The sequence below is a fragment of the Micrococcus sp. CS26 genome (assembly GCF_055522295.1).
Window position 1 is genome coordinate 1 of record NZ_JBVFVY010000001.1, and the last position, 201,987, is coordinate 201,987.

At 72.8% G+C, this 201,987-nt stretch carries 176 protein-coding genes, 6 tRNA genes, 1 pseudogene and 1 riboswitch; of the genes and pseudogenes, 58 read left to right on the top strand and 125 right to left on the bottom strand.

What is annotated here, in order from left to right:
• Nucleotides 1-278: 278 nt before the first annotated feature.
• The 4 genes from qcrB to ctaE form a co-directional block, all read right to left on the bottom strand.
• Entirely contained in the window at nucleotides 279-1,973 is a 1,695-nt protein-coding gene (qcrB, locus tag ACZ1IK_RS00005) for a cytochrome bc1 complex cytochrome b subunit (protein ID WP_095353356.1), read from the bottom strand.
• 5 nt (nucleotides 1,974-1,978) lie between these two features.
• A complete protein-coding gene (qcrA, locus tag ACZ1IK_RS00010) occupies nucleotides 1,979-3,055 on the bottom strand; it encodes a cytochrome bc1 complex Rieske iron-sulfur subunit (protein ID WP_465098206.1) in 1,077 nt (358 codons plus the stop codon).
• A gap of 69 nt (nucleotides 3,056-3,124) precedes the next feature.
• A complete protein-coding gene (qcrC, locus tag ACZ1IK_RS00015) occupies nucleotides 3,125-3,931 on the bottom strand; it encodes a cytochrome bc1 complex diheme cytochrome c subunit (protein ID WP_465098207.1) in 807 nt (268 codons plus the stop codon).
• Nucleotides 3,932-4,016: 85 nt separating this feature from the next.
• A complete protein-coding gene (ctaE, locus tag ACZ1IK_RS00020; RefSeq protein WP_428842618.1) occupies nucleotides 4,017-4,655 on the bottom strand; it encodes an aa3-type cytochrome oxidase subunit III in 639 nt (212 codons plus the stop codon).
• 190 nt (nucleotides 4,656-4,845) lie between these two features.
• Between ctaE and trpD the strand changes: the two genes are divergently transcribed.
• Entirely contained in the window at nucleotides 4,846-5,904 is a 1,059-nt protein-coding gene (trpD, locus tag ACZ1IK_RS00025; RefSeq protein WP_073116902.1) for an anthranilate phosphoribosyltransferase, read from the top strand.
• Nucleotides 5,905-5,958: 54 nt separating this feature from the next.
• Here trpD and ACZ1IK_RS00030 read toward each other — a convergent pair whose 3' ends face one another.
• Nucleotides 5,959-6,240 (bottom strand): Lrp/AsnC family transcriptional regulator, encoded by a 282-nt coding sequence (locus tag ACZ1IK_RS00030; RefSeq protein ID WP_002854527.1) that lies wholly within the window; start codon nucleotides 6,238-6,240, stop codon nucleotides 5,959-5,961.
• A 68-nt stretch (nucleotides 6,241-6,308) separates the two neighbouring features.
• Complete coding sequence (locus ACZ1IK_RS00035) at nucleotides 6,309-6,725, bottom strand: DUF3054 domain-containing protein (protein WP_036315092.1); 417 nt, start codon at nucleotides 6,723-6,725, stop codon at nucleotides 6,309-6,311.
• Nucleotides 6,726-6,834: 109 nt separating this feature from the next.
• Here ACZ1IK_RS00035 and ACZ1IK_RS00040 point away from each other — a divergent pair, with 109 nt between their 5' ends.
• Both ACZ1IK_RS00040 and ACZ1IK_RS00045 read left to right on the top strand, forming a co-directional pair.
• Nucleotides 6,835-7,485 carry a hypothetical protein gene (locus ACZ1IK_RS00040; RefSeq protein WP_044658562.1) on the top strand — a complete coding sequence of 217 codons (651 nt, stop codon included), beginning with the start codon at nucleotides 6,835-6,837 and terminating at the stop codon, nucleotides 7,483-7,485.
• Between the two features lie 191 nt (nucleotides 7,486-7,676).
• Entirely contained in the window at nucleotides 7,677-7,922 is a 246-nt protein-coding gene (locus tag ACZ1IK_RS00045) for a superinfection immunity protein (protein ID WP_002854519.1), read from the top strand.
• A 16-nt stretch (nucleotides 7,923-7,938) separates the two neighbouring features.
• Here the strand turns inward: ACZ1IK_RS00045 and ACZ1IK_RS00050 are convergent, their stop codons facing one another.
• A complete protein-coding gene (locus ACZ1IK_RS00050; protein ID WP_041103774.1) occupies nucleotides 7,939-8,487 on the bottom strand; it encodes a maltokinase N-terminal cap-like domain-containing protein in 549 nt (182 codons plus the stop codon).
• 59 nt (nucleotides 8,488-8,546) lie between these two features.
• Nucleotides 8,547-10,652: an NADPH-dependent 2,4-dienoyl-CoA reductase gene (locus ACZ1IK_RS00055; protein WP_041103776.1), complete on the bottom strand. Its 2,106-nt coding sequence runs from the start codon at nucleotides 10,650-10,652 to the stop codon at nucleotides 8,547-8,549.
• Nucleotides 10,653-10,801: 149 nt separating this feature from the next.
• On the opposite strand from ACZ1IK_RS00055, the gene ACZ1IK_RS00060 reads away from it, so the two are divergent.
• From ACZ1IK_RS00060 to ACZ1IK_RS00070, 3 genes are all read left to right on the top strand, one after another.
• Nucleotides 10,802-11,278, top strand: coding sequence for an NfeD family protein (locus ACZ1IK_RS00060; RefSeq protein ID WP_020624804.1), 477 nt, complete (start codon nucleotides 10,802-10,804; stop codon nucleotides 11,276-11,278).
• 52 nt (nucleotides 11,279-11,330) lie between these two features.
• On the top strand, nucleotides 11,331-12,521 hold the full coding sequence (locus ACZ1IK_RS00065; protein ID WP_036315078.1) for an SPFH domain-containing protein: 1,191 nt from the start codon (nucleotides 11,331-11,333) through the stop codon (nucleotides 12,519-12,521).
• A gap of 87 nt (nucleotides 12,522-12,608) precedes the next feature.
• Nucleotides 12,609-12,956: an RNA polymerase-binding protein RbpA gene (locus ACZ1IK_RS00070; protein WP_080772566.1), complete on the top strand. Its 348-nt coding sequence runs from the start codon at nucleotides 12,609-12,611 to the stop codon at nucleotides 12,954-12,956.
• Nucleotides 12,957-13,032: 76 nt separating this feature from the next.
• Here the strand turns inward: ACZ1IK_RS00070 and ACZ1IK_RS00075 are convergent, their stop codons facing one another.
• The 10 genes from ACZ1IK_RS00075 to ACZ1IK_RS00120 all read right to left on the bottom strand — a co-directional run bounded on the left by ACZ1IK_RS00075 (nucleotide 13,033) and on the right by ACZ1IK_RS00120 (nucleotide 24,457).
• Nucleotides 13,033-13,764 carry a polyprenol monophosphomannose synthase gene (locus ACZ1IK_RS00075; RefSeq protein ID WP_036315073.1) on the bottom strand — a complete coding sequence of 244 codons (732 nt, stop codon included), beginning with the start codon at nucleotides 13,762-13,764 and terminating at the stop codon, nucleotides 13,033-13,035.
• 90 nt (nucleotides 13,765-13,854) lie between these two features.
• Entirely contained in the window at nucleotides 13,855-14,949 is a 1,095-nt protein-coding gene (locus tag ACZ1IK_RS00080; RefSeq protein ID WP_041103783.1) for an amidohydrolase family protein, read from the bottom strand.
• A gap of 19 nt (nucleotides 14,950-14,968) precedes the next feature.
• A complete protein-coding gene (locus tag ACZ1IK_RS00085; RefSeq protein ID WP_465098208.1) occupies nucleotides 14,969-17,959 on the bottom strand; it encodes a DEAD/DEAH box helicase in 2,991 nt (996 codons plus the stop codon).
• A gap of 74 nt (nucleotides 17,960-18,033) precedes the next feature.
• The gene (gene tatC, locus ACZ1IK_RS00090; RefSeq protein ID WP_041103787.1) at nucleotides 18,034-18,891 is read right to left on the bottom strand and encodes a twin-arginine translocase subunit TatC; all 858 of its coding nucleotides are present in this window, start codon (nucleotides 18,889-18,891) and stop codon (nucleotides 18,034-18,036) included.
• A 20-nt stretch (nucleotides 18,892-18,911) separates the two neighbouring features.
• Nucleotides 18,912-19,169: a twin-arginine translocase TatA/TatE family subunit gene (locus ACZ1IK_RS00095; RefSeq protein WP_002855080.1), complete on the bottom strand. Its 258-nt coding sequence runs from the start codon at nucleotides 19,167-19,169 to the stop codon at nucleotides 18,912-18,914.
• Nucleotides 19,170-19,206: 37 nt separating this feature from the next.
• The gene (locus tag ACZ1IK_RS00100; RefSeq protein ID WP_041103790.1) at nucleotides 19,207-21,306 is read right to left on the bottom strand and encodes a helix-turn-helix transcriptional regulator; all 2,100 of its coding nucleotides are present in this window, start codon (nucleotides 21,304-21,306) and stop codon (nucleotides 19,207-19,209) included.
• 11 nt (nucleotides 21,307-21,317) lie between these two features.
• A complete protein-coding gene (locus tag ACZ1IK_RS00105; RefSeq protein ID WP_010078659.1) occupies nucleotides 21,318-21,713 on the bottom strand; it encodes an FKBP-type peptidyl-prolyl cis-trans isomerase in 396 nt (131 codons plus the stop codon).
• 32 nt (nucleotides 21,714-21,745) lie between these two features.
• Entirely contained in the window at nucleotides 21,746-22,837 is a 1,092-nt protein-coding gene (locus tag ACZ1IK_RS00110) for an FKBP-type peptidyl-prolyl cis-trans isomerase (RefSeq protein ID WP_041103792.1), read from the bottom strand.
• A 37-nt stretch (nucleotides 22,838-22,874) separates the two neighbouring features.
• Nucleotides 22,875-24,269 carry a Pup--protein ligase gene (gene pafA, locus ACZ1IK_RS00115; protein ID WP_041103794.1) on the bottom strand — a complete coding sequence of 465 codons (1,395 nt, stop codon included), beginning with the start codon at nucleotides 24,267-24,269 and terminating at the stop codon, nucleotides 22,875-22,877.
• Complete coding sequence (locus ACZ1IK_RS00120; protein ID WP_041103796.1) at nucleotides 24,266-24,457, bottom strand: ubiquitin-like protein Pup; 192 nt, start codon at nucleotides 24,455-24,457, stop codon at nucleotides 24,266-24,268. The genes pafA and ACZ1IK_RS00120 overlap by 4 nt, the downstream gene beginning before the upstream one ends.
• Nucleotides 24,458-24,581: 124 nt before the next feature.
• Between ACZ1IK_RS00120 and ACZ1IK_RS00125 the strand changes: the two genes are divergently transcribed.
• Together ACZ1IK_RS00125 and ACZ1IK_RS00130 are read left to right on the top strand one after the other, a co-directional pair.
• Complete coding sequence (locus ACZ1IK_RS00125; RefSeq protein ID WP_036384792.1) at nucleotides 24,582-25,046, top strand: pyrimidine dimer DNA glycosylase/endonuclease V; 465 nt, start codon at nucleotides 24,582-24,584, stop codon at nucleotides 25,044-25,046.
• A gap of 40 nt (nucleotides 25,047-25,086) precedes the next feature.
• The gene (locus tag ACZ1IK_RS00130) at nucleotides 25,087-25,680 is read left to right on the top strand and encodes a cyclodeaminase/cyclohydrolase family protein (protein ID WP_041103799.1); all 594 of its coding nucleotides are present in this window, start codon (nucleotides 25,087-25,089) and stop codon (nucleotides 25,678-25,680) included.
• 15 nt (nucleotides 25,681-25,695) lie between these two features.
• Here ACZ1IK_RS00130 and dop read toward each other — a convergent pair whose 3' ends face one another.
• Genes dop through ACZ1IK_RS00155 form a run of 5 tightly spaced genes read right to left on the bottom strand, consistent with a single transcriptional unit; the run spans nucleotide 25,696 to nucleotide 32,114 of the window.
• Nucleotides 25,696-27,417 carry a depupylase/deamidase Dop gene (gene dop / locus ACZ1IK_RS00135; RefSeq protein WP_041103801.1) on the bottom strand — a complete coding sequence of 574 codons (1,722 nt, stop codon included), beginning with the start codon at nucleotides 27,415-27,417 and terminating at the stop codon, nucleotides 25,696-25,698.
• Nucleotides 27,414-29,168 carry a proteasome ATPase gene (gene arc / locus ACZ1IK_RS00140; RefSeq protein ID WP_044658916.1) on the bottom strand — a complete coding sequence of 585 codons (1,755 nt, stop codon included), beginning with the start codon at nucleotides 29,166-29,168 and terminating at the stop codon, nucleotides 27,414-27,416. The genes dop and arc overlap by 4 nt, the downstream gene beginning before the upstream one ends.
• Nucleotides 29,169-30,233 (bottom strand): tRNA (adenine-N1)-methyltransferase, encoded by a 1,065-nt coding sequence (locus ACZ1IK_RS00145; protein WP_012750880.1) that lies wholly within the window; start codon nucleotides 30,231-30,233, stop codon nucleotides 29,169-29,171.
• Nucleotides 30,234-30,249: 16 nt separating this feature from the next.
• Complete coding sequence (locus ACZ1IK_RS00150) at nucleotides 30,250-31,377, bottom strand: site-2 protease family protein (RefSeq protein ID WP_036384807.1); 1,128 nt, start codon at nucleotides 31,375-31,377, stop codon at nucleotides 30,250-30,252.
• Nucleotides 31,374-32,114, bottom strand: coding sequence for an HAD family hydrolase (locus tag ACZ1IK_RS00155; protein ID WP_060974154.1), 741 nt, complete (start codon nucleotides 32,112-32,114; stop codon nucleotides 31,374-31,376). Before ACZ1IK_RS00155 ends, ACZ1IK_RS00150 begins: the two co-directional genes overlap by 4 nt.
• A gap of 91 nt (nucleotides 32,115-32,205) precedes the next feature.
• On the opposite strand from ACZ1IK_RS00155, the gene ACZ1IK_RS00160 reads away from it, so the two are divergent.
• Entirely contained in the window at nucleotides 32,206-33,156 is a 951-nt protein-coding gene (locus tag ACZ1IK_RS00160; RefSeq protein ID WP_052833426.1) for a proteasome assembly chaperone family protein, read from the top strand.
• Between the two features lie 22 nt (nucleotides 33,157-33,178).
• Here the strand turns inward: ACZ1IK_RS00160 and mshC are convergent, their stop codons facing one another.
• The 3 genes from mshC to ACZ1IK_RS00175 form a co-directional block, all read right to left on the bottom strand.
• The gene (gene mshC, locus ACZ1IK_RS00165) at nucleotides 33,179-34,447 is read right to left on the bottom strand and encodes a cysteine--1-D-myo-inosityl 2-amino-2-deoxy-alpha-D-glucopyranoside ligase (protein ID WP_036315180.1); all 1,269 of its coding nucleotides are present in this window, start codon (nucleotides 34,445-34,447) and stop codon (nucleotides 33,179-33,181) included.
• A 64-nt stretch (nucleotides 34,448-34,511) separates the two neighbouring features.
• Nucleotides 34,512-35,345, bottom strand: a complete 834-nt coding sequence (locus ACZ1IK_RS00170; RefSeq protein WP_036315183.1) for an undecaprenyl-diphosphate phosphatase — start codon at nucleotides 35,343-35,345, stop codon at nucleotides 34,512-34,514.
• Between the two features lie 69 nt (nucleotides 35,346-35,414).
• Nucleotides 35,415-35,633 (bottom strand): hypothetical protein, encoded by a 219-nt coding sequence (locus ACZ1IK_RS00175; RefSeq protein WP_036315190.1) that lies wholly within the window; start codon nucleotides 35,631-35,633, stop codon nucleotides 35,415-35,417.
• Nucleotides 35,634-35,726: 93 nt separating this feature from the next.
• Here ACZ1IK_RS00175 and ACZ1IK_RS00180 point away from each other — a divergent pair, with 93 nt between their 5' ends.
• Nucleotides 35,727-35,966 (top strand): DUF5703 family protein, encoded by a 240-nt coding sequence (locus tag ACZ1IK_RS00180; protein WP_036384809.1) that lies wholly within the window; start codon nucleotides 35,727-35,729, stop codon nucleotides 35,964-35,966.
• Between the two features lie 51 nt (nucleotides 35,967-36,017).
• Here ACZ1IK_RS00180 and ACZ1IK_RS00185 read toward each other — a convergent pair whose 3' ends face one another.
• The gene (locus ACZ1IK_RS00185) at nucleotides 36,018-37,343 is read right to left on the bottom strand and encodes a M20/M25/M40 family metallo-hydrolase (protein ID WP_036384810.1); all 1,326 of its coding nucleotides are present in this window, start codon (nucleotides 37,341-37,343) and stop codon (nucleotides 36,018-36,020) included.
• 116 nt (nucleotides 37,344-37,459) lie between these two features.
• Between ACZ1IK_RS00185 and ACZ1IK_RS00190 the strand changes: the two genes are divergently transcribed.
• Nucleotides 37,460-37,543, top strand: a tRNA-Leu gene (locus ACZ1IK_RS00190).
• 85 nt (nucleotides 37,544-37,628) lie between these two features.
• Nucleotides 37,629-41,138, top strand: a complete 3,510-nt coding sequence (gene malQ, locus ACZ1IK_RS00195) for a 4-alpha-glucanotransferase (protein WP_101965456.1) — start codon at nucleotides 37,629-37,631, stop codon at nucleotides 41,136-41,138.
• A 67-nt stretch (nucleotides 41,139-41,205) separates the two neighbouring features.
• Here the strand turns inward: malQ and ACZ1IK_RS00200 are convergent, their stop codons facing one another.
• From ACZ1IK_RS00200 to ACZ1IK_RS00210, 3 genes are read right to left on the bottom strand one after another with little or no spacing between them, the layout of a single operon-like run.
• Entirely contained in the window at nucleotides 41,206-42,099 is an 894-nt protein-coding gene (locus tag ACZ1IK_RS00200) for a MaoC/PaaZ C-terminal domain-containing protein (protein WP_144819790.1), read from the bottom strand.
• Between the two features lie 2 nt (nucleotides 42,100-42,101).
• A complete protein-coding gene (locus ACZ1IK_RS00205) occupies nucleotides 42,102-43,451 on the bottom strand; it encodes a 3-oxoacyl-ACP reductase (protein ID WP_134377170.1) in 1,350 nt (449 codons plus the stop codon).
• 32 nt (nucleotides 43,452-43,483) lie between these two features.
• Nucleotides 43,484-44,827 (bottom strand): acetyl-CoA C-acetyltransferase, encoded by a 1,344-nt coding sequence (locus ACZ1IK_RS00210; protein WP_044658924.1) that lies wholly within the window; start codon nucleotides 44,825-44,827, stop codon nucleotides 43,484-43,486.
• A 127-nt stretch (nucleotides 44,828-44,954) separates the two neighbouring features.
• On the opposite strand from ACZ1IK_RS00210, the gene ACZ1IK_RS00215 reads away from it, so the two are divergent.
• On the top strand, nucleotides 44,955-45,668 hold the full coding sequence (locus ACZ1IK_RS00215) for a TetR/AcrR family transcriptional regulator (protein ID WP_041103822.1): 714 nt from the start codon (nucleotides 44,955-44,957) through the stop codon (nucleotides 45,666-45,668).
• Nucleotides 45,665-47,788, top strand: a complete 2,124-nt coding sequence (locus ACZ1IK_RS00220) for an acyl-CoA dehydrogenase family protein (protein ID WP_044658927.1) — start codon at nucleotides 45,665-45,667, stop codon at nucleotides 47,786-47,788. The genes ACZ1IK_RS00215 and ACZ1IK_RS00220 overlap by 4 nt, the downstream gene beginning before the upstream one ends.
• A gap of 76 nt (nucleotides 47,789-47,864) precedes the next feature.
• On the opposite strand, the gene glgA is transcribed toward ACZ1IK_RS00220, so the two are convergent.
• Nucleotides 47,865-49,061 (bottom strand): glycogen synthase, encoded by a 1,197-nt coding sequence (gene glgA / locus ACZ1IK_RS00225; RefSeq protein ID WP_044658928.1) that lies wholly within the window; start codon nucleotides 49,059-49,061, stop codon nucleotides 47,865-47,867.
• Nucleotides 49,062-49,174: 113 nt separating this feature from the next.
• On the opposite strand from glgA, the gene glgC reads away from it, so the two are divergent.
• Nucleotides 49,175-50,419 (top strand): glucose-1-phosphate adenylyltransferase, encoded by a 1,245-nt coding sequence (glgC, locus tag ACZ1IK_RS00230; protein WP_044658929.1) that lies wholly within the window; start codon nucleotides 49,175-49,177, stop codon nucleotides 50,417-50,419.
• Nucleotides 50,420-50,522: 103 nt separating this feature from the next.
• On the top strand, nucleotides 50,523-53,171 hold the full coding sequence (gene pepN, locus ACZ1IK_RS00235) for an aminopeptidase N (RefSeq protein WP_134377169.1): 2,649 nt from the start codon (nucleotides 50,523-50,525) through the stop codon (nucleotides 53,169-53,171).
• An 81-nt stretch (nucleotides 53,172-53,252) separates the two neighbouring features.
• Here the strand turns inward: pepN and ACZ1IK_RS00240 are convergent, their stop codons facing one another.
• From ACZ1IK_RS00240 to ACZ1IK_RS00265, 6 genes are all read right to left on the bottom strand, one after another.
• Nucleotides 53,253-53,882 (bottom strand): hypothetical protein, encoded by a 630-nt coding sequence (locus tag ACZ1IK_RS00240; protein WP_230277982.1) that lies wholly within the window; start codon nucleotides 53,880-53,882, stop codon nucleotides 53,253-53,255.
• Between the two features lie 388 nt (nucleotides 53,883-54,270).
• Nucleotides 54,271-55,329 (bottom strand): lipoate--protein ligase family protein, encoded by a 1,059-nt coding sequence (locus ACZ1IK_RS00245; RefSeq protein WP_465098209.1) that lies wholly within the window; start codon nucleotides 55,327-55,329, stop codon nucleotides 54,271-54,273.
• 103 nt (nucleotides 55,330-55,432) lie between these two features.
• On the bottom strand, nucleotides 55,433-55,690 hold the full coding sequence (locus ACZ1IK_RS00250; protein ID WP_036336843.1) for a type B 50S ribosomal protein L31: 258 nt from the start codon (nucleotides 55,688-55,690) through the stop codon (nucleotides 55,433-55,435).
• A 109-nt stretch (nucleotides 55,691-55,799) separates the two neighbouring features.
• On the bottom strand, nucleotides 55,800-56,642 hold the full coding sequence (locus ACZ1IK_RS00255) for a TrmH family RNA methyltransferase (protein ID WP_134377168.1): 843 nt from the start codon (nucleotides 56,640-56,642) through the stop codon (nucleotides 55,800-55,802).
• Nucleotides 56,635-57,480: a sulfite exporter TauE/SafE family protein gene (locus tag ACZ1IK_RS00260; protein ID WP_041103831.1), complete on the bottom strand. Its 846-nt coding sequence runs from the start codon at nucleotides 57,478-57,480 to the stop codon at nucleotides 56,635-56,637. The genes ACZ1IK_RS00255 and ACZ1IK_RS00260 overlap by 8 nt, the downstream gene beginning before the upstream one ends.
• The gene (locus ACZ1IK_RS00265) at nucleotides 57,477-58,301 is read right to left on the bottom strand and encodes an ABC transporter ATP-binding protein (RefSeq protein ID WP_052520061.1); all 825 of its coding nucleotides are present in this window, start codon (nucleotides 58,299-58,301) and stop codon (nucleotides 57,477-57,479) included. Before ACZ1IK_RS00265 ends, ACZ1IK_RS00260 begins: the two co-directional genes overlap by 4 nt.
• A gap of 86 nt (nucleotides 58,302-58,387) precedes the next feature.
• On the opposite strand from ACZ1IK_RS00265, the gene serB reads away from it, so the two are divergent.
• Nucleotides 58,388-59,224 (top strand): phosphoserine phosphatase SerB, encoded by an 837-nt coding sequence (serB, locus tag ACZ1IK_RS00270; protein WP_134377167.1) that lies wholly within the window; start codon nucleotides 58,388-58,390, stop codon nucleotides 59,222-59,224.
• A 73-nt stretch (nucleotides 59,225-59,297) separates the two neighbouring features.
• Here the strand turns inward: serB and ACZ1IK_RS00275 are convergent, their stop codons facing one another.
• A complete protein-coding gene (locus ACZ1IK_RS00275; protein WP_127435562.1) occupies nucleotides 59,298-60,056 on the bottom strand; it encodes an SDR family oxidoreductase in 759 nt (252 codons plus the stop codon).
• A gap of 37 nt (nucleotides 60,057-60,093) precedes the next feature.
• The gene (locus tag ACZ1IK_RS00280; RefSeq protein ID WP_127435563.1) at nucleotides 60,094-60,840 is read right to left on the bottom strand and encodes a beta-ketoacyl-ACP reductase; all 747 of its coding nucleotides are present in this window, start codon (nucleotides 60,838-60,840) and stop codon (nucleotides 60,094-60,096) included.
• 169 nt (nucleotides 60,841-61,009) lie between these two features.
• On the opposite strand from ACZ1IK_RS00280, the gene ACZ1IK_RS00285 reads away from it, so the two are divergent.
• The 3 genes from ACZ1IK_RS00285 to ACZ1IK_RS00295 are packed head-to-tail and all read left to right on the top strand — an operon-like array spanning nucleotide 61,010 to nucleotide 62,756.
• Complete coding sequence (locus ACZ1IK_RS00285; RefSeq protein ID WP_134377165.1) at nucleotides 61,010-61,477, top strand: DUF3099 domain-containing protein; 468 nt, start codon at nucleotides 61,010-61,012, stop codon at nucleotides 61,475-61,477.
• A complete protein-coding gene (locus tag ACZ1IK_RS00290; protein WP_036336831.1) occupies nucleotides 61,474-61,845 on the top strand; it encodes a hypothetical protein in 372 nt (123 codons plus the stop codon). Before ACZ1IK_RS00285 ends, ACZ1IK_RS00290 begins: the two co-directional genes overlap by 4 nt.
• On the top strand, nucleotides 61,842-62,756 hold the full coding sequence (locus ACZ1IK_RS00295) for an SURF1 family cytochrome oxidase biogenesis protein (RefSeq protein ID WP_127435199.1): 915 nt from the start codon (nucleotides 61,842-61,844) through the stop codon (nucleotides 62,754-62,756). The genes ACZ1IK_RS00290 and ACZ1IK_RS00295 overlap by 4 nt, the downstream gene beginning before the upstream one ends.
• A 30-nt stretch (nucleotides 62,757-62,786) precedes the next feature.
• On the opposite strand, the gene abc-f is transcribed toward ACZ1IK_RS00295, so the two are convergent.
• Nucleotides 62,787-64,385 (bottom strand): ribosomal protection-like ABC-F family protein, encoded by a 1,599-nt coding sequence (gene abc-f / locus ACZ1IK_RS00300; RefSeq protein ID WP_465098210.1) that lies wholly within the window; start codon nucleotides 64,383-64,385, stop codon nucleotides 62,787-62,789.
• 122 nt (nucleotides 64,386-64,507) lie between these two features.
• Here abc-f and ypfJ point away from each other — a divergent pair, with 122 nt between their 5' ends.
• A complete protein-coding gene (ypfJ, locus tag ACZ1IK_RS00305; protein WP_070708820.1) occupies nucleotides 64,508-65,455 on the top strand; it encodes a KPN_02809 family neutral zinc metallopeptidase in 948 nt (315 codons plus the stop codon).
• 105 nt (nucleotides 65,456-65,560) lie between these two features.
• Here ypfJ and ACZ1IK_RS00310 read toward each other — a convergent pair whose 3' ends face one another.
• The 5 genes from ACZ1IK_RS00310 to ACZ1IK_RS00330 form a co-directional block, all read right to left on the bottom strand.
• On the bottom strand, nucleotides 65,561-65,887 hold the full coding sequence (locus ACZ1IK_RS00310) for a metal-sulfur cluster assembly factor (protein WP_070708819.1): 327 nt from the start codon (nucleotides 65,885-65,887) through the stop codon (nucleotides 65,561-65,563).
• A gap of 1 nt (nucleotide 65,888) precedes the next feature.
• Nucleotides 65,889-66,653 carry a Fe-S cluster assembly ATPase SufC gene (gene sufC / locus ACZ1IK_RS00315; protein ID WP_070708818.1) on the bottom strand — a complete coding sequence of 255 codons (765 nt, stop codon included), beginning with the start codon at nucleotides 66,651-66,653 and terminating at the stop codon, nucleotides 65,889-65,891.
• Between the two features lie 46 nt (nucleotides 66,654-66,699).
• Nucleotides 66,700-67,938, bottom strand: a complete 1,239-nt coding sequence (gene sufD, locus ACZ1IK_RS00320) for a Fe-S cluster assembly protein SufD (protein WP_036315255.1) — start codon at nucleotides 67,936-67,938, stop codon at nucleotides 66,700-66,702.
• A gap of 1 nt (nucleotide 67,939) precedes the next feature.
• Nucleotides 67,940-69,412, bottom strand: coding sequence for a Fe-S cluster assembly protein SufB (gene sufB, locus ACZ1IK_RS00325; protein ID WP_036315257.1), 1,473 nt, complete (start codon nucleotides 69,410-69,412; stop codon nucleotides 67,940-67,942).
• Nucleotides 69,413-69,488: 76 nt separating this feature from the next.
• Nucleotides 69,489-70,184: a helix-turn-helix transcriptional regulator gene (locus ACZ1IK_RS00330; protein WP_101962887.1), complete on the bottom strand. Its 696-nt coding sequence runs from the start codon at nucleotides 70,182-70,184 to the stop codon at nucleotides 69,489-69,491.
• 138 nt (nucleotides 70,185-70,322) lie between these two features.
• Between ACZ1IK_RS00330 and ACZ1IK_RS00335 the strand changes: the two genes are divergently transcribed.
• The 3 genes from ACZ1IK_RS00335 to ACZ1IK_RS00345 are packed head-to-tail and all read left to right on the top strand — an operon-like array spanning nucleotide 70,323 to nucleotide 73,120.
• Nucleotides 70,323-71,288 (top strand): ABC transporter ATP-binding protein, encoded by a 966-nt coding sequence (locus ACZ1IK_RS00335; RefSeq protein ID WP_230956199.1) that lies wholly within the window; start codon nucleotides 70,323-70,325, stop codon nucleotides 71,286-71,288.
• Nucleotides 71,285-72,061 (top strand): ABC transporter permease, encoded by a 777-nt coding sequence (locus tag ACZ1IK_RS00340; RefSeq protein ID WP_036315265.1) that lies wholly within the window; start codon nucleotides 71,285-71,287, stop codon nucleotides 72,059-72,061. The genes ACZ1IK_RS00335 and ACZ1IK_RS00340 overlap by 4 nt, the downstream gene beginning before the upstream one ends.
• A 42-nt stretch (nucleotides 72,062-72,103) precedes the next feature.
• A complete protein-coding gene (locus ACZ1IK_RS00345) occupies nucleotides 72,104-73,120 on the top strand; it encodes a COX15/CtaA family protein (protein WP_095353368.1) in 1,017 nt (338 codons plus the stop codon).
• 89 nt (nucleotides 73,121-73,209) lie between these two features.
• Here ACZ1IK_RS00345 and ACZ1IK_RS00350 read toward each other — a convergent pair whose 3' ends face one another.
• Nucleotides 73,210-74,193, bottom strand: coding sequence for a heme o synthase (locus tag ACZ1IK_RS00350; RefSeq protein ID WP_060973634.1), 984 nt, complete (start codon nucleotides 74,191-74,193; stop codon nucleotides 73,210-73,212).
• A gap of 262 nt (nucleotides 74,194-74,455) precedes the next feature.
• On the opposite strand from ACZ1IK_RS00350, the gene tkt reads away from it, so the two are divergent.
• From tkt to ACZ1IK_RS00375, 5 genes are read left to right on the top strand one after another with little or no spacing between them, the layout of a single operon-like run.
• Nucleotides 74,456-76,630 carry a transketolase gene (tkt, locus tag ACZ1IK_RS00355; protein WP_070709184.1) on the top strand — a complete coding sequence of 725 codons (2,175 nt, stop codon included), beginning with the start codon at nucleotides 74,456-74,458 and terminating at the stop codon, nucleotides 76,628-76,630.
• A gap of 59 nt (nucleotides 76,631-76,689) precedes the next feature.
• Nucleotides 76,690-77,808 (top strand): transaldolase, encoded by a 1,119-nt coding sequence (gene tal, locus ACZ1IK_RS00360; RefSeq protein ID WP_036338557.1) that lies wholly within the window; start codon nucleotides 76,690-76,692, stop codon nucleotides 77,806-77,808.
• A gap of 56 nt (nucleotides 77,809-77,864) precedes the next feature.
• The gene (locus tag ACZ1IK_RS00365) at nucleotides 77,865-79,466 is read left to right on the top strand and encodes a glucose-6-phosphate isomerase (protein ID WP_036315278.1); all 1,602 of its coding nucleotides are present in this window, start codon (nucleotides 77,865-77,867) and stop codon (nucleotides 79,464-79,466) included.
• Nucleotides 79,456-81,018, top strand: a complete 1,563-nt coding sequence (gene zwf / locus ACZ1IK_RS00370) for a glucose-6-phosphate dehydrogenase (protein WP_036315281.1) — start codon at nucleotides 79,456-79,458, stop codon at nucleotides 81,016-81,018. The genes ACZ1IK_RS00365 and zwf overlap by 11 nt, the downstream gene beginning before the upstream one ends.
• Nucleotides 81,015-81,956: a glucose-6-phosphate dehydrogenase assembly protein OpcA gene (locus ACZ1IK_RS00375; protein ID WP_036315284.1), complete on the top strand. Its 942-nt coding sequence runs from the start codon at nucleotides 81,015-81,017 to the stop codon at nucleotides 81,954-81,956. Before zwf ends, ACZ1IK_RS00375 begins: the two co-directional genes overlap by 4 nt.
• 93 nt (nucleotides 81,957-82,049) lie before the next feature.
• Here ACZ1IK_RS00375 and secG read toward each other — a convergent pair whose 3' ends face one another.
• The 11 genes from secG to uvrA all read right to left on the bottom strand — a co-directional run bounded on the left by secG (nucleotide 82,050) and on the right by uvrA (nucleotide 95,051).
• The gene (gene secG / locus ACZ1IK_RS00380) at nucleotides 82,050-82,301 is read right to left on the bottom strand and encodes a preprotein translocase subunit SecG (RefSeq protein WP_036315286.1); all 252 of its coding nucleotides are present in this window, start codon (nucleotides 82,299-82,301) and stop codon (nucleotides 82,050-82,052) included.
• 81 nt (nucleotides 82,302-82,382) lie between these two features.
• A complete protein-coding gene (gene tpiA / locus ACZ1IK_RS00385; RefSeq protein ID WP_036315288.1) occupies nucleotides 82,383-83,174 on the bottom strand; it encodes a triose-phosphate isomerase in 792 nt (263 codons plus the stop codon).
• A 2-nt stretch (nucleotides 83,175-83,176) separates the two neighbouring features.
• Nucleotides 83,177-84,424: a phosphoglycerate kinase gene (locus ACZ1IK_RS00390; protein ID WP_070709034.1), complete on the bottom strand. Its 1,248-nt coding sequence runs from the start codon at nucleotides 84,422-84,424 to the stop codon at nucleotides 83,177-83,179.
• Between the two features lie 107 nt (nucleotides 84,425-84,531).
• On the bottom strand, nucleotides 84,532-85,542 hold the full coding sequence (gene gap / locus ACZ1IK_RS00395; RefSeq protein WP_465098211.1) for a type I glyceraldehyde-3-phosphate dehydrogenase: 1,011 nt from the start codon (nucleotides 85,540-85,542) through the stop codon (nucleotides 84,532-84,534).
• 185 nt (nucleotides 85,543-85,727) lie between these two features.
• Entirely contained in the window at nucleotides 85,728-86,354 is a 627-nt protein-coding gene (locus ACZ1IK_RS00400; RefSeq protein ID WP_036315296.1) for a superoxide dismutase, read from the bottom strand.
• Nucleotides 86,355-86,503: 149 nt separating this feature from the next.
• Nucleotides 86,504-87,469: a DNA-binding protein WhiA gene (gene whiA, locus ACZ1IK_RS00405; RefSeq protein WP_036315298.1), complete on the bottom strand. Its 966-nt coding sequence runs from the start codon at nucleotides 87,467-87,469 to the stop codon at nucleotides 86,504-86,506.
• A gap of 31 nt (nucleotides 87,470-87,500) precedes the next feature.
• A complete protein-coding gene (locus tag ACZ1IK_RS00410) occupies nucleotides 87,501-88,547 on the bottom strand; it encodes a gluconeogenesis factor YvcK family protein (protein ID WP_069941294.1) in 1,047 nt (348 codons plus the stop codon).
• The gene (gene rapZ / locus ACZ1IK_RS00415) at nucleotides 88,544-89,440 is read right to left on the bottom strand and encodes an RNase adapter RapZ (protein WP_036315303.1); all 897 of its coding nucleotides are present in this window, start codon (nucleotides 89,438-89,440) and stop codon (nucleotides 88,544-88,546) included. Before rapZ ends, ACZ1IK_RS00410 begins: the two co-directional genes overlap by 4 nt.
• A complete protein-coding gene (uvrC, locus tag ACZ1IK_RS00420; RefSeq protein WP_170720384.1) occupies nucleotides 89,437-91,362 on the bottom strand; it encodes an excinuclease ABC subunit UvrC in 1,926 nt (641 codons plus the stop codon). Before uvrC ends, rapZ begins: the two co-directional genes overlap by 4 nt.
• Nucleotides 91,355-92,026: a lysophospholipid acyltransferase family protein gene (locus ACZ1IK_RS00425; RefSeq protein ID WP_036315306.1), complete on the bottom strand. Its 672-nt coding sequence runs from the start codon at nucleotides 92,024-92,026 to the stop codon at nucleotides 91,355-91,357. The genes uvrC and ACZ1IK_RS00425 overlap by 8 nt, the downstream gene beginning before the upstream one ends.
• Nucleotides 92,027-92,066: 40 nt before the next feature.
• Nucleotides 92,067-95,051, bottom strand: a complete 2,985-nt coding sequence (uvrA, locus tag ACZ1IK_RS00430; protein ID WP_036315307.1) for an excinuclease ABC subunit UvrA — start codon at nucleotides 95,049-95,051, stop codon at nucleotides 92,067-92,069.
• A gap of 114 nt (nucleotides 95,052-95,165) precedes the next feature.
• Between uvrA and ACZ1IK_RS00435 the strand changes: the two genes are divergently transcribed.
• On the top strand, nucleotides 95,166-95,846 hold the full coding sequence (locus ACZ1IK_RS00435; RefSeq protein ID WP_063189256.1) for an MBL fold metallo-hydrolase: 681 nt from the start codon (nucleotides 95,166-95,168) through the stop codon (nucleotides 95,844-95,846).
• A 30-nt stretch (nucleotides 95,847-95,876) separates the two neighbouring features.
• Here ACZ1IK_RS00435 and ACZ1IK_RS00440 read toward each other — a convergent pair whose 3' ends face one another.
• Complete coding sequence (locus ACZ1IK_RS00440) at nucleotides 95,877-96,800, bottom strand: methyltransferase domain-containing protein (protein ID WP_036382741.1); 924 nt, start codon at nucleotides 96,798-96,800, stop codon at nucleotides 95,877-95,879.
• Nucleotides 96,801-96,842: 42 nt separating this feature from the next.
• Between ACZ1IK_RS00440 and ACZ1IK_RS00445 the strand changes: the two genes are divergently transcribed.
• Together ACZ1IK_RS00445 and ACZ1IK_RS00450 are read left to right on the top strand one after the other, a co-directional pair.
• Nucleotides 96,843-99,476, top strand: a complete 2,634-nt coding sequence (locus ACZ1IK_RS00445; protein WP_041102711.1) for a DEAD/DEAH box helicase — start codon at nucleotides 96,843-96,845, stop codon at nucleotides 99,474-99,476.
• Between the two features lie 32 nt (nucleotides 99,477-99,508).
• Entirely contained in the window at nucleotides 99,509-100,975 is a 1,467-nt protein-coding gene (locus ACZ1IK_RS00450; protein ID WP_063189259.1) for an alpha/beta fold hydrolase, read from the top strand.
• A 52-nt stretch (nucleotides 100,976-101,027) separates the two neighbouring features.
• Here the strand turns inward: ACZ1IK_RS00450 and ACZ1IK_RS00455 are convergent, their stop codons facing one another.
• The 7 genes and pseudogenes from ACZ1IK_RS00455 to coaE (ACZ1IK_RS00485) form a co-directional block, all read right to left on the bottom strand.
• Nucleotides 101,028-102,287, bottom strand: a complete 1,260-nt coding sequence (locus tag ACZ1IK_RS00455; RefSeq protein ID WP_144826485.1) for a TerC family protein — start codon at nucleotides 102,285-102,287, stop codon at nucleotides 101,028-101,030.
• A gap of 16 nt (nucleotides 102,288-102,303) precedes the next feature.
• Nucleotides 102,304-103,389: pseudogene (locus tag ACZ1IK_RS00460) on the bottom strand (TerC family protein); the annotation flags it as partial.
• 49 nt (nucleotides 103,390-103,438) lie between these two features.
• On the bottom strand, nucleotides 103,439-104,203 hold the full coding sequence (locus ACZ1IK_RS00465) for a hypothetical protein (protein ID WP_041102709.1): 765 nt from the start codon (nucleotides 104,201-104,203) through the stop codon (nucleotides 103,439-103,441).
• On the bottom strand, nucleotides 104,200-104,838 hold the full coding sequence (locus ACZ1IK_RS00470) for a SatD family protein (protein ID WP_041102708.1): 639 nt from the start codon (nucleotides 104,836-104,838) through the stop codon (nucleotides 104,200-104,202). The genes ACZ1IK_RS00465 and ACZ1IK_RS00470 overlap by 4 nt, the downstream gene beginning before the upstream one ends.
• 76 nt (nucleotides 104,839-104,914) lie before the next feature.
• Nucleotides 104,915-107,044 (bottom strand): excinuclease ABC subunit UvrB, encoded by a 2,130-nt coding sequence (uvrB, locus tag ACZ1IK_RS00475; RefSeq protein WP_041102707.1) that lies wholly within the window; start codon nucleotides 107,042-107,044, stop codon nucleotides 104,915-104,917.
• Nucleotides 107,045-107,081: 37 nt separating this feature from the next.
• The gene (gene coaE, locus ACZ1IK_RS00480) at nucleotides 107,082-107,729 is read right to left on the bottom strand and encodes a dephospho-CoA kinase (RefSeq protein ID WP_041102706.1); all 648 of its coding nucleotides are present in this window, start codon (nucleotides 107,727-107,729) and stop codon (nucleotides 107,082-107,084) included.
• Complete coding sequence (gene coaE / locus ACZ1IK_RS00485; RefSeq protein ID WP_041102705.1) at nucleotides 107,726-110,095, bottom strand: dephospho-CoA kinase; 2,370 nt, start codon at nucleotides 110,093-110,095, stop codon at nucleotides 107,726-107,728. Before coaE (ACZ1IK_RS00485) ends, coaE (ACZ1IK_RS00480) begins: the two co-directional genes overlap by 4 nt.
• A gap of 154 nt (nucleotides 110,096-110,249) precedes the next feature.
• On the opposite strand from coaE (ACZ1IK_RS00485), the gene ACZ1IK_RS00490 reads away from it, so the two are divergent.
• A complete protein-coding gene (locus ACZ1IK_RS00490) occupies nucleotides 110,250-110,951 on the top strand; it encodes an IMPACT family protein (RefSeq protein WP_041102704.1) in 702 nt (233 codons plus the stop codon).
• A complete protein-coding gene (locus ACZ1IK_RS00495) occupies nucleotides 110,944-112,161 on the top strand; it encodes a class I SAM-dependent methyltransferase (protein ID WP_230260433.1) in 1,218 nt (405 codons plus the stop codon). Before ACZ1IK_RS00490 ends, ACZ1IK_RS00495 begins: the two co-directional genes overlap by 8 nt.
• 135 nt (nucleotides 112,162-112,296) lie before the next feature.
• Here ACZ1IK_RS00495 and rpsA read toward each other — a convergent pair whose 3' ends face one another.
• The 3 genes from rpsA to polA all read right to left on the bottom strand — a co-directional run bounded on the left by rpsA (nucleotide 112,297) and on the right by polA (nucleotide 118,067).
• Nucleotides 112,297-113,754: a 30S ribosomal protein S1 gene (gene rpsA / locus ACZ1IK_RS00500; RefSeq protein WP_036315338.1), complete on the bottom strand. Its 1,458-nt coding sequence runs from the start codon at nucleotides 113,752-113,754 to the stop codon at nucleotides 112,297-112,299.
• 142 nt (nucleotides 113,755-113,896) lie between these two features.
• Nucleotides 113,897-115,270 (bottom strand): GNAT family N-acetyltransferase, encoded by a 1,374-nt coding sequence (locus ACZ1IK_RS00505; RefSeq protein WP_041102702.1) that lies wholly within the window; start codon nucleotides 115,268-115,270, stop codon nucleotides 113,897-113,899.
• Nucleotides 115,254-118,067 (bottom strand): DNA polymerase I, encoded by a 2,814-nt coding sequence (gene polA / locus ACZ1IK_RS00510; protein ID WP_095353372.1) that lies wholly within the window; start codon nucleotides 118,065-118,067, stop codon nucleotides 115,254-115,256. Before polA ends, ACZ1IK_RS00505 begins: the two co-directional genes overlap by 17 nt.
• Nucleotides 118,068-118,134: 67 nt before the next feature.
• On the opposite strand from polA, the gene ACZ1IK_RS00515 reads away from it, so the two are divergent.
• Entirely contained in the window at nucleotides 118,135-118,653 is a 519-nt protein-coding gene (locus tag ACZ1IK_RS00515) for a hotdog fold thioesterase (protein WP_465098212.1), read from the top strand.
• Nucleotides 118,654-118,684: 31 nt separating this feature from the next.
• Here ACZ1IK_RS00515 and ACZ1IK_RS00520 read toward each other — a convergent pair whose 3' ends face one another.
• The 7 genes from ACZ1IK_RS00520 to ACZ1IK_RS00550 all read right to left on the bottom strand — a co-directional run bounded on the left by ACZ1IK_RS00520 (nucleotide 118,685) and on the right by ACZ1IK_RS00550 (nucleotide 124,950).
• Nucleotides 118,685-119,062 carry a cation:proton antiporter gene (locus ACZ1IK_RS00520; protein ID WP_041102700.1) on the bottom strand — a complete coding sequence of 126 codons (378 nt, stop codon included), beginning with the start codon at nucleotides 119,060-119,062 and terminating at the stop codon, nucleotides 118,685-118,687.
• 13 nt (nucleotides 119,063-119,075) lie between these two features.
• Nucleotides 119,076-119,360, bottom strand: a complete 285-nt coding sequence (locus ACZ1IK_RS00525; RefSeq protein ID WP_010078747.1) for an MrpF/PhaF family protein — start codon at nucleotides 119,358-119,360, stop codon at nucleotides 119,076-119,078.
• A complete protein-coding gene (locus ACZ1IK_RS00530) occupies nucleotides 119,357-119,791 on the bottom strand; it encodes a Na+/H+ antiporter subunit E (protein WP_010078748.1) in 435 nt (144 codons plus the stop codon). The genes ACZ1IK_RS00525 and ACZ1IK_RS00530 overlap by 4 nt, the downstream gene beginning before the upstream one ends.
• Before the next feature lie 38 nt (nucleotides 119,792-119,829).
• Nucleotides 119,830-121,500 (bottom strand): monovalent cation/H+ antiporter subunit D family protein, encoded by a 1,671-nt coding sequence (locus ACZ1IK_RS00535; RefSeq protein ID WP_010078749.1) that lies wholly within the window; start codon nucleotides 121,498-121,500, stop codon nucleotides 119,830-119,832.
• On the bottom strand, nucleotides 121,497-121,928 hold the full coding sequence (locus ACZ1IK_RS00540; protein WP_010078750.1) for a cation:proton antiporter subunit C: 432 nt from the start codon (nucleotides 121,926-121,928) through the stop codon (nucleotides 121,497-121,499). The genes ACZ1IK_RS00535 and ACZ1IK_RS00540 overlap by 4 nt, the downstream gene beginning before the upstream one ends.
• On the bottom strand, nucleotides 121,925-124,798 hold the full coding sequence (locus tag ACZ1IK_RS00545) for a DUF4040 family protein (protein WP_041102699.1): 2,874 nt from the start codon (nucleotides 124,796-124,798) through the stop codon (nucleotides 121,925-121,927). Before ACZ1IK_RS00545 ends, ACZ1IK_RS00540 begins: the two co-directional genes overlap by 4 nt.
• A 70-nt stretch (nucleotides 124,799-124,868) precedes the next feature.
• Nucleotides 124,869-124,950: transfer RNA gene (locus ACZ1IK_RS00550), tRNA-Leu, on the bottom strand.
• Nucleotides 124,951-125,126: 176 nt separating this feature from the next.
• Between ACZ1IK_RS00550 and ACZ1IK_RS00555 the strand changes: the two genes are divergently transcribed.
• Nucleotides 125,127-125,723 carry an ANTAR domain-containing response regulator gene (locus tag ACZ1IK_RS00555; protein WP_010078752.1) on the top strand — a complete coding sequence of 199 codons (597 nt, stop codon included), beginning with the start codon at nucleotides 125,127-125,129 and terminating at the stop codon, nucleotides 125,721-125,723.
• Nucleotides 125,724-125,741: 18 nt separating this feature from the next.
• Here the strand turns inward: ACZ1IK_RS00555 and pyk are convergent, their stop codons facing one another.
• The 14 genes from pyk to ACZ1IK_RS00625 all read right to left on the bottom strand — a co-directional run bounded on the left by pyk (nucleotide 125,742) and on the right by ACZ1IK_RS00625 (nucleotide 142,570).
• The gene (gene pyk / locus ACZ1IK_RS00560) at nucleotides 125,742-127,229 is read right to left on the bottom strand and encodes a pyruvate kinase (protein ID WP_060973954.1); all 1,488 of its coding nucleotides are present in this window, start codon (nucleotides 127,227-127,229) and stop codon (nucleotides 125,742-125,744) included.
• Between the two features lie 76 nt (nucleotides 127,230-127,305).
• Nucleotides 127,306-128,766, bottom strand: coding sequence for a glutamate synthase subunit beta (locus ACZ1IK_RS00565; RefSeq protein WP_010078754.1), 1,461 nt, complete (start codon nucleotides 128,764-128,766; stop codon nucleotides 127,306-127,308).
• Complete coding sequence (gene gltB / locus ACZ1IK_RS00570) at nucleotides 128,759-133,411, bottom strand: glutamate synthase large subunit (RefSeq protein WP_049147614.1); 4,653 nt, start codon at nucleotides 133,409-133,411, stop codon at nucleotides 128,759-128,761. Before gltB ends, ACZ1IK_RS00565 begins: the two co-directional genes overlap by 8 nt.
• 203 nt (nucleotides 133,412-133,614) lie before the next feature.
• Nucleotides 133,615-134,598 (bottom strand): prolipoprotein diacylglyceryl transferase, encoded by a 984-nt coding sequence (gene lgt, locus ACZ1IK_RS00575; protein ID WP_010078757.1) that lies wholly within the window; start codon nucleotides 134,596-134,598, stop codon nucleotides 133,615-133,617.
• A 2-nt stretch (nucleotides 134,599-134,600) separates the two neighbouring features.
• Complete coding sequence (trpA, locus tag ACZ1IK_RS00580) at nucleotides 134,601-135,407, bottom strand: tryptophan synthase subunit alpha (protein ID WP_465098213.1); 807 nt, start codon at nucleotides 135,405-135,407, stop codon at nucleotides 134,601-134,603.
• Nucleotides 135,404-136,729 carry a tryptophan synthase subunit beta gene (trpB, locus tag ACZ1IK_RS00585; RefSeq protein ID WP_036315358.1) on the bottom strand — a complete coding sequence of 442 codons (1,326 nt, stop codon included), beginning with the start codon at nucleotides 136,727-136,729 and terminating at the stop codon, nucleotides 135,404-135,406. The genes trpA and trpB overlap by 4 nt, the downstream gene beginning before the upstream one ends.
• A 29-nt stretch (nucleotides 136,730-136,758) precedes the next feature.
• Nucleotides 136,759-137,565 (bottom strand): indole-3-glycerol phosphate synthase TrpC, encoded by an 807-nt coding sequence (gene trpC, locus ACZ1IK_RS00590; protein WP_036315361.1) that lies wholly within the window; start codon nucleotides 137,563-137,565, stop codon nucleotides 136,759-136,761.
• A gap of 5 nt (nucleotides 137,566-137,570) precedes the next feature.
• Nucleotides 137,571-137,885 (bottom strand): HGxxPAAW family protein, encoded by a 315-nt coding sequence (locus ACZ1IK_RS00595; RefSeq protein WP_036315364.1) that lies wholly within the window; start codon nucleotides 137,883-137,885, stop codon nucleotides 137,571-137,573.
• A gap of 125 nt (nucleotides 137,886-138,010) precedes the next feature.
• Nucleotides 138,011-138,616, bottom strand: coding sequence for a Trp biosynthesis-associated membrane protein (locus ACZ1IK_RS00600; RefSeq protein ID WP_101965469.1), 606 nt, complete (start codon nucleotides 138,614-138,616; stop codon nucleotides 138,011-138,013).
• Complete coding sequence (locus ACZ1IK_RS00605; RefSeq protein WP_101965470.1) at nucleotides 138,616-140,166, bottom strand: chorismate-binding protein; 1,551 nt, start codon at nucleotides 140,164-140,166, stop codon at nucleotides 138,616-138,618. The genes ACZ1IK_RS00600 and ACZ1IK_RS00605 overlap by 1 nt, the downstream gene beginning before the upstream one ends.
• Nucleotides 140,163-140,543, bottom strand: a complete 381-nt coding sequence (hisI, locus tag ACZ1IK_RS00610) for a phosphoribosyl-AMP cyclohydrolase (protein WP_036315375.1) — start codon at nucleotides 140,541-140,543, stop codon at nucleotides 140,163-140,165. Before hisI ends, ACZ1IK_RS00605 begins: the two co-directional genes overlap by 4 nt.
• A 44-nt stretch (nucleotides 140,544-140,587) precedes the next feature.
• Nucleotides 140,588-141,358, bottom strand: coding sequence for an imidazole glycerol phosphate synthase subunit HisF (hisF, locus tag ACZ1IK_RS00615; protein WP_036315377.1), 771 nt, complete (start codon nucleotides 141,356-141,358; stop codon nucleotides 140,588-140,590).
• Nucleotides 141,359-141,404: 46 nt separating this feature from the next.
• On the bottom strand, nucleotides 141,405-142,253 hold the full coding sequence (gene hisG, locus ACZ1IK_RS00620; protein WP_036315380.1) for an ATP phosphoribosyltransferase: 849 nt from the start codon (nucleotides 142,251-142,253) through the stop codon (nucleotides 141,405-141,407).
• A gap of 53 nt (nucleotides 142,254-142,306) precedes the next feature.
• On the bottom strand, nucleotides 142,307-142,570 hold the full coding sequence (locus ACZ1IK_RS00625) for a phosphoribosyl-ATP diphosphatase (RefSeq protein ID WP_010078767.1): 264 nt from the start codon (nucleotides 142,568-142,570) through the stop codon (nucleotides 142,307-142,309).
• Nucleotides 142,571-143,810: 1,240 nt separating this feature from the next.
• Between ACZ1IK_RS00625 and ACZ1IK_RS00630 the strand changes: the two genes are divergently transcribed.
• Nucleotides 143,811-144,818 (top strand): IS481 family transposase, encoded by a 1,008-nt coding sequence (locus tag ACZ1IK_RS00630; protein ID WP_101965471.1) that lies wholly within the window; start codon nucleotides 143,811-143,813, stop codon nucleotides 144,816-144,818.
• Here the strand turns inward: ACZ1IK_RS00630 and ACZ1IK_RS00635 are convergent.
• From ACZ1IK_RS00635 to ACZ1IK_RS00660, 6 genes are all read right to left on the bottom strand, one after another.
• A complete protein-coding gene (locus tag ACZ1IK_RS00635; RefSeq protein ID WP_036313271.1) occupies nucleotides 144,815-145,621 on the bottom strand; it encodes an AAA family ATPase in 807 nt (268 codons plus the stop codon). The two genes, ACZ1IK_RS00630 and ACZ1IK_RS00635, sit on opposite strands and share 4 nt — an antisense overlap.
• Nucleotides 145,622-147,016, bottom strand: coding sequence for a Mu transposase C-terminal domain-containing protein (locus tag ACZ1IK_RS00640; protein ID WP_119217308.1), 1,395 nt, complete (start codon nucleotides 147,014-147,016; stop codon nucleotides 145,622-145,624).
• 1 nt (nucleotide 147,017) lies between these two features.
• On the bottom strand, nucleotides 147,018-147,617 hold the full coding sequence (locus ACZ1IK_RS00645) for a recombinase family protein (protein ID WP_101963414.1): 600 nt from the start codon (nucleotides 147,615-147,617) through the stop codon (nucleotides 147,018-147,020).
• A 216-nt stretch (nucleotides 147,618-147,833) separates the two neighbouring features.
• Nucleotides 147,834-148,682: an SDR family NAD(P)-dependent oxidoreductase gene (locus tag ACZ1IK_RS00650; RefSeq protein ID WP_080695846.1), complete on the bottom strand. Its 849-nt coding sequence runs from the start codon at nucleotides 148,680-148,682 to the stop codon at nucleotides 147,834-147,836.
• Nucleotides 148,683-148,735: 53 nt separating this feature from the next.
• The gene (locus tag ACZ1IK_RS00655; RefSeq protein ID WP_101963415.1) at nucleotides 148,736-149,329 is read right to left on the bottom strand and encodes an NADPH-dependent F420 reductase; all 594 of its coding nucleotides are present in this window, start codon (nucleotides 149,327-149,329) and stop codon (nucleotides 148,736-148,738) included.
• 64 nt (nucleotides 149,330-149,393) lie between these two features.
• Nucleotides 149,394-150,434 carry a hypothetical protein gene (locus ACZ1IK_RS00660; RefSeq protein WP_119217310.1) on the bottom strand — a complete coding sequence of 347 codons (1,041 nt, stop codon included), beginning with the start codon at nucleotides 150,432-150,434 and terminating at the stop codon, nucleotides 149,394-149,396.
• Between the two features lie 97 nt (nucleotides 150,435-150,531).
• Here ACZ1IK_RS00660 and ACZ1IK_RS00665 point away from each other — a divergent pair, with 97 nt between their 5' ends.
• From ACZ1IK_RS00665 to ACZ1IK_RS00680, 4 genes are all read left to right on the top strand, one after another.
• On the top strand, nucleotides 150,532-151,161 hold the full coding sequence (locus tag ACZ1IK_RS00665) for a TetR/AcrR family transcriptional regulator (protein WP_276319606.1): 630 nt from the start codon (nucleotides 150,532-150,534) through the stop codon (nucleotides 151,159-151,161).
• A 9-nt stretch (nucleotides 151,162-151,170) separates the two neighbouring features.
• Nucleotides 151,171-151,551 (top strand): hypothetical protein, encoded by a 381-nt coding sequence (locus tag ACZ1IK_RS00670; protein ID WP_036313258.1) that lies wholly within the window; start codon nucleotides 151,171-151,173, stop codon nucleotides 151,549-151,551.
• 385 nt (nucleotides 151,552-151,936) lie between these two features.
• Nucleotides 151,937-153,358: a hemolysin family protein gene (locus ACZ1IK_RS00675; protein ID WP_101965474.1), complete on the top strand. Its 1,422-nt coding sequence runs from the start codon at nucleotides 151,937-151,939 to the stop codon at nucleotides 153,356-153,358.
• Nucleotides 153,358-154,374, top strand: a complete 1,017-nt coding sequence (locus tag ACZ1IK_RS00680) for a CNNM domain-containing protein (RefSeq protein WP_036313252.1) — start codon at nucleotides 153,358-153,360, stop codon at nucleotides 154,372-154,374. Before ACZ1IK_RS00675 ends, ACZ1IK_RS00680 begins: the two co-directional genes overlap by 1 nt.
• Before the next feature lie 397 nt (nucleotides 154,375-154,771).
• Here ACZ1IK_RS00680 and ACZ1IK_RS00685 read toward each other — a convergent pair whose 3' ends face one another.
• The 12 genes from ACZ1IK_RS00685 to ACZ1IK_RS00740 all read right to left on the bottom strand — a co-directional run bounded on the left by ACZ1IK_RS00685 (nucleotide 154,772) and on the right by ACZ1IK_RS00740 (nucleotide 165,288).
• Nucleotides 154,772-154,900, bottom strand: a complete 129-nt coding sequence (locus tag ACZ1IK_RS00685) for a hypothetical protein (protein WP_257962973.1) — start codon at nucleotides 154,898-154,900, stop codon at nucleotides 154,772-154,774.
• A 136-nt stretch (nucleotides 154,901-155,036) separates the two neighbouring features.
• Nucleotides 155,037-155,327: a hypothetical protein gene (locus tag ACZ1IK_RS00690; RefSeq protein WP_235187721.1), complete on the bottom strand. Its 291-nt coding sequence runs from the start codon at nucleotides 155,325-155,327 to the stop codon at nucleotides 155,037-155,039.
• A gap of 355 nt (nucleotides 155,328-155,682) precedes the next feature.
• Nucleotides 155,683-156,165 (bottom strand): 6,7-dimethyl-8-ribityllumazine synthase, encoded by a 483-nt coding sequence (gene ribH, locus ACZ1IK_RS00695; RefSeq protein ID WP_036383758.1) that lies wholly within the window; start codon nucleotides 156,163-156,165, stop codon nucleotides 155,683-155,685.
• Nucleotides 156,162-157,475, bottom strand: a complete 1,314-nt coding sequence (locus ACZ1IK_RS00700) for a bifunctional 3,4-dihydroxy-2-butanone-4-phosphate synthase/GTP cyclohydrolase II (RefSeq protein ID WP_020624533.1) — start codon at nucleotides 157,473-157,475, stop codon at nucleotides 156,162-156,164. The genes ribH and ACZ1IK_RS00700 overlap by 4 nt, the downstream gene beginning before the upstream one ends.
• Nucleotides 157,472-158,128, bottom strand: coding sequence for a riboflavin synthase (locus tag ACZ1IK_RS00705; protein ID WP_036341523.1), 657 nt, complete (start codon nucleotides 158,126-158,128; stop codon nucleotides 157,472-157,474). The genes ACZ1IK_RS00700 and ACZ1IK_RS00705 overlap by 4 nt, the downstream gene beginning before the upstream one ends.
• Nucleotides 158,129-159,262 (bottom strand): bifunctional diaminohydroxyphosphoribosylaminopyrimidine deaminase/5-amino-6-(5-phosphoribosylamino)uracil reductase RibD, encoded by a 1,134-nt coding sequence (gene ribD / locus ACZ1IK_RS00710; RefSeq protein ID WP_465098214.1) that lies wholly within the window; start codon nucleotides 159,260-159,262, stop codon nucleotides 158,129-158,131. It abuts the gene before it with no gap.
• On the bottom strand, nucleotides 159,259-159,963 hold the full coding sequence (gene pnuC, locus ACZ1IK_RS00715) for a nicotinamide riboside transporter PnuC (RefSeq protein ID WP_004167571.1): 705 nt from the start codon (nucleotides 159,961-159,963) through the stop codon (nucleotides 159,259-159,261). Before pnuC ends, ribD begins: the two co-directional genes overlap by 4 nt.
• An 82-nt stretch (nucleotides 159,964-160,045) precedes the next feature.
• Nucleotides 160,046-160,190, bottom strand: a riboswitch (FMN riboswitch).
• A 114-nt stretch (nucleotides 160,191-160,304) separates the two neighbouring features.
• On the bottom strand, nucleotides 160,305-160,976 hold the full coding sequence (gene rpe / locus ACZ1IK_RS00720) for a ribulose-phosphate 3-epimerase (RefSeq protein WP_095695670.1): 672 nt from the start codon (nucleotides 160,974-160,976) through the stop codon (nucleotides 160,305-160,307).
• Between the two features lie 16 nt (nucleotides 160,977-160,992).
• The gene (locus ACZ1IK_RS00725) at nucleotides 160,993-162,624 is read right to left on the bottom strand and encodes an RsmB/NOP family class I SAM-dependent RNA methyltransferase (RefSeq protein WP_251679459.1); all 1,632 of its coding nucleotides are present in this window, start codon (nucleotides 162,622-162,624) and stop codon (nucleotides 160,993-160,995) included.
• A complete protein-coding gene (locus ACZ1IK_RS00730) occupies nucleotides 162,621-163,721 on the bottom strand; it encodes a methionyl-tRNA formyltransferase (protein WP_095695668.1) in 1,101 nt (366 codons plus the stop codon). Before ACZ1IK_RS00730 ends, ACZ1IK_RS00725 begins: the two co-directional genes overlap by 4 nt.
• Nucleotides 163,718-164,302, bottom strand: a complete 585-nt coding sequence (def, locus tag ACZ1IK_RS00735) for a peptide deformylase (protein WP_251679458.1) — start codon at nucleotides 164,300-164,302, stop codon at nucleotides 163,718-163,720. The genes ACZ1IK_RS00730 and def overlap by 4 nt, the downstream gene beginning before the upstream one ends.
• A complete protein-coding gene (locus ACZ1IK_RS00740) occupies nucleotides 164,299-165,288 on the bottom strand; it encodes a PD-(D/E)XK nuclease family protein (RefSeq protein ID WP_036383776.1) in 990 nt (329 codons plus the stop codon). Before ACZ1IK_RS00740 ends, def begins: the two co-directional genes overlap by 4 nt.
• Before the next feature lie 158 nt (nucleotides 165,289-165,446).
• Between ACZ1IK_RS00740 and ACZ1IK_RS00745 the strand changes: the two genes are divergently transcribed.
• From ACZ1IK_RS00745 to ACZ1IK_RS00760, 4 genes are all read left to right on the top strand, one after another.
• Nucleotides 165,447-165,520 (top strand) — tRNA-Gly (locus ACZ1IK_RS00745).
• 18 nt (nucleotides 165,521-165,538) lie between these two features.
• Nucleotides 165,539-165,609, top strand: a tRNA-Cys gene (locus ACZ1IK_RS00750).
• 58 nt (nucleotides 165,610-165,667) lie between these two features.
• Nucleotides 165,668-165,739, top strand: a tRNA-Val gene (locus tag ACZ1IK_RS00755).
• A 28-nt stretch (nucleotides 165,740-165,767) separates the two neighbouring features.
• Nucleotides 165,768-165,841: transfer RNA gene (locus ACZ1IK_RS00760), tRNA-Gly, on the top strand.
• Between the two features lie 99 nt (nucleotides 165,842-165,940).
• On the opposite strand, the gene ACZ1IK_RS00765 is transcribed toward ACZ1IK_RS00760, so the two are convergent.
• A complete protein-coding gene (locus ACZ1IK_RS00765) occupies nucleotides 165,941-166,831 on the bottom strand; it encodes a siderophore-interacting protein (RefSeq protein ID WP_049147987.1) in 891 nt (296 codons plus the stop codon).
• Nucleotides 166,832-166,992: 161 nt separating this feature from the next.
• Here ACZ1IK_RS00765 and ACZ1IK_RS00770 point away from each other — a divergent pair, with 161 nt between their 5' ends.
• The 5 genes from ACZ1IK_RS00770 to ACZ1IK_RS00790 are packed head-to-tail and all read left to right on the top strand — an operon-like array spanning nucleotide 166,993 to nucleotide 175,094.
• Nucleotides 166,993-168,588 carry a pyridoxal phosphate-dependent decarboxylase family protein gene (locus tag ACZ1IK_RS00770; RefSeq protein WP_049147986.1) on the top strand — a complete coding sequence of 532 codons (1,596 nt, stop codon included), beginning with the start codon at nucleotides 166,993-166,995 and terminating at the stop codon, nucleotides 168,586-168,588.
• Nucleotides 168,585-169,910 carry a lysine N(6)-hydroxylase/L-ornithine N(5)-oxygenase family protein gene (locus tag ACZ1IK_RS00775; protein WP_465098215.1) on the top strand — a complete coding sequence of 442 codons (1,326 nt, stop codon included), beginning with the start codon at nucleotides 168,585-168,587 and terminating at the stop codon, nucleotides 169,908-169,910. Before ACZ1IK_RS00770 ends, ACZ1IK_RS00775 begins: the two co-directional genes overlap by 4 nt.
• A 5-nt stretch (nucleotides 169,911-169,915) precedes the next feature.
• Nucleotides 169,916-170,560 carry a GNAT family N-acetyltransferase gene (locus tag ACZ1IK_RS00780; protein WP_223246401.1) on the top strand — a complete coding sequence of 215 codons (645 nt, stop codon included), beginning with the start codon at nucleotides 169,916-169,918 and terminating at the stop codon, nucleotides 170,558-170,560.
• Nucleotides 170,557-172,392: an IucA/IucC family protein gene (locus ACZ1IK_RS00785; protein ID WP_020624757.1), complete on the top strand. Its 1,836-nt coding sequence runs from the start codon at nucleotides 170,557-170,559 to the stop codon at nucleotides 172,390-172,392. The genes ACZ1IK_RS00780 and ACZ1IK_RS00785 overlap by 4 nt, the downstream gene beginning before the upstream one ends.
• A complete protein-coding gene (locus ACZ1IK_RS00790; protein ID WP_049147983.1) occupies nucleotides 172,389-175,094 on the top strand; it encodes a GNAT family N-acetyltransferase in 2,706 nt (901 codons plus the stop codon). Before ACZ1IK_RS00785 ends, ACZ1IK_RS00790 begins: the two co-directional genes overlap by 4 nt.
• Nucleotides 175,095-175,168: 74 nt before the next feature.
• On the opposite strand, the gene zapE is transcribed toward ACZ1IK_RS00790, so the two are convergent.
• Nucleotides 175,169-176,224, bottom strand: coding sequence for a cell division protein ZapE (gene zapE / locus ACZ1IK_RS00795; protein ID WP_080981737.1), 1,056 nt, complete (start codon nucleotides 176,222-176,224; stop codon nucleotides 175,169-175,171).
• 223 nt (nucleotides 176,225-176,447) lie between these two features.
• On the opposite strand from zapE, the gene ACZ1IK_RS00800 reads away from it, so the two are divergent.
• Genes ACZ1IK_RS00800 through ACZ1IK_RS00810 form a run of 3 tightly spaced genes read left to right on the top strand, consistent with a single transcriptional unit; the run spans nucleotide 176,448 to nucleotide 178,363 of the window.
• Complete coding sequence (locus ACZ1IK_RS00800; protein WP_044659665.1) at nucleotides 176,448-177,341, top strand: sulfurtransferase; 894 nt, start codon at nucleotides 176,448-176,450, stop codon at nucleotides 177,339-177,341.
• A gap of 37 nt (nucleotides 177,342-177,378) precedes the next feature.
• The gene (locus ACZ1IK_RS00805) at nucleotides 177,379-177,837 is read left to right on the top strand and encodes a SufE family protein (RefSeq protein WP_004167585.1); all 459 of its coding nucleotides are present in this window, start codon (nucleotides 177,379-177,381) and stop codon (nucleotides 177,835-177,837) included.
• A 7-nt stretch (nucleotides 177,838-177,844) separates the two neighbouring features.
• Nucleotides 177,845-178,363, top strand: a complete 519-nt coding sequence (locus ACZ1IK_RS00810; protein WP_044659664.1) for an aminoacyl-tRNA deacylase — start codon at nucleotides 177,845-177,847, stop codon at nucleotides 178,361-178,363.
• Nucleotides 178,364-178,388: 25 nt separating this feature from the next.
• Here ACZ1IK_RS00810 and pgsA read toward each other — a convergent pair whose 3' ends face one another.
• The 5 genes from pgsA to ACZ1IK_RS00835 all read right to left on the bottom strand — a co-directional run bounded on the left by pgsA (nucleotide 178,389) and on the right by ACZ1IK_RS00835 (nucleotide 185,826).
• On the bottom strand, nucleotides 178,389-179,000 hold the full coding sequence (gene pgsA / locus ACZ1IK_RS00815; protein ID WP_044659663.1) for a phosphatidylinositol phosphate synthase: 612 nt from the start codon (nucleotides 178,998-179,000) through the stop codon (nucleotides 178,389-178,391).
• Nucleotides 179,000-179,680: an HIT family protein gene (locus ACZ1IK_RS00820; protein ID WP_095353994.1), complete on the bottom strand. Its 681-nt coding sequence runs from the start codon at nucleotides 179,678-179,680 to the stop codon at nucleotides 179,000-179,002. The genes pgsA and ACZ1IK_RS00820 overlap by 1 nt, the downstream gene beginning before the upstream one ends.
• Nucleotides 179,677-181,695 carry a threonine--tRNA ligase gene (gene thrS / locus ACZ1IK_RS00825; RefSeq protein ID WP_036383787.1) on the bottom strand — a complete coding sequence of 673 codons (2,019 nt, stop codon included), beginning with the start codon at nucleotides 181,693-181,695 and terminating at the stop codon, nucleotides 179,677-179,679. Before thrS ends, ACZ1IK_RS00820 begins: the two co-directional genes overlap by 4 nt.
• 109 nt (nucleotides 181,696-181,804) lie before the next feature.
• Nucleotides 181,805-185,503: a DNA polymerase III subunit alpha gene (locus ACZ1IK_RS00830; protein ID WP_101967798.1), complete on the bottom strand. Its 3,699-nt coding sequence runs from the start codon at nucleotides 185,501-185,503 to the stop codon at nucleotides 181,805-181,807.
• On the bottom strand, nucleotides 185,500-185,826 hold the full coding sequence (locus ACZ1IK_RS00835) for a DUF6504 family protein (protein WP_036338972.1): 327 nt from the start codon (nucleotides 185,824-185,826) through the stop codon (nucleotides 185,500-185,502). The genes ACZ1IK_RS00830 and ACZ1IK_RS00835 overlap by 4 nt, the downstream gene beginning before the upstream one ends.
• A gap of 474 nt (nucleotides 185,827-186,300) precedes the next feature.
• Between ACZ1IK_RS00835 and ACZ1IK_RS00840 the strand changes: the two genes are divergently transcribed.
• Together ACZ1IK_RS00840 and ACZ1IK_RS00845 are read left to right on the top strand one after the other, a co-directional pair.
• Nucleotides 186,301-187,020, top strand: a complete 720-nt coding sequence (locus tag ACZ1IK_RS00840) for a DUF6318 family protein (RefSeq protein WP_095353990.1) — start codon at nucleotides 186,301-186,303, stop codon at nucleotides 187,018-187,020.
• Between the two features lie 464 nt (nucleotides 187,021-187,484).
• Entirely contained in the window at nucleotides 187,485-187,985 is a 501-nt protein-coding gene (locus ACZ1IK_RS00845; RefSeq protein ID WP_230260529.1) for a PKD domain-containing protein, read from the top strand.
• A gap of 68 nt (nucleotides 187,986-188,053) precedes the next feature.
• Here ACZ1IK_RS00845 and ACZ1IK_RS00850 read toward each other — a convergent pair whose 3' ends face one another.
• The 3 genes from ACZ1IK_RS00850 to ACZ1IK_RS00860 form a co-directional block, all read right to left on the bottom strand.
• On the bottom strand, nucleotides 188,054-188,770 hold the full coding sequence (locus tag ACZ1IK_RS00850; RefSeq protein ID WP_254184507.1) for a hypothetical protein: 717 nt from the start codon (nucleotides 188,768-188,770) through the stop codon (nucleotides 188,054-188,056).
• 213 nt (nucleotides 188,771-188,983) lie between these two features.
• Nucleotides 188,984-189,805: an SOS response-associated peptidase gene (locus ACZ1IK_RS00855; protein ID WP_095353986.1), complete on the bottom strand. Its 822-nt coding sequence runs from the start codon at nucleotides 189,803-189,805 to the stop codon at nucleotides 188,984-188,986.
• Nucleotide 189,806: 1 nt separating this feature from the next.
• Nucleotides 189,807-189,959 (bottom strand): hypothetical protein, encoded by a 153-nt coding sequence (locus ACZ1IK_RS00860; RefSeq protein ID WP_225348462.1) that lies wholly within the window; start codon nucleotides 189,957-189,959, stop codon nucleotides 189,807-189,809.
• Nucleotides 189,960-190,281: 322 nt separating this feature from the next.
• Here ACZ1IK_RS00860 and ACZ1IK_RS00865 point away from each other — a divergent pair, with 322 nt between their 5' ends.
• From ACZ1IK_RS00865 to ACZ1IK_RS00875, 3 genes are read left to right on the top strand one after another with little or no spacing between them, the layout of a single operon-like run.
• Entirely contained in the window at nucleotides 190,282-191,376 is a 1,095-nt protein-coding gene (locus tag ACZ1IK_RS00865; protein ID WP_095346714.1) for an S-(hydroxymethyl)mycothiol dehydrogenase, read from the top strand.
• Nucleotides 191,376-192,032, top strand: a complete 657-nt coding sequence (locus ACZ1IK_RS00870; RefSeq protein ID WP_004167600.1) for an MBL fold metallo-hydrolase — start codon at nucleotides 191,376-191,378, stop codon at nucleotides 192,030-192,032. Before ACZ1IK_RS00865 ends, ACZ1IK_RS00870 begins: the two co-directional genes overlap by 1 nt.
• Nucleotides 192,033-192,064: 32 nt before the next feature.
• A complete protein-coding gene (locus ACZ1IK_RS00875; protein ID WP_465098216.1) occupies nucleotides 192,065-192,685 on the top strand; it encodes a uridine kinase family protein in 621 nt (206 codons plus the stop codon).
• On the opposite strand, the gene ACZ1IK_RS00880 is transcribed toward ACZ1IK_RS00875, so the two are convergent.
• From ACZ1IK_RS00880 to ACZ1IK_RS00915, 8 genes are all read right to left on the bottom strand, one after another.
• Complete coding sequence (locus ACZ1IK_RS00880; protein WP_465098217.1) at nucleotides 192,675-193,430, bottom strand: lipoate--protein ligase family protein; 756 nt, start codon at nucleotides 193,428-193,430, stop codon at nucleotides 192,675-192,677. The genes ACZ1IK_RS00875 and ACZ1IK_RS00880 overlap by 11 nt on opposite strands.
• Nucleotides 193,427-194,293: a thioesterase family protein gene (locus ACZ1IK_RS00885; protein WP_095695658.1), complete on the bottom strand. Its 867-nt coding sequence runs from the start codon at nucleotides 194,291-194,293 to the stop codon at nucleotides 193,427-193,429. The genes ACZ1IK_RS00880 and ACZ1IK_RS00885 overlap by 4 nt, the downstream gene beginning before the upstream one ends.
• 88 nt (nucleotides 194,294-194,381) lie before the next feature.
• Entirely contained in the window at nucleotides 194,382-195,059 is a 678-nt protein-coding gene (locus ACZ1IK_RS00890) for a methionine ABC transporter permease (RefSeq protein ID WP_061867741.1), read from the bottom strand.
• Complete coding sequence (locus ACZ1IK_RS00895; RefSeq protein ID WP_084785995.1) at nucleotides 195,056-196,150, bottom strand: methionine ABC transporter ATP-binding protein; 1,095 nt, start codon at nucleotides 196,148-196,150, stop codon at nucleotides 195,056-195,058. Before ACZ1IK_RS00895 ends, ACZ1IK_RS00890 begins: the two co-directional genes overlap by 4 nt.
• A 3-nt stretch (nucleotides 196,151-196,153) precedes the next feature.
• Nucleotides 196,154-197,059 carry a MetQ/NlpA family ABC transporter substrate-binding protein gene (locus ACZ1IK_RS00900; RefSeq protein ID WP_396717765.1) on the bottom strand — a complete coding sequence of 302 codons (906 nt, stop codon included), beginning with the start codon at nucleotides 197,057-197,059 and terminating at the stop codon, nucleotides 196,154-196,156.
• A 508-nt stretch (nucleotides 197,060-197,567) separates the two neighbouring features.
• Nucleotides 197,568-198,551 carry a class 1b ribonucleoside-diphosphate reductase subunit beta gene (gene nrdF, locus ACZ1IK_RS00905; RefSeq protein WP_152743901.1) on the bottom strand — a complete coding sequence of 328 codons (984 nt, stop codon included), beginning with the start codon at nucleotides 198,549-198,551 and terminating at the stop codon, nucleotides 197,568-197,570.
• A 134-nt stretch (nucleotides 198,552-198,685) separates the two neighbouring features.
• Nucleotides 198,686-200,371, bottom strand: a complete 1,686-nt coding sequence (locus tag ACZ1IK_RS00910; RefSeq protein WP_340309455.1) for a DUF262 domain-containing protein — start codon at nucleotides 200,369-200,371, stop codon at nucleotides 198,686-198,688.
• 539 nt (nucleotides 200,372-200,910) lie between these two features.
• Entirely contained in the window at nucleotides 200,911-201,954 is a 1,044-nt protein-coding gene (locus tag ACZ1IK_RS00915; protein ID WP_465098218.1) for a type ISP restriction/modification enzyme, read from the bottom strand.
• Nucleotides 201,955-201,987 lie beyond the last annotated feature (33 nt).

Sequence of the window (201,987 nt, forward strand, 5' to 3'; positions counted from 1 at the left end):
GTCGGGCACGGGCCCGCGGCACCTGGGAGTCCGGAACCGGGCACGTGGCCGTCAGCAGGGGCCGGGCACGTCCCAGGCTGGCGGGAAACGCTGGGCAGGCCCACGGGGGTGGCCCGGGACCGGCGGGCCTGAACCCTTCGCCGTCCATGCGGGCCGATGCGCGCCGCGGCGTCGGGGCTGCTCAGGGCAGCGCGTCCTCGAGGTCACCCTGGGAACGTCGAAGGGCCCCACGCACCATGGTGCGTGGGGCCCTTCGTCAGGGAATCAGCCGCTCGGGATCAGCGATCCAGGTGAGGGGCGTGCGAGCCGTGCTCGAGCTCGACGGGGTGCTCCTCGTGGCCGTGCTGGCCGTGGGTGCGGGCCTCCACCAGCTCCTCGCGGGAGACCGGGGCGACGCGATCCTGGTAGAACATGCGGTTCAGGCCGGCACGGGCCTTCTCCAGCGCGCCCACCTTGCCGTTGCGGCCGGGCATGGCCGGCACCGGGCGGCGGTCCTCGAAGGACACCAGGCGGTACAGCTCGTAGTCGGTGAGCTGGCGGTGACGCTCGTGGAAGCCGCCCTCGGGGGACATCTCGATGACGCCGGCCTCGTGGCCGTGGAGCACCAGCTCACGGTCCTTGCGCTGCAGGGACAGGCAGATGCGGCGGGTCACGATGAAGGCGATCACCGGGCCGAGGAAGAACAGCGCGCGCAGCACGTACAGCACGTCGTTCAGGGAGAGGTGGAAGTGGGTGGCGATGAGGTCCGAGGACGCGGCCGCCCACATGACGCAGTACCAGACGACGGCGGCCACGCCGATGCCCGTGCGGGCCGGGGCGTTGCGCGGACGGTCGAGCAGGTGGTGCTCAGTGTTGTCCTTGGTGATCCACCGCTCGATCCAGGGCCAGGTGCACATGCCGACGAGCAGGGCGCCGACCGGGATCAGCGGCACGAGCACGCCCATGGGCAGGGACACCGAGGAGCCCCACGGCATCGGGATGTTCCAGAGGAAGGAGTAGTCGCCGATCATGCCCGGCATGAGGCGCAGGGCGCCGTCGAACACGCCGATGTACCAGTCGGGCTGGGTGCCGGCCTGCACCGGGGACGGATCGTACGGGCCGTAGTTCCAGTTGGCGTTGATCGTCACCGTGGAGGCGATGAGCGCGAGCACACCGAACACGATGAAGAAGAAGCCGCCGGCCTTGGCCGCGTACACGGGGCCGACCGGGTAGCCGACCACGTTGTCCTCGGTGCGGCCCGGGCCCGGGTACTGGGTGTGCTTGTGCACGACGACCATGAACAGGTGGATGCCGATCAGCAGCAGGATGGCGGCCGGCACGATCATGATGTGCAGGGCGTACAGGCGGCCGATGACCGAGTGGCCGGGGAACTCGCCGCCGAAGAAGAAGGCGGAGAGGTACGTGCCCACCAGCGGCAGCGACTTCAGGATGCCGTCGATGATGCGCAGGCCGTTGCCGGAGAGCACCTCGTCGGGCAGGGAGTAGCCGGTGAAGCCGGCGGCCCAGCCGGCCATCAGCAGGAAGCAGCCGACCAGCCAGTTCAGCTCACGCGGGCGACGGAACGCGCCGGTGAAGAACACGCGCAGCATGTGGACGGACATGGCCGCCACGAACATCAGCGCCGCCCAGTGGTGCAGCTGGCGCATGAACAGGCCGCCGCGCACGTCGAACGAGATGTCCAGGGTCGAGGCGTAGGCCGCGGACATCTCGATGCCGCGCAGCGGGGCGTAGGCCCCGTCGTAGACGACCTCCGACATGGAGGGGTCGAAGAAGAGGGTGAGGAACGCGCCGGACAGCAGCAGGATGACGAAGCTGTACAGGGCGACCTCGCCGAACATGAACGTCCAGTGGTCCGGGAAGATCTTGCGGCCGAAGAACTTCACGATCGGCGACATGCCCATGCGAGTGTCGACGAAGTTGGCGATGCGGCCGGTCGTGGTCGCCGGCTGGAACTCATTCACGGTGGTGCTCATAGGTGTCAGCCACGCTCCCAGTAGACAGGCCCGACGGGCTCATGGAAATCGCTCTGGGCCACGAGGTAGCCCTCGTCGTCCACGGTGATCGGCAGCTGCGGCAGCGCGTGGCTGGCCGGGCCGAAGATGACCTTGCACTCCTGCGTCAGGTCGAAGGTCGACTGGTGGCAGGGGCAGAGCAGGTGGTGGGTGTGCTGCTCGTACAGGGCGATCGGGCAGCCCACGTGCGTGCAGACCTTGGAGTAGGCGAAGATCCCGTCCACGTTCCAGTCCTCGCGACCCGGGGTGATCTTCACCTTGGTCGGGTCGAGGCGCATGAGCAGGACGACGGCCTTGGCCTTCTGGTTGAGCTTGTCAGGGCCCAGGTCGTTCAGGCCGTCGGGGATGACGTGCACGGCGGAGCCGAGCGTGACGTCCGAGGCCTTGATGGGGGAGCCGGTGGGGTCGCGCACGAGGCGCACGCCCTCGGCCCACATGGTGTGACGCAGACGCTCCGGACCGAAGTTGTGGATCTCCTCATCCGAGAAGTTGTCCGAGTCGTCCAGATCGCGGAACACGGCGATGAACGGCAGGGGGGCCAGCAGGGCGGCACCGATCAGGGTGTTGCGCAGCAGGGGGCGGCGCTTGATCTGCGACTCGTCCAGGATCTCGGAGATCATCCCGGTGGCGGCCACGCGGTCGTCCTCCGAGCGGATCTCGTGACGGTCCTCCACGGTCTCGTGGTCCGGCATCAGGGTCTTGGCCCAGTGCACCACGCCGATGCCGATGCCGAACATGGCGAGGGCGGTGCCCAGGCCGAGCAGCAGGTTCTGCAGGTAGATCTTGCTGAACGCCTCACCGTTGCCGATCTGCCCCACACCGAAGTAGCCGATGAAGAAGAGCACCGTGCCCACGATGGAGATGAGGAACATGACCGAGACCTGACGCTCGGCGCGCTTCGCAGCCTTCCGATCCTCATCGGCCAGACGCGGACGGTGCGGAGGCAGGCCCGGGTTGTCGATCGCGTACCGGGGCGCGTCCTCGCCGGCGTGCTCGAGGGAACCCGAGCGGTGCTCGGTCCCTTCAAAGCCTTTCTCGCCCATATGTCCTGTTTCCTTTACTCGAGTGATGAATGTCGATGACGGGTGGTCGGCGCGCCTGCGCCGACGGGATCAGGAGGACCGGCTGGTGAGCCAGACCATGAAGCCGATGATCAGCGCCAGGCCAGCGGTCCAGATGAACAGGCCCTCGGAGACGGGGCCGAGCGAGCCGAGGGCGAGGCCGCCGGGGGAGCCCTGGTTCTCGATGGTCTTGAGGTAGGCGATGATGTCGCGCTTGTCCTCGGGCTTGATGTTCGAGTCGGAGAACACCGGCATGTTCTGCGGGCCGGTCTCCATGGCCTCGTAGATGTGCTTCTCCTCCACGCCCTGCAGAGAGGGGGCGTACTTGCCGCGGGTGAGCGCACCGCCGGCCGCGGCCGCGTTGTGGCACATGGCGCAGTTGATGCGGAACAGGTCGCCGCCGCGGGTGATGTCCACATCCTCGTGGTTCACATCCAGGTACTCGTCCTCGGGGACGGCGGGGCCGGCACCCAGCGAGGCGACGTAGGCGGCGAGCTGGGCCGTCTGCTCGTCGTTGAACTGGTTCGGCTTGACCTGGGCCTGCGGGCCGTTCATCTGCATCGGCATGCGGCCGGTGCCCACCTGGAAGTCGACGGAGGCGGCGCCGACACCGATCAGGGACGGGCCGGAGGGACCCCCCGCGGCACCCGTGCCGTGGCACGAGGCGCAGTTCGCGTTGAAGAGCTTCTCGCCCTCGGAGATGTCATCAGCCGAGGCGGCCGCGGTGACCTGCGTGGCCGCCTGCGCCTGGTTCAGGGTGCTCGCGACGGAGTACAGTCCGCCGGTCACCAGGAGTCCCAGCAGGAGGAGCGCCAGCCCCATCAGGGGATGGCGTCGGTTCTGCGAAAGTGCCTTCACGGGGGTTTCCTATCGTTCTCTTCCCGGGCGGGCCGCACATGCTGCCGGCCCGGGCCTGAAGTCGGTGCGGGGAGTGGGGGTCGTCTTACTTCAGGAAGTAGACGATGAAGAACAGGGCGATCCAGACGACGTCCACGAAGTGCCAGTAGTAGGACACGACGATCGCCGACGTCGCCTCGTGGTGGCCGAAGCGGCGGGCCATGTAGGCGCGGCCGATGATGAAGAGGAACGCGATCAGGCCGCCGGTCACGTGGATGGCGTGGAAGCCGGTGGTGATGTAGAACGCCGAGCCGTACGCGTTCGCCGCGACGGTCACACCCTCGGAGACGAGAACCGCGTACTCGTAGGACTGCACCGCCACGAAGATCGAGCCCATGATGAAGGTCAGGATGAACCACTCGACCATGCCCCACTTCCCGAACTGCAGGAAGCCGCCGGTGCGGCGGGGCTGAAGGCGCTCGGCGGCGAGGACGCCGAACTGGGCGGTGACGGAGGAGAGCACCAGGATCGTCGTGTTCACCGCGGCGAGCGGGACGTTGAGGATCGCGGTGTGCTCGGCCCAGAGCTCCGGAGACGTGGAGCGCAGGGTGAAGTACATGGCGAAGAGCCCACCGAAGAACATGAGCTCGCTGGCAAGCCACACCATGGTCCCGACCTGCACCATGTTCGGCCGGCTCGGGAGCCCCGTGGTGGGCTGATGGAGAGTGGGGTTAGCTGTGGTCACCCAGCCATTATGGCCCCAAACACCGCCCGGGCGGTAAATCGAACCTACCGTGTCGCAGGACAGGTCGTCAGCACCGTCGGGGGGTTTCAGTGACAGTCGGGGGCTGGCGTCCAGGGGATGTTCAGGTTCGCGGTGCGCGGCGCATGACACGACGCGGTGCCGGGTGTGGCCGGGCCGCTAGGCTCAGTGCGTGAGCACCCCCGAGAACACCGCAGCAGTCCTTGGGACCTCCTGGCCGGAGGTCTTCCGCGCCCTCACCGTCGGTGAGGACCTCAGCGACGACGTCGCCGCGTGGGCCATGGGGGAGATGATGGCCGGCGATGCCACCGAGGGGCAGGTGGGTGGATTCCTCCTCGCCCTGGCCGCCAAGGGGGTGACGGTGCCGGAGCTGCGCGGCCTGACCGAGGCGATGGTGCAGGCGGCGAACCCGGTGCACGTGCCGGGGGAGACCCTCGACGTCGTGGGCACGGGCGGCGATCGCCTGGGGACCGTGAACCTCTCCACGATGTCCTCGCTCGTGGCCGCCGGTGCGGGCGCGCGGATCGTCAAGCACGGGAATCGCGGCGCCTCGTCCACCGCCGGCGCGGCCGACGTGATCGAGGCCCTCGGCGTGGACTTGTCCATGCCGGCCCGGAAGGCCGAGGAGTGCGCCGAGGCGGTGGGCATCACGTTCCTGTTCGCCCAGAACTACCACCCGTCCATGAAGTATGTGGCCCCGGTGCGCAAGCAGCTCGGCGTGCCCACCGTGTTCAACTTCCTCGGCCCCCTGAGCAATCCGGCCCAGGTCACCGCCCAGGCCCTGGGCTGCTCGAGTGAGGCCATGGTCCCGCTGCTCGCGCAGGTGCTCGCGGACCGGGGGGTGCGCGGCTTCGTCTTCCGCGGGGCGGACGGCCGGGACAAGATCACGACGTCGGGACCGTCGACCGTCCTGGAGGTCCGGGACGGTGTGCGCACCCACGAGCTCGATCCCCGGGAGCTGGGCATCGACCTGGCCCCCGTTCAGGCCCTGGCCGGGCGGGACGGCGCCTACAACGCGACCCTCGTCCGCGCTCTGCTGGCGGGGGAGAAGGGTCCGATCCGCGACGCCGTCCTCCTCAACGCGGCCGCGGGCCTGACGGCCTGGGACCGCGACGCGGACGCGCCGCTGATGGAGCGACTGGCGGCCAACATGACGCGGGCCGCCGAGTCGATCGACTCCGGCGCCGCGCGTGACGTCCTGGACCGCTGGGTCGCCTTCTCCCGGTCCTGATGGTGCGACGACGGGCCCTCCCCGGCGAGGTGGGGTCCGTCGTCGAGAAGACGCTCAGGAGTCGAAGCCGAGCGCCCATCCCTCGCCGAGGTCCTCGGACGAGTAGGTCCGGAAGGCCAGCATGGTCTCGGTGTCCTGGATCCCGTCGACCTTGGAGAGGTGGTCGGCGATCACGTCGGCGAGGTCCTCGTAGCGGCGCACCTTGACCATCGCCACCAGGTCCCATGCGCCGGTCACGGAGTAGACCGACCCGACCCCCTCGAGCGCGGCGAGGGTCTCGGCGGTCTCCGGGATGCTGGATTTGTCGGTCTTGATCAAGACGATGGCGGTGACCACGGGCGGTCCTCATTTCCTCGATGCTGTGGGTCCGGTGTCCCCGATGATCCTAGCTGCGCGCCGGCTCCTCACCTCCGGGTGCGGCGCACCAGCCAGGCGGTCACTGCCCGGCGGCCCAGGAGCAGGACGCCCAGCACCCCGAGCGCCACGAGCACGAAGGACACGGGTGCGCCACCGAGGCCGAAGGCCACGCGCAGGACCATCCCGACGGCGACGGTCCCCAGCCAGACGATCACGCCGTGGGGCCACACGCGGGCCCAGGTCCGGTGTCCGGAGGTCAGCCCGGTCATGAGCAGGAGGCCCGCGAGGAACGGCGCCGCCGTGACCAGCAGACCCAGCAGCCCGCGCTCCGTGGAGTGCTGCCCCTGGCCCAGAGCCACGAAGAGGACGGTGAGCAGGAGGTCGACGGCAAGCGCAGGCAGGGCGCCGCGCGGGGCGCGATGCTCGGCGGGCACGACACGACGGGCGGTGGGGGAGGACGTCATGCATCCAGTCTGGCGCACCGAGACGTCCGGACGGAGCGTCCGGCCGAGGACGGCTCGGCAGACGGGCCCCACAACAAGACAGCGCCTTTGTCAGAGGTAGGCTCACTGCATGGTGTCCGTGCATCTGGTGCCCATCCGACCGACCGCCGCCACCGCTGACGACGCGCGGCGTCTGGCAGCCGCGCTGCTCGACGATCCTCGCCCGGACGCGGCTGTGACCGCGGCGGCGTGGCTTCTCGACGAATCCGGCCCGGGCACCGATGCGGCGTCGCACGACGGCGAGCTGGCCGTCGTCGTCGACGGCATGGCGGCCACGGTCGGCTTGGCGCTGTGGGCCGTGCGGACCGGGTCCTGGGCGGTGCTGTTGGATCCCGAGGATGCCCTCGACAAGGATTCATCATTGTCGTACCTGACAACAGCCGAGCGGCGGCGGGCCCGGCGGGCACCGGGCCGACTCGTGCTGCCGGGCGGAGGTCGCGCGGACCGCGCCTCGGATGCCGGCCGAGAGGCTGATCTGCGCTGTGCGGAGGCCACCCTGCAGCTGGTCGCCGCGGTGGAACGGCGCCGGTCCGCTGATCAGCACGCGGCGGGACGGCTGGTCGAAGCCGGCGCCAGTCAGCGAGAGGCGGCGGCCGAACTCGGGATCAGCCAGCAGGCCGTCCATTCCCGGTTGCGACACGGGCTCTGGCACGAGAGCCGGACGGCGGTGGCGGCTGTCCTGCCGTTGCTGGAGCGGCTGTCCGCAGACCCGGGGGAGTGAACCCCGGCACGCGGTGTCGGTGCCGCCCGGCGCGGCCACCTGGGCCAGTTCACGACGCGGCGCGTGCCGTGCAGGCGGCCTCCGAAGGGGAGGCGAAGAACAGGCTAGTTGACATAATGTACATTATCGGCGCACTGCGGAACGGTGGACAGGGCGCCCTCCGCGGCGGGTCTCGCGCGTAGCCTGGACCCATGACGATCATGACCGACCAGCGCGACCGCCCCCTGCACGCGACGATCGCCGTCGTCCTGGCCATCGCCACGGCGGGCTACCTGGCTCCATGGGCCGTCGCCGCCGTCCGTGGCCGTTCCAACGTGTGGGCGGTATTCTGGGTGAACCTGCTCACCGGGTGGACCGTCCTCGGCTGGTGCATCGCGCTGTACATGTCGCTCACCAGCCATCGCCGGCTGCGGTCCTGGGGTCCGCGCGGCCTCTGACCGCGCGGACCGCCCCTCAGGTAAGACGCGCGACGACGGCCCGCACACCGTCTCCCTCGGCGATGAGGCATCGCGGGCCGTCGACGTCCGCCTCATCCGTCTCCGACAGCTCGACCGGCACCTCGAGCTCCCCCGTCGCATCGGCGCCGATCACGCGGAGGGTGAGGTCCGGGGCGCGCGTCTCGAGGTAGGTCCCGGACTCGTCGTGCATCTCGAGTCGGGCCTGCGGGATCTCGCCGCGCACGCCCGCCGCGAGGATGCGGCGCGCGTCCGGGTCGGTGGCGGCGTCCACGACCCAGCGGTGTCCCAGGACGGAGTGCTCCGCCTCGGCCACGACGTCCCCCTCGAGGGGTGCGTCGCCTCGGTAGGCGAACGCGGTCTGATACAGCTGGTCCCCCACGCGCACGAGCATCGACTCGACGCCGATCTCGCCGGCGGGATCGTCGAACCGGTACGAGCCGACCTTCTCGGCGGTCACGTCCGCGGGCAGTCCGTGCGCCACGAGGCGGCGGCGGATCCATTCGGGCTTGTCCGGGTCCAGGCGTGCGGTGTAGATGAGAGCCATGCCCCGACCGTAGCCCTGACGTCGTCCGCCCGGGAGGGCCCGCCGGCCGGCGGCGCGGCTCAGCCCTGCACGGCCCGCACGGCGTGGTCCATGGCCCGGTAGGCGTCGAGCTCGCGGGCTTCGGCCGCGCCACCGATCAGGCGCACCGCCTCCGGCGCGTAGCCCGCAGCCACCAGGTCCTCGACGAGATCCGTCTCGGACTCCTGCCCGGCGCACACGACGACGTCCGTCACATCCAGGGTCAGCGGCACGCGTGTCTCGGGGTCCTCCGGGGACGGCGCGGTCACGCGCAGGCCGTCGGGGCCGAGGCCCTCGTAGGTCACACCGGAGTGCAGGTGGACCCCGTGCCGCCGCAGCTCGGCGCGGTGCACCCAGCCGGTGGTGGGGCGCAGTCGGACGCCGATCGGTCCGGGGCTGCGCTGGAGCAGGTGGACCTCGCGTCCGGGGTGGGCCGCGGCCGGCTTCGCCAGCTGGCCCGGCGTCTGAGAGGTCAGTGCCACGCCCCAGCGGGCCCGCCAGTGCTCCTGCGTCTCGGGTGTCCCGTCCGGCCGTTCCGTGCCGGCCGCCAGGGCCTCGGCGACATCCACGCCCACGCCGCCGGCGCCGATCACCGCGACGCGCGGACCGACGTCGACGTGGCCCAGGACCACGTCGTCGTACGCGTGGACGGCGGGCGCGCCCGGCTCCCCCGCCCCGGGCAGAGCGACGGGCCGCGGCCGCACGCCGGTGGTGAGGAGCACCTCGTCGTAGCCCGGCCGCCCATCGTCCGTGAGGAGTGTCTGTGCGGACACCTCCTCCCCGGTCACGAGCGTCACCCCGGATGCCGCCGCGCGGGCCGCCAGGTGCTCCAGCGCGGGACCGAACTCCTCCTTGCCGGGGATGCGCCGGGCGAGCCGGAACTGCCCGCCGGGCTCGGCGTGCCGGTCGAACAGGGTGACCTCGTGCCCGAACCGGGCCGCACGCTCCGCGGCCGTGAGGCCCGCCGGCCCGGCACCGACCACGGCGATCCGGCGCCGGCGGCCCAGGGCCACCGGGACGGGCGCGGCGTACTCCGGCTCCGTCTCCCGCCCGGCGCGGGGGTTCATCAGGCACGAGACCTTGGCCCCGGTGAACACGTGGTCGAGGCAGGCCTGGTTGCAGGCGATGCACGGGGTCAGGGTCCGAGCGCGCGGGTCGCTGATCGCGGCCATCCACTCGGGGTCCGCCAGCAGGGGCCGGGCCAGCCCGACGAGCGCGGCGGCCCCGGACGTCAGCGCCTCCTCCGCCTCGGCGGGGGTGGTGAGCCGGTTGGAGGCGATCACGGGGATGTCGACGGCGGCGGTCAGGTCAGCCGAGGCGGCGAGGAACGCGGCGCGCGGCACGGAGGTCACGATGGTCGGCACGCGGGACTCGTGCCACCCGATGCCGGTCATCAGGACGTCCGCTCCGGCGGCCTCGAAGGCCCGGGCGGTGTCCGCGATCTCCGCGCGCGTCTGCCCGTCGGGGACCAGGTCCGCCGCCGAGGTGCGCACCGAGAGCACGCCGCGCTCCCCCAGCGCCTCGCGCACGGCCGCGACCACCGCCGCCGGGAACCGGCGTCGGCGCTCGGCGTCGCCCCCGTACTCGTCCGCGCGTCGGTTCGTCGCCGGGGCGAGGAACTGGTTGAGGAGGTAGCCCTCCGAGGCCATGATCTCCACGCCGTCGTATCCGGCCTCCAGGGCCAACGTGGCCGCGCGTGCGAACGCGTTCACGGTCCGCTCGATGTCCGCGGCCGTCATCTCCCGGGGCGTGTGCCGCGAGATCGGCGCTCGCACCGCGGAGGCCGAGACCAGGTCGGGGCTGGGGGCGTAGCGTCCCGCGTGCAGCAGCTGGGCGAGGATCCTGCCCCCGGCGGCGTGGACGGCGTCCGTGACGACGCGATGGGCGCGCGCGTCCTCCTCGCTGGCGAGCATCCCCCCGCCCAGCGTCACCGTGCCCTCGGGGACGACGCCCAGGCCGCCGGTGACGATGAGTCCGACGCCGCCGCGTGCCCGCTCCGCGTAGAACGCCGCCAGCTGCGGCAGGTCGTCGTGCCGGTCCTCCAGTCCCATGTGCATCGAGGCCATGACCACCCGGTTGGGCAGCGTGAGGGGGCCCAGGGTGATCGGCTGGAGCAGGGGCGAGACCGCGACGGGTGAAGATGTCATGCAGCTCACATTACCGGGCGGTAGCTCCCGACTTCCAGGACCGCCTGGGGACACGCTGTGTCCAAAGCCACTGCGTAGGGCAGGATGGGGATCACACGTCGACGCGCGGCAGACCCGTCCGCGCACCCGACACGGAGGGGAGCGCACGCATGGAGTGGATCGAGGCGAACGCGGGCTGGCTGTGGCTGGTGCTGGCCGCCGGCCTGGCCGGCGTCGAGCTGCTGACCCTCGACCTCGTCTTCCTGATGATCGCCGCCGGGGCCGGCGCGGCGGGGGTGGTCGCGCTCGTGGGCGGCCCGCTGGCGCTCCAGCTCGCGGCGTTCGCCGCCGTCGCCCTGCTGATGCTCGCCGCCGTGCGCCCCGTCGCCCTGCGCCACCTGCGCAAGGACACCGGCGCCGGCGCCTCCTACCTGGACACGCTCCCGGGGCGTCGCGTCGCGGCCCAGGGCGCGATCACCGGCGACGCCGGCACGCTCGCCGTCGACGGCGACACCTGGTCCGCCCGCGTCGAGCCCGGGGCGCCCGAGGTCGCCCCCGGCGACGAGGTGACCGTCCTGCGCATCGACGGGGCCACCCTGGTGGTCCGCCCGCTCCCCCGCATCGACTGGGAGGCGGACGGCGCCTGAGCCGCCCCACGTCCTCGTTCCGACCGCACCGACCCCAGAAGAAGGGACCCCGATGGAAACCCTCATCGTCCTCGTCGTCCTCGCCGTCCTCGCGGCGGTGATCGTGGCCTCCTCGGTCAAGATCATCCCGCAGGCGCGGACGGCCAACATCGAACGCCTCGGCAAGTACAACCGCACGGCCGGCGCCGGGCTGACCCTGATCATCCCGTTCGTGGACCGCATGCTCCCGATGGTGGACATGCGCGAGCAGGTCGTCTCCTTCCCGCCCCAGCCGGTGATCACCGAGGACAACCTCGTCGTCTCCATCGACACGGTCGTCTACTTCCAGGTCACGGACGCCAAGGCCGCGACCTATGAGATCGCCAACTACATCCACGCGGTGGAGCAGCTCACCACCACCACCCTGCGCAACGTCGTGGGCGGCATGAACCTCGAGGAGGCGCTGACCTCTCGCGACTCCATCAACTCCCAGCTGCGCGGCGTGCTGGACGACGCCACCACGCGCTGGGGCCTGCGGGTCTCGCGGGTGGAGCTCAAGGCCATCGACCCGCCCATGTCCATCCAGGACTCGATGGAGAAGCAGATGCGCGCCGAGCGCGACCGCCGCGCCGCCATCCTCACCGCCGAGGGCACGAAGCAGGCCGCCATCCTCACGGCCGAGGGCGAGCGCCAGTCCCAGATCCTCTCCGCCGAGGGCGAGGCTCAGGCACGCGTGCTGCGCGCCAACGCCGAGGCCGAGGCGATCGAGGTGGTCTTCGACGCCATCCACTCCGGCGGCGCCGACTCCGAGGTCCTGGCCTACCAGTACCTGCAGTCCCTGCCCAAGATCGCCGACGGCCAGGCCACCACCATGTTCGTGGTCCCCGCCGAGCTCACCCGCGCCCTGCAGGGCCTCGGTGAGGCGTTCGCCCCCGGCGACGGCGACCGCCCCACCCCGGAGCGCGCACCCCGGCGTCGGGACTCCGGGGACCGCGCGGGCGAGCCGGGCGCCGAGCACGTCGGCGTCACCCCGGAGCGCGCGCGTCGGCCGCGTGGGTCCCGCCCCACCACCGCGGACGCCCTGCGCGCCAGCGGCGTCATGGACGCGATGACCGCCGGCGCGGTGACGGCGGAGGACATGCCGCAGACCTCGCTCGACGAGGCCCTGGCCACGCCGCAGGAGATTGAGCCCGACCCGTCGGCCGGCCGCACCCCCGGCACCCGCCCGGCCGGCGAGGCCGACGGGAATGCTGTGGGACACTGAATGGTTCCATCAGTGAGGACGACCCGCCGCGCCTCGATCGGCCCGCGCCCCCGCGCGGGCCTCGGCGCGGCCTGACGAGGAGGAAACGTGAGCGATCGCAGCCTGCGGGGCATGCGCCTGGGCGCGCAGTCCCTGGAGTCCGAGGCCGGCGTCGAGCCCGCCGCCCGGCAGCGGGTGGAGTACCGCACGGAGGACGGCGAGCAGGTGTTCGTGACCTTCTCCGTGGAGGCAGACGTGCCGGCCACCTGGACCTCGAAGACCGGCAAGGAGGCGTTCCTCGTCAGCGGCGAGAAGCCGGCTGAGACCGAGGGCAAGCCCGTGCGCACCCACTGGGACATGCTGCGCGAGCGCCGCAGCCTCGACGAGCTGGAGGAGACCTACAAGATCCAGCTCAACAAGCTGCGCGCCAGCCGCGGCGAGGACGTCGACGCCTGACCCGCCGCTCCCCCATGCACGACGGGGCCGGATCCGCCATGGATCCGGCCCCGTCGTCGTTCGGGGGCTGTGCGCCTCAGAGGCCGAGGCGGGCGCGCAGGCCCTCCCAGCGCGCAGCCAGGCCCCAGCGGGTCACGTTGACCACGGCCTCGCCGATGATGCCGCCGCTCATCTTGGACTCGCCGAGCTCACGCTCCACGAACGTGATCGGGACCTCGACGATCCGCTTGCCGAGCCGGGCCGTGCGGAAGGTCATGTCCACCTGGAACCCGTAGCCCTTGGACTCGATCGCGTCCAGGTCGATCGCACGGAGCGTGTCGGCCCGGTAGGCGCGGTAGCCCGCCGTGATGTCCGTCAGGTTGAGGCCGAGCATGATCCGCGGGTACAGGGAGCCGGCCCACGAGATCATCTTGCGGGAGGTCGGCCAGTTCACCATCTTGCCGCCCGGCACGCGGCGCGAGCCGATCACCAGGTCCGCGGTGCGGACGGCCTCCAGCAGGCGCGGCAGCTGCTCGGGCTGGTGCGAGCCGTCCGCGTCCATCTCGACCAGGACGTCGTAGCCGCGCTCCAGGCCCCAGCGGAACCCGGCGATGTAGGCGCCGCCCAGGCCGTCCTTGGTGGTGCGGTGCAGCACGTGCACGGAGGGGTCCTCGGCGGCGCGGGCGTCGGCCCAGTCGCCGGTGCCGTCCGGGGAGGCGTCGTCCACCACGAGAACGTCGGACTCCGGGACGGCGTCACGGAGTCGGCCGAGGGTCAGCGGCAGCGACTCGATCTCGTTGTACGTGGGGATGATGGTCAGCACGCGCATGTGCGGTTCTCGCCTTCCGGCCGGGGTCGTGGGGGCGGCCCGCCGGTCGGACGGGCCATCGCATCCGTTCGAGTATAGGAAGCGGAGGTCTCAGGCCGGCGTCGCGGCGTCGTGAGCGTCGCGGGCCACGTCCTCCGCGGCGATCCGGCCGTCCACCCAGGTGGCCCGCCAGCGGGGCAGGGCGGTCTCGGCGTCGAGGGCCGGCAGCAGCGGCGTGCCGGCCCGGGTGTCCGTGCTCCACGCCGCCACCCGGCCGTCCGGCGACTGCACAGCGACCGCGTCGGCGTCCCAGACGCCGAACACGGCCGGGGCCGACACGCTCAGGCGCGGGGCGACGGACAGGCGTGCCGCCGGAGCGTCGGGCAGCGCGCGCAGCGGGGTGCGGGTCGCGGCGGCGAAGGCGGAGCGGGCGGAGATGCGCTCGTCCGGGTCGGGGTGGGACAGCGCCGACCGGACGGCGGCCCACGGGTCCCCGGCCGGGCCGGCGCCCAGGCACACGGTGACGGCGTCGGCCAGCAGGCTCGCCACGGGGGCGTGCAGCACGCCGTCCGCGTCGGGGACGACGGTGGCGCTGACCCCGGCGGCGGCCAGGAAGGCGCGGTCCTCGGCGGTGACCGGGTGGGTGACCACGAGCCGATGGCGCACGCGGCCCAGGGCGGCGGTGCCGAGTTCCTCCGCGACCGAGCGCAGGGCGGTCAGGGCCACGTCCTGGGCGGCGGGCCCGGCGTCCGCACCGCCGTCGGGGACGAGGTAGGCCTGCTCCCCCGCCTGGGTCGAGGCCGTCAGGAGGCCGGTGAGCGTGGCGGGGTCGGTGTCGGTCCCGACGGGCAGCCACACCCCGGCCGCCTCGGCGTCCACGCGGTCGGCGTGCCGGTAGACGACGGTCTGGACGTCCTCGTCGGCGGGCGCGGCGCCCGTGTCCTCGGGCCCGGCCAGGACCGTCACGACGGCGGTGCCGCGGCTCAGCGCGTCCCGCGCGTCCGCGGGCCGGGCCAGCGGCTCGACGAACACGGGCACGACGACGGCGCCGTCGAGGTCCCGCCGTTCGTCACCCGGGTCGGCCACGCGGTCCGCGGAGTCGTCCGCGCCGAGCCAGGCGATCATCCCGTCCCGGACCAGCAGCGCCTGTGCGTACGGGTCCGTCGTCGAGTGGATGATGCCGCGGGTCAACAGGTGTGCGCTCACCCGCCCACCCTAGCCCGTGTCAGTCCTCGTCCGCGCGCGGCGCCGAGGCCGCCGGCAGCGAGGTGGCCACGACGCCGCGGGAGACGAGGTCCGCGGCCCGGCGGCAGGCACGGCTGCGACGGGTGTCCCCGGGGACGTTGGCCAGCTGGCCCAGCACGTCGATGACCTGCCGCGCCCAGCGGACGAAGTCGCCCGCGGCGAGGTCCGCGCCGTCAAGGGTGCGGCGCAGGGTGGCGCCCCGCACCCAGCGGTGCATGGGTGCCACCAGCCCGGGGTCCGTCCGGGGCGTCGGCTCGAGCCGGGCCTGGGCCTCGTCCGTGCGCAGGCGCTCCTCGATGCGCTCGGCGGCCTCCGCGACGCGCGCGAGCCGGGGGGTCGGCATCGGGACCAGTCCGGGCTCGGCCTCCCCCTTGCCCTGGTACACGAGCAGCGCGGCGACGGCGGCCCACTCCTCCGGCGTCAGGCCGTCCATGGCCGGATCCTGCAGCACCAGCGAGGTGAACAGGTCCCGCTCGCCGTAGATCCGGCGCAGGGCCCCGCCGCGCTCCGTGAGCGCCGCACGGGGTGAGGGCGCGTCCTCCTGCACGTAGCCGTAGGCGCGCAGCAGACCGACCACGCGGTCGAACGTGCGGGCGATGGTGTTGGTGCGGCCCGCGATGCGCTCCCTCAGGACGGAGACCTCCCGCCGCATGGCCCACCAGCGGTCGCCCCAGCGGGCGTGCTCCTCGCGGTCCTGGCAGCCGTGGCACGGGTGGCGGCGCAGCGCCCGGCGCAGCTCCTCGACCCGGGGCGCGGCCGGGTCCTCCCGGAGGCGGAAGCCCGCCGTGCTGCGGCCTCCGGCGGGCGGGCGGCCCGTGCGCACGGCCTCGCGCATGAGCGCGGCGACGTCCTTGCGCTGCGCGGGCGTCTTCACCTGCACCACCTGGGGCAGGGCGGCGCCTGCCACCGGCTCGACCGGCCCGGCGACGTCGTCCACCGTGATGCGGCGCAGCTGCGCCTTGTCCGTGACGACGCCGACGCGCGGATTCTGGGGGTTGCCGGCGGGGAACACGACGACGGCCCGGCCGAGTGAGCGGCCGGCATCGAGCTCGACGACGTCCCCGACCGCGAGGTTCGCGAGCGAGTCCTTCACGGCGGCCAGGTGGGCTCGACGGCGTCCCTGCGAGCCGGACTTCTCCGCGGCCGCGAGCTCCTTGCGCAGGGTGAGGTACTCGGCGAAGTCGCCGAGGTGACACTGCATGGCCTCCTCGTACTTCTCGAGGCTGGCCTGCTTCGAACGGAGCTCGCGGGCCAGGCCCACCACGGAGCGGTCCGCCTGGAACTGGGCGAACGAGGACTCGAGGATGCCCCGCGCCTGCTCCGCGCCGACCTGCGCCAGCAGATTAGCGGACATGTTGTAGGTGGGCCGGAACGAGGAGCGCAGCGGGTACGTGCGGCGCGAGGCCAGGCGCGCGACGGCGGCCGGGTCCAGCCCGGGACGCCACATCACCACGGCGTGGCCCTCGACGTCGATGCCGCGGCGGCCCGCCCGGCCCGTCAGCTGGGTGTACTCCCCCGGCGTGATGTCGACGTGGTTCTCGCCGTTGAACTTGACCAGCTTCTCGATCACCACGGAGCGGGCCGGCATGTTGATGCCGAGGGCGAGGGTCTCCGTGGCGAACACGGCCTTGAGCGCGCCGGCGGTGAACAGGTCCTCGACGGCCTCCTTGAACGGGGGCAGCATGCCGGCGTGGTGGGCCGCGAAGCCCCGGGACAGGCCGTCCCGCCACGCCCAGAACCCGAGGATCTCCAGGTCCTCGACGGGCAGCAGGCGCGCCGCCTCCTCGACCCGCTCGGCCACGAGCGCCTTCTCCCGCGCCGTGGTGAGGTCGAGCCCGGCCCGCAGGCACTGCTCCACGGCGGCGTCGCAGCCGGTCCGGGAGAAGATGAAGGTGATGCATGGCAGCAGCCCGTCGCGGTCGAGGACCCGGATCATCTCCGGACGCGACGTGGACAGCCGCGGTCCGCGCCGCGGGCCGCCGTCGTGACCGCCCGGCCGACCGGAGACCGGCCGCTCCCGGTCCAGTGCGGACGAGCCGGTCCGGCCCCGGCCGCCGTCGCGACCCGTGTGCCGGCCGCCCCTGGCCCGCCCCTTCGTGCCGCCCCCGCGCCCGTCGCGGTGCTGCTGCCGCCCGGGGCGCCCCCAGTCGGCGCGCTGGAACCGGCGCTCGGCCTCCTCCCCCAGGCGCTTGAGCTCGGGGTTGAGCAGGGCCTCCCCGTCCCGGTCCGCGGCGTCCTCGAAGGCGATGTCCTCGGCGAACAGGTCGTAGAGCCGGCCCCCGGCCATGATGTGCTGCCACAGCGGCACCGGCCGGTGTTCCGAGACGATCACGGTGGTGGCGCCCCGGACCGTGTCGAGCCAGGCGCCGAACTCCTCGGCGTTGGACACCGTGGCGGACAGGGAGATCAGCTGCACGTGCTCGGGCAGGTGGATGATGACCTCCTCCCACACCGGTCCCCGGAACCGGTCGGCGAGGTAGTGGACCTCGTCCATGACGACGAAGCCGAGGTCGATGAGGGTGTCCGACTGCGCGTACAGCATGTTGCGCAGCACCTCGGTGGTCATCACGACGACGGGCGCGTCCGGATTGACGGAGGTGTCCCCCGTGAGCAGGCCGACGTTCTCCGCGCCGTGCACGCGGGCGAGGTCCGCGTGCTTCTGGTTGCTGAGGGCCTTGATGGGGGTGGTGTAGAACGCCTTCGTGCCGCGGGCCAGGGCCAGGTGGACGGCGAACTCGCCGACCACCGTCTTGCCGGCACCGGTGGGCGCCGCGACGAGGACGCCGTGGCCGTCCTCGACCTCGGCGCACGCGCGGCGCTGGAAGTCGTCGAGGGGGAAGCCCACGCGTGCGGCGAACCGGCCGAGCTCGGAGCCGGCATGGTGCCGGGCCGCCCGGGCACGGGCGTAGCGCCCCGCCGGGCTCAGCTCGGGTTCGTCGTGCGGGGTCGCGGACGCGGGATGGTGGGCCATGGCCCCACCCTACTGGCGGGTCCGGACGCCGTCGTGGTCGTGCGTCCGGGCGGGAGGGCCGCCGCGTACGACGCTCAGATCTGATCGAGCGGCTTCGGGCCTTCGGCGAGCTCCGCCTCGACGTCCACCTCGCGCTGCCCCGAGCGGCGGTCACGACGACGGTCCCCCCACAGGCACAGGACGATGGCCACGCCGAAGAGGACGACGAGCGGGATCGCCATGTAGAACATGGAGATGGCGTCCGCACCGGGGGCGGCGATCGCGGCGATCAGCATGATCACGAAGACGGTGATGCGCCAGTGGTGGACGATCGTGCGGCCCGGCAGGATGCCGAGCATGTTCAGTCCCACCAGCAGCACCGGCAGGACCATGGCCACGCCGAACGCGAGGTAGAGACGCGTGACGAAGCTGATGTACACCGACGCCGTCGGGAGGTTCGCGCCGCCCTCGGGAGTGAAGCCCACGAAGAACTGGACGGCCTGCGGCATCACGAGCCACCCCAGCGCGATGCCGAAGATGAACAGGGGCACGGCCGCGGCGATGAAGCCCAGGGCGTACTTCTTCTCGGCCTTCTTCAGACCCGGCACGATGAATGCCCAGATCTGGTAGAGCCAGACCGGGCTGGACAGGATGAGCCCGATGAACATGCTGACCTTGAGCATGAGGTCGAACGGCGAGGCCACCGTGTCATAGGCGACGGCCGCCGTGTGTCCCTGGCTGGCGATCTCCTTGACCGGGCGGAACAGCTCCGCCATGACCGGCTGGTAGACGAGGAAGCCGATCACCATGCCGACCGCGACGGCGAGCGCCGACTTCAGCAGTCGGTTGCGCAGCTCCGTGAGGTGCTCGCGCAGCGGCATCTCGCCGGTGGGGTTGTCCCGCCGCTTCCGGCGGCGCCGGGTGCGGCGGGCGACCTCGTCGACCTCGGTCATCGGGTGGGGGTCCTTCCGGCTCAGCGCGGGTCGCGCGGGTCGGTCTCGTCACGCTCGACGACGCGGCCCTCGACCGGCTCGTCCGCGGCGGTGGAACCGGCGCCGGAGCGCTCGTCCGTGGTGCCCTTGCCCTCGGTGCGCATCTGCTTCACCTCGGAGGAGAAGATGCGCATCGACTGGCCGAGGTTGCGGGCCATCGCGGGCAGCTTCGGCGCCGCGAAGAGCAGGATCGCGAGCAGGATGATGATGACGAGCTGCCAGCCCTGGAGTCCAGCCATGATGAAGGGTCCTTTCGATGGGGTTCCGGGGTCCAGGCTACCGCGCCGGCAGGGCCGCGAGGGCATCGCCCAGCGCGTCCGCCACGGACGTCCGGAGGTCGGCGGGGGCCAGCACCTCGACGGCGCCGCCGTGGCGTCCGACCAGCGCGGCCGCCACGGCGGCGTCGGTCAGATGCACCCGGGTGAGCCGGTCGCCGTCGGGCAGGTCGGCCTGGGCGTCCGGGCGGTAGCCGGCGGCCGCGTCGCGGACGGGATGGGCCCAGCGCAGCAGCACCGGCACCCCCGCGGCGTCGTCGGGATGGACCCGCCAGCGCGCGGGCCGAGCCCGGGGCGCGAACGTCTCCCCCGTGGGTGCGGGCGCGCTGATCCGGTCCACCCGGAACACCCGGTGGTCCTCGGCGCGACGGCACCACGCCTGCAGGTAGAGGCGCGCCCCGTCCTGCACCAGGGCCAGCGGCTCCACGTCCCGCTCGGTGAGGGCATCGGCATGCACGGAGCGGTAGGTCAGGTGCACGACGGCCCGCTCCGCCACGGCGGCCAGCAGGGTGCGCACCGTCGCGGGGTCCACGGCCACGTCCCAGTGGGCGGCGACGGCGACCGGGGGCTCGCCGGCGGTGTGCGCCTCGGCCTCCCGGAGGGCGGCGTCGTCCGCGTCGTCCGCATCCGGGGCCCCCGCGTCCAGGACCGCGGCGCGGATCCGGCGCTGGGCGGAGCGAGCGGCCTCGCGGTCGGCCTCGTCCAGCACCGGCAGGTCCGCGACCGTCTGCAGGGCGGCCACGAGGCTGTGCGCCTCGGGGCGCGTCAGCCGCACGGGACCGGCCAGGTCGGCGGCGCGCTCCACGTGGACGCGGCCGGCCACCTCCGCCACCTCGAACTGGAAGCCGGGGAAGTCGCGCTCGGGCATGCCGCAGTAGCGCAGCGTCTCGAGGTCGGCGTCGAGGCGCTCGTCGGTGACCCCGAGACGCGCGCGCAGCTCCGCCCGGTCCACCCCACCGGCCCGGTTGGCCAGCCCCACGATGTCCAGCAGGCGGCCCACGAGGTCCTCGCTCGAGTCGCGGGCGCGGCGCCGGACGGGCGCGGCGAGCGCCACCTCGAGCAGGGCCGGGTCGGCGGGACCGGCGTGGGTCTCCGCCGCGGCGGCCAGGCCCGCGCGGACGCGGTCGGTCAGGTCCGGGTGCGCGGCCGAGGGCACGGCCCGGCCCAGCAGGCCGCCGATCTCCGCGGCGAGGCCGTCCTCGCGCGGTCCGGCGGGGGCCTCCCAGAGCTCCCAGTCGGGCCCCGGTGCGGCGCCGTCCTCGACCCGGGGCTCGGCCGGCTCACCGACCGCGCGGACGCCCTGACCCCGGCCGGGCGCGAGCCACACCCGGACCCGCTCGGCGTCGGCCTGCCCGGCCAGGCGCGCCACGAGGCCGGCGTGGTCGTGGTCCTCGGGACGGCCGGGGGCGTCCGTCGCCCGCTCGACGCGGCGCGGCTCCCCCTCCATCCGGGTGAGCCGGAAGCTGCGCTCGGCGCCGCGGTCGAGGTCCCAGCCGGTGAGGTACCAGCGGCCGCGCACGAGGGTGAGGAACCAGGCCCGCACGGTGCGCCGGGTGGCCCGCCCCCGCGCGTCGCGGTAGGGGAAGCGCAGCACGGCCTCGTCGGCCACGGCCTGGGTGAGGGCCTCGAGCCGGGGGTCGGCCCGGGGCATGAGGGTGTGGTACCCGGCCAGCTCGTCGTCGCCCGTGAGGTCGGTGGCCGGCTGGAACAGCAGGCCCACGGCGCGGACGACGTCGGCGCGCAGCGGCGAGTCGCCCCACAGGCGCCGCGCCCGCACGAGGGCGCGGCGCTCGTCCACGGTCAGGTCGAGGTCGCGCAGCAGCAGCGCATCGCGGACGACGCGGTGCCGCACCCCCGCCTCGCCCTCGTCGAAGCCCGCGGGTTCGAGCGTCTCCAGCGGGACCCCCACGGCGCGCAGCACGCGGCGGTCCCGCTGGAAGAGCTTCTCGAAGGCGGCGTCCGTGAGCCCCTCATAGCCGACGACCTGCCGTCGGATCCGGTCACGCTCGAGACCGTGCGGTGCCGAGAGCAGCAGCCACAGCAGCGAGATGATGCGCTCGGCGGCCTCGTCGCCGGCGCGCCGCGGGGCGGGTGGGGTCACGGGGCCCGGGGTCAGTCGACCGAGACGAGGTCGCAGACGAAGATGAGCGTCTCGTTCGGCCCGATCGCGGAGCCGGCGCCGCGGGCGCCGTAGCCCAGGTGCGGCGGGATCTCGAGGCGGCGGCGGCCGCCGACCTTCATGCCGAGCAGGCCCTGGTCCCAGCCGGCGATGACCTGGCCGACGCCGACGGTCAGGGGCAGCGGGGTGCCGCGGTTCCACGAGGCGTCGAACTCCTCGCCGGTGGACCAGGCCACGCCCACGTAGTGGACCTGCACGCGGGAGCCGGCCTCGACGGCCGGGCCGGAGCCCTCGATCAGGTCCTCCACCACGAGCTCGGTGGGCGGGGTCTCGCCCGGGAAGTCGATCTCGGGCTTGGTGCGGTCGTAGTCGCGCTGTCCGAAGGACACGGTGCTCTCCTCTTGGGTTCTCGTGGACGGGGTCAGTTCGCCGACGGGGTGGCGGACGCCTGGGCGTCCAGGATGTCCACCACGAACAGCAGGGGCTCGTTCTCGCCGATGTCCGGCGGGCTGCCCTGCTCACCGTAGGCCTTCTCGGCCGGGATCGACAGGAGGACGCGCGAGCCCACCTTCTGGCCGGCCAGACCCTCCTTCCAGCCCTCGATGACCTGGTTGAGGGAGAACGTGATGGCCTGACCCGTCTCCCAGGACGAGTCGAAGACCTCACCGTCGGACCACGTCACGCCCTCATACTGCACGGTCACGGTGTCGTCCGCGCCGACCTCGCGGCCCTCGCCCTCGATCAGGGGCTGGACCACCAGCTCCTGGGGCGCCTCGCCGTCGGGCTTCGCGATGCTCGGCCGGCCGCTCTCCTCGTCCACGGTGACGTCGGGCAGGCGCTCGTCCCGCTCGGTCACCTCTTCGCCCTCGGCCTGCTTCGGCAGGATGGCGTCGATCTTGTAGACGAACAGCTGGGCGGGCTGCGTCTGGGTGGAGGGGGAGGCGCTCGGCGACGCGCTCTCGGTCTGCGGGACGGAGACGTCGTACTCGGGGCTGTACGCGGCGACGATCGTGCCGGCGCCGTTGCCCACCAGCATCTCGTGGATCTCCGGGTTCATGGACTTGAGCTGGTCGTCCACGGGCACGGCTTCCGGTTCGCCGCTGAAGTTCTCGGCGACCACCTCGCCGCTGGCCGGATCGACGACGGCGATCGACATCTTCAGGACGTCGCCCTCCTGCACCTGCTCCCCCTCGCCGGCGGTCAGCACGCGCGTGGTGGGCTGGTCGGTGTCGATCTCCCCGTCGATCTCGACCGTCGGCGCCCCGCCGTCGCCCTCCGTGAAGGTGACACCCGTCAGGGCGTCCGGCTCCCCCTGGCCCTCGCCGACGGCCGCCCGCTCGGGGGCGGCCGACGTGGAGGCCGACGCGGTGTCACTGTGGGGCTGGTCCGCGCCGTCGTCGCCGGTGGCGCAGGCGGTGGCCAGCATCAGGCCTGCGGCGCCGAGGGACAGCAGCGGCAGCAGGCGGCGACGGCGGCGGGCCGTCGGGGGCTGGGGGGTCTCGAACGAACTCATGCGGGTCACCCTAACGGCGCGTCCTGGACGCGCGCTGTCAGGCGATCCGCTCGAACAGCCGGTCGACGGCGGCCGACGACGTGTCGAACGGGTCCTTCGTCACGATCGCGTGCAGCGGATGGTCGGTGAGCTTCAGGGTCGTCCAGTCGACGGCGTAGTCCAGGCCGCGCTCCCGGGCGCGGGCCACGAAGTCCGCGCGCACGCGGGCCCGGGTGGTGGGCGGGGCGGTCTCCACGGCGGACCGGGCGGCGTCCTCGGGCAGCAGGCGCGCGACGGCGCCGCGCCGCAGCAGCAGGCGGAACAGCCCCCGGTCGGGGTCGATGTCGTGGAAGGCCAGGTCCAGCTGGGCGAGGCGGGGCGCGTCCCAACCCAGGTCGTGGCGGGCCCGGTAGTCCTCCAGCAGGCGCAGCTTGATCGCCCAGTCGATGCGGTCCTCGATGCGGGACCGGTCACCGGTGCGGACGGCGTCGAGCACCTCGCCCCACAGGGTGAGGACCTCCCCCACCCGGTCGTGGTGGGCACCCTCCGCGGCGACGAAGGCGCGGGCCCGCTCGAGGTAGTGCTCCTGCAGCTCGAGGGCGGAGGCCTCCCCCTCCCGGAGCGCGATGCGGGCCGTGCCGGTGAGGTCGTGGGAGATCTGCCGCACCGCGCGGGTGGGGTGGGCGACGACGCGGTCCCCGAGCGGGAAGCCCGCCTCGATCATCCGCAGCAGCAGGTCGGTGGCGCCGAAGCGCAGCAGGTGGGTGTGCTCGGAGAGGTTCGTGTCCCCCACGATCACGTGGAGGCGCCGGTACTCGGAGGCGTCCGCGTGCGGCTCGTCCCGCGTGTTGATGATCGGCCGGGACCGCGTGGTGGAGGAGGACACGCCGTCCTGCACGAAGTCGGCGCGCTGGGAGAACGCGAAGTGGGCCGGGCCCTCGCCCTCGGGCCACGTGCCGGCGGGCACGACGCGGCCCGCGCCCACGAGGATCTGCCGGGAGACGAGGAACGGGACGAGCGCCTCGGTGAGCCGCCGGTACTCGGTGCGCCGGCGCAGCAGGTAGTTCTCGTGGGAGCCGTAGGAGCTGCCCGAGGAGTCGGCGTTGTTGCGGTAGAGGTGGATCCGGCCGCCGACCCCGTCCGCGGCCATGCGCTCCTCGGCCTGGACCACGAGGTCGTGCAGCAGCAGGTCCCCCGCCCCGTCCGAGGCGATGAGCTCGTCGAGCGTCGAGCACTCGGCGGTCGCGTACTCGGGGTGGGAGCCGACGTCGAGATAGAGCCGGGAGCCGTTGGCCACGAACACGTTCGAGGACCTCCCCCACTCGACGACGGGCCGGAAGAGGTAGCGGACGACCTCTTCGGGACTGAGCGGGCGCCCCTGCGGGTTCCAATGCTGGACGCCGTACTCCGTCTCCAGCCCGAGGATCCGGCGGGCGCGGTCCGCGTCGGTCACTGGCCGCCCTTCTGGACGAAGCCCTTGACGAACTCCTCGGCGTTGGACACCAGCACCGAGTCGATCTCGTCCAGCAGGCTGTCCAGGCCCTGGTCCTGGGCCGCGGGCTTCACGTGCGCCTGGCCCGCCGCGGCGCCGGTCTCGTCGTCGCCGCCGGACGGGCGTGGGCGGATCTGCTCCTGGGACATGGTGGCCTCCTCGTGCGTCGACGCGGGTCGGTGTGCTCCGTCCGCGTCCACCCATCCTGCCCCACGCGCGGGCCACGTTTCAGCCCCACGTCCCCGGGTTGCCCCACGCTGGCAGGATGGGGGCATGCGCCTGTGGACCCTTCATCCCCGCCACCTCGACCGCCAGGGCCTGACGGGCGCCTGGCGCGAGGCCCTGCTCGCGCAGGCCGTCCTGGCCGGCCGCACGCGCGGATATCGGGACCACCCGCAGCTGCTGAGGTTCCGGGAGCACCCGGACCCGTCCGGCGCCGTCGGTGCGTTCCTCTCCGGCCTCGAGGCCGAGGCCACGGCGCGCGGCTATCGCTTCGATCACTCCCGGATCGACCGGCCGTGCCCCGCCCCCGACGGCGCCGTGCGCATCCCGCCCGCCGGTCTCGCACCGATCCCGGCCACCACGGGCCAGCGCGACCTGGAGTGGCGTCACCTGTGCGCCAAGCTGGCCGCGCGCAGCCCCGCCTGGCTCGAACAGTGGTCGGACACGCCCGTCCCCGACGTGCACCCGCTGTTCACGATCGTCCCGGGGCCGGTCGCGTCCTGGGAGCGCGCCTGAGGGCGGGCCGCGGTCGGGCCCGGTCTGGCACCGTGGGGGCATGATCCGCGACGAGAGCATCGAGAGCTATCTGGGCCGCCTCGCCTCCGGCGAGCCCACCCCCGGTGGCGGCGCGACGGGCGCGCTGGCGGTCGCCGAGGGCGCCGGACTGCTGGCCATGGCGGCCCGGTTCAGCGCAGCCGAGGAGGACGCCCGGGCATCGGAGGGCCTGATCGCGGCGTGCCTCGGCCTCGCCGACGGCGACGAGCGGGGCTTCGGCGCCGTGGCCGAGGCGTTCGGGCTGCCCCGCGACACCCCGGAGGACCGGGCCCGGCGCTCGGCCGCGATCCAGGCCGCCCTGGCCGAGGCCGTCCGGCCACCCCGCGGGATCGTCGATGCCGCCGCGCGTGCACTGGACCTGGCCGAGCGTGTGCTGGACGCGGCGAACCCGAACGTGCTCTCCGACGTCGGTGCGGCGCTCGGCTGCGTCCGGGGCGGCCTCACCGCCGCCGCGGTGACCCTCGAGACCAACCTGGGCCCCCTCCGCGACGAGGGCCTGGAGGGCGTCCTGCGCACCGACGTCGACCGGGCGGACCGTCTCGTCGCGCGGGCGGACGCCCTGCTGGGCCGCGTGCGCGCGGCCGTCACGGGCTGAGCGCCCGCCCCCGCCTCAGGCCCGTGCGCCGAACAGCGGCGCCAGCGTGGCCACGAGCGCCTCGTCGTCGGGCCGGGGCGCGGCGGCGTCCTCCCACCAGCCGGGCAGGTCCACGGCGGCGCCGACCAGCGGCTCGGCCAGGTGCAGCCGGTGCACCCGCTCCCCCGCCCCGCGCAGCAGCAGCGTCTCCCACGCGGCGCCGGCCACGCGGTCACCGTGGCGGCCCACGAGGTTGCCGCGGGTCCACGCGCGGGTGGCCCGCGGCGGCGTGGCGACGGCGGCACGGATCTCCGCCTCATCGGCGAGCGTCCGGAGGGCGCCGGCGGCCACGAGGCGGCGGTGCAGGGAGCGGGCCGGGCGGAGGTCGGCGTACTGCAGGTCCACCATCGCGAGGCGGGGGTCGGTCCAGTCCGCGCCCGTGCGGGCCCGCAGGCCCTCGAGGACGCGCAGCTTGGCCGCCCAGTCGGCGCGGTCGCTCAGGGACAGCGGATCCGCGGTGGCGTCGTCGAGGTCGACGGCCCAGGCGTCCAGCACTTCGCGCGTCTGCGGATCCGCCGCCCCGAAGGCGGCGCAGTGGGCGCGGGCCGCGTCCAGGTAGGACCGCAGGATCTGCAGCCCGGTCCAGTGCCGGCGCACGGGGCCGTCCGCGGTGCGTTCGAGCAGGGGCACCGTGGCCCGCAGGCCCGGGTCGTGGCTGATCGTCTGCAACGCGGCCACCGGGTCGTCCAGGGTGAGCCGGGGCGCCGTCCCGGCCTCGGCCATCGCGAGGACGAGCGCGGTCATGCCCATCCGCAGCCACGTGGCGTGCTGGCTCAGCGTCGCGTCGCCGATGATCACGTGGAGCCGGCGGTAGGCCTCGGGGCGGGCGTGCGGCTCGTCCCGCGTGTTGACGATCGGCCGGTGGATCGTGGTCTCCAGGCCCACGGGCTCCTCGAAGTAGTCGGCCCGCTGGGACAGCTGGAAGCCCGGCCGCTCCCCCGCCGGGCCGAGTCCCACGCGGCCCGCGCCCACGAGCACCTGCCGCGCCGCGAAGAACGGCAGCAGGACGGCGGTGAGCTCCTCGAAGTCGAGGGACCGGGCCACGAGGTAGTTCTCGTGCGCGCCGTAGGACTGGCCCTTGCCGTCCACGTTGTTCTTGTAGACCAGCACCTCCGGGGCGCCCTCGGCCTGGCCGATGTGCTCGGCCGCCGCCTGGGCGACCAGGTCCCCGGCGGCGTCCCACACCATGGCGTCCCGCGGGGTGGTCGTCTCCGGCGACGAGTACTCCGGGTGGGCGTGGTCCACGTACCAGCGCGCGCCGTTGGCCAGCACGGTGGACAGCAGCAGGTGCACGGGCTCCCCGTCCGGGCCCACGAGCGCCTCGTCGGTCAGCTGCGAGGGGTGCGCCGCCGAACGCGGCAGCCGCCAGCCGCGGGCGTCCACGAGCGGCGACTCCCCCGTGTAGTCCCACTCCGTGCCGGCCACCGCCGAGCCGGACCGGGTCGCCAGGTCCGCGTACGCGTTCACGAGCTCGACCGAGAGCACGCTGTGGTGCGCCCCCGGGTTGGCCGGCGCGTGGATGCCGAACTCGGTCTCCGTGCCCATCACCCGGTGCACGCCCCAGCCGGCGGCGTCCCGCCCGTTCGGGGGAACGGCCGCGCCGTGGAAAAGCCGGCGCTGGCCCTCGAAGGCGGGGGTCGGGCCGACGTCGACGGCCCGGGCGAAGCCGTCCGCGGCCCCGCGGCCGAACGCGCTCATGCCTCGACCCCCCGGACCATGCGCAGCGAGCGCAGCCGAGGACCGCGCCAGCCGGAGGTGCGCGCCCACTCGGCGGGCGCGACCGTGGCCAGGAGGTCCGTCTGGTCCTCCAGCACCGCGGCCACGGCCTCGCGCAGGTGGCCCTCGCGGACGCCGAGCGCGGCCGGGGCCTGGCCGGCGGCCAGGTAGTCGCGCACCGCGTGCCGCTTGGCGCGGTCCACGACGTCGGCCACCACGGCGCCCGAGACGAGGTCGGCCAGGTGCAGGGCGTGGGTCGTGCCGGACACGTCCGTCAGCTCCGCCAGCGCGGTGTCCGCGCCGCGGTCGTAGAGGGCGGCGACCGTCCGGGCGATGAGCGTCGCGCGGGCCGCGTCCGCGGAGCCGGCCGCGACGACGTCGTCGGCGTGCAGGGGCACGTCCGCGGTGAGGTGTTTGGCCATGATCTCCGCGGCGCCGGCGGCGTCGGGACGGTCCACGCGGATCTTCACGTCCAGTCGGCCGGGGCGGAGCACGGCCGGGTCGATCATGTCCTCGCGGTTGGAGGCGCCGATGACGATCACGTTCTCGAGGGCCTCGACGCCGTCGATCTCGGTGAGCAGCTGCGGGACGATCGTGGTCTCCACGTCCGAGGAGACGCCGGAGCCGCGCGTGCGGAACAGCGACTCCATCTCGTCGAAGAAGATGACCACGGGGAAGCCGGCGTCGGCCTTCTCGCGGGCCCGGTCGAAGATGACGCGGATCTGCCGCTCGGTCTCGCCCACGTACTTGTTCAGCAGCTCGGGCCCCTTGACGTTGAGGAAGAACGAGCGCTCGCCGTCCGCGCTGCGAACCGAGAGGGCGTTGGCCACGGCCTTGGCGAGCATGGTCTTGCCGGTGCCGGGCGGGCCGTACAGCATGATCCCCTTGGGGGCGCGCAGGCCGTGCTCGCGGTAGACCTCGGGGTGCAGGAACGGGATCTCGACGGCCTCGCGGATCCGGTCGATCTGCGGGCCGAGGCCGCCGATGTCCTCGAACGTGACGTCCGGGACCTCTTCCAGCAGCACCTCGTCCACCTCGGACAGCTCGACCCGCCGCAGCGCCCATTCGACGCGGGCGTCCACGGTGACGGCGTCCCCGTGGCGCAGGTCGACGCCCTCCAGCGCGGGCGCGCGCCGCACCACGCGCTCCTCGTCCGCCGTGCCGGCCAGGACGAGGCCGCCGTCGGGCAGCGCCTCCTTGACGCGCAGCAGCTGACCCGACCCCGTGCCCGGGGCGACGCCGACGATCGAGCTGGACTCGTCCAGCAGCACCTGGGCGCCGGGGGTGAGGCGGGCGGCGTCGAGCAGCGGGGAGACCGTCACGCGCAGCCGCCGGCCGTTCTGCACGACGTCCGCTCCCCCGCGCACCACGGCGCCGGTCTCCACGCCCTCCTCGGGCTCGCGCGGGGCGTGGACGGCCTCGAGGGTGGCGAAGGTGAACGGCGGATGCGTGACGGCGTCCAGGTTCTCCTTGAGCGTGGCGATCTCGGCGCGCGTGGCCTCGAGCAGCTCGACCATGCGCCGGTTGTTGCGGGCGGCCGTCTGCGTCTGGGCCTCGGCGGCCCGACGGCGTTCGCTCAGGCCGGCGGCGTGCCGCTGGGCGGACTGCAGCTGGTGCCGCAGCCGTTCGGCCTCGGCCTGGGATTGCCGCAGCAGCTCCCGCGCCTCGGCGAGGCGCTGCTCGGCGTGCTCCGTGCCTGATTGCGCGTGGTGGTCCACCGGTGCTCCGTCCACTCAGTCCTGCTCCCCGGTCGGGGTCCTCCCACCGTACGCGTCCACGCCCTGCTCGGCGGCGCGTGACCGCGCGGCCATGAGGCGGGCCTCCTTCGCCGCCTTGCGCGCCTTCTTGTCCGTGACCGGCCGTTCGCCGAGGGCCTCGGGCGTCCACCGGGCCTCGTCGGCCGGCTGCCAGGCCTCGACGTCCTCGGCCTTGAACTCGGAGACCTTGGAGCGCTTCTTCAGGCGCAGCGCCTCCTCGCCCGAGGCCAGGCGGCGGGCCGTGAGGAGGAAGCCGGTGTGCGCGACCATGCGGTGGTCGGGGCGCACGGCGAGCCCGTCCAGGTGCCAGCCGCGCACGAGGGTCTCGTTGGCCTCGACCTGCGTGAAGCGGCCCGAGTCCCGGATGGCCTCGGCCACGCGGGAGAGCTGGGTGGCGGTGGCCACGTAGTTCAGCCACACACCGCCGGGGGCCAGGACCTCGGCGACGGCGTCGAGGCATTCCCAGGGGGCCAGCATGTCCAGGACCACCCGGTCCACGGAGCCCGGCTCGTGGACCTTGGGCATCTCCTCCTGCGCGTCGCCGAGGTGCACCGACCAGGCGGGGTGCTCGGCGCCGAAGAAGGCCTCCACATTGGCCCGGGCGACGTCCGCGAACTCCGGGCGGCGCTCGTAGGAGTGCAGGCGACCGTGGTCGCCCACGGCGCGCAGCAGGGACATGGACAGGGCGCCGGAGCCCACGCCGGCCTCGACCACGACGGCGCCCGGGAAGATGTCCGCCTGCTGCACGATCTGCGCCGCGTCCTTCGGGTAGACCACCGTGGCGCCGCGGGGCATGGACAGGACGAAGTCGTTCAGCAGGGGGCGCAGCACCTGGTACGGCTGGCCGGCCGAGTTCTCGACCACGACGCCCTCGAAGCCGCCGATCAGGTCGTCGTGCCGCAGCACGCCCTGGTAGCTGTGGAACTCCCCGCCGGGCAGCAGGGTGATCGTGTTGAGGCGGCCCTTCGCGTCCTTGATCTGCACGCGCTGGCCGGCCCGCAGGGGGCCGCGGCGCGCGCTCACGCCGGTGGGTTCGGTCATGGGGGGCTCCTTCGGTTCAGGGACGCCGCGTCGCGTCGACGGCGGCGAGGATCGTCTCGCGGGGCACCACGGAGCGCACGAGGCCGTGCGCGTCGGTCAGCACCCACACGGGGGTCTGGGGGTCGGCCAGGCGGGAGGCCAGGTCGGGACCGGCGGCGGGGACGTCGTCGCGGACGAGGACGGCCTCCGGAGCCAGGGCGACGGCGACCGCGGCCAGGGCGGTGGTCGTGCGGCGCGCCGGGGTCAGGCCCGCCGCGGCCGTGTGGTCCAGCACGCCGCGGGGCCGACCGGCCCCGTCCACGGCCACGACGGCGCGGCGGCCGCCGTCCGCCTGGGCCAGGGCCTCGGCGACGCAGAGGTGCTCGGGCAGGGCGATGGCGGGCGCCTCGACCTGCTCGAGCCGCAGGGTCTCCAGCCGGCGGCTCCAGCGCCCGTGGCGCACGGCGTCGTCCGCGCCCCGCCACAGCGTGAGGGCGACCCAGGCCGCCAGGACGACGACGAACAGGTCCGGCGCGCGGCCCGCGAGGGTCGGGGGGCCGAACACCGCCGCGAGGACGCCCACCGCGACGACGCGCCCGGCCCAGCCGGCCGCCTCGACGCCACGGGCCCGGGAGCCGGTGGCGGCCCAGACGGCGGACTCGACCATGCGGCCGCCGTCGAGCGGGGTGCCCGGCAGCGCGTTGAACGCGGCCAGGAGGAGGTTGGCCCACACCGTGACCTCGAGCAGCAGGGCGGGGACGGACGGGCCGGGCACGGCGCGGGCCGCCAGATGGGCGAGGCCCGCGAGCACGAGGTTCGCGGCGGGGCCGGCCATCGCGGTGAGGACCGTGTCCAGCGGTCGGGCGGACGGGCTGCGGAACTGGGTGTGCCCGCCCCACAGGGTGAGCGCGATCTCCTCGGTGCGCTGGCCGAAGGCGCGGCCGGTGAGGGCGTGGGCGGCCTCGTGGACCAGGACGGAGAGGGCCAGGAGCACGGCGTACCCCAGGGCGACCCCGTAGGCGCCGCCGTCGAGCGAGGGCAGCGCGCGCTGGATCTGCGGGCCGAACGCGAGGGTGATGACCGCGGCGATCAGGAGCCAGGACCAGGACAGGCGCACCGGCGCGCCGGCGATCGTGCCCAGCCGGACGGAGGCGGGCCCGCTCATCCGGGCTCGTCCGCCCCGGGCCTGCGCGCGGCGGCGATCCGACGGACCGCGGCGAGGTCGGCCGGCGTGCGGCCGGCGAGCGTCGTCCACTCGACGGTCGCGAGCCCCGCCGGCAGCGGCAGCACGCTGGGCACGCCGACCGTCGGCAGGCCCGCGGCCACGGCCGCGCCGACGCCCACCGGGGAGTCCTCGACCGCCACACAGTCGGCGGCCGTCAGCCCCGGTGTCCGCTCGGCCAGCAGCTGCAGGCCCAGCTGGTACGCCTCCGGGTCGGGCTTGCCCCGGGAGACCATGTCCCCCGAGACGACGACGTCCAGCGTGCCCGCCGGCGCCCGCTCGGCCAGTGCGCGGGCCAGTGGGGCATGGGACATCGTCACGAGGGCGCCCGGCACGCCGGCCTCGGCGAGCGCGACGAGCAGCTCCCGGGCGCCCGGCCGCCACGGCACCCCGCCGACGACCCCCTGGACGACCTCGTCCATCGTCAGGTCGATGATCCGCTGCACGGGCAGGTCCAGACCGGCCTCCTGCAGGCGGCGCGCTCCCTCGTCCAGAGGGTGTCCCACGAGGGAGGCGGCCAGGTCCTCCGACCAGGTGCCGCCGTGCTCGACCACCAGCCGGCGCTGGACGGCGTTCCACAGGGGCTCGGTGTCCACGAGGGTGCCGTCCATGTCCCACAGGACGGCGCGCGGCAGGCGGCGGGCACGGTCGTCCGGGGCGGGCGCGGGGTGGCGGGGCATGGAGTGCATCCTATCGAGCGCCGCCGCCGGGGTGTGCCGGGCGGGTCGCGGGCCGTGACCCCGTCGTCGGGCCGTGTCTAGGCTGGCCGCCATGACCGACGCTACCTCCGAGGACCAGCCGGACGACGTCCTGGGCCCGCTGCGGACCCACCTGACGGCGACCGTGGACGCGCTCGAGGCCGGGCGGCGGGCCCCCACGGTCCTGCTGCTGGCCTTCGAGGGGTGGAACGACGCCGGGGAGGCCGCGACCGGGGCCCTGGGCGCGCTGCGGGAGCAGTGGGACGCGGCGGACGCGGGACGGGTGTGCGACGGCGAGTTCTACGACTACCAGGTCACTCGACCCCTGGTCCGGCGCGACGCCGACGGGCTGGGGACGCTGGACTGGCCGGCGGTCACCCTGCACGAGGCGCTCCTGGACCGTGAGGGTCGGCCCGTCGCGGGCGAGGCTGCCCCGCCGGACGGGGTGCGTGTGCTCCTCGCCGTCGGCGTGGAGCCGAACGTGCGGTGGCGCGCGTTCCTCGAGGAGCTGTTCACGGCGGCCGACGCGCGTGACGTGGACGCCGTCGTGACGCTGGGCGCGCTGCTGGCGGACGTGCCCCACACCCGGCCCCTGCGCGCCCGCCCGACCTCGCCGCTCGTGGACGTGCGGGTGGCCGTCGGCGCGGACCGTCCGGTCTACGAGGGGCCCACCGGGATCATCGGCGTCATCGCGGACGAGGCCGCGCGCCGCGGCCTGCCGAGCCTCTCGCTGTGGGGGACGGTGCCCCACTACGTGGCCCAGGCGCCCTCCCCCAAGACGCTGCTCGGGCTGGTCGAGGCGGTCGAGGACCTGCTGCACGTGAGCGTGTCCACGCGCGGGCTCGAGGACGACGCGAGGGCCTGGCAGCGCGGCGTGGACGAGCTGGCCGCCGAGGACCCCGACGTCGCCGCCTACGTCCGGCAGCTCGAGGAGGCCCAGGACACCCAGCAGCTGCCGGAGGCCTCGGGCGAGTCGATCGCGCGGGAGTTCGAGCGCTATCTGCGCGGGCGCGGCGGACGCTGACGCCCGGCCGCGCCCGGCGGGGTCAGCGCAGGCGCAGACCCAGCAGCGCCGCCACGACGTCGACCACCGGCAGCGGGTCGGCGGCGGCCTCGGCCAGGCCCGGCAGGGTGCCGGCCGCCCATGCGTCGAGGGCCTCCAGCGCGCGGGGGGCGTCGAGGTCGTCCGAGAGCGCCGCGTGCACCGCGTCCAGCACGGCGACGCCGGCGGCGGCATGCGGTCCGTCCAGGGCGGCGCGCCAACGGGCCACCCGCGCCTGGGCGTCGGCCAGCACCTGCTCGGACCACTCCCAGTCCGACCGGTAGTGGTGCGCGAGGATCGCCGCGCGGACGGCCACCGGCTCGACGCCCCGCGCCCGCAGGCGGGAGACGAGTTCGAGGTTGCCGAGGGACTTGGACATCTTCTCGCCGTCCAGGGCCACCATGCCGGTGTGCGCGTAGGTGTGCGCGAGCGGCAGGCCGTCGACGGCGGTGGCGTGCGCGGCGGAGAACTCGTGGTGCGGGAACCGCAGGTCGGAGCCGCCGCCCTGCACCGTGAACGGCGCCGGCAGGTGGGCCCGGGAGATCACGGAGCACTCGATGTGCCAGCCGGGCCGGCCGGAGCCGAGCGACCGACCGTCCCAGGCAGGCTCGCCCTCGCGGTGCACGCGCCACAGCAGCGGGTCCAGCGGGTCGCGCTTGCCGGGGCGGTCGGGATCGCCTCCCCGCTCCGGGAACACCGCGGCCATCTCGTCCAGGCCCATCGCGGAGACCTGTCCGAGGCGCCAGTCGGTCGCGGACTGGGCCGCGCGGACGTCGAAGTAGACGTCCCCGTCGGGCTCGCCGTCGCCGCCCGGCACGCGGTAGGCCCGGCCCGCCGCCAGCATCGTCTCGACGGCGTCCACCACCAGGCCCACCGCCTCGGTCGCGCCGACGTAGTGGTCCGGGGCGAGCACCTCGAGGGCGGCCATGTCCGCACGGAACAGGTCGGTCTGCTCCTCGGCGAGCGCGCGCCAGTCGACGCCGGTCGCCTCGGCCCGCTCGAGCAGGGGGTCGTCCACGTCGGTCACGTTCTGGACGTAGGCGACCTCGAGACCGGCCGCGCGCCAGTAGCGGTGCAGCAGGTCGAAGGCCACATAGGTGCTCGCGTGGCCGAGATGCGTCGCGTCGTACGGGGTGATCCCGCAGACGTACAGCGAGGCGCGCTGCGCGTCGTTGCCCGGATGCCGAGTCCGTCCCGTGGCGGTGTCGTGCAGCCGCAGCCGGTCGGGGCGGCTCGGCACGGCGGGCGGGGCGGGGGTGCTCCAGGACTTCACGGGACTCCTCAGATCGGGGTGGTTCGGCGGTGCCGGGCCGCCATGCCCGGCGGCGGGAGCGGGCTCAGGCGCTGATGACGCCCGCGCCCAGCAGGGCGAACAGGACGCCGCCCAGGAGGATGCGGTACCAGACGAACGGCAGGTACGAGTTGGTGCTGATGAAGCGCATGAGCCAGGCGATGACCGCGTAGGCCACCACGAAGGCGATCGCGGTCGCGACCAGCGTCTCCCCCATGCCGTACGGGCCCTGCGTGCCGGGATCGGTGAGCGAGGTGTACAGCTTGTACAGGCCGGAGGCGAACACGGCGGGCACCGCCAGCAGGAACGCGTAGCGGGTGGCGGCGGGCCGGGTGTAGCCCATGGCCAGGCCGGCCGCGATGGTGCCGCCGGAGCGCGAGACGCCCGGGATCAGCGCGAGGGCCTGGGCCAGGCCGTAGAGGACGCCGTCCCGCACGGTGAGCTTCTCGAGCGGCTTGGTCTGACGGCCGAGCCGGTCCGCCAGGGCGAGCAGGACGCCGAACACGATGAGCATGGTCGCCGTGATCCACAGCGACCGGAACTCCGTGTCGATCCAGTCCTCCAGCAGCAGGCCCAGGACCGCGATCGGGATCGAGCCCACGATGATCAGCCAGCCCATGCGCGCATCGGGGTCCGAGTGCGGGATCCGCCCCGTGACCGCGGCGCACCACCGGCCGATGATGCGGGTGATGTCGCGCCAGAAGTAGATGAGGACCGCCAGCTCCGTGCCGAGCTGCGTGATGGCCGTGAAGGCCGCCCCCGGGTCGGTCGCGGAGGGCAGGAACTCGCCCACGATGCGGATGTGGGCGGAGGAGGAAATGGGCAGGAACTCCGTGAGGCCCTGCACCAGGCCCAGGATGATGGCTTCGATCCACGTCACGGAGGGTCACTGTACGCCACGGCCCCGGGTGGGAACCCGGGGCCGTGCGATCCGTCACGAGCAGGACGGTCAGTCGTCGTCGTCCTCGTCGTCGAAGAGGTCGAGCGGGGTGACCTCCTCGGTGTCCGCGTACAGGGCGTCCTCGTAGGCCTCGAAGGCGTCGGCCACGGCGAAGAAGGCGGCTTCGACGGCGGGGTCGTCCTCGCCCCGCTTGTTCTGCGCGGCCACGAGGTGTTCGTTCAGGGCGGTGGTGAGGGCCTCGAGGGCCATGCGGGCGTCAGAGCTCATGGGTGAACGGTAACCCGGTGGCCGGTGACGCGGCCAGGGGTGGGCCGTGCGGGACCGGCCGCCGGACCCGACGCCGTCTGCCAGGATGGGCGGGTGCGTGAACAGCTGATGTCCTCGACCCTCGACGCGATCTCCCGCGGACAGAAGTGGGAGTACCTGGTGATGACGGTCGCCGCCCACGAGTCCCTCGCCGACGCCCGGCGGCGCCTCGTGGAGCACGCGGAGTACGGCCAATGGGAGCTGCAGCGCTCCGTGCACTACCGCGACGGGGCGCGCCGCTACTGGATGCGCCGCCGGGTGATGCGCGTGGCCTCGACCCTGCAGACGGTCTGAGGCGCGGGCGCGACGACGGCGCCCCGGCCGTCGTCGCGCCCGCGGCCCGGATCAGCGCGGCTCCAGCATCCGCTCGAGCACCCGGCAGCCGAACTCGAGCGCGTCCACGGGCACCCGCTCGTCGATGCCGTGGAACAGGGACGTGAAGGCCAGGTCGGCGGGCAGGCGCATGGGCGCGAAGCCGTAGCCGGTGATGCCCAGCCGGGAGAGGGACTTGTTGTCCGTGCCCCCGCCGAGCATGAACGGCAGCACCTGGGCCTCGGGGTCCTCCGCCTGCAGCGAGGCGATCATCAGCTCCACCAGGTCCCCGGAGAAGGGGGTCTCCAGGGCGACGTCCCGGTGCTCGGGTGCGATGGTCACGTCGGGACCGGCGAGCTCGGCGATCGTGGCGAGGGCGGACTCCTCCTCCCCGGGGATCAGGCGCACGTCCACGGTGCCGGTGGCCGAGGACGGGATGACGTTGTGCTTGTAGCCGGCGGTCAGCCCCGTCGGGTTGGACGAGGTGCGCAGGGTGCCGGCCACCCAGGAACGGGCCTGCCCGAGCGCGTCGAGCTGCGGCGTCGGGTCCGTCTCGTCGAAGTCCACGCCCATGATCTCGGCCACCTGTTCGAGCAGCGCGCGCGTGGTCTTGGTGTACACGAGCGGCCACTCGTGCCCGCCGATGCGGGTCATGGCGCCGGCCAGCCGGGTGACCGCGTTGTCCGGGTGCGGGGCCGAGCCGTGCCCGGGGGCGCCCTCCGCGGTGAGGTTGAGCCAGGCGAGCCCCTTCTCCGCGGTCTGCACGAGGTAGGCGCGCGAGCCGTGCACCTCGGTGGAGAAGCCCCCCACCTCGGAGATCGCCTCGGTGCACCCGTCGAACACCTCGGGGTGATGGTCCACGACCCAGCGTGCGCCGTAGACGCCGCCGGCCTCCTCGTCGGCGAAGAACGCAACCGTCAGGGGTCGCCGCGGCCGGCGGCCCGTGCGGGCCAGGTGCAGCAGCACCGCGAGCACCATGGCGTCCATGCCCTTCATGTCCACGGCGCCGCGCCCCCAGATCATGCCGTCCTTGAGCTCGGCGCCGAACGGGTCCACGCTCCACTCGTCCGCCTCGGCGGGGACCACGTCCGTGTGCCCGTGGATGACGAGCCCCGGCGCCTCCGGATCCCAGCCCGGCAGGTGCCCGACGACGGAGACCCGGCCCGGCGCCGACTCGAAGAAGCGGGGGGTCATCCCCGCCTCGGTCATGAGCCGGGCGCAGTACTCCGCGGCCTCAGGCTCACCGACGGAGACGTTGCCCCCGCGGTTGGTGGTGTCGATCCGGATGAGGTCGCGGCAGATCTCCACGACGCGGTCCTCGGGGCGCGAGCGGGCGGGGTTCTCGATGTTCTCGACCATGGTTTTGAGCCTAGCCCGAACCCGTGCTATCTTTCTCGAGTTGCCCGGAGCGGGACGGACCGGACAGGACCGGAACGCGGTGGGCGACGGAGCCTCTCCCAGGGCTCCACCGATGAGCGCGAGTGGCGGAATTGGTAGACGCGCAGCGTTGAGGTCGCTGTGTCCGCAAGGACGTGGGGGTTCAAGTCCCCCCTCGCGCACCGCTCGTCGAGCAGCAGGGCCCCGGTCGTCACGACCGGGGCCCTGCGTGTTCCCCGGACCGGCGTCCCCTCTAGAGTGGTGTCTGTGCGACGGCAGGCGCCGTCGGTGGAACCGCACGACGGCATGGAGGACCTGATGGCCCTGGAAGCCCCCGCACTGCTGCACCGGCTCGCGCGAGCCCACGGGGTGCAGCCCGAGTACGTCGGGCAGGACGGCTCGGCCCAGACCGTGCCGGACGAGGCCCTCGTGAAGGTGCTCGCCGCCCTCGGGGTGTCGGTCCGTCCGGACGGGGTCGCCGCTCTGGCCGAGGCGCTGGAGGAGGCGGAGACGGCCCCCTGGCGGGACGTGCTCCCGCCCACCGTGGCCGCCCGGTCCGGCCACCGCCTGTCCGTGCCGTGCCACGTGGCCGCGGGCGAGCCGGTCGTGGCCCGCGTGCGCACGGAGGACGGGCGGACCCTCGAGGTGAGCGTGAGCGAGCCGGTGTCCGAGGTCCGCCTCGTGGACGGCGTCGAACGCGAGCGCGTCCACGTTCAGATCCCCGCCGACCTCGCCCCGGGCTGGCACCGGCTGGAGGTGACCAGCGGCTCCGGCTCCACCGCCTCCGCGGTCCTGGTCTGCGCCCCGACCCGGCTGAGCACGGCGCGTCCCTTCCTCGAGCGCCGCGGCTGGGGCGCGGCCGCGCAGGGCTACTCGGTGACCTCGGCGGACTCGTGGGGCATCGGCGACGCGGCGGACATGGCGTCCCTGGCCGAGATCGTCGCCCGGCACGGTGCCGACTTCCTGCTGCTGCACCCCCTGCACGCGATCGAGCCCGGCCCCCATCCGGCGGACTCCCCCTACTCCCCCGTCTCCCGTCGGTTCCTCTCGGCGCTGGTCGTGCACGTGCCCTCGATCCCCGAGTTCGCCGACCTGCCCGCCGCGGAGCAGGCGGAGCTGCGGTCGGCCGGCGCCCGCGTCCAGGCGGAGCTGGAGCGCACCGGCCGGATCGATCGGGCCGCCGTCGCCGCCGTCCTGTGGCCCGCGCTGCGCCGCGTGCACGAGGTGCCCCGCTCCCCCGAGCGCGAGGCCGCCTACGCACGGTTCCGCGCCGAGGCCGGCCCGGGCCTGGACGACTTCGCCCTCTGGTCCGTCCTGCGGCTGGACGGCGACGGCACCGGACCCGATCTCGCCGACCCGGCCTGGGCGCCGGGCGGGGTCGAGGCGGAGCGGGTCCGCGTCGAACGCGCGACCGACGTCGACCTGCACCGCTGGGTGCAGTGGATCGCCGCCGAGCAGCTCGCCGGCGTGCAGGAGCGGGCCCGGGCGGCCGGCATGCGCATGGGCGTCATGGTGGACCTGGCAGTCGGGGCGACCCGCGAGACCGCGGACGCGTGGATGCTCGGGGACGTGCTGGTGCCGACCATGTCCGTCGGCGCGCCGCCCGAGCTGTTCAACCAGCTGGGCCAGGACTGGTCGCAGCACCCCTGGCATCCGCGCCGCCTGGCCGAGACCGGCTACGCCGCGTTCCGGGACATGCTGCGCACCGTGCTGCGCGGCGCGGGCGGCATCCGGATGGACCACGTCCTGGGGCTGTTCCGCCTGTGGTGGATCCCGGAGGGCGCCGGTGCCACCCAGGGCGCGTACGTCGAATACGACCACGAGGCGATGCTCGCCGTGCTCACGCTCGAGGCCGAGCGGGCCGGCGTCGTCGTGGTGGGCGAGGACCTCGGCACGTTCGAGCCGTGGGTGCAGCGCCGCCTGGCCGAGGCCGGCGTGCTCGGCACGTCGATCCTGTGGTTCGAACAGGAGGACGGCGAGCCCACCCCGCCGGAGCGCTACCGGCGGCTGGCCATGGCGGCGGTGAACACGCACGACCTGCCGCCCACGGCCGGTTACCTCGAGGGCGTCCAGGTGGACCTGCGCGAACGGCTGGGCCTCTACACCGTGGACGTCGCCCAGGAACGCCGCCGGTCGGCGGAGGAGGTGCGCGCGTTCCTCGCCGCCGCGGCCCGGCGCGGGCTGCTCGCCGAGGCGGACGTGGACGTCCCCGACGCCGGCCCCGAGGTGCGCGAACGCCAGATCGTGGCCCTGCACCGCCTGCTCGCGCAGGCGCCCTCGGCCCTGCACAGCGTGGCGCTCGTGGACGCCGTGGGCGAGCGGCGCATCCAGAACCAGCCCGGCACCCTCCAGGACCAGTACCCGAACTGGACTGTGCCGCTCGGCGACGGCGCCGGACGGATGGTCTCCGTCGAGGACCTGGCGGACTCGGCGTCGGCGGCCCGGCTGTTCGACGCCGTGGACGCCGAACTGCGGGCGTCCGTGCCGGTGGGGATCGGGGTCAGCCTGCACACCTCCCCCCTGGCCCAGCCCGGCCGCGGCGACGCCGGCGGCATGAACGTCTACGTGCGGCAGGCCGCCGTGGCCCTGGCCCGCCGGGGCGTGCGGATGATCCTGCTGACCCGGGCGGAGGAGCCGGTGGGAGCGGATGGCGCACGGGTCCGGATGCTGGACGCCGGCGGGCAGGCCCCGCCGGTCACGGTCGTGGACCTCGCCGCCGGGCCGTCCGCTCCCGTGCCCAAGGAGGAGCTGGCGGGACTCGGCGCCGAGTTCACCCGCGCGGCCCTGGACTGGCTCGCCTCGGACGCCGTGCCGGGCGGTCCCGTCCTCGGTGGCGCGGACGCCCCGCCCGTCGCGTTCGTGCACGGCCACTACTGGCTCTCCGGGTCCACCGCCGCGGCGCTGGCGCGGGCGGCGCACGCCCCGTACCTGCAGACCATGCACACCACGGCGGCGGCGAAGATGCTCGAGGACCCCGAGCTGCGCGAGCCGGCCGCGCGGATCGAGGCCGAGCGCGAGGTCGCCGAGCGGGCCGACCTGCTCGTGGTCAACTCCGCCGCCGAGGTCGCCGACCTGCGCGAGCTGCTGGACGTGCCCCGCGCCCGCACCCGGGTGCTGCCCCCCGGGGCCGACCTCGAGACGTTCACGCCGGAGGGCGCCGCGCAGTGGCCGGGCGCCCCGGAGGACGACGGGGCCCTGCGCGTCCTGTTCGCCGGCCGCGTGCAGCGGCACAAGGGCCCGCACCTGCTCGTGGCCGCCCTCGGGGTGCTGCGCGAGCGGGCCGGTGGCGCGGGCGCCGACCCGGGGGTGCGCCTGCACGTGAACGGGGCCGCTTCGGGGGACGACGAGCTGGACCTGGCGGGCCTGGCCGCGCGGGAGGGGGTCGCCGACCTGGTGACGTTCTCCGGGCCGGTGCCCGCGCCCGCCCTGGCCGCCCAGTTCCGGGCGGCGGACGTCGTGGCGATGCCGAGCGCGTCCGAGACCTACGGCCTGGTCGCCCTCGAGGCACAGGCCTGCGGCACGCCCGTGCTGGCGCACCGGGTCGGCGGACTGGTCTACGCGGTCCTCGACGGCGTGTCCGGCCGCCACGTGACGGCGGGCACCCCCGAGGCGTGGGCCGATGCCCTGGCCGAGATCCTGGCGGATCGTGACGCCTGGGCGGCACTGGGGACCGGCGCCGTGCGCCACGCCGCCGGTCACTCGTGGGAGGCCTACGCGGACGGGCTGCTCGAGGCCGTCACCGCCGTGCCGCGGCGGTCGCCCGGGCTGGACGCCTGACCGCCCGAACGCACCGGCCCGCCGAGACAGCGAGTCTCGGCGGGCCGGTGCGCGGGCCCGGTGGCCGTCAGGACCCGAGCGGAGTGATCTCCCCGGAGAAGTGCGGGCGCCGGCGCCGCGCATCCCAGCCGCACACGCGCGTGCCGCCGTCGGGCCCGGGCTCGTAGCGGACGGCCACGGTGGTCGGCAGCACGACGGGCGCCTCGAAGTCGATGTGCCAGCGGAACCCGGCGCCGGCCGGCTCCCGGCCCTCGAGCATCCGGGCGGCCAGGAACATCCCGTGGGCGATCGCGCCCTTCATGCCGAACAGGCGGGCCGAGACGCCGGTCAGGTGGATCGGGTTCCAGTCCCCGGAGACGCCCGCGTACCGGCGCCCGGCCCCCGTGCCGAAGCGCCACTGGGCGGTCGGCGTCGGGGGCACGAAGTCCGGGCGGGCGGGCCGCTCGGGACGCAGGCCGGAGAGGTGGACGCCCTTGGCGAGGTACCGGGAGACGCCCTCCCACAGCAGTGCCTCCCCGCCGTCGTCGCCGGGCCCCTCCACGGTCACGACGACGTCCACCGCGGTGCCCGCGTGGTGCGGGACGAGACCCACCGCACGCGCGGTGACGCGCAGGGCGGTCTCAGCCGGGACGGGCCGGTGGTGCAGGACGGTGTTGCTCAGGTGCACCAGCCCGGGCAGGGGCAGCGGGAACTCGGGGTCGGCCATCAGCTCCATGGCGGCACCGAACACCTGGGTGTGCACCAGGACCGAGGGCAGGTCCGCCGGATCCGCGGACCCGACGGCCCCGCGCCACGCGGTCACGGCCTCGGCCGGGATGCGGTGGCCGGTCACGACCACCTGACGGTCCGGCAGCTCGCGGGGACGCCGGCGGCGGACGACGGCGTCCGTGGCGGCCTGCCCGGCGGCCCGGACGTAGAGGCGGGCGAGGGAGGGCGGGGCGGACAGCTGCGTGGTCTGCATCCTCACGCCCCCAGCTTCGACTGGCCGCAGACCCGCAGCGTGGCCCCGTTGGTGCCGCCTGCGGCGTCCGAGGCGAGCCAGGCCACCGTCTCGGCCACGTCCTGCGGCAGGCCGCCCTGCTGGAGCGAGTTGAGCCTCCGGCCCACCTCGCGCGTGGCGAGCGGGATCTTCGCGGTCATCTCGGTCTCGATGAAGCCCGGGGCCACCGCGTTGATCGTGCCCCCACGGGCCGCGAGGACCGGTGCGGAGGCCGCGGTCAGGCCGATCACCCCGGCCTTGGATGCCGCGTAGTTCGTCTGGCCGCGGTTGCCCGCGATGCCGGAGATGGAGGCCAGGCCCACGATGCGCAGCCCGTGGCCCGCCACGTCCCGGGCGTCCTCGGCGAGGAACGCCTCGTTCATGGCCAGCTGGGCCGTGGTGTTCACAGCGAGGACGGAGTCCCAGCGCGCGGCGTCCATGTTGGCCAGCATCCGGTCCCGGGTGATCCCGGCGTTGTGCACCACCACGTCCATCCGGCCGTGCCGGGTGCGGCAGTGCTCGAGGATGCGCGCGCCGGCGTCCGGCGCCGTGATGTCCAGGGCGAGCGCGGTGCCGCCCACCTCGTTCACGACCTTGGCCAGCGTCTCGCCCGCCGCCGGGACGTCCACGCCGACGACGACGGCCCCGTCGCGGGCCAGCGTCCGGACGATGGCGGCGCCGATGCCGCGGGCGGCGCCCGTGACCACGGCGACCTTGCCGGCCAGGGGGCGCGCCGCGTCGGCGGGGACCGCGCCGTCGGCGGTGGCGACGGGCACGAACTGGCCGGAGACGTACGCCGCGCGACCGGAGAGCAGGAACGCGAGCGCGCCGGCCGCACCGGGGGCAGTGAGCGGCACGCCCTCGCCCAGGACGAGGCCGTTGGCGGTGCCGCCACGGCGCATCTCGTGCGCGATCGAGCGGGTCAGGCCCGTCACGCCCTGGCGGGCGGCGCGCAGGGCCGGGTCCGTGGCGGCCTCGGGGTCCTCGAACACCGTCACCACGCGCGAGGAGGAGCCCAGCGAGCGCAGCGCGCCGCCGATCTCCAGCGCCACCGCGCCGAGGTCCGCGGGCGTGGCGACCCCGTCGAAGCACGCGACGATCGCCGCGTGGCGTGCGCCCTCCCGGGGGGCGTCGGCGACCTCAAGGCCCCATGAGGCCAAGAGGGTGCGGGCATCCTCGGCTGCGCGGGTCGCGCCCAGGACGAGCACGGAGCCGGGCAGCACGGGGTCGCCGGGGGTGTGCCGGCGCAACTCGACGGGCTGGGGCAGGCCCAGGGCGCCGGTGAGGCGGCGGCCCAGGGGCGAGGCGACGAAGGTGCCGTAACGGTCGGTCATGGTCGGTCCTCTCGGGTCGGGTCGGTCGGGGCTCAGCGGCCGCGGAGCAGGGCCACGATGCCCTGGCCGCCGGCGGCACAGACGGAGATGAGGCCGAGGGAGCCCTCCCCCTTCTCATGCAGCATCTTGGCCAGCAGGGCCACGATGCGGCCGCCGGTGGCGGCGAAGGGGTGACCGGCCGCCAGCGACGAGCCGTGCACGTTGAGCCGGGCGCGGTCCACCGAGCCCAGCGCACCCGGCAGCCCGAGCCGCTCGCGGCAGTACTCCTCGTCCTCCCACGCGGCGAGGGTGGACAGGACGGTGCCGGCGAACGCCTCGTGGATCTCCACGAAGTCGAGGTCGTCGAGCGTGAGCCCGTGCCGGGCGAGCAGGCGCGGGACGGCGTAGGCGGGGGCCATGAGCAGGCCCTCGTGTCCGTCGACGAAGTCCACGGCGGCGTTCTCCATGTCCACGAACTCGGCGAGCACGGGAAGCCCGCGCTCGGCGGCCCACTCCTCGGAGGAGAGCAGCACCGCGGAGGCGCCGTCGGTGAGCGGGGTGGAGTTGGCCGCCGTCATGGTCGCCTCGTCCCCCAGCTGGCGACCGAACGCGGGCTTCAGGCCGGCCAGCTTCTCCGGCGTGGAGTCGGGGCGGAGGTTGTTGTCGCGGGCCAGGCCGTGGAACGGGGTCACCAGATCGTCCATGTACCCGGCGGCGTACGCGGCGCCGAGGTTCCGGTGGGAGGCCGCGGCGAGCTCGTCCTGGGCCTGACGGGTGATGCCCCACTTGTGGGTGGTCAGGGCCTGGTGCTCGCCCATGGACATGCCGGTGCGCGGCTCGCCCGCGCCGGCCGGCTCGGGCACGAGCTGCCCGGGGCGCAGCTGGGCGAGGGCGCGCAGGCGGTCCTTCGTGGTCTTGGCGGTGTTGAGCTGCAGCAGCACGCGGCGCGCACCGTCGGAGAGCGAGACGGGGGCGTCCGAGATCGAGTCCACGCCGCCGCCGATGGCGGAGTCGAGCTGGCCGAGCCGGATCTTGTTGGCCAGGGTGCCCAGGGCCTCCATGCCGGTGGCGCAGGCCACCTGGACGTCGGCGGCCGGGGTCGCGGCGGAGAGCGCGGAGCCCAGGACGGCCTCGCGGGTGAGGTTGAAGTTGCGCGGGTGCTTGAGGACGGCGCCGGCGGTGACCTGACCGAGGCGCTCGCCCTGGAGCCCGAACCGCGCGATGAGGCCGTCGAGCGTGGCCGTGAGCATCTCCTGGTTCCCGACCTCGGCGTAGGCGGTGTTGGCACGGGCGAACGGGATGCGGTTGCCGCCCAGGATGACGGCGGGGCGCAGCGCTCCGCCGGCGACGGCGGGGCGGGAGGCGGTCTCGGACGCGGGGGTCTCGTGGTGGGTCATGACGGTCCTCTCGACGGCGGGCCCACCGCCGACGCGGCGGGGGCGTTGTCACCCCGGACGATACGGACGATACGGACGTCGGCGGGGTGGGTGACTGTGATCCACGGTACCTGATACGCTCGGTTTCGTGAATCCCGTCACGTCCACCGCCCGGGACGGTCGCAGCGTCCGCTGGGACCGGCACCGCGCCGAGCGCCGTCTGGAACTGGTCCGGGCCGCCCGGTCGGCCGTGCACGCCCTGGGCGCACACGCCTCGATGGAGGAGATCGCGTCCCACGCGGGCACCTCCAAGACCGTCTACTACCGCTATTTCGGCGACCGCGAGGGCCTGCGCCTGGCGGTGTCCGAGCGGGTCACCGCACACATGGAGCGCCGCCTGCTCGAGGTCGCGGACGAACCGGTCTCCGAACCCGAGGCGCTGCGTCGCATGGTCGAGGTGTATCTCACGGTCGCGGCGACGTCGCCCGAGGTGTACGCGTTCGCCGTCGCCCCGTCCCCCGCCGCGGCCGAGGCCCCTGTGCTGGGCCCGTTCCTCGAGCGCGTCTACGCCATGCTCGAGTCGGGCCTGGCGCGCGGGATGGCCGCGCGGGGCCACGCCCCGGCGCCGGCGGACCCGCTCGCCCTGTGGCCGCGCGCCGCCGTCGGCCTCGTCCGGGCCGCCGCCGAGACCTGGCTGCGGACCCCGGCCGCCGGTCGCATCCCGGTCGAGGCGATGGCCCGCGCCATCGCCGACTGGCTGCTCACCGGCCTCATCGGCGCCGCGCCCGGCGCCGCCCTCGAACCCGCGGCGGCGGACGCCGACCGCGCCCGCCCCCACTCACGAACAGGAGCATCGTCATGACCGTCCACGAGAAGCTCGCCCCCCAGTCCTCGACGCCCAGCACCGAGGTTCCCTCCGACGTCGCCGAGATCGCGCCCGAGCGGCCGACGCCCGGCTCCCTCGACGCCGCGGCCCTCGAGGAGGCCCTCCTCGGCCGCTGGGCCGCGGAGCGCCGCGAATCCCGCGAACTGGTCAAGGATCCCGCCCTGTGGCGCGACCCGCTGCTCGGCATGGACGAGCACCGCGCCCGCGTCCTGCGGCAGCTGGGCGTCCTCGTGGAGCGCAACGCGGTCCACCGCGCCTTCCCGCGCGAGTTCGGCGGCGAGGACAACCACGGCGGCAACCTCGCCGCCTTCGGTGACCTCGTGCTCGCCGACCCCTCCCTGCAGATCAAGGCCGGTGTGCAGTGGGGCCTGTTCAGCTCGGCGATCCTGCACCTGGGCACCGCGGAGCACCACCGCCGGTGGCTGCCGGGCGCGATGGACCTGAGCGTCCCGGGCGCCTTCGCCATGACCGAGATCGGGCACGGCTCGGACGTCGCCTCGATCGCGACGACCGCCACGTACGACGAGGCGACCCAGGAGTTCGTCATCCACACCCCGTTCAAGGGCGCCTGGAAGGACTACCTCGGCAACGCCGCGCTGCACGGCAGGGCGGCCACGGTCTTCGCGCAGCTGATCACCCGGGGCGTCAACCACGGCGTGCACTGCTTCTACGTCCCCATCCGGGACGAGGAGGGCGCCTTCCTGCCCGGCGTGGGCGGCGAGGACGACGGCCTCAAGGGCGGACTGAACGGCATCGACAACGGCCGTCTGCACTTCACTCAGGTCCGCATCCCGCGCACCAACCTCCTCAACCGCTACGGCGACGTGGCCGAGGACGGCACCTACTCCTCGCCCATCGCCTCCCCCGGGCGTCGCTTCTTCACGATGCTCGGCACGCTCGTCCAGGGCCGCGTCTCCCTGTCCCTCGCCGCCACCACGGCCTCCTTCCTCGGCCTGCACGGTGCGCTGGCCTACGCGGAGCAGCGCCGCCAGTTCAAGGCCTCCGACCCGCAGCGGGAGGAGGTGCTGCTGGACTACCAGAACCACCAGCGCCGCCTCATCGACCGCCTGGCCCGCGCCTACGCGGACGCCTTCGCCTCCAACGAGCTCGTCGAGAAGTTCGACGACGTCTTCTCCGGCCGCTCCGACACGGACGTGGACCGGCAGGAGCTCGAGACGCTCGCCGCGGCCGTGAAGCCGCTGACCACGTGGCACGCCCTGGACACCCTGCAGGAGGCCCGCGAGGCGTGCGGCGGCGCCGGGTTCCTCGCCGAGAACCGGGTGGCCCAGATGCGCGCCGACCTGGACGTGTACGTCACGTTCGAGGGCGACAACACGGTGCTCCTGCAGCTCGTGGGCAAGCGTCTGCTGACCGACTACTCGAAGGAGTTCGGACGTCTCAATGTGGGCGCCGTCTCCCGCTACGTGGTCCATCAGGCCTCGGACGCCCTCCACCGTGCGGGCCTGCACAAGGCCGTCCAGTCCGTGGCCGACGGCGGGTCCGAGCGCCGCTCGGCGAACTGGTTCAAGGACCCCGCCGTCCAGCATGAGCTGCTCACCGAGCGCGTCCGTGCCAAGACCGCCGACATCGCCGGCACCCTCTCGGGGGCCCGGGGCAAGGGCCAGGCGGCGCAGGCGGAGGCGTTCAACACGCGCCAGCACGAGCTCATCGAGGCCGCCCGCAACCACGGCGAGCTTCTGCAGTGGGAGGCCTTCACCCGCGCCCTGGAGGGCATCACGGATGAGACCACGAAGACCGTCCTGACGTGGCTGCGCGACCTGTTCGCGCTGCGCCTCATCGAGGACGACCTCGGCTGGTTCGTGGCCCACGGCCGCGTCTCGAGCCAGCGCGCCCGGGCCCTGCGCGGCTACGTCAACCGGCTGGCCGAGCGGCTGCGCCCCTTCGCCCTCGAGCTCGTCGAGTCGTTCGGCCTCGAGCCCGAGCACCTGCGCATGGCGGTGGCCACGGACGCCGAGACCCAGCGCCAGGAGGAGGCCCACGCCTGGTTCACGGCCCGCCGGGCCGCCGGCGAGGAGCCGGAGGATGAGAAGGCCGTGCGCGCCCGCGAGAAGGCGGCGCGGGGTCGCCGCGGCTGACCGTGGCCGTCCCCGGACGCACACGGGCCCCCGTCACCTCGCGGTGGCGGGGGCCCGTGTGCGTGGTCGGGCGGGCTCAGCGCAGCACGGCCTCGTAGACCTCGATCGTGCGCTCCGCGATGGTCTCCCACGAGAAGTGCTCGATCGCGCGGGCCCGGCCGGCCTCACCCATCGCGCGGGCGCGCTCCGGGTCCTCCACGACGCGGGTGAGCGCGGCCGCGAAGTCGGCGGCGAACCTCTCCTCGTCCACGGGCGCCCCCGTGCCGTCGTCGACCTGCTCGAAGGGGACGAGCAGGCCGGTCTCGCCGTCCTGCACGACCTCCGGGATGCCGCCCACGGCGGAGGCGACGACGGCGGTGCCGCACGCCATCGCCTCGAGGTTGACGATGCCCAGCGGCTCGTAGACCGAGGGGCAGGCGAACACGGTGGCGGCCGTGAGGATCTCCATCACCTCGTGGCGCGGGATCATCCCCTCGATCACGACGACGCCCTGGCGGGTGCGCCGCAGCTCGGAGATCAACTCGTTCACCTCGTGCGCCAGCTCCGCGGTGTCCGGGGCGCCCACGCACAGCACGAGCTGGACGTCCTCCGGCAGCCGCAGGGCCGCACGGAGCAGGTGGGGCACGCCCTTCTGGCGCGTGATGCGGCCGACGAACGCGACGGAGGGCTTGTCCGGGTCGATTCCGTACTTCTCCAGTGCGGCGGTGCCGGTCTGCGGGGTCCAGACCTGCGTGTCGATGCCGTTGTGGACCGTGTGCACCTTCGCCGGGTCCACGTCCGGGTAGCAGGCCAGGATGTCCCGGCGCATGCCGTCCGAGACCGCGATGACCGCGTCCGCCCCGAGGTACGCCGTGCGCTCGGCCCAGCTGGACAGGGCGTAGCCGCCGCCGAGCTGCTCCGCCTTCCAGGGGCGCAGCGGCTCGAGGGAGTGCGCGGAGAGGACGTGGGGGGTCTGGTGCAGGAGCTTGCCGAGGTGGCCGGCCAGGTTGGCGTACCAGGTGTGGGAGTGGATGACGTCGGCGCCCTCGAGGTCGCCGAGGATCGTGAGGTCGGTGGCCAGGGTCTGCACGGCCCCGTTGGCGGCGTCGAACCCGGGCGGGTTCGGGTACGTCAGGACGCGGGCCCCGTGGTAGTCCGGGTCGCGCGGCGCGCCGAAGGCGTGCACGCGGACGTCGGCGCGGGAGGCCAGGACACGGGTCAGCTCGGCGACGTGGACGCCGGCACCGCCGTAGATGGACGGGGGGAACTCTTTGCTCACGATGTCGATGCGCACGCCCCCAACCTAGTTCAGCCCGGCGGGGGTCGATAGTCTGGCGGCACGGATGCCCCGCACGCCCCGAGCACGCGTGCGGGTCGCGACGACCCGGCTCACGAGGAGTGACACAGATGGTGCAGAAGAAGGTCCTCTCGGTCGTGCTGGCGGGCGGTGAGGGCAAGCGCCTGATGCCGCTGACGGCCGACCGTGCCAAGCCGGCCGTCCCGTTCGGCGGCACGTACCGCCTCATCGACTTCGCGCTCTCCAACCTGGTCAACAGCCGGTACCGCGAGATCGTGGTGCTGACGCAGTACAAGTCGCACTCGCTGGACCGCCACATCTCCGAGACGTGGCGGATGTCCACGCTCCTGAACAACTACGTTGCCTCCGTGCCGGCGCAGCAGCGCCGGGGCAAGGACTGGTTCACGGGCAGCGCGAACGCCATCTACCAGTCCATGAACCTGATCCACGACGCACGGCCGGACATCGTCGTCGTCATCGGCGCGGACCACGTCTACCACATGGACTTCCAGCAGATGGTGGACCAGCACATCGCCTCGGGCGCCAAGGCGACCGTGGCCGCGGTGCGCCAGCCGCTCGAGCTGGCCTCCTCGTTCGGGGTGATCGAGACGGACCCGCAGGACAGGACGCGGATCGCGGCGTTCGTGGAGAAGCCGGAGACGACCCCCGGCCTGCCGGACGACCCCACGCAGTTCCTGGCCTCGATGGGCAACTACGTGTTCGACACGGACGCCCTCGTGGCGGCGCTGAACCAGGACGAGGAGAACCCCGAGTCGAACAACGACATGGGCGGAGACATCATCCCGCTGTTCGTGGAGCGCGGCGAGGCCGGGGTGTACGACTTCACCGCCAACGAGGTGCCCGGCGGCACGGCCGGCAAGCACTACTGGCGGGACGTCGGCACCCTGGACTCCTACTACGACGCGCACATGGACCTGGTGCAGCCGTGGCCGGAGTTCAACCTCTACAACCGCGAGTGGCCGCTCTACACCCGCCAGTCCGTCTCCCCGCCGGCCAAGCTCGTGCGCTCGTCCACCCGCCGCCCCGGCTCGGCGAACGACTCGATCCTCTCCCAGGGCGTGGTCATCTCCGGCGGCACCGTGGCCCAGTCCGTGCTCTCCACGGACGTGCGCGTGCACAACGAGGCGTGGGTGGAGCAGTCGGTGCTGCTGGACTCCGTCGTGATCGGCGAGGGGGCCCACGTGCGCAACGCGATCCTGGACAAGAACGTGGTCGTGCCCCCGGGCGCGCGCATCGGCTTCGACCGGGCGGAGGACGAGGCGAACGGCTACACCGTGACAGAATCCGGCCTGACGGTGCTCTCCAAGGGCCAGCCCGTCCCGACGCCGCACTGACGCGGCCCCGGGCCGCCGGTCCCGGACCACCGCCGACGCGCGGGCACGCCGCGGTGTGTCCGCGCGTCGCCGTCCCCGCTGGATCCCCGACCGGAGGCTCGCCTTGACCGACACCACCCCCGACCTCGACGCCACCAACGTCACCCGCGCGGAGGCCGCGGACCGCTCCCGCCTGCTCACGGTGCAGGACTACGTCGTGGACGTGGACCTCTCCGACGCCCGGGACGCCGCGGCCGACACCTATCCGGTCCGCACCGTGATCCGCTTCGCGTGCGCTGAGCCGGGCGTGCAGACCCACCTGGACTGGATCCACGGCGGCGTGGAGTCGGTGACCCTCAACGGCACGACGCTGGACCTGACCGAGGTCGTGGGCCAGGCCCGGGTTCTGCTGCCCGACCTGGCGGCGCAGAACGTGGTGGAGCTGGTCGGCCGGTCCGTGTACTCCCGGTCGGGCGAGGGCCTGCACCGCTTCACGGACCCCGCCGACGGCGAGGTCTACCTCTACACCCAGTACGAGCCCGCCGACGCGCGCCGCGTGTTCCCGGACTTCGAGCAGCCGGACCTCAAGGCCGCCTTCACCTTCTCCCTCACCGGACCCGAGGACTGGGTGCTGGCCTCGAACCGGCCGGAGGTGTCCCGGACGCCGGCCGGGGACGGTGTCGTCCGGGTGGAGTTCGCCCCGACGCTCCCCCAGTCCACCTACATCACGACGCTGCTCGCCGGCCCCTATGCGCAGTGGGAGGACGCCTGGGACGGTCACCCGGCCAGCGGCGCGCAGGCCGTGCCGCTGCGGCTGTTCACCCGGCGCACGATGGCCGACGCGTTCGACCCCGAGGCCGTGTTCGACGTGACCAAGCGGGGGCTGACGTTCTTCCACGACCTCTTCGGCGTCGCGTACCCGTGGGGCAAGTACGACCAGGCGTTCGTGCCCGAGTACAACCTCGGCGCCATGGAGAACCCGGGCCTCGTGACCTTCACCGAGGACTTCGTGTTCACCTCGCGGGCCACCGCGGTCCAGTACGAGGGCCGGGCCAACGTGATCCTGCACGAGATGGCGCACATGTGGTTCGGCGACCTCGTGACGATGCACTGGTGGGACGACCTGTGGCTCAAGGAGTCGTTCGCGGACTACATGGGCGCCCTCGGCGTGGACGAGGCCACCGACTTCCGGACCGCATGGGTGACCTTCGCGTCCCGCCGCAAGGCCTGGGCGTACGTGCAGGACCAGATGCCGACGACACACCCCATCGTCGCGGACATCGTCGACCTCGAGGCCGCCCGTCAGAACTTCGACGGCATCACCTACGCCAAGGGCGCCTCCGTGCTCAAGCAGCTGGCCGCCTACGTGGGCCGGGACGCGTTCCTCGACGCCGCACACCGCTACTTCGCCGCCCACGCGTGGGGCAACGCCTCCCTCGACGACTTCATGGCCGCGCTCGAGGCCGCCTCGGGGCGGGACATGCGCGGGTGGGCGGACGCGTGGCTGCACACCTCCGGCGTGCCCCGGCTGCGGGTCGACGTCGACGGCGACGCCCCGGTGCTGCGCCAGGAGGGCGCGGACCCGGTCACGGGCGGGCCGATCCTCCGCCCGCACGTGCTGAAGGTCGGCGTCTTCATGCCCGGGCAGGACGGCGTCCTGCGCCGCACCGCCCAGGTCACCGCCGATGTGCCGGGTGGGGCGGAGGGCGCGGCCGTGCCCCTGCCGGACCTCGAGGTCCCCGGGGGCGTCCGCCTCGTGCTGCCCAACGACGAGGACCTCACCTACGCCGCCGTCGCGCTCGATGCGGGGTCGCTGCGCGCGGCCCTGACCCACCCCATCGCGGACCCGCTCGCGGAGGCCACCGTGTGGGCCGCCCTGTGGTCGATGACCCGCGACGGCGAGCTGCCGGTCGCCCGGTTCCTCGACGCGGTGGCGACGCTGTCCGCGCGGATCGCGACCGTGGGCGTGCACGCGCAGGTACTGGCGCAGGCCGCCGCGGCCGTGGGCCAGTACGCCCGCGCCGAGGACCGGGACGCGCTGCGCGCTCTGGTGGGCGAGGTGCTGGCCGAACAGACCCGGACGCTCGAGGCCGGCTCCGACCGCCAGCGCACCGCGGCCCGCACGTGGGCGACGCTGGCGCGGGCCGACGTCGGGATGGCCGCGGCCCTCGAGGCCGCCCTGCTCGGCGAGGACGCGGCGACGTCGGCGCCGGGCCTGGCGATCGACGCGGAGCTGCGCTGGCTCGTGCTCCAGGCCCTCGCCGCGACCGGCCGGGCCGACCAGGACCGCCTGGACGCGGAGCTCGAGGCCGGCCGCACCGCCCAGACGGTCACGTGGCATCGCCTCGCCACGGCCGCCCGCCCCGATGCCGAGGTCAAGGCCGCGGCGTGGGAGGCGGTCATGTCCGGTCGCACGGCCACTGGCACGGAGCTGTCCAACGACCTGCTCTCGGCCACGGCGGCCGGCTTCGCCGCGGGCGAGGTCGAGCTCCTCGCCCCCTACGAGTCCGGCTTCTGGCCGCGCCTGACCTCGGTGTGGGCCTCACGATCCAACGGGCTGGCCTCGCGCGCGATCGGCGGGCTGTTCCCGGGCCGCCAGGACGCGGTGGCCGGCGACGCGGACGCGCAGGAGTCGCACCCGACGCTGGCCGCGGCCCAGCGCTGGCTGGACGAGCACCCCGACGCCCCGGGGGCCCTACGGCGCCTGGTCGTGGAGCACACGGACGCCCTGCGGCGGTCCCTGCGCGTGCAGGCGGCGCAGCCGGCGGGCTGAGCCGCCGGCCCGGTCCAGCCCGGAGTGGTCACGACACGCCGCGTCCCTGCGGGACAGACGGCGTGTCGTGACCACGGTGGCTCAGGGCGCGGCGACGCGGAGCACGCGTTCCCGGCCCACCCGGCGCAGGCCCACGGCGTCGGCGGCGCGCTGGGCGTCCCGGTCGCGCATCCCCACCCGCTCGACGACGACGGGCCGCGTCTCCAGCACGGCCGTCAGTTCGGCGTGGCGCGCCACGTGCGCGGCCCCGCCGTCCGGGTCGAGGGACAGCGCCTGCCGGTCGGCCGCGTGGAGCCAGGCCGCCGACACGTCCTCCACCGGGCGGCGCAGGTGCGCGCCGAGGGAGGCGTCGTCGAGCAGGTCGGAGACGTCGGCGTCCGCGAGGCGGGCCACGAGTGCGGGTGGCCCGGCGACCACCGCGGTCGTGTGCAGCAGGACCACGTGCAGCAGCTCCGGGTCGGCGTCCGCGGCGGGCGCGAGCACGACGCCCGGGTCCTCCCACGCCGTCGGCGCGACGCCGAGTCCCGCGGCCAGCCCGGTCCGCAGCGCGGCGGTCGCGTCGGCGCCCAGCACGTCGGCCGGCGCGACCGTGCCGAGGGCCAGCGGGTGGACGCCGAGCAGCCGGTTCAGGGCGCGGGCCTCGCGGTGCGCCCGGTCCACGAGGGCGGCCAGCTCGGGCGAGGTCTCCCCCACGAGCGGCAGCTCGCGCAACGTTGCGGCCCCCACCGGCACCCCGGCCTCGGCCGCGACCGCTGCCAGCGCGTCCCAGTGTCGCGTCTCCTCCTGGGCAGGCGTGCGGCCGCCGCCCGGCTCGTCCAGCCGCGGTCCGTGAGCAGAGGCACGCGGCGGCCGGAGGCCAGCTCCAGCTCGAGGGCGCAGTGGACGTCCACGGTCGACCGTGGGCGCCCCGGGGCGTCGGAGCGGGCGATCAGGCGGACGGGGGCGTCGTCGTCGGGGGTCATGGTCCGATCCTGACAGAGCCGCCCCGCCACACCTCGACGCGTCGGGGGCGGTTTCGGGCGGTACTCACGTCGAATACCACCGCAAACCGCCCCCGGACGGAAGCGTGCCGGACGGTGCCGGGACGCCGTCAGGCGGCTCAGGGCACCCGCGCGGTCCACTCCGGGGTCGCGAACTTGGTGCGGGCCAGCTGCTCGGCCTCCTCACGGGTGGCCTCGTCCAGCTCGACGCGGCGGGCGCCGTAGCGCTCCTCGAAGGTGGTCATCATGGTCTCCCAGATCTCGGCGCGGGAGACGCCGGTCTGGCGCCGGAGCGGGTCCACGCGCTTCTTCGCCGAGGTCACGCCCTTGCCGCGCAGCTTCTCCCGGCCGATGCGCAGCACCTCGAGCATCTTGTCCGCGTCGATGTCGTAGCTCATCGTCACGTGGTGCAGCAGCCCGGCCGTGCCCACCCGCTTCTGCGCGGCGCCGCCGATCTTCCCCTGGTCCGTGGCGATGTCGTTGAGCGGCTGGTAGAACGCGTGCACGCCGAGCCGGGAGAGCGCGTCCATGGTCCACTCGTCCAGGAACGGGTAGGTCTCCGCCGTCTCCAGCCCGTCGACCAGCGACGACGGCACGTGCATCGAGTACGTGACGCAGTTGTCCGCCTCCATGAACATCGCGCCGCCGCCGGAGATCCGCCGCACCACGTTGATGCCGTGCCGCCGCGCCCCCTCGGGGTCCACCTCGTTGGCGAGCGACTGGAAGGCGCCGATCACCACGGCCGGCTCGTTCCACTGCCACAGGCGCAGGGTCGGCTTGCGACGTCCCTCGGCCACCTGCCGGGTGAGCACCTCGTCCAGGGCCACGGTCAGCGCGATCGGCATCGGCTCCGGCCCGATGACCTCCCACTCGTGGTCCCCCCACGTGGTCGCCTTGCCGAGGGCCCGACGCACGGCCGAGGCGACCGCGAAGGCGTCCACGCCGAACAGCTCGGCCTCGGAGCGCAGCCCCCGCTCGACGGCCTCCCGGATGACCCGGTGCTCGGCGTCCGCGGACAGCCCGGCCACCGCCGCGTTGAGGTCCTCGAGCGCCTCGTCCGGCTCGAGGAAGAAGTCGCCGTTGATGCTCGCGGTCGCGATCCGGCCGTCCGCGAGGCTCAGGTCCGCCGCGACCAGCTTGCCGCCGATCACCTTGTATTCACCGTGGAGAGTCGTCATGCCCGCCAGCCTACGGGCGACGCGACGGGCCCCGCACCGCCCGGATCGCTCCGGGGGCCCGGGGCCCGTCGTCGTGGTGGGCGCGCGGCTCAGGCCGCCGCGGTCACTTCTTGCCGCCGAAGCCCTTGAAGCGGGCGTTGAAGCGCTCGACGCGGCCGGCGGTGTCCATGATGCGCTGCTTGCCCGTGTAGAACGGGTGCGAGGCGGCCGAGATCTCGACGTCGATCACCGGGTAGGTGTTGCCATCGGTCCACTCCGCGGTCTTCTCGGAGTTCGCGGTGCTGCGGGTGAGGATCTTCTCACCGGAGGCGAGGTCGTTGAAGATGACGTAGCGGTAATCCGGGTGGATCTCAGACTTCATGGTGCATCCTTCGTGTCAGCCGCCTGATTGGGACCAGGGGCGCGAGAGGTGTGGTCAGGGGGTCCGCCGGACGGCGGGCCAGCCGCCCACTCTACCGCACCCGGGCCGGTCAGCGTGCGCGCAGCTCCCACAGCGCGACCGCCGCGGCCGCGGCCACGTTCAGCGAGTCGACGCCGGCGGGCATGGGGATGACGACGTCGGCGTCGGTCTGGGCGAGGGTCTCGGGCCGGACCCCCGGCCCCTCCTGGCCGAGGACGAGGGCCAGACGCTCGGCGGTCCGCAGCGGCTCGATCCGAGCGGAGTCCAGGCCCACGGCCCGCTCCGTCACCTCGAGGGCGGCCACCGCGAACCCGGCCGCCCGCAGCGCGGGCAGCGACTCGGCGACCGGACCGGGCAGGCGCGCCCACGGCAGGCGGAACACCGTGCCCATCGAGACGCGGATGGCGCGCCGGTACAGCGGGTCGGCGGCCTGCGGGGTGAGCAGCAGTGCGTTCCAGCCGAGGGCGACGGCGGAGCGCACCACGGCGCCCAGGTTCGTGTGGTCCACGAGGTCCTCGGCGATGAGCACGCGCCGGGCGCCCGCGAGGACGTCGGCGAGCGGCCGGGGCGCGGGGCGGTCCATCGCGGCCAGGGCGCCGCGGTGCAGGTGGAAGCCGGTGAGGGCCTCGAGCACGTCGTCGGGTCCGGTGAAGACCGGGACGTCCGGATGGGCGGCGAGCACGTCCGCGAAGGACCCGCGGTAGCGGTCCCCCAGCAGGAAGGAGCGCGGGGTGTGTCCGGTGTCCAGTGCGCGGCGGACCACCTGGGAGGACTCGGCGAGGAAGACGCCGTGCTCCGCGTCGACGCGACGGCGCAGGGCCGCGTCCGTCATGGTCGTGTAGGGGGCCAGGCGGGGGTCGGCGAGGTCCTCGATCCGCTCCAGGCGCACCTCGCGGGTCCCGCCCTCACCCACCCGAGACCTGCCGCATCACCATGACCACCAGCCCGGCCAGGCCCACGATCACGATGGTGACGCGCAACGCCGTCGGCGAGATGCGCCGCCCGATCCGCGCGCCCACGAGCCCGCCCACGAGCGAGGAGAGCGCGATCAACAGCACGGCCCGCCAGTCGATGCGGTCGAAGGCGAACACCAGGTAGAACGCCGCGGCGGTGAGGTTGACCACCAGCGACAGCCACGTCTTCACGGCGTTGGCGTGCACGAGGGTGCCGCCCACCAGCAGCACGCCGAAGATCGCCATGAGCATGACGCCCTGGGCGGCCACGAAGTAGCCGCCGTAGATGCCGGTCAGGAACACGAGCGTCCACAGCGTCGGGGTCACGGGGCCCACCGGCACGGGAGAGTCCGCGCCGGGGGTCGGTCCCTGGTCCTCCGCCCGACGCCTGACCCACCCCTGGATGCGCGGCTGCAGCACGACGACCGTCAGGGCCACCACGAGCAGCACCGGCGCGACGTAGCCGAACACGGCCGGGGGCAGCGTGGTGAGCAGCGCGGCGCCGATGACCCCGCCGAGCAGGGACGCGACGGTCAGCTTCGGCAGGAGCGCCCGGGACTGGGCCAGCTCGCGGCGGTACCCGTACGTGCCGGAGAAGCCCGAGGCCACCAGGCCCATCGCGTTGGAGACCTGGGCCGTCACGGGCGGGAACCCGACCGCCACGAGCGTCGGGAAGGTGACGAGCGTGCCCGAGCCGATCACCGAGTTGATCGTGCCGGCCCAGAACCCCGCGAGCAGCACGAGCAGGACCTGCCACAGGTCCATGCCCAGCAGCTGCGCGGTCAGCAGCCCCGTCACCGGGCCACGGCGGTGTACCGACCGCCTGTGCGGGTCACCTTCAGGTCCGTGCCGAACGCCGCGGAGAGGTGCTCCTCGGTGAGCGTCGACTCGATGGGCCCGGCCGCCACGACGCCGCCGTCCCGCAGCAGCAGGGCATGCGTGAAGCCCGGGGGCACCTCCTCGAGGTGGTGCGTGACGAGGACCAGCGCGGGCGCGTCCTCGTCCGTGGCGAGCGCCGTCAGCTGGCGCACGAGGTCCTCCCGCCCGGCGAGGTCCAGGCCCGCGGCGGGCTCGTCCAGCAGGAGCAGCTCGGGATCGGTCATCAGGGCACGGGCGATGAGCACGCGCTTGCGCTCACCGTCGGAGAGGGTGCCGAACGCGCGGTGCGCGAGGCGGGAGAGCCCCCAGGTCGCCACGAGGCCGAGCGCGCGGGCGCGATCCTCCGTCTCGTACCGCTCGCGCCACGTGCCGGTGATCCCGTAGGCGGCGGTGACGACGGCGTCCTGCACGGTCTCGTTCGCGGGCACCTGGGCGGCGAGCTGGGCGGAGGACAGGCCGATGCGCGGGCGCAGCTCGAACACGTCGACGGCGCCGAGCACCTCGTCCAGCACGCCGACGTCGCCGGCGGTCGGGTGCAGGCGGGCCGCGGCCAGCTGGAGCAGCGTGGACTTGCCGGCGCCGTTCGGGCCCATCACGATCCACCGCTGCCCCGCGCGGACCGTCCAGTCCAGGGGGCCGAGGATGTCGGTGGTGCCGCGGCGCACGCGCACGCGGCGCATCTGCAGCACGGCGTCCTCATCCGGGAGGAACCAGTCGTCGGGAGGCGCGGGGGTGGTCATGGGGGCCAGCCTAGTCCGGCCGGCCGGCGCGTCGCCGATGCGACGCACGCCCGGCCGCGCCCGCACCCCCGCCTAGGATGCCGCGCATGAGCACCCTGCGCCGCCTCGTCGTCACCGCCGACCCCGCCCTCCTCGTCACGGACGCGCCCCCGGCCGGCGTGCCCGACGACGCCGAGCGGCTCACCGACGACGGCCTGCTGGGCTGGCGCTTCGCCGCGGACGAGTGGGCGGCGGCCCCGGAGCCGGGCTCCGGGTGGGACGTGCTCACGCTGCCGGCGGCGGTCGCCGCCGCGCCGGCGCCCCTCGTGGTGACGGACGTGGACTCCACGCTGATCCGGCAGGAGGTCATCGAGCTGCTCGCCGCCCACGCCGGCCGCGAGGCCGAGGTCGCTGAGGTGACGGAGCGGGCGATGCGCGGTGAGCTCGACTTCGCCGCCTCGCTGCACGCGCGCGTCGAGGCGCTCGCGGGGCTGCCCGTGGGCGTCGTGGCGGACGTGGTGCGGGCCATCCGGCCCACCGACGGAGCCCTCGCGCTGATCGAGGCCATCACCGCGGCCGGCGGCCGGGTGTGCGCGGTCTCCGGCGGCTTCACCCAGGTGCTCGCCCCGCTGGCCGAGGCGTGGGGCGTGCACGCCTACTGCGCCAACGAGCTCGAGGTGCGGGACGGGCACCTGACCGGGAGGGTGCTCGGCGACGTCGTGGACCGCGCGGCCAAGGCCGCCATGCTGCGCGCCTGGGCCGAGGACGCGGGGCTCACCCCCGAGCAGGCCGTGGGCGTGGGCGACGGCGCCAACGACATCGATCTGCTCGAGGCGGCCGGCTGCGGCGTGGCGCTGTGCGCCAAGCCGATCCTCCGGGAGCACGCGGACGTCGTCGTCGACGTGCCCTCCTTCACCCCCCTGCGGTGGCTCCTCGGTCTCTGAGCCGCCCGAGCCGAGATGCCACGAGGGCCGGATCCCACGGATCCGGCCCTCGTGGTCAGGGGTGTGGTGCGGTTCAGTCCTGCCCGAGGAAGTCCTCGGCGCCGCCCACGAGCTCGGTGTGGCCGACCTCGAGGTCGTCGCGGCCCACGAGAGAGGCGATCTCGGCGGCGAACTCCTCCACCGAGTAGAGCTTGCCGGCGGCCTCGCGGCGGGCCTCGATGGCACCGGGCTCGGCGCGGTCGAGCAGGGTGGCGGTGATGGTGCCCTCGATCATGTCGCCGGAGACCACCACAAAGCCCACGCCCTTCTCCGTGAACGCGGGGATGCGCTCGCGCAGCGCGTCCTCGCCGGCGCGCTTGGAGCGGGCCACGGGCTCGTAGGAGTCCATGGTGGCGACCTCGTCGATGAAGTGCGCCTGGTGGGAGGTCACGAACACGATCTGCCCGCCGGCGCCCATGCGCTCCAGCGCGGCGTCGGCCAGCGCGGCCTGGGCGTCACGGTTGAGCTTCAGGGCGTAGTCCTCGCCGAACTGGGACTCCATGCCGCCCGAGGCGTTGAGCACGAGCACGTCGAGTGAGCCGAAGTGCTCCACGGCGGCGTCCAGCAGCGCGGCCCGGTCCTCGGCGACGGTCACGTCGCCGCCCACGGCCACGGCGCGGCCGCCGGCCTCCTCGATCCTCTGCACCACCTTGTTCGCGCGCGGCGCCTTCTGGCGGTAGTTCACCACGACGCCCGCGCCGCGGGCGGCCAGCAGCTCGGCGGTGGCGGCTCCGATGCCGCGGGAGGAGCCGGTGACGACGACGCCGCGTCCGGCCAGGTCCTGCTCGGTCATGTTCTGTGCTTCCTGTCTGCTCAGCGGTCGGTGGTCGTCAGTGGCCCATGCCCAGGCCGCCGTCCACGGGGATCACGGCCCCGGAGATGTACGCGGCCTCGTCCGAGGCCAGCCAGCGCACGACGCCGGCCACCTCCTCCGGGGCGGCGAAGCGGCCGGCCGGGATGGACGTCTTGTACTGGGCCTTGAGCTCGTCGTCGAGGGACTGCGTCATCTCGGTGTCGATGTAGCCGGGGGCCACGACGTTCGCGGTCATGCCGCGCGCGCCGAGCTCGCGCGTGATCGAGCGGGCCATCCCGACGAGGCCGGACTTGGAGGCGGCGTAGTTGACCTGGCCGGGCGAGCCGAGCAGGCCCACCACGGAGGAGATCAGGACGATGCGGCCGCGCTTCAGGCGTATCATGCCCTTGGTGGCGCGCTGCACCACGCGGAAGGCGCCGGTGAGGTTCGTGTCGATCACCGAGGTGAAGTCATCCTCGGACATGCGCAGCAGCAGCTGGTCGTGGGTGATCCCGGCGTTGGCCACGAGCACCTCGACCGGGCCGTGGGCCTGCTCGACCTCGCGGAAGGCCGCGTCCACGGAGGCCGCGTCCGTCACGTCGGCCCGGACCGCGAGGACCCCCTCCGGCCCCTCCCCCGAGCGGGAGGTGATGGCCACGCGGTCGCCGTTCGCGGCGAACGCCCGGGCGATGGCCAGGCCGATGCCGCGGTTGCCCCCCGTGACGAGGACGCTGCGGCCGGCGGCCTGCGCGTCCGCTGCGGGCGTGGTGGTCTGATCGGCCATGGGAACACCTTCCGGACGGGACGGGACTAGACTGGAGCACCGGCGCGGCGCCGTCGACGCCGTCCTGCGGGACGCCGCCGACGGCGGGCGCGCCGGCATGTGAACCACCACTCTACGTCCGCGGCCGCGCGGGGGCCCCGCAGGGCGCGACGTGCCAGGAGGATGCGCCATGACCAGCTCCGCCGCCGGCTCCCGAGCCGGCCGTCCCGCCCACGCCGGGCGCGGGGCGACACCGGAGGTCCAGGGGGTCACCACCGCCGCCGCCGGCCGCAGCGCGGACCGGGAGGCGCGCATGAGGGTCTACCTGGTCCAGATGCTGCTCCGCACCGCCTGCTTCGTCGCCGCGCTCTTCACCCACGGCTGGTGGCAGCTCGGGTTCATCCTCGGCGCGGTCGTGCTGCCCTACGTCGCCGTCGTGCGCGTGAACAACACCGGCCCGCAGCAGGCCGGCACCCTGCGCGCCGTGCCCGCCCAGGGACCGGCCCTGACCCCCCGCCCCGACGACGCGGCGGCGCCCGAGCCGGTCGTGCTCACCGGCGACCTCGTGGACGACCCGCGCGACCGTGCGCCACGGGCGCTGGGCCGAGGGTCCTCGTCCGCCGGCAGTCCCGGCCTGCCCGGACGGGGCGGCGCGTGATCGGCGCGGTCCCGGGTGAGCCGGGCATGGACCTGCTGGGCGCCCTCGCGTCCGGCCGCCTTGACCCCGCCGCCGGTGCCTCCACTGCCCGATCCCCGCACGCCGCCGTGGACGGGCCCGAGCGGCCGGTCTGCTCGCGTCGTGGCTGCACCGCGGAGGCCGCCTGGGCCCTGGAGTGGAACAACCCGCGCGTCCACGCCCCGGACCGCGTGAAGACCTGGCTGGCCTGCACGGACCATCGGCCCTTCCTGGACGACTTCCTGAGCGCCCGCGGCTTCCTGCGGCGCTCCCGCCCGCTCGATCCGGCCGCCACGCAGGCGCCCGAGGTCGACACGCCCGAGACCCCGCAGGAGCCCCCGCGCCCATGAGCACCCCCGCCCCCATGACGGACCCGACCGCCCGCGACGCCGAACGCCTTCCTGCCCTGCGCTTCGGCTTCCTCGCCACCGGCCCGTGGATCCTCGGCTTCGTGGTGTGCGTCCTCTTCGCCTTCCTGTGCCATGCGCTCGCGCAGTGGCAGTGGGACCGCCGCGTGGAGGTCCAGCACCGCGTCAACCGCGTCCTGGAGAACTACGACGACGACCCGGTTCCGTTCGCCGAGGCCTCCCGGCTGTTCACCGCGTTCCAGACCGACGACGAGTGGACGCCCGTGACACTGACCGGCGAGTACCTCGTCGACGAGACGCTCATCGTCCGCAACCGCCCCCGGGCCGGCCAGCCCGGCTACGAGGTGCTCGTGCCGTTCCGGACGGACGAGGGCCCCGTCGTCGTGGTGGACCGCGGCTGGCTCCCGGTGGGCAACAGTCCGGGTCAGCCGGACGCCGTGCCGGCCCCGCCCGCCGGCCACGCCGAGGTCGTGGTGCGGGTCAAGCCCGGGGAGCCGGCCCTGGACCGCGACGCCCCGGAGGGCCAGGTGCCCTCGATCGACCTCGCCGAGATCGCCGACACCGTGGGCGGGCCCGTGGCCGGAACTGCCTACGGGATCATGGTCACGGAGGACCCGGCGGTGGAGCCGATGCCGCAGAAGCTCGTCGAGCCCACCCTCGACGAGGGCCCGCACCTGTCCTACGCGATCCAGTGGTACCTGTTCGCGGCCATGGGCTTCGGGGTGTGGGGGTACTCCGCGTGGATGCGCGCCCGCAACGACCGGGCCGACGCCCTCGACGACGCCGCGGACGACGGGCTGCTCTCCGCTCACCGGGTCCCCCGCGCCAAGCCGGTCCGGCGGCGCGACGGGCGGCTCACGGATGAGGAGGCCGAGGATGCGCTCTTCGACTGAGCCCGCCCTCCGCCTCGGCGGCCCGCGCACTCAGGCGAGGGTGATGAGGTCCCTGTAGTCGTCGTTCCAGAGGTCCTCGACCCCGTCCGGCAGCAGCACCACGCGCTCGGGGTCGAGCGCCTCGACGGCGCCCTCGTCGTGGGTCACGAGCACCACGGCGCCCTCGTACTGCTGCAGCGCGTTCAGGATCTCCTCGCGGCTGGCGGGGTCGAGGTTGTTCGTGGGCTCGTCCAGCAGCAGCACGTTCGCGCTCGAGGCCACGAGCGTGGCCAGCGCCAGGCGGGTCTTCTCGCCACCGGAGAGGACGCGGGCGGGCTTGTCGACGTCGTCGCCCTGGAAGAGGAACGATCCGAGCAGCGTGCGCGCCTGGGTGTCGCCGAGCTGCGGGGCGGCGTGGCGCATGTTGTCCAGGACCGACGCGTCCTGGTCCAGGGTGTCGTGCTCCTGGGCGAAGTAGCCCAGCTTGAGCCCGTGGCCCGCCTGGACCTCGCCGGTGTCCGGGGTCTCCTCCCCGGCGAGCATGCGCAGCAGCGTCGTCTTGCCGGCGCCGTTGTAGCCCAGGATCACCACGCGCGAGCCGCGGTCGATCGCCAGGTCCACTCCCGTGAAGATCTCGAGCGAGCCGTAGGACTTGGAGAGGTTCTCGGCGCGCAGCGGCGTCTTGCCGGAGGCCTGCGGGGTGGGGAAGCGGATCGCGGCCACGCGGTCGACCGCGCGCTCGCCCTCGACGCCGCGCATGAGCCGCTCGGCGCGCTTGATCATGTTCTGCGCGGCGGTGGCCTTGGTCGCCTTGGCACGCATCTTCTCGGCCTGGGCCATGAGGGCCGAGGCCTTCTTCTCCGCGTTGGCGAACTCCCGGCGGCGGCGCGCCTCGTCCTGCTGGCGCTGGGCGAGGTAGTTCTTCCACGTCATGTTGTAGACGTCCATGGTCTGCCGGTTCGCGTCCAGGTAGAGGACCTTGTTCACGGTCATCTCCATGAGCTCCACGTCGTGCGAGATCATCAGGAGGCCGCCGGAGTAGGTCTTCAGGTAGTCGCGCAGCCACACGATCGAGTCGTGGTCGAGGTGGTTGGTGGGCTCGTCCAGCAGCATGATGTCCGCGTCGGAGAAGAGGATGCGGGCGAGCTCCACGCGGCGGCGCTGGCCGCCGGAGAGGGTGTGCAGCGGCTGGTCCAGCACGCGGTCCGGCAGGCCGAGGTTGGACGTGATCCGGGCGGCCTCGGACTCGGCCGCGTAGCCGCCGCGGGCCTCGAACTCCGCCTCCAGGCGGGAGTAGCGGTTCATCGCCCGCTCCCGCTCGGCGTCGTCGACGGCGGCCATCCCGGCCTCGGCCTCGCGCATGCGCCGGATGGTCTGGTCCAGGTCGCGGGCGGAGAGGATGCGGTCGCGGCCGGACTGGTCCATGTCCTCGACCTTGGGGTCCTGGGGCAGGTAGCCGATGCGCCCGGTCCGGGTCACGGTGCCCGCCGTGGGCTGCCCGCCGCCGGCCAGGACCTTGGTCAGCGTCGTCTTGCCGGCGCCGTTGCGCCCCACGAGGCCGACCTTGTCCCCCTTGTCCACGCGGAAGTTCACCTCGTCCATGAGGAGACGGGTGCCCACGCGCAGTTCGACATCGGTGACGGTCAGCATGGGGGTGTCAGACTCCAAGGGTCGAGGGGGGAACAGGGGTGCATCGGCGGGGCCCGGCCGATCTCGACGGGCGGGGGCCAGCGCGGTGCCGGGCCAGTCTAGTCCGTCTACACTCTGGCCCCATGAGCTTCAACGAGAACGTGCAGATCGACGCCGGCCGGGCCCGATCGGGCGGTGGCGGCGGGCTGGGGGGCCGGGGCATCGCCATCGGCGGTGGCGGCGGCCTGCTCGCGTTGCTGCTCGCGATCTTCGCCCCCGGGCTGGCCGAGCAGCTCGGGATCGACACGGGCGGCGGGTCCGTCGGCCAGAGTCAGTACCAGCAGCAGACGGGCTCGGGCGGCCAGAGCCAGCCCCTCTCGGACGAGGAGTGCGCCAGCGGTGCGGACGCCAACCAGAACACGGACTGCCGCGTCGTCGCGACCACCGAGGCCGCGGACGAGTTCTGGGGCGAGTACCTCGCCCAGTTCTCGGACATCCAGTGGCGCCAGCCGCAGCTGACCCTGTTCCAGGGCGGCGTGAGCACCGGCTGCGGCAGCGCCTCCTCGGCCACGGGCCCGTTCTACTGCCCGGCGGACGAGTCCATGTACTTCGACACCGCGTTCTTCGAGACGCTGCAGACCGATTTCGGCGCCGAGGGCGGACCGCTGGCGGAGGAGTACATCGTGGCGCACGAGTACGGCCACCACGTTCAGCAGGTGACCGGCTACCTGCAGCACTCGAAGGACGGGACCACCGGCCCCACCTCCGGCGCCGTGCGCGCAGAGCTGCAGGCCGACTGCTTCGCCGGCATGTGGGCCGGGCATGCCACCTCCACCGTGGACCCCGAGTCCGGTGAGCCGTTCCTGAAGCCGATCTCGCAGGACCAGCTGCGCCAGGCCATCGACGCGGCCTCCGCCGTGGGCGATGACCGCATCCAGTCCACCCACACCGGGCGGGTGGACCCCGAGGCGTTCACGCACGGCACCTCCGAGCAGCGCATGGCCTGGTTCATGCGCGGCTACCAGAGCGCCCAGCAGGAGCCCGACATCCGCCAGTGCGACACGTTCCGGGCCCCCTCCCTGGACATCTGAGCCGAGAGCACCGCGCCTGCGGGTCCGTCCGCACTCCCCCACGACGACGGCGGCCCCTCACCTCCTGGGCGAAGGTGAGGGGCCGCCGTCGTCGTCCGGACCGGATCAGATGTTGAAGCCAAGGGCGCGCATCTGGTCGCGCCCGTCCTCGGTGATCCGCTCGGGGCCCCACGGGGGCATCCAGACCCAGTTCAGCCGCCACTCGTCCACCATGGTGCCGATCGCGCGGGAGACCTGGTCCTCGATCTCGTCCGTGAGCGGGCAGGCCGCGGTGGTCAGGGTCATGTCCACGAGCAGCGCGCCGTCGTCGGCGTAGTGCAGCCCGTAGAGCAGACCCAGGTCCACGACGTTGACGCCCAGCTCCGGGTCGATCACGTCCTTGAGGGCCTCACGGATGTCCTCCGTGGGCACCTGGTTCGCGGTCTCCGTCATCTCAGGCCCCCGCCGCGGCCTTCTCGAAGCGGGCGTAGCCCTCGGCCTCGAGCTGCTCGGCGAGCTCCGGGCCGCCGGACTCGGCGACGCGGCCGTCCACCAGCACGTGCACGTGGTCCGGCTTGATGTAGTTGAGGATCCGCGTGTAGTGGGTGATCAGCAGGGTGCCCATCTCGTTCTGCGCCTGGGCGCGGTTGACGCCCTCGGAGACGATGCGCAGCGCGTCGACGTCGAGGCCGGAGTCGGTCTCGTCGAGGATCGCGAACTTGGGCTTGAACAGCTCGAGCTGGAGGATCTCGGCGCGCTTCTTCTCGCCGCCGGAGAAGCCCTCGTTGACGTTGCGGTTCATGAACGCCGGGTCGATCTGCAGGGCCTCGAAGGCGCCCTTGACGTCCTTGGTCCAGGTGCGCAGCGAGGGGGCCTCGCCGTCAAGCGCGGTCTTGGCGGTGCGCAGGAAGTTGGTCATGGTGACGCCCGGGATCTCCACGGGGTACTGCATGGCCAGGAAGAGGCCGGCCTGGGCGCGCTCGTCGACGCCCATCTCCAGCACGTCCTCGCCGTCGAGGGTGATGGAGCCGGAGGTGACCTCGTAGCGCGGGTGGCCGGCGATGGTCGAGGCCAGGGTGGACTTGCCGGAGCCGTTCGGGCCCATGATCGCGTGGGTCTCGCCCGTCTCGATGGTCAGGGAGAGGCCCTTCAGGATCTCCTTGGGGCCGTTCTCGGTCGCGATCTGCACGTGCAGGTCGGTGATCTGCAGGGTTGCCATGGTGGTTCTCCTCGGGTGGAAGGCGGTGGGGTCTGCGGGGCGTCGGTCAGAGCTGCGCGATGCGGAGCTCGTCCTCCATGACGGCGGTCAGCTCGTCCTCGACGTCGCCGATGCCGATCTTCTGGATGATCTCGTTGAGGAAGCCGCGCACGATCAGGCGGCGGGCCTCGGTCTCGGAGATGCCGCGGGCCATCAGGTAGAACAGCTGGGTCTCGTCGAAGCGGCCGGTCGCGGACGCGTGGCCCGCCCCCTCGATCACGCCGGTCTCGATCTCCAGGTTCGGCACCGAGTCCGCGCGCGCCCCGTCGGAGAGCAGCAGGTTCTGGTTCTTCTCGTACGTGTCCGTGCCCTCGGCCTCCTTGCGGATCAGCACGTCGCCCACCCACACGGTGCGCGCGTCCGTGCCCTGCAGGGCGCCCTTGTAGAGCACGTTCGAGACGCAGTCCGGCTGGTTGTGGTCCACGAACAGGCGGTTCTCGAGGTGCTGACCGGCGTCGGCGAAGTACAGGCCGTACATCTCGGCCTCGCCGCGCTCCGCGGCGAACCGCGCGGTCGGGGTCAGCCGCACCACGCCGCCGCCGTAGGACACGGCCACGTGCTTGAAGTGCGCGTTCGTGGCGACCGAGGCCTGCTGGGCCGAGACGTGCACGGCATCGCCCTCCCAGGCTTGCAGTGCGACCACGTTCAGGCGGGCGTCGCGGCGCACGTCGAACTCGACGTTCTGGGCCAGCACGGCGGTGCCGCGGTGGGCGATCACGACGTCGGCCTGCGCGTTCTCCTCCACGAGCACGGTCAGGTGCATCGCGGCCGGGTCGGCGGAGGAGCCGACGACGTCGATGCGCACCGGCTCGGCGACCTCGCCGGAGATCGTGACGACGGTGGCCTCGGAGACCGAGTTCCAGGCCGCGGCGGACACGCGGTCGTCCGGGGTCAGCACGGAGCCGACGCGGGCGTCGTCGCGGGCCACGGTCTCCACCGTGACGCCGGCCTGCTCGGCCACGGTCACGGCGGGCGCGGCACCGGTCAGGCGCGCGTCGTCGCCCTCGGGCAGGTGCAGCCCGCCCAGGCGCTTGAGCGGGGTGAAGCGCCAGTCCTCCTCGCGCCCCGTGAGCACGGGGAAGTCGGACAGCTCGAAGGAGCTGAGGCGATCGGCGCGCGAGCCCGCGGCGTTGCGCTCCCGGCCCCCGGCCCGGGCGGCCGGGTTCTGCGCGGCGGTGAGCTTCTCGCCCTCCTCGCCCATGCCCGGGATCATGGTCCGCTGGGTGTTCTCAACGGTGTCGGTCATGTCAGCCCACCGATCCTTCCATCTGCAGTTCGATCAGCTTGTTGAGCTCGAGCGCGTACTCCATGGGCAGCTCGCGGGCGATCGGCTCGATGAAGCCGCGCACGATCATGGCCATGGCCTCGTCCTCGGACATGCCACGGCTCATGAGGTAGAAGAGCTGCTCCTCGGACACCTTCGAGACGGTCGCCTCGTGGCCGAGGGTCACGTCGTCCTCGCGGATGTCGATGTACGGGTAGGTGTCGGAGCGGGAGACCGTGTCCACGAGCAGGGCGTCGCACACCACCGAGTTGGCGGAGCCGTTCGCGCCCTCGGCGATCTGCACCAGGCCGCGATAGGCGGCGCGGCCGCCGCTGCGGGCCACGGACTTGGACACGATCGAGGAGTTCGTGTGCGGGGCCATGTGCACCATCTTGGAGCCGGTGTCCTGGTGCTGGTCCTTGCCCGCGAACGCGACGGAGAGGGTCTCGCCGGTGGCGTGCTCGCCGGTCAGGTACACGGCCGGGTACTTCATGGTCACCTTGGAGCCGATGTTGCCGTCGATCCACTCCATGGTGCCGCCGGCCTCGACCACGGCGCGCTTGGTCACGAGGTTGTACACGTTCGTGGACCAGTTCTGGATGGTGGTGTAGCGCACGCGCGCGTTCTTCTTCACCACGATCTCGACGACGGCCGAGTGGAGCGAGTCGGACTGGTAGATCGGGGCGGTGCAGCCCTCGATGTAGTGCACGTACGAGTCCTCGTCCGCGATGATCAGCGTCCGCTCGAACTGGCCCATGTTCTCCGTGTTGATGCGGAAGTAGGCCTGCAGCGGGATCTCCACGTGCACGCCCTTGGGCACGTACACGAAGGAGCCGCCGGACCACACGGCCGTGTTCAGGGAGGCGAACTTGTTGTCGCCGACCGGGATCACGGTGCCGAAGTACTCCTCGAAGATCTCCGGGTGCTCCTTGAGCGCGGTGTCGGTGTCGAGGAACACGACGCCCTGCTCCTCCAGGTCCTCGCGGATCTGGTGGTAGACGACCTCGGACTCGTACTGGGCGGCGACGCCGGCCACGAGACGCTCGCGCTCGGCCTCGGGGATGCCCAGGCGCTCGTAGGTGTTGCGGATGTCCTCGGGCAGGTCCTCCCAGGTCTTGGCCTGGCCCTCGGTGGAGCGCACGAAGTACTTGATGTTGTCGAAGTCGATGCCGGACAGGTCCGGGCCCCACGCCGGCATCGGCTTGCGCTCGAAGTACTTGAGGGCCTTCAGGCGCAGGTCGCGCATCCACTCCGGCTCGTCCTTCTTGCCGGAGATGTCGCGCACGACGTCCTCGTTCAGACCGCGGACGGCCTTCTCGCCGGCCGCGTCGGAGTCGGCCCAGCCGTACTGGTAGGCGCCGATGGCGTTGAGCTCGGGGTTCTTGTCGAGGATCTCCTGGATCACGCCGGGGTCGGCGGTCTCCGCGGAGTCCCGCTGGACGATCTGGTCGGTCATCTCAGCCTCTCTCACTAGTCACTGCGGTCGGGGTCGGTCGGGTGGTCGGCGGGAGCCGGGGCGAGGCCCGCGCGGCTCAGTCGCGGCCCAGCGGCACATGTGTGGTGCACACGTGGGCGCCGGCGGCGAGGGTCGAGAGCCGGCGCACGTCCACCTCGAGCAGGCGGGCGAACAGCGCGGTCTCCTCTTCACAGAACTCCGGATGGCGCGCGGGAATTCCCTGGAACGGGCAGTGCCCCTGGCAGACCTGGTCCGCGCGGAGGGTGGGCGCCAGGCCCGCGCCGAAGTGGCGCAGCGTGCCGGCGTAGCCGGCCTCGTCGAGGACCCGGGCGAGGATCCGGGTGCGGTCCTGCAGCGCGGTCTCCCGGCCGCCGACGGCGGCCGTGAAGCGCTCCTCGATCTCCCGGAAGGCGTGGCGCGCGGCGCGGCGCACCTCCTCCTCCCCGCCGAGCTCCTCGAGGCGGGCCAGGGTGTCCAGGGCGACGGCGAGGTGGTCCTTGGGCAGGTGCTCCTGCGCGTGCGAGGTGACCACGTAGCGACGGGAGGGCCGTCCCGCGCCGCGGGCCGCGGTGACCCGCTTGACCTCGACGAGCGAGTCCTCCTCGAGCGCGTCCAGATGGCGGCGCACGGCGGCGGCGGTCAGCTCCAGCTCGCGACCGATCTCGGCCGCGCTCACGGGTCCACGCGTCAGGACCAGCTGCAGCACACGCTCGCGCGTGCCCTCGGCCGGGGCCGGAGCGGGGGGCGACGCAGACTGATCCGAATACACCACGCCATCATGACCTATTGATCTGGAACGGTTCAAGTGAGGCTCGCCTGGCTTGATGACGCCCGCGGCGGAACCCGCGTCAGACCGGGCGCCCCGGCCCCACGAGCCGGGGTCGCAGGGCCCGAGGACTAGACTGGCACAGTGCCCCGACCTCCCCTGACCCCGGATCCCGTGCCGCGCGACGAGCCCGTCCTGCGCCTGAGCGACGTCCACCGGAGCCTCGGCCGCGGCCGGTCCCGCACCCCCGTCCTGCGGGGCGTCGACCTCACCGCCCGTGCCGGCGCCGTCACGGTGCTGCTCGGCCCCAACGGGGCCGGCAAGTCCACCACCCTCGGCCTCTGCCACGGCATGGACCGGCCCGACGCCGGCACCGTGCGCGTCTTCGGCGCAGACCCGTGGCGGGCCTCCGCCGACCTGCGCGCCCGCATCGGCGTGATGTGGCAGGAGGGCGGCCTGCCGCCCGCGATCCCCGCCCGCCGCTTCGTCGGCCACGTGGCGTCCCTGTACCGCGACCCGCTGCCCGTCGAGCCGCTGCTGGAGCGCCTGCTGATCGCCGACGTCGCCGGTCGCCCCCTGCGCCGCCTCTCCGGTGGCCAGCGCCAGCGCGTCGCGCTCGCGGCCGCCCTCGTCGGCCGGCCGGACATGCTGTTCCTCGACGAGCCCACCGCGGGCCTCGACCCGGAGACCCGGCCCGTCGTGCACGACGTCGTGCGTGAACAGACCGACCGCGGCGCCGCCGTGCTGCTGACCACGCACCTGCTCGACGACGCCGAGCGGCTCGCGGACGACGTCGCCATCCTGCGCGCCGGCCGCGTGGTGCGCTCCGGCTCGCTGGCCGAGCTCACGCGCGTGGCCGAGGGCGACGTCGTCGACGTGGACTTCGGCGACGCCTCCCCCGACGCCGTCCGCGCCTGGGCCGACACCCTGCCCGCGCCGCTGCGCGCGGCCGGCCTCGACGAGTCCGCCCGCCTGCGCGTGGCCGGCGTCCGCGGCCCGGACGACCTGGCCGTTCTCGCCGCGAGCTGGCGGGAGCACGCCCTGATGCCCACCCGATTCGAGCGCGCCGGACTGCGCCTCGAGCAGATCCTCCGGGAGACCGCCGCATGAGCACGCCCGTCGTCGACCACCGCGCCCCGGCCGGCACCGGAGCCCACGCCGGCGCCGCCCCGCTGGCCGCCCGCGTCCTGCGTCAGGCCGGCTACGAGACCGGCACCGCGCTGCGCAACGGCGAGCAGCTGCTCGTCACCGTGGTGCTGCCCCTGCTCGCGCTCGTGGGCGTGCACGTCACCGGCCTGCTGGACGCCCCCGGCCGCTCGGGCCTGGACGTGGCCGTGCCCGGCGTGCTCGCCCTGGCCGTGATCAGCTCCGCGTTCACGGCCACCGCGATCGCCACGGGCTTCGAGCGTCGCTACGACGTGCTCGCCGCCCTGGCCACCACCCCGCTGGGCACGCTCGGCCTCGTCGCCGGCAAGGCCCTGGCGGTGGTGGCCCTCCTGCTGGTGCAGGTGAGCGTGATCGGCGGCGTCGGCCTGGCGCTCGGCTGGCGTCCGGACCCCGAGGGGATCCTGCCGGCCCTCGTCGCCCTCGCGCTGGGGGCCGCCGCCTTCACGGCCCTCGGGCTGCTGCTCGCCGGCACGGCCCGGCCGGAGGCGACCCTCGCCGTCGCCAACCTGCTGTGGGTGCTGTTCGGCGCCGTCGGCGGCACGGTGTTCCCCGCGCGGGTGCCCGGCGTGGACCTGCTCCCCTCCGGCGCGCTGGGCACGGCCCTGCGGGCCGCCCTCCTGGACGGGGCCTGGTCGCCCGTCCCCCTGCTCGTGCTCACCCTGTGGGGCGCCGTGGCCGTCGCGGCCGCGCTCCGCTGGTTCCGCTGGCGGCCCTGAGCCGTTCCCCGTCCCCCTGCATCGAACGATCGGAAGGACACCGTGTCCACCACCACCCCCGCGGCCGGGACCGCCCCGGCCGGGCTCGCCGCCCGCCTGCCGCAGCGCCTCACGAAGGCCACCATGGCCCTCGCCGTGGCGTCCCTGGCGTCCGAGATCGGCATCATCGTCACCGGCGGCGCCGTGCGCCTCACCGGCTCCGGCCTGGGCTGCCCCACGTGGCCCAAGTGCTCACCCGAGTCCCTCACCAACACCCCAGAGATGGGCATCCACGGCTACATCGAATTCGGCAACCGGACGCTGACGTTCGTCCTGGTGGTCATCGCCGCCGCCATGTTCCTGTCCCTGTGGAACCTGCGCGGCACCCACCGGAGCCCCTTCTGGCTCTCCGTGGGCCTGCTGGCCGGCATTCCCGCGCAGGCCCTCGTGGGCGGCGTCGTGGTCCTGACGAATCTGAACCCGTGGTGGGTGGCCGGCCACTTCATCGTGTCCTCGATCATGGTGGCCGTGGCGACCCTGCTCGTGGTGCGCATCGCCGCCGAGCGCCGTGCCGGCCGGGCGGGGGTGCCCCTCGTGGACGGCGCCACCACCGGCCGGTCCCGTGCCGCCGCCTGGGCGGCGTTCGCGCTGACGTGGGCCGCCGTGTACCTGGGCACCGTGGTGACCGGCACGGGCCCGCACTCCGGCGACCCCGGCTCGCCGCGCCACGAGTTCGACCCGCTGCTGGTCACGCGTGCCCACGTGATCCCGGTGTACCTGCTCCTGGCGGCCGCCCTGGTCCTGTTCTTCACGGTGCGCCGCGCGGCCGGCGCCTCCCGCCTGCAGCGCGCCGCCGTGCTGCGGCTCCTGCTCGCCCTCGTGTTCCAGGCCGCCGTGGGCTACACCCAGCACTTCACGGGCCTGCCGATCGGCGTGGTCCTGCTGCACATGCTGGGCTCTGCCCTGCTCGTGGCCGCCGCGACGGAGACCTGGGACCGCCAGGTCGCCCGCTACGTCACGGCCGGGCCGGGTGTCCCGGTCGAGGCCGCCGCCCCCACGCGCACCGTCGCCGCGGGCTGACGCCCCGCGCACGCGAACGGCCCCGCACCGGCTGGTGCGGGGCCGTCGTCGTCTGCGTCCCGGGGAGAGCGCCCGGGGCGGATCGGCGCTCAGGCGCCGAAGTGCATCAGCGGCGCGCCCACGAACGGGTCCACGGCCAGGGCGATGAACAGCAGCGTCAGATAGGTGATGGAGAGGTGGAAGACCTTCATGGCCTTGCGGTCCTCGAAGTCCTCGCGCTGGGCCTGCACCTGCAGCACATGGGACTCCCAGATGAACCAGGCTCCGACGACGAGCGCGACCGCGGTGTAGACGATGCCGGCCCAGCCCATCGGCACGAGCAGGAGGGAGCACGCCACGGTGGCCCACGCGTAGAGCACGACCTGGTTGGAGACGTGGCGCGCGGAGGCGATGGCGCCGAGCATCGGCACGTCGGCCTGCTGGTAGTCGCGCTTGTACTTCATGGACAACGGCCAGTAGTGCGGGGGCGTCCACAGGAAGACCACGAGGAACAGCACGATGGCCGGCCACTCGACGGTCCCGCGCACGGCCGCCCAGCCGATCAGCACGGGGAAGCAGCCGGCGATGCCGCCCCACACGATGTTCTGCTCCGTGCGGCGCTTGAGCACGAGCGAGTACACGACCACGTAGAAGAAGATGGCGGCCACACCCAGGCCGGCCGCCAGCCAGTTGGCGCCGAACCCGAGGATCAGGATGGACACGACCGTCTGCACCCACGCGAACACGAGGGCCTCGCGAGGGGTGACCTCGCCGGTGACGAGCGGCCGGTTCTCGGTGCGCTTCATGACCCGGTCGATGTCGCGGTCGATGTAGCAGTTGAAGGTGCCGGAGGCGCCGGCGGCGAGCGCACCGCCGACGAGCGTGGCGATCATGGTGAGCACGTCCGGGAAGCCGCGCTGCGCGAAGATCATGGTCGGCAGCGTGGTCACCAGCAGCAGCTCGATCACCCGGGGCTTCGTCAGCTCGACGTACGCCCGGACCTTGCGGCGCAGGGGCAGCGGGGACCGGTCGACGACGCCGGGCTCGGCGGCGGCGACGCGGGCGGCGGACGGCGACTCCAGGGAGGATGACATCTGCTTCTCACGGTGAGGGGACGGTGGGCGTGCCCGTCCCGGGGTTCGGATCGGCCACTCGGGCGGTCCGCCTGCGGTCAGGCCTTGACCCAGTCTACTCGTGTCAACGGCTGTTCGCCCGGGGGCGAAGCATGTCATGAGGCGCCCGGTCGGGCCCGCCCCGCCGTCGCGCGGCTAGGCTGGGACGACGGCCCCGCGCCGCGACGCCCCGGCGTCGGCCGGGGCCGCACCCCGACGCTCCCGATCCGCCAGGAGAGAACCCGTGACCGACGCCGCGCAGCCGTCCACCCCCCCGACCCTGGACCGGGTGGCCCCGGCCCGCGGGTTCGTCTACTCGGAGCAGGACCGCCGGATGGTGGACACGCTCAAGGCGCTCTCGGCGGACGCCGTGGAGAAGGCCGGGCACGGCCACCCCGGCACCGCGATCTCGCTGGCCCCCGTGGCGTGGCAGCTGTACCAGAACGTCATGCACCTGGACCCCACGGACGACCGCTGGGAGGGCCGGGATCGCTTCATCCTCTCCGCGGGCCACGCCTCGCTCATCCAGTACCTGCAGTTGTTCGCCGCGGGCGCCGGGCTCGAGATCGAGGACATCCAGGGGCTGCGCACCGAGGGATCCAGGACCCCGGGCCACCCGGAGTACGGCCACACCCACGGCGTCGAGGTGACCACGGGTCCGCTGGGCCAGGGCCTGGCGATGGGCGTCGGCTTCGCGTACGAGCAGCGCCGCGTGCGCGGGCTGATGGACCCCGACGCCGCCCCCGGCACCTCCCCGTTCGACCACCACGTGTTCGTGCTCGCCTCCGACGGGGACATCCAGGAGGGCGTCGCCGCCGAGGCCTCCTCGCTGGCCGGGCACCAGGAGCTCGGGAACCTGGTCGTCGTCTACGACGCGAACCGCATCTCGATCGAGGACGACACGGACATCGCGTTCACCGAGGACGTGGTCCGCCGCTACGAGGCCTACGGCTGGCACGTGCAGGAGGTCGACTGGACCAACGGCGCCCAGGGCCACGCCGTGACCGAGTACACGGAGGACGTGGAGGCCCTGTACGACGCCCTCGTCGCGGCCAAGGCCGAGACCGGCCGGCCCTCGCTGATCAAGCTGCGCACCGTGATCGGCTGGCCCTCCCCCACGAAGCAGAACACCGGCGGCATCCACGGCTCCAAGCTCGGCACGGACGAGGTCGCCGGCCTCAAGGAGAGCCTCGGGCTGGACCCGACCAAGACCTTCGACGTCGACCCCGAGCTCCTGGCCCGCGCCCGGTCCATCGCCGAGCGCTCGGCAGAGTACCGCCGCGGCTGGGAGGCGGCGTTCCAGGCCTGGCGCGAGGCGAACCTGGAGAACGCGCGGCTGTACGACCGACTGGCCGGACGAGAGCTGCCCGCTGGCTTCGCGGACGCGTTCCCGTCCTGGGACGCGGACGAGAAGGGCCTGGCCACGCGCGCGGCCTCCGGAGAGGTGCTCACGGCCCTCGCGCCGGTCATGCCCGAGCTCTGGGGCGGCTCGGCCGACCTCGCCGGGTCGAACAACACCACCATGAAGGGCGAGCCCTCCTTCATCCCGGCCCGCCGCTCCACCGCCACGTGGCAGGGCCACGAGTACGGCCGCACCCTGCACTTCGGCGTCCGCGAGTTCGCGGCCGGGGCGATCGTCAACGGCATCACGATCGGCGGCCTGACCCGTGCCTACATGGGCACGTTCCTGACGTTCTCCGACTACATGCGCCCCGCCGTCCGCCTGGCCGCCCTCATGGGCACCCCGAGCACGTACGTGTGGACGCACGACTCCATCGGCCTCGGCGAGGACGGCCCCACGCACCAGCCGGTGGAGCACCTGGCCGCCCTGCGGGCCATCCCCGGGCTCGACGTCGTCCGCCCGGCCGACGCCAACGAGACCGCGTGGGCGTGGCGGACGGTGCTCGAGCACCGGGACCGCCCGGCCGGACTCGTCCTGTCCCGGCAGAGCCTGCCCGTGCTCCCCCGGGACACGGACGGCTTCGCCCCCGCCTCGGGCGTGGCCCGCGGCGCCTACGTCCTCATCGACGCCACGGATGCCGACGGCGCGCCGACGCCGGCCCGCGCGCTGCTGATCGCGACCGGCTCCGAGGTCTCCGTGGCCGTGCGGGCCCGCGCGCTGCTGCAGGCCGACGGCGTCCCGACCCGCGTCGTCTCCGCCCCCTGCCTCGAGTGGTTCGCCGAGCAGGACGAGGCCTACCGGGCCGAGGTCCTGCCCGACGGCCCCGACGCCCCGGTCCGCGTCTCCGTCGAGGCCGGCATCGCGATGCCGTGGTTCGAGCACACGGTGACGGCCTCCTCCCCGGGCGCCCGCGTGAGCCTCGAGCACTACGGCGAGTCGGCCGACGGCGCCCGCCTGATGGAGAAGTACGGATTCACTGGCGAGCACGTCGCCGAGGTGACCCGCGGCCTCCTCTGAGGCCCGGCGCCCACGGCGCCCCGAGCACGTCCACCCCGAAGGGAAGGCACCCGCAGACCATGAGCACCCCGCAGAACCCGAACACCGCCGCGCTGGCCCAGGCCGGTGTGTCGATCTGGCTCGACGACCTCTCCCGCACGCGGCTGGACGAGGGCACGCTCGAAGAGCTGATCGCCACCCGCTCGGTCACCGGCGTCACCACGAACCCGTCCATCTTCGCGGTCGCCCTCGCGGACGCGGGCGCCTACCAGGGACAGCTGCGCGAACTCGCCGCGGCCGGCGCCTCGGTGGACGAGGCCGTCGTCGCCCTGACGACCGAGGACGTGCGCCGCGCCGCCGACGTGCTCGCGCCCGTCCACGAGCGCACCGGCGGGGCGGACGGCTTCGTCTCCCTTGAGGTCGATCCGCGCCTGGCCCGCGACGCCGCCGGCACCGTGGCGCAGGCCCGCGAGCTGGCGGCGGCCGTCGACCGTCCCAACCTCATGGTGAAGATCCCCGCGACCGTGGAGGGCCTGTCCGCCATCGCGGACGTGCTCGGCGCGGGCATCAGCGTGAACGTGACCCTGATCTTCTCCCTGCCCCGCTACCGCCGGGTGCTCAACGCCTGGCTCACCGGCCTGGAGAAGGCCCGGGCGAACGGGCACGACGTCCGCCGCCTCCACTCGGTGGCCTCCTTCTTCGTCTCCCGTGTGGACACGGAGGTCGACGCGCGGCTGCGCGCGATCGGCACCCCCGAGGCCGAGGCGCTGACCGGCCGGGCCGCCGTCGCCAACGCGCGCCTGGCCTACCGAGCCTTCGAGCAGGCCCTGGACTCGGAGCGCTGGCGCCTGCTCGAGGCGGCCGGCGCCCCCGTGCAGCGGCCCCTGTGGGCCTCCACCGGCGTCAAGGACCCCGCCCTGCCGGACACGCTGTACGTCACCGAACTCGTGGCACCGCACACCGTGACCACCCTGCCGGAGAAGACCCTCGAGGCGGTCGCCGACCACGGGGTGATTGCGGCGGACACCGTCACGGGCGCCTACGCCGAGGCCGATGCCCTGCTCGACGCGGTCGGCGCGGCAGGCGTGTCCTACCAGGACGTCGTGGACGTGCTGGAGACTGAGGGCCTGGAGAAGTTCGAGGCCGCGTGGGACGAGCTGCTCGGCTCGGTCCGCTCCGGGCTCGACGCCCATCGCTGACCGCACCCGCCCCCCGACCCCGCCGCCCGCTCGCCACGCGCACGGAAGGACCCCCCATGAGCACCCTCGGCCTCACCGCCACCGGAGCCGCCCTCGAGGCGATCGACCGCCATCTGCCCGCCCTCCTCCAGGACCGCGTCGCCTCCCGCCTCGGGGCGCAGGACGCCGACCTGTGGGGGGCGCCGGCCCGCGACGAGGCCGCCAAGCGGCTCGGCTGGATCGACCTGTTCGAGGACTCCCGCGCCCTCGTCCCGCACATCGCCCAGCTGACCCGGGAGCTGCGCGCCGAGGGCGTGGACCGCGTGGTCCTGGCGGGCATGGGCGGCTCGTCCCTGGCCCCCGAGGTGATCGCGGCGACGGCCGGCGTCGAGCTCGAGGTCCTGGACTCCACGGACCCGCTCCAGGTCTCCCGCGCCCTCGAGCGCGACCTCGAGCGAACCGTGCTGGTGGTCTCCTCCAAGTCCGGCTCCACCGTGGAGACCGACTCGCAGCGCCGCGTCGTCGAGGCCGCGTTCCGCGACGCTGGGATCGACCCCCGCACCCGCCTGGTCGCCGTCACGGACCCGGGCTCACCGCTGCACGCCGCGTGCGAGTCCGCCGGCTGGCGCGCCGTCTTCACCGCGGACCCGACCGTGGGCGGGCGTTTCTCGGCCCTCACCGCGTTCGGCCTGGTCCCCACCGGCCTGGCCGGCGTGGACGTCGCGGCCCTGCTGGACGACGCGGAGGCCGTGCTCGACCTGCTGATCGCCGACGACGAGGACAACCCGGGCCTGCAGCTCGGCGCGGCCCTGGGCGGCACCCGCCCGCTGCGCGACAAGCTCGTCTTCGCCGACCACGGGTCCGGCATCGCCGGACTGCCGGCCTGGATCGAGCAGCTGATCGCCGAGTCCACGGGCAAGGACGGCACCGGGCTGCTGCCCGTCGTCGTCGCCCCCGGCGACCCCGAGACCGTGTGGGACGCCCCCGACCTGCTGCAGGTGCAGCTCGTCGGCGAGGACGACGTCGCGGCCCCGGGCCACGGCGTGCAGGTCGCCGGCTCGCTCGGCGCCCAGCTGCTGCTGTGGGAGGTGGCCACCGCGGTGGCCGGCCGCCTGCTCGGGATCAACCCCTTCGACCAGCCGGACGTGGAGGCCGCCAAGGCCGCCGCCCGCACCCTGCTGGACGGCCCCGCCGCCGAGCGGCCGGCCGACGGCGAGGTGGAGGGTGTCGAGGTCTCCGGCCCGGCGTCCGTGACCTCTGCCCCGGACCTGGCCGGCGTGCTGCGCGCCACGGCGGCACTGGTGCCCGAGGGCGGCTACCTGGCGGTCCACGCCTACCTCTCCCGTCATGACGACGCCGAGCTCGAGGAGCTGCGCGCGGACCTGGCGGACCTGGTCGGCCGCCCGGTCACGTTCGGCTGGGGTCCGCGGTTCCTGCACTCCACCGGACAGTTCCACAAGGGCGGCCCGGCCGTCGGCGTGTTCCTGCAGATCACCGGCGACGCCGGCCTGGACCTCGAGGTGCCCGGCCGCCCGTTCTCCCTGGGCAGGCTCATCGCCGCGCAGGCAGCGGGCGACGCCCGGGTGCTGGGCGATCTCGGCCGCCCCGTGGTCACCCTGCACCTGCGCCGCCGCGACGCGGGCATCGAGGCCCTGAGGAGCGCCGTCCGTGGCCGGTGAGTCCCGGACCGCCCCCCGCAACCCGCTGCGCGACCCCCGTGACCGGCGCCTGACCCGCATCGCGGGCCCGTCGGCGCTCGTGCTGTTCGGCGTGACGGGCGACCTGGCGAAGAAGAAGCTCCTGCCGGCCATGTACGACCTGGCCCAACGCGGCCTGCTGCCGCCGGCGTTCTCCCTCGTCGGCTTCGGTCGCCGCAGCTGGTCCGACGAGGAGTTCGCCGACTACGTGCGCGCCGCCGTCGAGGCCTCCTCCCGGACCACGTTCGACGAGACCGTGTGGGACCAGTTCCAGGGCGGTCTGCGCTTCGTCTCCGGCGCGTTCGACGACGAGGCTGCCTACGTCCGTCTCGACGAGGTGCTCGCCGAGCTCGAGACCTCACGCGGCACGCGGGGGAACACCGCGTTCTACCTCTCCATCCCGCCGGACTGGTTCGAGGCCGTCTCCCGCCACCTGGCCGACCAGGGCCTGGCCGACCGGTCGCAGCCGGCCGAGGGCCCGTGGCGCCGCGTGGTCATCGAGAAGCCCTTCGGCCACGACCTGGCCAGCGCGCAGGAGCTCAATGCTGTGATCGAGCGCGTCTTCCCCTCGGACGCGGTGTTCCGCATCGACCACTACCTCGGCAAGGAGACGGTGCAGAACATCCTCGCGTTCCGGTTCGCCAACCGGATGTTCGAGCCGCTCTGGAACGCGGAGCACGTGGACCACGTCCAGATCACGATGGCCGAGGACATCGGCATCGGTGGACGGGCGAGCTACTACGACGGCGTGGGCGCGGCGCGCGACGTCATCCAGAACCACCTCCTGCAGCTGCTCGCGTTCACCGCGATGGAGGAGCCGATCTCGTTCGACGCGGACCATCTGCGCGCGGAGAAGGAGAAGGTCCTCGAGGCCGTGACCGTCCCGGACACGCCCGAGGGACTCGCGGCGGCCTCCGCCCGCGGCCAGTACACCTCCGGCTGGCAGGGCGGCGAGCGGGTCACGGGATTCCTCGACGAGGAGGGCTTCAACCCGGCGTCCGTCACGGAGACGTACGCCGCGCTCAAGGTGGGCATCCGCACGCGGCGCTGGCAGGGCGTGCCGTTCTACCTGCGGGCCGGCAAACGCCTCGGCCGGCGGGTGACGGAGATCGCCGTCGTCTTCAAGAAGCCCCCGCACCTGCTGTTCCCCGTCCACGACGGGGACGAGTTCGGGCAGAACATCATCGTCATCCGGGTGCAGCCGGACGAGGGCGTCACCATCCGCTTCGCGTCCAAGGTGCCCGGCACGCAGACCGAGATCCGCGACGTCACGATGGACTTCGGCTACGGCCACGCCTTCACCGAGGACTCCCCCGAGGCGTACGAGCGTCTCATCCTCGACGTGCTCCTCGGGGAGCCGCCGCTGTTCCCGCGCCAGGCCGAGGTGGAGCTGTCCTGGCGGATCGTGGACCCGTTCGAGGAGCACTGGGCGAGCCTGGGCACCCAGCCCGAGCCCTACGCCCCGGGCACGTGGGGACCGCCCTCGGCCGACGCCCTCATGGCCCGCGACGGACGAAGCTGGAGGCGCCCGTGAAGATCCGCATGCACGACACCACCACCTCCCAGGTGGCCAAGCGCATCACGCAGCTGCGCGAGAAGAGCGGGGTCGTGGCCCTCGGCCGCGTCCTCACGCTCGTGATCAGCACGGACGACGCCGGCATCGAGTCCGCCGTCCAGGCCGCCAACGCGGCCTCGCTCGAACACCCGTGCCGCATCGTCGTCCTGGCCCTGGGCGACCCCGCGGCCCCCACCCGCCTGGACGCCGAGATCCGGGTCGGGGGCGACGCCGGCGCCTCCGACGTCGTGGTGCTGTGGTGCGCCGGGGAGAACGCCCACGCCGACGAGTCGCTCGTCTCCGGGCTGCTCCTGCCCGATGCGCCCATCGTCGTGTGGTGGCCCGGGGTGCCACCCGGGGTCCCCTCGGCGACGGCGCTCGGTCGCCTGGCCCACCGCCGGATCACGGACACGGCCTCGGCGTCCGCGGCCGAGCCCGCCCTGTGGGCTCTGCGCGCGGGCCACCATGAGGGGGACACCGACCTGGCCTGGACGCGCCTGACGCTGTGGCGGATCCAGGTGGCCGGGATCTTCGACACGCTCGACGTGGCCACCCTGCGCTCGGTGACGGTGGACGGGGCGCCGGACTCCCCCAGCACCATGCTGCTCGCGGCGTGGCTCACCCTGACCCTGAAGGTGCCCGTGACGATCGCGCACTCGAAGGTCGGCCACGGGATCCGTGCGGTGCGCCTGCGGTGCACGGACGGGGACGTGGTGCTCTCCCGCTCGCAGTCGCAGGTGGCCCGGCTCTATCAGCAGGGCCGGCCGGTGCAGCGCATCTCCCTGCCACGCCGGACGATCCAGGACTGCCTGGCCGAGGAGCTGCGCCGCCTGGACCCGGACGAGGTCTTCGGCGCCGTGCTCCACCAGGGCCTGCCGCGCACGGACCTCTCCCCCGTGCAGGCCTCCGAACGCTGAGGGGCCCCCGGCGCCCCACCGGTCCGGGACGCGCGAACGCCCCGCACGGATCTTCCGTGCGGGGCGTTCGCGTCGGGGCCCGGCGGGGCGGCCTCAGGACTCCATGGTCAGACGCGGCAGGACGCCGAGCAGGGCGATCACGACACCCCAGGCGACCACGGAGCCGACGGTCAGGCGGGTGAGCAGACGCTGGGCGGAGCCCGAGGAGCTCATCGAGCTGGTCACGCCGCCGCCGAACATGTCCGAGACGCCGCCGCCGCGGCCCTTGTGCAGCAGGATGAGCAGCACGATGACCACGCTGAGCACGACCACGAGGATCTGCAGGGCCAGGGTCAGGACGTCCACGGGAGGGCTCCTCGGGTCGAGGTGCGGCCCCGGCGCGCGCCGGGGCCGTCACGGAGAATGCGGTCGGTCGGGCCGGACGGATCAGGCCTGGTCGAACCGGACGATCTTAGCAAACTCGTCCGCGTCGAGGCTGGCGCCGCCCACGAGGGCGCCGTCCACGTCTGGCTGCGCCAGCAGCGCCGGCGCGCTGGAGGACTTCACGGAGCCGCCGTAGAGGATCCGCAGTCCGGCGGCGACGTCGTCGCCGTGCAGTGCGGCCACGCGGGCGCGCAGGGCCGCGCACATCTGCTGCGCGTCCTCGGGGCCGGCGACCTCGCCCGTGCCGATCGCCCACACGGGCTCGTAGGCGACGACGACGCCGGCCACGTCCTGCGCCGACAGGCCCGCGATCGAGCCCTCCAGCTGGGCGAGCGTGTGCTCGACGTGCCGGCCGGCCTGGCGCACCTCCAGGCCCTCGCCCACGCAGATCACCGGGGTGAGGCCGTGGCGCAGGGCCGCGGCGGCCTTGCGCGCGACGAGCGCGTCGTCCTCCCCGTGGAGGGTGCGACGCTCGGAGTGGCCCACGATCGCGTAGCGGCACCCCAGCGCGGCCAGGAACGCGCCGGAGACGTCGCCCGTGTAGGCGCCGGCGTCCTCGGGCGAGAGGTCCTGCGCGCCGTAGGCGAGGTCCAGGCGGTCGCCGGTGACGAGCGTCTGCACGGCCCGCAGGCCCGTGAAGGGCGGGAACACCGCGACCTCCACGGCCTCCTGGTCATGGTCCGCGTCCGTGAGGAGCCACGTGAGGCGCTGCACCAGGGTGACGGCCTCGAGGTGGTCCAGGTTCATCTTCCAGTTGCCCGCGATCAGCGGCACGCGTGTGGTCTGCTCCGCCATGCTCACGCCCGCCCCTCGCCGGCCAGGGCGGTGACGCCCGGGAGCTCCTTGCCCTCGAGGTATTCGAGGGAGGCGCCGCCGCCGGTGGAGATGTGGCCGAACGCGTCGTCGGCGAAGCCGAGCGTGCGCACGGCCGCCGCGGAGTCGCCGCCGCCGACCACCGACAGGCCGCCGGCCGCGGAGGCCTCGGTGAGGGCCCGGGCCACCGCCCGGGTGCCCTCCGCGAAGGCCGGGAACTCGAACACGCCCATGGGGCCGTTCCAGAACACGGTCTGGGCGCCGCGGATCTGCTCCGCGAACGCCCGGGCCGTCTCGGGGCCGATGTCCAAGCCCATGGCGGACGCGCCGTGCGCGCCCGAGGTGAGGGCGTCCACGGCCAGGACCTCGTGCTCGGCGTCGGCCGCGAAGCCGGAGGCCATGACGATGTCCGTGGGGAGCACGATGCGGGCGGCCCCGGCCTCGGAGCGGCGCAGGTACTCGCGGACGGTGTCGAGCTGGTCCTCCTCGAGCAGGGAGGCGCCCACCTCGTGGCCCTGCGCCTTGAGGAACGTGAAGAGCATGCCGCCGCCGATCAGCAGCGTGTCGGCCTTGTCCAGCAGGTTGTCGATCACGGCCAGCTTGTCCGAGACCTTCGACCCGCCCAGCACGACGACGTAAGGCCGCTCCGGGGACTCGGTCAGACGGGTGAGCACCTCGAGCTCGGCGGCGACCAGCGGGCCCTGGTGGGCCGGCAGCTGTGCCGCGACGTCGAACACGGAGGCGTGCTTGCGGTGGACCGCGCCGAAGGCGTCGCCCACGTAGGCGCCGTCGTCGCCGGCCAGCGCCGCCATCTCGCCGGCCAGTGCGGCGCGCTCGGCATCGTCCTTGGAGGTCTCGCGGGCGTCGAAGCGCACGTTCTCCAGCAACAGCACCTGGCCGTCCTGCAGGGCGGCGGCCTTCGCGCGCGCGTCGTCCCCGGTCACGTCCGCGGCCAGGGCGACGTCGGCGCCCAGCAGCTCGGCCATGCGCGCGGCGACCGGACGGAGGGAGTACGCGGGGTCCGGCTCACCCTTGGGGCGGCCCAGGTGGGCCATGACGATCACGCACGCACCGGCCTCGGCCAGGTCCCGGATCGCGGGCAGCGAGGCCCGGATGCGGCCGTCGTCGGTGACGGTGTCCCCGTCCAGCGGGACGTTCAGGTCGGACCGGATGAGCACGGTGCGGCCGGCGACGCCGGCCTCGAGCAGATCGGTGAGGGTCGGTGCGGGCATGATGCCTCCTGGGGTGCCGGAGCGGGGTCGGTTCACGGTGCAGTCTAGGCGGACGGCCCGGGCCGACGGAGGAACCGTCGGCCCGGGCCGTCGGGCGCCGTGCGGGCTCAGAGCTTCGAGCCGATGAGGTCTGCGAAGTCCATGAGCTGGGAGGTGTAGCCGTACTCGTTGTCGTACCAGCCGATGATCTTCACGGTCTGGCCGATGGACTTGGTCAGCGGGGCGTCGAAGGTGCACGCCGCCGGGGAGGTGATGATGTCCGAGGACACGATCGGGTCCTCCGAGTAGACCAGGCGGCCCTGCAGCGGACCGGACTCCGCGGCCTTCTTGAACGCCGCGTTGATCTCCTCGACCTCCACGTGGCGCGTCAGCTCCACGGTCAGGTCGGTGGCCGAGCCGGTGATGGTGGGCACCCGCATGGCGAAGCCGTCGAGCTTGCCCTTCAGCTCCGGGATGACCTCACCGATGGCCTTGGCCGCGCCCGTGGAGGTGGGCACCATGTTCTGGGCGGCGGCGCGCGCCCGACGGCGATCCTTCTTGTGCACGTTGTCGTGCAGGTTCTGGTCGCCGGTGTACGCGTGGATCGTGGTCATGATGCCGTCCACGATGCCGAACTCGTCGTTGAGGACCTTCGCCATCGGGGCCAGGCAGTTCGTGGTGCACGAGGCGTTCGAGACGATGTGCATCGTCTCCGCGTCGTAGGTGTGCTCGTTCACACCCATCACGAAGGTGCCGTCGACCTCCTTGGCGGGAGCGGAGATGAGGACCTTCTTGGCCCCGGCGTCGAGGTGGGCCTGCGCCTTGGGGCCGGTCGTGAAGATGCCGGTGCACTCGATGACCAGGTCCACGCCGAGCTCACCCCACGGCAGCTTCGTCGGGTCGGCCTCCTGGAAGAACGCGACGTCGCGGCCGTCGATGCGGAACCCCTTCTCGGTCCGCTCCAGCTCGCCCGGGTAGCGGCCCAGGATGGTGTCGTACTGGGTCAGCCAGAACAGGTCCTCGGGGTCGGCGAGGTCGTTCACCGCGACCAGCTCGAGGTTCTCGTGGCCGCGGTCCCTGAGCACGCGCACGATGTTGCGTCCGATGCGGCCGTAGCCGTTGATGGTGATCTTGGTCATGGTGGTCTCTCTCGTTAGTTCGCGTTGCGTGGTCCCCGTGGCGGTGGGTCCGGGGCGGTACGGTCGAGCGGTCGCGCCCGGTCCGGGCGCGCGGTGGGGACAGGGCCGGAGCGCCGAGCCCCTCCCCGCATCGGGGCGCTGACGTCGTGGGGCCACGACGTCAGCGCCCCGGTGCGCGGTGTGGATCAGGCCGGGAGGATCAGGCCGGAGGCGCCGGCGCGGGCGGCCTCGAAGCGGGCCTGCACGTCGGCCCAGTTCACGATGTTCCAGATCGCCTTGACGTAGTCCGCCTTGACGTTCTGGTAGTCGAGGTAGAAGGCGTGCTCCCACATGTCCAGCTGGAACAGCGGGATGGTGGCGACCGGCACGCCGTTCTGCTGGTCGTAGAACTGCTCGATCACCAGGTTGCCGCCGATGGGCTCGTAGGCCAGCACGGCCCAGCCGGAGCCCTGGATGCCGAGGGCGGCGGCGGTGAAGTGGGCCTGGAACTGGTCGAACGAGCCGAAGTACTCGTCGATGGCGGCGGCCAGCTCGCCGGTCGGCTTGTCGCCGCCCTCCGGCGAGAGGTTCTTCCAGAAGATCGAGTGGTTCGTGTGCCCGCCCAGGTTGAAGGCGAGGTCCTTCGACAGCTGGTTCACGGAGCCGAAGTCGCCGGCCTCACGCGCGGCGGCCAGCTTCTCCAGGGCGGTGTTCGCGCCCTTGACGTACGTGGCGTGGTGCTTGGAGTGGTGCAGCTCCATGATGCGGGCCGAGATGTGCGGCTCCAGCGCGGCGTAGTCGTAGTCCAGCTCCGGAAGGGTGTATTCGGTCATGCTTCCTCCTTGGTCAGGCGAGGCTGCGGGCAGGACGCCCTCGGCCTCCACCTCGGGCAACCTCGCGTCTCGGCGGCGTATTCCGTCCGTCTCCATTGTGATCGGGGGCGGAGCGCCGGGGCCAGATCCCGTCGACGGTGATCCCGCGCTCAGCCTTCGGAGGCCGCGTCCGTCCCGGGGATGCCCCGCTCGGCGGCCCGCTTGTCCGCCATGGCCAGTAGCCGGCGGATGCGCCCGGCGACGGCGTCCTTGGTCATCGGCGGGTCCGCGAGGCGGCCGAGCTCGTCGAGGGAGGCCTGCTTGTGCTCGAGGCGCAGCCGTCCCGCGTAGCGAAGGTGGTCGGGCACCTCGTCCCCGAGGATCTCGAGGGCCCGCTCCACCTTCGCCCCGGCCGTGACAGCGGCCTGGGCGGAACGGCGCAGGTTGGCGTCGTCGAAGTTCGCCAGGCGGTTGGCGGTGGCCCGGACCTCTTTGCGCTCGCGCCGCTCGCGCCAGAGGGTCGCGGTCTGCTCCGCGCCGACGGCGGCGAGCAGCGTGGCGATCGCCTCGCCGTCGCGGACCACGACGCGGTCCGACTGACGCACCTCGCGCGCCTTCGCCGCCACGCGGAGCCGACGCGCGGCCCCCACCAGCGCGAGCGCGGCCTCCGGGCCCGGCGTGGTCACCTCGAGGGCCGCCGAGCGGCCGGGCTCGGTGAGGGAGCCGTGGGCCAGCAGGGCCCCGCGCCACACGGCGGCGGTGGCCGCCGTCGTCCCGCTGACGAGGACCGGCGCGAGGCCACGCACGGGCCGTCCCCGCTGGTCGATGAGCCCGGTCTGCCGGGCGAGGTCCTCTCCCCCGCGCACGACCCGGAGCACGTACCGCTGACCACGGCGCAGGTTGCCGCCGGAGACCACCACGATCTCCGGGGCCAGGCCGTACAGCTCGGTGATGGCGGCCCGCAGGCGGCGCGCACTGGCGCCGTGGTCCAGTTCAACCTCCACGACGACGCGGCCGGCCACGAGGTGCAACCCCCCGGCGAACCGCAGCATCGCCGCGGTCTCCGCCCGCCGCTCCGGGGTCGCGGCGACCGGCACACGGGCCAGCTCCTCCTTGAGGGTCATGGTCAGCGCCATGCTCGTGCTCCTTCTCGGCGAGGTGCGCGCGTCAGTGGGTCATCGCCTCGCCGATCGAGACGGCCAGGCGCAGCGGGTCGTGGACCTGGGGATCCTGGGCACTGCTCACTCTACTGAACGCCACGCGCGCGCCCATCCGGGCCGCCTCGGCCTCCACCGCCGCCCGGTCGGTGACCGCGTCCACGTCGGCGATCACCACGTCCAGCCGGAGGTCCGGCGCATAGGAGCGCAGCACCTTGAGGTGGTCGGCGTGGGTGAGGCCGGTGGTCTCCTGGTCTCCCGTGCGCAGGTTCAGCACCATGAGGCGCCGGGCGGTGGTGGCGGCGAGGGCCGCGCGCACGTCCGGCATCAGCAGGTGCGGCAGCACCGACGTGTACAGCGAGCCGGGTCCGAGCACCACCCAGTCGGCCATCTCGATCGCCGAGAGCGCCTCCGGGGTGGCGGGGGCGTCGGACGGGCTCAGGCGGACGTCGGTGACGCGCCCCTCGAACGCGGCGACCGCGAGGGCCACCTGGCCCTCCACGCATCGGGTGCGCAGGCGGCCGTCCGGGCCGGCGCTGAGCACGTCCCCGCCGATGGTCAGCGGCACCCGCGAGACCGGCAGGACCTCACCGTGCGCCCGCAGCAGGGCGCCGGCCCAGCGCAGCCCGTCCACCGGGTCGCCCAGCAGCTCCCAGAGGGCGACGATCAGGAGGTTCCCGAGCGCGTGGTTGTCCAGGGTGGCCTGGTCGGCGGGCACCTCGGTGGAGTGGAAGCGGTGCTGCATGACGTGGGCCCAGGTCCGACCCCAGTCGGTGTCGTCGCACAGGGCGGCCAGCGCCATGCGGAGGTCGCCAGGCGGCAGCACCGCCATCTCCCGGCGGATGGTGCCGGAGGAGCCACCGTCGTCCGCCACCGTGACGATGGCCGTGAGGTGCCCGGCCACGTGCCGCAGGGCCGCGAGGGACGCGGAGAGGCCGTGGCCGCCGCCGAGGGCGGTGACGCGGGCCGTGGGGCGGGACATGCCGGCGCCCACCCCGCGCCCTTCCGAACCCATCCCGGGCGGCAGGGGCAGTTGGCCGGTGAGCGGGGACGTCATTCGCGCCCCATGTCCCGGTGCTGGACGTGCACCGTGACGTGGGGCACCTGGGCCAGGCGCCGGGCCAGCTCCTCGGCGACGGCCACGGAGCGGTGCTTGCCGCCCGTGCAGCCGATGGCGAGCGTGGCGTAGTGCTTGTTCTCCCGCCGGTAGCCCTCGAACACCGGCCCCAGCATGGCGACGTACGTGCGCAGGAAGTCCTCGACACCGGGGCGGGAGAGCACGTAGTCCGCGACCGCGGCCTCCGTGCCCGTGTGCGGACGCAGCGCCGGCACCCAGTGGGGGTTGGGGATGAAGCGCATGTCCGCCACGAAGTTCGCGTCCGCCGGGACGCCGTACTTGAACCCGAAGCTCATGATGGTCAGGCGCAGCGTGACGGGGCCGGACTCCGAGAACAGCTCGGTGATCTCCGTGGCCAGGCCGTGCACGTTCAGCTCGGTGGTGTCCACCACGACGTCGGCACGCGCCTTGAGCGGCTCGACGACGTCCCGCTCCGCGCGGATGCCGTCCAGCAGCCGGGCGTTGCCCTGCATCGGGTGGGGGCGGCGGCCGGCCTCGAAGCGTTGCAGGAGGACGTGGTCCTCCGCATCGAGGAACACGGTGCGATACTCCACTCCGCTGTTGGCCAGGTGCTGCAGGGCGGCGTACAGCTCCTCGAAGTAGGAGCGCGAGCGCACGTCCACCACGATCGCCAGGCGCGGGAACGCCTCCGGCGAGCGGGCGATGAGCTCGGCCAGCGTGCCGAACAGGGCCGGCGGCATGTTCTCCACCACGTCCCAGCCGTGGTCCTCGAGCGCGTGCGCGGCGGTGGTCCGTCCGGCGCCGGACATCCCGGCGATCACGAGCACCTCGGATGTCGGCGGCTTCTCCGGCTGGAGGGTCTCCTCGGTCATGACTCCACTGTATCCGCGGGCGTGTCGGCCGTGAGCGCCGTGTGGACGGCCTCGGCCAGCCGCGGCCCGATGCCGGCGACCTCGGTCAGCCGGTCCACGCCGGCGGCCCGGATCTCGGCGACGGAGCCGAAGTGGTTCAGCAGCGCGGTGCGCTTGGCCGGGCCCAGACCCGGGATCCCGTCCAGGGCGGAGACGGTCATCGCCTTGGACCGCCGGCTGCGGTGGCCCGCGATCGCGAACCGGTGCGACTCGTCACGGATGCGCTGGAGCAGGTACAGGCCCTCCGAGGTGCGCGGCAGGACCACCGGGAACTCGTCGCCCGGCAGCCACACCTCCTCGAGCCGCTTGGCCAGCCCGACCACGGGCAGGTCGTCCAGGCCCAGCTCCTCGAGGACCGCCGCGGCCGCGGCCACCTGTGGCGGGCCGCCGTCGACCACCACGAGCGAGGGCGGGTACGCGAAGCGGCGCCCCGCCTCCTGATCGTCCGCCTCGACCTGACCGGAGAGCGGGGCGCCCTCCGCGCGCTCCTTGGCCAGGCGGGCGAAGCGGCGCCGCAGGACGTCGCGCAGGGACGCCGTGTCGTCCCGGGCGGCCTCCCCCGTGACGTTGAAGCGGCGGTAGTCCTTCTTCTTCGGCAGCCCGTCCTCCATGACGACCATCGAGCCGACCACGTTGGTGCCCTGGGAGTGGGAGATGTCGTAGCACTCGATGCGCAGCAGGGGCTCGGTGATCTCCAGGGCCTCCTGCAGCTCCCGCAGGGCGGCGGAGCGGGTGGTGAGGTCCCCGGACCGCCGCGACTTGTGCAGCTTGAGGGCCATCTCCGCGTTCTCCCGGACGGTCTCCATGAGGTCCGCCTTCGAGCCCCGCCGGGGCACGCGCACGGCGACCCGGGACCCGCGCAGGCCCGAGAGCCACTCGGTGAGCTGTGCGGCGTCGTCGGGCTCGACCGGGACGAGGATCTCGTGCGGGATGCGCTCCGGCCCCTCGAGGTCGCCGTAGACCTGCTGGAGCAGGTGCGCGACCATCTCCGGCTCGGCGACGTCCTCCACGCGCTCCATGACCCAGCCGCGCTGGCCGCGGATGCGTCCCTGCCGGACGTGGAACACCTGCACCGCGACCTCCAGCTCGTCCGCGTGCAGGGCGAAGATGTCCGCCTCCGTGTTCTCCGGCAGCACCACGGCGTTGCGCTCGAACACGCGGCGCAGCGCGGCGATGTCGTCCCGCAGCCGGGCCGCGTCCTCGTAGCGCAGCTCCTCGACGGCACGGGCCATGGCCTTCTCCAGCTCGCGGATGAACCGGTTCGCGTCCCCGGCCATGAAGTCGCAGAAGTCCTGGGCCAGCGCGCGATGGTCCGCCGGGCTGATCCGGCCCACGCAGGGCGCCGAGCACTTGCCGATGTAGCCGAGCAGGCACGGCCGGTCCTGGGCGCGGGCCCGCTTGAACACGCCGGCCGAGCACGTGCGGACCGGGAAGACGCGCAGCATCAGGTCCACGGTCTCGCGGATCGCCTTGGCCGGGTGGAACGGGCCGAAGTACTTCACGCCGGGCTTCCGGTCGCCGCGCATCACCTGGACGCGCGGGAACTGCTCGTTCATGGTCACGGCCAGGTACGGGTACGACTTGTCGTCCCGGTACATGATGTTGAACCGGGGGCGGTACTCCTTGATCCACGTGTACTCGAGCTGGAGCGCCTCCAGCTCGGAGCCGACGACGGTCCACTCGACCGCGGCCGCCGTGAACACCATGGTCCGGGTCTTGGTGGCCAGCCGGGCGGGGTCCTGGAAATAGGAGCTCAGGCGGGCGCGCAGGTTCTTCGCCTTGCCGACGTAGACGACGCGTCCGTCCGCGTCGCGGAAGCGGTAGACGCCGGGCGACGTGGAGATCTCGCCCGGAGCCGGGCGGTAGGAGGCCGGATCAGCCACGGGCACCCGGGGCGGCGTTGTAGGCGTCCACGCGCTCCTGCCCCGAGAGCGCGCCGATGGCGTCCATGATCGCCGCCGTCGCGTCGCGGCGCTGCGGCAGGGTGTGTCGACGCCCGGGGTGGCCGAAGTCCAGGGGCGCGCCCACGCGCACGGAGAACCGGTGGGGACGGAAGCCGTTCGTGTCCGGCGGCTGGAGGTGCTGCGTGCCGACGAGGCCCACGGGCACCACGGGTGCGCCCGTGGCCAGGGCCAGCCAGGCCGCACCGGTGCGGCCGCGGTAGAGGCGGCCGTCGCGGCTGCGGGTGCCCTCCGGGTAGATGCCGACGCCCTGGCCGGACTCGAGCAGGCCCACGAGGGACTCGAGCGCGGCCACGGAGGCGGCCTGCTCGCCCCGGCGGACGGGGACGGAGCCCACGGACTCGAAGAACCGCCGCCGGACGCGGCCCCGCAGGCCCGTGCCCGTGAAGTACTCCTCCTTGGCGAAGAAGTGGACCGGGCGGGGGGCGAGGGCCTGGAGGATCACCGAGTCGACGAAGGACAGGTGGTTGGAGGCCATGACGAAGGGGCCCCGCGCAGGGACGTGCTCCATGCCGACGACCTCGGGGCGGCAGGTGAGCCGCAGGAGCGCGGCGGCGCTCCTGCGCACGGGCTCCGACGTCGCCATGGCTCTCCTTCGTCCGCGTCCTGCGTGGGCGGGGTCCATGCTACGCGAGCAGTTCCGCGAGGAACCGGCCCGTGTGGCTCTCCGCGACGTGTGCGACCTCCTCCGGCGTGCCCGCGGCCACGATCGTGCCGCCCCCGGAGCCGCCCTCGGGGCCGAGGTCGATCACGTGGTCGGCACTCTTGATGACGTCGAGGTTGTGCTCGATGGTGAGCACCGTGTTGCCCTTGTCCACGAGGGACTGGAGCACGTGCAGGAGCTTGCGGATGTCGTCGAAGTGCAGCCCCGTGGTCGGCTCGTCCAGCACGTAGATGGTGCGGCCGTTGGAGCGCTTCTGGAGCTCGGCCGCCAGCTTCACGCGCTGGGCCTCGCCGCCCGAGAGCGTGGTGGCGGGCTGGCCCAGGCGGACGTAGCCCAGACCGACGTCGACGAGCGTGTCCAGGTACCGCGAGATGCGGGTGTACGCGCTGAAGAAGTCCGCGGCCTCCTCGATCGGCATGTCGAGGACCTCGGCGATGTTCTTGCCCTTGTAGGTGACCTCGAGCGTCTCCCGGTTGTACCGGGCCCCGTGGCACACCTCGCACGGCACGTAGACGTCCGGCAGGAAGTTCATCTCGATCTTCAGCGTGCCGTCCCCCGCGCACGCCTCGCAGCGCCCGCCCTTGATGTTGAAGGAGAACCGGCCCTGCTGGTAGCCCCGGACCTTCGCCTCGGGGGTCTCTGCGAAGAGCTTGCGGATCGCGTCGAACACGCCGGTGTAGGTGGCGGGGTTGGAGCGCGGCGTGCGCCCGATGGGGCTCTGGTCCACGTGGACCACCTTGTCCAGGTGCTCGAGCCCCTCCACGGACCGGTGCCGGCCGGGCACGAGCTTGGCGCCGTTGAGCCGGTTGGCCAGGACCTTGTAGAGGATCTCGTTGATCAGCGTGGACTTGCCCGAGCCGGACACACCCGTCACGGCCGTGAGGACCCCGAGCGGGACCTCCACCGAGACGTCCTTCAGGTTGTTCTCCTGGGCGCCGCGGACCGTCAGCACGCGCCCCTTCTCCGGGACGCGACGCCGCTCCGGCACCGCGATGGAGCGGCGCCCGGAGAGGTAGTCGCCGGTGACGGACCGCGTGTTCGCCTTGAGATCCGCCAGGGAGCCCGAGTGCACGACCTCGCCCCCGTGCTCGCCCGCGCGAGGACCGATGTCCACGATCCAGTCCGCCTCGGCGATCGTGTCCTCGTCGTGCTCGACGACGATGAGGGTGTTGCCGAGGTCCCGCAGGCGCAGGAGGGTCTCGATGAGGCGGCGGTTGTCCCGCTGGTGCAGGCCGATGGACGGCTCGTCGAGCACGTAGAGGACGCCGACCAGCCCGGAGCCGATCTGCGTGGCCAGGCGGATGCGCTGGGCCTCGCCTCCAGAGAGGGTGCCGGCCGGCCGCTCCAGGTTGAGGTACTCCAGGCCGACGTCCAGCAGGAACGCCAGCCGGGCCAGGATCTCCTTGAGCACCTGGTCCGCGATCTGCCGCTCCCGGTCCGTCAGCCGCAGCCCCGAGAAGAACTCCATGGCCTCCCGCATGGGCAGGCGGGTGGCGTCCGCGATGGACAGGCCGCCCACGAGCACGTTCAGGACCGTGGGGTTGAGGCGGGCCCCGTGGCACGCCGGGCACGGGATCTCCCGCATGAACGACTCGTAGCGCTCGCGGGCGCCGTCCGACTCGGTCTCCCCGTGCTTGCGCATCACGTAGGGGATGACGCCCTCGAAGCCCGTGGTGTAGCGGCGCTCGCGGCCGAACCGGTTGCGGAACGTCACCTCCACCTTGAAGTCCTTGCCGTGCAGGACGGCGTCGCGCTCCGCCTCCGTCAGGTCCTTCCACGGGGTGTCCAGGGAGAAGCCCATCTCCTTGCCCAGCCCGCCGAGCACGCGCAGCCAGTAGTCCGAGGTGGACTTGCCGAGCGACCACGGCACGACGGCGCCCTCGCGCAGGGACAGCTCGTCGTTGGCGACGACGAGGTCCGGGTCCACCTGCAGACGGGAGCCGATGCCGGTGCACTCGGGGCACGCGCCGAACGGGTTGTTGAAGGAGAACGAGCGCGGCTCGATCTCGTCCACGGTCTGCTCGTGCCCGTTGGGGCAGGAGAGCTTCTCGGAGAACGAGCGGTACCGGGGGTTGCCCTCGGCGTCCCGCCCGCCGAACTCCGCGGTGTTCTTCCTGCCCTTCTCGGCGACCGGCTCCACGTCCACGAACTCGGCCACGACGAGGCCGTCCGCCAGCTTCAGGGCGGTCTCCACCGAGTCGGTGAGGCGCTGGCGGATGCCCTCCTTCATGGCGAGGCGGTCCACGACGACGGCGATGGTGTGCTTGACCTGCTTCTTCAGCACGGGCGGGTCCGAGAGCTGGACGGTCTCCCCGTCCACGACGGCGCGGGCGAAGCCCTGCGTGGACAGGTCCTTGAACAGGTCCACGAACTCGCCCTTGCGGCCGCGGACCACGGGCGCGAGCACCTGGAAGCGGGTGCGCTCGGGCAGCTCCTCGAGCTGGTCCACGATCTGCTGCGGGGTCTGCCGGCTCACCGGCTCGCCGCACTGCGGGCAGTGCGGCACCCCGACACGCGCCCAGAGCAGGCGCATGTAGTCGTAGATCTCGGTGATGGTCCCCACCGTGGAGCGCGGGTTGCGGTTGGTCGACTTCTGGTCGATGGACACGGCCGGGGACAGGCCCTCGATGAAGTCCACGTCCGGCTTGTCCACCCGGCCCAGGAACATGCGGGCGTAGGAGGAGAGCGACTCGACGTAGCGTCGCTGGCCCTCGGCGAAGATCGTGTCGAAGGCCAGGGAGGACTTGCCCGAGCCGGACAGACCCGTGAACACGACCATGGCGTCCCGCGGGAAGCTGACGTCCACGTCCTTCAGGTTGTGCTCGCGGGCGCCCTGGACGACGATGCGGTCCCGCTCGCCCGAGCGCGCGCCGCCGGGGCCGGAGGCGAGGCCGCCGGGGTGGGCCTCGACGGCGGAGGAGACGGTGGTGGAGGAGTTCTTGGGCACGCGGCCAGCATAGGGGCGGGTACGGACACGACACCGGGGTCTCGCCTGTGGGCGAACCCACCGCGGGCCGGGCCCGCCCTGGCGCCTCACCGCCCCGTCCGTACACTGTTGCGCATGCCCGAGACCGCCCGGAACCGCCTCCTGCACGATCTGCCCGCCGTCACGGTGCGCACCTGCTCCGTGTCGGAGATGGACAACAACGTGTACCTGCTCACCTCCAAGACCACGGGGGCGCAGGTGCTGATCGACGCCGCCGCCGAGGCCGAGGCCATCCGCGACCTCATCGCCTCGGCCGCGGACGACACCCCGTGCGAGCCGCGCCTCGAGATGATCGTCACCACGCATCGACACTGGGACCACGTGCGCGCGTTGCCGGCGCTGGCCTCCCTGACCGGGGCCCGCACGGCGGCCGGCGAGGACGACGCCGACGCGATCGCCGAGGCCACGGGGGTCGCCCCCGACGTGCGCCTGCGCCACGGGGACACCGTGGGGGCGGACGGGCTCCGGCTCGAGGTGGTGGCCCTGCGCGGCCACACGCCCGGGTCCATCGCGCTGGTGTGCCGCCCCGAGGCGGACGAGCCGGCCGTGCTCTTCACCGGCGACTCCCTCTTCCCGGGCGGGGTGGGCAACACCGAGGGCGACGACGGCCGGTTCCGTCAGCTGTTCACGGACGTGAGCGATCGGATCTTCGACGCGTTCGACGACGACGTGGTGGTCCACCCCGGCCACGGCGCCTCCACGACCCTGGGCGCCGAGCGCCCCCACCTGCCGGAGTGGGCCGAGCGCAGCTGGTGACGGTGCGCCCGGGCGGTCCCGGGCCCAGCGTCAGGCCGGCTTCTGCCCCGCCATGAACAGGCGCCGGGCCGGGAAGATCGTGACCGGGCCGCCGTCGTCGGCCGTGACACCGGGCACCGGCGGGTACGCCTCGCGCATGGCGGCGCGGTACCGGTCCACGAACGCCTCGAGCAGCCCGGCGCCCTCGGCGGCGCCCTCCTCGGCGTCCCAGCGGGCCAGGGCCTGCAGGCTCGGTCGCAGGGCCGCGCCGGAGGTCCACCGGAACACCGGGTCCTCGCCCGTCAGCACCTGCTGGTACTCCGTCTCCCAGACGACCGGGGACCACCCCGCCTCGAGGAATAGCCGCGTGTACTCCTCGGGCGGCGCCACGGTGCGGGTCGTCGCCACCCCGTGCAGCGGCTCGGAGAAGGCCGGGTCCTCCGCCAGCGCCACGATCGCCGCGTGGGAGGGCTGCTCGTAGGGCCGCGGGATCTGCGCCGCGAACCACGCCCCCGGCGTGAGGTCCCCGAGCCAGCGCCGGATCAGGCGACGGTGCGTCGGGATCCACTGGAGCATCGCGTTGGACACCACGACGTCCGTCGCCCCCGACGGGCGCCACTGCGAGGCGTCGACCGCCTCGAAGCGCAGGTTGGCGGGGGCGCCCGTGCGGGCCGCCTGCTCCCGGGCCCGCTCCAGCATGGCGGGCGAGTCGTCCAGACCGATCACCTCGGCGTCCGGCCAGCGCTCGGCCAGCGTCCGGGTCAGGGTCCCCGGGCCGCAGCCCAGGTCCACCACGACGCGCGGGGCCTCGGCGCGCACGCGCCCCACCAGGTCGTGGAAGGGGCGGGCGCGGTGTTCGGCGAAGCCCTCGTACTGCGCGGGATCCCAGGTGAACCCCCCGCCCTGTCGGCCGGTCACGTCCCCCACGACGGCGTCGGTGTCCGGGTGCGGGCTCTCGGGCGCGATCTGACTCATGGCGGCACCGTATCGCGCGGAGCGGCCGATACCCTGGGGGCGATGACTTCTGCCGCCACGAACCCGCCCTCGCTGACCGACCGCATCGACGCGCTCCCGCCGGCCCCGGACGCCGACGACGTCTTCGGGGCCTTCGCGGCCTGGACCGAGGACCGCGGGATCTCGCTCTACCCCGCCCAGGAGGAGGCCGCCCTCGAGCTGGTCCAGGGCCGGCACGTGATCCTGGCGACGCCCACCGGCTCCGGCAAGTCCCTGGTGGCGCTGGCCGCGCACGCCGACGCGCTCGCCCACGACGCCGTCTCCTACTACACGGCGCCGATCAAGGCGCTCGTCTCGGAGAAGTTCTTCGCGCTGGTGGACGTGTTCGGCGCGGAGAACGTGGGCATGGTCACGGGTGACTCCACCGTCAACGGTGACGCGCCGATCATCTGCTGCACGGCCGAGATCCTCGCCAACCGCGCGCTGCGCGAGGGCTCGGGCATGGAGATCGGCACCGTGGTGATGGACGAGTTCCACTACTACGCGGACCCCTCCCGCGGCTGGGCCTGGCAGGTGCCCCTCCTCGAGCTGCCGCAGGCCCGGTTCCTGCTGATGTCGGCCACCCTCGGCGACACGACCCGCCTCGAGGCGGACCTGACCGAGCGCACCGGGCGCGAGGTCGCCGTCGTCGCCCACGCGGAGCGCCCCATCCCGCTGACGTTCGAGTGGTCCGAGGTGCCGCTGCAGGAGAAGGTCGAGGAGTTCGTGAGCACCCACCAGGCACCGGTGTACATCGTGCACTTCTCGCAGCTGGACGCCGTGGAGACGGCCCAGGGTCTGTCCTCGATCTCGGTGACGTCCAGGGAGGAGAAGGAGGCGATCGCCGCGCGGATCGCCGGCTTCCGCTTCTCCGCGGGCTTCGGGCACACCCTGAACCGCCTCGTCCGGGCGGGCATCGGCGTGCACCACGCGGGCATGCTGCCCAAGTACCGCCGCCTCGTGGAGAAGCTGGCCCAGGACGGGCTGCTCAAGGTCATCTGCGGCACGGACACGCTGGGCGTCGGGATCAACGTGCCGATCCGCACCGTGCTGCTCACCGCGCTCTCCAAGTTCGACGGCGAGAAGACCCGCCTGCTCCAGGCCCGCGAGTTCCACCAGATCGCCGGCCGGGCGGGCCGGGCCGGCTTCGACACCTCCGGCACCGTGGTGGTCCAGGCACCCGAGCACGTGATCGAGAACAAGGCGGCCGAGCGCAAGGCCGCGGCGAAGTTCGCGAACGTCAAGGACGAGGCCGAGCGGGCCAAGCGCATGAAGCAGTCCGTGAAGTCCGGCAAGCGCAAGACCCCGCCGGCCGGCTTCGTCTCGTGGGGGCCGGCGACGTTCGAGCGCCTCGTCTCCGCCGAGCCGGAGCCGCTGGTCTCCCGCATGCGGATCACGCACTCCATGCTGCTGAACATCCTCGACCGGCCCGGCGACCCGGTCATCGCGGTCCGGCGCCTGCTGCGCGGCACCCACGAGACCCCGGCCCGCCAGGCGGTGCTCATGCGCCGCGCGCTCGGGATCTTCCGGGAGCTGCTGGCCACGGGCGTCGTCGAGCGTCTGCCCGAACCGGACGCCGAGGGCCGCACCGTGGACCTCACGGTGGACCTGCAGCCGGACTTCGCGCTCAACCAGCCGCTCTCCCCCTTCGCCCTCGCCGCGCTCGACCTGCTGGACCCGGCCGATCCCGACCACGCGCTCGACGTGGTCTCCGTGATCGAGGCGACCCTCGACCCGCCGCGCCAGGTGCTCTCCGCCCAGGTCAAGCACGCCAAGGGCGAGGCCGTGGCCGCCATGAAGGCCGAGGGCATGGACTACAACGACCGCATGCGGGCCCTCGACGAGATCACCCACCCGCGGCCGCTGGCCGAGCTCCTCGAGCAGCAGTTCGAGCTCTACCGGCAGGACGCCCCGTGGCTCGCGGAGTTCGAGCTGACCCCCAAGTCCGTGGTGCGCGACATGTTCGAGCGGGCCATGGGCTTCGGCGACTACGTGCGGTTCTACGGGATCGCCCGGTCCGAGGGCGTGCTGCTGCGCTACCTCACGGACGCGGTCAAGGCACTGCGCCACACCGTCCCCGAGGCGGCCCGCACCGAGGAGCTCCAGGTGCTGCTGGACTGGCTCGACGAGATGGTGAAGCAGACCGACTCGTCCCTCCTGGAGGAGTGGGAGGACCTGGTGGCCGGGGACATCGACGAGCTGCGCCGGGACATGGAGGCGCTCGAGCCGCCGGCCCCGCCTCGCCTGACGGACAACGAGCCCGTGTTCCGGGTGATGGTCCGCAACGCGATGTTCCAGCGGGTGCGCCTGTTCGGCGACGAGCGGGACGAGGCGCTCGCGCGCCTGTCCGGCGAGCTGTCCGCCGACGACTGGGCCGACGCCCTCGACGCCTACTTCGACGACCACGAGGACATCGACGACGGCCCCGCCGCGCGCGGCCCCGAGCTGTTCCGCGTGGCCGCGGCCCCCGACGTCGCCGCCCCGCTGGAGCTGGCCGGCCCGCGCTGGTGGGCGGTGCGGCAGGTCCTGAAGGACCCGGACGGGGACCTGGACCACGGGATCAACGCCGTGGTCGACCTGGACGCCTCCGACGAGGCGGGCCATCCCGTGATCCGGGTGGTCTCCGTGGGCGCGCCCGAGTCCGGGTGGGGCCTGTGAGCGCCGGGGACGCTCGGGCGGCAGGACGGCCCGTGGCGGGCGACCCGCGCGGCTTCGCTCCCCTCGAGCCGGCCCGCCACCGCGTGGGCGAGCGCACCGAGCTCTACGACGGCACCGTCACGGTGGACCACTGGTTCTCGGTGCCGATCGACCACGCGCTGGGTCTCGCCGAGGCCGAGGCGCAGGACGCGGCGGGCACCGGCGTCGGGCCGCACGGGCGCGGCACGCTGACCGTCTTCGCCCGCGAGATCCGGGCGAAGGACGACCCCGAGGGCGAGCGCCCCTGGGCCCTGTACCTCCAGGGTGGCCCCGGCAGTGCCGGGCCCCGCCCGGCGCGCCTGAGCGGCTGGCTCGGCGCGCTGGCCGAGAGCCACCGCGTGCTGCTGCTGGACCAGCGCGGCACGGGGCGTTCGACCCCGGCCACTGTGGCGACCCTGACCGCCCCGGGCGCCTTCGCCACGGACGAGGCGCGCGCCGAGCACCTGGTGCACCTGCGGGCGCCCTCGATCGTGCGGGACGCCGAGATGCTGCGCCTCGCCCTCGGCGCCGGGCCGTGGACCACACTGGGCCAGAGCTTCGGCGGGTTCTGCACGCTGAGCTATCTCTCCTTCCACCCGGAGGGCCTGCAGCGCAGCCTGGTGACCGGCGGCCTCGCCCCGCTCACCGGCCACGCCGACCGGGTCTACCGGGCCACCTACGCCCGGATGCGCGCCCGCACCGAGGAGTTCTTCGACCGGCACCCGGCCGACCGCGACGCGTGGTCGGAGGCCGTGGGGCTGATCCGCGCCGCCGAGGCCGCGGGCGCCCCGATCCCCCTGCCCGGCGGCGGGCCGCTCACCGTGGGACGGGCCCAGGGTCTGGGCATGCTGCTGGGCGGCAACACCCGCGTGGACCGCCTGCACTGGGTCCTCGCCGAGGCCGTGGACCGCACCGGACCCGCGCCGCGCCTGTCCGAGACGTTCCTGGCCGCCGTCGCCGACCAGGACGACCGCCTCGTCAACCCGCTCTACACCGTGCTGCACGAGGCGATCTACGCGCAGCCGGCGGACCTGGCCGGCGGCCGGGCGGACACCGGCTGGTCGGCGTCCCGGATGCTCGCCGAGCACCCGGACTTCGACCCGGAGGCGACCACGGTCCCGCTGCCCACGGGCGAACACGTCATGCCCTGGTCCGTCGAGGTCGACCCCCGGCTGCGGCCCCTGGCCGGCACGGCGCGGCTGCTCGCCGAGCGCACGCAGTGGGGCCCGCTCTACGACGTGGCTGCCCTGGCGCAGAACACCGTCCCCGTGGCCGCCGCGGTCTACGCCGACGACGTGTACGTGGACCGGGACCTCTCGCTCGAGACGGCGCGGCGCGTCCGCGGCCTGCAGGTGTGGGAGACCGACGCCTTCCACCACGACGGCATCGCCGACGACGGACCGGCGATCCTCGAGCGGCTCCTGGCGATGACCGCGCCGGACGGCGCCGGGACGACGACGGCCCCCGACCCGGTCGACTGACCGGCCCGGGGGCCCGGGCGCCGGCGGAGGGCTCCCCGGCGCCGTGATCGGCTCAGACGGTGGGCCCGTCCTGCCGCACGATCTGCTCGGAGACCCCGCGCGCGTCGTCGTCACGGGGATCGGCGAGCCGGGTCTCGTGGGCCGTGCGGATGATGGCCGACCACGCGTCCTTGTGCTCGAGCAGCTGGTCGCGCCAGCGCTGGTCCACGGCCTCGGCCCGGGCCGTCCAGCGATCCATCAGGGCGGCGGCGCGCTCGCGCTCGGCCGGGTCGGCGTCCTCGGGCAGCTTCGAGTACCGGTACGAGTACTTCTCGGCGTTCTGCAGCGCCCGCAGGGCCTGGCCCTTCGGCGAGGCCAGGGAGATCGCCACGGTGATCGCCAGGATCACGACGACGACCACGAGGGACAGCGTCGTGGGGATCTCGACGACGGGCACGTTCTCGCCGCCGTTGATGAACGGCAGGTTGTTCTCGTGCAGGGCGTGCAGGATCAGCTTCACGCCGATGAACGCCAGCAGCGCGGAGAGCCCGTAGGCCAGGTAGACGAGGCGGTCGAGCAGGCCGTCGATCAGGAAGTACAGCTGGCGCAGGCCCATGAGCGAGAACGCCGTGGCGGTGAAGACGATGTACGCCTCCTGGGTCACGCCGAAGATCGCGGGGATGGAGTCGAAGGCGAAGAGGATGTCCGTGGCGCCGATCGCGATCATCACGAGGAGCATCGGCGTCATGAGGCGCTTGCCGTCCACCGTCGTGAAGAGGCGGTCGCCGTCGAACTGCTCGGAGGCGGGCAGGAACCGCTTGACGAGGCGGACCATCACGTTGTCCGCCTCGTCCTGGGCGCCCTCGGCGTCGCCGGACATCTCGCCCTTGAGCTGGCCGCCGGCGATGATCAGCAGGAACAGGCCGAAGAGGTAGAACACGTCCGACCACGCGGCGATGACGGCGGCGCCCAGCAGGATGAACAAGGTGCGCGAGATCAGCGCGAACGTGATGCCGAACAGCAGCACCTTCTGCTGGTAGTCGCGGGGCACGCGGAAGCTGGCCATGATGACCAGGAAGACGAACAGGTTGTCGACGCTGAGCGCCTTCTCCAGCAGGTAGCCGGTGTAGTACTCGACCGCGTGCTGGGTGTCGCCGAAGGCGAAGAACACGAGGCCGAAGATGAGCGCGAGGCCGACGTAGACGCCGGACCAGATCGCGGCCTCCCGGATCGTCGGCGTGTGCGCCTTGCGGACATGGGCGAAGTAGTCGAATGCGAGGAGGCCGACGATCAGCGCGATCGTCAGGCCCCAGGTCAGGCCGTTGATTTCCACGGGTCACCTCTCGGCATCAAGGGTCGGGACGGTGCCGCAAGTCTCTCCGCCCGCCGCGACCGCGGCCCGGGCCCCTGTGTCCGGCCGACGGCGCGCTCTCGGCGGCCGCGGCGTGCTGACGTCCACAGTGTTCGGGATACTCCCCTACGTCGCCGGTCAGTCTACCCGGTCGCACGACGACGCCCCGACCCGCGGCGGGCGGAGCGGGGCGTCGTCGGGCCCGCTGGTGCGGGCCGCGGGTCAGCGACGCCACGGTGGCCAGCACCAGGGTGCCGACGATGACGCCGAGGGAGACGAACGTGGAGATCTCCGGGACGGCTGTCACCGGGTGGCCGCCGTTGATGAAGGGCAGCTCGTTCTCGTGCAGGGCGTGGAAGACGAGCTTGACGCCGATGAAGGCGAGGATGAACGCGAGCCCGTGCTTGAGGAACACGAGACGGTCCATGAGCCCGCCCAGCAGGAAGTAGAGCTGGCGCAGGCCCATGAGGGCGAAGATGTTGGCGGTCAGGACGATGAACCAGTTCTGGGTGAGGCCGAAGATCGCCGGGATGGAGTCCACCGCGAACATCACGTCCGTCAGGCCGATCGTGATGAACACGACCACCATGGGGGTGAACATGCGCCGGCCGTCCACGGTGGTGCGCAGTCGGTTGCCGTCGTAGTCGGGGGCCACGTTGAGGCGGCGGGTCAGGCGGGCCACGACGCCCGGCTCGGACTCCTCGTCCTCGCCGTCGTCCTTGAGCTGCTGCCAGGCGGTCCAGAGCAGGAAGGCGCCGAAGATGTAGAACACCCACGTCAGGTGCTCGATGGCGACGGCGCCGACCGCGATGAACACCGCGCGGGCGATCAGCGTGATGATGATGCCCACCATCAGCACCTCCTGCTGGTAGCGGCGGGGCACCTGGAACGTGGCCATGATGATGAGGAACACGAACAGGTTGTCCACGCTGAGGCTGTACTCGGTGACCCAGCCGGCGAGGAACTCGGTGCCGTGCTGCGCATCGCCCAGGGCGAAGAGCAGCCCCGCGAAGACCAGCGCCAGCGCCACGTAGAACCCGATCCACAGGCCGGCCTCCTTCATGGAGGGCTCGTGGGGGCCGCGCCAGTCTAGACGGGTGCGGTCCCGCGCGCGGATGCGGGTGGGCCCGGTCTCAGGCTGCGCCGGGGGCGGTCAAGCCGAGGGCGAGCCAGACGACGACGGCGCCGGCGGCGGCCAGGCCCCAGCTGGCGAGGGAGCCGATGAGGAACTCCTCCGCGCGCGAGCCGGCGCCGCGGTCCGCCGAGATCTCCGGGAAGCGCACGATGCCCTTGGCCGCCATCAGGGCCGCGATCACCGGATAGGCCTGCGCGAGCCCCAGGACGACCATGAGCAGTCGCTCCATGGGCCCGATGTAGCGACCGCCGCGCAGGCCGTCGGCCGCGGGGTCCGTGGGCGCGGCGGACGGCACGGTCGTGGGCTCCGCCGCGGCGTCCCCCGCCTCCTCGTCGCCCCCGTCGGCGAGCCGGCCCGCCAGGGCGAGGACCGCGCGGGTGACCCGGTTGCCGGTCTCGGTCAGCGCCACCGCCACCGCCAGCAGCGTGAGGGCCGGGGGCGCGGAGCGCAGGCCCGCGGGCGCCAGGGTCGACTCGAGCACGGCCACGAGGCCGACCGCGGCCACCACCGCGACCACCCCGAGCGGCCGGTCCGGGTGCAGCCACGTCCAGCCCATCAGCAGGCCGAGGGCCACCAGGCCGCCGCCCACCGCGACGGCCACGCCGGTCGGCGCCAGGACAGCCACCAGCACCGCGGCGAGGGCGGCGGCCACGGCCGCGCCGGCCCGGGCCAGCCACCGCCGCCGGGGGGCGGGCCAGGCGCCCGGCAGGACGGCGTCGAGCAGGTCGTGCAGCCCCAGGGCGAGCAGTGCGAGGGCGGTCACGGCGCGACCTCCGTCGCCGCGGCGGCGAGCTCGTCGTCCAGCTCGAGCAGCCGGTCGATCCCGGACCGCGCGACGGCCTGCGACACCGCGGACTGCGTGATCCGCTCCGCCCGTGCGGCCTCCGCCTGGGTCGCCCCGCCCAGCAGGGCGGCGGCGATCCGGCGTTCGCGGGCCTTGAGCCGACCGAGGACGTGGTCGCGCAGCAGGACGAGCCCGTCCACGGCGGCGGTGAGGGACGGGTCCGCGGCACGGAAGGCGGTCGCGGCGCCGGCGGCCCGCTCGTGGGCGCGCTCGACGGCCTCGCGGGCCCGATACCAGGCCGTGCCGTCCTCGATGCCGTCTCCGCCGGCGTCCAGGGCCCGCCGCTGCCCCAGGCCGATCCCGAAGCGCAGGTCGAGGCCCGGGGGCAGGGCGAGCGTGACGCGGACGGTCAGCCGGAGCGCGTCCGGCCAGGTGCGGTGCAGCGCCTGGAACTCGTCGCCGACGCTGGCCCAGGCGGGGCGCAGCGGCGGGACGTCCTGTTCCGCGGCCGCGAAGGCGGCCAGGATCTGCTCCTGCGCGCGCTCCCGGTCCGGGAGGGCGCGGGAGCCGACGATGTCCGCGATCACGGCCGCGACCGGGGGTGCTGCGCTCATGGCGTCACACTATCACTGATATGACGACATTCATCAGTGTTTTCATAACACCCTGGGTCGGCATCATGCCGGGTGGTCACTGCTCCCGCTTCATCTGCCGCAGCTCCTTCTTGAGCTCGCCGACCTCGTCGCGCAGGCGGGCGGCGAGCTCGAACTGCAGGTCCGCCGCCGCCTGGTGCATCTGCTTCGACATCTGCTCGATCAGATCGGCCAGGTCCTTGGCGGGCAGCGACGCCGGGTCCACCGCCGGAGCCTCGGTGCCCTCCCCTGTGGTCGCGTCCCGGTCCAGCGAGCTGAGGCCTCGGTGGCCCATGCCGAAGTCGAACCCGGACTTCACGCCGCCCATGCCCTTGAGGAAGTCGGCGGTGTCCGCGTCCTCCCGGGCCAGCTGGTCCGTGATGTCCGCGATGCGCTTGCGCAGCGGCTGGGGGTCGATCCCGTGCTCCTCGTTGTACGCGATCTGCACGGCCCGGCGCCGCTCGGTCTCGTCGATCGCCCGCCGCATGGAGTCCGTGACGTTGTCGGCGTACATGTGGACCTCGCCGGAGACGTTGCGGGCGGCGCGGCCGATGGTCTGGATGAGGGAGGTGGTGGAGCGCAGGAAGCCCTCCTTGTCCGCGTCCAGGATCGCCACGAGCGAGACCTCGGGCAGGTCCAGGCCCTCGCGCAGCAGGTTGATGCCCACCAGCACGTCGAAGGTGCCCTTGCGCAGCTCCCGCAGCAGCTCCACGCGGCGCAGCGTGTCCACATCCGAGTGGAGGTACTCGACCTTCACCCCCGCCTCGAGCAGGTAGTCCGTGAGGTCCTCGGCCATGCGCTTGGTCAGCGTGGTCACCAGGACGCGCTCGTCCTTGGCCGTGCGCACCCGGATCTGCTCGAGCAGGTCGTCGATCTGGCCCTCGGTCGGCTTGACCACCACCTGCGGGTCCACCAGCCCGGTGGGCCGGATGATCTGCTCGACGTAGCCGTCCGCCTGGCCGAGCTCGTAGGCGCCCGGCGTCGCGGAGAGGTACACGGTCTGCCCGATCCGTTCGAGGAACTCATCCCACTTCAGCGGGCGGTTGTCCATGGCCGAGGGCAGGCGGAAGCCGTGCTCCACGAGGGTGCGCTTGCGGGACATGTCCCCCTCGTACATCGCGCCGATCTGCGGGATGGTCACGTGGGACTCGTCCACCACGAGCAGGAAGTCGTCCGGGAAGTAGTCCAGCAGGCAGTGCGGGGCGGAGCCGGCGGGACGGCCGTCGATGTGGCGCGAGTAGTTCTCGATGCCGTTGCAGTAGCCCATCTGCTGCATCATCTCGAGGTCGTACGTGGTGCGCATGCGCAGCCGCTGCGCCTCGAGGAGCCTGTCCTGGGACTCCAGCTCCTGCAGCCGCTCCCGCAGCTCGTCCTCGATGGTGGTGATCGCCCGGCCCATGCGCTCGTCGCCGGCCACGTAGTGCGAGGCCGGGAAGATGTACATCTCCTCCTCCTCGCGCACCACCTGGCCGGTGAGCGGGTGCAGGGTCTGGATGGACTCGATCTCGTCCCCGAAGAACTCGATGCGCACCGCGAGCTCCTCGTACATGGGGATGATCTCCACGGTGTCCCCCCGCACCCGGAAGGTGCCGCGGTGGAAGTCGACGTCGTTGCGCACGTACTGCATCTGCACGAACCGCCGCAGGAGCACGTCCCGGTCCATCTCCGCACCGCGGCGCAGGGTGACCATCTGCTCGATGTACTCCTCGGGCGTGCCGAGGCCGTAGATGCAGGAGACGGTGGCCACCACGATCACGTCCCGCCGGGTCAGCAGCGCGTTCGTGGCCGAGTGGCGCAGCCGCTCGACCTCCTCGTTGATGGAGGAGTCCTTCTCGATGAAGGTGTCCGTCTGCGGGACGTACGCCTCGGGCTGGTAGTAGTCGTAGTAGGAGACGAAGTACTCGACCGCGTTGTTGGGCAGCAGCTCCCGGAACTCGTTGGCCAGCTGCGCCGCGAGCGTCTTGTTCTGCACCATCACCAGCGTGGGCCGCTGGAGGCGCTCGACGAGCCACGCCGTCGTCGCCGACTTGCCCGTGCCGGTGGCGCCCATCAGGACGACGTCCTTCTCCCCCGCCTCCACGCGCTCGGCGAGCTCGGCGATGGCCTTCGGCTGGTCACCGGAGGGCTGGTAGGGGGAGATGACCTCGAACGGGGCGACGACGCGGTTGATCTTCTGGGCCAGGCTCATGGCAGAACCCTACGTCGCGCCCCGGACACCCCGGCGGTCAGTCCGCCGAGGGCTCAGCCGCGCCGGGGGCGAGGAACCGGTCCCACACCTGGTTCGCCACGGACGCGAGCCGCTCGAGGTCGGCGTCGTTGACGATGACCACGTCCGCGACGGCGCGCCGCTGCTCGTCCGTGGCCTGGGCCGCGATCCGCGCCTCGGCGTCCGCGCGGCTCATGCCGCGGTCCTCCACCATCCGGCGCAGGCGCTCCTCGAGCGGGGCCTCCACCACGATCACGAGGTCGAACGCGTCCGCCTGCCCGGTCTCCACCAGCAGCGGCACGTCCTGGACCACGACGGCGTCCGGCCCGGCCTCGGCGACGATGCGCCGGGCCGCAGCCCGGATCCGGGGGTGCACTATGCGGTTCAGGCGCTGTCGGGCGCCCTCGTCCCCGAAGACGATGCGGGCCATCTCGACGCGGTCGAGCTCACCGTCCGCGGTGACGACGCGGTCCCCGAACTCGTCCTGGACGGCGGCCAGCCCGTCGGTGCCCTTCTCGAGGACCAGCCGGGCGAGGGCGTCCGAGTCCACCAGGAGCGCGCCACGCTCCTGCAGGACACGGGCCACCGCGGACTTGCCGGCGGCGATCCCGCCGGTCAGGCCCACATGGACGCGCGGCCGTTCGGCCACCGGGTCGGTCTCGGTCATACGCGCTCTCCTCGGGCGGCCTCGAGCTGAGGCTGGATCTTGGCCTCCCAGTATGCCCGGACGGCCTCCTGCAGGTCCTCGAGCGAGCCGTCGTTCTCGATCACGGTGTCCGCGATCTCGGCCCGCTCCTCGTCCGCCGCCTCCTCGTCGATGAAGGCCCAGGCCCGCTCGCGGGTCATGTCGTGGGACTCCATGAGCCGGGCGACGCGCACCTCGGCGGGAGCGGAGACGGCCAGCACCTGGTCGAAGTCCTGTCCGGAGCCGGTCTCGGCCAGCAGGGCCAGGTCGACCACCAGCACGGAGTCCTCGCCGATCTCGCGGGCCCGGCGGTTCGCCTCGTCGCGCACCGCCGGGGAGACGATCTCGTACATGCGCGTCCGGGCGGTCGAGCTCTCGGTGGTGAGCCGGTTGAGGGTGCGCGCGTCCAGGGTGCCGTCCGCGCGGACGATGTCCTCGCCGAAGACCGAGCGGAGCTCCTCGAGCACGGGGTTGCCGGGCACGAGGATCTCCCCCATCAGGTCGTCGAACTCCACGACGACGGCGCCCAGCCGCTCGAGCTCCGCGCCGACCTCGGTGCGGCCCGCGGCGATGCCGCCGGTCAGGCCGACGGTGACGAGGGCCTTGGCCGCGTCGATGCGCTGCTGGTGCCACGTCTTCGGGGTGTGCGTGTCGTTCTCCGGCTCGGTGCCGACCTCGAACTCGGGGCGGATCACGAAGTCCGAGACGTCCACGCCGTCCTCGGTGGCGCGGCGGCGGTACTCCTCGACCGGCAGCACCTGCTTCCACTGGCGGGTCCGCATGGGCCGCGCGGCACCCGCGTCCTCGCGCAGGGCCTGCAGCAGCAGTGCGGCCTGCGTGACGGTGATGAGCAGGATGGGCAGGCCGATCACGATGATGACCTCCTGCAGCGCCGCCAGGCCGTTCTCGCCCGCGGTGAGGATGATGGCCGCGCAGACCGCGCCGATGGACACGGCCCAGAACACGGACTGGCGGCGGGGCGCGGCATCCTCGTGGCCATTGGCCATCGCGTCCATCACGAGCGCGCCCGAGTCGATCGAGGTGATGAAGAACAGCGTGATGACCACGAGCGCCACGACCGCGGCCACCGTGTAGAGCGGCGTGCCCTGCAGGTGCTGGAACAGGGCGGCCTGGACGTTGCCGTCGGTGACGATCGTCTGCGTGAGGTCACCGCCCTGGCCCGGCGCCGGCGCGGTGGCGCGGTCCGACTGGAACGCGGAGTAGCCGTAGATGCCCATCCAGATGATGACGAACGCCGTGGGCAGGCCGAGGCCGGCCATGATGAAGGAGCGGATGGTGCGGCCGCGTGAGATGCGGGCGAAGAACATCCCCACGAAGGGCGCCCACGTCACGGTCCAGGCCCAGTAGAAGACGGTCCAGTCACCGGACCACTGGCCCGAGTTGTACGTGTCGTTGTAGGTGGAGAGCACGGGCAGCATGGAGGCGTACTCGCCGATCGCCTGCACGGTGCCGCGGATGACGTCCATGCTGGAGACGGCCCACATCAGGACGTACACGAGCAGGGCGATCGCCAGCAGGATGTTGGCGTAGGACAGCCGCTTGACGCCCTTGTCCATGCCGACCAGCACGGAGGCCGTGCCCACGGCGGTGACGACGGCCAGGATGAGCGCCTGGACCCAGCCGGCCACGGGGGTGCCCAGCACGTAGTTCATGCCCGCGTTGATCTGCAGGGCGCCCAGGCCCACGGACACGCCGAGGCCGAACACGGTGGAGACCACGGCGATGATGTCGATCGTCTTGCCGATGGGGCCGTGGATGCGATCGCCGAGGAGGGGCTGGAAGGCGGAGGACACGCGCGGGGGCAGCTTGCGCTTGTACGTGAAGTAGCCGAAGCACAGGCCCGGGACGAGCAGGATCGCCCACATGTGGATGCCGAAGTGGAAGTTCGCGATCGCCATGGCCTCCGAGGCCGCGCGGTCGGAGAACGGCTCCGTCCCCGCCATGGGCGGGTTGGCGTAGTGGTTCATCGGCTCCGCGATGCCCCAGAACATCAGCACCGCGCCGACGCCGGCGGCGAACATCATGCCGAACCAGGTCAGGCCGGAGTACTCCGGCACCGCGTCGTCGTCGCCGAGCTTGACCCGGCCGTACCGGGTCACGGCGAGGATGAACAGGAACGCCACCAGCAGGGTCAGGCTGAGGGTGTAGATCCAGCCGACGTCGTAGCGCAGCCAGCTCGAGACCACGCCGAAGGCCGCCTGGACCGGGCCAGGGAACAGGCCCATCGCGGCGGTGAAGAGCACGACCGCGGCGGCCGAGCCGAAGAAGATCGCCGGACTCGTGCGGAGCCCCAACGTGTCGTGCAGGCGAGTGAGCGGGGAAGTCATGAGTCTCCCGGGACAGGGTCGTGGGAGGCCCGCGGCGGCACGCGTGCTCGCTCACCGGTGGGCCGGTGCCGGGTGGCACGGTCTTCCACTGTACCGAAGCTCACGTCCGGGCTCGACGGCGTGCCCGTCCTCGGCCAGCCCCTAGGGTGGGGTCATGCCCGATCCCGCCCCCGCCCCGACCGCGCGCTGCACGGTCCTGCCGGCGTCCGCCCGCGACCCCGACGGCTGGCTGGAACGGGAGGTGGAGATCCGCCGCAGCCGCTTCCTCACCTACCTCGGGCGCGTCGAGGACGAGGCGCAGGCGCGCGAGATGGTCGCCGTCCTGCGGCGCCGGCACCACGACGCGCGGCACGTGTGCAGCGCGTTCGTCCTCGGCCCCGCCCGGGACCGGATGCGCTCCAGCGACGACGGCGAGCCCGCCGGCACGGCCGGCGTCCCCATGCTCGAGGCCGTCCTCCAGCGCGAGACCGCGCCGGGCCGGACCGACCTGACGGACGTGTGCGCCGTCGTCGTGCGCTGGTTCGGGGGGATCAAGCTGGGCGCCGGGGGCCTGGTGCGCGCCTACTCGGACTCGGTGTCCGGGGCACTCGACGCCGCCCCGCTGCGCACCCGCTCCCGGCTGGCCCTGCTCGCGGTGGAGGCGCCCCACACCGACGCCGGCCGGTGGGAGAACGAGCTGCGCGCGGCGGGCGTGTCGGTGCTGGAAGCGAGCTACGGCGCCGCGGCGGTCCGCCTGACGGTCGGCGTGCCGGACACCGAGGAGGCCCGCGCGGCGTTCGCGGCGCGGCTCGCGGACGTCACGGCCGGCGCGGGGCGTGCGGAACGGATCGGAGAGGACTGGGTGGACCATGAGTGAGCCGTTGCCCCGGGGGGTCACCCCCGATGTCGCCCGTGGCGGGCTGCCGGACGACCTCACCGCGGGCGTGGACTTCGCGGCGCTGGATCGGTGGCCGCTGCCGACCGAGCCCGACCGCCAGGCCCACGACGCGGCGGACCTGCTCCTGCTCGACACCCTGGCCGGGTGGATCGCGAGCGGGCACGTCCCCGGCCCGGTGGCCGTCCTGGAGGACCGGCACGGCGCGCTGACCCTGCCCCTGCTCACGGCCGGCCACGACGTGCGGATCCACCAGGACGACGCCTCCGCCGAGCGCTCGCTGGACGCGAACCTCGCCGCGTGGCGCGCCGCCGGTCGCCTCGGCGGGGAGGCGGGCGAGCTCGAGCGAACGGCCACGCCCGAGGACGCGGCCCGGGGAGCCCGGACGGTCCTGCTGCCGCTGCCCCGCTCGCTCGACGAGCTCGACCGGCTGTCCCGGATCGTCGCAGCCGCGGCCGACCCCGGCGTGGTCCTGCTGGCCGGCGGCCGCGACAAGCACATGAGCCCGCGCATGAACGCGGTGCTCGGCGCGGCCTTCGAGGACGTCGTCGCCGGACGGGGCCGCCGCAAGGCGCGCGTGCTCACGGCCCGGGGCCCGCGTCCCGGCGTGACCCCCCGGCCACCGGAGGAGGCCGACCGCGACGTCCCCGGCGTGGGGAGCCTGCATCTGGTGGCCCACGCCGGCGCCTTCGGTGGTGCCGCCGCCGACCCGGGCTCCCGTCTGCTGCTCGCCTCGCTCGCCGACGACCCGCGCCCGCCCGGGCGCGTCGTGGACCTGGGCTGCGGCAACGGGCTGCTCTCGGTCGGGGCGGCGCGGCTGTGGCCGCACGTCACCGTGCTGGCCACCGACCAGTCCGCCGTGGCGGTGGCCTCGACGCTGGCCACGGCCCGCGCGAACCGCGTGGCGGACCGCGTCCGGGCCGTGCGCGACGACGCCCTGGCCACGTGGCCGGACGGGACGGAGGAGTGCGTGCTCCTGAATCCCCCGTTCCACGACGGCAACGCCGTGGACCCCTCCGTGGCCCACCGGCTGGTGGCGGCCGCGGCGCGGGTGCTGGAGCCGGGCGGCCGGCTGTGGTGCGTCTGGAACTCGCACCTGCGGTACCGGCCGGTGCTGGAGGACCTCGTCGGGCCGACCCGGCAGACGGCGCGCGACCGCACGTTCACCGTGACGGTCTCCGAGCGCCGCTGAGCGCGGCCGTCGGGTCCCGTCCGCTCCCCCACGGCCAGCCCCCCGGGACGCGACGACGCCCCGCCCCTCCGGAGGGAGGGACGGGGCGTCGGGTGCTCGGCGCGGGCCGTCAGGGACGGTCACGCACCGCGGCGATCAGTTGCCGGTGAGCTTCTCGCGCAGGGCGGCGAGGGCCTCGTCGGAGGCCAGGGTGCCTCCGTCCGAGGACGGGGCCTCGGAGGAGTAGGACGAGCCGCCCAGGCCCGCACCGGCGTCGGCGCCGGCGGTGGCCTCCTCCTGGAGGGAGCGGCGCACCTGCTCCTTGTGGGCCTCCCAGCGGGCCTGAGCGTCGGCGTACTGCTGCTCCCAGGCGGCGCGCTCGGTCTCGAAGCCCTCCATCCACTCGTTGGTCTCGACGTCGAAGCCCTCGGGGTACTTGTAGTTGCCCTCCTCGTCGTACTCCGCGGCCATGCCGTAGAGCGCCGGGTCGAACTCGGTGCCCTCGGGGTCCACGCCCTCGTTGGCCTGCTTGAGGGACAGGGAGATGCGGCGACGCTCGAGGTCGATGTCGATGACCTTGACGAACAGCTCGTCGTTGACCGACACGACCTGCTCGGCGGTGTCGATGTGGCGCGAGGCCAGCTCCGAGATGTGCACGAGGCCCTCGATGCCGTCCTCCACGCGGACGAACGCACCGAACGGCACGAGCTTGGTGACCTTGCCCGGCACGACCTGGCCGAGGGCGTGGGTGCGGGCGAAGAGCTGCCACGGGTCCTCCTGGGTCGCCTTCAGCGACAGGGAGACACGCTCGCGGTCCATGTCCACCTCGAGGACCTCGACGGTGACCTCCTGGCCCACCTCGACGACCTCGGACGGGTGGTCGATGTGCTTCCAGGACAGCTCGGAGACGTGCACGAGGCCGTCCACGCCGCCCAGGTCCACGAAGGCGCCGAAGTTGACGATGGAGGACACGGTGCCGTTGCGGACCTGGCCCTTCTCCAGCTTGTGGAGGAAGTTGGAGCGGACCTCGGACTGGGTCTGCTCGAGCCAGGCGCGGCGGGACAGGACCACGTTGTTGCGGTTCTTGTCCAGCTCGATGATCTTCGCCTCGAGCTTCTGGCCGATGTAGGGGGCCAGGTCGCGCACGCGGCGCATCTCCACGAGGGAGGCCGGGAGGAAGCCGCGCAGGCCGATGTCGAGGATGAGGCCGCCCTTGACCACCTCGATGACGGTGCCCTCGACGACGCCGTCCTCCTCCTTGATCTTCTCGATGTCGCCCCAGGCGCGCTCGTACTGGGCGCGCTTCTTCGAGAGGATCAGGCGACCCTCCTTGTCCTCCTTGGTGAGGACCAGGGCCTCGACGGTGTCGCCCACGGCCACGACCTCGTCCGGGTCCACGTCGTGCTTGATGGACAGCTCGCGGGACGGGATGACGCCCTCGGTCTTGTAGCCGATGTCGAGCAGGACCTCGTCGCGGTCCACCTTGACGACGGTGCCCTCGACGAGGTCGCCATCGTTGAAGTACTTGATGGTCGCGTCGATGGCGGCGAGCAGGTCCTCGGCAGAGCCGATGTCGTTGATGGCGACCTGCGGGGCGTTGGAAGTGGTGGTCATGTAGGAGGGACTCCGTTGGGATCGGGGGTCACGTCGGGATCGATGCCGCCGGTGGGCGGCATGCGGGCACCAGAGGGGCCCCACCCGGCGTGGGTCGTGATGGACATGTATCAAACGCGCACGAATGTGCTCGTCCAGCGTATCAGAAGCCGACGAGGGTGTGCAGGGGTCGGCTGGGTCGCACAAGCCCGTCGAACGCCTCCGCCGCGCCGGCCCGCAGCTCCGCCACGACACCGGCCTCCGCCAGCACCGCGGCGCCGGCCCCGCGGGAGTGCCCGCCGAGCCAGAGCGCGGAGAACCGGGCCGCGTCGAGCCGGAGTCCCGCGCCCAGGCCCACGGCGTCGGCCGCGGGGCCCAACCGCTCGGCGGCGCCGCGCCCCTGGCGGACGGTGAGCCGCCACGTCCCGTCGATCGCGCCGAGCGCGTCCTCGACGGCGACGACGACCTCCCCGTCGCCCGCCCAGCCACGGGCCGCCATGGCGGCGGGCAGGTTCAGGACCCGCAGGTACAGGTCGTCGGAGCCGCGGTGCCGACTCACCCGCCGCTCGTCGACGAAGAGCGCCTCGAGCCAACCGGGCTCGGGCGCGCGGCCCCACTCGATCCGCTCGACCAGGTCCAGTCGGGCCAGGTGGTGGACGAGCCCGCGCCGCGCGTCGGCGGTCGCCGCGAGGAACGCGGTGACGGTGATCGTGGGCGGCTCCTTCTCCCAGCCCTCGAACCGATACAGCGCGACGCCCTGGACCCGCCCGTCGTCGTCGCGGTGGACCGCCGCGTACAGCCCCGAGCCGCGCCCCTCGTTCCGACTCGCCTCGCGGTCCTCCCAGCGAGGCACGCTGAACGAGGTCCGCTGGACCGAGCCCGGGGTGGCCGGCAGCACCCGCCCGTACAGCTCGTCCACGAGGCCGGGGATCTCCCGCGGCTCCTCGACCGTGACCCGCCCGCCGGCCGGGGCGCCCGTGAACGGGGGGGCGCCCGAGACGTCGATCCGCACGGCGTGCCACCGGGTGGCGGCCCCGAAGCCGAAGCGGCCGTAGATGGCGGCCTCGGTCGCGGTCAGGGCGGCCGCGCACAGGCCGGCATCGCGGGCGTCCGCGAGGGACCTGAGCATCATGGCCCGCAGCACGCCGCGCCGGCGGGCGTCCGGCGAGACGGTCACGTCGGTGATCAGCCACGCGTCGACGGTGCGGCCGGGCCACGTGGTCAGCGGCTGCACGAAGTCCTCGAAGGTGGCGGCGGGGCGGCGGGCCGCCGGGTCGTCCCCCGGCGCGTAGACGCCGAGCCGGCGCCGTCCGTCGGCCGCGTGGGCCTCGAGCTGCTGGCGGAGCGCGGCGCCCGTGGGCACCGTCTCGTAGAAGCCCCGTTCGACCGCGGCCACGAAGTGCGATGCGGCAGGGTCCTCGGGCCCGAGGACCCCGAGGTCGCGCAGCGCGAGGCCGTGCTCGCCGAGCCGGGCCTCGGCGGCGTCGGCCAGCCGCCGCAGCGACGGACCCTCCGGCGCGTCAGTGCGCGGCGTCATGCCAGCTCCTTCCCCGGCCCACGTGCACGTCGAGCGGCACGGAGAGCTCGGCGGCCCGGCCCATCCGCTCCTTCAGGAGCGCCGTGGCCTGCTCGAGCTCGGCGGCCGGGACCTCGAGGATGAGCTCGTCGTGGACCTGCAGCAGCAGGCGCGAGGCCAGCCCGTGCTCCTCGAGGCCGGCCTGCACGTCGAGCATCGCGCGCTTGATGATGTCCGCGGCCGAGCCCTGGATGGGGGCGTTGAGCGCGGCGCGCTCGGCCATGTCCCGCAGCTGACGGTTGTCCGAGCTGAGGTCCGGCAGGTAGCGGCGGCGCCCCTCGATCGTCGAGGTGTACCCGTCCTGCCGGGCCTGCGCGACGACGTCGCGCAGGTAGTCGCGCACGCCGCCGAAGCGGTCGAAGTAGCCCTTCATGAGGCCGCGCGCCTCGTCCACCGAGATCTTCAGCTGCTTGGACAGCCCGAAGGAGGACAGCCCGTAGGCCAGGCCGTAGCTCATCGCCTTCACCTTGGCGCGCTGCTCGGCGGTGACGTCGTCCGGGTCCACGCCGAACACCTGCGAGCCGACGAACGAGTGCAGGTCCTCGCCCTCGCGGAAGGCCTGGATCAGCCCCTCGTCCTCGGACAGGTGCGCCATGATGCGCATCTCGATCTGGGAGTAGTCGGCCGAGAGCAGCACGGCCTGCTCGCCGGCCACCTCGTCCGCCACGAACACCTCACGGATGCGGCGGCCCGCCTCGGTGCGCACCGGGATGTTCTGGAGGTTCGGGTGCAGCGAAGACAGCCGGCCCGTGGCGGCGGCGGTCTGCGAGTAGGTGGTGTGGATGCGGCCGTCCGGGGCGACGGTCTCGAGCAGCCCCTCCACGGTCTGCCGGAGCTTCGTGGCGTCACGGTGGGCCATCAGGTTCTCGAGGAACGGGTGCCGGGTCTGCTCGAGCAGGTCCTGCAGCGAGTCCACGTCCGTGGAGTAGCCGGTCTTCGTCTTGCGCGTGCGCGGCATGTTGAGCCGCTCGAACAGCACCTCCTGCAGCTGCTTGGGCGAGCCGAGGTTGACCTGCATCCCGCCGGTCTCCTCCGCGACGGACGCCCACGCGGACTCCTTGGCGGCGTCGGCGGCGTCGGTGAAGTCCTCGCGCAGGCCGGTCAGGGCGTCGACGTCGACGGCGATGCCGGTCAGCTCCATCCGGGCGAGCAGCCGCGAGAGCGGGATCTCGAGCTCTTGCAGCAGCCGCTGGGCCCCGCGGTCGAGCACCTGGGGCGTGAACTGGGTGGAGAGACGGCGCACCACCCAGGCGGCCCGCACGGCGTCCGCGGCGCGGTCCGCGCGTTCGGCGGCGGCCTGCCCGCCGTCGAGGTCGAACGTCCCCTGCGCCCGCTGCTGCGCGGGCTCGCGCGGGGCGGTGAGGGGGGTGTGCAGATGCGCCTCCGCCAGCGCCTCGAGCGAGGTGTCCCGCCGGTCCGGCTGGATCAGGTAGGCCGAGAGCAGCACGTCGTCCACCACGCCGTCCAGGGCCGCGTCCGGGCCGAGCCCGTCGCCCTCGGTGGGCGCGGCCAGCGCCTTGAGCGTGCGCTTGAGGTCGTGCACGGCCTTGGCCAGTCCGCCCTCGCCCAGGGCCTCGCGCACGGCGGCCACCAGCGCCGGGTCCGGGGCGTCGCCGTCGAGGGTGACGTGCAGGCCCGCGTGCTCGCCCACCAGCGCGACGCCGACGGGCGTGCCGAACGTGCCGGGCACGGGCACCTTGCGGCGGGGCAGCAGGGCCGGGCCCTCGACGTCCACGTGGACGCCGAGCAGGTTGCCGGCCTCGGCGGCGAGGAAGGATCGCACGTCCTCGGCCGTCGTCGCCTCGGTGAACTCCGGGGCGGCCTCGACCTCGGGGGGCGGCGCGTCCTCGCCCACCCGCTCGCCGAACACCTCGAACACGCGCTCCCGGATGCGGTTGAACTGCAGCGCGTCGAACAGCTCCTCCACGGGCTCGCGCTCGGGCATCTCGAGCCGCATCGCCTCGAGCCCGATCGGCAGGTCGAGGTCGCGCACGAGGGCGTTGAGGCGGCGGTTGCGGCGCACGTCCTCGAGATGCTCGCGCAGCGCCTCCCCCTTCTTGCCCGTGATCTCGTGCGCGTGTGCGAGCACGCCGTCGAGGTCCCCGTACTGCTTCAGCCATTTCGCGGCGAACCCGGGACCGACGCCGGGGACGCCGGGCAGGTTGTCCGCGGCCTCGCCGACGAGGGCCGCGAGCTCGGGGTACTGGGCGGGGGCGACCCCGTACTTGGCCATGACGGCGTCCGCGTCCATCGGCGGGATGTCGGAGACGCCCTTCTTGGGGTAGAGCACGGTGGTGCGCTCGGAGATGAGCTGGAACGCGTCCCTGTCACCGGAGACGACGACGGCCTCCCACCCCGCCTCCTCGGCGCGCGCGGACAGCGTGGCCACGATGTCGTCGGCCTCGTAGCCCTCCAGCGTGAGCGTGGGGATGCCCAGGGCCTCCATGACCTTCACGGTCAGCTCGATCTGGCCCGCGAACTCCGCGGGCGTCTCGGAGCGGCCCGCCTTGTACTCACCGTACTCCTCGGAGCGGAACGTGGGCCCGGAGAGGTCGAACGCCACGGCCACGTGCGTGGGCCGCTGCTGCCGGATCATGGTCAGGAGCATGGCGGTGAAGCCGTACACGGCGTTCGTGTGCTGGCCCGTGTCCGTGGCGAAGTTCTCGGCGGGCAGCGCGTAGAACGCGCGGAACGCCATCGAGTGTCCGTCCAGGACCAGCAGCCGCTGCGGGGCCTCTGGGGTCGGATCTGCCGCCATGGGTGCTCACGTCTCCTCTCGGCGCGCGGCGCGGGGCGCGCCGGTCGCGTGTGCCAGCCTAGTGCTCATGAGTGAGCACACCGAGACCACCCCCGCCGCCTCCGAGCGCGTGTACCGCCCCGGCGTCACCCCCGAGCTGAGCCCCGCCGAGCTGGAGGCGGCCTGCGCCGAGGCCGGTCTGACGCACGAGCTTGTCACCGCCCTCGGCGGCGCGGCGATCAGCCCCCTCGCCCAGAAGATGGGTCTGCGCTTCCTCGAGCTCACGGCCGAGCGCGCCGTCGCCACGCTGCCCGTGGCGGGCAACGAGCAGCCCGTCGGGCTGCTGCACGGCGGCGCCCACCTCGTCCTCGCCGAGTCCCTGGGCTCGATGGCCGCGAAGATCCACGCCGGGCCGGACCGCAACGTCGTCGGGGTCGAGATCAGCGCCACGCACCACCGGGCCGTCCGCTCGGGCCTCGTGACCGGCACCGCGACCGCCGTCCACCTGGGCGGCACCCTCGTCACCCATGAGGTGGTGATGATGGACGAGCAGGGCCGGCGGCTCTCGACCGTGCGCATGACGAACATGCTCCTCGACGCGCGCTGAGGCACGCCGCCCGGGCGGGCCGGCCCGTGCCTCAGTCCATGTCCGGAAGGCGCGGGGCCGCTCGGCCACCCTCGCGGCCGGGGGTATCCTCGGCGAGCTCGTCGTAGTGCCCCGGATTCATGGGCACCCCAGTGAGGTAGGCCGAGCGGCCCAGGGCCATGGTGGCCACCGAGGCCGAGCCCAGCTGCAGCACCAGGATCAGGGCCACCTTCACGAACGCGGCCACCCCCGGGGCCAGTAGCAGGGCGCCCACCACGATCAGGATCATCCCGACGCCGCCGGCGGTGCCCACGGCGGAGACGCGGGTGTAGGGGTCGGGGAACCGGATCAGACCGAGTCCCGCGGTGACGAACGCAAGGGCTCCGATCACCACGAGCACGGAGCCGGCGGCGGTCAGGACGACGTCCACGGGTGCGACCTCCTCAACGCTTGCCGCGCGTGAGCGCGCGGGCCAGGGACATGCCGGACAGGAAGGCCACGACCGCGGCGATCAGGACCAAGTCGAACGTCCACGGGTTGTCCGCCCGGACGCCGAACAGCACGAGCATCCCGAGCACGCTGAACGTGAGCAGGTCGCCCGAGACCGCGCGGTCCGCGTCGAGCGGGCCCACCACGATCCGGTACGCGGACACGAGCGCCGACACGGTCAGCAGCGCGATGGCCAGGTCGATCCCCACCAGGGACCAGTCGTAGGCGAAGGGCATCATGCCACCCCCGTCTTCCGCATCGCGTGGAGCATGCGCGCCTCCATGTCGTGGATCTCCGCGCGCAGGGCGTCGGCGTCGTCAGCGTACAGGCCGTGCACGTAGAGCAGGCGCCGCGCGTCCGGGTCACCGTCCTCGTCACCGACGGCGCCGGCACGCCGGGTGCCCAGCGTCAACGTGCCGGGCGTCAGGGTGATCAGCGCCGAGAGCAGGGTGACCTCGGCGTCCGTGCGGCAGTTGCTGCGCACGCGGGCGATGCCCGAGCGCGCCTGGACGCCGGGGGTGACGAGGTCCTTGATGACCGCCTTCGAAGAGGTCACCAGGGCCCACGCGTACCAGCACCAGAACACGAGCCACCGCCAAGGCCAGGACACGGCGGAGGCCGTGCCGGGCGCCAGGTCGACGGTCCCGTCGGCGGGGGCGACGGTGTGCATGGGGGCGTCTCCTTCCGGAGGCTGCGGGAGTGCGGTGCTCATGGGTTGAGCACCGCCTCGATGTACCTGCTGGGGTCCATCAGGCCCTGAGCCGCGAGGTCGGTGACGGTCCACAGGGCCTGACCGCCGAGCCCGAGGGCGAGGGTGGCCATAGCTAGGACGACGGCGGGGGCGGCCAGCCGGCCTGGGATGCGGGAGCGCGTGACGTCCTCGTCCGGATCCACGGTCACCGGCAGCACGCCCGTGGGCGGATCGAGGGTTTCCTGCGAGGCCCACGACTCGGTGCGCTCGTGGTCGGTGCTCGAGCCGCGGCCGGAGGGCGACGGCACGGAGCCCGCCCGGCCCACGATGGGCATGGCCGCGGTGGCCAGGCGCTCGCGGTGCCCGTGTGGGGCCGTCGGAGCGCCCCAGAACCAGGCGTCCCACACCCGCAGCAGAGCCCACAGGCTCACCAGGGAGGCGCCCAGCACCAGCGCAGCGGTGACACCGCGGCCGGCGTCCAGGCCGGCGCTGACGAGCATGAGCTTGCCCACGAACCCGGAGAAGGGCGGGATGCCGACCAGGGAGAGCAGGCCCACGAAGAAGGCGACGGCGATCAGCGGCTCGCGCCGGGCCAGGCCCTGCAGGTCCGCGAGACGGCCGGTGCCGTAGCGCACCTCGATCGCGCCGGCCGCCATCAGGAGGCAGCCCATCGCCACCATGTGGTGCACGAGGTAGAACAGGCCCGCCGCGAGACCCAGGCGCGTGGAGAGCCCGAGTCCGACGAGGATGCCGCCGATGCCGCTCACCATCTGCCACGACAACACGGCGCGCACACCGTGCTCACCGACCGAGGCGAGCGCACCCACCACGAGGGTGGCGAGGGACAGGACCAGGATGAGCGGCAGCAGACGCGCATCGCCGTCGTACATGACGGAGTAGATCCGGTAGAGCCCGTACACGGCGACCTTGGTGTGCAGGGCGGCGAAGAGGGCCGTCACCGCCGGGGAGGTCGAGGAGTACGCCCAGGCCAGCCAGCCGTGCAGCGGGGCCACCGAGGCCTTGATGGACAGTGCGAACAGCACCATGCCCGCGGCGATCGCGATGCGTGGGTCCGCCGCGGCGGACCCGGCGAGCATCGCGAGGTTCACCGAGCCGGTCAGCCCGTAGACGAAGCCGACGCCGACCAGGAGGATCGTGGAGGTTAGCAGGTTGAGGGTGACGTACAGCCGCGCCCCGTCCACTCGGCGCAGGGGCTCACGGCGGTTGGCGGAGAGGACGTAGAGGCCGTAGCTGGGCACCAACATGACCTCGATGAACACGAACAGGTTGAACAGGTCCGCCGTCAGCAGGGCGCCGTTGACTCCGCCGATGAGGATCAGGAGCAGCGGGGCGAAGAACTGGGAGTTAGCGACGCGGGAGCCGTAGGCGAACGCCGCGCCCACGATCGTGAGGGCGCTCGTGAGCACGAGCATCAGGGCGGACAGCATGTCCGCTGCGAAGCCGATCCCGATGCCCCCGGGCCAGCCGCCCAGCGAGGTGGCGAGCACGGACCCGTCGAGGGCGTGGACGCCCAGGGCCAGCCCGCCGGTGGTGACGAGTCCGAGCACCGCGAACAGGACTGCCCGGTGGAGGCGGGGACGCTCCCCCGCCAGCACGAGCAGACCGGCGGACAGCAGCGGGACGGCGGCGAAGAGGGGCAGCAGCTGGCCCAGCGGGACGGCGCTCATCGACGCACCTCCGGGCCCTGGCCGGCGTAGTGCTGCGCGATCCGGCCGGCCGCGGCGTGCCGCTCCTCGCGCGGGAAGCGTGCGTCGGCGGCGGCCTGCTCCAGGGAGTCGCGGGTCTCCCCCGGCGAGGCCACCGCGTCGTCCGCGCGCCCGGTGACGGCCAGCGCGAGCAGCAGCACGGTGATCGCGAAGGCGATCACGATAGCGGTCAGGACGAAGGCCTGCGGCAGGGCATCGGCCTGCACCTCGACGTCTGAGGTCCCCGCGAAGGGCAGCCCGCGGCGGTCGGTGCCGCCCGCGGCGATGATGGCCAGGTTGGCGGCGTGGCCCAGCAGGACCATGCCGAGGATCACGCGCAGCAGCTCGCGCTTGGAGAACAGGTAGAACGCGCCGAAGGTCAGAAGTCCCACGGTAAGGGCGACGGTCATCGGGTGACCTCCTCTCGTGCAGTCGTGGTGGTCGGGGCCGAGGGATCGGAGGACGGGGCCGCCGGCGCGACGCCGGGGTCACGGCTCGAGGCGCGGAGCGGGTCCTCACCCGGCCGCTCGGGGCCGAGCAGGGAGAACGCGGCCACGATCAGGCCGATCACGGCCAGGTACACGCCCATGTCGAACGCGAGCGTGGTGGAGAGCCCGTAGTCCAGGACCTTCACTCCCGCGGCTCCGAGGAAGCCCTTGCCGGTGAGGTAACCGACGATCCCCGTCGCGGTGCCGACGGCGATGCCCGAGCCGATGAAGGCCAGGTACGGCCACCGCAACTCCGGGGCCGTGTCCGAGTCGGCGGCCAGGTAGAGCAGGGCGTAGCCGGCACCGGCGACCAGTGCGGCGATGAAGCCGCCGCCGGGCTCGTAGTGCCCGCGCAGCAGCAGGAACGCGGACAGCAGGATGATCAGCACGCCGAAGACACGGCCGAACACCCGGATGTGGACGAGGTTCTCGCGCACGTGGGCGAGTGGGGAGCGCATGTCCACGGCGGAGGGCTGTGGAGGCGTCGGCCGACGGTTGAGCAACAGGGCCGCGATGGTCAGCGCCGTCGCCCCGAGCACGGTCATCTCGCCCCACGTGTCCACGGCGCGGAAGTCCACGAGGATCACGTTCACCACGTTGGTCCCCCCAGCCTGGGCATAGCTCTGGGTCAGGTAGAAGTGGGCGATCTCCGACATGCTGGAGCGGCCGGTGAACGCGAGCACGCCCAGGGTCGCGGCGACGCCGGCGACGGAGGCGGCGAGGACCGCCTGCATCCTGCGCGGGGTCGGCTCGTCGCTGAAGCGGGCGGGCAGGCGGCGCAGCAGCAGCACCATGACGCACACCGTGAGCACCTCGACCATCAGCTGGGTCAGGGCCACGTCCACGGCGCCGAGGGTGAGGAACCACAGGGTCATGCCGAACCCTACGACGCCGACCACCACCATGGCGGCGATGCGCGTCTTGGCGCGGATGGTGGCGATCACGCCGGCACCCACCAGGACGACCAGCACCCAGTCGTGCCAGCGCGAGGGCTGGCCGACGACGGCGGGCAAATCCTCGATCGTGGCGACACCGGCCACGGCGAGGAGCCCCAGGACCAGGGCGGGGATGAGGAGGTGGGGGCGGGGAGCCAGGGTGCCGGAGGCGCGCGAGACGACCGCGCCGACGCCGATCAGCCGGTGCCGAACCTCGTCCACCGCATCCAGGGCGGAGAACGGCAGGGCGGCGTGGGAGGCCACGCGCTCCACCGGGCGGCGCAAGGCCACCAGCAGCAGACCGAGCACGATGATGGCGGCGGAGACGAGCAGGGCCGTGTTCACGCCGTGCCACAGCGCCAGGTGCGCGTGCACCTCCGCGCCGGAGGCGGCCTCGGCCGCGTAGGAGACGGGGGTGTCCAGCACACCGGGCAGCAGGCCCAGGGCCACGCCCGCGGCCGCGGCCAGCACGGGCACGCCCCAGAAGGTGGCAGGAGCCTCGTGGACCTCGTCCTCCCGGCCGGTCGGCCACGAATGGGCGGCCCCGTCCGGGCTTGGACCCCAGAGGCCCAGGGCGCCGAGCACGAGACGGCCGGAGTAGGCCACGGTGAACACGGAGGTCAGGGCGATGCCGGCGGTGACGAGGACGGGGAGCCATGCGGGACCGGGGGTCCCGAGAGCGGCCTCGACCAGGCCCTCCTTGGAGATGAAGCCGAACAGCGGCGGGATGCCCGCCATCGACAGGGCGGCGACGGCGATCGCCGTGCCGGTGACCGGCATGCGCACGTGGCGGGCCGCGAGCTCTCGCAGGTCGCGGGTGCCGGCCTCGTGGTCGACCACGCCGATCAGCATGAACAGCGCCGACTTGAACAGCGCGTGCGCCACGGTGTGCACGATCGCCGCGGTAAGCGCGACGGGGGTGCCGATGCCGATGGCGGTCACCAGCAGGCCCAACTGGCTCATCGTGGAGTAGGCCAGCAGACCCTTGAGGTCGTGGCGACGGATCGCGGAGACGGCGCCCAGCAGGGCCGTGATGAGGCCCGAGCCGATCAACAGCGCGGACCACACCGGGTTCCCGGCCAGGACCGGGCTGAACACCAGCAGCAGGAAGATGCCGGCCTTGACCATCGCCGCGGCGTGCAGGTAGGCGGAGACCGGGGAGATGGCCACCATGGAGTCCGGCAGCCACGCCTGGAACGGGAACTGGGCGGACTTGGTGAACGCGGCCACCGCCAGCAGGACGGCGACCGTGGTGGTGAAGCCCGCCTCGGACCACACGTCCGAGGCCAACACCCCGGACAGCGAGGCAGTGCCGGTCCGCACGGCCATGAGGGCGACGGCGGCCAGCAGCGCGAGGCCGCCGCCCACGGTCACGAGCAGGGTCCGGATCGCGGGGTCGCGGGCATGGTCCCCCGAGCGCCCGATGAGGAAGAAGGAGGTGAAGGAGGTGAACTCCCACGCGACGAAGAGGACCACGATGTTGTCGGCGAGCACCAGCAGCAGCATCGACGCCGCGAACGCGGTCATCAGCAGGTAGAAGGAGCCGGGTCGGCTCTCCGTGCGGTCCCGACTGAGGTACCGGCTGGAGTAGGCGAGGATCGCGGCGCCGATGACGAGGACGATCATGGCGAACACCAGGGCCAGGCCGTTCAGCCGGAGGTCGAGGTCCACCCCGACCGCGGGGATCCACGGATGGTGCTCCGTCCGGACGTCGCCCGTCCACGCCGCGATCAGCACGCCGGCCGCGGCGAGCAGGGGTGCGGCCAGGACCCAGCCCGCATCCCTGCCCAGCACGCGGGAGGCCGGAACGGCCGCCACCACCGAGAGGAGGGTCAGCAGGAGACTGGTCAGGAGCACAGGACACCACTCAGCTCGGGTCGATCGGTCACGGACACGGCGCACACGACGGGTGGCCGCGCGCCGACGGTGCCCGAAGTGGGACTCGAACCCACACGCCTCTCGGCACCGCATTTTGAGTGCGGCGTGTCTACCGATTTCACCATTCGGGCAGTGCCGCCCGGAGGCGGGACTCGATCACCCTATCAGCGCCCCGACCCGGCGTCCCCGGCCTTCCGGCGGGCGGTCCCCGCCGCCGCGCCCGCGCCGCGCCCATGGCGCACGGTAGCCTGGTGGACCACCAGCGGCGCCACACCGACGCCGTCCCGGCCCGCACGAAGGAGCTGCCGTGTCCACGCTGACGCCTCCCGAGGAGACCGGCCTGCGGGCCGTCGTCGCCGAGGACGAGACCCTGATCCGCCTCGACCTGGTGGAGGTGCTCACCGGGGCGGGATACCGGGTGGTCGCCGAGGCCGGCGACGGCCGCGCCGCCGTCGAGGCCGTGCGCGAGCACCGCCCGGACATCGTGGTGATGGACGTGAAGATGCCCGTGATGGACGGCATCGCGGCCGCGGGCGAGATCGCCGGGGAACGGCTCGCCCCCGTGGTCATGCTGACCGCCTTCAGTCAGCGCGAGCTGGTGGAGCGCGCCCGGACCGCCGGGGCCATGGCCTACGTGGTCAAGCCCTTCACCGAGGCCGACCTGGTCCCCGCGATCGAACTGGCCGTGGCCCGCTTCGACGAGCTGCGCAGCCTCGAGGCCGAGGTGCGGGACCTGGGCGACCGCCTGGAGACCCGCAAGATCGTGGACCGGGCCAAGGCGCTGCTCCAGGAGCGGATGCGCCTGACCGAGGCCGAGTCCTTCCGCTGGATCCAGAAGACCTCCATGGACCGGCGCCTGACCATGCGGGAGGTCGCGCAGGCCGTCATCGACCAGGTCGGCTGAGCGGCGCCCGCGCGCTCGTCAGAGCGGGGAGCGGGCCGGCCAGAAGCCGACGGGCTCGCGCGTCTGCGGCGACGCCGCGGACGAGCCGCCCGCGGCGTCGTCGCCCACGCGGTGCACGCGCAGCGTGTTCGTGGAGCCCACGGCCCCGGGAGGGGACCCGGCGGCGATGACCACGAGGTCGCCGTGCTGGGCGATGCCCTCCGATGTGAGCGACTGCTCGACCTGGAGGGTCATCTTGTCGGTGGAGTCCTGGAACGGGACCATCTTCGGGTAGACGCCCCAGGTCAGGCACAGGATGTTGTGCGTGTGCTCGTGGTGGGTGAACGCGTAGATCGGCTGACGCGGCCGCAGGCGGCTGAGCCGACGGGCCGAGTCGCCGGACTCGGTGAACGTGGCGAGGAACGGGATCTCGAGCTGGTTCGCGACCTCGACGGCGGCCCGGGTGATCGCGCCGCCACGCGTGCGCGGACGCGAGCCGAGCGGGTGGATGAGCTCGAGGCCGTGGGTCTCGGTGGACTCGATGATCCGGGCCATCGTCTGGACCGTCTCGACCGGATACGCGCCCACTGAGGTCTCGCCCGAGAGCATGACGGCGTCCGCGCCGTCGAGCACGGCGTTGGCGCAGTCCGAGGCCTCGGCGCGCGTCGGGCGCGGGCTGTCGATCATCGACTCGAGCACCTGCGTGGCCACGATGACCGGCTTCGCCCAGCGGCGGGCGAGGTCCACCGCGCGCTTCTGCACCACGGGCACGTCCTCGAGCGGCAGCTCCACGCCGAGGTCGCCGCGGGCCACCATGACGGCGTCGAACGCGTCCACGATGGCCTCGAGGTTCTCCACCGCCTGGGGCTTCTCGATCTTCGCGATGACCGGGACCCGGCGCTCCTCCTCGTCCATGATCTCGTGCACCCGGTCCACGTCCGCGGCGTCCCGCACGAAGGACAGCGCCACCATGTCCACGCCGGTGCGCAGCGCCCAGCGCAGGTCCCGCTCGTCCTTCTCGGACAGGGCCGGCACGTTCACCGCCACGCCGGGCAGGTTGATCCCCTTGTTGTTCGAGACCATGCCCGGCACCTCGACCTCGGCCAGCACGTCCGTGTCCGTGACCTCGACGGCGCGCAGGCGCACCTTGCCGTCGTCCACCAGCAGCACGTCACCGGGGGCGACGTCCCCGGGCAGCCCCTTGTGGGTGGTGCCCACCAGCTCCCGGGTCCCGGGTACGTCCCGGGTGGTGATGGTGATCCGATCGCCCCTCTCGAGCAGATGCGGGCCGTCGGTGAAGCGGCCGAGGCGGATCTTGGGACCCTGGAGGTCGGCGAAGATCGCGACGGGGCGCCGCTCCTCCACGCTCAGCCGACGCACCCGCTCGTAGGACGTCTCATGCACCGCGTGGTCGCCGTGGCTCATGTTGAGGCGGACGACGTCCGCCCCCGCGCGGATGATGGCGCGGGTGGTCTCGTCGGAGTCGGTGGCGGGCCCAAAGGTGGCGATGATCTTCGCGTGTCGCATGCGACCCACGATAGGGGGCGGGCCCGCCCTCGGTGGAGGGCGGGCCCGCGTGGCGTCGGAAGATGAGACGGAGGACTCAGCCGAGGACGAGGCCGCGGTCGTCCGGGTCCACGGGGTGCGGCAGTCGGGACCAGCGCTCGAGCGACTCGTCGACCTCCTGCGCGCACGCACGCCCCTCGGCGATGGCCCAGACCACCAGGGAGGCGCCGCGCCCGGCGTCGCCGCACGCGAACACGCCCGGCTCGTCGGTCTCGTACCCGTCCTTCCGGGCCACGAGCCCGCGTGTCACGTGCACGCCGAGCTGCTGCGTGAGCAGCCCCTCCTCGATGCCGGTGAAGCCCAGCGCCAGCAGCACCAGGTCCGCCTGGACCTCGCGCTCGGTGCCCGCCTTGGGCCCGCGCGTGCCGTCCTCGCGGTACTCGGTCTCCGCCACGCGCAGGGCGCGCACGCGGCCGTGCTCGTCGCCGAGGAACTCGACCGTGGAGGCAAGGTGCGCGCGGGCGCCGCCCTCGGCGTCGGCCGTGGTCTGCTGGTGGACCTTGGGGATCGTGGGCCACGGCTGGTGGACGGGGCGCTCGACCGGCAGCTGCTGGCCGATCGCCAGCGTCGTCACGGACGCCGCCCCCTGGCGGTGCGCGGTGCCGATGCAGTCCGCGCCAGTGTCGCCGCCGCCGAGGATCACCACGTGACGCCCCTCGGCGGAGATCTGGTCCGGGACCTCGTCGCCGGCGACCGCGCGGTTGGACTGCACGAGGTAGTCCATGGCGAGGTGGATCCCGTCGAGGCCGCGGCCGGGGACGGGCAGCTCGCGGGCCACGGGGGCGCCGGTCGCCACGATCACGGCGTCGAAGCGGGCCTTGAGCTGGTCCCAGGGCAGGTCGACGCCGATCTCCACGCCGGTGCGGAACCGGGTGCCCTCGGCCTCCATCTGCGCCAGGCGCCGGTCCAGGACGTCCTTCTCCAGCTTGAAGTCCGGGATGCCCAGCCGCAGCAGGCCGCCGAGGCGCTCGTCGCGCTCGTAGACCACCACGGTGAAGCCGGCGCGGGTGAGCTGCTGCGCCGCGGCCAGTCCCGCCGGGCCCGAGCCGACGACGGCCACGGTGTGGCCGTTCAGGCGGGCCGGCACGACCGGCTCGAGCCAGTCGTTGTCGAAGATCTGCTCCGCGATCGCCACCTCGGTCTGCTTGATGGTGACCGCGGGCTGGTTGATGCCCAGGGTGCAGGAGTCCTCGCACGGGGCGGGGCAGATCCGCCCGGTGACCTCGGGGAAGTTGTTGGTCGAGTGCAGTCGCGCGGCGGCCTCGTCCCAGCGTCCCCGCCGGACCAGGTCGTTCCACTCCGGGATGAGGTTGCCCAGCGGGCACCCGGAGTGGCAGAACGGGATGCCGCAGTCCATGCACCGGCCGGCCTGGGTGCGCACGATCGCCTCGTCCTGGCGGACGTACACGTCCTTGAAGTCCATGATGCGCACCGGCACCGGACGCGTGGGGCGCTCGACGCGCTCCCGGTTCTTCAGGAATCCGCGCGGATCAGCCACGGGTCACCTCCAGCAGTCGGTCCCAGACGGCCTCCCCGTCCGGGTCGAGTCCCTCGGCCGTCGCGGCCTGACGGGTGCGCAGCACGAGGTCGTACTGCCGGGGCAGGACGGTCGTGAAGCGGTCCCACGCGGCGTCGGCGGCGTCCCCGCCGGCCCGCAGGTCGGCGAGCAGCGCGGCGGCGACGGCGGAGCCCGTCTCCGCGCGGTGCAGCTCCAGCAGCTCGGCGATCCGCAGCCGGTCCTGCGCGGACGGCGCCTCGAGGATCAGGGCGTCCTCGCGGACGGCGAGTGGGTTCAGGTCCTCCCGGTCCAGGTCCAGCACCCAGGCCCGCCCGCCGGACATGCCGGCGGCGAGGTTGCGGCCGGTCTCGCCGAGGATCAGCGCCTCACCGCCGGTCATGTACTCCAGGCCGTGGTCGCCGATGCCCTCGGCCACCGCGGTGGCGCCGGAGTTGCGCACGAGGAACCGCTCCCCCACGCGGCCGCGCAGGAACAGCTGGCCCGAGGTGGCGCCGTAGCCGATCACGTTGCCGGCCACGGTGTTCTCCTCGGCCACGAACGGGGCCTCGGCGTCGGGGCGGACGATCACGCGTCCCCCCGACAGGCCCTTGCCGACGTAGTCGTTGGCGTCGCCCGAGAGCCGCAGGGTGACGCCGGCGGGCAGGAAGGCGCCGAGGGACTGGCCGGCCTCGCCCGTCAGGCGCACGGTGATCGTGTCGTCGTCCAGCTCGTCGGCGAGCCGCGTGCTCGTGACGTGGTAGCCCAGCAGCGTGCCCACGGACCGGTCCGTGTTCACGACGGCCTCGTCCATCACGACGGGCGTGCCCGTCGTGAGCGTGTCCCCCAGCCGGGCGATGAACCGGTGGTCGATGTGGGAGGCGAGGTCGTGGTCCTGCTCGGTGGTGCGGCGCATGGGCGCGTCCTCGTGGCCCGGACGCCGGCCGACGGAGGGGTCCGCGAGGATGCCCGAGAGGTCCAGGCCCTCGGACTTCCAGTGGTGCAGGGCCGCGTCCACGTCGAGCAGCTCGCGGTGGCCGATCGCCTCGTCGAGCGTGCGGAAGCCCAGCTGCGAGAGCAGCTCGCGGACCTCCTGCGCGATGAACTCGAAGAAGTTGACGACGAACTCGGGCTTGCCCGTGAAGCGCGCGCGCAGCTCGGGGTTCTGGGTGGCCACGCCCACGGGGCACGTGTCCAGGTGGCACACGCGCATCATGATGCAGCCGGAGACCACGAGCGGGGCGGTCGCGAAGCCGAACTCCTCGGCCCCGAGCAGTGCGGCGATCACGACGTCCCGGCCGGTCTTGAGCTGCCCGTCCACCTGGACGGTGACGCGCTCGCGCAGGCCGTTGAGCATGAGCGTCTGCTGCGCCTCGGCCAGGCCGATCTCCCACGGGGTGCCCGCGTGCTTGAGGGAGTTCAGCGGGGAGGCGCCCGTTCCGCCGTCGTGGCCGGAGATGAGCACGACGTCGGCGCGCGCCTTGGCGACGCCCGCGGCCACCGTGCCCACGCCGGACTCGGAGACGAGCTTGACGTGGACCCGCGCGGTCGGGTTGGCCCGCTTGAGGTCGTGGATCAGCTGCGCCAGGTCCTCGATCGAGTAGATGTCGTGGTGCGGCGGCGGCGACACCAGGGAGACGCCCGGGGTCGAGTGCCGCGTGCGGGCGACCCACGGGTACACCTTGGTCCCCATCAGCTGGCCGCCCTCGCCGGGTTTGGCGCCCTGGGCCATCTTGATCTGCAGGTCGGTCGCGGTGGCCAGGTACAGGCTGGTGACGCCGAACCGGCCCGAGGCGATCTGCTTGATCTTCGAGCGGCGCTCCGGGTCCAGCAGGCGCTCGGGGTCCTCGCCGCCCTCGCCCGAGTTCGAGCGGGCGCCGAGGCGGTTCATGGCGATCGCGAGGGTCTCGTGCGCCTCCTGCGAGATGGAGCCGTAGGACATCGCGCCGGTGGAGAAGCGGCGCACGATCGACTCGACGGGCTCCACCTCGGAGACGGGCACCGGCGGCCGCTCGCCCGTGCGCAGGCGCATGAGCCCGCGCAGGGTCATGAGCTCCTCCGCCTGGTCGTCCACGCGACGCGTGTAGTCCTTGAAGACGTCGTAGCGCCGCTCCCGCGTGGAGTGCTGGAGGCGGAACACGGTCTCGGGGTTGAACAGGTGCGGCGCGCCCTCGCGCCGCCACTGGTACTCGCCGCCCACCTCGAGCTCGCGGTACGGGTTGATGTCGTTGCCGTCCGGCGGATACGCGAACTCGTGGCGCGCCTGGATCTCGGCGGCGACGACGTCGATGCCCACGCCGTCGAGCGGGCTCGTGGTGCCCACGAAGTAGCGGTCCACGAAGCGCCGGGACAGGCCGAGCGCCTCGAACGTCTGGGCGCCGGTGTAGGAGGCGACCGTGGAGATGCCCATTTTGGACATGATCTTCTGGACGCCCTTGCCGAGCGCCTTGATCAGGTTCGCCACGGCCTGCTCGGCGGTGACGCCCGAGACCTCTCCCGTGCGCACGAGCTCCTCGGCGGACTCCATGGCCAGGTACGGGTTGACCGCGGAGGCCCCGTAGCCGAGCAGGACGGCCACATGGTGGACCTCGCGCACGTCGCCCGCCTCGACGATCAGCGAGCTCTTGGTGCGGTTGGCCGAGGCCAGCAGGTGGTGGTGCACGGCGGAGGTCAGCAGCAGGGACGGGATCGGCGCCCACTGGGCGGTGGCGCCGCGGTCGGACAGCACCACGTACTCCACGCCGCGGTTGACGGCGGCCGAGACCTGCTCGCAGATCGCCTTCAGCTGGGCGCGGAGCTCCTCGACGCCTCCGGCCACCCGGTACACGCCGTTCACCTTGAGGGTCAGGCGGGTGCCGTCGGCGTCGCGCAGGTGCTGGATGCGGGCCAGCTGGTCGTTGTCGATCACGGGGAACGGGACGTCGACCTGGCGGGTGCGCACCTGCTCGAGGGAGAGCACGTTGCCCTGCGGGCCGATCGCGGTGCGCATCGAGGTCACCTGCTCCTCGCGGATCGCGTCGAGCGGCGGGTTCGTCACCTGGGCGAAGGACTGCACGAAGTAGTCGAAGAGCAGCCGGGGCCGCTTGGCGAGGACGGCGATGGGCGTGTCCGTGCCCATCGCACCGAGCGGCTCGGCGCCCGTCTGGGCCATCGGCCCGACGAGGATGCGCAGCTCCTCCGAGGTGTACCCGAAGATGCGCTGACGCTGCAGGATCGACTCGGAGGTGTGGCGGACGTGCTCGCGCTCGGGGAGCGACTCCAGGTCCAGGAGGTTCTGGCGCACCCAGTCCTCCCACGGCTGGGCGGAGGCGACCTCGGCCTTGATCTCGTCGTCGCCGATGATCCGGCCCTGCTCGGTGTCCACGAGGAACATGCGCCCCGGGGCCACGCGCCCCTTGCGCACCACCGCCGAGGGCTCGATCGGCACGACGCCGACCTCGGAGGCCAGGACGACGAGGCCGTCGTCGGTGACCCACCAGCGGGCGGGGCGCAGGCCGTTGCGGTCCAGCACGGCGCCCACCTGGGTGCCGTCGGAGAAGGCGACGGCGGCCGGTCCGTCCCAGGGCTCCATGAGCATGGAGTGGTACTGGTAGAAGGCGCGGCGGGCCGGGTCCATGGTCGCGTGGTTCTCCCACGCCTCCGGGATCATCATCATGATCGCCTGGGTGAGCGGGCGCCCGGAGAGCATGAGCAGCTCCGCGACCTCGTCGAAGGAGGCCGAGTCCGAGCCGATGGGGCTGATCAGCGGGAACAGGTCCTCGGGGACCTCGCCGAGCATCGGGTGCTTGAGCTGGCCCTGACGGGCGCGCATCCAGTTGCGGTTGCCCTTGACCGTGTTGATCTCGCCGTTGTGCGCGATGGTGCGGAACGGCTGGGCCAGCGGCCACGAGGGGAAGGTGTTGGTGGAGAACCGCGAGTGGACCACGCCCAGCCGGGTGGTGAACCGCTCGTCGGAGAGGTCCGGGTAGAACGGCTCCAGCTGGGCCGTCGTCAGCATGCCCTTGTAGACGATCGTCTGGGACGAGAGCGAGGGGAAATAGACGCCGGCGCGGGACTGGGCGCGGCGGCGCACCCGCCACGCCCGCACGTCCAGCGACTGCCCCGGCTCGGTGCCGTCCTGACCGTCCGCCAGGGACAGGAACAGCTGCTCGAACGCGGGCATGGCCGCCCGGGAGCCGACGCCCAGGGCCGAGGGGTCGGTGGGCACCTCGCGCCACGCCAGGACCTGCAGCCCCTCCTCCTCGGCCAGCCGCTCGACGGCCTCCTTCGCCTCGGCGCGCTCGCCGTCGACGGGCGGCAGGAAGGCGGTGCCGGCGACGTACTCGCCCACGGGGGGCAGCTCGGCGTCGACGACGGCACGGAACAGCTCGTCGGGGATCTGGGTCAGCAGGCCGGCGCCGTCGCCGGTGCCCTCGTCGGCGCCCACCGCCCCGCGGTGCTCGAGCGCGCGCAGGGCGGTCAGCGCGTGCTGGACGATGTCGTGGCCCGGGGTGCCCCGCAGGGTGGCGATGACGGCGAGGCCGCAGTTCTCGGTCTCCCGGGACGGGTCGTAGAGGCCCTGGGCGGCGGGGACGTCCGCATAGCGGACGAAGGGATCCACCGGTCCCCCCGCGCGGGGGGCCGAGGCGGGCGAGGATGCCACGGGCATGGTGCCGTCCTTTCCGGAGAGCAGGGGCTCGGACGGGGACGGCGCTGGCCCCGACGCTCGGGGCCGACGGCCCCGAGGTGGAAGAGACGCTACCGGGCGCGACGTCCCACTGTGCGGAACCGGACGTTCTGTGACACGCCGAATGTCCACCATGTGGGACACCGGGGCCCCGGGCGCCCCTCGCGGGCGCGCCGGGGAGCGGGTCAGCGCCGGACGGCGTCGTCCTCCGCCGCGCCCACGGCGTGGGACCCGGAGCGGCCCGCGGCGACGGCGGCGCCGTCGTCGCCCTCGGGGGCGTGTCCGGCGCGCCACACGCTCTGGTGGGCGTGGGGGCCGGCGGCCGCGCCGCGATGGCGCAGCAGGATCCCGACGATGAACGCGAGGGCGATGACGAACACCAGCAGGGACGTCCACACGTTGAGCCGCTGGGTGACGCCGAAGAGCGTGACCATCTCGGCGTCGTCGATGCGCAGCATCTCGATCCACGTGCGGCCCGCGGTGTACCAGGCGACGTAGGACCACAGCATGAGGCCGTGGCGCAGGTGCAGCGCGCGGTCCACGAGGAGCAGCAGCGCGACCCCGGCCAGGTTCCACAGGCACTCGTAGAGGAACGTGGGGTGGAACAGCGTGTCCGGGGCGTAGCCGGCCGGGAAGTTCGGGCTGGCCGGGTCGACCTCGAGCCCCCAGGGCAGGGTCGTCGGGCCGCCGAAGAGCTCCTGGTTGAACCAGTTGCCCCACCGGCCGATGGCCTGGGCCAGCAGGATGCCCGGCGCGACGACGTCGCCGAAGGCCGTCAGCCGCAGCCCGTAGCGGCGGCACGCGATCCACGCGCCCACGGCGCCGAGGGCGATCGCGCCCCAGATGCCCAGTCCACCGTTCCACACGTACAGGATCTGGATCGGGTCGCCCGTGCCGTCGAAGCCGGGCCCGAAGTACCGGTCCGGTGAGGAGAACACGTGGTAGAGCCGACCGCCCACGAAGCCGAACGGGATGGCCCACAGGGCGATGTCGAGCACACGGTCCTCGGGGCCGCCGCGGGCGCGCCACCGACGCTCGGCGAGCCACAGCGCCAGGACGATGCCCAGGATGATGCACAGCGCGTACGCGTGGATCTTCACCGGGCCCAGCTGGAACCCGTCCCACCCGGGGGCGGGGAAGGCGGCGAGCGGGGCCAGGGCGGCGGTCACCCTCAGCCCTCTCGGACCGTGCCGGCGGCGAGCTCGCGGGTCAGCGTGCCCACGGCCTGCGGCCCGCCGTCCGTCAGCGCGCGCACCAGGGCCGTGCCGACGATCGCGCCGTCGGCGTAGGCGCCGATCTCGCGGACGTGCGCCGCCTGGGAGACGCCGAGGCCGACGCACACGTGCTCCGCCCCGGCATCCTGAGCCCGGCGGACCACGGTCTCGGCGACGGTGGACACCGCGTCGCGGGTGCCGGTGACGCCCATGACCGACACGGCGTACACGAAGCCGCGGGAGGAGTCGACGGTGAGGCGCACCCGCTCGTCCGTGGACGAGGGCGCGGTGAGGAACACGCGGTCCAGGCCGTGACGGTCCGAGGCCTCCATCCAGGCGCCGGCCTCCTCGGGCACGAGGTCGGGGGTGACGAGACCGGCGCCCCCGGCCTCCGCGAGGCGGCGCGCGAACTCGTCGACGCCCATGCGGTCCACGAGGTTCCAATAGGTCATCACCAGCACCGCGGCGTCGGTGCGCTGGGTCACCCGTCGGATGATGTCGAAGACGTCGGCCACGCGGAAACCGGCCTGCAGCGCCGCCTGGGTCGCGTCCTGGATCACGGGGCCGTCCATCACGGGGTCCGTGTAGGGCAGGCCCAGCTCGATGACGTCGGCGCCGTTCTCCGCGGCGGCGACGACGGCCTCGACGCACTCGTCCACGGACGGGTAGCCGGCCGGCAGGAAGGCGACGAGGCCGGTGCGGCCGGCCGCCTTCGCGGCGTCCAGGGCCGCGGCGGTCTTGGAGTGCACGGTCATGCCGGTCACTGCTCCTCTCCGGGGGTCATCTCCTCGAGCGGGTCCTTCTCCTCCGCGGCCGTGCCGAGGCCGAACCAGGCCGCCGCGGTGGCGACGTCCTTGTCCCCGCGGCCGGAGAGGTTCACGATGATGATCCGCTCCTCCCCCTCCGGGGCGTCCGGCCCCACGAGGCCCTCGTCCGCCCAGCGGCGGGCCAGGCGCAGCGCGCCGGCCAGGGCGTGGGCCGACTCGATGGCGGGCGTGATGCCCTCGGTGCGCGTGAGCCGGAGGAAGGCGTCCATGCACTCGGTGTCCGAGACCGGCTCGTAGACGGCGCGGCCCGTGTCGTGCAGGAAGGCGTGCTCCGGGCCGACGGCCGGGTAGTCCAGGCCGGCGGAGATCGAGTGGGAGTCGATCGTCTGCCCGTCCTCGTCCTGCATCAGGTACGTGCGGGCGCCGTGCAGCACGCCGGTGCGTCCGAGCGTGATGGACGCGGCGTGGCGGCCGGTCTCGAGGCCCTCGCCCCCGGCCTCGAAGCCGTAGAGCTCCACCTCAGGGTCGTCGAGGAAGCCGTGGAACAGGCCCATCGCGTTGGACCCGCCACCCACGCACGCCGCGACGGCGTCCGGCAGGCGGCCGGCCTGCGCCAGGATCTGTTCGCGGGCCTCCTCGCCGATCACGGAGTGGAAGTAGCGCACCATGGCGGGGAACGGGTGCGGGCCCGTGACCGTGCCCATCAGGTAGTGCGTGGTGTCCACGGAGGCGACCCAGTCCCGCAGGGCCTCGTTGATCGCGTCCTTCAGGGTGCGGGCGCCGATCGCCACGGGCACCACCTCGGCGCCGAGCATCTGCATGCGCGCCACGTTCAGGGCCTGGCGACGGGTGTCCTCCTCCCCCATGTACACGGTGCACTCCATGCCGAACAGCGCGGCCGCCGTCGCCGTGGCCACGCCGTGCTGGCCGGCGCCGGTCTCCGCGATCAGGCGCGTCTTGCCCATGCGGCGGGCGAGCAGCGCCTGGCCGATCACGTTGTTGATCTTGTGCGAGCCGGTGTGGTTGAGGTCCTCGCGCTTGAGGAAGATACGCACGCCGGGGGTGTCCGCGGCGAACCGCGGCACCTCGCTCAACAGGGAGGGCCGGTTCACGTAGTCCCGGAACAGGGTCCGCAGCTCGGCCTCGAAGGCGGGGTCCTGCCGTGCCTCCTCGTAGGTGCGGGTGAGCTCCTGCAGCGCGGCCATGAGGGACTCGGGCATCCACTGCCCGCCGTAGTCGCCGAAGTAGGGCCCGGCCTGACCCTGATAGGGCCCCTCGAACTCGATCGCGGGCTCGGTGCTCGGACGGTCGGCGCTCATGGTGACCACGCTCCTCGGGTCTGGTTCGGTCAGCGGACGGTGAGGGACGCGGCGCGGAACGCGCGCAGCGCCTCCTCGGGGGCGCCGTGGCGCACGAGGGCCTCGCCCACGAGCACGACGTCGGCGCCCGCGGCGGCGTAGGCCTTGATCTGCGCCTCGGACTCGACGCCCGACTCGGCGACCCGGACGACGTCCTCGGGCAGCCCGTCGGCCAGCGCGGCGTAGCGGGCCGGGTCGACGTCCAGGGTCTTGAGGTTGCGCACGTTGACGCCGAGGATGCGGGCGCCGGCGGCGACGCCGCGCTCGATCTCCTCGGGCGTGTGGGCCTCCACGAGGGCGTGCATGCCCAGGGACTCCGTGAGCTGCAGGAAGCCGGCCAGCTCGGCGTCGTCGAGGGCGGCCACGATCAGCAGGACGAGGTCGGCCCCGTGGGCGCGGGCCTCGTGGATCTGGTACTCGGTGACGGTGAAGTCCTTGCGCAGGACCGGCAGATCGACGGCGGCGCGCACGGCGTCCAGGTCGGCCAGGCTGCCGCCGAAGCGGCGGGCCTCGGTGAGCACGGAGACGGCGCTGGCGCCGCCGCGCTCGTACGCGCGGGCCAGGGTGGCCGGCTCGGGGATCTCGGCGAGCGCGCCCTTGGAGGGGCTCGCCCGCTTCACCTCGGAGATCACCCGGATCCCCGCCGGGTCGGTGCGTCCGCCGTGCAGGGCCGCGTGGGCGTCACGCGGCGCGGGGGCGGCGGCCACCAGCTCGGCCAGGCGCGCCTCGGGCACGGCACGCCGACGAGGCTCGAGGTCCTCGCGGACGCCGTCGATGATCTCCTGGAGGACGGACACGCGGATCAGTGACCGTGCTGGCCGCGACCCGCGCCGGCCTTGCCGGCGACGATGCCCACGACGACGCCCACGGCCATCAGGGCCAGGCCGATCCACACGACGACGCTCCAGTCGGCGAGCAGGCCGACGCAGCCGGCCACGAAGCCGACGAGCACGAGCGCCACCATGGCCCACGCGCCGGGCGAGTTGCCGTGGCCCGGCAGCTCGAGGTGGGTCGGGTCGTTGAGCACCCGGCCGTCCTCGGTGACGACGACGTCCTCGACGGCGCCGCGGCGGGCGGCGCGACGGGTGGTGGGCTCGGTGTGCGCGGTGTGGCTCATGGCTGTCCCTCACTGGTGCGTGGTGTACATGACGACTGTCCCTCATTGTGCCATGCGGGCACGGGGCCGGGCCCGCGTGACCCGGGACGACCCGGGCGGTGTGGGGCGCGCCGAGAGACGGGCGCTCAGGTGGGGTCGTTGCCACGGGACAGCTCGTCCCACGCGTCCATCTGGTCCACGCGCCGGCGCTGGGCCGCCTCGCGGGCGGACTGCGCGGGCTGCTCCGCTGCGGCGGCCGGGCCGGGCTCGGAGGCCGCAGGCGTCTTCTCGTAGCGCCGGGACGAACGCCAGCCGCGGCCCGCCACGGCCGCCGCGACGCCGCACAGCGCCGCGAGCACGCCGCCGGCCGCCGCGACCCACGGCCACGCCGTCACGGCGTAGTCCTGTGCGAGCGCGGTGGTCCCGGTCGCGTCGGCGACCGCGGCGGCCGCCGTCGTCGCCGGATCCAGGGCGGCGGTGAGCGAGGTCGAGGCGATCACGACCCCGGCCAGCGCCATGAGCACGCCGACGATCACGGCGCCGAGGCGCCGGGCGGTGGTCAGGGCGAGGGCACCGGCCATCACGACCAGGGCCATGGCCGTCGCGACGGGCGCGGCGGCGCCGCCCGACGTCGTCGCCTCGGAGGCGATCCCGCCGGACAGGCCCGTGGCGGTCACCCACGTGCGGCCCGCCGTGAGCAGGACGAGCGCGCCGGCGGCCAGCGCGGCGAGGACCACGGTGCGGCGGCGCATCACGCCTGCCCCAGCTCGCCCGCGGTCAGCACGGACCGCAGCGGCGCCGTCGCCTTGGTGACGGTCTCGGCGGTCTCGGCGTCGGGATCGGAGTCGGCGACGATGCCGGCGCCGGCCTGCACATGTGCCTGGCCGCGGTGCAGCGTGGCCGAGCGGATGTTGATCGCCATGTCCATGTTGCCCGCCAGGTCGAAGTAGCCGACGACGCCGCCGTAGGGCCCGCGCTCGGTCGGCTCCCACTCGTCCAGCAGCTGCAGGGCGCGGGGCTTCGGGGCGCCGGACAGCGTGCCGGCGGGGAAGGCGGCGCGGAGGACGTCGAGCGCGTCGACGTCGTCGCGCATGCGGCCCTCCACGTGCGAGACCAGGTGGAGGATGTGGCTGAACGCCTCGAGCTCCATGAACTGGGTGACCTCGACGGTGCCGGGGCGGCACACGCGCGAGAGGTCGTTGCGGGAGAGGTCCACGAGCATGAGGTGTTCGGCCCGCTCCTTCTCGTCCTCCAGCAGGTCCTTGCCGAGGAGGCGGTCGTCCTCTGCGGTGGCCCCGCGCCGCCGTGAGCCGGCGATCGGATGGGTGACCACGCGGCGGTCCCGCACGGTGACGAGCGCCTCGGGCGAGGAGCCCACGATCTCGTACGGCTCCCCGTCCGGGGTCTCGAAGGAGAAGAGGTACATGTAGGGGCTCGGGTTCACCATGCGCAGGACGCGGTACACGTCCAGACCGGTGGCGTCCGTGGTGACCGAGAGGCGGCGGGAGACGACGGCCTGGAACACGTCGCCGTCACGGATCGCCCGCTGGGCCTTCGCGACGGCCTCGCGGAAGCCTTCGGCACCCCACCGGTCCTCGGCCTGGGCGGCGACCTCGTCCGCGTCCGCCTCGAGCCAGCGGCGCGGGACGTCGCTGACCGGGTCCGCGGCCGGGGCGGCCAGGCGCTCGACCATGGCATCCAGGCGGGCGAGCGCGTCGTCGTAGGCGCGGTCCGCGCCGGTGGCCAGGCCGTTGCCGTTCACCGCGTTGGCGATCAGCGTCACGGTGCCGTCCAGGGCATCGTGCACGGCCAGGTCGGTGACGAGGTTCATCGCGAGGTCGGGCAGGCCGAGGTGGTCCTCGGGCGGGTGCGGCAGGCGCTCCCACGCGCGAACCGTGTTCCACCCCAGGAAGCCGGCCATGCCGGAGACGAGGTGCGGCAGAACGCCTCCGACCTCGGCGCGCACGTCCGTGCGCAGCAGGCGCAGGCATGCCGCGAGCACGTCCAGGGCGCGGCCCTGCGTGGGCAGCCCCTCGGGCGGGGTGCCCTGCCAGTGCGCCTCGCCGTCCCGCGAGGTCAGGGTGACGGATGAGCCGGCCCCGATGAAGCTGTACCGGGACCACGCCGCGCCCGGGGTGGCGGACTCCATCAGGAAGGTGCCGGGGCGGGAGCCGGCCAGGCGCCGATGGATCGCCAGCGGCGTGAGGCCGTCCGCCAGCACCGTGCGGACCACGGGGATCACGCGGGCGGTGTCCGCCAGACGCAGGAACTCCGCACGGGAGGGAGTGGTGGCGGCGGTCATCGGGCGGCCTCCTCGGGGTCGACGGCGGCCGCCGGCATGACGATCTCGCGGCCGGTGAAGCAGGTGCGGGTGCCCGTGTGGCAGGCGGGGCCGGTCTGGTCCACGGTGAGCAGCAGGGTGTCGCCGTCGCAGTCCGCGTGGACCGCGCGCACCCGCTGCAGGTGGCCCGAGGTCTCCCCCTTGCGCCACAGCTCGCCGCGCGAGCGGGACCAGTAGGTGGCCCAGCCGGTCTCGAGCGTCGCGCGCAGGGACTCCTCGTTCATCCACGCCATCATGAGCACCTCGCCGGTGCCCTCCTGCTGGGCGATGGCGGGCACCAGGCCCCGGTCGTCGAAGGTCACGGTGGCCACGAGGTCGTCGGGCGGGGAGATGCTCATGGAGGTCCAGTCTAGGGAGCCGGAGCGGGGCGTGGCCGCCGGGGTCAGCGGACGGGGTGCCCCGCCTGCCGCAGGGCGTCCTTGACGCGGGCGAGCATGTCGTCCGGGCCGAAGTGGAACAGGGAGGCGGCGAGCACCGCGTCCGCACCGGCCGCGACGGCGGGCGGGAAGTGCTCGGGCTCGCCGGCGCCGCCGGAGGCGATCAGCGGCACCCGCGTCACGGCGCGCACGTCCCGGATCATCTCCAGGTCGAAGCCCTCGCGGGTGCCGTCCGCGTCGATCGAGTTGAGCAGGATCTCCCCCACCCCGCGCTCGGAGGCCTCCCGGCACCAGGCGACGGTGTCGATGCCGGTGCCCCGGCGGCCGCCGTGGGTGGTGACCTCATAGCCGGAAGCGCATCCCGGGTCCTCCGTGCGCCGGGCGTCGAGGGAGAGCACGAGGACCTGGGACCCGAAGCGCCGGGTGATCTCCGTGATCACCTCGGGCCGGGCCACGGCCGCGGTGTTGACGGAGACCTTGTCCGCCCCCGTGCGCAGCAGCCGGTCCACGTCCTCGACGGTGCGCACGCCGCCGCCCACGGTCAGCGGGATGAAGACCTCCTCTGCCGTGCGGGTCACGACGTCGTAGGTCGTGGCGCGGTCCGAGGTGGAGGCGGTGACGTCGAGGAACGTGATCTCGTCGGCGCCCGCGGCGTTGTAGCGGCGAGCGAGCTCGACCGGGTCGCCCGCGTCCCTCAGGTTCTCGAAGTTCACGCCCTTGACCACGCGCCCGGCGTCCACGTCCAGGCAGGGGATGACACGCACGGCGAGGCTCACGTCGGCTCCTTCGTCTCGGGGGGCTCGGGCGGGACGGCGCGGGCCGTCAGAGGCGGATCGCGTGGATCGCGGAGATCAGGATGCCGCGGGCGCCCAGGGCGTACAGCTCGTCCATGACGCGGTTGGCGTCCGGCTTGCGGACCATGGAGCGCACGGCGACCATCGTCTCGTCCCGCAGCGGGGAGACCGTCGGTGACTCCAGCCCCGGGGTGACCGCGGTGGCCGCCTCCAGCAGGTCACGGCGGATGTCGTAGTCGATCATGACCCAGCGGCGGGCCACGAGCACGCCCTTGAGGCGGCGCAGCAACACGTCGAGGCCCTCGGGGCGCTCCCCTGCGCGGCCGATCAGCACGGCCTCCGAGTCGAGGATGGGCTCGCCGAAGACCTCCATGCCGGCGGCGCGCAGAGTGCTGCCGGTCTCCACGACGTCGGCGATCGCGTCCGCCACGCCGAGCTTGACGGAGGACTCCACGGCGCCGTCGAGGTGGACCACCGTGGCGTCCAGGCCGGTGCGGGCCAGGTAGTCGGAGAGCAGGCCGTCGTAGCTCGTGGCGATGCGCTTGCCGGCGAGCTGCTCGGCGGAGGTGAAGGAGCCGACGGGGGCAGCGAGACGGAACACGGAGCGGCCGAAGCCGAGCGCCATGATCTCCTCGGCGGTGTCCCCCACCTGCGCGTCGCAGAACAGGTCGCGGCCGGTCAGGCCGACGTCGAGGGTGCCCTGGCCGACGTAGACGGCGATGTCCCGGGGACGCAGGTAGAAGAACTCGACGTTGTTCTCGGGGTCCACGAGGACGAGCTCGCGGGAGTCCCGGCGTTGCCGGTAGCCGGCCTCGGTCAGGATCTCGCGGGCGGACTCGGACAGGGCGCCCTTGTTGGGCACGGCGATGCGCAGCACGCGTCGGTCTCCTCGGGGTGCGGTGGGGCGGGCGGGGAACGGGGCCGGCGGCCTCAGAGGTGGCGGTAGACGTCCTCGAGGCTGATGCCGCGGGCGATCATCATGGTCTGCACGTGGTACAGCAGCTGCGAGATCTCCTCGGCGGCGGCCTCATCCGACTCGTACTCGGCGGCCATCCAGACCTCGGCCGCCTCCTCGACGACCTTCTTGCCGATCGCATGGACGCCGGCGTCGATCTGGGCCACGGTGCCGGAGCCCTCGGGGCGCTCCTGCACCTTGCGCGTCAGTTCCGCGTACAGCTCGTCGAAGGTCTTCACGGGACCACCCTAGCGACCCTGCCCCTCCAGCCCAGACCGGAGTCGGTCATTGTGACGTACGGGACGGCGGGGTCTTCGCCACGCGCTGCACCTACGGGCCCACGTGGGACGTGCCGGCCGCTCAGCGTCCTCCCCCTCCCATGTCTGCACGTTCCTTCACTCCCATCGGGGCACGCGCGCGAGGCGGCCGTGGACGTGGGGATGACGGGCTGAACGTGCCCGTCCGGTCCGCACGCATGGCCCGGGCGACCTCCGACAGGTGGGCACGACACGCTCGTTTCTGACCCCAGCGACGACACCGCTCCTTGCACACCTGAGACACCACCAGGTCGATCACTGCCCCGAACCCCGCCCGGGCCCACCGCACCAGATCTCTTCCGCGACGCACACATCCATCTCGTCGACTGTCCACGCGTCCGGGCCTCGGGTCCAGGCCCTGGAGGTCACCGGCGGGCGGCGCGGCCGCGCCCACGTCGCCGACGGGGAACAGGAATGATGCGGCGAGAGGATCTGGGGGTAGCCGTCGTGGCCCTCCTCCCCTTCCCGGACGAGGAGCAGAGCCCCGCGCTCGGACCCGCGAACTGGAGCATGACCCACCACGATGAAGGCGACCCATCCCGTCCCGCACACCGAGTGAGCGCCCGGTTGCAGCGAGCGCAGAAGATCCTCTCCCGCTGGCGGGTGGCCACGGGCAATGCGGTGGAAGGCATGGAATGGGAGCGGGATCCCGGTGATGCGCAGCTCGTGGAGATGGCTCGGCTGCCCAGCAGTGCCGAGCTGCCCAGCGCTGGAGCCTGGCTTCCGGGGCTGGAGATCCTCATGGGCCTTCGTCGCAGACCTGGTGCCGGGCCCCCTCAACCACCGGCTCGCCACGTGCTCGTTCTATCGGGAGAAGGCTTCGGCGCCCGTCCCCTCGGCGCGTCGCCATGCTCGCCCTGACGTGAGCCGACGTTCGTGGGTGCGGGGCGTCGGCCGACTCCCACGGGGGTGGCCTCACACGCACCCGACGGTCTGTCCCACCACGTCTCAGACCCTCCGACACTTCTGTCCAACAGCTCGGTTTGGGACCGTTTCTGTGGACTTGATCAGTAAGTGGCGTGCTTCTGTGAGTCAGTAGGTGGCGCTAGCTGTTGTGGGTCATGAGGTTCTTGACATGGGCACCGGGCTGAGATGAGACGAGTGGGCCTCTCCCGCAGGATGGAAGTTCCTACACCACCCACCTGCCCGAAAAGACCCACTCATGACTCACGCTAACGCACCCCTGACCCCCACTGGCCGACTCAGGATGGTCCACCGCCACCTGCACGACGGGATCCCGCAGGCACACGTGGCCGCCGAGTTCCGGGTGAGCCGGCCCACGGTGGCCACCTGGGTCGCCCGCTACCGCGCCCAGGGAGAAGCCGGCCTTCAGGACCTGCCCAGCCGGCCGCACCGTTCACCTGCCCAGCTCGATCCGGTCCTGGTCGCCCAGATCCACGCCCTGCGGCGGGAGCGCAAGTGGTCCGCACGGCGCATCCATCACCACCTCGTCTCCGAGGGCCACCGGGTGTGTCTTCGTACCGTGGGACGGTGGCTGCACCGACTCGGGATCTCCCGCCTACGGGACCTGACCCCGGCCGGAGAAGACCTGCGCCAACGACCCCAGAAGATCACCGCGAGAGAGCCGGGGCACATGGTGCACCTGGATGTGAAGAAGATCGGGAAGATCCCAGACGGGGGCGGCTGGCGCACCCACGGACGTGAAAGTGAAGCAGGCCGTGCTTCCAAGCGTGGTGCAGGCCGGCGGGTCGGCTACACCTACCTGCACTCGGCGATCGACGGGTTCACCCGGCTGGCCTACACCGAAGCGTTGGAGGACGAGCGGGCGGCCACGACCGTGAGCTTCTACTGCCGGGCGAGGGCGTTCTTCGCCGCCCACGGCATCACCGTGGACCGGGTGATCACGGACAACGGAAACAACTACCGGGCTGCGGACTTCACCCGGAAGGTGGTCTCGCTCGGAGGCCGGCATCACCGGATCCGACCCTACACCCCGCGTCACAACGGGAAGGTGGAGAGGTACAACCGGCTGATGGTCGATGAGGTCCTCTACGCCCGCCCCTACACCTCAGAGCAAGCTCGGCGTGAGGCCCTGGCGGTGTGGGTGAACCACTACAACTACCATCGGCCTCATACCTCCTGCGGAGACGCCCCGCCAACCTCGTTGGCACCGGCCCGAGTCAACAACGTCATGCCCTCCTACAGCTAGCCGGTGACCAAGGTGCTGGCGGCAGCTTCGATGACGTCGTCGGTGATGGTGTCGAGTTGGTTGATCTTCAGGACGCGGCCGATCTGAGGGAATAGCCGTTCGAGGAGGCGGAAGTTGCCGCGGGTGATGCGTTCGATCGCGGCGATGGCCTGCGCGTCGGTGAAGTCTTCGGGGTCGAGGGTGCGGCCGAGGCGTTTCCAGTGACGAGTCAGAACGAACAGCAGCTCCTCTTGTGCGAGGGCGCGGTAGCGGTGGGAGAAGCCGAGGCGGCTGTAGAGCTGGGGGTAGTGGCGGAAACGCTGGTCGATGCCGGGCATGCCGATGAACATCAGGGCGACGTGGTGGCGATCGTGGAGGTCCCGTAGGAGCTCGAGTGCTGTCGGGGTGAGTCGCTCGGCTTCATCGATGATGATCAGTTCGGTGAAGTCGATGGTGCGGGGCACCACCGTGGTCGTGATCTTGCCGATCTCGCAGAGGTGTTCGTAGATCAGGATTCCCACTTTTGCACGGTAGAACTCGATATCGCGCATGAGGTCACGGTGCTTGGGGAGGACCTCGGGGGTGTAGAAGACGGTGCGGGAACGGTGGGCGGCCGCGTAGTGCTTCAGGTCGGCATCGCTGCGCGGCCCCCAGTCCTGGATGAAGGGCTCGAGCATGTCCCAGTGGGCGTATCTGCGGGCCGACTGGGTCTTGCCGACGCCTGCCTCCCCATGGCAGATGCCGATGGTGACGTCCTTGCGGATGGCGCCTGCGAACTCGGTGAAGCGGCGGTGCTCCTTGGTGACGATGAAATCGCGACTCATCTACTCGTCCTCTTCGTAGGTCCGTAGCTGCTTCCGCTTCCGCTGTGCGGGAGGTGGTGGCGCGGGTGGTTCTGGCTGGGATCGATTGGCGGCGGGGATGCGGTCGTTGATGCCCCGGCGGAGTTCTCGTCGGCGGGCCCGGCGCGCGGTCTCTATGTCATGGAGGCTGTACCGCTGGTTGGGGTGGGCTTCATCGATCGCCGTGCACACGAAGGTGTCGTGGTCATAGACACGGATCTCGGAGAGGTCGCGAGGGTCATAACGGATGGTGATGGTGCGCCCGACGAAGGGGGCGAGCGTGGGTGAGAGGTAGCGCTGTCCTTGGAAGTGGATGCCGTCCCGCTGGATCGTGCGGTGCTTGGAGACTCGCAAGAGGAGGCCGTCGAGCTCCTCGAGGCTCTCGGGCATCCTCGGCATCCACCCCTCACCGATCCAGGCCGCTTTCGGGCTCGTACGAATTGCAGCATGCGTGCGCTCGTTGTACTGGCCGACAAACTCCCCGATCGCTCGGTCCAATCCGGCCAGCTCCAGGGCGGGCACAGCCTGAGGGTGGCCCGGGGTGAGATGTCCAGGCAAGGTCGCGAGCACTTCGGTGTTGACGGTCTGGAAGAACCGCTCGATCTTGCCTCTGCCTTGGGGCCGGCCGACGGTGGAGTGGATGATGCGGATCTTCAAGGCGATCGCCGTGTATTCGAGATGGTGACTGGTGAAGTCACTGCCGTGGTCGACGTAGAGAGCGTCGGGGATGCCGCACATCGACCAGGCCGGATCGTTCTTGGGCCAGATCGCCTGGCGTAGCGCCAGTGCGGTGTTCATCGCTGAAGGGGCTCCCTCGAAGACCATGTACCCGCAGATCGCCCGCGAGTAGTCGTCCATGATCGTGGTCAGCCAGGGCCGTGAGGGTCTCCCGCTGGGGTCCTTGATGAGGATGTCGAGCTCGGTGTGGTCGGCCTGCCACAAGGCATTGGGGTGTTCGGCACGGTGGAGGTACACGAGTTCGTGGCGGTCCCGGTAGGAGGCTGGGCCCTCGAGTGCGAGGGTCACCATGCCGGGATCCAGTGCCTGCACGATCGAACGCACCGTCGCGTAGCTCGGGGGCTTCTTGCCTGTTCTCGAGGCCTCGGCCGCTGCCAGGCGATGCAGTGTGGCGATGCTCGGGCGTGGTCTGGTCAGTGCCAGGTGCTCCACGAACACCACCAGCTCAGGCGCAGTACGCCGTGCGCCGGCGTCGGCGCGCGGTGTCCGTTCGAGAGCGGCGACGCCACCGGCTCGATAGGCGGAGTGCCAGCGTGAGAGCGTGCGTGTGCCGATCCCGGTCTCGCGCGCAAGGCTCGCTAAGGGGATACCGTCTTCGATGTGGAGCCGCAGAATGTTCCACTTCTGCGGCCCGTCCATGTCAAGCCTGCTTGACACTCTCGCGAGCGGCCGTGTTCCGCTGGTGGCGGTAGAGCGTCGCCCGTGACCACCCCACGAGACGCGCAGCCTCCTCGGCCGTGCGCCCCTTCGCCCGTTCTTCGGCGGCGATTGCGAGCTTGCGATCTACGACCTCGGGGTTCACGGGCGGTCGACCGAACTTCGTTCCCTGGGCCCGGGCCGCGGCGATGCCGGCGTTGACGCGCTCGGTGATCAGCTCCCGCTCATACTCCGCCAGCGTTGCCAGCATCCCGAGCATCAGCCGTCCCGACGAGGTCTCGGGGTCGATCCCATCGGAGACGGATTGGATCTTCACGCCGCGGTCTCGCAGCAGGTTCACGGTATTGAGCACGTCGATCAGAGATCGCCCCAGCCGATCGATCCTCCACACCACGACCGTGTCCTCAGGCTCTGCGTAGGACAGGAGCTTCTTCATGCCCGGACGCTCTGCCGCGCTCTTCGCGCCGGACGTTACATCCGAGAACACATCCCGCCGCTGCACCCCAGCCGCGAGGAGAGCGTCGAGCTGCAGCGCGGGATCCTGCCCCGCCGTCGACACCCGTGTGTACCCCAGAAGCCTCATGACGTGATCATGCCTCATAAATCATCTTCACCGGAAGGTCTGAGACAGAACGCGGTGCGACGACTTCGCGAGACACTCCCGGCCTCCCGTCGACCCAGCTCGCGCCGGCCCCGTGGTCGCCAAACACGGCGTCTCGTAAAACTGTTGGTTTTGGAGACGCTGGTCGCTGCTGCTTGCGCACGCGCGCCGGGTTCGTCCAGCTGTCGTGGAGACGGTTTAGGAGCCGGGATGGAAGAGGTGCTCGATTTTTTCTTTCTTGGCGAGGAGGCCGAGCATGTTGTGTTCGCGTTCGTTACCGAGGTAGGCGGCGGAGGAGCTCCAGCCGCCGTCGACCACGATGTCGGTGCCGGTGATGTAGGAGGAGTCGTCGCTGGCGAGGAACAGCGCGGTCGTGGCAATCTCTTCAGCCTTGCCTGCCCGGCGAAGGAGGATGGTGTTCTCCATCGTCTTCTTGAACTGGTGGTGCATCAGCGGGTTCGCGGTCATCGGTTTGGTCATGTCGGTTTCGATGAAGCCGGGCTGGATGACGTTCACTCGGATGCCCCAGTCGGAGAGCGTGTACGCGGCCGAGCGGGACAGCCCTTCGAGGGCCCATTTTGAGGCGCTGTAGGCGGCGGAGAAGGTGCCTGTGATGCCAGCGACGGAGCCGATGTTGATGATCGATCCGCCCCCGGAGTCCTTCATTAGAGGGGCGCAGGCCTGCATGCCGATCAGGGTGCCGTTGACGTTGACCTCGAAGATGCGGTTCCACTCGGCGACGTCGACGTGGGGGATGACGGTGAGGTCGTTGCTGCCGACGATGTTCAGCAGCACGTGCAACGCTCCTGTTTCGGCCTTGATGGCGGACACAGCAGCATCCCATTGGTCCTGCTTGGTGGTGTCGAGTTCGACGAAGTGGGCGCGGCCTCCGGCGTCGGTGATCTCTTTCACGAGGTTGTTGCCGGGCTCGGGGCGCCGGGCGGCGACGAACACGGTGCCGCCTTCCTTCGCGAAGAGGCGGGCGCTGGCGCGACCCATTCCGCCCGTGCCGCCAGCGATCAATGCGGTCTTGTTCTGCAGTCGCATAAGAGTTGACCTTCCTTTCGTGTTGCCAGTCCGGTCCACCGGAGCTGGTGGGTCTATCGGGCTACGGACAGAGTGAATTGCGGAGACTGCAGCGCCGTCAGGACTCCAAAGAACAGGTGGAAGGCGTGCTCGGTGCCGACCGCTGTTTCCACTCCTCCCAGGTCGAGGATGTCCTGGTCCGACCACCCCAGATCATGCAGGAGCTCACGCACCGTCGCCTTGGCGTCGGGGTCGTCGCCAGAGACGAAGACCATCGGGTTCGCCACCGTGTCGGCAGGGTCGGTCATCATGCTCGTGTTCATCGTGTTCAGGGTCTTCACGACCCGCAGGGCAGGGAAGCGCTCCTGGACGCGGCGGGCGAGGCTGTCGCCCGGGAACAGCAGTTGCCCGTCTGCGCCGACCGGCACCGACGGGTCGAGCAGAATCTTCCCGGTCAGGGCGTCATCGCCGAGAGCATCGAGCGTGTCGAGCACCGCGGCGCCGGGGATCGCGGTGATCACGATGTCCGAGGCTGACACTGCGTCTTGCTGAGTGGCGCTGCCGCTGGCAGGTTCTCGGGAGCCGTAGACGAGGGTGTGTCCGCGGGAGATGAGGCGCTCACCGAGCGTGGTTGCGACACGTCCGGTGCCCAGGATTCCGATCTTCATGGGTTTGTCTCCTTCAGGTCGTGCGGTCGTCTGAGGGTTGCGCGGCGTGCGCCGAGAGGGTGGGCTATTCGATGGTGGATTCGGGCACGTGCATGCTGGGGCGGCTCCGGAAGTGACCGACCAGGGCGAGGATCACGCCGAGCGCAACCCAACCGGTGAGCGTCCACCACTGCTGTGCGCTGCTGGCGTCCGGGAAGTAGCTGAGGGTACGGATCAGGGTGCTCGAGGCGCCCGGCACGAGGAACTGGCCGATCGCCCCCCACGGGGCGGCGAGGAACTGCCACGGGACCGCGGCCGCGGAGAGCGGGATGCCGATGAAGATCGTGACCACTGCGCCGATACCCATGCCGACCCGGCCGAACAGGGAGGTGCAGCCGACGATGAACGCCGAGGTCGCGAGCATCGTCAATCCCATTGCGAGGGCGTTCAGCCAGAAGTCGCCCTGCAGGTAATGGAACCAGGTCTGCATGATGAACGCCAGGATCAACCCCGCAGCCACGGCGAAAGCACCGACCGCGGCAAGGCGGCGCACCGCCCCGACGACGAGCAGGGAGATGAGTACGCCGCCGAGCATGCCGCCGATCGCCAGCGGGAACGACGCGGCCGCGAGCCCGGCGCCGGTGGGATCGGAGCCAGACAGGGGCACAACCGGGGTGACGGCCACCTTGACGGTGGAGGCGTCTCCGCCGGCGGCGGCGACCTGCTCCGCCATCTGCGCCTGCAACTGCGTCGCCACGCCGGTGAGCAGCTGTGCGGCGACCGCGCTGCCGGCCGGTGCGGTCAGCACCTCCGGCGCATCCGCGGGGTTGTCGCCGAGGACGATCGCCCCGTAGGTCTCGCGCGACTCGATCTGCGCCACGGCCTCGTCACGGTCGGCGGCCTCGACGAAGTCGAACGTCCCCGTCTCCCCCAGCGCCGTCTCGAGCGCGGTGACGGATGCGGCGGGACCGGCGACGCTGACCGGCAGGTCGTGGGTGCCGGAGGTCTTGCTCGGCCACAGGAACGCCAGCACCACCACGGCGAGAAGCACCGACGCGACGACGCCGATCAGTACGGCAGCGGGCCATTTCGTGTGCGGTGGGGGCGAGGGGATGGCACTGTCCATGAGGCTGTCTCCAGAGAGTGGGAACGAGGTTGATGCGGCTACCCTAGACCTAATTCCACGCCTGAGGAAATCCTCAGACGTGGAGTACACTGACGCGGTGACCCCGGTGAACGACGACACGACCAGGAAGCGGCCAAGCGGGCGCCGCTCGGGCGACAGCGGCACCCGAGACGCGATCCTCGACGCCGCGAAGGAACTGTTCGCCGAACTCGGCTATGAGGGCGCATCCGTGCGGGCCATCGCCGGTGCCGCCGGGGTCGACCCCGCGCTGATCCGCCACTTCTTCGGCGACAAAGTAGCTCTCTTCGCCAGCACCGTCGCCGATCGGACGACGATCCCGCAGCGGATGGCCGCCGCCCTCGAGGGCGACCCTGCCCAACTCGGCGCCCGCATCACCGACAGCTACCTGCGGATGTGGGAAGAGCCCGACACTCGCGCGATCCTGCTCTCGCTGGTCCGCTCCGCGACGACCTCCGAGCACGCCGCGACCATGCTCCTCGACATCCTCGGAGCACGCCTCCGTGACCAGACGTCAGCGGCCGACGACGAGCGGACGCAGCGCATCGCGATCTCCGCATCGCACCTGCTCGGTGTCGCGATGGCTCGCTACATCGTGAAAGTTCCCCCGATCACGGCGATGTCGCACGACGAGCTCGTGGCACACATCGCCCCGACGATCCAGACCTACCTCACCGGCACCACCACCGCAGTAGACCAGCACAACTAGGAGAACACCATGTCGAAGAAGCAGACCGTTCTACGCACCGGCCTCGGGACCCTGTTCATCGGAGCCGGCATCATCCAAGCCACTCACCGCGAATTCTTCACCGCCCTCATCCCGGAACAGATCGCCGAACATGGCGACCAAGTGCAGGGCGCCGCGACCGTCACCCTCACCGGGATCGGGGCAAGCTTCCTCATCCCGCCCCTCAACCCCATCGCTCGTTGGGCCGCGACCATCATGCTCGCCGGAACTCTTCCCCCTGCGATCGATCAGCTCCGCAACCCCGAAGCGACGGAGAAGCTCGGCATCCCGACCGCCGTCGTCGCACTCCGCATCCCAGCGCAGGTCCTGGTGATCATCGGCGCCTGGTACGCCACCCGCAAATCGAGGTAGCAACCTCCACGCGCGTCTGGGCGACCAGTCATGACGGCGTCAAGCGCCAGACAGCGACCACAAGATGCCGCCACACAAAGATCAACTCCACAGGACCGTTTCTGACGTGATGCTCTCGTGGGCGGACGGGGCGTGTAAAGGGGTATACCCGGCTGGACATCCTGGCGGGCAGATGCCCGATGTCGGCGGCGAGGCCACACCCCACCTTGCCCTGCGACCGGTTACCGGTGGTAATGTGCCGCCATTATTCATTCGACCCCTTATGGAGCCCCTGAATACATGAGCGACGGCCCAGCCGCCTGCCCTGGTGACAGTCCGAGCGTCACCCCCACCCCACCCCGCAGCTGGCGGGGTCGCCTGCACCTCGTGGGGAGGTGACTCAGGCATGGATCCAGTCCTGACACTGATCCTCGGATCCCTCATCATCCTGGCGATCATCGCCGCCAACGGCTTCTTCGTGGCCCAGGAATTCGCGTACATGTCTGTAGACCGCGTCCGCCTGCAGACCGCCGCCAAGGCCGGCGACCGCGCCGCCGCCCGCGCACTGCAGGTCACTCGCCGCACCTCCTTCATGCTCTCCGGCGCGCAGCTGGGGATCACGGTCACAGGCCTCATGGTGGGCTACGTGGCAGAGCCGATGGTGGGTGCGGCCCTGACCGAGTTGCTCGGCGGCACCGCACTGCCTTCTGAAGTGGTCATCGCCATCTCCACGCTGGGCGTACTGGTGGTGGCCACCCTGGTGCAGATGATCATCGGCGAGCTGTACCCCAAGAATTTGGCCATCGCCAACCCCGAGCCCCTGGCCCGCGCTCTGGCCCGGCCCACACAGATCTACCTCGGCCTGTTCGGCTGGCTCATCTGGGTCTTCGACAAGGCGGCCGAGGTGCTGCTCAAGCTCCTGCGCATCGAGCCAGTGCACGACGTCGACAGCACCGCCTCCGCCGAGGACCTGGACCGCATTGCCCTGGACTCCAGAGCTTCCGGATCCTTGCCCGCGGAGGTCTCCGTCCTGATCGACCGGGTGCTGGACTTCCCAGACCAGGACGTGCAGCACGCGATGGTGCCCCGCTCGCGTGTGGACGAGGTTCAGCCCCAGACCTCCCTGGCTCAGGTGCGCGACCTGATGGCCACCGGCCACACCCGCTACCCGGTGATCTCGAACGAACACGAACCGCTCGGGGTAGTCCACCTCACCGACCTGCTCGGTGAGACCCGGATGGCCCCGGACACCCCCGTGTCCGCCCTGATGCGCCCTGCACTGGTGCTGCCCACGATGATGTCCCTGCCCGACGCAGCCCGGGAGCTCGACGGCTCAGGGCAGCAGATGGCGTGCATCGTGGACGAGTTCGGCGGCTTCGTCGGCGTGCTCACAGTGGAAGACCTCGCGGAGGAGCTCGTGGGCGAGCTCACGGACGAGCACGACCTGCACCCCCAGGAGGAGATCACCGCCACAGGCCTGCACTCCTGGGTCCTGAGCGCAGAGGCCCACCTGGACGAGCTCGAGCGCCTCGTCGGGCACCCCCTGCCCGTGACCGAGGCCGAGTCCGCCGCCGGTCTGATCATCGACGCTCTGGGCCGTCTGCCCCGGGAAGGCGAGGTCATCAGGATCGACCTGCCCGAGGACCCACGAGACTTCGGGGCTGAGGAGGTCTACGACCGCCACCTGCAGGTCGAGGTCCTCTCCATCCAACGCAGGGTCCCGGCTCGACTGCGGATCCACCTCATCGAGGTGCCCCGCTCTGACACCGCCGGCAGCCATGCCGCCCACGAGGCCCAGCCCGACGCCACCACGGACGAGGAGCGATGATGCACGGTCCACTGATCGTCATGCTCGTGACCACAGCGCTGATCGTGCTCAGCGCGATCTTCGTCATCATGGAGTTCTCCCTGCTGGGCGCCCGCCGGCACCGGCTGGAGGCCGAGGCAGGACGCAGCCGCGCCGCACGGGCCGCTCTCAAGGGAGTCGACGAGCTGACCCTCATGCTCGCCGCAGCCCAGTTGGGCATCACCTTGTGCACCTTCGCCCTGGGAGCGATCACCAAGCCGGCCGTCGACGCATGGCTCGGCCCCGTCCTGGAGGACTGGGGCATCCCCGCAGCGGCAGCCGGAACCGCCTCCTTCGTCCTGTCCCTTCTGGCCGTGACCTTCCTTCACCTGGTCATCGGGGAGATGGCCCCCAAGTCCTGGGCCATTGCCCATCCCGAGACCGCAGCCAAAGCCGTGGCCGTGCCCGCACGCGCCTTCGTCTGGACCGTTCGCCCCCTGCTGTTGCTGGCCAACCGGCTGGCCAACCGCCTCGTGACGCTCAGCGGCGTCACCCCCGTGGACCAAGCCGCCGTGGGCGGCTACGACGCAGCGGCCATTCGTCAGCTGGTGGAGCACTCCGCAGCCGCCGGGACCCTGGACCCGCAGAAGCATGAAGCCTTGGCCGGTGCATTGGATCTTCAGACCCTCACTCTCGGAGACCTCCTCCCCCAGGGTCAGCACCCGGTCAAGGTCGCCCCCGATGCCGACGTGGAGGCGGTCCAGAATGCCGCTGCGCGCTCGGGACATCTGCGTATCCTGGTCCAGCCGGACCATACCCCGGAGAGCGTTCCGGGCGTCGTTCACGTGCGGGACACCCTCACGATGGAGTCTTCTGCGCCAATCCAGCCGCTTACCCAGCAGGCTCTGACGCTGCCCTCCACCACACCGTTGCACGAAGCACTTGCCTCCATGCGCCGCAACAGCCGCCAGCTGGCCGCAGTGACCCAGGACAACCGGTTCACTGGGGTCGTCACCCTCACCGACGTCTTGCGCGGAGTGTTGCCCCGCGCGGCTTGAGTCCACACCTCGGCAACACCACCGCGGGGGCCGCTGAAACGGCCCCCGCGGTGGTGTGGACAAAGAATCAGAATCGGCACAGTGGCCTCGCCCCCCATTCCGGCCTCAATGGGCTCAGTCATGCTCCGGCTCACGGGGTGCAACGACTGAAGGCTCGTTTCTGGCACGTGCCCCAGACGTCTCCGGCAGCCTCCCCGAGTCGCCTGCCAGGCGGCCGAGAACTGACCGCAAGCAGCTCACTCCAACACCGGCCCCAGCGGGGGTTTGCGGCAGACGTCTTTCACCCTGCCCACGTTGCGCAGTGAACACGGGACGCTCAGGGGTCCTCAGCCCTGGAGGGGTAGGTGCCCCCGATGGCCCGAAGGAGCAGCTCAGACCCCTCGACCTGGCGCACCGGTCAGCACATCAGATGTGCGCGGACCAGATCCTTGATACCCGCTGCCTGGCTGGGCGTCACCGGGTTCGCGGCGGCCTCTCGACGCACCGCCTCGCGGGTCGCTTCAGGCACCCGCACGTTCAGTGCCACGGTCGGCGCGCCACGCCGCGCCGACCCACCAGCTGGTTCTGCGGGGATCACCGCTCCGGGGCTGGGGTTCGGGGTGCCGGGATGGGCTTGCGGCGCCGTGCTCGCAGGCTGAGGTCGGGTTCGGACCACCTCTCGTTCATGCGGTGATTCTTTCGGAGATGACTGCGGCCAGATCGGCGTAGGCGGTGGCGACGGGTTCGTCCTTCTCATAGCGGCCCAACCAGTCGCAGGCCAGACGTGTCTCGGGGACGATGGAGCGGGCGGGCGCCAGGGGGGTGAGCAGCCGCCCGGTCTCGCGCAGCTCCACGACGGCGACGGCCTGGTCCTTGGGGGTGATGCGGTCTCGGTAGTCCGAGACGACGATGCCCACCTCGGTGAGCCGGTCCACAGCTTCCAGCAGGGCCATGGACTGCTGGAACGCGGCCACGCTCCGGCAGGCTCTGTGCACCCCGCCGCAGCCGTCCGAGGTGAGATGGGCCGCAGGGTCACCCCGTCCGCGGCGGTGAGAGCGTTCTGGGTCAGTGGCCAGCCCTGACGGTTCGGGAAGTGGACGACGGACCGAGGAGGCCGCGAGCGAAACGAAGGGCGGGGGCGTCGCGTCTCCGCCTCGACCGTCGGGTCCCCCGCGACGGGGAGGCCCTGATGAGCCCATCCATGACGGCGCGGGGCTGCCGGCGTTCCGGACGGGCCCGGTTGACCGGCCTGCGATCACCCCACCGGCCCCGGGGACAGGGTCCACGTCGAGAGCAGCCGACCCAGCAGGCAGCCCCGCCCGGCCACCCTCAGTCCCGTGGCGTGACCGAGCGCAGCGCGAGCTCGGTGAGGACGGCCGCCTCGAGGGCCTCGCGTCCCTTGTCCTCTCGGGATCCGGGCAGGCCCGCCCGGTCGCGGGCCTGCTGGTCGGTGTCCACGGTGAGCACGCCGAAGCCCACGGGAACGCCGGTGCGCACCGAGACCTCCGTCACGCCCTGGGTCACGGACTGGCACACGTAGTCGAAGTGCGGGGTGTCCCCGCGCACCACGACGCCGAGGACCACGACGACGTCGAAGCGCTCCGCCAGCCGCGCCGCAGCGACGGTGAGCTCGACGGTGCCGGGCACGCGCACGAGCACGGGCTCCAGGCCCAGGTCGGCCGCGGCGGCCTGCGCCCCGGCGATCAGCCCGTCCATGATCTCCGTGTGCCACTGGGCGGCGACGATCGCCACGTTCAGGCCGCTCGCAGCGGCGGGGTCGGGGGTGAAGGTCGGGGCTCCGGCGCCGCTCATGGGGTGTCCTCCTGGTGGGTGGGGTGGGTCGGGTCGGTGGTCGGGTCATCGGCCGGCGTGGCGGGGCCGCCGGTGGCCGTCGGCGGTTCGAGCACGCGGTCCGCCAGGGCGTGGGCCATGCGGTCCCGCTTGGTGCGCAGGTAGACGACGTTGTGCTCGGTGACGGGCGTGGGGGCCGGGACACGCTCGACGACGTCGATGCCGGCCGCCCGCAGCCCCGCGACCTTCGCGGGGTTGTTGGTGACCAGGCGGATGCGCCGATGGCCGGCGGCCGTGAGGACGGCGGCGGCCCCGGCCCAGTCGCGCGCCTCGGCGGGCAGACCGAGGGCGAGGTTGGCCTCGACGGTGTCCATCCCCTCCTCCTGGAGTCGGTAGGCGCGGATCTTGTTGGCCAGGCCGATGCCGCGTCCTTCGTGGCCCCGGAGGTAGAGGACGGCGCCGCCCTCGGCCGCCGCGCGGGCAAGTGCGTCCTCGAGCTGGGGGCCGCAGTCGCAGCGCAGGGAGCCGAGCACGTCGCCGGTGAGGCACTCCGAGTGCACGCGGACGGTGAGGGGACGCTCCGGGTCGGTCTCCCCCGCCACGAGCAGCAGGTGCTCAGCCCCGGTCTCGGCGTCCACGTGCACGCTCACGCGGAACAGGCCGTGCCGGGTCGGCAGGGTGGCCTCGGCGGGGACGGCGGTCAGGGTCGGCGTCGTCTCCTCCAGGTGGGCCACGAGGTCCTCGATGGAGATGAGCACGAGGCCGTGCTCATCGGAGAACTCCCGCAGGGCGGGCAGGCGCATCATGGTGCCGTCGTCGTGGACGAGCTCGGCGATGGCGGCCACGGGCGCGACGCCGGCCAGGCGGCACAGCTCGACGCCGGCCTCGGTGTGGCCGCGGCGGGCCCGGACGCCGCCGGGGACGGCGCGCAGGGGGAACACGTGACCGGGCCGGGTCAGGTCACCGGGGGCGGCACCGGGGTCGGCGAGCACGCGGAGGGTGCGGGTGCGGTCGGCGGCGGAGATGCCGGTGGTGACGCCGGCGGCGGCGTCCACGCTCACGGTGTAGGCGGTCCCCTTGGGGTCCTCGTTGACGGTGGTCATGGGCGGCAGGGCCAGGCGGTCGGCCAGGCCGGCCGGCAGGGGCGCGCAGATGACGCCCGAGGTGTGGCGGACGGTGAAGGCGGTGACCTCGTCCGTGGCCAGGGCGGCCGCGTAGATCAGGTCGCCCTCGTTCTCGCGGTCGGCGTCGTCCACGACGACGACGGGCCGGCCGGCGGCGATCGCGGCGATCGCCGCGGGGACGGGGTCCAGACGGATGTGCTCGCTCACGGGCGGGCCTCCTCGGTGGGTGCGGCGGGGGCGGAGGGGATGAGCGCGAGGCGCTCGGCGTACCGGGCGAGCACGTCGGTCTCGAGGTTGACGCGGTCGCCCGGCCGCAGGGCGCCCAGGGTGGTGGCCTCGAGTGTGGCCGGGATGATGCCGACCTCGAACCAGTGCGCGGCCGCACCCGGGTCGGAGACGGCGGTGACGGTGAGGGAGACGCCCTGCAGGGCGATGGCCCCCTGCGCGGGGACGTAACGCGCCAGGCGGGCGGGCAGGCCGATGCGCAGGGTGGTCCAGGCCCCGTGCGGGGTGACCGCGAGGACCTGGCCGGTCCCGTCCACGTGGCCCTGGACCACGTGCCCGTCCAGGTGGTCGGTGGGGCGCAGACAGCGCTCGAGGTTGACCCGGTCCCCCGGGGCGCGGTCGCCGAGGCTGGTCATCCGCAGCGTCTGGCCCATGAGGTCGGCACGGAACACGCCGGGGCGCCCCGTGGGCTCGTCGAGGGCCGTGAGGCACACGCCGTCGACGGCGAGCGAGCCGCCGGCGGGCAGCCCGTCGAGGGCGCCGCCGGCGTCGAGGGTCAGCAGGGCGGTGTCGGCGGCCGCGTCGTGCTCGAGGGCGACGACGGTGCCGAGATGGGTGACGATGCCGGTGAACACTCAGTCCTCCTGGAAACGGGTCGGGGCGGGGGCGGTGGGCAGGCGCGGGGCCGGCACCGGGCTCAGGTGGGTCCAGACGTCGTCCCCGAGGGCACGGACGGGGCCACCCTCCGCGGGGTCGGGGTGCCAGCGCAGTGCCTCGGACAGCGTGGCGACGTCCAGGCCGGCGACGGCGGCGCGGCCCGGGCCGAGCAGCAGGGGCGCGGTGTAGACCATGAGCTCGTCCACGAGGCCGGCGCGCAGCCACGCGCCGAGCACGCGGGGCCCGCCCTCGATGAGCACGTGCTCGGCACGGCGGCCGTGGGGCCAGGGCCCGGGGTGGGCGGCGAGCGCGGCGAGGACGGCGTGCGGATCGTGGTCGGGCACGTGCAGCAGGACCGGGTGGGCGCGCAGGGCGGCGCCGTCGGGCACGGGCCGGTGGCCCTGGACGACGGGCACGGGCTGGTGCGCGAGTTCGGCGCCGGCGGCGTCACGGGCGGTGAGGCGGGGGTCGTCGGCCAGGACGGTCCCCGTGCCGACGACGATGGCGTCGACGCGGGAGCGCACCTCGTGGGCGTGGACGCGGGAGTCCGGGCCGGTGATCCACTGGCTCGTGCCGTCGGCGGCCGCGGCGTGGCCGTCGAGGGACTGGGCGAGGTGCCCGGTCACCCACGGGCGGCCTGCGTCGCGGACCTCGCGCCAGCGGGCGGTGAGTGCGAGCGCGGCCTCCTCGCCGGTGGGGCCGGTGACGCGCACCCCGTGCGCGGCGAGGCGGGCCGCGCCGCCGCCGTCGTGGCCGGTGGGGTCCGCGACGGCGTAGCGCAGTGCACCGATCCCCGCGTCCAGGACGGCCTGCGAGCAGGGGCCGGTGCTGCCGGTGTGGTCGCAGGGCTCAAGGGTGACGTGCAGCGTCAGGCCGGCGGGGTCGAGGGCGGCCAGGGCCGGATCCGTGGTGCGGGCGGCCCGCCAGCGGGTCAGGGCGTCGACCTCGGCGTGGGCGGTCCCCCGTCCACGGTGGTGGCCGACGGCCAGGACGCGGCCGGCCTCGTCGGTCAGGACGGCCCCGACGAGGGGGTTGGCGCCGCGCACACCGCGCAGCGCGGCGCGGACGGCGAGGTCCATGGGGTCGGCGGACGGGGTCTCAGCGGCGCTCATCGGGCGACGTCCCCCTCGGGGCCGTCCGGCAGCAGCGTCTCCACGGCGGGCTTGTCCCGGTCTGTGGCGCGCAGCCACACGAAGAAGCCGATCAGGGTGAAGGCGCCGTAGAAGGCGTACATCACGGCCGAGGCGTAGTAGCCGGTGCTCCACAGCAGGGGCACGCCGACGACGTCCACGGCCACCCAGATCAGCCAGAACTCCACCCAGCCGCGCGCCATGCCGTAGGTCGCCAGCAGCGATCCCACGAACGTCCAGGCGTCCGCCCACACCGGCTCCCACGAACCCAGCGCGCGGAACACCGGGGTGAGGGCGACGGTGCCGACCGCCATGGCCGTCACGAGGAACACGCGCCCGCGCCAGCCGGCCCACTCCGGGGTGATGGCGGGAGCGTCCTCGGCGTGGCCCCGGCGGGCCTGACGCCAGCGCGCCCAGCCGTAGACGGAGACGGCGATGAACATGACCTGTCGGCCGGCCTGGCCGAGCAGGGTGGCGTGATCGGCCCCCGTGAACAGGGAGGCGAGGAAGACCGTCAGCAGGATGAGGTTGCCGAGGATGCCCACGGGCCAGGCCCAGACCCTGCGCGCCATGCCGCCCAGGGCGGAGGCGAGGCCGAAGACGTTGCCCAGCACCTCGCGCATGAGCAGGCCGCCGCCGGCGACCGGGATGGTCCAGTTGAACGCGTCCACCAGCCAGTCCATGACCGTGACACCACCTCCTCGGATCGGGACTCCGAGGGGTGCGCTCCGCAGCCCTCCCGCGCCGGGCGCGGAACGGCTCCGCCGCGTGCCTCTCCCATCCCGACTGTACGGTCGACACCGGAATTCCACCGGTCAGGCCGCTCGGCACCGCCTCGGATGAGGACGGGCCGCGCGGTTAGCGGGCTGTCACCGCCGGTGCGGACTTCCACCGCATCTCGGAGCACGTTGCTGTCCAGCAGTATCGCACGCCCGGCCGGCCGCGCATGCCGGACGTCGCCGGACGTCGCCGGACGACGCCGGGCGACGTCCGGCGCGGCGGGCGGGCGACGGCGTCGCCGGGCTCAGTGGCAGGCGCGGGCGGCGGCGGTGCGCAGGCCGGCGAGCGCGGCGTCGGGGTCCTCGGCGCCGAACACCGCGGAGCCGGCCACGAACACGTCGGCCCCGGCCTCGGCCGCGCGTTCGATGGTCTCGCGGTTCACGCCGCCGTCGACCTGGAGGGCCAGCGGGGCGGGCCCGCCGTCGAGGGCGCGGCGGGCCCGGCGGATCTTCGGCAGCACGACGTCGAGGAACGCCTGCCCCCCGAAGCCGGGCTCCACGGTCATCAGCAGAAGCATGTCCAGCTCCGGGAGCATGTCCAGGTAGGGCTCGACCGCGGTCGCCGGCCGCAGCGCCATGCCGGCCCTCGCTCCGGCCGCGCGCAGCTCCCGGGCCAGCCGGACGGGCGCGGCCGAGGCCTCGGCGTGGAAGGTGACGGACTCGGCCCCCGCCTCCGCGTAGCCGGGCGCCCAGCGGTCGGCGTCCTCGATCATCAGGTGGATGTCCAGCGGCAGGTCGGTGGCGCGTCGGATCGCCTCGACCACGGGCAGGCCGAGGGTGAGGTTCGGGACGAAGTGGTTGTCCATGACGTCCACGTGCACCGCGTCTGCGCTGGGGATGCGGGCCAGCTCGTCGGCGAGGCGGGCGAAGTCCGCGGACAGGATCGAGGGGTGCAGGCGCGGGGCGCGGGCGGTCATGGGCGGGTCCTCTCGGTCAGGCGCCGGGGGCGCGCAGCAGGGCCAGGAACATGGCGTCGGTGCCGTGCCGGTGCGGCCAGAGCTGGGCCGTGCGGGCGACCACATCGGCTGGCTCCGGCGCGCCGGCGGGTTCGGCCTCGTCCAGGCGCAGGTCGTCAAGCGCGACGGTGTCGAGGGCGGTGCGGGCGTCGAGCAGCTCCAGCTCGGGGTGGCGGCGCACGAGGTCCTGGACCTGGACGACGGTCTCCGCGACGTGCGGGGAGCAGGTGACATAGGCGAGCACGCCGCCGGGGGCGAGGACGGAGACCGCCGCGTCGAGCAGCTCGGCCTGCAGGCCGGTGAGCTCGGCGAGGTCGGCCGGGGTGCGGCGCCAGCGCGACTCGGGTCGGCGGCGCAGCGCACCGAGGCCGGTGCAGGGGGCGTCCACGAGGACGCGGTCGAACGCCGGGGCCGCCTCGGGGGCGTCGGCGATCGTGCGACCGTCCCCGGTCCGGACGGTCCAGGCGTCGGCGGGCACGGCGGCGAGTGCCTGCCGGACGAGGTCGGCGCGGTGCGGGGCGACCTCGTTGGCCACGAGCGTCGCCCCCCGCTCGGCGGCGAGGGCGGCCAGCAGGGCCGCCTTGCCGCCAGGGCCGGCGCACAGGTCGAGCCAGCGCTCGGCCCGCCCCTCGGCCGCGGGGACGGGTGCCTGGGCCAGGGCACGGGCGGTGAGCTGGGAGCCGGCGTCCTGGACGCGGAGCACGCCCTCGCGCACCCCGGGCAGACGGCCGGCATCGCCGCCGGAGTGCAGGGCGGAGTCCGGGGCCAGCGGCCCGGGTTCGGCGCCGTCGTCGAGGGCCGCGGCGAGCGCCTCGGCCCCACCGGCCACGGGCAGGGCGACGAGGTTGACCACGGGCGGGGCGTTGTCCGCCTCGAGCAGGGCGGCCAGCTCGGCGTCGCGGTCGGCGATGTGGCGGGTGCCGCGGTGGGCGGCCAGGGCCTGGCGCAGCGCGCGGACGATCCACACCGGGTGCGAGGCACGGACGGCCAGGGCGGCGTCGCCGCCGTCGGCAGGGGCGACGTCGGCCAGCCACTCCTCGAGGGGGCGTTCGGCAACCCGACGCAGCACCGCGTTCACGAACCCGGAGGCGCCGGCCCCGATCTCGGCGCGCACGAGGGAGACGGTGGCGTCGAGGGCGGCGTGGGCGGGCACGCGCATGCCCAGCAGCTGGTGGGCGCCGAGCCGCAGGGCGTCGAGCACGGGTGGGTCGATCTTCTCGAGCGGGCGGTCCACGCAGCGGGTCAGGATCGCGTCGTACAGGCCGAGCCCGCGCAGGGTGCCGTAGGCGAGTTCGGTGGCGAAGCCGGCGTCGCGCCGGTCGAGGCGGGCCTGGCGGATGCGCGCCGGGAGGACCAGGTTCGCGTACGCGTCCTCGGCATGGACGGAGCGGACCACCCCGAACGCGACGCGGCGCGCCGGGTCAGCGGTGCGGGAGCGCTGCGACGGCGCCTGCGCCGAGTACTTCCGCCCGGCGCCGGAGCGACCCCGGTTGCGGGTGCGCCCCTGCGCATCCCGGCGGTCCTGGGGGTCCGCCCGGGGTGCGCGGCCGCGTTCTCCGCGGGCCCCTCGCTCGCCCCGGCCCTGTCCTGGCTGTCTCTCGCGGCTCATGCGCGCGCCTCCTCGTCCTGTGCCGTGGCGTTCCGCGCGGCCTCGCGTGCCGCGGCCCGGGCGGCGGCCTCCCGGCGGGCCTGTTCTTCGTGGTGGGCGAGCGCCTCCCCGGCCAGCAGCGCGGCCCCGGCGGCGGCGCCGCGCGCCCAGTCGGCGGCCGGCATCAGCTTCCTGCCCGCCGGCTGGACTCGGGAGAGCCGGACGGCCCCGCCGGCGGTGCGCAGCCAGGCGGCCTTCGCGGCCACCAGGATCTGCCCGGGAGCCGCGGCATCGAGGGCGGAGGGCCAGCCGTCGTCGCCGGCGCTGACCGGGGCGACGCCGTCGAGCTTGAAACGGGCCGGGGCGGCGCCGTCGTCGGCGGTCAGCCAGCCCCAGGCGCCGGGCTCGGGGGTGACGCCGTTGATCCGGGCGGCCACCTCGGCCGCCGGGCGGGCGGGGTCCACCAGGCCGTCTGCGGCCGTGAGCTTCGGCGCGTGGGTGGGTTCGCCGCGCTGGGGCGTGGCGGTCGCGGTGCCGTCCGCCAGGCGGTCGAGCACGTCGATCACGAGCGGGCCGCCGCGCTCGGCGAGGTCGGTGAGCACGGCCCCGGCGGTCTCGTCGGCCGCGACGGGGCGGGTGAGCCGGGCGAAGACGGGCCCGGTGTCCAGGCCCTCCTCGAGCTGGAACACGTCGGCGGCGATCTCGGTCTCCCCGGCCATCACGGCGCGCTGGACGGGGGCGGCGCCGCGGTAGGCCGGCAGCGCGGAGAAGTGCAGGTTGAGCCAGCCGTGACGGGGGATCTGCAGGGCCTCGACGGGCACGAGCGCCCCGTAGGCGACGACGACGGCCACGTCCGCCTCGAGCACCCGGATCGCCTGGAGGGCATCGGCGCCCTCGGGTCCGCGGAGTCGGTCGGCCTTGAGCACGGGCAGGCCGGCCTCCTCTGCCGTGACCGCGACCGGCGACGGGGTCAGCACCCGCCGGCGCCCGACCGGGGCGTCCGGCCGGGTGAGCACGCCGACGACCTCGTGGGGCGAGTCGAGCAGGGCGCGCAGCACGGGCACGGCGGTCTCGGGCGTGCCGGCGTAGAGCACGCGCAGGGGCGTCGGGGCGGTCATCGGGCGGCTCCTGTTCCGGCGGCGGGGACGGCGGGGGCGCCGAAGACCGAGCTGACGGCGGCCGCGCGCGCGGCCCCGATGCGACGAGCGGCGCGGTCCACCTCGCCGGCGCGCATGCGGCGGCGGGCCTCACGGCGTTCCTCGCCGTCGAGGCGGTCGACGTAGAGGATCCCGTCGAGGTGGTCGGTCTCGTGCTGGAGGCAGCGGGCGAGCAGGCCGGTCCCCCGGTGCTCCACCGGGTTCCCGTCGACGTCGGTGCCGCGGACGACGGCCTCCGCGGCGCGCGCCGGGTGGTAGCGCAGCCCGGGCACGGACAGACACCCTTCGCCCGGCTCCCGCAGCGCCTGCCCGGCGGTCTCGAGCACGGGATTGACCACATGCCCGGCGACGCCGGCGACGTCGAACACGAAGACGCGCAGACCCACGCCCACCTGGGGTGCGGCCAGGCCCACGCCCCCGACGGCGTGCATCGTCGCGATCATGTCCGCCACGAGGGCGCGCACGTCCGCGCCCGCGGGCACGGGCGACGCGGCGGTGCGCAGGACGGGGTCGGGGACGGTGCGGACGGGCAGGACGGTCACGCCGTCACCCTATCGCCGCCCTCGGCGGCGGACGCCGGGCGCGACGACGACCCGTCGGGCGCCACGTCCGGGGCGGCATGGGAGCCGCCGCCGAACGCCGCGGCACGCACGGCCTGCAGGCCGGTGGCCGCCGACGCCGGGACCGACGGCGGAGGCGGGCCGATGACGCGGAGCGCGGGGCCGGCGTCGTCCACGGCCTGCGCGTGCTTCCAGACCTGGCGCAGGGCCCAGAACTTGTGCCAGTGGCGGGGCAGCACGCCCGGGTTGGCCTGGTGCACGGCGACCTCAGTCTCCCCCAGGGCGACGCCGAGCAGCATCTCGGCCTGGCCGTGCCGCCACTCCTCCCAGGTGCCAGCCTCGGGATCCACGAGGGACTCCTCCGCCTTCAGGCCGGCGGTCAGCTGCATGACCACCTTGGGGTCGAGCGCCTTGACCCGTCCGTCCCGCCCCGTGCCCTTCGTCTTGTAGTCGATCAGGCACAGCCGGCCGCCGATCCGGGCGACGAGGTCCAGCGTGCCCGCGTAGCCCACCGTGTGGTTCCAGACGGTGATCTCGGCCGCGATCGGCCGGACGTCGTAGAGGTCCCACCACTCGTCGAAGCGGTCCGCGTAGGCGCCCTCGCCGTGCTCGATCAGCCGGGCCCGGGCCTCCGCCATGGTGTGGGGGCGGCCGAGGGCGCGCTGGGCCACCTGCTCGGCGTAGTCGTGCACGCGGTCCCCGCGCTCGGCCGCGGCGTCCCGGTAGCGGGCGGCGGCGTCGGCGGACTGCCGGGCCACCTGCTTCAGGCGCGCCGCGGAGCCCACGGATTCCGCCAGGCGCGGATCCTGGGTCACGGACTGGGCCGCCATCCACCCGACCCAGCCGTCCAGGTCCGTCTTCTCCATGCCGATCACGGTGGTGATGGACGGGACCTCGGGCAGGCCCGAGAGGGAGCGCGCGTACATGCGTCCGTGGGGGGTCTGATGCGCGAGGCGTGGCTGGGTCATGGTCAGCCATTCTGGCAGGGTCCCCGGACCCCCGACGGGGTGGCCCGACACGCCTCCGGACGCCGATTTTGCATCCGGGCGGAGATGGCCTAGAGTTCTTTCTCGTTGGAAAACGCAGGTGAGCGGCTCAGAGGAGCGGATCCCGGCGGCACCGACACGCGGATGTAGCTCAGTTGGCTAGAGCGCCACCTTGCCAAGGTGGAGGTCGCGAGTTCGAATCTCGTCATCCGCTCGCTCAACCTTCACCCCTGGTCGGGTGGCCGAGAGGCGAGGCAGCGGCCTGCAAAGCCGTATACGCGGGTTCGAATCCCGTCCCGACCTCGCAGGCTTCTCCGACCGGGAGTGGCGGCATGTTCACCACCTCTTCGGAGGTGGACGAGCGCGATTGGCGCAGCGGTAGCGCGCTTCCCTGACACGGAAGAGGTCACTGGTTCGAACCCAGTATCGCGCACGGAGACGATCCGTGAGGATCGACTCAGGCGGATGTAGCTCAGTTGGCTAGAGCGCCACCTTGCCAAGGTGGAGGTCGCGAGTTCGAATCTCGTCATCCGCTCCCACGCGAAGGGCCCCTCCTGGCGGAGGGGCCCTTCGTCGTTCCGGGGCGTGCGGTCGGCCTCGTGCTCGGAGCACGGACGCCGACCATCGGACGGGATCAGAGCCGCGGGCCGTCCACCCGCCAGTAGCCGCTGAACATGATCGCGCGCTTCGGTGCGATGCCGCGGCGGACGATCACCCGCCGCGCCGCCGTCGCGAGCGACTGCTCGCCGCACGCCCACACGTGGTCGCGGGGCGCGGCGGGGAGGTCCTCGAGGTGCGGCGTGAGCAGGGCGCCCGGCACGGCGTCTCCGCGGTGCAGGACCGTGAGCGTGGCGCCCTCCGGGACCTCGAGGGCGGGGACGTGGTCACGGCCGGGCACCTCCAGGACGACGTCCATCCGGCCCCCGCGCGGCGTGCGACGCTGCGCGGCGAGGGCGGCGGCGATGCTCGGGACTGCGGTCTCGTCCCCCACCACGAGGTGCGACTCCCCCGCCGCCGGCAGACGATAGGCGCCCGTCCCGGTGCGGAAGCCGGCGACGTCGCCCGGACGTGCGGTGCGCGCCCACGTGCCGGCGGGGCCCGCATGGTCGTGCACGACGACGTCGACGTCGATCTCACCGACGGAGGGCCGGTGCTCGGCGACCGTGTACCACCGCAGATCCGGCCGCACGTCCTCGGGGATCCGCCCGACCGCTCGCCGCGCATTGAGCGCCGCGGGATCGGGCATCACGAGCGCCCGCCCCGGGGGCGGGGTGAGCAGCCCGAAGTACTCGTCGCAGCCCTGCGGGGTGAACGTGCGGAACTCCTCCGCGGCGAACGTGAGACGACGCAGCCGGGGGGCGAGCAGCCACGTGGCGCGGACCGTCATGGTCCACTGCGGATACTCGTCGCGGTCAACGGGCATCGCCTGGCCGAGGGCCGCGAGCCCGCGGTAGGCCTTCATCTGCAGGGCCTCGACACGCGAGGGACGGGCGGCAGGCGGGGGGAGGACGGAGGAGCTCGTCATCCGGTCAGCATAGGTGAGCCTCACCTTTGCTGGAGTCCTCCCTTTGAATACGTCACGTCATTGTTGCGTATTTGCTTTCTTAGGTAAGGCTTCCCTACTGTGCGGGACGTCCGTGGCGGACGCCGCCCGGAGCCGACGACCCCCTCACGGAAGGCCCTCCCATGCTCCCTCGCCTGTTCGGACTCGGCGATCCCGCCGCCTACCTCGACGCCACCGGCAGGGCGGCCCGGGTGGCCGTCGACACCGCCTACGACCGCGCGGGGGTCCACCCGGACACCCCGTCGACGCACCTGGCCGACGCCGTCGGCGCCGTCGACTTCTCGCAGCCGACGGGCAGCCTCGACGACGCCCTCGCCGAGGTCGCGGAGCTCTACGCCCACCAGACCACCGCCTACCACCACCCGCGCTATGCCGCTCACCTCAACTGCCCGGTCCTGCTCTCCAGCACCGCAGCGGACACCGTGCTCGGGGCGCTCAACACGGCGGTCGAGTCCTGGGACCAGGCCCGCTCCGCGGCGCTCATGGAGCAGCGGCTCCTGGCCGAGGTCGGACGCTGGTGCGGGTTCGCCGCGGGCGACGGCGTCTTCACCTCCGGAGGGTCGGCCTCCAACCTGCAGGCCATGACGCTGGCCCGCGGCCGCGCCGTGCAGCGCCTCACCGGCCACGCCGGGCTCGCCGACCTGCCCGCCGAGGTGCTCGGCTCGCTGCGCGTCTTCGTCAGCGCCGCCACGCACTACAGCATCGCCAAGGCAGCCGGCCTGCTCGGGCTGGGCCGCCACGCCGTGGTCGTCGTCCCCACCGACGCCGCCGGGCGTCTGGACCCAGGGGCCCTGGCCGAGGCGGTCGAACGTGAGGTGGCCGCCGGTGCCGTGCCGATGGCCGTCGTCGCGACGCTGGGGACCACCGACCGCGGCGCCATCGACCCGCTGCCGGCCATCGCCGACGTCGCCGAACGCCACGGGATGTGGGTCCATGCGGACGCGGCCGTGGGCGGGATCCTCGCCGCGAGCGCGGCGACGCGCCACGAGCTGCCGGGGCTGCACCGTGCGGACTCGGTGACGATGGACTTCCACAAGACGTTCTACGTGGGGCTGGCCTGCAGCGCGCTGGTGGTGCGGGACGCCGAGAGCCTGCGCCATGTGACGGTGCATGCGGACTACCTGAACCCGGAGGACAGCGTCCATCCGAACCTGGCGGATCGGTCCTTGCAGACGAGCCGCCGGTTCGACTCGCTCAAGCTGTGGCTGACGCTGCGTGAGCATGGGGCCGAGGCGGTGGTGTCCCTGTTCGCGGGGGCGCGCGAACGCACGCGGCAGGCGTGCGGGATCCTGCGGGCCCGGCCGACGTTCGCGGTGCTGGAGGATCCGACGCTGGTGACAGTGCTGTTCCGGGTGCGGGCCGAGGGACTGTCGGAGGAGGAGTGCACGGCGGTGCAGGCGGCGACGCACCGGGAGCTCGTGGCCGGCGGGCGCGCGCTGATCGCGACGACGGTGGTGGACGGGGTGCCCCATCTGAAGTTCACGATCCTGAACCCCGCGGTCACCTCGGGCGAGCTGGAGGAGCTGGTCGACGTCGTGGAGGAGGCGGCGCTGCGGCACGTCGACGCGGTGCGGGCGAGCCGTCATCGGTGGCGCGGGGTGGCGCGGACCCGTCCGCATGGCCCGTCGGTCGCCGTGTCCTGCACGCTCCCCGCTTCGGCGGGGCCACGTCCGTCCGCGGCGCGCGTGGACGAGCACGGAGAGCAGGTGTGCGCATGAGCCCGGCGTCCACGTCCCCCCGCCGCGTGCTCGCGATCGGGCTGGGCCCGTTCAACCTGAGCCTGGCCGCGCTGGCCCACCCGCTGCCCGACGTCGAGGTGGAGGTGGTGGAGAGCCGCGACGCGTTCGTGTGGCACCCGGGCATGATGCTGCCGGGCGCGCAGATCCAGGTGCCGTTCCTCGCGGACCTGGTGACGTTCGCGGACCCGACCTCCCCGTACTCGTTCCTGGCGTATCTCAAGGCGATGGGCCGGCTGCACCGCTTCTACATCCGGGGTTCCTGGTACCCGCTGCGGCGGGAGTTCTCGGACTACTGCGCGTGGGTGGCAGCCCAGCTGCCCGGCATCGCCTACGCGACCACGGTGACGGCGGTGCGGTGGGACGATCAGGCGGACGAGTTCGTGGTGGAGGCGGCCTCCGCGGCCGGGACCAGCACGCACCGGGCCGACCACGTGGTGGTGGGCACGGGCACGGTGCCGTCCCTGCCCGCGCCGCTCGCGCGCGTCGCGGAGGAGTCGGCCCGGGTCGGCGCGTCCCCCGTGGTGCACACGGGTGAGTACATGGGCCGTCGCGAGGACATCGCCGGGGCCGGGTCGGTCCTGGTAGTGGGCAGCGGCCAGTCGGCGGCGGAGTGCGCCCTGGACCTGCTGAACGCGGGCCACCCGGACCTCACGTGGGTCACGCGCTCACCCCGGTTCTTCGGCATGGAGGTCGGCCAGCTCACGCTCGAGCTGACCTCGCTGGACTATGAGCGGCACTTCGCCACTCTGCCCCGGGCGCGGCGGGATGAGATCAACGCATCCCACCGGTCCCTGTACAAGGGGATCAGCGAGTACACGATCGAGGACGTCTACCACGCGCTGTACGAGCGCCAGGTGGGTCCGCTGGACCCGGCCCGGCTGTGGCCGGGCACGTCGGTGGCGGACGCCCGCCTGGTCGCGGGCCCGGGTGCGCCCCGGGTGGAGGTCACCCTGCGCGACGAGGAGACCGGGGTGACCGGGCGGCACGTGGTGGACCGTGTCGTCGCGGGCACGGGCTACCGCCACCCGGACCATCCGTTCCTGGAGCCGGTGCGGCACCTGCTGCGCGCGGAGGACGGTCGGACGACGGCGAACGCGGACCACGCGATCGACGTGAGCGGCCGCCGGATCTTCGTGCACAACACCGCCGAACAGCCCCTGGGGCTCACCGGCCCGGACCTGGGCATGGCGGCGGAGCACAGCGGCCGCATCCTCAGCACGATCGCCGGCCGCCAGGTCTACGCGCAGGCCGAGTCGATCGCGTTCCAGGACTTCGGTGCCGTCGCGGCGGGCGTCCGGTGAGCGCCGTGACGCCGCCGCAGACCACCGTGGACGGTGCGGCCGCGAGCGCGGCCCGTCGTGTGGAGCTCCGTCCCGTGGGCGCGCAGGACCATCCGCTGCTGCACCGGTGGGTGACGTCCCCGCACGCCGTGTACTGGGAGATGACGGAGGCGGGTCTGGCCGACGTCGTGGCCGAGTACGAGGCGATCGCCGCGCACCCGCACCACCACGCGCACGTGGGGCTCGTGGACGGGACTGCGACCTTCCTGGTGGAGGTCTACGACCCGGCCCACTCGGAGCTGGCCGGACGGTATGCGGGCGCGCCGGGCGACGTCGGCCTGCACGTGCTCGTCGCCCCGACGGACACCCCGGTGCCCGGGACCACGGACCTGGTGATGGCCGCGGTGGTGCGCTGGTGCCTGGCCCAGCCGGGGGCGCGGCGCGTCGTCGTCGAGCCGGACGAGCGCAACGCCGCCATCCGGGCGAAGAACCTGGCCGCCGGGTTCACGGAGCTCGGTCCCGTGGCGCTGGGATCCAAGACGGCGATGCTCTCGATCGCCACGCCCGAGTCCTTCACTGCCAGCCGGATCGGCGTCCTCGCCGCCGGGCTGGACCTCACCCTCCCCGAGCCCCCGCTCCTCCTCACCCCCGACAGGCAGGTGTCCGCATGACCCCCGTCCCCCCGTCCTCCCCGTCCCGCCTGGACGCGCTGACGGCGCCGACCGCCCGGCACGCCCACCGGCTGCTCGTCGCCAAGGCGATCCGCGAGTTCACCCATGAGCGGCTCCTGACGCCGGTGCGCGGCGAGCGGGTCGACGACGCCGGCCGCCACGCCTACACGCTCACCCTGGGCGGGGTGCGGTGGACGTTCACCGCGCGTGCCCTCCCGCTCGAGCACCTCGGCGTGGATCCGGACTCGGTGTGCCGTGCCGGGGATCCGGACGCGGTGGCCGTCGACCGCTTCGTCCTCGACGCGGCCGAGGTGCTCGGGCTGGCCGGCGAGGCGCTGGACGTCTATCTCGAGGAGCTCGCCTCCACCTTCGCCGCCCGGTGCCACACCCTGGCCGGCGAGCGCCCGTCCGCCGCCGACCTGGTGGACGCGGACTACACGGCGGTGGAGGCCGCCATGAGCGAGGGACACCCGGGCTTCGTGGCCACCAACGGCCGCATCGGCTGGGGGGCCACGGAGTACGCGATGTTCGCCCCCGAGGGCGGGCGGGCGCTGCACCCGGTGTGGCTCGCGTTCCCCTCCGAGCTCGGGGGACGGTGGACCTGGCCCAAGACCGCGAGCGCGGGCGCCGCCGTGCCGGCGCCGCCCCCGCCGATCACCGAGGCGGTGGCGGGCCTGTGGGCGGAGCGGGCGGCGGCGCTCGACGTCGATCCGGAGGCGTACACGCTGATCCCGGTGCACCCGTGGCAGTGGGAGCACCGGATCCAGGTGGCGTTCGCCCCCGACCTCGCCGCGGGGCGGCTGGTGCACGTGGGCGAAGACCCGGACGCGTTCACGGCCATGCAGGCGGTGCGCACCCTGTTCAACGCGAGCGACCCGCACGCCCCGCAGCTGAAGACGGCGTTGTCCGTGCAGAACATGGGGTTCGTGCGCGGCCTCTCCCCCGCGTACATGTCCGTCACCCCGGCGATCAACGCGGTGGTGGCCGACCTCGTGGACTCCGACCCCCTGCTCGCGAGGTGGGGCTTCGGGGTGCTGCGGGAGTACGCCTCGGCCGGGTACACCGGGGACGCCTTCCATGCCGTGGGCTCGAAGGGTCCTCACACGAAGATGCTCGCCGCCCTGTGGCGGGAGAGTCCGCTGCCGCGCCTGGCGGAGGGCGAGCGGGTCATGACCATGGCGGCGCTGCTGCACCGGGACGGCGGGGGCCGCTCCGTGGCGGGGGCGCTCGTGGAGCGCTCGGGGCTGACGGCGGCGCAGTGGCTGCACGGGGTGGTGACGGCCTACGTGACCCCGCTGGTGCATCTGGCCGCCGCCTACTCGACCGTGTTCATGCCCCACGGGGAGAACATCGTGCTCCGCCTGCGGGAGGGACGGGTCACCGGCGCCTTCCTCAAGGACATCGGGGAGGAGGTGGTGGTCGGCGCGGACGGCGTCCCGCTCACGGAGCAGACCCGGCGCATCCGCATCGACCTCACCGACGAGGACCTCTCCCTCTCCTTCTTCACGGACATGCTGGACGGCGTGCTGCGCCATCTGGCCGACGTGATGGACGCGGACGCCCTGCTGCCGGCGGAGGAGTTCTACGCCGTGGTGGGGCGGGTCCTCGCCGAGTACACGGCCCTGGGGCTCGCGGATGTGGAGCGCCTCGGCCTGGACGCGGAGGACTTCGCGCACTCGTGCCTGAACCGGTTGCAGCTGCGGAACGCCACGCAGATGGTGGACCTGACGGACCCGTCGGGCTCGCTGCTCTACGCCGGTCGCCTGGCCAACCCGGTGGCCGCGCCGCTGCGCCGCGCGCTGGCGGAGCTCCGGCAGGACGCCGCGGCATGAGCGCGGACGCGTGGACCGGGACGGCGACGGGTGACGTGGCGGGCCGTTGCCACCGGGACGCGCACGGCGTGCCGACGCTCGTGGCCGCGTCCCTGCCCGAGCTGGCCTACCTCCAGGGGTGGCACGTGGCGACGGAGCGGGCCTGGCAGGTCGACTGCGAGCACCGCCGGGTCACCGGCATGAGCGCCGAGGTGTTCGGCCCGCCGGCGGTGGCGAACGACGTCGCCGCCCGGCAGATGGACCTGGACGGTGCGGCCCGCCAGGCGTTCAACGCCCTCGACGACGCGGAGGACCGGGCCTGGTTCACCCGGTTCGCCGACGGCGTGAACGCGGGGCTGGACGCCGGGGCCCGGCGCGCGCCCGAGTTCGCCGCCCACGGGGTGAAGCCGCTGCCGTTCGACCCGCACACGGCGCTCGCCCTGCACCTGGGCTACAACGTCTGGCTGACCAACGCGCCGGCCGCCCTGTTCCGCACCCTGCTGGCCGAGCGCTTCCCCGCGCTCGCCGCGGCGCTGATCTCGCCGCGCCCCGACGCGGACGGCTCGAACGCCTGGGCGGTGCGCGTCGGCGCCGAGGGCGCTCCGCTCGTGGCCGCCGACCCGCACCGGCTGCTCGAGCTGCCCGGCGTCTACCAGCAGGTGCGCCTCGTGGTGGAGGCCGAGCGTCCCCGGGACCGCGTCGACGTCGTCGGCCTGGCCTTCCCCGGTGTGCCGGGCGTCCCGCATGTGGGGCAGTCCGAGCACGTCGCGTGGGTGACGACCTCGGCGATGGTGTCCTCGCTCGAGATGGTCCTCGAGGACGCCCCCGAGGGGCCGGAGGTCCTCGACGCCCGGACCGAGCGGGTGCACGTGCGCGGCGGCGACCCCGTGGACGTGCGGGTGGCCCACACCCCGCGCGGGCGGCTCGTGGACGTGCCCGGCGCCGGCCCGGTGAGCATGCGGTTCCCCGCCTGGGACCGCGCCGACACCGGCCTGCCGAGCGCGCGCCGGCTGCTCACGGCCGCGAGCGCCGCGGAGGCCTGCGCGGTGCTGGACGGGCACGTCGAGCCGGTCAATCGCGTGATCGTCGCGGACCGGCGGACGGTGCTCACCCGGCACGCCGGGGCCGTGCGGCGCCGGGATCGACGCTCGGCCTGGGGTGCGGCGCGGGCCTCCGCGCTGGGCCGGGGCTCCGCCGACGGGTCCCTCGATCAGCGCTGGGTGCGCTGGCCCGCGCCGGCCGCGGCGGACGACGTCGTGGTGGCGGCCAACGAGCCCCACCCGGACACCGCCTGCCTCACCGTGGACGCGTGCGCGCCGTGGCGGTCCCGCCGCATCCGGGAGGCCCTCGAGGCGCTGGCACCGCAGGAGCGGACCGTGGACGCGATGGCCGCCCTGCAGACGGACACCCGGACCCCGGGCGCGCCGCGGGCCTGGCTCGCCGACGCCGTCGACGCGCTCGTCGCGGACGACGTGCTGGCCGCGGAGTCCGTCCCGGCGTGGGCCGGCGACGCCGCCGCCGGATCGGCCGCGGCCCGCTGGTGGCTCCTCGTGGAGCACGAGGTGGCCGCCGCCCTGATCGCGCACCTGCCGCCCGCCTCGCGGGCCCTGCTCGGCGGCCCGTGGGCACCGTGGGGCGACGCCGCCGCATGGGTCGGCGCGGCGCTCGCCGAGCGCGGGCCGGAGCCGCTGCGCGCGGCCCTGGGGGTCGCAGCGTCGACGAGGGACCTCGTGCGGGCCGCCGTCGCCGCCGTCGGCGACGCCGCTGAGCCGCCGGGCCCCGACGACACGGCTCGGACGTGGGGTGCGGCGCATGCCCTGACCCCGTTCCTGTTCACGCACGAGCATCCCGGCGGGCCGGATGTGCCGGGGCTCGCCGACGTGCTCGACACGATCGGGTCCGTCCGGGTGGGCGGCACCGCGGACGCGGTCTGCGCCACCTCGCACGCCCCCGGCCTGGCCGTCGGCACCCACCGCGGGCCAGTGGCCCGGGTCGTGTTCGACCTCGGCGACCGCACCCGCAGCCGGTGGGTCGTCCCGTTCGGCGCCTCCGGTCTCGGAGGCGGGCACGTGACGGATCAGCTGGACGCGTGGGCCGCCGGCCGCCTGCTGCCCGTGCCGTCCGGTCCCGTCCCCCCGTCCGCCGGCAGCGGCGTCGCACCCGCCCGCTCCGTCCCCGGCGGGGCCCCTCCGGGACGCATCGTGGCCGAGGTCGGCGTCGGGGCGTTGGGCCTGACCATGACGCGCGTCCGCCCGGCCCTGGACGCCCCGCTGATCCACGCACTCGTCACGGAGCCGCGGGCGGAGTTCTACGGGATGCGCGGGCACAGCGTGCAGGACGTCGAGGAGGTCTACGACTTCCTCGAGTTCCAGCCCACCCACGCGAACCACCTCGTGTGGCACGGCGGGACCCTCGTGGCCCTCGTGCAGACCTACGACCCTCGCGCGGAGGAGGTCGGCGGCGCCTACGAGGTGCGGGACGGGGACCTCGGATTCCATTTCATCACCGCCCCCGGCGGCCTGCAGGGGCGCGCCCGCGCCACGGCCTACCGGAGCATTGTGGACTGGTTGGGCGCACGCCCCGGCACGCGTCGGCTCGTGATCGAGCCGGACGTCCGCAACACGCGGGCCGTGAAGACCGCCCGGGCTCTGGGCTTCACGGTGGACCGGGAGGTCGAGCTGCCGGGCAAGCGGGCGGCGCTGTGCTTCCGCGCCGTGCACTGACCCTGCCCCGCACACGGCGACGGCGCGCACCCGCCTCGGTGCGCGCCGTCGTCGTGCCGGTCAGGGGCGGTGGCTCACTTGTGCTCGGCCACGCCCGTCTGGCCCTCCCGGACCAGGGCGGTCATGCGGGAGACCGTGCGGAAGTACTTCTTCATGTAGCCGCCGTGCATCATCTCCTGCGTGAACAGGGCGTCGAAGGGCACGCCGGAGGCGAGGACGGGCACGTCCTTGTCGTACAGGCGGTCCGCGAACACCACGAAGCGCAGGGCCGTGGCCTGCTCCGTGATGGTGTGCACGTCGTGGAGGGCGAGCACGTCCACGTCCTTGACGAGCTCGCGGTAGCGGGAGGGATGCACGCGGGAGAGCATCGCGGTGAGGTCCGCGAAGTCGTCCACGGCGAGCACACCCGCGTCGGGGAAGTTCTCCTGGGCGGTGGCCTCGACGGCGGCGTCGTCCAGCGGCGACGGGGCGGCGGAGAGGCCGCGGTGGCGGTAGTCCTCGCCGTCCACGCGGATGACCTCGAACTGGTCGGCCAGGACCTGGATCTCGCGCTTGAAGTCCTGCGCCGCGAAGCGCCCCTCGCCGAGCGAGCCCGGCAGGGTGTTGGAGGTCGCCACCAGGCGCACGCCGGCGTCGGCCAGCTCGCGCATGAGGCGGGACATCAGCACGGTGTCCCCCGGGTCGTCGAGCTCGAACTCGTCGATGCACACGAGGGTGTACTCCTTGAGCTCGTCCACCGCCTTGCGGAAGGACAGGGCGCCCACGAGGTTGGTGTACTCCACGAACGTGCCGAACGCCTTGGGCCCGGGGGCCGCGTGCCACGTCGAGGCCAGCAGGTGGGTCTTGCCGACGCCGAAACCGCCGTCGAGGTAGATGCCGGCCGGCCCTGCCGCCCGCTTCTTCCCGCCGAACAGGCCGCCGAGGAACCCGCCGCCCGAACCGCCCCGGCCGAGGTCTGCCGCGAACCGGCGCAGCCGCTCCACGGCCTGTGCCTGCGAGGGGTGCGCGGGGTCCGGGATGTAGGTGTCGAAGGACACCGTGCCGAAGCGGTACGACGGGTGGAAGCCGGACAACAGCTGGTCCGGGGTGACCTGCGGCGAACGGTCGGCGAGGTGGACGATCTGAGCCACGGGACACTCCCAGGGTCGACGACGGGGATTCCGGGCCATGCTATCGGGCCGCGGACCCGACCCATGTGACCTCGCGTGTCCCGGACTGAGGGGCCCCTACCCTCTTACGTGACACCGACGTGCCGTAATCTGGCGCGCAGGGCACGGACACGGAACCCGCCGTCGTCGTGCCGCCCGCCCCGGGCCCGTGCGGGCCCGCCCCGACGCGAAGGAAGGCAGTGCCATGACCGATACCGCCGCGAAGTTCTCCGAGTACGCCCACCCCGAGAAGCTGGTGTCCACGCAGTGGGTCGCCGACCATGTCGGCGACGAGGACGTCGTGGTCCTCGAGTCCAACGAGGACGCTCTCCTCTACTCCACCGGCCACATCCCCGGCGCCCAACGCGTCGACTGGCACACCGAGCTCAACGACCCCGTCACCCGCGACTTCGTCGGCCCCGAGGCCTTCGCCGAGTTCGCCGCCTCCAAGGGGATCTCCCGGGACACCACCGTGGTGTTCTACGGCGACAAGTCCAACTGGTGGGCCGCCTACGCCCTGTGGGTGTTCACCCTCTACGGCCATGAGGACCTGCGCCTGATGGACGGCGGCCGTGACAAGTGGATCGCGGAGGGACGCGAGACCACCCGCGAGGTCCCGACCGTGGCCCGCGCCGAGTACCCGGTGATCGAGCGCGACGACCACACAGATCGTGCCGCCCGCGAGGACGTCCTGCAGGCCATCGGGACCACCCCGCTGATCGACGTCCGCTCCCGTCCCGAGTACACGGGCGAGACCACGCACATGGCCGGCTACCCGCAGGAGGGCACCCTGCGCGGCGGCCACATCCCCACGGCGGCGTCCGTGCCGTGGGCGTCCGCGGCCAACGAGGACGGCACCTTCAAGTCCCGCGCCGAGCTGGAGCAGGTCTATCGCGCCGGCGCCGGGCTGCAGGAGGGTGACGACGTGATCGCCTACTGCCGCATCGGCGAGCGGTCCTCCCACACCTGGTTCGTGCTCAAGTACCTGCTCGGCCACGAGGACGTCCGCAACTACGACGGCTCCTGGACCGAGTGGGGCAACGCCGTGCGCCTGCCGATCGCCGTCGGCGAAGAGCCGGGCGAGGCCCCCGCGCGCTGAGCCCCCGGCACGGCGTGGATCACTAGACTGGGACACCATGACCGAGAACCACGCCGTGCCCGCCGCCCTGGCCGAGATCATCGACGACTTCGCCGGGGTGCCCGATCCCGAGAAGCTCGAGCTGCTGCTGGAATTCTCGGACGAGCTGCCGGCGCTGCCGGAGCGCTACGACGGCCACGAGGCCGAGATGGAGCAGGTCGTGGAGTGTCAGACCCCGCTGTTCCTGGCCGTGGAGCTCGAGGGTGAGCCCGGTCCGCAGGCCCCGGTCCGCCTCTTCATCACCGCTCCCCCGGAGGCGCCCACCACGCGCGGTTTCGCCTCCGTGCTCACCCAGGGCCTGGACGGGCTGAGCGCCCTCGAGGTCCTGGACGTGCCCGAGGACATCCCCACCCGCCTCGGTCTGGCCAAGGCCCTCACCCCCCTGCGCCTGCGCGGAATGTCCGCCATGCTCGGCCGCATCAAGCGCAACGTGCGCGAGCAGGCCGGGATCGCCTGAGTCCGCCGTGGGCCAGCGCAAGAAGGATCGCAGCGCCCGGCACGGGGCGGCCACACCGGCCGTCGCCGCCCTCGAGGCCGCCGGGGTCCCGTACCGGCTGCACACCTTCGACGTGGCCCTCGACGCCGGCGGCGAGCGGTTCGGCGTCCAGGTCGCCCGGGCGCTCAGCGTGCCCGCCGACCGACTGTTCAAGACGCTGATGGTGGCGGACCCCGACGGCGCGCTCGCCGCGTGCGTGGTGCCCGTGTCCGGTCAGCTGGACCTGCGGGCCGCCGCCGCGGTGCTGGGCGTCAAGCGACTCGCCCTGGCCGATCTGGCCGTCGTCGAACGCCGGACCGGCTACGTGCGGGGCGGCGTCTCTCCCCTGGGCCAGCGCCGGCCCCACCCCGTCGTCCTGGACTCCTCCGCCCTCGACGCGGAGCTCATGTACGTCTCCGGCGGGCAACGCGGCCTGGATGTGGAGATCGCGCCCGCCGACCTCGTGCAGGTGACGGGCGCCGTCGTCGCGGAGATCGCGGCGGACTGACGGGCGGGTCCTGCGGCCGGGCCGGTCAGACGTCGTCGCGCGCCTGGCGGCGCACCACAGCCATGCGCTGGCCGACGGTGACCAGGGAGGCTGCGGCGAGCAGCCCCAAGGTGACGGCCAGGACGACCGGGGGCAGACCGAGGCCGGTGAGGCCGGCGACCACGAGGGTGGCCACGAGCCGTTCGGCGCGCTCGGCGATGCCCACGTGCGCGTCCCAGCCGAGGGCCTCCGCCTTGGCGCGCACGTAGGAGACGAGCATGCCCAGGGCCAGGCAGGCCCCGGAGAGCGCGCCGACCGCGGGTGCGGCGCCGACGCCGAAGCCCCACAGGCACAGCCCGAGGAACACGGCCGCGTCCTGCACGCGGTCCAGGGTGGAGTCGAGGAACGCGCCCCAGCGGCCGGTGGACCCGGCCTCGCGCGCCATGATCCCGTCCACCAGGTCCGAGAACACGAACGCGGTGATGAAGAGCGTGCCCCAGAACAGGTGCCCCAGGGGGAAGAGCACGAGCGCGCCCAGGCTCACGCCGAGTGTGCCGACGACCGTCACGGTGTCCGGACTGACCCCGGCCCGCAGGAGCGTACGGGCCACCGGGGTGAACAGGCGGGTGGTGACGCCGCGCGCGTGACGGTCCAGCATCAGGCGGGGTCTCCGGCCCCCGGGCGAGGATGCTCGGCCGCGGCACGGGCGTTGGCCGCCCGGCGCGCGGCGTGGTCCTGGGCGGCCCGGTCCCAGACGTCCGCGAGGATCTGACGGGTCTCCCCCAGGGTCTGCGACATGTTCTTGGTCCGGGCGATGATCGGCAGGAAGTTGCCGTCGCCGGTCCACCGCGGCACCACGTGCTGGTGCAGATGGGCCGCGATCCCGGCGCCGGCCACCGCCCCCTGGTTCATGCCGAGGTTGTAGCCGGACGCGCCGGCGGCCTGGCCGAGGGCGAGCATCGCCGTCTGGGTCAGCTCCGCCATCTCGGCGGCCTCCTCCGTGGTGGTGTCCGTGTACAGGGGCACGTGGCGGTAGGGGCAGACGAGCAGGTGACCGGGGTTGTACGGGTACAGGTTCAGCACCACGTAGGCGGTGCGGCCGCGGTGGACGATGAGGGAGTCCTCATCGTCGCGCTGCGGGGCCGCGCAGAACGGGCAGGTGTGCTCGTCCTTGACCTGGCCCGTCCCCTTGGACACGTACGCCATGCGGTGGGCGTTCCAGAACCGCTCGAAGGCGTCCGGGGCGCCGGGCAGCTCGAAGCCGTCCGTGGCGGCGGCGTCCGCCGACGCGCGGGCCTGCGCCCGCGCGTCGGATCCGCCGGTGCCGGGGCTGGTCATGGGGTGACCTCGCGCTCGCGCACCGCCTTCACAATGCGTTCGATCGCCTCCTCCACCGGCACGCCGTTGTCCTGGGTGCCGTCGCGGAAGCGGAAGGACACGGCGTTCGCCTCCCTGTCCTCGCCGCCGGCGATCAGCACGAACGGCGCCTTCTCCTTGGCCGCGGTGCGGATCTTCTTCGGGAAGCGGTCCGAGGAGTCGTCCAGGCGCGCCCGGATCCCCTCGGCACGCAGCTTCGCGACGACGTCGTCCAGGTAGTCGTTGAATGCCTCGGCCACCGGGATGGCCACGACCTGCTCCGGGGCAAGCCAGGCCGGGAACGCGCCGGCGTAGTGCTCGGTGAGGACGCCCAGGAAGCGCTCGATGGAGCCGAAGAGGGCGCGGTGGATCATCACGGGGCGCTGACGGGTGCCGTCGGCGGCCTGGTACTCGAGGTCGAAGCGCTCGGGCAGGTTGAAGTCCAGCTGGATGGTGGACATCTGCCAGGTGCGGCCGATGGCGTCCCGGGCCTGGACCGAGATCTTCGGGCCGTAGAACGCGGCGCCGCCCGGATCCGGGACGAGCTGCAGACCGGAGGCCTCCGCGACCTCGGCGAGGGTGCGGGTGGCCTCCTCCCAGATCTCGTCGGAGCCGACGAACTTCTCCGGGTCCTTCGTGGAGAGCTCGAGGTAGAAGTCGTTGAGGCCGTAGTCCTTGAGCAGGTCGAGGACGAAGTTGAGCGTGGTGGTCAGCTCCTCCTTCATCTGCTCGCGGGTGCAGTAGATGTGGGCGTCGTCCTGGGTCATGCCGCGCACGCGCGTGAGCCCGTGGACCACGCCGGACTTCTCGTACCGGTACACGGAGCCGAACTCGAACAGCCGCAGCGGCAGCTCACGGTAGGACCGGCCGCGGGAGCGGTAGATCAGGTTGTGCATGGGGCAGTTCATCGGCTTGAGGTAGTAGTTCTGCCCCTGGCGCGTGATCTCGCCGGTCTCGGGATCACGGACCTCGTCGATGCGCATGGGCGGGAACATGCCGTCCGCGTACCAGTCGAGGTGGCCGGACACCTCGTAGAGGTGCTGCTTGGTGATGTGCGGGGTGTAGACGAACTCGTAGCCGGCCTCGGTGTGGCGCCGACGGGAGTAGTCCTCCATCTCCTTGCGGATGATGCCGCCGCGCGGGTGGAACACGGGCAGGCCGGAGCCGAGCTCGTCCGGGAAGGAGAAGAGATCCAGCTCGGCGCCGAGCTTGCGGTGGTCGCGGCGCTCGGCCTCGGCGAGGCGCTCCTGGTAGGCCTTGAGGTCGTCCTTGCTGGCCCACGCGGTGCCGTAGATGCGCTGCAGCTGCTTGTTCTTCTCGTTGCCGAGCCAGTAGGCGGCGGCGGAGCGGGTGAGCCCGAAGCCGTTGCCGATGAGCTTGGTGGAGGGCAGGTGCGGGCCGCGGCAGAGGTCGCACCACACGGCGTCGCCGGTCTTGCGGTCCACGTTGTCGTAGATGGTGATCTCCCCGGCCCCGACCTCCACGGAGGCGCCCTCGCCGGCGGTGTCCGCGGCGTCCTTTTTGCCGAGCAGCTCGAGCTTGTAGGGCTCGTCCGCCATCTCGGCGCGGGCGGTCTCCTCGTCCACGACGCGGCGGCGGAAGGTCTGGCCGGACTTCACGATCTTCTGCATGAGCGAGGAGATCTGCTTGAGGTCCTCGGGGGTGAAGGGATCGTCGACGTCGAAGTCGAAGTAGAAGCCGTCCGTGATGTACGGGCCGATGCCGAGCTTGGCGCCCGGGCGCAGCTGCTGCACGGCCTGGGCCATCACGTGGGCGGTGGAGTGCCGCAGCACCTCGAGGCCCTCGGGCTCCGTGATGTCCACCGACTCGACGGACGCGCCGGCGGGGATCTCGCGGGCCAGGTCCCAGAGCAGGCCGTCCACCCGCATCACGGCGGTGGTCGGCTTCTCGCGGAAGAGGTCGAGGCCGGTGGTGCCGTGCGTCACCTCCCGCAGCTCTCCGTCCACGGTCAGCAGGATGTTCTTCGGCTCCGACACGGTGCTCCTTCGAGGTCTGGCTTCGGGATCGGTGGCGTACGGGGGCCACCGTCGGCCGCGTCCCATTCTAGGGGCGCGGCCGGACGGCGGGGCACGGAGGCGAGCGGTCTCATCTGTCCGGGGTGGGCAGCAGCTCCCACGTCTCCGGGTGGGGCACCGGGATCGGGGTGTGCTCCGGAGCGGGCCGATCGGGTGCCGTGCGGCCGGGGCGGGCCCCGCCGGCCGGCCCGACGTCGGTACGCACCTTCACGGGCCAGCCGCCCGTGCCGTGGTGCGGGATGTCCGGCAGGGGCTGCGCCCCGGTGCCCGCCCGGCCGCTGCGGCGCGCGGCGGCGGCTCGGCGGTCCGCCGCGAGCCAGTCCCGCCACTGCTGCCGGGTGGCGTCCAGGTAGTCGGGGTCCGGGAGCGTCTCGGGCCGGTGCAGGTCCCAGGCGCGCACGGCCTGGACGGACACGGCCCGGTCGCCGGTGCGCCGGACGGTGCCCTCGATCAGCAGGAGGCGGGCGGAGAAGAGCATCTCCCCGGAGGCGTGCTGGGCCTCGGTGAAGAAGGAAGCGTCCACGCAGCCGGTGCCGTCGTCCACGGAGAGGAACACCACCCGCTTGCCGCTGCGCATGGGCGGGGTCTGGGTGGCCACGCGCACCCCGGCCACGAGCACCCGGGACTGCGTGCGCAGCCCGAGCAGGTCCTTCGCCCGGGTGACGCCGAGCGCGTCCAGGTACGGGGCGTGGGAGTCCATGAGGTGGGCGGTGACGTCCAGGGCGGTGAGCTCCAGCTCGGTGCGGACCCGGGCGGCCGGGCCCGGGTCCGGGAAGAGCGGGGCGAGGGCGGTGAGCTCGGTGTCCGGCAGGTCCAGGGCCAGCTGGCCCTCCACCTGCCGTGGACGGGCGGACCGCGAGCGCGGGGCGGTGCGGCCGGGGGCGGTGCCGCGGGTGGTGGAGTGCTGGAGTTCGAGGTGGTGGACGAGGTCGGTGCGGGAGGCGCCGCCGGGTGGGAGGAGGCAGTCGAGGGCGCCGAGCTGGGCGAGGCGTTCGAGGTTGCGGGCGGTGGGGCGGGCGCGGTCGCGGACGTCGGCGAGGGAGCGGTAGGGACGGCCGGCGTCGAGGCGGTCGGTCTCGGCTTCGCTGAGTCCGGAGAGGCTGGTGAGGGGCAGGCGGATGCCCCAGCGGCCGGGGGCGCCGTCGTCGATCTCGGGGTGGGCGGGGACCCATTCGACGTGGACGTGGCGGGAGGAGGCGTTGACGTCCACGGGGAGGACGGGGATGCCCATGCGGCGGGCCTCGGCGACCATGAGGCGGGCGGGGTACATGCCGGGGTCGTGTTCGAGGATGGCGGCCATGAAGGCGGCGGGGTGGTGGGTCTTGAGCCAGGCGGAGTGGTAGGTGGGGACGGCGAAGGCGGCGCCGTGGGCCTTGCAGAAGCCGAAGGAGCCGAAGGCGGAGAGGGTGGCCCAGACCTCGTCGATGACGTCGAGGGAGTAGCCGCGGGCGAGGGCGCCGGTGCGGAAGGCCTCTTCGACGAGGTGTTCCTGCGGGCCGCCGAGGAGGCGGCGGTGCTCGTCGGCGCGGGCCAGTCCGCAGCCGGTCATGACGTCCATGGTGCGCAGGACCTGTTCGTGGAAGACGGTGACCCCGTGGGTCTCGGCGAGGACGGGCCGCAGGTCGGGGTGCGGGTAGTGGGCGGGTGCCCAGCCGTGCCGCTGTTCGAGGAAGGGCCGGACCATGTCGGACTGCATGGGGCCGGGGCGGAAGAGGGAGATGTCCACGGTGAGGTCGTTGAACTCGCGGGGGGCGAGTTTGCCGACGAGTTCGCGCTGGCCCGGGGACTCGATCTGGAAGCAGCCGAGGGTGTGGGTGGTGCGGATCATCGCGTAGGTGGCGTCGTCGTCGAGGGGCACCTGTTCGAGGTCGATGCGCTCGCCCGTGGTGCGTTCGACCTCGGCGATCGTGTAGGCGATGGCGGACTGCATGCGCACGCCGAGGATGTCGAGCTTGAGGAAGCCCATGGGGTCCATGTCGTGCTTGTCGAACTGGCTCATGGGCAGGCCCATGCCGGAGGGTTGGACGGGGGTGCGGTGCAGCAGGGTGGCGTCGCCGAGGATGACGCCGCAGGGGTGCATGGAGATGTGGCGGGGCAGGCGGTCGAGGCGTTCGGTGAGGTCGACGAGCAGGTCCAGCTGGCGGTCGCCCTCGGCGCGGCCGGACTCGATGCGGCGGGAGAGGCCGCCGAGTTCGGGCATGCGCTGGAGGGCTTCGCGGAAGTTCGAGGCGGAGAAGCGCCAGAGCTGCTTGGCGATGGCGTCCACCTCGGGTTCGGGCATGCCGAGGGCGAGGCCGGCGTCGCGGACGGCGCCGCGGGCCCGGTAGGCGTTCTGCATGCTCATGAGGGTGGTGCGCTCGGCGCCGAAGCGTTCGACGACGGCGTGGTAGATCTCGTGGCGGCGGGCGGACTCCACGTCGATGTCGATGTCCGGGAGGGTGGAGCGGTCGGTGGAGAGGAAGCGCTCCATGATCAGGCCGTTGGCCATGGGGTCGACATGGGAGATGCGCAGGGCGTGGTTGACGAGGGAGGAGGCGCCGGAGCCGCGGGCGGCCACGCGGATGCCCATGCCCTCGATGAGGTCGACGACGGCGGCCACGGTGAGGAAGTAGGAGGAGAAGCCGAGTCGGGTGATGATGCCGAGCTCGTGCTCGGCGCGGTCCTGCAGGTCCCGGGCCGCCTGGCTGGTGCCGGGGAGGCCTCCCCCGGTGTGGAGGTGGGGGTAGCGGGCGAGGAGGCCGGTGCGGGTGCGCTCGCGCAGCACGTGCTCCGGGGGGCCGTCGATGCCGATGACGGCGGCCTCCGGGACGCGGGGCACGCCCCAGCCGAGGTCGGTCTCGGGGTCGAGTGCGCAGGCCTCGGCGAGGCGGCGGGTGGCCTCGAGCAGGGGGGCGGGGCGGTCGTCGGCGGCGAAGGCGATCTCGTGGGCGATGCGGTGCATGGCGGCGGTGGACTTGAGCCAGCCCTGCCCGTTGGGCTGCAGGTCGTGGAGGGCGTCGAGGGAGCTGAGGGCACGGACGGCGTCGAGGACGTCCGCGGTGGCGGCACCGTCCGGGGCCGCGTAGCGCACGGCGTTGGTCAGGACGGCGGGGATGCGGGCCTGGCGGGCGGCGCGGAGGGTCTTCACGGCGTGCCCGGTGTCGAGGCGTCGGCCGGGGGCGGAGAGGTGGGTGACGACATCGGCGTGGGGGCTGCCTGCGGGCAGGGCCGCCTTCCAGCGGCGCAGGGCGGTGAGGCCGGCCGCGTACCGGCGGCGGGCCAGGTGGCGGCCGACGTCCGAGTCCGGGCCGAGGAGGACGAACAGCTCGGGGGTGGGCGGGTTGTCCCGGTTGGCGGCGGTGGGGACACGGCCGGCCGCCGCGGCGGCGAGCTCGGCGACGCTGGCCCACGGGCTGCCGCCCGCCGCTCCCCCGGTGGTGCGGGCGTGGGCGGCGGAGACGAGCTCGCACAGGGAGCGGTAGCCGGAGCCATGACAGCCTCCTCGGGCGAGCACGACCACGCGGCCGGCGTCCTCGTCCTCGCTCCACCGGACGGCCAGGTCCACGCCCACGATCGGGGTGATGCCGTGGCGCAGGCAGGCACCCACGTGTTTGGCCATGCCGTAGAGCCCGTCCCGGTCGGTGCAGGCCAGCAGGTCCATGTCCGCGGCCGCGGCGGCGGCCACGAGGTCCTCGGGCCAGCTGACCCCGTAGTGGGCGCTGAACGCGGAGGCGACGTGCAGGTGGGCGAAGGGTGCGGCGGTGCGTCCGGCCGCGGCGGCCCGGCTCATGCCGACCGCCTCAGGTCCTGGGCGTGCTCGTGGACGCGCACGAGCCGCCACCGGCCGGAGTCCAGGTGGTGGGCGACGTCGAGGGTCTGCAGGGGCGCGGCGCCGGCCCGGGCCAGGCGGACCTGCAACCGCCACATCTCGTGGTCGACGAGACCGGCGCCGCGGCCCTTCTCCGCGCGGACCTCCTCCGCCCACCAGCGGCGCCGCTCGAACCAGCGCACGGGGCGCTCTGCGAGGACGTAGTCCCGCCCGTTCCAGCGCAGCCCCTGCGGGGTGCCGTCTGCCCCGCACTCCACCGCCACCGACTGTGTGAGGACTCCCATTCTGCTTCTCTCCCTGTGCACTGCTGACCGGACCGACGACGGGGTGCCGTCGGGCGATGGGAGCGCGGCCCGTCCGGCGGACCGGACGCGGGGAAGAAGTGGGAAGGTGGGGCCGCACACCCGATCGTACTCGAACATGTGTTCGAATGCGATGGGTGCGAACGTAGGGCGCCCGCCGGACACGTTAAGGACGCATCGCCCCAGACGGGCGAGGCCGGGAACGCCCTTTTCGTGAGGCCGGCTGGCCGAGTCCTGGCCGTAGGCCTCAAACCCGACCTTGGGGCGCACACGCACGAGAAAATCGTCTCTTGGGCCGGAAGAAGTGCGCCGGCACGGTCCTGTGGACAATGCGAGCAGGACCACAATCCGTCTGCGTATACTCCGAACCAACCGGGCCTCGCATGCCACGGGCACCGCGTTGCGGGATCAGCGCGGGAGGCGCGGACACACGACGGACGTCCAGTTGGAGGGGAAATGTCTCTCACCGCACCCGGGCGCGCCCTGCGCCGCCACCGATTCGCCCAGGCCGGCACGCTCAGCGTGGCCTTGGCGCTCGCACTGACCGCCTGTGGCGGGCAGTCCGAGCCCGCCGAGTCGTCGACGACGTCACCCTCGTCCGCCAAGCCCGCCGTCGAGACGTCCGCGCCCGCGAGCACGAGTGAGACCGCAGGCGTCAGCTCATCCCCCACGGCCACGGAGAGCGGGTCCGGCGAATACGTGCCCGCGTCTGCCGACGGCCCCGCGCGGAACGTGCCCAAGCCGGAGATGCCCGCCGCCATGAAGGAAGAGACCAAGGAGGGCGCCGAGGCGGCAATTCGCTATTTCTGGGAGGCCATTTACTACACTGACCAGACCGGAGAAACCGCTGATTTTGATTCGACATACAGCGAATACTGCGAGCTTTGCCAAGCCGTATCCGACTCAACTGCCCAGCACTACAAAGAAGGTGGCTGGTCGACGGGAGAGCACACCTCGATCAAATCGTTGACTCTCACCCCGTCAGAGTTTGGCTACACCGCTACTCTTGTTCGTGACGCATCCGCTGTAGAGGTCTTCGACTCACAGGGCGTTAGAGACGACTCTGCCAGTGGGGTGGAAACTCACGACGAGACCTGGCTGGCCGACGTAGTCTACGAACCCTCCAAGGGCCACTGGGTGATCGATGAGATGCAAAATCACCAGGATGCTCAATAATGCCTTCCATCTCGCGTATTTTGATTGCGATAGTAACTGCTTGCATTGCCCTAACGCTGATTCAAGCGCCATCGGCACACGCACAGCGCGCGAAGCCCTGCACCGATGTTCCCATTAGTGGCAAGCGAGAAGACGTCGAATTTAGGATTCGAACGCAGTGCAAGAAACAGTCGCGAACACAGCCCCCTCAGCCGGCCTCCGAACCGGTATCCGAAGTTGCCGCTCCAGGAGCCAGAGAAAAGCCGGCAATCGAGCAGCGCACTGTAGACGCCTGTTTTCCGAATCAAGAGAATAATTCCGATTTTGGGACGTGTCGCGAACAGACCGAGGCCTTTTGCCCAGAAGGGGCATGGGTACGTGAGCAGTTCGTCGACACAACTCGCCCAGATAGGGATCCCTATTACAGCCGGCCGGAATGCGTTACTGCGGGTTCGCCAGCCCCAGCAGCAGACGGCGCCCCGCCCGTGTCCATCGACGAGGTCCGCACGCTCCTCGTGCTGGAGCCTGAGATCCGGTCGGACAACGGCGGACGCGGGATCCGCAATGCGGAGACCAACTTCTACGCAGACGCCGAAACACGCACGCTCGTCACCACCCTCAACGGGGTCGAGGTCGAACTCCGCGCCACGCCGGTGAGCTTCCACTGGGATTACGGGGACGGGTCCCCCACCAAGACCACCTCGGTCGCAGGCCAGAGCCAGCCGGAGTTCAACGTCCCCACCCCCACGAGCCACGTGTACGAGGACACCGGGCAGTACACGGTCCGCCTCACCACCGTGTACATCGGCGAATACCGGGAGGCCGGGGGCGAGTGGGTGCTCATCCCAGGCACCATCAGCCTCGACTCGGCCCCCGTCACCGCGAACATCTGGCGCACCATCACCCGCAATGTCGCCGATGACTGCAGCGTCGACTCCTCAGCCTGGGGCTGCACCGGCCCCATCGAATCCGCTCCGGCCGGCTGAGCACAGACCGCGGGGCGGCCGACGGTCTCCCGTCCACCGCCCCGCGGCCCACTCATCGGCCGGGTGTGTCAGACCCGGCGCACCCGCCCCCGGGCCGTGAGCACGAGTCCCGCACCGAGGGCCGCGAGCGCTCCGAGCGCACCCGCCGGAACTTCACGCCCGGTCTCGACCGTGTCCGGGGTCGTGTGGGCCTCCTCCCCGCCCGTTCCCTCCCCCGGTTCCTCCCCGGCCACGGGAGCCGGAGTGTCGACGGGCTCCTGCTCGGCGGGCGGCACCGGGTCCGCCTCGCCGGGAGACGGGGCACCCTCCTCCGCCGGCACGTTCAGGGCCCGGGGCTTCTGCCCGTCCGCGAGCAACTCGACGAACGCGAAGACGTCGGACCGCTCCGCGTCCTGGGTGATGATGACGTCCTCACTCTTGGTCACCCCGTCCAGCGACCAGTCGAGGACGAGGCGATCGTCGGTCGGGTATGTCGCGTCGGCGAGGTAGTGAAACCCGGTGAAGAAGTCCACCGTGGTGTCGCGCCAGAAGGCACCCCAGCGCGGACCCCACGAGAGTTCCGCGACCGCCGCGTCGTCGCCCAGGCCTTCGGACCGGAACGGCAGCAGCACGCCCGGCTCGGCGTGCTGCAGCGTGAGGAACCGCTCGGGGTAGTCCCCGAACACGGGGTCGGCCAGGCTGTGCTCGCCCCACGCGTAGACGAGCCCGGCAGAAGGGCCTCTGTTGCCCTCCGGAGTGCCGGCGGTCTCGTCGTAGAGAGCGGCGGCCACCGGGGTGCCGTCCACGGACAGGGTGAACAGGAGATGACAGTCTCCGGGCTCACCGTGGCACCCCTCCAAAAGATGCGGCGCTCATGCCGGCCCGGTGACACCCACGCTCCGCAGAGCCCATTCTCAGGGGGAGTTCAGAACGCTCTCGGATCCGTCTCGATCCGATCACGATGCCGCGGCACCGCGTTCCCGCGTCTCACGGGCAGGTCATCCCCGTCGCCCCGTCCTTCAGAGCAGCGTTCCCTGCTGCTCTCTCATCTCCTGGATCAGCTCCGGCCCGTTGTTCCGGACGTTCCCCACAGCGCCCCCCACGGGCCGCAGCGACCAGCCCGCCGCGACCTCGTACGCGCCGGCGCACACCTCGCCCACGAGGGCGTCGGCTTCTTCGGCGGACCCGAGCGTGTCCGGGGCGAGCCACCGGTCCATCGTCTCGGCGTCCATGGGCACGGGCATCCGGTCGTGCAGCTGGCCGAGTGCGGCGAGCACCGGCTCGTCGTCGTCCGCGTCGGGTGCGGCCATGGTGAGGATCGTCGTCGAGAGGACCCAGGCGTCCTCCCCCGCGGCCTGGGCCTCGGGGTCCTGCCACCACTCGTACAGGCCGGCGAACCAGATGACCGGCCCCTCGCCGTCCCCGGCCCCGGCCGGGTGCACGTAGTAGGGCTGCTTCTTCGCGGCCCGCCCGTCGGGGCCCTTGGCGCCAGGCTCCGGCGTCTTCCACTCGTAGTAGCCCTCCACCGGCACAGCGCAGCGGCGGGCGCGGACGGCGGCCCGGAACGTCGGCTTGGAGGCCACGGTCTCCGAGCGCGCGTTGAACGCACGGGACCCCACGGACAGCTCCTCCGCCCACGGCGGCACCAGGCCCCAGCGGGCCACGTGGATCCGCCGGGTCACTCCGGCGCCGCCGTCGTCCGCATGCGCCACGAGGATCGGCACCTCGGCTGTCGGCGCCACGTTCCAGCTCTGGCGCAGCACCAGCTCCTCATTCGTCTCGGCATCGCCCAGGGCCACCAGGTCGCTCGTGGCGCGGGCCATCACGTAGCGGCCGCACACGTCAGCGGTCCCTCCCGTCCCGGCCACGCTCGACATACATCCACGCGATGCCGAGGGCGAAGCCCATCATCGCGCAGCCGAGCACAGTGCCCCAGGGCCTTTCGGTGCCCAGTCCGAACACCACCCCCAGGCCGACGCCGATCAGCAGCCCCACCAGTGGGATGCGCCACTGAGCGAGCGCCCCGGTGCCGTTCCGGGCACCGGCCGGAGCCCCGGCTGGAGCCTCCGGAGCTTCGTACGCCTCGTCCTCGTCTCTGCCATGTCGTGCCACGGTTCGCCCCTCCGTTCACATCGGTGCTGCGGGTCAGGTTGCAGTCTCCCCTGGCCGCCATGGTGACGCCACACACCAGGCCCCCCGGCTGCTCACCGATGCGTCGCACAGGGTCCTGTGATGGGATGGGCAGAACGAGCCCGCACGTCGCGCCGCCCCACGCATGCGCGGCATCGGGCAGATCCCCACCACCAGGAGGAACAACGTGTCCCAGAAGGTCCGCGGCGTCGTCGCCATGGCGAAGGACGCCCCCGTCACCATCGAGACCATCGTCATCCCCGATCCGGGACCCGGCGAGGCCGTCGTCGACATCAAGACCTGCGGCGTCTGCCACACGGATCTGCACTACCAGCAGGGCGGGATCGGCGACGAGTACCCGTACCTGCTCGGCCACGAGGCCACGGGTGTGGTCTCCGCGATCGGCGAGGGCGTCGACCACGTCAAGGTCGGCGACACCGTGATCCTCAACTGGCGCGCCGTGTGCGGCGAGTGCCGCGCGTGCCGGAAGGGCGAGCCGAAGTACTGCTTCAACACCCACAACGCGACCCAGAAGATGACCCTCGAGGACGGCACGGAGCTGTCCCCGGCCCTGGGCATCGGGGCGTTCGCGGACAAGACGCTCGTCCACGCCAAGCAGTGCACCCAGGTCGACGGCGTCGACACTCCCAAGGAACAGGCCGCGGTCGGCCTGCTCGGCTGCGGGATCATGGCCGGCATCGGCGCGGCCATCAACACCGGCGAGGTCAAGCTCGGCGAGTCCGTGGCCGTGATCGGCTGCGGCGGCGTCGGCGTGGCCGCGATCGCCGGGGCGAAGCTCGCCGGCGCCACCACGATCATCGCGGTGGACATCGACGCCAAGAAGCTCGCGAAGGCCGAGGAGCTCGGCGCCACCCACACCGTGAACTCGAAGGACGAGGACCCCGTGGAGGCCATCCGCGCGGCGACCGGCGGCTTCGGCGCCGACGTGGTCATCGAGGCGGTCGGCCGCCCGGAGACCTACGAGCAGGCGTTCTACGCCCGGGACCTGGCCGGCCGCGTCGTCCTGGTGGGCGTGCCCACCCCCGGCATGGAGCTGAAGCTGCCCCTGCTGGAGGTCTTCGGCCGCGGCGGCGCGCTGAAGTCCTCGTGGTACGGCGACTGCCTGCCGGAGCGCGACTTCCCGATGCTCGTGGACCAGTACCGCCTGGGCCGCCTGCCGCTGGACGAGTTCGTCACGGAGACCATCGCCCTGGACGAGGTGAACGAGGCCTTCGAGACGATGAAGTCCGGCGACGTCCTGCGCTCGGTGGTGGTGCTCTGATGGCGCGCATCGATCACCTGGTCACCTCCGGCACGTTCTCCCTGGACGGGGAGACGTTCGACGTGGACAACAACGTGTGGATCGTCGGCGGCGCGGAGCAGTGCGTCGTCATCGACCCGGCCCATGACGCCTCGGCCGTCTGGAAGAAGGTGAACGGCCGCCAGGTGCTGGCCATCGTCCTCACCCACGGCCACGACGACCACATCCGCCAGGTCCAGGAGTTCCGCCAGATGGTGGACGCCCCCGTGCTGCTCCACCCCGCAGACCGCATGCTCTGGGACGACGTCTTCCCCGACGAGGAGCCCGACGGCGCGCTCGCCGAGGGCGACGTCCTGCGCGTGGCCGGCGTCGAGCTGCGGGTGCTGCACACCCCCGGGCACTCCCCCGGCTCGGTCTGCCTGTACGCCCCCGCCCTGGGCGAGGCCGGCGACGACGGCGCCCCGACCGGCGTCGTGTTCTCCGGCGACACCCTGTTCCAGGGCGGGCCCGGCGCCACCGGCCGCTCGTACTCGGACTTCGACACGATCATCGAGTCCATCCGCGAGCGCCTGTTCCCGCTGCCGGAGGCCACCGTGGTCCACACCGGCCACGGCGACTCCACCACAATCGGCACGGAGAAGCCGCACCTGCAGGAGTGGATCGACCGCGGCCACTGAGGACGCGCCGAGGTGGGGAAGAATGGTCCCCCGTGACCATCCTCCCCGCCTCGCCCCCTCCCTCCGTGATCCTGCTCGGCGGCGCGTCGGGCTCCGGCAAGTCCTACCTGGCCCGGCGGCACGGCCGGCCCCACCTCTCGCTCGATGCGTTCTACCGTCCGCAGTCCGACGACGGCGCCGCGGGCGGGCCCGGCCCCGTGTTCCCGCGCACCCCCTACGGTGAGATCGACTGGGACCACCCCGGAACGTGGGATGAGCAGGCGGCCGTGGACGCCGTCGTCGAGCTGCTCGAGGAGGGCGCCACGCGTGTGCCCGACTACGACATCTCCACGTCCTCCGTCCGCGGGCACAGCACCGTCGCGCTCGAGCCGGGCGGGGTGATCGTGGCGGAGGGCATCTTCGCCGAGCGCATGCCCGCGGCCCTGGACCGGGCCGGGGTCAGCTACGCGGCCTGGTACATCGACCAGGCGCGGACCACGACGGCGGCCCGCCGGTTCGTGCGCGACGTCGCCGAACGCCGCAAGCCGGTGCCGTTCCTCGTGCAGCGGGGCTGGTCCCTGTATCGGACGGACGCGGCCCGCCGGACGGCGGCGGTGGCGGCCGGCTTCACCCCGCGGCGCAAGCGGGAGATCATCGCCGACCTCACGGCCTGACGGCGAGCTGGTCGTCCACGACCTCGAGCCCGGCGGCGGCGGCCCACGCCGTGTACTCCTCCCACAGGGCCGCGGCGAACGCGGAAACGTTCACCCCGGGGCGCACGTCCTCGGCCGCGCCCGCCGTGCGGGGGTCCATGTCCAGGCCGAGCTCCCGGTAGACGTCGACGAGCACGGCCCGCAGCGGAGCGGGGTCGGACACCACCACGTGGGTGGAGAACAGGAACGCCCCCTTCACCACGCGCTGCGCGGAGCCGGCCAGCTTCACCGGGTAGGTCGGCGCAGGACCCTGCACGGAGAACTCACCCGGGCAGTACTCCCCCGGGATCTCGCCCACGGAGGCGGGCACGTCCATGCGCGCGAACGCCCGCACGAACAGGTCGGCGAACTCGGCGAACCGGGCCTGCTGGGTGAGTGCCGCGTCCTCCTGCTGGCTCAGGTGGTCCACTACCAGGCAGCCGTGATGGTAGGCCGCCGCCCGCCCGCCGGCCCGGCGCACCACCGGCGCGAAGCCGTGGGCCCGGGCCGCCGCAGCCGCGGCCGCGAAGCCGGGCAGCCGCGCGTCGCGCTGGCCGAACGCGACCGTCGGTTCGGGCACGTAGACGCGGATCAGGTCGTCGAGGGCCCTTCCCTCGGCCGCGGCGGCGCGGAAGACGGCCAGCTCGTCCATGGCCCAGTCGAGGTCTTCAGCGGCCCCGAGGGTCCGCTCCTGCACGGCCCAGCGCAGCCGGGGAGCTGGGCTCACAGGCCGCCCTCGACCGGCCAGGAGCGCAGGGTGAGGGTCTGCTCGACGTGGGCGAAGGGGCCGTCGTCGTCGTGGAGGACGGTGCTGGTCAGGCCCACGCCGTCCGGGCCCACCGTGACCTGCCCCGCGAGGCCGAGCCAGTGGCCGGTGGGCTCGCGGTACAGGTGGATCTGCAGGTCCACGTTGGGGAAGAACCACCCGCCCGGCTTCGCCGGCAGGGCGGGGGCGATCCCGTTGGCCGCATCGGTGAGGCTGATCAGGCGCACCAGGTCGCTCGTGCTCTCCCCCGCCACCATCTCGCGGTCCGTGGTGAGCCACACCCGGCCGTGGCCCGGCCCGTGGCCGGGCAGGACGACGCCGTCGAGGGAGGCGATGTACCCGCCTCCCCATCCGTGGAGCGCGTTGTGCGACTGCGCCTGCGAGCGCGGCGGGAGGGGCTCGTCCGGCAGCTGGGCGACGGCGGAGGTGTCCGAGGTGGACAGCAGCCAGGCGCGCAGGGTCAGCACGGTGCGGCCCCGGGCGTGGAGCACGGACTCGACGAGCTCGATGGTGCGGCCCGGACGCAGGGTGCGCGTGACCACCTCGAGCTCGCCCGACCAGAGCGTGCCCAGGATGTCGTAGGAGAGCCGTCCCACCCGCAGCCCGGGGGTGGTCTCGTGCGCGGCGACCTCGTGCAGCAGCAGGCCCGAGACGGCGGCCATGTGCATCTCCTCTTCCCGCCATGCGCCCTGGGCGTGCACGGTGGAGCGCACGCGGGAGGTGCGGACGCCGTCGGCGTCCACGGTGGGCTCGCCGAGGCGGACGTAGAAGGCCAGGGGATCGTCGGCGACGGAGGTCGCGGGGGTGGAGGTGATGTCGGTCATGGGCCGAAGTCTGCCAGAACGACGACGACGGCCGGTGACGTCCCCGCGGGGATGTCACCGGCCGTCACGGCGTGGGCCGAGCCGGGGTTCAGCGGCGCATGACCTTGCGGGCGATGCCGTTGCCGATCAGCTGCAGCGCCTGGACGAACACGATCACCACGACGACGGCCAGCCAGGTGACCTCCGGACGGAACCGGTTGTAGCCCTCCACGATGGCGAAGTTGCCGACGCCGCCGCCGCCGATGATGCCCGCCATGGCGGACATGTCCACGAGCGAGATGATCACGAATGTGAAGCCGAGGATCAGCGGGCCGAGGGCCTCGGGCAGCACCACGGTGCGCACGATCCGCATGCGTGAGGCGCCCATCGCGCGGGCGGCCTCGATCACGCCGGGGTCGAGGGAGACGAGGTTCTGCTCCACGATGCGGGCGATGCCGAACGTGGACGCCCAGATCATGCAGAACACCACGGCGGTGTTGCCGATGCCGGTGCCGAGCACCGCGATGGTCAGCGGCTGCAGGGCGGCGATGAGGATGACGAACGGGATGGGCCGGATGAGGTTCACGATGAAGTTCGTGACCAGGTAGACGGCGCGGTTGGCGAAGATGCCGCCCGGGCGCGTGGTGTAGAGGAGGAGCCCGACCAGCAGGCCGAGGACGCCGCCGATGACGAACGCCCAGCCGACCATGTAGAGGGTGTCCCCCACGGCGGTCAGGAGTTCGGGGCCGTAGTACCCCCAGTCGAGGTTCTGGAAACGGTCGATCACTGCTGCACCTCCTGCACGTCCCCGGCGCCGGCCAGGTCCGCGACGAACGCGTCCACCGCGGCGGGCTCACCCGTGAGCGCCACGGTGAGCAGGCCGTACGCGGAGTCCTTGGTGGCGGACATGCCGCCGTGGGCGATCTCGAAGCCGACGCCGCGCGTCGACGCGGTGCCGAGCACGGCCGACACCGCGGCGGCGTCCTTGAGCGAGACCATGATCAGCCGACCCTCGGTGCGCGCCCGGATGCGGGCCACCTCCTCGGCATTCGGCCGGTCCTTGAGCGCCGTGGCCACGAAGGACGCGGCGTCGGCGGAGTGGGCGGGCCGAGAGAAGAGGTCGTAGACCTTGCCGGACTCCACCACGCGGCCGCTGTCCATCACGGCGACACGGTCGGCGATCGAGCGGATGACCTCCATCTCGTGGGTGATGGCCACGATCGTGACCCCGAGCTCCTCGTTGACGCGGCGCAGCACGGAGAGCACCTCGTGCGTCGTCGAGGGATCCAGGGCGCTGGTGGCCTCGTCTGCGAGCAGGATCTCCGGCTCGGCGGCCAGGGCGCGGGCGATGCCGACGCGCTGCTTCTGGCCGCCCGAGAGCTGCTCCGGGTAGTGCTTGGCCTTGTCCGCCAGGCCGACGAACTCGAGCAGCTCCGCCACGCGAGCGCGGCGTTTGGACCGCGGCCAGCCGGCCGTGTCCAGGGCGAACTCGATGTTCCCGGCCACCGTGCGGGAGGTCAGCAGGTTGAACTGCTGGAACACCATGCCGATGCGGGTGCGCAGCGGACGCAGCTTCGCCTCGGACAGGTGGGAGACCTGCTGGCCCAGCACCGTGACGGTGCCCGACGTCGGCTTCTCCAGCCCGTTGATCATGCGGATCAGGGTGGACTTGCCGGCGCCGGAGAAGCCGATGACGCCGAAGACCTCGCCGCGGTTCACGGCGAGCGAGACGTCGTCCACGGCCTTCACACCGGCACCCTTCTTGGCGGCGTAGACGCGGCTGACGTGGTCGAAGACGATGACCGGCTCCCCCGGGGCGCCCGCGGAGGGGCGCCCCGGGGTGACCGCGTCACGGTCGGACGTATGGGAACCTGCCATGGATCAGGCGTCCTGCTTCGCGATCGCGTCCTGGTACTGCTTCAGGGTCTCGTCGATCTGGGCGGTGTCGAGCTGCACCGGCACGCTCGTGTCGGAGGAGAGCTTCGCGGACTCATCCAGCACGGGCTGCTCGTGGTACAGCGCCGCGATCTTCTTGTAGGTCTCGTTGTCGCGGTCCTCGCGACGCACAGCGAAGCCGTTGACGTACGGCTTGGCGGAGTCGTCCTTGGGATCGTCCTTGAACAGGGCGGTGTTCGTGTCGATGCCGGCGTCGGCCGAGAAGGTGTTGTTGATGACCGCGCCCTGGACGGACTCGAGCGCGTTCACGGTCTGCTGGGCGGCCACGGTCTGGACCTTCACGGTGGAGGCGGCCTCGTCGATGTCCTTCGGCTCCGGGCGGATGGTCTCGTTGGACAGCTTCAACAGGCCGGCGGCGACGAGCACGTTGATGGCGCGGGCCTGGTTCACGGTGTCGTTCGGGATGGCGACGGTGTCGCCCTTCTTGAACTCGGAGACGTCTTTGTACTTCTTGGAGTACAGGGGCAGCGGGATGATCTCGGTGGTCCCGATCAGCGTCAGGTCCTTGCCGGAGGCCTGGTTGTAGTCGGCCAGGTAGGCGATGTGCTGGAACCAGTTCATGTCGATGTCGCCGTTGTCCAGCGCCGGGTTCGGCTGCGTGTACTCGGTGAAGTTGCGGATCTCGACGTCGATGCCGTGCTTCTCCTTGGCGAGCTTCACCAGGGCGCGGTGCGTCTCGTTCTCGGACACGACGCCGATGCGCACGGTCTGGGCGCCGTCGTCGCCCTTCGTCTCGGCCTGCGAGTTGCAGGCGGTCAGGGCGAACGCGCCGACGGCGGCCAAGGACAGGCCGGCGAAGGAGCGGCGGGAGATGTTCGAGGGGGTCGTCATGGGGTTCTCCTTGGAGGACGGTGCGACGTCGCCGGCGCGGGTGGGCACGGCGGGTGCGGAACGGTGCGGGGTGGGCCGTGCGGTGGGTGATTCCCCGCGGGGCACAGCACGGCGGGCGGGGGGCGAGAGACGCCCCGAGCCGGAGGCCGGGATCCTTTCGAACGCTGCTCTTGCCCGTCCCCCAGTCACCGCGGGCTCCCCTCGAGGGGTCTGCACGCAGCGGAGGCGGGCCGCTTCTCGGTCCGTTGCCACCCGTGAACATGGGGTTGGCGAGCGGCTCGTCGTGGGACCACGTGGACCCGCCGAGGCGGGGTCCACAGCCGCTTCTCCTGAAGCTGGGCCCAAGCCTATCGCAGCGTGTGCGCTCCATCGGGCAGGGCCGTGACGCGCAGCGTCATACTGCGGGGCCCGGGGCCGACGTGTGATGCCTCTCGCGGGACGACGACGGCCGGGCGCCTCCGCGGGGAGGCGACCGGCCGTCGTCGGGACGGGGCTCAGGCGGACGGGATCAGAAGTCCCAGTCCTCGTCCTCGGTGTTCTCGGCCTTGCCGATCACGTAGGAGGAGCCGGATCCGGAGAAGAAGTCGTGGTTCTCGTCCGAGTTCGGGGAGAGTGCGGAGAGGATGGCGGGGTTCACGTTCGTGGTCTCGGCCGGGAACATGGGCTCGTAGCCCAGGTTCATCAGCGCCTTGTTCGCGTTGTAGTGCAGGAACTTCTTCACGTCCTCGGCCAGGCCGACGGCGTCGTAGAGGTCATGGGTGTACTCGACCTCGTTCTCGTACAGCTCGAACAGCAGCTCGAAGGTGAAGGCCTTGAGCTCCTCCCGCTTCTCCTCCGGCAGGGTCTCGATGCTCCGCTGGTACTTGTAGCCGATGTAGTACCCGTGCACGGCCTCGTCGCGGATGATCAGGCGGATCAGGTCGGCGGTGTTGGTGAGGCGGGCGTGCCCGGAGAGGTACATGGGCCAGTAGAAGCCCGAGTAGAAGAGGAAGGACTCGAGCAGGGTGGAGGCGATCTTCTTCTTGTACGGATCCTGGCCGTCATAGCGCTCCACGATCAGGCGGGCCTTGGCCTGCAGGTTCCGGTTCTCACGAGACCAGCGGAACGCCTCGTCGATCTCCGGGGTGGAGGCCAGCGTGGAGAAGATCGAGGAGTACGACTTCGCGTGCACCGACTCCATGAACGCGATGTTCGTGAGGACGGCCTCCTCGTGCGGGGTCATGGCGTCCGGGATGAGGGAGACGGCGCCCACGGTGCCCTGGATCGTGTCCAGCAGCGTCAGGCCCGTGAACACGCGCATGGAGAGCAGCCGCTCCTCATCCGTGAGGTGGGACCAGGACTGGACGTCGTTGGACAGCGGCACCTTCTCCGGCAGCCAGAAGTTGTTGACGAGGCGGTTCCACACCTCCACGTCCTTCTCGTCCTGAATGCGGTTCCAGTTGATCGCCTCGACGAGGTGGGACTGCTGGGTCTCGGTCACGGCAGGGCACATCCTTCAGAAGAATTCGTTGAGAATCCGCGGATTCCGGGGGCTCGCGAGAGCACGGTCATCGGGGCGCGGGTCCGGGACAGTCTAGGCCTTGGGCGCCGCTGGGGCCATGGAGGCGAGGGTGTGGTCGGCCACGCTTACCGAAGTTCCCACGCGTCAGCTAGAAGGCCGACAAGTCGCTCATGCCGTTCGCCCACTATGGCCGGGGTCCAAGAATCGGTATTGATAACCTGCGTGGTGAGTGCAAACATTGCCACCCCCTTTGTCGAGGTGAAGTACATGCTCTTCTTCTTGTCGAAGTCGTAGTTCTGAGCTTGGCTGTTCTTCCTCCGATTGAGCAGGAGGAGGTTACCGAGGCGGTGCACCCAGCGCTCGGCTTCCTCATCAGTGAAGTCCTGGCGCCATTGACTGTCGACAGCGGGACTCTGAGGCAGCACGTGTTCCACAGTGATGACGGAATGGTCATACGATGCGCCTGGGTTGTCCGCAAGCATCGAGTCCAGGCGCAACAGCACATAGCGCCGCACCGGTCGCGTCAAGTAGATGTCCCCGGTGAGCTGTTCGAGGGTCGCCGCCTTCTCCGCATCACTGAGCGCGAACGCCGCCGCGTCGAGGCCCCGCCCCTCGGCAAGCTGGTCGAGGAGGACGTGGTAGCGCTGCATCCTCGGCGTGCGGTATTCACGCCGCAGAAGCATGCTGGCCGCGAGGCGCTCGAGCTTCTCCAAGTAGTCCGAGAGGAAGGCAGGGTCATCCGGGTGGGCTCGAAGCGCCCACAGCGCCAGAGGCCGCCAGTCGTCGTTGTCGAGTTCAACGAGCCGTTTCAACCACGCGTTGACCTTTTCCCACTCGGCACCGCCCGCAAAATCCTGGGCGACCAGGCGCATGTCTGCTTTCGCATAGGGTTCGAGCACATCCTTGATGAACGCGATGCCGTCATTGGCTCGCAGGTAGGGGTCCAAGACTTGTTCAGGAAATTCCTGGAGCAGGGATTTCACAGCTCGTTTGCGCGAGACCACCATGCGAATGTACAAGAACAGGTTCGCAAACTCGTCACGCCCCAGATTCTCTTCGAGGCTTTCCCAGAGGTCCGCGTAATGCTGACGGGACTGCTCCGGGATGGCCCCGATCACCTGCGACTTGAAGATGTCAGAGGGGGCCAGCGCCAGTCCCCGGGCGTTCATGACGGAGAAGATCCGGTAGGCACTGTTGAGGTCCGGGGTGCTCACGGTCACCACGAAGGTGCGCTTGGCGAGCATCTTGAACAGCTCTTTGAGCCTTGACTCTCCCCATGCCACCAGCTTTTCCCGCAAGACCTTGGCATTGTCCCGGATTCCACGCTGGGAATCCGTGCTGGTCTGGTTGTCGCTGATGTCCACCAGCGCTGCGGTGGCGCCGTCCGTCTGGACGTGCTTTCTGAAGAACTCCCGGTCCCGTGGACGCAGCGTCAAGCGAGGACGGGCTGGAAGGTCGTCCCACTCGACGGCGGGCTCCTCCACGAACCCGTGCACCGCGGAGCGGAATGCCGGATCATCCACAAGGTCGCGCAGCACACTCAACAGGATGGTGAGGGTCGTGAGTCGCTGCTGCCCGTCGATGACCTCCGAGTGCGACGACGCGGCGTCCTTCACGAGCACGACCGAACCGAGGAAGTACGGTTCCTCCGTGTCACGCTCGAGCGCTCCTTCGAGATCGGCCAGCAGCTGGAGGGCCTCCTCCTGTCCCCATGCGTAGGGGCGCTGGTACTCCGGGATGACGAAATCGAAGTCGTTCGTGAAGAGCTTCCCGAGGTTAATCTCGGCGGCCTTCATGGGCTGGGCGTTCACGTGCATGTCCTCAGTTTGCCGCAGGTCACGACCCACAGCGCGGAGTTGCAACTCAAATTTCAGAGGCTCTTCGGCCGGTCGAGGACAAGTGGCGCGACTACCGCGGCCCATGACAGGTGGTGTCGGATGATCCCACAGCGGCGTCGGTGGTCGGTCTCGGCCGCAGCCGCTACAGATACCAGTGGATGGTCAGCCCCAAGCGTCTCGCCAATCCACAAAAACATCTCCCAGCACTGGAGTCTGTTGCACGTCAGCCGGACATCGAAATTGGGCGTCGTAGGGGTGTATCCCCCAGATCCTCGAGTTGCCTGACCTTTGAACCAGCCGATCATGTGCTCGTGCTGAGTCTGGTGCCAGACACCGCGCTTTTGACCGTGGAGCTTCTCGTAGGTGTCCGTCACCGGCGTGGAGGCGGGCAGCGTTCGGAGAATGCGGATGAACTTTCGATTCGGATATCTCGACTACCGGTGCACCCACGTCCCGGTTCCGAACCGTCTGCCTCAAGGCCCAGCTTGGTCGCGGAGACGCATTGGCAGCCGTCACTCCACCTCCAATTTCGGCAGGCTGTCCACGATCTTCATGGTCTCCAGGCTCACCGTCACGATCCGGCCGATGAGGTCGCGGATGTAGCGGGGCTGCCCGTGTTCGCGGGACCAGTCGTTGGGGTTGTTCTCGATGCCCGACGCCTTGTCCGTCTTCACCTGATACCGCTCGAGGATCCAGTCCAGCGCGGACCGTGAGCCCAGCATGTACCGCTGCGCCTCCTCCGGAATGCCTGTGAGCGTCAGCCAGCCGTTGTACTTCACGGTGGTCTTGTCCCAGGCACCGGACTTGCCGCCGTACTTCATCTTGGTCACACGGAATCGCTCGTACTCGTCCAGGCCGTCGGCGGTCGCAGCCCACTGTTCCTGCAGTGCAAACGGTTCGACCGTCTCATACCCGATGTGCAGCTCCGACAGTGCCCGGCCGGCATCCGAAAATGCCCGGAAGTCCTCCACGGACGGCACCTGCGGGATGCGCGGCAGCATCTTCTTCAGGTCCGCCGCGAACCGCTCCCGGTAATCGGGCGAGTGCAGCAGGCCGTAGACGTAGTAGAAGATGTCGTCCTTCGTCACCGCTTCGCCGTACGCCGCCCGGTAGGAGGCCAGTGTCGCGTCCGTGATGTTGTCCACGCCCGTGTACCGATCCGCAGGCGACGACGGCCCGTCAGCCTGAGAGAACAGGTCACCACTCGACTCCGCGTAGGTGTAGCGGGGAAAGAACTGGCCCTGACCAGAGCCCCAAAAGGAGAGGTCAGGCAGAGCGTCGGTCATCAGTGCGGTGAACGGCTTGTCGTTTCCTGGCCCAACGACGTAGAAACCGCAGTTGTTCATGTCTCGAACAGGGAAGTACTTGGGCTGCTGACCGCGCTCGTGATTCAAGAGTCGAGCAAAGTAGACGGCCTGCTTATTGAATGGCCTATAGACCCCCACCCGCCGAGATTCCTCGTTCGCCTTCGGAAGTTTTTCACCCTTCGCCAACGCGGCACGAAGTGAGCGGGCCCAGCTGATTCTGGCCGGATCCTTGTCGATGAAAGATTCCACCGGGGTTGGCTTCCCCGCCCCTTCCCATCGGGC

Coding starts and splice junctions, on each gene's coding strand:
- sufD (WP_036315255.1), bottom strand. CDS start 67,938: ATGACCGACACCGTTGAGAACACCCAGCGGACCATGATCCCGGGCATG.
- ACZ1IK_RS00205 (WP_134377170.1), bottom strand. CDS start 43,451: ATGACCGACCGTTACGGCACCTTCGTCGCCTCGCCCCTGGGCCGCCGC.
- dop (WP_041103801.1), bottom strand. CDS start 27,417: ATGAGCGCGTTCGGCCGCGGGGCCGCGGACGGCTTCGCCCGGGCCGTC.
- ACZ1IK_RS00515 (WP_465098212.1), top strand. CDS start 118,135: ATGAGTGAGCACACCGAGACCACCCCCGCCGCCTCCGAGCGCGTGTAC.
- ACZ1IK_RS00675 (WP_101965474.1), top strand. CDS start 151,937: ATGGATCCAGTCCTGACACTGATCCTCGGATCCCTCATCATCCTGGCG.
- tpiA (WP_036315288.1), bottom strand. CDS start 83,174: ATGGCGGAGCAGACCACACGCGTGCCGCTGATCGCGGGCAACTGGAAG.
- ACZ1IK_RS00470 (WP_041102708.1), bottom strand. CDS start 104,838: ATGAGCGCAGCACCCCCGGTCGCGGCCGTGATCGCGGACATCGTCGGC.
- glgC (WP_044658929.1), top strand. CDS start 49,175: ATGGTGCAGAAGAAGGTCCTCTCGGTCGTGCTGGCGGGCGGTGAGGGC.
- ACZ1IK_RS00765 (WP_049147987.1), bottom strand. CDS start 166,831: ATGACGAGCTCCTCCGTCCTCCCCCCGCCTGCCGCCCGTCCCTCGCGT.
- ACZ1IK_RS00045 (WP_002854519.1), top strand. CDS start 7,677: ATGACGATCATGACCGACCAGCGCGACCGCCCCCTGCACGCGACGATC.
- ACZ1IK_RS00530 (WP_010078748.1), bottom strand. CDS start 119,791: ATGCACACCGTCGCCCCCGCCGACGGGACCGTCGACCTGGCGCCCGGC.
- pgsA (WP_044659663.1), bottom strand. CDS start 179,000: ATGCTGGACCGTCACGCGCGCGGCGTCACCACCCGCCTGTTCACCCCG.
- ACZ1IK_RS00160 (WP_052833426.1), top strand. CDS start 32,206: ATGACCGACGCTACCTCCGAGGACCAGCCGGACGACGTCCTGGGCCCG.
- ACZ1IK_RS00650 (WP_080695846.1), bottom strand. CDS start 148,682: ATGCGACTGCAGAACAAGACCGCATTGATCGCTGGCGGCACGGGCGGA.
- ACZ1IK_RS00040 (WP_044658562.1), top strand. CDS start 6,835: ATGGTGTCCGTGCATCTGGTGCCCATCCGACCGACCGCCGCCACCGCT.
- ACZ1IK_RS00535 (WP_010078749.1), bottom strand. CDS start 121,500: ATGAGCGCCGTCCCGCTGGGCCAGCTGCTGCCCCTCTTCGCCGCCGTC.
- ACZ1IK_RS00895 (WP_084785995.1), bottom strand. CDS start 196,150: ATGGCAGGTTCCCATACGTCCGACCGTGACGCGGTCACCCCGGGGCGC.
- ACZ1IK_RS00310 (WP_070708819.1), bottom strand. CDS start 65,887: ATGACGGAGACCGCGAACCAGGTGCCCACGGAGGACATCCGTGAGGCC.
- gltB (WP_049147614.1), bottom strand. CDS start 133,411: ATGCCCGTGGCATCCTCGCCCGCCTCGGCCCCCCGCGCGGGGGGACCG.
- ACZ1IK_RS00770 (WP_049147986.1), top strand. CDS start 166,993: ATGCTCCCTCGCCTGTTCGGACTCGGCGATCCCGCCGCCTACCTCGAC.
- ACZ1IK_RS00145 (WP_012750880.1), bottom strand. CDS start 30,233: ATGACCGAACCCACCGGCGTGAGCGCGCGCCGCGGCCCCCTGCGGGCC.
- tal (WP_036338557.1), top strand. CDS start 76,690: ATGAGCACCCCGCAGAACCCGAACACCGCCGCGCTGGCCCAGGCCGGT.
- ACZ1IK_RS00505 (WP_041102702.1), bottom strand. CDS start 115,270: ATGACGCCGCGCACTGACGCGCCGGAGGGTCCGTCGCTGCGGCGGCTG.
- ACZ1IK_RS00245 (WP_465098209.1), bottom strand. CDS start 55,329: ATGACGACTCTCCACGGTGAATACAAGGTGATCGGCGGCAAGCTGGTC.
- ACZ1IK_RS00085 (WP_465098208.1), bottom strand. CDS start 17,959: ATGGCCCACCATCCCGCGTCCGCGACCCCGCACGACGAACCCGAGCTG.
- ACZ1IK_RS00645 (WP_101963414.1), bottom strand. CDS start 147,617: ATGAGGCTTCTGGGGTACACACGGGTGTCGACGGCGGGGCAGGATCCC.
- ACZ1IK_RS00110 (WP_041103792.1), bottom strand. CDS start 22,837: ATGAGTTCGTTCGAGACCCCCCAGCCCCCGACGGCCCGCCGCCGTCGC.
- ACZ1IK_RS00155 (WP_060974154.1), bottom strand. CDS start 32,114: ATGCCCCGCCACCCCGCGCCCGCCCCGGACGACCGTGCCCGCCGCCTG.
- ACZ1IK_RS00200 (WP_144819790.1), bottom strand. CDS start 42,099: ATGCAGACCACGCAGCTGTCCGCCCCGCCCTCCCTCGCCCGCCTCTAC.
- abc-f (WP_465098210.1), bottom strand. CDS start 64,385: ATGCTGACCGTCACCGATGTCGAACTGCGCGTGGGCACCCGTCTCCTC.
- gap (WP_465098211.1), bottom strand. CDS start 85,542: ATGACCAAGATCACCATCAACGGCTACGGCCGCATCGGACGCAACATC.
- coaE (WP_041102705.1), bottom strand. CDS start 110,095: ATGACTTCCCCGCTCACTCGCCTGCACGACACGTTGGGGCTCCGCACG.
- ACZ1IK_RS00740 (WP_036383776.1), bottom strand. CDS start 165,288: ATGACCCAGCCACGCCTCGCGCATCAGACCCCCCACGGACGCATGTAC.
- ACZ1IK_RS00805 (WP_004167585.1), top strand. CDS start 177,379: ATGACCGAGAACCACGCCGTGCCCGCCGCCCTGGCCGAGATCATCGAC.
- ACZ1IK_RS00400 (WP_036315296.1), bottom strand. CDS start 86,354: ATGACCGAATACACCCTTCCGGAGCTGGACTACGACTACGCCGCGCTG.
- ACZ1IK_RS00730 (WP_095695668.1), bottom strand. CDS start 163,721: ATGACCGCCCCGACGCCCCTGCGCGTGCTCTACGCCGGCACGCCCGAG.
- qcrA (WP_465098206.1), bottom strand. CDS start 3,055: ATGGGCGAGAAAGGCTTTGAAGGGACCGAGCACCGCTCGGGTTCCCTC.
- serB (WP_134377167.1), top strand. CDS start 58,388: ATGAGCACCCTGCGCCGCCTCGTCGTCACCGCCGACCCCGCCCTCCTC.
- ACZ1IK_RS00120 (WP_041103796.1), bottom strand. CDS start 24,457: ATGTCCCAGGAGCAGATCCGCCCACGCCCGTCCGGCGGCGACGACGAG.
- ACZ1IK_RS00785 (WP_020624757.1), top strand. CDS start 170,557: ATGACCCCCGTCCCCCCGTCCTCCCCGTCCCGCCTGGACGCGCTGACG.
- ACZ1IK_RS00435 (WP_063189256.1), top strand. CDS start 95,166: ATGCCCGAGACCGCCCGGAACCGCCTCCTGCACGATCTGCCCGCCGTC.
- ACZ1IK_RS00490 (WP_041102704.1), top strand. CDS start 110,250: ATGCCCGATCCCGCCCCCGCCCCGACCGCGCGCTGCACGGTCCTGCCG.
- ACZ1IK_RS00800 (WP_044659665.1), top strand. CDS start 176,448: ATGACCGATACCGCCGCGAAGTTCTCCGAGTACGCCCACCCCGAGAAG.
- ACZ1IK_RS00365 (WP_036315278.1), top strand. CDS start 77,865: ATGAGCACCCTCGGCCTCACCGCCACCGGAGCCGCCCTCGAGGCGATC.
- ACZ1IK_RS00035 (WP_036315092.1), bottom strand. CDS start 6,725: ATGACGTCCTCCCCCACCGCCCGTCGTGTCGTGCCCGCCGAGCATCGC.
- ACZ1IK_RS00835 (WP_036338972.1), bottom strand. CDS start 185,826: ATGGGAGTCCTCACACAGTCGGTGGCGGTGGAGTGCGGGGCAGACGGC.
- ribH (WP_036383758.1), bottom strand. CDS start 156,165: ATGAGCGGCGCCGGAGCCCCGACCTTCACCCCCGACCCCGCCGCTGCG.
- ACZ1IK_RS00390 (WP_070709034.1), bottom strand. CDS start 84,424: ATGCCCGCACCGACCCTCACCGATCTGCTCGAGGCCGGCGTCGCCGGC.
- pyk (WP_060973954.1), bottom strand. CDS start 127,229: ATGCGACACGCGAAGATCATCGCCACCTTTGGGCCCGCCACCGACTCC.
- qcrB (WP_095353356.1), bottom strand. CDS start 1,973: ATGAGCACCACCGTGAATGAGTTCCAGCCGGCGACCACGACCGGCCGC.
- nrdF (WP_152743901.1), bottom strand. CDS start 198,551: ATGTGCCCTGCCGTGACCGAGACCCAGCAGTCCCACCTCGTCGAGGCG.
- ACZ1IK_RS00210 (WP_044658924.1), bottom strand. CDS start 44,827: ATGACCCACCACGAGACCCCCGCGTCCGAGACCGCCTCCCGCCCCGCC.
- ypfJ (WP_070708820.1), top strand. CDS start 64,508: ATGAGCTTCAACGAGAACGTGCAGATCGACGCCGGCCGGGCCCGATCG.
- rpe (WP_095695670.1), bottom strand. CDS start 160,976: ATGACCGCCCGCGCCCCGCGCCTGCACCCCTCGATCCTGTCCGCGGAC.
- ACZ1IK_RS00605 (WP_101965470.1), bottom strand. CDS start 140,166: ATGACCGCCGCCACCACTCCCTCCCGTGCGGAGTTCCTGCGTCTGGCG.
- rpsA (WP_036315338.1), bottom strand. CDS start 113,754: ATGACCACCACTTCCAACGCCCCGCAGGTCGCCATCAACGACATCGGC.
- ACZ1IK_RS00525 (WP_010078747.1), bottom strand. CDS start 119,360: ATGATGCCCTTCGCCTACGACTGGTCCCTGGTGGGGATCGACCTGGCC.
- ACZ1IK_RS00640 (WP_119217308.1), bottom strand. CDS start 147,016: ATGGACGGGCCGCAGAAGTGGAACATTCTGCGGCTCCACATCGAAGAC.
- ACZ1IK_RS00125 (WP_036384792.1), top strand. CDS start 24,582: ATGCGCCTGTGGACCCTTCATCCCCGCCACCTCGACCGCCAGGGCCTG.
- ACZ1IK_RS00830 (WP_101967798.1), bottom strand. CDS start 185,503: ATGAGCCGGGCCGCCGCGGCCGGACGCACCGCCGCACCCTTCGCCCAC.
- ACZ1IK_RS00150 (WP_036384807.1), bottom strand. CDS start 31,377: ATGAGCGGGCCCGCCTCCGTCCGGCTGGGCACGATCGCCGGCGCGCCG.
- ACZ1IK_RS00885 (WP_095695658.1), bottom strand. CDS start 194,293: ATGACCGACATCACCTCCACCCCCGCGACCTCCGTCGCCGACGATCCC.
- ACZ1IK_RS00540 (WP_010078750.1), bottom strand. CDS start 121,928: ATGACCGTCGCCCTTACCGTGGGACTTCTGACCTTCGGCGCGTTCTAC.
- ACZ1IK_RS00670 (WP_036313258.1), top strand. CDS start 151,171: ATGTCGAAGAAGCAGACCGTTCTACGCACCGGCCTCGGGACCCTGTTC.
- ACZ1IK_RS00095 (WP_002855080.1), bottom strand. CDS start 19,169: ATGGCTGGACTCCAGGGCTGGCAGCTCGTCATCATCATCCTGCTCGCG.
- pnuC (WP_004167571.1), bottom strand. CDS start 159,963: ATGGACTGGCTGGTGGACGCGTTCAACTGGACCATCCCGGTCGCCGGC.
- ACZ1IK_RS00635 (WP_036313271.1), bottom strand. CDS start 145,621: ATGAGTCGCGATTTCATCGTCACCAAGGAGCACCGCCGCTTCACCGAG.
- ACZ1IK_RS00840 (WP_095353990.1), top strand. CDS start 186,301: ATGTCTCTCACCGCACCCGGGCGCGCCCTGCGCCGCCACCGATTCGCC.
- uvrB (WP_041102707.1), bottom strand. CDS start 107,044: ATGAGCCTGGCCCAGAAGATCAACCGCGTCGTCGCCCCGTTCGAGGTC.
- ACZ1IK_RS00425 (WP_036315306.1), bottom strand. CDS start 92,026: ATGGCGACGTCGGAGCCCGTGCGCAGGAGCGCCGCCGCGCTCCTGCGG.
- ACZ1IK_RS00175 (WP_036315190.1), bottom strand. CDS start 35,633: ATGAGCTCTGACGCCCGCATGGCCCTCGAGGCCCTCACCACCGCCCTG.
- ACZ1IK_RS00185 (WP_036384810.1), bottom strand. CDS start 37,343: ATGGTCGAGAACATCGAGAACCCCGCCCGCTCGCGCCCCGAGGACCGC.
- ACZ1IK_RS00655 (WP_101963415.1), bottom strand. CDS start 149,329: ATGAAGATCGGAATCCTGGGCACCGGACGTGTCGCAACCACGCTCGGT.
- ACZ1IK_RS00075 (WP_036315073.1), bottom strand. CDS start 13,764: ATGCGCGTGCTGACCATCATCCCCACGTACAACGAGATCGAGTCGCTG.
- ACZ1IK_RS00820 (WP_095353994.1), bottom strand. CDS start 179,680: ATGACCAGCCCCGGCACCGGCGGATCCGACGCGCGGGCGCAGGCCCGC.
- ACZ1IK_RS00725 (WP_251679459.1), bottom strand. CDS start 162,624: ATGAGCCGCGAGAGACAGCCAGGACAGGGCCGGGGCGAGCGAGGGGCC.
- ACZ1IK_RS00295 (WP_127435199.1), top strand. CDS start 61,842: ATGAGCACCCCCGCCCCCATGACGGACCCGACCGCCCGCGACGCCGAA.
- ACZ1IK_RS00065 (WP_036315078.1), top strand. CDS start 11,331: ATGGAAACCCTCATCGTCCTCGTCGTCCTCGCCGTCCTCGCGGCGGTG.
- ACZ1IK_RS00680 (WP_036313252.1), top strand. CDS start 153,358: ATGCACGGTCCACTGATCGTCATGCTCGTGACCACAGCGCTGATCGTG.
- ACZ1IK_RS00775 (WP_465098215.1), top strand. CDS start 168,585: ATGAGCCCGGCGTCCACGTCCCCCCGCCGCGTGCTCGCGATCGGGCTG.
- ACZ1IK_RS00630 (WP_101965471.1), top strand. CDS start 143,811: ATGACTCACGCTAACGCACCCCTGACCCCCACTGGCCGACTCAGGATG.
- ACZ1IK_RS00055 (WP_041103776.1), bottom strand. CDS start 10,652: ATGACATCTTCACCCGTCGCGGTCTCGCCCCTGCTCCAGCCGATCACC.
- trpB (WP_036315358.1), bottom strand. CDS start 136,729: ATGAGCGCCGACCGTCCGAGCACCGAGCCCGCGATCGAGTTCGAGGGG.
- hisI (WP_036315375.1), bottom strand. CDS start 140,543: ATGAGCATCTCCCCGCCCGACGACCTCGTGGCCACCGTGACCTTCGAC.
- ACZ1IK_RS00445 (WP_041102711.1), top strand. CDS start 96,843: ATGACTTCTGCCGCCACGAACCCGCCCTCGCTGACCGACCGCATCGAC.
- ACZ1IK_RS00340 (WP_036315265.1), top strand. CDS start 71,285: ATGAGCACGCCCGTCGTCGACCACCGCGCCCCGGCCGGCACCGGAGCC.
- ACZ1IK_RS00660 (WP_119217310.1), bottom strand. CDS start 150,434: ATGGACAGTGCCATCCCCTCGCCCCCACCGCACACGAAATGGCCCGCT.
- ACZ1IK_RS00410 (WP_069941294.1), bottom strand. CDS start 88,547: ATGACGTCCCCGCTCACCGGCCAACTGCCCCTGCCGCCCGGGATGGGT.
- ACZ1IK_RS00495 (WP_230260433.1), top strand. CDS start 110,944: ATGAGTGAGCCGTTGCCCCGGGGGGTCACCCCCGATGTCGCCCGTGGC.
- tatC (WP_041103787.1), bottom strand. CDS start 18,891: ATGACCGAGGTCGACGAGGTCGCCCGCCGCACCCGGCGCCGCCGGAAG.
- rapZ (WP_036315303.1), bottom strand. CDS start 89,440: ATGACCGAGGAGACCCTCCAGCCGGAGAAGCCGCCGACATCCGAGGTG.
- ACZ1IK_RS00900 (WP_396717765.1), bottom strand. CDS start 197,059: ATGACGACCCCCTCGAACATCTCCCGCCGCTCCTTCGCCGGCCTGTCC.
- ribD (WP_465098214.1), bottom strand. CDS start 159,262: ATGAGCGCCGCTGAGACCCCGTCCGCCGACCCCATGGACCTCGCCGTC.
- ACZ1IK_RS00595 (WP_036315364.1), bottom strand. CDS start 137,885: ATGAGCCACACCGCGCACACCGAGCCCACCACCCGTCGCGCCGCCCGC.
- ACZ1IK_RS00265 (WP_052520061.1), bottom strand. CDS start 58,301: ATGACCACCCCCGCGCCTCCCGACGACTGGTTCCTCCCGGATGAGGAC.
- ACZ1IK_RS00130 (WP_041103799.1), top strand. CDS start 25,087: ATGATCCGCGACGAGAGCATCGAGAGCTATCTGGGCCGCCTCGCCTCC.
- ACZ1IK_RS00285 (WP_134377165.1), top strand. CDS start 61,010: ATGACCAGCTCCGCCGCCGGCTCCCGAGCCGGCCGTCCCGCCCACGCC.
- ACZ1IK_RS00790 (WP_049147983.1), top strand. CDS start 172,389: ATGAGCGCGGACGCGTGGACCGGGACGGCGACGGGTGACGTGGCGGGC.
- sufC (WP_070708818.1), bottom strand. CDS start 66,653: ATGGCAACCCTGCAGATCACCGACCTGCACGTGCAGATCGCGACCGAG.
- ACZ1IK_RS00870 (WP_004167600.1), top strand. CDS start 191,376: ATGGCGCGCATCGATCACCTGGTCACCTCCGGCACGTTCTCCCTGGAC.
- coaE (WP_041102706.1), bottom strand. CDS start 107,729: ATGACCGAGACCGACCCGGTGGCCGAACGGCCGCGCGTCCATGTGGGC.
- ACZ1IK_RS00350 (WP_060973634.1), bottom strand. CDS start 74,193: ATGTCATCCTCCCTGGAGTCGCCGTCCGCCGCCCGCGTCGCCGCCGCC.
- ACZ1IK_RS00600 (WP_101965469.1), bottom strand. CDS start 138,616: ATGCGCCGCCGCACCGTGGTCCTCGCCGCGCTGGCCGCCGGCGCGCTC.
- ACZ1IK_RS00440 (WP_036382741.1), bottom strand. CDS start 96,800: ATGAGTCAGATCGCGCCCGAGAGCCCGCACCCGGACACCGACGCCGTC.
- ACZ1IK_RS00250 (WP_036336843.1), bottom strand. CDS start 55,690: ATGAAGTCTGAGATCCACCCGGATTACCGCTACGTCATCTTCAACGAC.
- ACZ1IK_RS00220 (WP_044658927.1), top strand. CDS start 45,665: ATGACCGTCCACGAGAAGCTCGCCCCCCAGTCCTCGACGCCCAGCACC.
- ACZ1IK_RS00050 (WP_041103774.1), bottom strand. CDS start 8,487: ATGGCTCTCATCTACACCGCACGCCTGGACCCGGACAAGCCCGAATGG.
- ACZ1IK_RS00060 (WP_020624804.1), top strand. CDS start 10,802: ATGGAGTGGATCGAGGCGAACGCGGGCTGGCTGTGGCTGGTGCTGGCC.
- whiA (WP_036315298.1), bottom strand. CDS start 87,469: ATGGCGCTGACCATGACCCTCAAGGAGGAGCTGGCCCGTGTGCCGGTC.
- sufB (WP_036315257.1), bottom strand. CDS start 69,412: ATGACCGACCAGATCGTCCAGCGGGACTCCGCGGAGACCGCCGACCCC.
- ACZ1IK_RS00275 (WP_127435562.1), bottom strand. CDS start 60,056: ATGACCGAGCAGGACCTGGCCGGACGCGGCGTCGTCGTCACCGGCTCC.
- ACZ1IK_RS00280 (WP_127435563.1), bottom strand. CDS start 60,840: ATGGCCGATCAGACCACCACGCCCGCAGCGGACGCGCAGGCCGCCGGC.
- polA (WP_095353372.1), bottom strand. CDS start 118,067: ATGGCGGCAGATCCGACCCCAGAGGCCCCGCAGCGGCTGCTGGTCCTG.